The organism is Pseudomonas sp. CDFA 610, from assembly GCF_021147865.1.
In the GTDB taxonomy this organism is placed as follows: Bacteria; Pseudomonadota; Gammaproteobacteria; order Pseudomonadales; family Pseudomonadaceae; genus Aquipseudomonas; species Aquipseudomonas alliivorans.
In genome coordinates this window covers 229837-456789 of sequence record NZ_JAGTPM010000003.1, presented here as the reverse complement: position 1 = coordinate 456789, position 226953 = coordinate 229837, and the positions used below count along the sequence as shown (strand labels likewise).

Genomic DNA, 226953 nt, shown 5'->3' with positions numbered 1-226953 from the left:
CCGCGAGGCGGTCAATGCGGCATGTGTAAAGGCCGGCCGGCCACTGATCAGCGGCGCAGCCATTCGGCTCGAAGGTCAGTTGTCGGTGTTCGATCCGCGGCGCAGTGAGAGCCCCTGCTACCACTGTCTGTATGGGCATGGCAGCGAGGCCGAACTGACCTGCAGTGAGGCCGGTGTCATCGGCCCGCTGGTCGGGCTGGTGGGCAGTCTGCAGGCGCTTGAAGCCTTGAAGTTGCTCGCAGGTTTTGGCGAGCCGATGGTGGGGCGCCTGCTGCTGATTGATGCCTTGACCACCCGTTTTCGAGAGCTGAAGGTCAAGCGTGACCCCGGTTGCAGCGTATGCGGTGCGGCGAACGGGCAGGGCGAGCATGTCTGACGTTCACATGAGCTATGGCAGCGACGCTCCGGTCGGGGTGTTCGATTCCGGTGTCGGCGGTCTGTCGGTGCTGGGCGAGATTCGTCAGAGGCTGCCCCACGAATCGCTGATGTATCTGGCCGATTGCGGCCACATTCCATATGGTGAAAAAAGCTCCGAGTACATCATCGAGCGCTGCCTGACCATTGCCGGCTTCTTTCGCGAGCAGGGTGCCAAGGCGCTGGTCGTTGCATGTAACACCGCCACGGCAGCAGGCGTTGCCCATATTCGTCAGGTATATCCGGACTGGCCCATCGTGGGCATGGAGCCTGCGGTCAAGCCGGCGGCCGAGGCGACCCGAAGCGGCGTCGTGGGTGTGCTGGCAACGACCGGAACATTGCAGAGCGCCCGTTTCGCGGCCTTGCTCGACAGGTTTGCCAGTGATGTTCGTGTGGTGACCCAGCCGTGCCCGGGGCTGGTCGAACTGATTGAAACCGGTGATCTGCACAGCCCGCAGATTCGTCAGTTGCTCGGTCGTTACGTCGAGCCGTTGTTAGCCGAGCGTTGCGACACTGTCATCCTGGGCTGCACGCATTACCCCTTCCTCAAACCGCTGTTGCAGCAAATGCTCCCCGAGTCGGTCGCCCTGATCGATACCGGTGCTGCGGTGGCGCGTCAGCTTGAGCGTCTTCTGGCCGCCAATGCTCTGCTCGCCAATGGAACTGCTCGCGAGACGTTGTACTGGTCCAGTGACGATCCTGAAAAATTCAGAAAAGTCCTACGCAGCCTATGGAAAACGCCCGGTAATGTGAGAAGCTTCCATTTGTAAAAAAAACGTGAAAAAAATTGTTCCGGGGCTGAACTAACGCCTCGTCTGCGATTTCTATAACGCGACTGATCACAATTTCAATCTGGTAACACTTCATACAATTTAGGGCGTTTCTCATGAAGAGATTCTTTTGCATGGCTGTTTTTTCAGCCATCCTGGCGGGGCAAGTTTCAATGGCGCAGGCTGATGGCGTCGAGTTTTCTGTCGGTCAGACCGGCGAATCGACCATGACCTATCGTCTGGGCGTTCAATTTGATTGGGACAAGAGCTGGCTGCAAAGCGACGTGGGTCGTCTGACCGGTTACTGGGATGGTGCCTACACCTACTGGGACGGCAAGGATTACAAAGACAACCACAGTCTGTCGTTCTCTCCGGTTCTGGTCTATGAGTTCGCAGGCGGCAGCGTGAAGCCTTACATCGAGGCTGGTATCGGCGTCTCCGTGTTCTCGAACACTCAGGTTGAAGATCGCAAGTTTGGCTCTGCTTTCAACTTCGAAGACCGTGTCGGTTTCGGTTTGCGTTTTGCGGGTGGTCATGAAGTGGGCATCCGTGCCACTCACTACTCCAACGCCGGCATCAAACAGCCAAACGATGGTATCGAGAGCTACGCACTGCACTACAAAATGCCGTTCTGATTTCAAGCATGATCGTGCCAATGTGCTGCATTGGCGCGCGTCCGGCAAGCTGCAGGTCTTACCTGCAGCCCCATCAAAGATAAGCCGTCGCAATCCCCTTGCGTTCGTTCAGACAATCCTCCGCACCCGCCTCGAATTCCCGACAGATCAACGGTCGTTTCTCATAGATCGTGCACATCATCGTGTTGCGATCCAGCGCCGCGCACCAGCCGTCGTCCAGGCGCAGCATGACCTCGCCACCCCAGTCATCGGTATCGATATAGCGCTCGGGCACACCTGTGTCGGTGATGAGCATCACCTCCAGTTGGCAGCAACAGGCCGCGCAGGTGGAGCATGTCACTGGTTCCTCGTCGATGACAGGTACGAGCGGGATAAGGGTGTCGTTCAGAGGGAAGCTCCTGAGTGTCTGGCGCGCACACTTGCCGCCAGCCACTGAAGCAGGGGGAACACAGCTGCCCAGATTAAGGCAAGCAGCGTCATGCTGGGCCAGAACCCGAGCGGAAGATGAACCTGCGCCAGTTGTGAGCCGGCATAGTAAGACATCGGGCCGCCAATAGCCCCCAGAACCGCCGCCCGCCAGACGGGCACTGCTGTCCAGGCAAGGCAATGGTTGAGCGTGGTGCCCAGAACGGCCCACAACACAATCAGCCACAGCGGAATCAGATAACCGCCGGTCCCGAAATCGAAGACCCCAAGCGTCATCAGCACACTGTCCAACACCGTGCCCGCCAGCGTCACCAGCAATACCAGTCGCCCTTCGGCCGCCCATGAGCTGATCCACAGGAAGTGAATCAGCAGTGCGCCGACGGCAATCAGTAGCCAGTAACTGCTGCTGCCCAGCACGCACGCGAACCAGCCCGCCTGGAACAGCAGCGCGTTGGCGACTGACTTAAGCATTGAAACGCCCTAACAGCGGTTCGCGCAGGGCTTCGGGTTTGGCCAGCAACAGCTGAGCGGTGCCGATGGTGCGCTCCAGGAAGCCGCCTTCGCAGTAGCACAGGTAAAACTCCCACAACCGCAGGAAGTACTCGTCATAGCCCAGTTCGGTCAGCCTGACGTGGGCGTGCCTGAAATTGTCGTACCACATGCGCAGCGTGCGCGCGTAATGCAGGCCGAAGTCTTCCATGTGCAGCAGATTCATGTCGGTGTCGGAGCCGACAATGTCGAGCATCTTCGCCACCGATGGCAGGGCACCGCCGGGAAAGATGTAACGCTGGATGAAGTCCACGTTGCGTCTGGCCTGCGCGTAACGCTGCTCGCGAATGGTGATGGCCTGCAAAAGCATCAGCCCGTCGCTCTTGAGCAGGTTGGCGCACTGCTTGAAGTAGGTGGGCAGAAACCGGTGGCCCACCGCTTCGATCATTTCGATGGAAACCAGCTTGTCGTACTCACCGGTCAGGTCGCGATAGTCGGTCAGCAGAAGCGTGACGCGATCTGTCAGGCCCAGCTCGTTCAGACGTCGTTCGGTGTAAGCGAACTGCTCGGCCGACAGGGTCGTGGTGGTAACCCGGCATCCATAATGCTGCGCCGCATAGATGGCCATGCTGCCCCAGCCTGTACCGATTTCCAGCAGGTGATCGGTCGATTTGAGCGCCAGCTTCTGGCAGATACGTTCCAGCTTGTTCAACTGGGCCTGTTCCAGAGTGTCGTCCGGGTTCAGGAATTGGGCAGCGGAATACATCATTGTCGGGTCGAGGAATTGCTCGAACAGCGTGTTACCCAGGTCGTAATGGGCTGCGATATTTTTCTGCGAGCCTTTGCGTGTGTTGCGATTCAGCCAGTGCAGGCCATGAATCACCGGGCGCGTCAGGCGGGCGAAACCGCCTTCCATGGCATCCAGCACCTCCAGGTTGCTGACGAAGATTCTGACCACGGCGGTCAGGTCCGGCGTGGTCCAGTAACCGTGGATGAACGCCTCGGCAGCACCGATCGAGCCGGTGCTGGCAATCATGCCCCAGGCAGCGGAATCCAGAACGTGCACTTCACCTTGAATCAGGGCGCCAGCCTTGCCGAATGTAAGGCGTTCGCCACCTTCGATAACGACCAGTTGACCATTGCGCAGGCCTGCCAGTTGTCGAAGCACGCCTCGACGCAGGATGCTGGCGGTCAGGCTGTTGGTACCCAGATTGGCAGAAAAACTACTGCTACTGCTTTTCATGGCGTGAATCCTTGGGTTGCGCGGCGGCAGCACGGTACTCGCCGTCGGCGGCCTGATGGGAAAAGATCGGTATGCGTTTGGCGAACAGGCGTATGGCCTGCCAATAAATCGCCAGACAGGTTTTTGCGGTCATCCAGGGAAACGTGATCAGGTAGCGGTGCAGCGTTCGACGGCTCAGGCTCTGGCGCGTCAGGTTGAGCGTGGCGTCGAACATTTTCAGCTCGCCCTGCCAGTCGGCCATGTGCACGCCGATCCGTTCGGCGGGCTGGCTGAAGCTCATGCGGTATTCGAGGTCGCGAGGCAGAAACGGTGAAACATGAAAGGCCTTGGCCACGGCAAAATGTTGATGCCCTTCGCCATTGGCGGGCAATACATAGCTGTACCGCTCGCCCCACGGGGTGTTGGTGACTTCACACAAGATGGCGGCCAGCGTACCGTCCGCTTCATGGCAATAGAAGAAACTCACCGGATTGAACGACAGGCCCCAACTGCGCGCCTGGGTCAGCAGGCAGACGGAACCGGTCGGCGTGCGCCCCAGCGCAGCACTGACCCGCTCGCGCACGGCCTCGATCAGCGACAGACCTCGGCCTGTCAGTTCCGGCAGATAATCGCGCTCACGGAACGAGAACGGCGCAAAGCGTTTGTTCCCCGCCAGCGGCGATAACCCGAGCACGCTGGCCTGTTCATCCAGATCCAGGTACAGCAGACCGATGCGATAGGTAAACGCATGCGATCGGGGAGCAAATCGCCGATGCGAAATCCAGCCGCTGTAAAGCGCGCTGTTCACAGGGCTTCCCCGAAGGCTTTGGCTACGCGCAACCCGCTGACCACGCCGTCTTCATGAAAACCATTGGCCCAATACGCACCACAGTACCAGGTGTGATCGAGGCCGTTGATTTCTTCCCAGCGGGCTTGGGCTGCAACGGCCTGCAGGCTGTATTGCGGGTGAGCGTAGCGGTAGCGGCCGATGACTTTTTCAGGGTCGATGGCAGCGCTCTGATTCAGGCTTACGCAGAAGGTGGTGTCGCTTTCGATGCCCTGCAGGATGTTCATGTCATAAGTGACGGCAGCCAGTTGCTGCTCTCCGCCGCCCAGCCGGTAATTCCAGCTCGCCCAGGCCAGACGACGGTCAGGCAGCAGGCGGGTGTCGGTGTGCAGCACCACATCGTTCTCGGCATAGCGCAACGCGCCCAGAACGCTCTGCTCGGCACTGGAGGGCTCGGCCAGCATGGCGAGTGCCTGATCGCTGTGACAGGCGAAGATCACCTTGTCGAAGCGCTCGGTGCCCATCGCGCTGTGCAGTGTGACGCCGTCCTGATCGCGCTCGACGCGGATGACCGGACAGGACAGATGAATCTTCTCCCGGAACGATGCCGTCAACGGCTCGATATAGCCTCTGGAGCCGCCTTCGATCACGCACCACTGCGGTCGATTGGTGACAGACAGCAGGCCGTGGTTCTTGAAGAAGCGCACGAAAAACTGCAGCGGAAACCCCAGCATGTCCGCCAGTGACATCGACCAGATCGCCGCACCCATCGGCACGATGTAGTGGTCGATGAAGCGTTGACCGTAGCGACCGTTCTTCAAGTACTCGCCCAGCGTGGTGTCAGCGGCGATGCGCTGGTTTTCCAGGTCTTCTATGGCCAGACGATTGAAGCGCAGGATGTCGCGCAGCATTCCCCAGAATTTCGGTGACAGCAGGTTGCTGCGCTGGGCGAACAGGCTGTTAAGGTTATTGCCGTTGTACTCCACCCCGGTGTGCGGATCGTGTACCGAAAAACTCATTTCTGTAGGTTTGAACGCCACACCCAACTGGCCGAGCAACTTGACGAAGTTCGGGTACGTCCAGTCATTGAATACAATGAATCCGGTATCGATAGCGTGATGACGTCCATCGACCTGCACATCGACCGTATGCGTGTGCCCGCCGATCCAGTCGGACGACTCGAACACCGTCACATCGTGCGAGCGGTTGAGCAGATAGGCACTGGTCAGTCCGGCAATACCGCTGCCGACTACGGCGATTTTCATTGAGTGTCCTTATTCGATGTGGCGCCGGATTCCGAAGAGCGTGCCATGCGCCTGCCGATGGCGAGTCTTGCGCGGGCCGGTAGCATTGCCAGCAGTCGCATACTGAAAATGAATGCAGCTGGGAAGGCGATCTCCAGCGGACGCTTCTCGCGTGCCAGATGCTGTGCGATGTGTCTCGCTGCCTTGTCGACCGGCCAGCGCATGGGCATCGGGAAATCGTTTTTTTCAGTCAGGGGCGTCTCAACGAAACCCGGGCTGACGATGGTCACGTCAATGTTCTCGCTGGCCAGATCCAGCCGCAGGGCTTCGAACAGGTAGCGCAGACCGGCTTTGGAGGCACCGTAGGCTTCGGCGCGTGGCAGGGCCAGGAAGGTCACGGCACTGGCCACGCCAACCAGATGCGGGCGACGCCCTTTGCGCAGCAGCGGCAGGGCTTCCTGTATGCAGAGGCTGCTGGCCAGCAGGTTGGTGCGCACCACGCGTTCGACCATTGCCGCTTCGAATTGCCTGGCATCAATGTACTCGCAGGTGCCCGCGTTGAGGATCGCCGTGTCCAGTGCACCCCATTCCTGAGCGATCAGGTCCGCAATGGCAGTGACTTGCATGCCATCGGTGATATCGCCGGTCGCCAGCAGCACTTGAGTCGGGTATTGAGCAGCCAGATTCTGCAACGGCTCCAGCGTGCGTGCCGTCAGCGCGACACGATGGCCTGCCTTGAGCAGTTCGATGGCAAGCGCAAGGCCTATGCCGCTGCTTGCGCCAGTCAGCCATATACGTCGAGCAACAGGAGTGTTCATGCCAACCTCTTCTTGAGCCAATTGATCACCCGACCCATGACGGGCAAATGCTCATAGAGCAGTGCGCCAGCGTCGAAGTAGTCCTGGTGCCGATAAACCTTGTCGTCGCGCCACTTCAGATGCGAGCAGCCCTGGACATGGATGGTGCACCCATTGGCCAGACGCGGATGTGAGTAATGCATGGTCCAGAGCAGATAGCCTTCACCGGACCTGACTTCGTCGAACGCGTGGAAGTCGAAACGCAGGTCGCTGACATTGGCATACAGCCCGGCGAAATAGCGCCGCATGGCTGTCAGGCCATGGATGTCGTGCATCGGGTCGCTGAAAGAGACGTCGTCGCTGTACAGCTCGGCGACCCGATCAAGGTTGTCCTTGTTCAGCGCAGCAAAGCCCTCAGCGAACCGATGCAGGAAATCAGTCATCCGCTTTCTCCGTCGCAGACTGGCGACCGGGCAGGGCCTTGAAGGCCGCCAGCGCACGGGCACGGCTTTTGCTCAGGTCCACGATGGGGGCAGGATAGTCCGCGACGCCGAACAGGCCACCGGCAGAGGCCGGGTTGTGGACCTGCTTCTTGTTCAGATCAGCCAGTTCCGGCAGCCAGCGTTTGAGGAATACGCCTTCAGGGTCGAATCGCTCGGACTGTGACAGCGGGTTGAAAATGCGGAAGTAGGGCACCGAATCCGTCCCGGTGGACGAACTCCATTGCCAGCCGCCATTGTTGGCGGCGAGGTCGCCGTCGATCAGGTGACGCATGAAAAAGCGCTCGCCTTCCCGCCAGTCGATCAGCAGATTCTTGGTGAGGAACATCGCGACGACCATCCGTAGTCGGTTATGCATCCAGCCGGTCTCCAGCAACTGACGCATGGCCGCGTCGATGATCGGCAGACCGGTTCGCGCCTCTTGCCAGGCCAGCAGTTCTTCAGGTGCATTGCGCCATTTCAAGGCTTCGGTTTCCGGACGGAAAGCGCGATGCCTTGAAACACGTGGATAGCCGACCAGCGTGTGTTTATAGAACTCCCTCCACAGCAGTTCATTGATCCAGGTCACGCTTCCTTCACTGCCGGTCTCGAATTCACCATGATTGCTGGTCAGCGCTGCATGCAGGCATTGACGCGGCGATACCACGCCCGCTGCAAGGTAGGCCGACAACTGGCTGGTGCCAGGTCTGGCCGGGAGGTCGCGTTCAGTCTTGTAATAGTGGATCTGATCGTCAGTGAACTCGGACAGACGCCGATGGGCCTCGTCTTCACCCGCAGGCCACAGATCGCGCAGTGCCTTGGACGGCACGGAAAAGCCGTTGACGGCGTCCGGAATCGTGTCACTTTTGATCGAAAGCGGCTCCTGTGGCGCGGGCGTGCGCACAGTACGCGGCATCGCTTCGTGCAGTCGCGAGTAGCAGACTTTCTTGAACTGGCTGAAGACCTGAAAATAATTGCCGGTCTTGGTCAGAACACTGCCGGGCTTGAACAGCAGTTGGTCCAGATGGCTGTGGACATGAACGCCAGCGTCTTCCAGCGTTTTTTGCACCGCCTCGTCGCGGCGGGTTTCGTTGATGCCGTATTCCTCATTGGCGTGAACCGCTTCAATCTTGAACTGTCTGCACAGTTTCGACAGAACCTCGGGCGCCTTGTCCCAGGTGTCAGCTTCGCGGATCAACAGCGGCACATTGAGCTTGCCGAGCGCCTTTTCCAGCTCGACCAGATTACGCAGCCAGAAATCGACCTTGCAGTCTGCGTCGTCATGGCTTTGCCACTGGGCCGGACTGATCAGATAGACCGCCAGTGTCGGTCCCCGCTCCATGGCGGTGCTCAAGGCAGTATTGTCATGAACGCGCAGGTCGGTGCGCAGCCAAAGCAGTTGCATGTTGAGTCCTTAGATAATGCCGAGCCTGTTGAGCTCGATCTGAGCACTGAGCGGGTCGTCGACGAGGGTCAGACCTGCAACCTCGTTTGCACTTACGAGCAACTCGGCGTTATGGATCTTCACCGTTGGTCCACCCAGCACCACCGGGCAGGCAATATTGGCCAGCAAGCGTGGAAGATGGGCGACGTTCAAGGCCTTGCTCGAATACAGCACGATGCCGCGCGGCTGCAGGTATTCGGCCGCCAGCGCCAGTTCACCGGCGGGCAGGGGCCAGTCGAACACTTCGACCGGGCAGTCGGCGCTGCTGACCAGCCAGGCGGTGAGCCACAGGTGTGGTTCGAGCGGAAGGTCGGACTGGTTGACCAGCAGCACGGGCTTGCCGCTGAGCTGGCGATTGTTGTGGTAGATGCGTGCGCCGAACTTGCTGCGCAGCCATGAGTAGAAAAACGTGCGCTCCAGTTGAGCGCCGAACTTGCCTTGCCAGCGCTGTTCCAGTTCCGCCAGCAGCGGCATCAGCAATTGCTCACACAGGGTGCGTGGCGGGTACAGCGACATGGCCTGGTTGAACACATCATCGACCCGACGCTCGGCCAGTTCTCCGATTGCGACCAGTAACGTCTGGCGCAGCGCATCCCAGTCGCTCGAAGGCGGTGTGGCGTCCTGTCGGTCGTCGTCGAGCAAGGCCTTGACCTGGCTGACCGAAACGCCACGGTTCAGCCAGGTGAGAATCATCATCACGCGCTGAACGTGCTCCTGTGAATACAGGCGATGACCCTTCTCGGTACGGTGCGGAACGATCAGGCCATAACGCCGTTCCCACGCGCGCAGAGTGACGGCATTGACGCCGGTCTGGCGTGCAACCTCGCGGATCGGCAACCAGTCGTCCGGCGCGTCCTTATCCAGCTCATTCATAGTCAAATCGCATTTCGCAGACTGAGGTTTTCAGGATGGGGCTGCATGTATACCTGCAGCGCCACATACGGATCCGGGTGTTGGCGGAAATGGTGCTTGAGCAGGGTCAGCGGCACGATCAAGGGCACGATCCCCTGATGGTACTGGCCGATCAACTGCTGGATTTCCTGTTTGTCCTCGGCACCGATGGTCTGCTTGAGGTAGCCAGCCAAGTGCTGAAGTACATTGGTGTGGGTGCGACGTGTTGCGCATTTCTTGAGCGCGGTCATCAGGTCACTGAAATACTGCGGGGCGATGTCTTTCGGATCGCTGCGGCCCATGCTGCCGAGCATCTTGCCCAGCGCCTTGTATTGCACAGGATCGTTGGCCATCAGCTGATATTTGTAGCGCGAGTGGAATTCGGTCAGGGCGCGTCGCGTGACGCCTTCGCGCAGCAACTGTTGCCATGCCGAATAAGCGAACACACGTGTCACGAAGTTTTCCCGCAGCACGGCGTCATTGAGACGTCCGTCTTCCTCGACCGGCAGATTGGGATGGCGCTCGCAGAACGCCTTGGCGTAGATGCCAGTGCCTCCTCCATCGACCGGCGCACCGTTCTCGCGGTAGACCTTGACTCGCTCAAGGCCGCAGGACGGAGACTTCTGCATGAAGATGTAGCCGCAGATGTCGCCCAGTTCGTCGGCCATCTGCGTGCCGTAATCAGCCAGCGCCTCGGTGACGTCAAGTTCGCGATTGACCGTGCCCAGCGCCCGTGGATTTTCCGCATCGCCGACCAGCCGGATAGGCTCGCGCGGGATGCCCATACCGATTGCGACTTCAGGGCAGGCCTGGACGAAATCAAAGTATTGGCTCAGTGCGCGTGTGCACAGATGCGATTCCTTGTGGCCGCCATTGAAGCGAACCTCGGCGCCCATCAGGCAGGCACTGATACCGAGTTTGGGCTTTTCGATTACGGGCGTTGACATCACCAACCTCTACAGAAGACTTGTACAGACAAAATGCTCTGTACAACTTGTACTCATCATAGGTGCATAGCTGTACAAGTCAAATTGTTTGTAGAGGGTTTGAAAGGGCGTTTGAGACGGTGATAACTTGATGCCAGGATGCGCCTTAATCTCTTCGACGCAGCGCCGTCGCTCAGCAAACAAAGGAATGTGGGAGGCCGCTACGCGGTGTTTGAGAAAAGCGCATCATCGTTCATCGTCGGCAAGCCGCCTCCCGCAGAACACAGCGCTTCTTCAGTGGGGTATGTGTAGCTGGACAAGCGGCAGCCGTGCTTGAGGAAGGTGTGTGCCGAGTGAAAGGCCGCCTTACTTCCAGCCCATCCGCCACACGTCCGCTGCCTGCAGCACCTGCCAAGGCAGGCGCTCGCTGCGCTGGGTCAGCACCGCCTGCAGTTCGATTTCCAGTACCGTGCCTTCTTCGTCCTTGAACAGCTCGGTCACCATAAAATGCTTCTCACGATTGACCGGGGTGGCTGCTGTCCATTTCGACAGCAGCAGTTTGCGTGGATTGATCTGGTTCATTGCGCGTGTTCCAGCAGTCGGCGTGCGGCTTCCTGACCACTGAGCCATGCGCCTTCAACCCGGCCCGACAGGCACCAGTCGCCGCACACATAAATGCCCAGGTCGGCATCGGAAAGCGCGCCCCATTCGTGAGAACCTGCAGGCCGTGCGTACAGCCAGCGGTGGGCGAGAGTGAAAACCGGTTCAGGCATCGTGCAGTCGATCATTTCTGCAAATGCGCCCTGCAGATGCTCGATGACCTCTTCCTTGGGCATGTCCAGATGCTGCCGGCTCCAGTTGCTGGTGGCATGCAGAATCCAGGTGTCCAGCGTGTCGTCACGCTCGGGCTTGCTACGATTGCGCGCCAGCCAGTCGACCGGGCTGTCCTGTACGAAGCAGCCTTGCATGGGCGTTTGCAGCGGCGTGCTGAATGCCAGCGCGATGGCCCAGGTCGGGTCCATCTTGACCCCGGCCACGACACTGGCCAGTTTGGGTGCCGCTGCCAGCAGCGGCGTGGCCTGAGGGGCAGGCGTGGCAATGATGACGTGGCTGAACGGGCCATGGCTTTCGCCTTCCTCGTCCAGCAGGTTCCAGTGCTGCTCACCGCGAAACACCTCGGTGATGCGGCACGAGAACGAGACGGGCAGATCGCCACGCATGGCGCGGGTGATGGCGCTCATGCCGGGCTTGCCGACCCAGCGAACCTGTTCGTCGGGCGACGGGCTGAGCCTGCCGTTCTGAAAATTGTAGAGCGAAGGGGTCCACTCGGCGACATGGCCTTGGGCCTGCCACTGTTTGACGGCCGTGGCAAAGCGCCGGTCGCGGGCGGTGAAATACTGCGCACCCATGTCCAGCGAGCCTGCGTCGCTGCGTTTGCTGGACATCCGACCGCCGCTGCCGCGGCTTTTGTCGAACAGGTGTACTTCATGCCCGGCCGCAGTGAGCGCCTGGGCAGCTGAAAGTCCGGCGATACCGGTACCGATGATTGCGATAGGGACAGTCATAGGGGCCTCGTTACCTTGTCTGTACAGACTACGCCGTAGTTAAAACCTGTACAATCTTCTTGTCTGGTATAACTTGCAGTGGTTCTCGATTCTGTTGTGAGTCACTCTGCAACCTTGAAGGTCGAAGACGTTCAGTCTGCTGCCAATCGACAATGGGCCAACCACCCGAGCGGGGCAGTAAAGCGCCAGTCCGTTCAGGTGTGGCCTAGGGTTCAGTCAATGGTCTGGTTGTCTGAATAAGCGTCACCCGTAAAAAATAGACTACTCAATTGCCACGAACGCCACGCGAGGTTACCTGCCATGCACATATTGCTGACCGGCGGTACTGGTTTGATAGGACGAGCGCTCTGCCGACACTGGACTGCTCAAGGCCATCAGTTGACCGTCTGGAGCCGACGGCCTGCTGACGTTCCCAAGCTGTGCGGATCTTCGGTGAAGGGGATTGCCCGTCTCGATGAACTGGGCGATCAGCCCGTCGATGCTGTCGTCAATCTGGCAGGCGCCCCGATTGCCGATCGGCCCTGGACCCGCAAGCGTCGACTGATGCTGTGGGACAGCCGCATCGGCCTGACCGAACAGTTGCTTGCGTGGATGGGCAAGGCGACACAAAAGCCCGCGTTGATGATTTCCGGGTCTGCGGTGGGCTGGTATGGCGACAGTGGCGAGCGTGAGCTGGACGAAACCTCTCATCCCGCCAAGGAAGACTTTGCCAGCCAGTTGTGTGGGGCATGGGAAGAGACCGCGCAGCGTGGTGAAGCCCTGGGCGTACGTGTGGTGTTGATACGCACCGGTCTGGTGTTGTCCGACCGTGGCGGCTTTCTGCAGAAACTGTTGCCGCCGTTCAAGTTCGGCATGGGTGGCCCGATTGGCAACGGCCGGCAATGGATGCCCTGGATTCATGTCCATGACCAAATTGCGGCGATTGATTTTCTGTTGAATCTCGACGATGCCCGTGGCCCTTATAACCTTTGTGCGCCTGCGGCTGTGCGTAACCGTGACTTTGCCAAGACCCTTGCCGGCATCCTGCATCGGCCGGCCTTCATGCCCATGCCGTCGCTGGCGCTCAAAGTGCTGCTGGGCGAGTTGTCGGTGCTGTTGCTGGGCGGGCAAAGGGCGCGACCTGATCGCCTGCAGCAAGCCGGTTTCACGTTTCGTTTCACCGATCTGAAAACCGCCCTGCAGGATCTGCTGGGTCGACACTGAAAGCCATTGAATTAGGAAGTTGCATGACCGATCACGCGTTGTTGCTGGTCAACCTGGGTTCGCCTGCGTCTACCCAGGTGGCAGATGTACGTAGCTACCTCAATCAGTTCCTCATGGACCCGTACGTCATCGACCTGCCGTGGCCGGTGCGCAGGCTGCTGGTGTCGCTGATCCTGATCAAGCGCCCGGAACAGTCTGCTCACGCCTACGCGTCGATCTGGTGGGATGAGGGGTCGCCGCTGGTGGTGCTGAGCAAGCGTCTGCAGCAGGCCATGAAGAAGGAGTGGGATCACGGGCCGGTGGAACTGGCGATGCGCTATGGAGAGCCTTCCATCGAAACCGTGCTGACGCGCTTGGCAGAGCAGGGCATCAAGAAAGTCACCCTCGCACCCCTGTATCCCCAGTTTGCCGACAGCACCGTTACTACGGTCATCGAAGAAGCCAAGCGCGTTGTGCGGGCCAAATCGCTGAAGATACAGTTCTCATTGTTGCAGCCGTTCTTTGATCAGCCCGAATACCTCAATGCCTTGGTCGAAAACGTGCGCCCACATCTGGAGCAGCCGCACGACCACTTGCTGCTGAGCTTTCACGGCCTGCCAGAGCGTCACCTGCACAAGCTTGACCCGACCGGCAAACATTGCTTCAAGGAAGACTGCTGCATGACCGCTCCTGCAGAAGTGCTCGCCACCTGCTACCGCGCGCAATGCCTGCAATCGGCTGCGGCGTTTGCCAAGCGCATGGGCATTCCTGATGGCAAATGGTCGGTGTCGTTCCAGTCGCGTCTGGGCCGCGCCAAATGGATCGAACCCTATACTGAAGCGCGTCTCGACGAGCTGGCGGCGCAGGGCGTGAAGAAGCTGCTGGTCATGTGCCCGGCATTTGTCGCCGACTGCATCGAGACGCTGGAAGAGATTGGCGACCGGGGGGCGGAGCAGTTCAAGGAGGCGGGCGGGGAGGAGCTGGTACTGATACCTTGCCTGAACGATGATCCGAACTGGGCGAAGGAGCTGAACAAGCTCTGCGAACGTGCACCGTTGATGTTGTAGGCGCTGGTTCACATGGGGCGCAGAGCGTCCCGACTGCAGGCCCACGCGGAGCGTGGTCACGATCAGTGTGTATCTGATCGTGACCACGTTCGCATGACAACGCCTCTCAGGACGCTATCAAGGCAACTGATCATCCAGTTGCTTGTTCTTCCAGCTGTCATTACCCGGCAGGATCAGGTTCAGCACGATGGCGGTCACGGCGCACAGGGCGATGCCTTTCATGCCGAAATCATCCGGGCCAGTGCCCGTACCGATCAGCACGCCACCGATACCGAACACCAGCGTCACCGATACGATCACCAGATTGCGCGCTTCTGACAGGTCGATCTTGTGACGAATCAGGGTATTCATACCCACCGCCGCAATGGAGCCGAACAGCAGGCACAGAATCCCGCCCATTACCGGCACCGGGATGCTTTGCAGCAACGCACCGAACTTGCCAATAAACGCCAGGGTGATCGCGAATATCGACGCCCAGGTCATGATTTTCGGGTTGTAGTTCTTGGTCAGCATCACCGCTCCCGTCACCTCAGCGTAGGTAGTGTTGGGCGGACCGCCGAACAGGCCGGCTGCGGTAGTGGCGATACCGTCACCGAACAGCGTGCGATGCAGACCTGGCTTTTTCAGGTAATCGCGACCGGTCACACTGCCTACCGCGATCACGCCACCGATGTGTTCAATGGCCGGAGCCAGCGCCACCGGCACGATAAACAGGATCGCCTGCCAGTTGAATTCCGGCGCAGTGAAATGCGGGATCGCCAGCCAGGGCGCCTCGGCAATCTTCGCCGTGTCGACCACGCCGAAGTAGAACGACAGCGCAAAACCCACAAGAACGCCCGAAATGATCGGAACCAGCCTGAAGATGCCTTTACCGAACACCGCCACGATCAGCGTGGTCAGCAGGGCAGGCATCGAAATCAGCATTGCCGTCTGGTAATGAATCAGCTCGGCGCCATCTCCGGATTTGCCCATCGCCATGTTGGCGGCAATCGGTGCCATGGCCAGGCCGATGGAAATGATCACCGGACCAATCACCACCGGCGGCAACAGGCGGTCAATGAAGCCGGTGCCTTTGATCTTCACGGCCAGGCCGAGGAAGGTGTAGACGAAGCCCGCCGCCATCACGCCGCCCATGGTCGCGGCGAGGCCGAACTGACCCTTGGCAAGAATGATCGGGGTGATGAAGGCAAAGCTCGATGCCAGAAAGACGGGCACCTGGCGGCCGGTCACGATCTGGAACAACAGCGTGCCCAGGCCTGCGGTGAACAATGCAACGTTGGGGTCGAGTCCGGTGATCAGCGGCATCAAGACCAGCGCGCCAAAAGCCACGAACAGCATTTGCGCACCGGAAAGAACCGTACGCCACAGTGGATCGTTGAACTCGTGCTGCGTCATCGGGTTATGCGTCCTTCTGTTTGGTGCCGAAAATCTTGTCACCGGCATCGCCCAGGCCCGGAATGATGTAGCCGTGCTCGTTGAGGCGCTCATCAATGGATGCGGTGTAGATCATCACGTCGGGGTGCGCAGCTTCCACAGCGGCAATGCCTTCAGGCGCGGCGACCAGCACCATGGCGCGGATTTCCTTGCAGCCGGCTTTTTTGAGCAGGTCGATGGTGGCAACCATTGAACTGCCGGTGGCCAGCATCGGGTCAATGATCATCGCCAGACGCTCGTCGATTTCCGGGACCAGCTTTTCCAGATAGGTGTGGGCCTGCAGCGTTTCTTCATTGCGGGCCACGCCCACGGCGCTGACCTTGGCGCCCGGAATCAGGCTGAGCACGCCGTCGAGCATGCCGATACCGGCGCGCAGAATCGGCACGACAGTGATTTTCTTGCCGGCGATCTTCTCGACCGACACCGTTCCGGCCCAGCCCTGAATGTCGTAGTTTTCCAGTGTCAGGTCGGCAGTGGCTTCATAAGTAAGCAGAGCGCCCACTTCCTGAGCCAGCTCACGGAAATTCTTGGTGCTGATGTCTGCGCGGCGCATCAGGCCGAGCTTGTGGCGGATCAGCGGATGACGGATCTCACGAATGGGCATAAGGAAAGGCTCCAGCGGGGGGCAAAAAAAACGGCCTAGATTAATCTATTCAGCAGACACTGTCTTACGATGTGTGCAGTATTGTTCTTTGCCTTGGACGTTCGCAGCTTTTAGAAGACACTCACAACGCTAGTCCAGAATTGCTTGCTCTGAGTCGAATGGATGCGTACCTTTGCCCGCTTTTCTTACACTGCCCCCACCTGGAGAGCGCTTCATGTCTGCTGATCTCGAGCATATCCGTCAAATCATGCGCGAGGCTGACTGCCTGTACACAGAAGCCGAAGTCGATGCTGCCATCGCTCGTGTCGGCGCGCAGATCAATGCCGAACTGGCTGAACGCAACCCGGTTGTGTTTTGCGTGATGAACGGCGGCCTGATCTTTTCGGGCAAGCTGTTGACCCATCTCAACTTCCCGCTGGAAGCGTCCTATCTGCACGCGACACGCTATCGCAACGAAACCACCGGCGGCGATTTGTTCTGGAAAGCCAAGCCGGAAGTCTCGTTCATCGACCGCGACGTGCTGATCATCGACGACATCCTTGATGAAGGCCACACGCTGGGCGCGATCATCGACTTCTGCAAACACGCCGGAGCCCGTGCGGTTCATACTGCCGTGCTGATCGACAAGGACCATGACCGCAAGGCGCGGCCGGACCTTAAAGCCGATTACGTCGGCCTGCCGTGCATCGACCGTTACATCTTCGGCTTTGGCATGGACTACAAAGGCTACTGGCGCAACGCGGCCGGTATCTACGCCGTCAAAGGCATGTAACGATGGCTGATCGCTGCTCTGGCGAACGTCCGGGGCAGCGTCTATCCGCATCTCTCAGGGACCACTCTGCATGAAGCTACTGATTCCAGGCGCCTTTGCGCTGGCGCTGTTGTCGGGTCTGACCGCTGCGGTACCGGTGTCAGCCAGCCCCATGCATGAGCAATACCTGCCACCCGATGAGTCGAGCCTGCGTGCCGGTGAGCCCGAACAGCAGCAATTGATGCGGGTCACCGAGTACACCATCGTCGCCGGGAATCAGCGAACCTCGAGTCAGCAGCCCATTCCGGTCACCTCATCCCTGCTGTTGCGCCTCAAGGGCAAGTCCTTGAACAAGGGCGCCTCCATCTCGCAGGTGCTGGTGCACTTCGATGCGGGCGACAGCAAAAGTCTGAAGAAGCCTGCTTACGATGAGCCTTCGCGCACGTTGACGCTTTACTACCCGCTGGCCCAATACCGGGTGCTGGTGGATCTGTTGCGCAACGAAAAGGTGTATTGCCAGTTTCTCAGCTACGCCAACGGCCATATCTGGGCCGACCTGCACACCACGCCTGCACGCGCGCGTTGAGCCGCACGCTCACGCAGGGGTAAACTGCCCGCCCGTGAAAGTGTCTGCGACCAGGTGGAGCCCGCAATGCGTAAAGACAAGAAACAGTTGATTGGCGATGAGATCGGTGACGAGCAGATCAAACTGTTCCTGAATTTCGAACCCTACGATGCCACCTCGCCTTCGCTGCACAAACTGATCAAGGCCTATCGCGGTCTGCGGATCAACGATTTCGAGCGCTTTCTGGTCTTTTTCAAGGAAGCCGGTCATGACTTCGACGGCAAGGATGAGCAGGGCAACGACTTCATCGCCCTGATCAAGGACCAGCGAAACGCCGAGGAATACATCGAACTGATTGAACAGGCGCGTGGCTGAGGGCGGTTCAGGTCAGTGCTCGTGCCCATCGCTCTGCGTGGGCATGCACTGTGACGCTTTGCATCACATCCGAGGCGCAGCGTCCTGAGCGGCATTGCCACGCGGAGCCCGGAAGCGATCTGAAGCGGCTCCGAGTTACTTCCGGGCCTTGTAAGCCTTGCCGTAGTGCCGTTCCAGTCTGGACTGCAACAACTCCAGCCCGATCGACATGATCCAGTACAGCACCGCAGCGGTGGTCAGCATCTCGATGTAACGATAGCTGGACCGGCCGTAGGATTGCGCCAGGAACATCACTTCCCAGACGCCCATCACTGAAATCAGTGACGAGTCCTTGAGCATCGAGATGAACTGGTTGGTCGTCGGCGGGATGATGGTGCGCATGGCCTGGGGCAGGGTGACGCGCCAGAATATCTGGGTGGGGCGCAGCCCCAGCGCCAGTGCCGCTTCGCTTTGTCCGGCGGCAACACCGATGATGCCTGCGCGAAAGATCTCGCTCAGGTAGGCCCCATAGTTCAGCGACAGGGCGATCACGCCCGCCATGATCGCGCCCGGCACAATACCCACCTGTGGCAAGCCCAGGTAGATAAGCAGGATCTGGATCAGCAGCGGTGTGCCACGAAAGAACGACGCGTAGAAGCTGGCGATGCCGAACGCCACAGCGCTGCTGGACAACCGTGCCAGCGCAGTGACGAAGCCCAGCACCACCGACACGATGATCGAGCACACAGACACGAACAGTGTCAGCGCCGCGCCTTGCAGAAAGCCGTTGGGCGCAAGGTGCAGGCCGATCAGGTTGGGCAGTTTGTCGAGAATGATCGACAGCTTCAGGTCGAAACTGAGGAAGAAGCCCGCAAACAGCACAAACATGACCAGCCAGGTCAGGTAAAGCCGCGTGCGGAAACCGAAGATGCGCTTGAGCAGGCCTTGATCAGCCTGCTCGGGTGGACGTGGGAAGGAAGTCATTTACTGATATCGGCGCCGATCCACTTCTGCGACAGCTTGCTCAGGGTGCCGTCCTTTTTCAGCTCGGCGAACACTTCACGCACCTTGGCGTCCCACTCGGGATCGTTCTTCTCGATGGCGACGAAGTTGGGTTCTTCATACAGCGATTCGCCCGCCAGCTTGAAGCGCTTGTCCTGATCCAGTCGCGGTTTGGCGGTCACCAGGTTGGTCAGCACGGCGTCCAGGCGAACGCCTGCGCCCAGGCCAAGATCCTGGAATGCAACATTGTCGTTGTCGTACGGCGCGATCTGCACATTCTCGAACGGGTATTGCAGCGGCTTGTCTTCCGCCCCTTCGATGACCAGGTTTTTGTTCAGGTAACTTTCATAACTGGACGCGCTGGTCAGGCCGACCTTTTTGTCGCTCAGGTCCTTGGCCGAATGAATGCGGTCATCCTTGGCGTTGACCACGATCACGGCAGGTGATGCGTAGTACTCGACCGGGAAGTTGAACACTTCAGAACGGGCCTTGCTCGGGGTCATCGAGCAGACACAGATGTCATAACGACCGCTCCAGCGACCGGCAGCGATCACGTCCCAGGAGGGTGTTTCGAGGCGCAACTTGACGCCCAGCTTCTGCGCCACGGCCTTGGCGACGTCGACGTCAAAGCCGTCCAGCTCGTTCTTGTCGTTCAGGAAAGAGAAGGGTGGGTAACTTTCCATGAGGACGTTGACCAGCTCTTTGTTCTTCTGCACGCGGTCCAGTGTGGCGCCGGCCAGGGCTTGAGTGGAGGCGGCCAGAGTAACCAGGCCAATGCCCAGCAAAGCGCTTAGTTTCACGGATGTCCCCTGAGAAAAAGTTTGTAGTTTGATGAAAGTGCCGTATTAAATACGTTATACAAGACTGACTCATAATGAGTTTTTTTCATATACATATAAGTAGATCACATATGACCCAAGGCTCAACTGTAATTCTTGATGGCGGCATGGGCCGCGAACTACAGCGTCGCGGCGCGCCATTTCGCCAGCCCGAATGGTCTGCGCTGGCCTTGAGCGAAGCTCCCGAAGCCGTCAGCGATGTACACGCCGCTTACATCGAAAGTGGTGCTCAGGTGATTACCAGTAACAGTTATGCGGTGGTGCCGTTTCACATTGGCGAAGAGCGTTTTGCCCAAGAGGGGCAGGCACTGGCGGCATTGGCCGGAAAGCTGGCCCGGGATGCTGCCGACGGATCGGGTGGTCGCGCACGCGTGGCGGGTTCGATTCCGCCGTTGTTCGGCTCCTATCGTCCGGACTTGTACAAGCCGGAGCGGGCTGCCGAAATCCTGCAACCGCTGGTGGCCGGTCTGACGCCCTATGTAGATCTGTGGCTGGCCGAAACCCAGAGCTGCATCCTTGAAGCGCAGACCATTCGCGCAGGTCTGCCGGCGGACGGCAAACCGTTCTGGCTGTCGTTCACGCTGCAGGACGAAGACACGGATGAAGTTCCTCGCCTGCGCTCAGGCGAGCCAGTGGCAGATGCTGCCCGTGCAGCGGCTGAAATGGGCGTTGCGACGCTGCTGTTCAATTGCAGTCAGCCGGAAGTGATCGGCGGCGCCATCGATGCCGCGCGTGAAGTGTTCGAGTCGTTGAACGTCGATATCGCCATTGGCGCTTACGCCAACGCTTTCCCGCCGCAACCCAAGGACGCCAAGGCCAACGATGGTCTGGATGAACTGCGCGAAGATCTCGATCCGCAGGGTTATCAGCAATGGGCGGCAGACTGGGTCAAGCGCGGCGCCACGCACATCGGCGGCTGCTGCGGCATCGGTCCTGAGCACATCGCGGTGCTGTCGCGCAGCCTTTGATCCTTCGCTTTTGAACGCGCAAAGAAAAACCCCGTGGCTCGTTCGAGTCCACGGGGTTTTTCAATTCAACGACCCGCACTCAGCGTCAGGCGAAGCTCTGTTCCTGATTGGTCTTTTCAGTCAGTTCCAGGTGCTCGTCATTCTGGCTGCTGACGCGCTCGTACAGTTCTGCGTCGGTTTCCAGCGCCTTTTCCCTCGCCGGGAAAATCTCGTTGAGCTTGGCAGCCCACTCGGTGCGGGTTTTTTCCGGGAAGCAGCGTTCGATCAGTTCCAGCATGATCGATACGGTCACCGAGGCGCCCGGCGAAGCGCCAAGCAATGCCGCGAGTGAACCGTCTTTCGCCGAGACCAGTTCGGTGCCGAACTGCAGCACGCCGCCTTTCTTGGCGTCTTTTTTGATGATCTGTACACGCTGACCGGCCACTTCCAGGCGCCAGTCTTCAGCTTTCGCCTCCGGATAGAAGCGACGCAGGGATTCCAGACGCTGCTCCATGGACTGCATCACTTCGCTGACCAGGTACTTGGTCAGGTCCATGTTGTCACGGGCCACCGCCAGCATCGGCTTGATGTTGGCCACGCGCACCGACAGTGGCAGGTCGAGGAACGAACCGTGCTTCAGGAACTTGGTGGTGAAACCGGCGTAAGGTCCGAACAGCAGGGATTTCTTGCCATCGACTACGCGGGTATCCAGGTGCGGCACAGACATCGGCGGCGAACCCACCGCTGCCTGGCTGTAAACCTTGGCCTGATGGTGTTTGACCACTTCCGGGTTGTCGCAACGCAGCCACTGGCCACTGACCGGGAAGCCGCCGAAACCCTTGCTCTCTTCGATGCCGGACATCTGCAGCAACGGCAGTGCCGCGCCGCCCGCACCGAGAAACACGAATTTGGCGTCGATCTGGCGGGTACCGCCGCTGTTCACGTCCTTGATGGTCACGGTCCAGCCATCGCCCTTGCGGGTCAGGTCGGTAACGCGTTTGCAGTACTTGACCTGGGCGTCAGGCGCGCTGGAAAGATGTTTGAGCAACTGATTGGTCAGCGCACCGAAGTTGACGTCGGTGCCATTCATCATGCGCGTCGCGGCGATTTTTTCGTCCGCCGGACGGCCCGGCATCATCAGCGGCATCCACTCGGCAAGTTTGGCCTTGTCTTCGGTGTACTCCATCGACGAGAACGCGTGATGCTTGCGCATCGCCTCGAAGCGGGTCTTGAGGAACGAAATGCCGTTTTCGCCCTGGACGAAGCTCAGGTGCGGAACCGGGTTGATGAACGACTTCGCCGAACCGAAGGTGCCTTTACGGGCCAGATAGGCCCAGAACTGCTTCGAGACTTCGAACTGGGTATTGATGTGCACCGCTTTCTTGATGTCGATGGAGCCATCGGCAGCGAGCGGGGTGTAGTTGAGTTCGCACAGGCCGGCGTGGCCGGTGCCAGCATTGTTCCAGGGGTTGGAACTCTCAGCGGCACCGGAGTCCATGAGCTCAACGACTTCCAGCTTGAGGCCGGGGTCGAGCTCTTTGAGCAGTACGGCCAGCGTGGCACTCATGATGCCGGCTCCGACCAGTACTACATCGACTGCTTCGTTATGCGCCATTAACGCGTCTCCAAAATCTGCAGCACCAAATTGACGGCATACGATCCTGAGGCTGTGTGCCGGGATGTCGGGGCAAGGGTCTGGGTTATGCCCATCGCTTCCCGGCCAGGATCGCCTGTCCGATTCTTCGCAATTTTTCGCATCTCTCGCGCAGGTCCCGGTCAGGCTCGATCAAGGTTCATCAATGATGCATGAACGCATGTTCGACCCTGCTCGGCCATTCGACCATCGTCACGTTACAAGTCACGCAGGCGACCTTAACCTGACGATCGTCGTCAGACCCCGGTAATGGAGGCGCAGTCGCGGTCAGTCCTGTTCAAAAGGGCCGGTTCAGACGCTGATGGTGCATTTACAAACGCGTACCTATTCATTTGCTCGCCACACTCTTGTGAAGTAGTGAAACCGTTTTTCACGTTCTTTTGGAAACGCGAACCAAACCTCAAAATGGCTGCGATAGCAGCGCTGGCAGATCGATGCATACAAGGTGAGGCGCTGACAGACCAGAAAGGTTCGATAGGATTCGAGCGATTCTGCACCATTCATCGAGCACACCGTCGTGCAATGACCTGTGTGGGCGGCTCTCTGTGGGCAGAACGGAGGCGCTAATGCGACGATTAGCAATGCTGCGAGGTCCGATCAGGAGACGTCCTTATAATCGGGGGGAGATTATAGCGATGAAACGACTGAAATTGATCGGTTTAAGTGACTTTTATTCGCGATCGGGTCAGGCAGTGATTAATTGGCGTCGTGTCGCTCTCACGTCACGCTGCGCAACACGGGCGCTGGCGGGCAGTGGCAGGTTCAACCAGTTGAGTCGCTGCTCGGTCACTTCGACCCAGTCATGCCCTGACGGACGTTCGACGCAGTGCTTGAAAGCGCGGCAGATGCCAGCGTGGTCCACGCGGGCGTAATGACGATGCTGAGGGCGTGCGGTGAAGAGGGACCAGAAGAGATTCATGGCGCAGCTCCTTTCGTGAGTGAGCGTGGAGGCAGTGAAGGCAAGTCTGCCGCGTTGTTATGACGCCCTGATTACATCTCACGCACCTGAACCATCGCCGGTTTATGACGGTCCCAGCCTTGTCGGCTGGCGGACACTGGTTTGCCGGTGTTGCACGCCGCTATACTGCGGCACATTTAGTGTCTGTTCCCTGGAGAGATGAGCATGCTGCGTCGCCTTTTGTTCGGTTTGCTTGCTGTAAGCAGTTTGACCCTGGTGGGCTGTGCCCACAGCCCGCAACAACTCAGCCCGCAACCCAAGCTGAATGCACAACTCGCGCCTGTCGGACGCGGTCAGCCGGTCATCGTGCGCGTGGTAGACGGTCGTCCTGGTCCGACGCTGGGCACACGTGGCGGCATGTACCCGGAGACGAGTTCGATCAGCGTCAGCGGTAACGACATCGTGCCAAAGCTGCAGGCTCAGGCGGAAGCCGCCGTGCGTCTGCTGGGCTTCACCCCGACTCAGGGTGGCGGCAACGCACCTCAGTTGACGGTGACCCTTGCTGATCTCAAGTATCAGTCGCCGAAAGAAGGCCTGTACGTGACCGAAGCCACCATCAGCTCGACCTTCCGCGCCGATGTTCGCAACAACGGCCGCAATTACAGCGGCCGTTATGCCGCATCGCTGGATCAGCGTTTCGGCATGGCACCGAATCAGGAAACCAACACCAAGCTGGTGAGTGACGTCCTGAGTGACGCGCTGACGCGTGTATTCCAGGATCCGACCATCGGTTCGACCCTGTCGCAGTAAGTCACTGCGAAGAAAAAGCCCGGCCTTCGATGAGAGGGCCGGGCTTTTTTACATCTGCAGATCGCTGGCGGGATCAGGCTGCCTGCTGATAGAAGTCCAGAAAACTGAAGCCGGTTACCTGATCGACGTCTGGCAGATCATGGTGGATATGCCCGCCCAGAGCGCAGTAGACCAGCCAATGGCGGTCCTGAACGTTGAACGACAGGGCATCGATCAGCTCCTGCTGTTCATCGCTCTGCGCGATCAGATAAAGGCGGTCCTGGTTTTTTGCATGCAGCATGACAAGCTCCAAAAGGCTGGAAGTCCGTTTCTTGAGGAGCCACACAATGCCGAGAGCGCGTTACGGTCAGGTGACAGCGCGAGGGAAACTTCTTACAGGATGATTCAAGCAGTGCGCTTGGCTCACCGGGTTCGCAATCTTCGTTATTTGTGCCGCAGAGCGGAACAGGATGCACGCCCACTCCATGTGGGCGTGATCAAACTGGCGCAATCGCTGGCAATCTAAAGCGCCAACCCTGCCTTGACCCGATACTGATTACGCACCGGCGTTGCGTACTGCTGCACCAGATAAGGCCGGTGTTCGGCGGGCACGCCGGCGAGTCTGCTTTCCCACTCATCTTTTGCACGATGGAGTTCATCGGCCGGGAACAGGTCTGCAGCCAGCGGCACGCTCAGGCTCGGGTCAGCGTCCGTCCACTGCGCGTAAGCCAGATAGTGCACCGGGAACAGACGGTAGCCGCCAAGGATCTGCCGGTCCATTTCGACGGCCAGTTGCTTGGTGTCTTCGAAATGCTCGGTGATCGGCGGCGCGAAGTTCACGTGCACGCGACCTTTATAGCCGGTGATGCCCAGCGCGATGCTCACGTCGTCCTCGCCCGGCGTCTTGGTGTAGACGCCCGTGGTGGCACGGATATACAGCTCGCGCGCCTTGGCTTGATCGCAAGGATCGTATTCGTAGCTGATCGACACCGGGATCAGGTTAAGCGAACGAATCACGTCGCCGAACGGCTCATCCTTGCGGCTCATGTGAAACATCTTGAGGATCGCCGACTCGGTACGGTCATCTCCGTCCTTGGCGCGTCCTTCAGCCTGAGCAATCCAGATCGACTGGCAATCCTTGGTGATCGAATGGTTGATGTACGCCGACAGCAACTGATAGGCCGCCATCTTCTCGCGACGCCCGATGATCGAGCGGTGCACGATAAAGCTCTTGTTCAGGCGCATCAGGTCGCTGACAAAAGGCTTCTGCAGAAGGTTGTCGCCAATGGCAATGCGCGGCGTCGGCAGACCGGCGTGATACACGGCGTAGTTGACGAACGCAGGGTCCATCACGATATCGCGGTGGTTGGCGAGAAACAGATAGGCGCTGCCGGACTTGAGTTGCTCGACGCCGGTGTAGGTAACGCCGTCGGTGGCGCGCTCAATGGTGTGGTCGACGTAGTACTCGACCTTGTCCTGAAGCGTGGCAACCGAATCGATACCGGCGAACTCTCGGCGCAGCTTGCGGGCCAGGGTCGGTTGCAGAAACCAGCCGAACGCAGGCGCCAGACGAGGAAAACGGAATTTGGTCAGAATCGCGAGAAAGGCTTTATCACTCAGCAGACGTGCCAGAACGGCTGGGACTTCTGAATCGTTGTAAGGTCGGATGGCATCGAATTCGCCCATCATGCTCTCTTGTTGGAATCGGATAGGGTAAAAAGAAGGCAGGTTTTTCACGACAACCTTCAAAGAATGGCGCAATTATACGCACAACTGATCCCGGAGACCGCGATGCAGGAATTACAGAGTTACGACTGCCCTTACTGCGGCGAGCCCGTCGAGGCGCTACTGGATCTGTCCGGTGGTGATCAACAGTATATTGAAGACTGTCAGGTCTGCTGCCGCCCGATCGTATTCGACCTCCAGACCGACGGCGAGCAATGGACGCTGGATGTACGCACCGAGAACGAGTGATGCAGAGAATCTACGAGCCGGAAAACCTCATGGAAGGTGAGTTGCTGCAGGGCATGCTGGCCAGCGAAGGGATCGAAGCGGGCCTCACGGGCCGCGATCTTCTGGGCGGGATGGGCGAGCTGCCCGTGTTCGGCCTGCTGTGGATCACCGTCGATGACGACAAGGTCGAGCGCGCACGGGAACTGATCACTGCGTACAATGCAGCCTCGCCTTTGTCCGGTGGCGACGAGCCGGACAGTTTTCCCGATGTACTGGTGTGCTGAGCGCCTTCCTTTAAAGAGTCCGATTACCCCTCATGTGTGGACGTTATGCCCTGTTTCGCTGGACACCCGCTTTTGCGGCCTTGCCCGGTTTTCCGGCTGACCAGCAGGCGCAGTGGAATATTTCTCCGGCCGACTGGGTATTGATCATGCGTGCTGCCGAGGGCGGTCGTGATGTGGAACTGGTGCGTGCCCGCTGGGGCCTGACACCAGCCTGGCTGACCGATCTGTCGAAAACCCCTGCTCATGCGCGAGCCGAAACCGTTGCCGAACAGCCCATGTTCCGCGAAGCCTTCAAACAGCGGCGTTGTCTGCTTCCCGCCAATGGTTTCTATGAATGGCGCGGCACCTCACGCAAGCGCCCGTTCTGGCTCACGCCGGGCGAGGGCTCGGCATTGTTTTTTGCAGCGATCTGGGAAGCGTACCCGGTGCAGGGCCATACCTACCTGAGTGTCGCAGTGGTGACCCAGGCCGCCGCCACTCAGCGCCGTCCCTTGATTCTGGATGCCGAAGGACAGAAAGCCTGGCTGGCGTCCGATACGCCGCTTCCTGAACTGCAAGCCTTGCTGGCCGCGCCGCAGGTCCCGCTGCGTGAACGGCCACTGGCCAATCTGGTTAACGATCCGAAACTCAATGCGCCTGAGTGTCTGACGCCGCTGAGTTGATAAATGTGTATAAGCTGACACGCGCCTGATACACACCTGATATACCCAAGGAACCATTTACCCCTGCCATGTACCAACATGGCAATTGGCTGGTATCTGGCGCTGGACGTATTCACGTCCTAGGATGACCGCCTCACGAACAAGGAGATTCACCATGCGTCAGTCATTTGCCCTCTGTGCCTTGAGCGCTGCGTTACTGCTCGGCGGGTGTCAGGCCGTCAATACCACGACCGGTGATTCGGTAGGTGTCGAGCGCAAGCAGTACATGTTCAGCATGCTGTCCACGGATGAAGTGAACAAAATGTACGCCCAGTCCTACCAGCAGACGGTAGGCGAGGCGAGCAGCAAGGGCGTGCTGGACACCACCAGCTCAGACGCAAAGCGCGTCAATGCGATTGCCAAGCGACTGATTGCCCAGGCGCCGAAGCTGCGTCCCGACTCTGCCCAGTGGCAGTGGGAAGTGAACCTGATCAAGAGCGATGACCTGAACGCCAACTGCGGTCCTGGCGGCAAGATCATTTTCTTCACGGGCCTGATCGATACCCTGAAATTGACCGACGACGAAATTGCTGCGGTCATGGGGCATGAAATCGCCCATGCCTTGCGCGAGCATGGGCGTGAAGCGATGTCCAAGGCTTATGGTGTGGCAATGGCCAAACAGGGCGCTGGCGCTTTGCTCGGTCTGGGTCAGGACACCATGGCGCTCGCCGACACAGCGGTTAATTACAGCATGACCCTGCCCAACAGCCGCAGCAACGAAAACGAAGCGGATCTGCTGGGCCTGGAGTTGGCGGCGCGCGCCGGTTACAACCCCAACGCGGCCATCACCCTCTGGCAGAAAATGACCCAGAATGCGGGCGGTTCGCAGCCCGAGTTCATGAGTACTCACCCTGCTTCCGAGAACCGCATTGCCTCTCTGCAGGCTGCGATTCCCAAAGTGATGCCTCTGTATCAGAGCGCTCCCAAATCCTGATCGATCTCCATGGACGGCGCGTTGCCTGAGACTTGCAACGCGTCTGATCCAGTCAAACGTCAAATCCAGCCACTGACCTGCATAGCTTTGTAAACCGCGACCAGCGCCAGCACGAAGAAGGCACAGGCGGCCAGTCGGCGAATCATCGTGAGCGGAAGTTTGTCTGCTGCAAAATTACCCGCCAGCACCACCGGTACGTTGGCGATCAGCATGCCGACCGTGGTACCGATAATCACCAGCCAGAGATGCGAATACTGCGCCGCCAGCATGACGGTGGCGATCTGTGTCTTGTCGCCGATTTCAGCGATGAAGAAGGTGATGAGGGTGGTCATGAACGGGCCGAATTTACGTGCCGTGCTGGCTTCGTCATCGTCCATCTTGTCCGGAACCAGTGTCCAGAGCGCGGTGGCGGTGAAGCTTGCTGCCAGAATCCAGTGCAGGACTGCGTCAGAAAGGAAACTGCTGAACCATGCCCCTACTGCGCCGGCGGCCGCATGGTTGGCCAGGGTCGCGGCGACGATGCCGGCGATGATGGGCCAGGGTTTGCGAAAGCGTGCGGCGAGGATGAGCGCGAGCAATTGCGTCTTGTCACCAATCTCGGCGAGCGCAACAACGGCGGTAGGGATTAAGAGTGATTCCAGCATCAGGTTTCCTAAGGGGCGGGTCGACACGGCTATGACACGTACAGCCTTCCCGCCCCGGGTAAGGTGTTCGTGTCATAGGTCTTGTCAAACCACCGATCCGTCTGAGCGGATTCTGGGTCGCACGCACCATGGTCTGAGGACCAAGTATGTTGATACGTGCCGGACGAGCGTGAGGCTCGTGGGAGACTACTCCCCTAGGACGGAGCGGATTCTGCCCTTGCAGAATCCTTTCGGCAAGCTCTTATTTCAGGAACGTTTAGCGCTGTAGATCTTGAAACCGTTGCCTTGGGCACGGACTTCACAGGTGCCGACATGCTCTTCGATCAGCGGCTGATAGCGCAGGAAATTGTTCGCGACCAGACGCAGTTCGCCACCGGATTTCAGATGTTGGCGTGCTTTTCTCAGCAGGTTTTCGGTCGCCATGTAGTCGGTATGAACACCGACATGAAATGGCGGATTGCTCAGAATCGTGTTCAATCCCATAGGTGCAGCGTCGATTCCGTCACCGGTCAACACCTGTGCTTCAAGACCATTGGCTGCCAGCGTCAGACGCGAACTGGCCGCAGCGAAGGCGTCCACATCCAGCATCACCACATCGTTGTGCGGATAGCGACGCTTTACCGCCGCACCGAGAACGCCCGCGCCACAGCCGAAATCGAGCAGATTGCCGCTCGGGAGTTTGTCGATGTTTTCCAGAAGCAAAGCCGAGCCCCTATCCAGACGACCGTGGCTGAATACGCCAGGGAGACTGATGACGGCGAGCGGGCCATCCTGCAGATCAATCTGATAAGGCTTGGCGAGGCTTTCCAGGCTGACTGCCTGCGGGGCAGTTTCAACGGTGACCTGCCAGAGCTGACAGTGACGCGCGCTGTCCAGTTTGCGGGCCCGACCGAACGGGCTCAGTTGCCGGGCGGCGGCTTCGATACCGCCGCGTTTCTCGCCGACCAGAAACAGCTCGCGACCCTGAAGCCGTGAAGCCAGCGCGTTGAGCAGGTAGTCGGTCAGGTCGCGGGCCTTGGGCAGAAACAGCACGGCGGCGTCGAACGGCTCTTCCGGCGCCTCGACACCGAAGTGCGTGCGTCCGTCGAAGCGTGCATCCAATGCCGACTGATCTCCGGCGTGCCAGCACCAGCCACGGGCCTGCGGCAGCTTCCCGAGCAGGTCATCGGCAGGCAATCCGGCCAACAACAGCGAGCCCTGAAACAGCTCGGCCTGACGGAGTAATACTTCACTGCGCGGGTCCATGGAATGGCTCCTGAAAAAGCGCGCAGTTTAACAGGATTGGTGAGCGGGCATCCCGGAGAAAGGCGCAGGACCGGCAGCCTCCGACCCTTTTGTGCATGTAACGCAGAGCGTCACGGGCCGTATGCCCATGCCGCTCAGGATGCTTCGCGTCCCTGCACGGTGCGCCGCCGTGCAGCATCACCCACTCACAACCCTGACCGGCGCACCCGCGAAGAATGCCCGAGCGTTTTCGGTGACCTGGCTGACGATACGCTGGCGGGCTTCCTTCGCGCCCCAGGCACTGTGCGGGGTTATGATCAGGCGCGGAATGTCGCCTGCGAGCAGCGGATTGCCTGCCACTGGAGGCTCGACGCTCAGCACGTCCGACGCTGCGCCGCCCAGATGGCCGTTGCGCAGTGCGTCAGCCAGGGCCTGTTCATTGATCAGTCCGCCGCGCGCGGTGTTGACGATGAAGGCATGAGGTTTCATCAGGCTCAGTTCGTGTGCGCCGATCATGTTGCGGGTGTTGTCGTTGAGCGGGCAGTGAAGGGTGAGGGCATCGACCTGAGGCAGCAGTTCTGCCAGTGGCAGACGATCCGCCCGCGCTGGCCGCCCCGGAACCTGACCCAGCAGCACGCGCATGCCGAATGCCTCGGCCAGTCTTGCCACCGCACCGCCCAGTTCGCCATGGCCCAGCAGGCCCAGCGTCTTGCCTTCCAGCTCAACGATCGGAAAATCCAGCAGGCAGAATTGTTTCGACTTTTGCCACAGGCCCTGATGCACAGCCTGCTGGTAATCCGGCAGGCGAGTCGCGAGTGCCAGTAGCAGAAGCAGCGTGTGCTGGGCCACCGACGGCGTGCCGTAGCCCTGACAGTTGCACACCGTCACCCCATGTTCGCGGGCGGAAACCAGATCGATATTGTTGGTGCCCGTCGCGGTGACCAGAACCAGTTTGAGGTCCGGACACGCCGCGAACGTACTGGCATCGATCACGACCTTGTTGCTGATTGCGACCTGAGCACCTTTCAGGCGCTCCGCCACCTGCTCAGGTCCCGTGCTGGCGTGCAGCACCAGTTCGCCAACACTTTCACGCAACGTTGCCAGATCCAGATCGCCCAGATCCAGCGACGTGTGGTCGAGGAAAACTGCTCTGCCGGGATTGCTCATAGCTGTACCTTTTGCCGGGAAGTTGAAAAGCGTAGTGTGATCAGCCTATCAGAGCCAACGCTCATCACTCTTCCCTGGGAGGCTTCATGTATTGGCCGGAATTTCTCACCGTTGCACTGATCCATCTGCTGGCCGTGGCCAGCCCCGGTCCCGATTTTGCGGTGGTGGTACGCGAGAGCATTACCCACGGTCGCAAGGCGGGCACCTGGGCGGCGCTGGGTGTCGGCTCGGCGATTTTTGTGCATGTGGGCTATTCGCTTCTGGGCATCGGCATCATCGTTTCGCAATCCATTGTGCTGTTCAACGCCTTGAAATGGGCGGCAGCGGCGTACCTGCTGTACATCGGCTTCAAGGCCCTGCGCGCCAAACCTGCCAGCGCGTCGGATGACGTCATCAAGGCCCCTGTGGGCGAACGCACAGCAAAAGGCGCTTACGTCAGCGGTTTCGTCACCAATGGCCTCAACCCCAAGGCCACGCTGTTCTTCCTGTCGCTGTTCACCGTCGTCATCAACCCGCACACGCCTTTGTGGGTACAGGGCGGATACGGCGTTTACCTCGCGGCGGCGACTGCCTTATGGTTCTGTCTGGTCGCCCGTCTGTTCAGTCAGGCACGGGTGCGCGCCGGTTTCGCGCGAATGGGTCACTGGTTCGACCGCGCGATGGGCGGAGTGCTGATCGCGCTGGGCATCAAGCTTGCGCTGACCGAGGTGCGCTGAGTTTCGGGTAAATGAACGTGCAGGTTCGTGTGGCAGAGTGCGGTGGTTGCAGCGGAGAATGGCTGGCCAGACGCCTGCATGGCTTGGATGAACAAATCATCATTTTGGCTGATTTGGCTGGCGAGGCGATGTTCTAGAGTCCATATTTCAGGCTTGGCCTGTGAACTTTGGAAAGGGACTCATATGTTACAGACTCGCGTTCTTCCGCCAGCCGATGGCGCTTATCAGTACCCTCTGTTGCTCAAACGGCTTCTGATGTCCGGCAGTCGCTATGAAAAAACGCGTGAAATCGTATACCGGGACTCACTCCGCTATACCTATGTCGAACTCAATGAACGTATCTGTCGCCTTGCCAATGTGCTGACAGCGGCCGGGGTAAAGGCTGGCGATACAGTGGCAGTCATGGATTGGGACAGCCACCGGTATCTGGAGTGCATGTTCGCGATTCCGATGATTGGTGCGGTGATACACACCGTCAACGTGCGACTCTCGCCGGAGCAGATTGCCTACACCATCAACCATGCCGACGATCGGGTTGTGCTGGTCAATAGCGAATTTACAGGCCTTTACAACGCTATCGCGGGGCACCTGACCACCGTCGAGAAGACCCTGCTGTTGACCGATCTGCCGGAAAAGACTGCGGATTTGCCGAATCTGGTTGGCGAATACGAGGAACTGCTGGCGGCGGCGAGCCCCGAGTATGAATTCGAGGATTTCGACGAAAACTCGGTCGCCACCATGTTCTACACCACGGGCACGACAGGTAACCCCAAAGGTGTGTACTTCACCCACCGGCAACTGGTCCTGCACACCATGGGAGTTGCGACCATCATGGGGTGCATCGACAGTGTGCGGCTGCTGGGCACCGATGATGTCTACATGCCGATCACCCCGATGTTCCATGTGCATGCGTGGGGGATTCCCTACGCCGCGACCATGCTCGGGCTCAAACAGGTCTATCCCGGTCGTTACGATCCTGAGTTGCTGGTCGAGCTGTGGCGCAAGGAGAAGGTGACGTTCTCCCATTGTGTGCCGACCATCATGCAGATGCTGCTCAACGCCAAGTCTGCTGCTGACATTGATTTCGGCGGCTGGAAGATCATCATCGGCGGCAGCTCGCTTACGCGCACGCTGTACAAGGCGGCCAAGGCGAAAGGGATTCAGCTCACGGCGGCTTACGGCATGTCCGAAACCGGGCCGCTGATTTCCGTGGCGCACATCAACGAAGAGCTGAAAGCGGGCAGTGAAGACGAGCGCATCACCTACCGGATCAAGGCGGGTGTGCCGGGAATGCTGGTGGACGCGGCGATCGTCGATGAAAACGGCAACTTTCTGCCCGCCGATGGCGAAACCCAGGGCGAATTGGTGTTGCGTGCACCCTGGCTGAGCGAGAGCTACTACCGGGAGCCTGAAAAGGGTGCCGAGATGTGGGCGGGCGGCTGGATGCACACAGGAGACGTTGCGACGCTGGACGGCATGGGCTTCATCGACATCCGCGACCGCATCAAGGACGTGATCAAGACCGGCGGCGAATGGATTTCCTCCCTCGCGCTCGAAGACCTGTGCAGTCGCCACCCCGCCGTGCGCGAAGTGGCCGTGGTCGGTATTCCTGATCCACAGTGGGGCGAGCGGCCTTTTGCGTTGCTGGTGGTGCGCGAAGGGCATGAGCTGGACGCCCGGATTCTGAAGGAGCATCTCAAGCCTTTCGTCGAGCAGGGACACATCAACAAGTGGGCCATTCCCAGCCAGATCGCGCTTGTTACTGAAATTCCCAAAACCAGTGTCGGCAAGCTCGACAAGAAGAAAATGCGCCTGGACATCGTCCAGTGGCAGAACAGCAACAGTGCGTTTCTTTCCACGCTCTGACTGATTTTCACGCTGCGCACCTGCCGCGCAAGTCAGTGCGGCAGGCACTTACGTCGAGGACACCGCTCTGCACCTTGCCAAATCGCCAATATAAGCCATTCTCCCCTCCAGGCCTGTCGCACAGTTCCTCCGGAACAGGCGGGCCAGAGGCGTTGATGCTGCAAATCACACTTTAGAGGGATCTGGCATCAGCGCCTGCTGGATATAGTCGGCATAGGGAATGCGCAAGAGCGGAAGTACATTTTGTGTTGGCGCCATCCAGGCTGCCTGATGAGTGTTGCCAGTCAGTTTTGATTCGACTGCCGAGTCGTTTTTGGAATTTCCCACTGCCATAACAATAAAAGCACATGGAGTAGCGTCGATGACAACAACCAACCCCTTCTGGCGCCGGGCAAAACTGCCCCTGGCCGTCAGTCTTGCCTCTTCGCTCGCCGGTCCTGCTTTCGGCGTTTCCTTCAACATCGGCGAGATTGAAGGCAGTTTCGACTCCTCGCTCTCTGTGGGTGCCAGCTGGTCGACCGAAAAGGCCAACAAGAACCTGATCGGCGCCAACAATGGCGGGCGCGGGCTGTCGCAGACGTCAGACGATGGCCATTTGAACTTCAAGCGTGGGGAGACGTTCTCGAAGATCTTCAAGGGTATCCATGACCTGGAACTGAAGTACGGCGACACCGGCGTGTTCATGCGTGGCAAGTACTGGTACGACTTCGAGCTCAAGGACGAAGGTCGCGAGTTCAAGGACATCAGCGATTCGAACCGCAAGGAGGGCGCCAAGTCGTCCGGGTTCCAGTTGCTGGATGCTTTCGTCTATCACAACTATTCGATCGCTGATCAGCCAGGCTCGGTCCGTTTCGGCAAGCAGGTCATCAGTTGGGGTGAAAGTACCTTCATCGGCGGCGGCATCAACAGCGTCAACCCTATCGATGTGTCCGCGTTCCGTCGGCCTGGCTCGGAAATCAAGGAAGGCCTGATTCCGGTCAACATGTTCTACCTGTCGCAGAGCCTGACCGACAACCTGTCGGCCGAAGGTTTCTACCAGCTCGAGTGGGACCAGACGGTCACCGACAACTGCGGCACGTTCTTTTCGCAACCTGACGTCATCTCCGACGGCTGTGACAACAACCTCGCCGTACTGCGCAGCCGCAGTGGTCTGAACACCTCACTGGCCGCAGCGGGCCTGCCGGCTGCAGCGCGCGGTGCCGTGTTCAACTCGCTGAGCCAGCAGGGCGTGGTGTTCGGCAATCCTGACGAAGGCGCGATCGTGCGCCGTGGTCCTGACCGCGATGCGCGTGACAGCGGCCAGTTCGGTTTCGCCCTGCGTTATAACTATGAGCCGCTGGATACCGAGTTCGGCGCCTACATGATGAACTACCACAGCCGTGCGCCGATCTTCAGCGGACGCGGCGGTTCGGCAGCCTCTTTCAGCCCGGCCGGTCTGGTGGGTTCGCTGGTGCGCAACGGCATTCCGCAGGCCACGGCCGCGCGTCTGGCACCGACCTTGCTGCCTGTCGTGGTGGCCGGTAACTCCAGCTATTACGTCGAATACCCTGAAGACATCCGTTTGTATGGTCTGAGCTTCTCCACCACACTGCCTACCGGCACCGCGTGGAGTGGTGAAATCAGCTACCGTCCGAACGCGCCGGTTCAGGTCAACACCACGGACATCCTGTACTCGGGCATTTCGCCGCTCAACCCGAACGTTTCGCTGCTGAACGGTCAGCCCAACACCGACCAGCCGGGTTATCGCCGCAAGGAAATCACTCAACTGCAGACCACCTTCACCCAGTTCTTCGATCAGGTCATGGGTGCCGAGCGTCTGACCCTGGTGGGCGAGGTAGGCTTTACTCATGTCGGCGGTCTGGAAAGCACTTCCGAGATCCGCTATGGCCGTGACCCGGTCTACGGACCCGGACCGTTGCCGGGTGGCCAGTGCGCCGCACTCAACGCAGGCACCCTCACTGGTGCCGATCAGAACAACCTGACCCGCTACTGCGAGAACGACGGTTTCACCACCTCCAACTCCTGGGGCTACCGCGCTCGCGCCATCTGGGACTACAACAGCTTCTTCGCCGGTGTAAACCTGCGCCCGAGCGTGGCCTGGTCGCATGACGTCAAGGGCTACTCGCCAGGCCCTGGCGGCAACTTCGAGGAAGGACGCAAGGCGGTCAGCCTCGGTCTGGATGCCGAGTACCAGAACACCTACACCGCAGCCCTTTCCTACACCAACTTCTTCGATGGGAAGTACACCACGGTTGATGACCGCGACTTCGTTGCGCTCAGCTTCGGCATGAACTTCTAAGAACACGGTTTTTTCGGGATGACGATAAATATGAAAATAACAAAGGGTCTGTTGCAAGCCGGTCTGTTGAGCGTGTCGCTGTTGGCGACCAGCGTGATGGCGGCAGTGTCTGAATCCGAGGCAGCAAAACTGGGGACGTCCCTGACGCCCATGGGGGCAGAAAAGGCGGGCAACGCGGCGAACACTATTTCGGCCTGGACGCCGATGCCGAAAAACGCCGGAGCGGTCGATAGCAAGGGGTTCCTGGCCAATCCGTATGCCAGCGAAAAGCCGTTGTTCACCATCACGGCGGCCAACGTCGAGCAGTACAAGGACAAACTGGCACCCGGCCAATACGCAATGTTCAAGCGCTACCCGGACAGTTACCGGATTCCGGTGTATCCGACGCACCGTGGTGCAACCGTGCCGGACGAGGTCTACGCAGCCATCAAACGTAACGCGACCACCACCAAACTGGTCGGCGGCGGCAGCGGTCTGGAGAACTTCGATACCGCCATCCCGTTTCCAATCCCTGCCAACGGCGTCGAGGTGATCTGGAACCATATCACCCGCTACCGTGGCGGGAGTGTGAAGCGACTGGTGACCCAGGCCACTCCACAGCCCAACGGCTCCTACAGTCTGGTGTATTTCGCCGACCAGTTCGTATTCCGCGACAAGATGCGCGATTTCGATCCCAAGAATCCGGGCAACGTCCTGTTCTACTTCAAACAGGAAGTGACCGCGCCGGCACGGCTGGCCGGTGGCGTGCTGTTGGTCCACGAAACACTCGATCAGGTGAAAGAACCGCGTTCGGCCTGGCTGTACAACGCGGGGCAGCGTCGCGTGCGCCGTGCTCCGCAGGTGTCGTATGACGGTCCGGGTACTGCATCTGACGGCTTGCGCACTTCCGATAATCTGGACATGTACAACGGCGCGCCGGATCGCTACGACTGGAAACTGATCGGCAAGCAGGAAATGTACATCGCCTCCAACAGCCACAAGCTGGACGATCCGACGCTCAAGTACGCCGACATCATCAAGGCCGGTCACATCAACCAGGACCTGACCCGTTACGAGCTGCGTCGTGTCTGGCACGTGACTGCAACCCTGAAGGAAGGCCAGCGCCATATCTATGCCAAGCGTGACTTCTTCATCGACGAAGACACCTGGCAGGCGGCGGTGATCGACCACTACGACGGTCGCGGCCAACTGTGGCGCGTCGCGGAGGCTCATGCCGAGAACTACTACGACAAGCAAGTGCCGTGGTACGCCATTGAAACACTTTACGACCTGCAATCGGGCCGTTACGTGGCGCTGGGCATGAAGAACGAAGAGAAACGTGCCTACGAGTTCGGCTTCACGGCTGGCACCAGCGACTTCACGCCAAACGCGCTGCGTCAGGAAGGCGTTCGTTAAACATCGGTTTGTAGCGCTTGTGGATACACGCAGCGCGTCCACGGAAACCGTTTGAAAAGTAAAGCCCCGTCCGCGGGGCTTTTTTGCGTTTGGCCCCATGTCTTATAAGTTGTAGGAATTTTGTTACAGTCTTTTCAATGATGACCTTCAAAACGATCCGCTAACCCGCTAGTCTCCGAGCACTGCCAAGCCGAACAAATCGATTCATACAAGAGCCGGCCATGACTGATCTGTCCCGTATGCAAGGGTTCGCAGACAGCGCGATTCCTGCGTTGGAAGGGCGATTCTTCCGACCGCCACTGCCCGATGGCTATGTTCCCAGACCCCGATTGTGCCAGCGCCTTCACGAAGGCTTGTCTGGGCGATTGCTGCTGGTCTGCGCTCCGGCAGGTTTTGGCAAAAGCTCGCTGGCGGTCGAGTTCTGTCAGGCGTTACCAGACAAATGGCAAAGCGTGTGGCTGGGGCTGAGCTCCAGAGACCACGATCCCGGGCGTTTTCTGGAGCGTCTGCTGGCAGGGCTTCAGCAGTTCTTTCCGCAGTTGGGCGCTCAGGCAATGAGCTTGCTGAAAATGCGCCAACGCCATCAGCCCTTTGCATTTGAACCCTGGCTCGACGGGCTGCTGGACGAACTGGCCGTTCACCTGATGCTTAGCCAGCCGCTACTGCTGGTCCTCGACGACTATCACCTGGCACAGGGCAGCGTGCTCGATCGTTGCCTGCAGTTTCTGCTCAACCATTTGCCGGCCGGTCTGGTGGTGATGGTGACGAGCCGTCAGCGACCTGACTGGCATCTGGCACGCCTGCGTCTTTCACGCCAGTTGCTTGAAATCAACGAGCATGACCTGAGGCTTACGCATGCCGAGTCCATGGCATTGCTGGACCAGCACAGCCGCTCGCTCGACAACGAAGCGCTGCAAAGACTGATTCAGCGCAGTGAGGGCTGGGTGGCGGGGCTGCGTTTCTGGTTGCTGGCGGCCGCCGAAGCCGGTGATGACAACGCATTGCCTCAGTCACTGCACGGCGGTGAGGTGATGATTCGGGAATACCTGTTGGAGGAGGTCATCGATTGTCTGCCAGCCGAGGCTCAGGCATTTCTCTATGAAACGGCGTGCCTGGAACGTTTTTGCAGCGCGCTGTGCGACGCGGCCCGGGACACCCATGACAGCGCCGAGATGCTGCGCTACCTGCAGGCGCATCAGGTATTTCTGGTGCCGCTTGACGAACAGGGTCACTGGTTTCGTTATCACCATCTGTTCTCCGACCTGCTGCGCACCCGGCAGGCCAGCGGTCCACAGCAGACACGACTGCACCTGAACGCCTGTCGCTGGTTCAGCGGCCAGGGCCTGATTGATGAAGCGGTTGAACAGGCCCTGCGCGCCGGGCACCTGGATGTCGCAGCCAATCTGGTGCAGAACCTGTCCGAAGAACAGTTGTTGGCCGAACAGAACGTCGGCATGTTGCTGCGCTGGAAGATGGACTTGCCCGACAGCCTGCTGACCAGCACGCCGCGATTGATCGTGCTGTACGCCTGGGCACTGGGGCTGGCCTGCCAGTTGGACGCCGCTGAAGAACTGGCCAACCAGTTGAGTCGTTTCCTGCCCGCGCCCTCGGCTACCGCGCAAAAATCCATGCTGGCCCAGTGGCTGGCGCTGAGCGGTGTCATCGCTCGTGGTAGAGGCGACAGCGACAGGACGCTGCGTTATTGCGGCGAAGCCCTGCTCAGTCTTCCCGAAAAACGTTATGGGCAGCGCCTGGTCTGCCTCTCGACCCTCGCCAATCTGGCTATCGCCCAAGGCGACCTCTGGCGCGCCCGTGCGTTGAATCGCGATGCACTGGAACTGGCGCAACGGGTTGCAAACCCGCTGTTCGAGGCGCTCGCTCACTATGATCGCGCCAGAGCCTTGCAGGCGCGGGGCGAAATTCTCCGGGCGCTCGACGAAGTGCGTCAGGGGCTGCAACGCCTCAAAGGATTGTCCCCGTCTCGTCTGTATGCGGTCCGGGCTCGCCTGACCTTGTATGAAGGCTACCTGCTGACGTTGCGCCTGGAGGTCGACGCCGGGCGTGCCAGGTTGCTCGCTGGTCTGGCTGAAGCCCATGCCTGCCGCGACATCAGCGTGCTCATCGGTCATTGTGTGATTGCCACGATGGAGGGCTGTGCAGGGCGTTTCGCTGAAGCCTTTGCTGAACTGGCCGAGGCTGAACGGTTGATGCATATCTGGGATGTGCCGCCGATTTATTACCTGGCAATGATCACGCTGGTCAAATGCGAACTCTGGCTGGTGCAGGGCCGCATCGATCTGGCCGAGGCCTGGTTGCTGCGCCTCACTCAGACCTACACCGGCGAGCTGGCGGCGGGCGCGCCTGAATGCCACCCTCAGTTGCCCCAGCAGATCGAGTTGCAGCGCGCCATGCTCGAACGGATTCACGGCGACCATTGCGCCAGCGAGAAACGTCTGCGGGCACTCGAAGAGCACGCCCATCGTATCGGTGCGCAATTGGTCGGCCTCGTCGCCGTGACCCAGCATATCGGCCTTCTGCTCGACGCCGCCCGGTACGATGAAGCACAGGACCGACTGTTGCGAAGCCTGAAGACGGCCGCTGGCGGTGCGTTGTTTCCGTTCCGCACCTTGCTGGGCGAGCACCCGCAATGGCTTCGCGAACACTTGCTTCAGGCGCCGCCCTGCGCTGTGCGTGATGCGCTGCTTGATCAGCTTCCGGCATCCCCGGCGCCTCCCGCCGCAGAGTTCATGCACGGCAGCGACTGCCTGAGCGTGCGCGAACTGGACGTGCTGCGATTGATCGCACAAGGCTGTTCGAATCAGGAGATCAGCGAGCAGTTGTTCATCTCGCTGCATACGGTCAAGACCCACGCCAGCCACATCAACAGCAAGCTGGGCGTGGGGCGTCGGACCCAGGCTGTGGCGAGAGCCAAGTCGCTGGGGCTGTTGAGCTAGTCCGAAGACGCCTGACCGGGCCTGATGCCTGACCAGAGGTGGTCGACGCTGTCCAGGCCCCAGTCGGCGGGGAGTTCGATCTTGATGATAGCGTCCCGGTCCTCGCTGTTCGCCAGATCAATGATCTGCGGTGCGAAGGTCTTGCGGGTACGTGCGGACATGAAGACCTTGACCCTGGGTGTCAGCAGCGACGTTTCACTCTGCTCCATGACCACGCCCAGCCGTCCGCTTTCCAGGCGCACAAGCGCACCCACCGGATAGATGCCCACGGTCTTGACGAAATTCTGGAACACCATGTCATCGAAGTGGCCTTTCCAGGAAGCCATCTCGCGAATCGAATGTGCAACACCCCAACCCTTTTTGTACGGCCGGTCCGAGGTGATCGCGTCATACACGTCGCAGACCGCACTCATTCTGGCGAAGATGCTGATGTCCGACCCTTGCAATCCATCGGGGTATCCCGAGCCGTCGACCTTTTCATGGTGGTGCAGACAGACATCCATTACCAGCGCCGCGACTGGCAGATTTTCCTCGAGAATTTTCAGACCCTGTTCGGGATGGGTTTTCATCAGGGTGAATTCTTCGACGGTCAGTCTGCCGGGTTTGTTGAGGACCTCCGGAGCAATCATCATTTTTCCGACGTCATGCATGAGTCCCGCTACGCCGGCCTCCCTGACCTGTTCATTCTTCATGCCCATCCGCTTTGCGAGCGCCACCATCAACGCGCAGACGGCAACCGAATGCATGTAGGTGTATTCATCCGACGTCTTGAGGCGGGACAGGCTGATCAGGGCGTGAGGGTGTCGCAGGATCGAGTTGGAAATTTCCTCGACCATCAGGTCCACATTGTCCATCTTCATCGCCTGCCCCATCCGGGCCTCGGTGAACATGTTCATCACGACATCACGGGCTTTGCCGCAGATGGCTTTGGCGCGTTCGACCTCCTGCTCCAGGCTGACCGTTGCCTCGTCATCATGCGCCGGAGTCGGTGTGGGGGCTGACATATGATCACGACCCTGGCGCGTGTCGATCCACACCTCGAGCGTATCGGAGGACTGAATGCGTTTGAGTACGTCACTGTCGTGAAGAACGGTTTCTACGTGGGTTACCCAGAATGGGTCATTGTTCCAGGGACGACAGAACTTGTGGATGTGCATGCCGAGGCTGAGTTCGGAAACGGGAATTTTTTTCAGCATGCTCAGCCACCCAGACCCTGTTCTATAGAACAGCCTGTGCATGAACTGCACGTAGCGGAGCGTTTGGATTGTCCGGCCTGATGGATCGACATGACTTCACCTTATTGACTGCAAGGATCATCCTGATCTCGTAATGCCAGTATAAGCAGTACTTCAGGAAAAAATCTTGTGTATTTACCTGACGCCAATAAGTTGTTGTTTCTGTTTTTATTCTTTTAAATCAGTGGGTTGTAGCATTAATTGTTTTCGCGTCCAGCGCTCGATAAAAACAATCAATGACCGTATCGGAGTGGTCGGCGATTTAAAGCGCCGACCTTCTTTCAACGCGTTGGCAGGACACCGGGCAGCGGATGATATTGACGCCCGAAGTACACCAGCGCATCCGATTGGCTTTCATGACGGATATCCTGCACTTCGCAGAACAGGATGTCGTGGGTGCCGACACTCACTGACTGGCTGATTCGGCAGTCCAGCGCCAGCTTGGCGCCGTCGAGTAACGGCGCGCCGGTCAGACCTTCCAGCCATTGGCCGCCGGCGAAGCGTTCGGCCTGAGAGGTCTTGCCGCCGAACAGGTTGGAAAGCGCCTGCTGATCATGCCCCAGCGTGTTCACGCACAGGGTGCCGTTGCCTACGAAGGCGTCGTACACCGATGCGCTGCGGTTGATGCAGACCAGCAAAGTGGGCGGCTGGTCGGTCACGCTGCAGACCGCTGTCGCCGTGAACCCGGCCCTGCCATGCGGGCCGTCGGTGGTGATGACGTTGACTGCCGCAGCGAGGCTGGACATGGCATCGCGAAATTCAAGCTGGGTGACGGCAGTGGCTGCGGTTGTGCATGGCGCTGATTGGGTTTGCATGGCTACGGTCCTTCAGGCCTGGGCGCTGAGAAAGTCGAGCAGGGCTCGGTGAAAGGGCTGTGGGTCAGTGATGTTCGAGGCGTGACCGCCGTATTCCAGAAGCTCCAGCCTGGCATCGGGGAGCGTTTCGGCCAGATGCTGTGAACGCTGCCACGGCACTAGCATGTCGTCGCGGTTGGCGATCAGCAGCGTCGGTGTTCGAATGTCCGCAAGGCTCGCCTCTATATCGAAGCTTTCCAGCGCGTGGATCCGCCGCAGCAGGTTGTCGGTGTCGGGGAAGTGCGCCAGCGCGTGCGCCTCGTCGCTGGAAAGCCGCGCAGTGTTTGCGGCGATCCAGTCGGCCGGATAAAGAAACAGCGCCTGGGCTTGCACATAGGCTTCGGGTCCGCTGTTCAACAGCAGCTTTTTACGGACCGAAAAACAGCGGGCGCTGTGCGGATTAGGGCTGCTCCAGGCGTTGATCAGCACCTGACTGTTCAGCAGTCGGGGGCGTAGCAGCGACAGCTCGAGGCCGATCAGCCCGCCCAGCGCATGGCCCATGAAGTGGCAGCGCTGAATGTCGAGCGAGTCGAGCAGCTCCAGCAGTTCGAGCGCCATGTGTCGAATGGTGTAATCCGGCGGCAATACGGAGGGGCTGCGTCCGGTGCCTGCATGGTCGTAGACCAGCACCTGGTAGTCACGGCTCAGGATCGTCAGGTCGTCGACCCAGTATCGGCTGGAACCGCCCAGCCCCGAACTGAGTACCAGTATCGGGGCGTCGGTCTTTTGCGAAACATGAAGTTCATGGAACATGCAGGCGCTCCAGGTGGGCGGCGAGCGCCCACGTTCGAGGTTCAGCCGATGTGGGCGATGCTGGCGATTTCAATGAGTGCTTCGGGCTTTACCAGGCCGCACTGGATGCAATAGCGCGCCGGCTTTTCGCCTGCGAAGTACTCGGCATACACTTCGTTGACCTTGGCGTAATCGGCCCAGTCGCGAATCATGATCATGTTGAAGGTCACATCATCCATCGTGCCGCCTGCGGTTTCGATCACGCTTTTGATGGTTTCCAGCACGTGGCGGGTCTGGGCAGTCGCATCGCCGACATGCACGACGTTGTTGTCCTTGTCGAAGGGCAGGGTGCCTGACACGTAGAGCACGCCGTCGGCCATCGAGCCCGGTACGAACGGGGCAATCGGCTTGGTGGTGCCAGCAGGAATGATCGCTTTCTTGGTCATGCGGAGATCCTCACGAAGGTTGCCCGACCGGGCTGAAGGTGGTGCAGAAGTCATCGACGCTGGAGACCCAGCCGAAGAAGGTTTCAATATTGAACAGGGCGGCCTGCTGAGCGAATTCAGGGCCGGCCTGATGAGTCGCGTCGGCCAGTACTACGCCGAAATATTCCAGGTGAAAGCCGTCACGCAGGGTCGATTCCACGCACACGTTGGTGGCGATCCCGGTGAACACCAGGTTCCGAATGCCGCGGCTGCGCAGCACGCTGTCGAAGCTGGAATTGAAGAAGCCGCTGTAGCGGATTTTCGGCACCACGATGTCACCCGGTTCGGGCGTCAGTTCATCGACCAGTTGATAGTCCCAGCCGCCCTTGGCCAGTAACTGACCTTCAAGTTCGGGGCGCTTGCGCATGGTTTTCAGCGCATTGGATTTGTGCCAGTTGGGCGAGCCGGGACCGCCTGCTTCCACATAGGCCGGATCCCAGCCGTTCTGGAAAAAGATCACCGGGATACCGGCCGCACGTGCGCAGGCGCAGGCCTTCTTGATGTTGGCAATGACAGGTCCCGTGCTGCTGACATCGAAACCGGCCAGGTCCAGATAACCGCCGAGCGAGGCGTAGGCGTTCTGCATGTCGACTACCACCAGCGCCGTTTCGCCAGCTTTCATGCGCAAGGCTTCGGGGCGTGCAGGCAGGTCGCGGGCGGGCTGCAGATCAAGCGGCAAATCCACACCGGCAATCGTTGCGGGCGCATTCATCAGACCACCTCCTTGAGCGGCAGGACATGACTGCGGCTGCTCATCAATGGCTGAATCTTCTGGCCGAAATCTTCGACGCCTTTCACGAAATCATCGAAGGTCAGCATCACGCCCTGAGTACCGGGAACGCTGGCCACTTCGTCGAGCATCTTCGCCACATTGGCCCAGGAGCCGACCAGTGTGCCCATGTTGATATTGACTGCTGAAGTCGGGTCGGCCATCTGCCTCAGATTCGAGCCTGCGCTTTTGTCGGCCGAGCCCTTGTCGCTCAGCCAGGCGATGGCTTCCTCGTCAGCCCCTTCCTTGATGTGCTCCCAGCGAGCCCGTGCGGCTTCGTCGGTGTCGTCGGCAATGATCATGAACAGCACGCAGGAAGTGACATTGCGCCCGGTCTGCTTATTGGCCTCGATCAGTTTCTGCGCGGTGGGCGCGAACGCGGTCGGTGTATTCACACCTTTGCCGAAACAGAAGTTGTAGTCGGCGTACTGGGCCGAGAACGCCATGCCGGCTTCACTTTGCCCGGCACAGATCAGCTTCATGTCGGCCTGCGGACGAGGGCTGACGCGGCAGTCCTGCATGCTGAAGTGTTCGCCCTTGAAATCGCTGCTGCCGGTGGCCCACAGGTCACGCAGCACCTGCGCGTATTCGGCCAGGTACTCGTAGCGAGTGTGGAAGAACTCATCGCCCGGCCACAGGCCCATTTGTTCGTATTCGGGTTTCTGCCAGCCAGTGACCAGATTGATGCCAAAGCGGCCATTGGAAATCGAGTCGATGGTCGAGGCCATTCGTGCGGCAATCGCGGGCGGAATGGTCAGGGTCGCGACCGTGGCGAACAACTGGATCCTGCTGGTCACGGCGGCGAGTCCGGCCATGAGGGTGAACGACTCCAGGTTGTGTTCCCAGAACTGCGTCTTGCCGCCGAAGCCACGCAGTTTGATCATCGACAATGCGAAGTCGAAACCGTAGTGCTCGGCCTTCTGCACGATCTGTTTGTTGAGGTCGAAGGTGGGCATGTACTGCGGTGCGTTGCTGGAAATCAGCCAGCCGTTGTTGCCGATGGGGATGAAGATACCGATGTCCATATGAGGCCTCTCTGCGATAGTCGATGCGTGCCCCAGGGACAACGGGCGGCACTTGAACCAAACTTGCATGGAGCGGGCCAGCTTTATTTTGTTGTTTTTATTCAGTAGCTTAAGAAAATTAAGCGAGTTTTTCGGACCATTTGGTCTGGATTAGAGCACTTGGTTTGTGCAGTGCGCACGCTGATGGGGCATGCGGCGGATAAATACGCGGCGTGGTTCGCATCCATATCGACAAAGTGTGTCCGCCCGTTAAGATGCCTGCTCATTTAGGGATCACTGGTTGGATGTGCGTGAACAAGAAACCTCCCGTGACTGAGCCCGCGAGCAAACGCGTGCGCAAGGTCAAGCCCGACAAGGCAGTCAAGGCGACCCGCGAGCCCAGTGCGTCCGCCCTCAAGCGACGCCTGCGTCTCATGGAAGGCAAGCGCAGTGTGATCCTCGATGCTGCGCTGGAAATCTTTTCCCGTTACGGCGTGCATGGCAGCAGTCTCGACCAGGTCGCAAGCCTGGCGGATGTCTCCAAGACCAACCTGCTGTACTACTTCAGCAGCAAGGATGACCTGTACCTGAACGTGCTGCGCCAGTTGCTCGAGGTGTGGCTCAGCCCGCTGCTGCACTTCACCGCTGACAAGGATCCGCAGCAGGCCATCGCTGCCTATCTGAAGGCCAAGCTGGAAATGTCCCGCGATCATCCGGCCGAGTCCCGCCTGTTCTGCATGGAAGTGATGCAGGGCGCGCCGCTGATACAGGGCGAATTGCAGCATCCGTTGCGCGACACGGTTCAGACCAAGGTGGCGGTGATCCAGCACTGGATCGACAGCGGCCAGCTGGCGCCGATCAATCCGCATCACCTGATCTTCTCGTTATGGGCAACGACCCAGCATTACGCAGACTTCCGCACGCAAGTCGAGGCGGTCACCGGCAGGACGCTGGACGATCCCGAATTCTTTGAAGAAGTCTTGGAGAGCCTGCGCAGTATGATCCTGGACGGCATCCTGCCGCGTGGTGCTTCGCCAAAAAGGCCTTAAGCCTCGGACGAAACGCCTTCCATGGTCTGTCGTTTGCCTTACGCACCCCGGCTGAGCAGTAACCGATCATTCTGCACAAACCAAGTGCTCTGAATCGGACCATCTGATCCGTTTTTGGCGTGCCGTTTTCTACAGCCCCTTGTTTCGTAACGTCTTTTCTGCGGTGGCATGGATGCTGCTATGGCCTGCAGGGTCGGCCCCGCGCTGTTCTTGCAGGCCATTACCCTCAGGAAAACGTCTATGTACAAGAAACTGTTGCCCGGGACTTTGTGTGCGGCTGTTGCGTTCGGGATGGGCAGTCTTGCCCAGGCAGAAGGGCTGACCCTTAAAGGCCCGGCGAAAATCGCCATGGTGTACATCAGTCCGCGCAACGATGGAGGCTGGACCCAGGCATTCGACGAGGCCCGGCAAAAACTGGAAAAGGATCTGGACACAAAAATCCAGTATGTCGAAAGCGTTCCTGAAAACGCGGCAGCGATTACGCCCGTGGTGGATCGCCTGATCGCACGGGGTGCGAACATCATCGTCGGCACTGCGTTCGGTTACTCCGACACCTTCCTGACACTGGCCAAAAAATACCCTGAAGTGGCGTTCCTGAACGGTTCGGGTACCACCAACGCGCCCAACCTGGAATCGTTCTACGGCCGCACCTACGAAAGCCAGTATCTGTGTGGCATGGCGGCAGGTGCGGCGTCGAAAACCGGCAAGCTGGGTTTTGTTGCGGCCAACCCGTTCGGTCAGGTCAACTGGACCATTAACGCCTACGAGCTGGGCGCGAAGCAGATCAATCCGAAGGCCACGCTCACGGTTGTCTACACCGGGGCCTGGAACGATCCGGTCAAGGAACGTGCGGCAACCATGGCGCTGATCGACAACGGGGTCGATGTGGTCGGCCAGCATGTCGACAGTCCGACACCGCAGATCGTCGCCCAAGAGCGCGGCATCCACGGCACCGGCCACCACCGCGACCTCAGCGAATTCGCACCCAAGGCCACCGTCTGTTCGTCGGTCTGGGTCTGGGACCGTTTCCTGGGGCCTGAACTCAAGAAAGTCATCGCGGGCAACTGGACGCCCGCCGCCAATGGCGCTCTGCTGTCGATGGAGCAGGGCGGCACTGACATCAGCCTGACCAAGGATCCGATCATTTCCGCAGAAAACCGGCAGAAGATCGAAGCCGAGCGCGCCGAATTGCTGGCAGGCCGAAAAATCATCTACAGCGGGCCGATGTCGGATCGCGACGGCAAGGAGCGAATCGCCGCCGGTCAGCATCTGTCTGACCCTGAGCTGTGGAAAATGGACTGGTTTGTCGAAGGCGTGATGACTCAGCAATGAGTCAGGTCAACGCGCTTCAACTCACCGGTATCAGCAAGTCTTTCGACGGCTTCAAGGCGTTGATCGATGCTGACTTCACCGCTCACTGGGGCGAGGTTCATGCGCTGCTCGGCGAAAACGGTGCAGGCAAGTCATCGCTGATGAACATTGCCGCCGGGCTTTACGCACCGGAAACCGGCTCGTTGCTGATCGACGACAATCCGGTCCAGTTGCAAGGTCCCAAGGACGCGAGTCGCTATCGGATCGGCATGGTGCATCAGCATTTCAAGCTCGTGAAGCCGTTCACGGTGGCGCAGAACATTCTGTTGGGGCTTCGTGAGCAACCGGGCGAGGGCAGTTATCGCAAGCGTCTGCGGGCGCTTGAACAGGAGATCGCCGCCAAGGCCGGGGAGCTGGGCTTTGTGCTTGACCCGGGCCGCAGCGTCGACAGCCTGTCGGTGGCCGAGCAGCAACGCGTCGAGATTCTCAAGGTGCTGCTGGCCGGTGCGCGGATTCTGATTCTTGATGAGCCAACAGCCGTGCTCACCGATCAGGAGGCCGAGCGTCTGTTGATGACCGTGCAGACCTTTGCCCGGCAAGGTGCGGCGGTGATTCTGGTGACGCACAAGATGGCCGACGTGAAGCGCTATGCCGATCGGGTGACAGTGATGCGCGGCGGCAGAACGATCCAGACTCTCGACCCGCAAAGCGTCAGCGTTCAGCAGCTGGTGCAACTGACTGTCGGTGATTCTGCGCCGGTCAGCGAGCGCAGTCCGGCCATGCCCGGCGAGGTCCGTTTACAGGTCAGAGACCTGCGCAGTGTTGCAGGCAATAACGCGTTGAACGGCGTGAACATGACCTTGCGTGCCGGGCAGATCTACGGCATCGCAGGTGTCGGCGGCAACGGTCAGGCGGAACTGGCCAACGCGCTGATGGGCCTGCCACAACCCACCGAGGGTGAGATTCATCTGGCGCAGTTCGGTGATCTGCGCACCGCATCGACCGAACAACGGCGTCAACTGCGCATAGCCTCCATCCCGGCGGATCGCTACGGCGCGGCGTTGGCGGGTTCGCTGTCGGTGGCCGAAAACTTTGGCGTGGGCAATATCCATGGCGGCCGGTACGGCTCGTTCTGGCGCATGCGCTACTCGCGTCTGAAGCAGGACGCGCAAAAGGCCGTCACGGATTTCGATGTGCAGGGTGTGCGTTCGCTCGATCAGAAAGCCGCGTTGTTGTCGGGTGGTAATGCACAAAAGCTGGTGATCGCCCGCGAGTTCAGTCGCGACCCGCAACTGGTGTTGGTCCACAGTCCCAGCCGGGGCCTGGATGTTCGCGCCACACAGGCCGTGCACGACCGGCTGCGGGCGGCGCGTGATGCTGGCGCCGCCGTGTTGGTGATCAGTGAAGACCTGGACGAAGTTCTGACCTTGTCTGACCGGATCGGCGTGATGAACGGCGGGCGCATCGTCGCCGAGTTCGAACATCCCGCCGACCGCCAGTCCATAGGCAAAGCGATGGTGAGTCATGACTGAATCGACTGTTGTCCACGCAGGCAGTGCGCCACGAGGCCCTTTGCTGTCGCGACGTTACACACTGGAAATACGGCAGCAAACGGGCTGGCCGCTACAAGCGCTGATCATTGCGCTGGCGTTGCTGGTCGGCCTCGCAATCTGCACCGCAATACTGATCATGGCGGGTGTGCCGGCGGATGAGTTGCTCAATGAGTTCGTCATGCAGACGGTATTCGATGCGCAGAACTTCAAAGCCGTGCTGTTTCAGGCCTCGCCCATGATCATGGTCGGTCTGGCAGGCTGCATGGCATTCCGGGCAAGGTTCTGGAACCTGGGGCTGGAAGGTCAGATGATCTGGGGCGCTATCGGCGCCACGGCCATTTCGCTGTTTGATGTAGGGCCGGACATGCTGCGCCTGCCGTTGATGATGGCGGCGGCTATCGTCTGCGCGATGCTCTGGAGTCTGGGCCCGATCCTGTTGAAGCTGAAATGGCATGTCAACGAAATCATTTCGACCCTGATGCTCAATTACATCGCCGCCAACTTCCTGCTGCATCTGGTGTACGGCAGTTGGAAAGACCCGAGAGATAACTTTCCTTATTCGCCTGCGTTGCGCAGTTTCGAGCGTCTGCCGGACCTGTTTGCCGGGTACAACGCGGCCATCGTGCTGGCGCTGCTGGTCATGCTGCTGACGCTGTGGTTCATCGGCATTTCCCGAGCCGGTCTGTACCTGCGCTTTGTCGATGCCAATCCGAAAGTGGCCGGTGCCGTAGGCGTGCCGGTGCGCAAGATGATCATGGGCACGGTTCTGCTATCGGGCGCGCTGGCAGGGCTTGCCGGGTTTGTCGTGACCTCGGGGCAGGAAGGCCGTTTGACCCAGTCGTTCTATCAGGGCTATGGGTTCTCCGGGATTCTCATCGCGTTTCTGGCCCGTAACAATCCGGTGGCGGCGGCAATTGTGGCCTTGCTGATCGCCATGCTGTTCGTGGCAGGGCGCAACCTGCAAGTGTTCTACCAGATCCCGTTTTCGATGGTGCAGTTGATCCAGGCGATTCTGGTGATCTGCGTGGCCTCGTCCGACTTCTTCATTCGTCATCGCCTGCGACGTATTCAGGCAGGAGCACGCTGATGGATCTTTTTTCGCATTGGCTGGGCAGCGCGCCGGATTTCGCCGTGCCCTTCGCGCTGGCCGCACTTGGCCTGATCCTGATCGAACGTAGCGGTGTGCTGGCGCTGGGCGTCGAGGGCATGATGCTGGTGGGCGCGCTGGCGGGCATCGGCATGCAGTTGAGTGTCGGCTCTCCCGGCATTTCGCTGCTGGCGTCAATGGTTGCAGCGGGTGTGGTGTCGTTGCTCTTTGCCTTGATGGTGCTGGTGCTGCGGATCAATCAGGTCATCGCAGGGCTGGCGCTGGTGTTTTTCTGTCAGGGGTTGACCGGATTGCTGGGCACGCTGCTGGGCTGGACCAATCGCCCGGTCAGCGGTCTGCAGGCAGTGGAATTGTGGCCTCTGTCTGAGCTGCCAGCAGTGGGCAAAGTCTTTATCCAGAATCCGCTGGTGTACCTGACCGTAGTGATTTTCATCGCTGTGGTCTGGCTGCTTGAGCGCACGCGCACCGGTCTGCGTCTGCGTGCGGTAGGCGAGAATCCCCAGGCCGCCGACGCAGCGGGCATTTCGGTGCTGGGCTATCGGCTGGCGGCCATTGTGGCAGGCTCGGCGCTGATGGGCCTGGCGGGCGGTTTCATTGCGGTGCTCAGCACCAAGATGTGGATAGCCGACATGACGGGCGGGCGCGGCTGGATTGCCGTTTCACTGGTGATTTTTGCGCGCTGGTCACCTTGGCGCGCCCTGGCCGGAGCGTTGCTGTTCGGCGGTATCGAAGCGTTGATCCCGCAACTGGCAGCGACCGGCGTGAAGCTGCCGCAGTACTTCGTGTTGATGACGCCCTACGCTGTCACGCTGCTGGTGATGATCTGGGTGGCCGCTGGCAAGCGACAGTCTTCAAGCCAGCCGGGTGCGCTGGGTGAGCCTTACATTCGCGAAGAGCGGCGATAATTCTCAAGGCAGACGGTTCAGGCCGGGTTAAGGAATTTTTGACAGGCGCCATGCTCTAATCGGTCATTAGCGTTCGTCCAACCCAGGAGCTTCTGAATGTTCATGTCTCGTCGTTTGATTATTGCAGCCACCGCTGTGGCCATGCTTTCCGGCTGTGCGACGTCCAATCCCTATGACAATCAGGGTCAGGCTCAAAGCTCCGGTGGCATGAACAAGACTGCCAAATACGGCGGGCTTGGTGCTCTGGCTGGCGCGGTAGCGGGTGCGGCCATCGACCATAACCATCGTGGCAAAGGCGCATTGATTGGCGCTGCCGTGGTGGGGGCTGCATCGGCAGGCTATGGCTACTACGCGGACAAACAGGAAGCGGCGCTGCGTGCGAGCATGGCCAATACGGGTGTCGAGGTGCAGCGTCAGGGTGATCAGATCAAGTTGATCATGCCGGGTAACATCACCTTCGCAACCGACTCTTCGGCCATTGCCAGCAGCTTCTATTCGCCTCTCAACAACCTGGCCAATTCGCTCAAGCAGTTCAACCAGAGCAACATTGAAATCATTGGCTACACCGACAGTACCGGCAGCCGTCAGCACAACATGGACCTGTCGCAGCAGCGTGCGCAGAGCGTCGCGACCTACCTGACCTCTCAGGGCGTCGATCAGGCTCACCTGTCGGTACGTGGTGCAGGCCCTGACCAGCCGATTGCCAGCAACGCCGACGCCAATGGCCGCGCCCAGAACCGTCGTGTAGAGGTCAACCTCAAGCCGATTCCGGGTCAGCAATACCAGCAATATCAGCAATAACTGCCCCCGCTGATGATCGTGCCCATGCTCCGCATGGGCATGCATCCCGGTACCCTCCGCGTCAGATTGGGCTGGTCACACCGATACGTCAGAACCACGCGCATGGACGCGCCGCGTCCTGACAGGTGCGGTGGTTACCTGCGATATTGCTCGTGCATACGCTCCAGCAATTGGTCTTTCTCTTCCCACAGCGCATTGATCCACTGCTGGAATTCCAGGCGGTATTCACCGTCCTGATCGTAGTTTTTGCCCACGAACTGCTGCGGGATTTTGATCTCTTCGAAGTGGGCGACCACTTCTTTCACTCTGCCGCACAGCAAGTCCCAATAGCCCGGACGGCCAGCGGGGTAGTGAATCGTCACGTTGATGATCGATTCCAGCTGCTCGCCCATTGCATCCAGCACGAAGGCAATGCCGCCCGCCTTGGGTTTCAGCAAGTGGCGAAACGGCGAGTTCTGCTCGGCATGTTTGCCTGGCGTAAAACGCGTGCCCTCCGCGAAGTTGAAGATCCCCACCGGGTTATGGCGAAATTTCGCGCAGGTGCGGCGTGTGGTCTCCAGGTCCTTGCCTTTCTTTTCCGGGTGCCTGGCCAGGTACGCCTTGGAGTAGCGTTTCATGAACGGAAAGCCCAATGCCCACCACGCCAGACCAATCACCGGCACCCAGATCAGTTCCTGCTTGAGGAAAAACTTCAAAGGCCGGATTCGACGATTCAACACGTACTGCAAGACCATGATGTCGACCCAGCTCTGATGGTTGCTGGTCACCAGGTACGAATGCTTGTAGTCCAGGCCTTCGAGGCCGGTCAGGTGCCAGCGGGTGTTGCACAGCAGCCTGATCCACGCATTGTTGTTGCCGATCCAGGTTTCCTGAATGTGGCTCATCATCCAGTCGGTGAGGCGCTGGGCGGCAGAGAAGGGCAAGCAGATCTTGAAGATCGTGACCACGAACAGCACCGTGCAGCAGACGATGGTGTTCAGCGCCAACAGCAGCGAGGCAATGACGCCGCGCAATGGGGCAGGCAGGAAATCCATGAAGGATAGGGCTCCGCAGAAAGTGGGCTGCCGCAGATTGGCCTGCGGCACCTGAATATTTGTCAGGCCAGTGTGTCGGCCTGAATGGCAGTCAACGCAATGGTGTAAACGATGTCGTCGACCTGAGCACCACGCGGCAGATCGTTGACCGGCTTGCGCAAGCCTTGCAGCATCGGCCCCAGGCTCACGCAGTCGGCACTGCGCTGCACCGCCTTGTACGTGGTGTTGCCGGTGTTCAGATCCGGGAACACAAACACGTTGGCGCGTCCTGCGACCGGGCTGTCAGGTGCCAGTTGCCGGGCGACGTGCTCGTTGGCGGCGGCATCATACTGCAGCGGCCCGTCGATCAATAGATCACGCTTGGTTTCGCGGGCCAGTTGCGTGGCTTCGCGGACCTTCTCGACCTCCTCACCACTGGCCGAGTTGCCGCTCGAGTAGCTGATCATCGCCACGCGGGGCGAGATGCCAAATGCGATGGCGGAATCGGCGCTCTGAAGGGCAATCTCGGCCAGTTCGCTGGCGCTCGGGTGCGGGTTCATGATGCAGTCGCCATAGACCAGCACCTGCTCGGGAAACAGCATGAAGAACACTGACGACACCAGCGTGCAGCCCGGCGCGGTCTTGATCAGTTGCAGTGCCGGGCGGATGGTGTTGGCGGTGGAGTGAACGACGCCCGACACCAGCCCGTCGACTTCATCCAGCGCCAACATGACCGTGCCGATCACCACAGGATCTTCCAGCTGCTGCTCGGCCATGGGCGCATTCAGGCTTTTGCTTCTGCGCAGATCCACCATCGGCGCAACGTAGCGTTCGCGAATCAGGTCCGGATCGAGAATTTCCAGCCCCGGTGGCAGTTCGATGCCGTGGGCCTGTGCAACGGCGTGCACTTCCTCAGGCTTGGCCAGCAGCACGCAGCGCGCAATGCCACGGGCCTGACAGATCGCCGCCGCCTGAATGGTTAACGGCTCGTTGCCTTCCGGCAACACGATGCGCTTATTGGCTGCCTGCGCGCGCTGGATCAACTGATAGCGGAATACCGCAGGTGACAGACGCAATTCGCGCGGCGTGCCGCAGCGCTGATGAAGCCACTGGGCATCCAGATGACTGGCGACGAAATCCGTGATGATTTCCGCACGTTCGCGGTCATCGATGGGGATTTCCTTGTTCAACTGATTGAGGCGGTTGGCCGTGTCGTAGGACCCGGTACTGACTGACAGCACCGGCAGCCCCGCCTGCAACGCGCCGCGGCACAATTCCATGATGCGCGGGTCGGGTACGGTATCGCTGGTCAGCAACAGTCCCGCCAACGGCACGCCGTTCATGGCGGCCAGGCTCACCGCGAGAATGATGTCGTCGCGGTCGCCCGGCGTCACCACCAGCACGCCCGGCTTGAGCAGAGGCACCGTATTGAGCACGGTTCGCGCACAGATGATGATCCGCGACATGCGGCGCTGATCGTAATCGCCCGCGTTGAGTACCTGAGCGCCCAGCAGTTCGGCCACGTCGCGGGTACGCGGCGCGTTGAGTTCGGCCTGGTAGGGGATGCAGCCCAGCAGACGGAAATCGCCGTTGCGCAGCAGTGGCGAATGTTCCTTCAGACGAGCAGCGAAGACTTCCATGCTTTCGTCGGTGCGGACCTTGTTCAGGATGACGCCAAGTACCTTGGGGTCCTTGGGACCGCCGAACAACTGGGCCTGCAACTCGACGCGTCCGGACAGCTCGGTCAGCACTTCGTTTTCCGGCGCGGACACCAGAATCACCTCCGCATCCAGACTCTTGGCCAGGTGCAGGTTGACTCGCGCGGCATAGCTGGCGCTGCGCGTCGGCACCATGCCTTCGACCACCAGCACATCCTTGCCGACGGCTGCCTGCTGGTAGAGATTGATGATTTCCTCAAGCAGCTCGTCGAGCTGCCCGTCGCCCAGCATGCGTTCGACGTGCGCCAGAGCCAGTGGTTTGGGCGGTTTGAGGCCGTGGGTGCGGGCCATCAACTCGGTGGAGCGTTCCGGGCCAAGATCGCCCGGATGCGGCTGGGCGATCGGTTTGAAAAAACCGACCTTCAGGCCGGCGCGCTCCAGAGTGCGCACCAGCCCGAGGCTGATGGAGGTCAACCCCACGCCAAAATCCGTGGGAGCGATGAAGAACGTCTGCATACTGGCTTCTCGATTGAGCAGTGCAAGGGGTGTGGCGAAGGTGAACAGCCGACAACCATAAAAAGACCGGGAACCGTCTAATGCGGATCCTCTTTGCCAAGACTATCGTTATCCGCAGCTTTCGCACACCAACCGCAGTGAAAGCTCTGGCCTATTTTTTGTTGGCGTTGAACGGGGTCCAGCACCCAGGCGCGCGATTGCCACGGTGGCTGATGACGAAGATGCTGAGTGTGCCCGCAGGACAGGGCTGCAACCCAGTGTCCATCCTCATCCTGCCGGAAACCGATAAGCGTTGAATTTTCCAATTGGGCCCGTCTGTCAGAGTTGCGTTCGCTTTCGGGCGATGGCTTGGTTAAACTTGCTCGTTCTTCAATCTTAAGCAAAGGTCTTGTCCCCATGCCGATCGCCGCCAATAAGGCTGTCTCCATTGACTATACCCTGACCAACGACGCTGGTGAGGTCATCGACAGCTCCACCGGTGGCGCGCCGCTGGTTTACCTGCAAGGTGCTGGCAACATCATCCCGGGCCTGGAAAAGGCGCTGGAAGGCAAGAATGTCGGTGACGAGCTGGATGTCGCCATCGAGCCGGAAGAGGCCTACGGCGAGTACTCCGCCGAATTGGTCAGCACCCTGAGCCGCAGCATGTTCGAAGGCGTTGACGAGCTTCAGGTCGGCATGCAGTTTCATGCTTCCGGCCCTGATGGCGGCATGCAGATCGTGACCATTCGCGACCTGGATGGCGACGACGTCACTGTTGACGGCAACCACCCGCTCGCTGGTCAGCGTCTTAACTTCAAAGTGAAAGTCGTGGACATTCGTGATGCCAGCGAAGAAGAAGTAGCTCATGGCCACGTTCATGGCGAAGGCGGCCATCATCACTGATTTGTGCTGCTAAGCTCAGATCACTGACAAAAGGCGCTCTGGCCGTTCTGCGATGACGACTTTCGTTACGCGGACGGTCAGTGCGCCTTTTCAGGTTCTGGCGCAAGGTTCGGGTTTCAAGGGGGTTCTTCATGAGTGCTTTTCACGACATCAAGCTGAAAGCGCTGGATGGCCAGGAGCTTTCACTGGCTCCGTTCAAGGACAAGGCGGTTCTGGTTGTCAATGTCGCTTCGAAGTGCGGGCTTACGCCGCAATATGCAGCGCTTGAGAACCTGTATCAGCAATACAAGGACAAGGGCCTGATGGTTCTCGGCCTGCCGTGCAATCAGTTTGCAGGTCAGGAGCCGGGCACCGAGCAGGAAATTGCCGAGTTCTGCGAACTCAATTACGGCGTGACCTTTCCGTTGGGCGAAAAGCTCGAGGTGAACGGGCCGCAACGTCACCCGCTGTATCGCCTGCTGGCGGGCGAAGGGGCCGAGTTTCCGGGTGACATCACGTGGAACTTCGAAAAATTTCTGGTTCGTAAAAGCGGGGAAGTGATTGCACGTTTCTCGCCGCGTACTGCGCCTGATGATCCTGCTGTCATTCTGGCAATCGAAAAAGCGCTGGGTCTGAGCTGATCCGGGTTTCGGGTGGCCTGCAGCGCGTTGGCCACCCCCTGTCGTTACCACTTCTGTATGCCGATAAGTCAAATCAATAGTACTGGGCCTGCGCTCCCGGTCCGCCCTATGCTGCGCCTCTGATCCGGCATTGTTTGCCGAATCGCTATCCCTTCAGCCTCGTCGGAGACCCGCGCATGCCGGTAAAAGCCTTGTTCAAACCCTTTCACCTGGGCAGCCTGGAATTATCGTCACGTGTGGTGATGGCGCCGATGACGCGCTCTTTTTCGCCAGGTCACGTGCCAAATTCGAAGGTGATCGAATACTACCGACGTCGCGCTGCTGCAGGTGTCGGGCTGATTATCACTGAAGGTACGACGGTGAATCACAAGGCTTCCAACGGCTACCCCAATGTTCCGCAGTTCTTCGGTGAGGCACCGCTGGCGGGCTGGAAGAACGTGGTCGATGCCGTGCACGCCGAAGGCGGCAAGATCGCTCCGCAGCTCTGGCATGTCGGCGCGGTCCGTCGTCTTGGCACCGAGCCGGACGGCAGTGTGCCTGCCTACGGGCCGATGGAAAAGGTCAAGGACGGGCAAGTGCTGGTCCACGGCATGAGCAAGCAGGACATTGATGAAGTGGTGGCTGCGTTCGCGCAGGCTGCAGCGGATGCCAAGGCCATCGGCATGGATGGCGTGGAGATCCACGGTGCTCACGGCTATTTGATCGACCAGTTTTTCTGGGAGGGCAGCAACCAGCGTACCGACGAGTACGGTGGCACTCTCGCCAACCGCTCGCGTTTTGCTATCGAACTGATCCAGGCGGTACGTGCTGCGGTCGGACCGGATTATCCGATCATCTTCCGTTTCTCGCAGTGGAAGCAGCAGGATTACAGCGCGCGCCTTGTGCAGACGCCAGAAGCGCTCGGTGAATTCCTGCAGCCGCTGTCGGATGCGGGTGTGGATATCTTTCACTGTTCCACCCGACGTTTCTGGGAAGCTGAGTTCGAAGGTTCCGAGCTTAATCTGGCAGGCTGGACGCGCAAGCTGACCGGCAAACCGACCATCACGGTGGGCAGCGTTGGCCTGGACGGAGAGTTCCTGCAATTCATGGTCAATACCGATAAGGTCGCTCAGCCTGCCAGCCTTGAAAACCTGCTGAAGCGGCTGGGCAACGACGAGTTCGATCTGGTCGCCGTAGGGCGTGCACTGCTGGTCGATCCCGATTGGGCTGTCAAAGTGCGCGAAGGGCGCGAGCAGGACATTCTGCCGTTCAGTCGAGAGGCACTGACGACGTTGGTCTGATGGTCTGACGAGCAACCTTTGTGAGCTCGACATCAGTCACGCTATCTGGAGGCGCAGAGACGTCCAGCAGTCGCCGTTCGAATTGGTCGATAATCGCAGCCCAGCCCTGACGACTCGCGTGCTGCCTGGCATTCAGGCGTACGCGGCGCAGGGTTTCGCCGTCTTCCAGCAGCCAGTGTGCGGCGTCTATAAATGCCGCTTCATCTCCAGGCATGGCCAGCGCGCCGTTATGGCCGTGACGAATATGCTGCCCGGCGGCCGCTTCATCGTAGGCGACCACGCCCAGACCAGACGCCAACGCCTCAAGTACCACGTTCCCAAAGGTTTCAGTCAGACTGGGAAACAGAAACATGTCGCCTGACGCATAGTGCGTCGCCAGCGCCTCGCCACGTTGCGTGCCGCAGAAGATCGCTTCGGGTATCTGTTGCTCCAGCCACGCCCGCTGAGGCCCGTCGCCGACAATGATCAACTTGAGGTTGCGCTGCGGGTAACTCGCCTTCAGTGTTTCGAAACTGGCCTTGAGCAAGCCCAGATTCTTTTCAGGTGCGAGTCTGCCGACATGAATCACGCCTGTATCATTCGCCCCCAGGCCCCAGCTTTCGCGCAAGGCCTGTGAGCGCCGCGAAGGGTGAAACAATTGGCTGTCCACACCCCGCGACAGCAGCTCGATCCGCTCGAAACCGCGCCGCTCCAACTCCACCTTCTGGCTGACGCTGGGCACCAGCGTGACCCGCGAGCGATTGTGGAACCAGCGCAGGTAATGGGTGATCAGGCGAGTGATAAAGCCCATGCCGTATTGCTGCGTGTATTGAGGGAAATTGGTGTGGAAGCCGCTTACCACAGCAATGCCCAGCCGCCTGGCGGCTCTTAAGGCTGAAAGCCCCAGCGGTCCCTCGGTGGCGATATACAGGACATCCGGCCGTTTGCGCTGCCAGCGGCGCAACAGCTTGTGCATCGACGACTGCCCCCACTGCAACCCCGGATAGCCCGGAATCGGCCAGCCCCGGCAGAGCATCAGGTCATCGGCCGCCCCCGACACCGTTTCTTCACTCTGACGCGGACGGATCAACTCGACCTTGTGTCCGCGCAAACGCAAGCCGTCACACAGCCGCCCCAGCGTGTTGGCGACGCCATTGATCTCGGGCGTGAAGGTCTCGGTGATAAGGGTGACATGCAAGGATTGGCTCATGAGAAGAGTGTCGGCCGAAGACGTGTCGGTTATGTGGCGGGTATGTGATGGATTTGTGATCGGTTGCCAATGTATCGGTGCCAGGTGTGGAGGCGGTATCAGATCTGTCCTGTTCAAGACCGTTTATGGAGAGGACTACATCGCGTTAACTTTTTGCCTTTGACGGTGTGGGTTTTTTCTCTAAGTAGTTTGCGGTATTTATTTAAAGTTATTTTATTGATCTTTTGAGTAACGTCGGGTTGTCGGATTTATATCCGTTCATCCATACAGTCGTCCGGCGGTGTCCGGGCAACTGCGTATAGACATGACTCAAGGATTGAAGACATGAAGTTTGACTTTAAAAAGTCGAAGCGTATTCGCTCGGCCGCAGTAATTGCATGGGCGCTTTGCGTTTTTTCAGGAGCCACGACAGCGGGCAGTTATCAATCGTCCGTGAGGTTACCGGTGATTCATTCAAAAGACTATTTATACAAGGCGGATTTGCCTGTTGGCAGAGGTGTGCCACCGGGGGCGGTGATTAAAAATGTCAGCTGGAACTGGAATGTCACGGGGTGGCCGAGGGGCATGGAGGTTTATTTGTGTCAGGTGCCAAGCACGTGCGTGAATATTTCTCGTCAGCGGCAGGGTTCAACGGTCAGCTTCAATGGGCGATTCGCAGACAGGCTCTTTTCTTATACGCTTAGGGTGGGTGCGGGCGGGCAAACTCCGGTTGCCGGACACTTAGGCAGCATTACGGTGACCTGGTAGTCAAGAGCCCCGCCTTGCGAACCGCTCGGTCGGGGCTTACTTCACCAGTTGGTCATCTTTTTGAAGCGATCAGGCAGGTTGTCATGGAAACTCATTAATTTCTTTACTATATCTAGATCGGATGTTCCCTTTGAGACCTCTGTTTCATACAGTTGCTTTCGCTGCTCTTTGACAGCGTGGAGCATGCTTGAAAAATAAACGGCTGACTCTTTGGTGACAGGTTCGCCTGTCGCATGGTATCGAATGATCGGATAGTCCGAGAGGTCAAGAAGTTCGAGGTTCATTGTATTGTGCATAAAGTCATTAACAAGAACCTTGAGCTCTGCTGGGTTCTCGCTTGCGTGCTTCACGCGATACTTCTGAGCTGCGCCGTTGGATTCAAACTCACGGCCCGATACGTAAGGCGGGTGTGCGTTTGCGCTCAACGCCAGTCTCTGCGGCTGACTGCGATTTGACTCGATCTCTATAGGTCCTCCTGGCTGAGCCGCCGCGTAAATGGGGACTCTCTCCAGCGCCGCAGGCCTGGCCGAAAACCCCTTTTCTTCAACCGCAGACCTGCGCTGCGCCAGGCTCATGTTCTGCATAAACACTGAAGAGCGCGGTTGAGCCAGGCGATTCAATGTCGCGGACGCAGGCGGTATGGAGGTGCGGGCATTTGAGGACTCAACGCCTTTCAATACCTGAGCAAATGAGCCTGAACGGGGGTTCAGCGTTTTTTCAAGTGCGGCTGACTGAGGTGTTTGGCTTAGCCGGGAAGTGGCGGTAGAGGTGTCTATTTCCATGGCAATGCTCTCCTGTTAGTTGAAACAGGTAGAGCAAGTCGAATGCCAGTTTTCTGGGTTTTTCAGGTCCTACAGAAGTTCGCCGAGTAAAGTCGGTTATATATTTTTTAGTCCTACATACACTTCCTACATCGTGGCATGTTGAGGAGAGACAAAAAATTGCCGTTCAAGGTGAATCGTTGCCGACGCATGAAGATTTCAGGGAAACATTGCACCGGTGAGCGGCAAAAAAGAGGCTTCAATTATCGTTAGGTTCGTCGCTGAGTGCACAGCAGTAGGCCTCTGCTGAAATTCCATGCCCTCGGTTGATTGGCATGGTCATGCCGGGCAAGTCTGGGACTGTGCCCGGCATGATCCATTTTCAGCGACAGATCCGGCGGTCAGAAAGCAGAATCGGTTAACCGAGATCAGCGACCAGTTGTTCAATCAGTCGGTAGACCGTTTCCAGGTCAGGCTCGGCAACGCGGTGTTCGTCAGCGAAGGAATACGCTTCGCTGAAAAGGCCGACACTGGGCGAAAGGACGAAGCCCGCATCATTTTCATAGACGCAGTCCCAGGCTTCCTGGCTGATGGATTTGGAGAAAATCACCAGCCGCTCTTCCTGATTGTTAATGGCATTGATGTACAGTTTTTCCGGGTCGACCGACCATTCGGCCAGTTCATTGACCAGAAACGCCCGGATCATTTCCTTGATTTCCTCGGCGTTGTTTTGCTTCGCGATGACATTCGGGTGGTTTTGGGTATTCATGATTTAACGTCCTTGTTAAGTTCATATGCATCATACTTTCCAGAGTATGGCTTCACATGAACGGATGGGGTGAGGCCTCATTAAACCGCTAGAGCGGCAGTGAAATGACATACATAGTTGTCGTCTTCAGTTATCTGCCGGGCAGGGCGCCCGGCATCTGCACCTGAGTATCAGGTCCGGGCCACGGACGTCGGCAACGCGTCAGCACCGCGCTCGCGCACCCAGAATAACGTCGCACCTGCCACCGCTGCGGGCATCATCAGGATGTTGACCACCGGAATCAGCAGCGCCACGTACACGATGCCGCCGAAGCTCAGGCTCTGCCAGCGTTTGCCCTTGAGCCATGCCAGCATTTCGTTCCAGCCCAGCTTGTGGTTGTCGGCGGGGTAGTCGATGTATTGGATCGCCATCATCCACACCCCGAACAGCAGCCACAGCGGCGCGGCAATGATGTTGACGACCGGGATAAAGGACAGAACGAACAGCCCCAGCATACGTGGCAACATGTAGCCCAGCTTGCGGGCCTCGCGGGCCAGGGTGCGCGGCACCATGGCAACCAGTTCGGCCCAACTGAAGGCTGGAGACTCATCCACGCCGCGCACCACGGCTTCGACCTTCTCCGACAGAAAACCGTTGAACGGTGCAGCGATGATGTTGGCGACCATGGTGAAGGTGAAGAACACCATCAACAGCACCAACGCGACGAACAGTGGCCACAGGATGTAACTGAGAAAGCTCAGCCAATGGGGAAGCGTTGGCATGAACGCGTCGACCCAGAGTTCGAACTGATGTATCGCCAGATAGATCACGCCACAAAACAGCACCAGATTGATGCTTAGCGGCAATAGAACGAACAGACGCAGCCCAGGGCTCAGAACCAGTTTCAGGCCTTCGCTGAGGTATTGCGGGCCGGTGAGGGCGGGAGCAGGCATGGCAGCCTCCGGAAGCTTGAAAGGCGTGACCTTACCGGCTTTGCGGTGGCCGTGAAAGAGCCGCTTGCAAGGGTTTCTGGTCAGCGCCGTATGAATCGCCGTCCCAACCGTGATCGATGGATGGAGTCGTCTGGTAACAGCCTTATAAATAGTATGGGCACGTGGTGGGCGGTCTATAGAAGTGACCTATGAGGTGGATTGTGAAACGATATTTCCTTACTCTTTCCCACCCCGATAGGCTTGTCAGCAATTTCAGGACCTGTCCTTTCAATTTTCATGGAGTAATCAATGAGCGTACTGGTAAACAAGCTAGCCCCGGATTTCGACGCAGCAGCAGTATTGGGTGACGGTTCCATCGTCGATAGCTTCAAGCTGTCCTCACTGCGCGGCAAATACGTGGTCTTGTTCTTCTGGCCGCTGGACTTCACGTTTGTCTGCCCTTCGGAAATCATTGCCCACAACAACCGCATCGCCAAATTCCGCGAGCTGGGTGTTGAAGTGGTTGGCGTTTCCGTCGATTCGCAATTCACTCACTTCGCGTGGCGCAGCACCCCGGTGGAAAAAGGCGGCATCGGCGAAGTCGAGTTCACCATGGTGGCCGACGTCAAACACGAGATCACTCGCGCCTACGGCATCGAGCACGATAACGGCGTTGCACTGCGTGCCTCGTTCCTGATCGACAAGGCTGGCGTCGTTCAACACCAGGTGGTGAATAACCTGCCGCTGGGCCGTGACGTGGACGACATGGTGCGTCTGGTCGAAGCGCTGCAGTTCACTGAAGAACACGGCGAAGTCTGCCCGGCAGGCTGGCGTCCCGGCCAGAAAGGGATGAAGGCGGATGCCCAGGGCGTTGCCGACTATCTGGCATCCAACGCCACGAGCCTCTAACTGATTGTGCCGATCCGGCTGACGGTCGGATCGGCGCAGCAGAATTTTCAGGATGGCTGAGCGGTCTCGGATTTCTCAGCCATCCTTACTTATCCAGCCGTTCCGACCGCGGCGTAAACGGTCGGTCGATAGGAGTGTGTCATGTCAGACGTACGTCATTCCCGAGTGATCATTCTCGGTTCCGGCCCTGCCGGTTACAGCGCTGCGGTGTACGCCGCACGTGCCAACCTCAAGCCGCTGCTCATCACCGGCATGCAGGCTGGCGGTCAGCTGACCACGACCACTGAAGTCGATAACTGGCCGGGCGACCCCCATGGCCTGACTGGTCCGGTACTGATGGAGCGTATGCGCGAGCACGCCGAGCGTTTCGAGACCGAGATCGTGTTCGATCACATCAACTCGGTCGATCTGGCGGGCAAGCCATTCAGCCTGCAGGGCGACAGCGCAACCTACACCTGCGACGCGTTGATCATCGCAACCGGTGCCAGCGCGCGTTACCTGGGCCTGCCATCGGAAGAAGCGTTCATGGGCAAGGGCGTTTCTGCCTGCGCGACTTGCGATGGCTTCTTCTATCGCAATCGTGAGGTGGCAGTGGTCGGTGGTGGCAACACGGCCGTTGAAGAGGCGCTGTACCTGGCCAACATCGCGAGCAAGGTGACGCTGGTTCACCGTCGCGAGACCTTCCGCGCCGAGAAGATCCTGATCGACAAGCTGCATGCACGCGTCGCCGAAGGCAAGATCGAGCTCAAGCTCAACGCGACGCTGGATGAAGTCCTGGGCGACAATATGGGCGTGACCGGTGCCCGCCTTAAAAACAACGACGGCACCAGCGACGAGCTGAAAGTCGACGGCGTGTTCATCGCCATCGGCCATACACCGAACACCTCGCTATTCGAAGGCCAACTGGCATTGAAAGACGGCTATATGGTTGTGCAGGGTGGCCGTGAAGGCAACGCGACTGCCACCAGTGTCGAAGGTGTGTTCGCTGCGGGCGACGTGGCAGACCACGTTTACCGTCAGGCAATCACCTCGGCCGGCGCCGGCTGCATGGCTGCACTGGACGTTGAGCGTTATCTGGACGGCCTGGCAAACGCCTCGTTCTGAGTGCGTTTTTCGGGTGTAAAAAAACCGGCATTGTGCCGGTTTTTTTGTAGGGCCTAACTGTTTCAGCCTTTACGTTTCAACGGTTCACCTTCGAACGTCACACCTGCCAGGCCGTGCTTGATCAGGGCGCGAATGTTGCCGTGGTCGCTGCCCTCGGGTGTTGCGAGTACCGAGCGGTAGTGTTCGCCGAACGCCAGCAAGGCTTCTTCGTCGCTCAGACCTTCCAGCAGGGCCATGCCCAGGGTTTTGCACGAGCCTTCATTCTGACCGGCAGCGTTGTCGACATCTCCGTTATGGAACGCCTGTGGCTGGTAGTCGTAAGTATCGGCGATGAAGGCAAGGGTGTCGGCAAAAGCGTATTCGCCGCTGCGCAGGCGGGTGCGCAGGGAGTCAAGGTCAGTCATGCTTGGGTTCCTTGGCGAAGGCAGCCTGTTGTTCGGCGCTGGCTTCTTTCTGGTACTGGGCTTTCCACTCGCTGTACGGCATGCCGTAAACCACTTCGCGGGCGTCATCGAGGCTGATGTCGATGTGTTTCTCGTCGGCCGCAGCCTTGTACCACTTGGACAGGCAGTTGCGGCAGAAGCCGGACAGGTTCATCAGGTCGATGTTCTGGACATCCTTTCGGCTGTCCAGATGCGCGACCAGTCGGCGAAAGGCGGCGGCTTCGAGTTCGAGGCGTTCTTGCTCGGTCATGACGGGCTCTTTTCAGTCAGTGAAGTCGCGTCATGATAAGAGTTTCAGCGTTGACCGGCGAGCGTGATCGAGACTGACTCGGCAAAACGCAGCGCATGCGGCTTGTCGACTTCCACTTCGGCGTACGTCACCGCCTCATGGCTCATGACCAGGTCCAGCACTTCCTGGGTCAGCCGCTCAAGTAGCGCGAAGCGATTCCCTTCGACGTGCTGAATGATCGCCTTGGTGATGGTGCGGTAGTTGAGCGCGTGCTCGATATCGTTGTCGCGCACCGCTTCCTGAGCCACGTACAGAATCGTCAGGTTGATCAGCACGTCCTGCTTGTTGAGGATCTCGTCTTCATTGATACCGATGAACGTGCGCAGGCGCAGGTCCTTGACGCGAATGCGCGCGGTGCCGGGTTCCAGTCGGGCCATTACTGTTTGCTCCTTCCGATCAATTGCAGAAACTCCATGCGCGTGGTGCTGGACTCGCGGAATGAACCCAGCATCACCGACGTGTTCATGGTCGAGTTCTGTTTCTCCACGCCGCGCATCATCATGCACATGTGTTTGGCTTCGATCACGACGGCAACACCGGATGCACCGGTCACTTCCTGAATCGCTTCGGCGATCTGGCGGGTCAGGTTTTCCTGAATCTGCAGGCGTCGTGCGAACATGTCGACGATGCGGGCGATCTTCGACAGACCCAATACCTTGCCGGTCGGAATGTACGCGACATGTGCCTTGCCGATGAAGGGCAGCAGGTGATGCTCACACAGCGAATAAAGCTCGATGTTCTGGACGATGACCATCTCGTCGTTGTCGGACGCGAACAGAGCGCCGTTGACGATCTCTTCAACGCTCTGCGTATAACCATGACACAGATACTGCATCGCCTTGGCGGCACGCTTGGGAGTATCCAGAAGGCCTTCGCGTTCCGGGTCTTCACCGAGGCCGACCAGAATGTCTCGATAATGCTGTGGCAGGGATAAGCTCATCAGATTGATCCTCGGGGCGGCCTACTTGACGTGCCGTCCACCGTTTACGGTCAGTGTGGTGCCGGTGACATAAGTGGAGTCCAGAAGATAACGCAGGCTCTGGTAGATCACTTCTGCACCCGGCTCTATGCCCAGCGCCGATTTGGCGAGGACGTTGGCGCGGTACGCTGCGTCGTCCGTGGGTTGAAACATCAGCAATGCCGGAGCAATGCCGTTGACCTTGATGCGCGGTGCAAACCGTGCGGCAAACGACAGGGTCAGGCTTTCCAGGCCTGCCTTGCTGGCGCAATACGCGATGTGCTTGCTGCTGCCCTTGCGAGTGACGTCATCGCTGATGTGAACGATGTCGGCCACTTCGCTGGCGTGCAGCAACGGCGCGCAGTGCAGGTTGATCAGGTAGGGCGCAAGCATGTGTACGCTGAACATGCGGGTAAATTGCCCGGCTTCATCGCCGGGTGTTTCAGCGAGCCACTCGGAGGCGTTATGCACGATGGCTCGCAGGCTGTCGGTGTGGTCCTTCAGCTCTGCAACGAATGCCATGATGCCTGCCTCGCTGGAGAAATCGCCCCTCAGCGTTATAGCTCCAGCCCGGCGCAATTCATCAATGCCCGGCCGTTCACTGCGATAACTGATGATTACTGGTTGTCCTTGCTCCAGCAGGCGCTGCGCACAATGCAGGCCCACTCGCTGACTGGCGCCGGTGATCAGGATCGGTGCAGAAGAAAATTCCATCGGCAGTTCACGTATCTGTTCGGTGGGAGGGCAGTCGGCAAATCACTCTGGAGAACGGCGTGTTTCAAATGTTGACCAGACTGCGAACAAAGTTATACCAGAGAATTTTTTTGTACAACCCTGAGTGTCATGAAAACGGGTGGGCGGGCGCACGGAGCCGTCTGGGTGGCGAAAAATACCCGAAACGCGGGGAGGCTTTTCTTGATCAAGACCTGTACCAATTCGTTAATTCTGTACAGGTCTTGGTGCGTATTATCGACGCTACGCGGAGTGGGTTCGGCGCGACGCTGCCGGTGGTGCACTTTGCAGCCAGGGTGCCAGCAGACGTGTGGACAGCGGTATGAACAGATAGACCATCAACGGTGTAAGGATTGCAGTGCTGATCATGATGCGTGGCAGCAGGTCCAGATGATTGAGCAGCGGACCCAGCAGGAAATTGAAAATCAGCGAAACCGGAAAGAATGCCAGCCAGATGGCGACCGCCTGTTTCCACCGCGGAGGGCGTTGATCGGCAGCGCCGAACCAGCCGTCTATGCCGCTTACACGATGTTCGGAAGGCTGGGCAAACAAGCCGTTGCCGCGCACCAGCCAGGAGCGTCGGGACGCAGAATGCTCCCAGGCGTGCATGGTCTGTTCGTCGGTAAAGCGGAAAATGATCTGGAATTCGTCATCGCCGGGCGGAGGAGCGAGCACGCCGGAACCCAGATAGCCGGGAAAGTCAGTGGCCAGTTGTTCGCCTTCGTGCAGCCAGGCCATCATTTCCTGGTAGCGGCCATGGGCGACACGGCGTGCAACCATCAAGGTGACGGGTGAGGTAGACATTGTGTATCTCCGGTAGAGGCGTGAGATTCCCGGGTAGGGAGGTCACATGGCGCGGCGCCGGGGTGGTGGGCCGCGTCAGCTTCACTCAGAAGCAAGCAAGGATTATTCCTGAAACCGTTTAAAACAAGTAGAACTTTGTAGTCGCTTACGGGACTCAATTTCAGACGCCCGGAGCTATAGACCGTTCGACGGCGCTGTTTACAATGCGTCGCAAATACAAGTGATCACCCGGCATGACCCAATCCATTGACCCCCACCTTGTCCGGAAGGATCCCGACCAGGATTTCAGGCAGCAAGAGCTCTATCCGATTCGCGAGGTCGCCCGTCTGACCGGCGTCAACCCGGTCACGTTGCGCGCGTGGGAACGTCGGTATGGCCTGATTCAGCCAACGCGTACCGAAAGTGGGCACCGTCTGTACTCGCAGTCCGACATTGAGACCGTGCGCAGCATTCTCGACTGGATAGAGCGTGGCGTGGCTGTCAGCAAGATCGGCAAGATCCTGGCCCGCAGCGAGAGCACTCGCAGTCAGTCGTCAACGCCGGAAAGCCCGCTGTCCCGGGCGGACTGGATTCAATGGCAGACTCAATTGAGGCAGGCGATTGGCATGTTCGACGAGCGGCGCCTGGAGCAACTCTACGGGCAGATTTTCTCGACCTGCCCACTCGTGGTGGTGTTCGAAGACATTCTGATGCCGCTGTGGCGAGAAATGATGCTGAATCAGGACGCGTTTGGGCATACCAGTGAAGGGGTGTTCTTCGATGCGTTCCTGCGCGGCAGGGTATTGCAGCGGCTGCAGCTGGCCAACGATTCTGGAAAGGGAGAGGTGCTGCTGGCCGCTCTGTCCTCTGTGAATCGGGAGCTTGAATTGCTGGTTGCAGGATTGCTCATGGGAAATACAGAGGTAGCCATAAGAGTGCTGGCCATTGGTCAGCCTTTTGAAGAACTGAGTCTGGTCTGCGAACGGGTCGAGCCGCTGGCGCTGGTGCTGTTTTCCAACGCCTCACCTGCCGCCGATTTGCCAAAGCGTCTCGGCAGACTCGCGCTGACCATTGAATGTCCGCTGCTAATGGCCGGAGAAGTGTCGCATTTTGTTCAGGAAGGGCTCGCCGGATCTCCCATCGCCTGCCTTGGCAGTGAGGGTCGCTCCATGAATCGGTTACTCAAGCAGTTTCTGGCAGGGCAGATGGATAGCTGAGGCACAGGCAGCTTGTCCGGTCACGCACAAGGCGTCATTTGTGCAGGGAAGGATGCATGCGCCGGTGTTCCTGCAGGATATATTGACGCAGGCGCTCCGAATCTTCCTTGCTGTGCTGGCTAAGACGGTATGCCCCAAGATTGTCCTCCTTCAGTCGTTCAAGCTTGCCGCGCATGGCGATCGGCGCCTGTCCCACCGGATTGAACCAGGCGGCAAAGTGCTTGGGCAGCTTGCCCTGCTTTCTGCTCTCGAGCAGAACACCCTTGAACGACAGTTCGTGAACCCACAGCGACGTCAGCGAACCTTTTTCAGTCTCCAGTGGCACGGGCTCCTGGAGAACCAGACGCCAGGGACGAATCTGAGGACCTTCCTCGAAAATGCTGGGCGCACCCAGTTCAAGGTGCAGTGCGTGGAATTCGTCCTCGACCAGATGCAGGGGGAAATTCATCTGCTGATTTTCGAACTGGGCGTGGATCGTGACCTGCTCGTGAGCTGCCAGCCGGGTGAGCAAATCCTGGATCTGTACGCCGCCATTGACCAACAGACTGCGCGTGCTGTCACGCACGTTCAGTTTGGGATTGCGCTGCATGCTCTGGATGAAATCCAGCTCAGCTTGCGTCAGTAGGGAATCAGGTTGCATGACAGGACTCGAGCTAACCGGTAATTGATAAAAAAGACCTTTTGATCCGTAAAGTGTTCCTGCCGTTCGTCGTATTTTCAGCTATTTTTCGATTTCAGTGCTTCAATTTCTGCCCTGGCCTCTGCCAACTGGTCCACAAGTTCTTTGATCCGTTGCTCATTCTGGACCTGAACGGTGACATCTTTCTGAATACCGATGAAATACATCAACCGGTTGGCTTCGTTGCGCACGGGCGTGATCGACAGCTCATTCCAGAACGTGGTGCCATCCTTGCGGTAATTGCGAAGTATCTGGCGGCACGCCTGGCCGCTACTTATGGCTTTCTGAATTGCCTCAAGTGCTCCTTGCTGACGGTCGGTGGCCTGCAGAAACCGGCAATCCTGATACAGCACTTCCTCTACGCTGTAACCGGTCAGGGCGGCAAAGCCTTTATTGGCATAGATGAGGATGTTGTCGTCACCTTCCTGCTCGGCCACGACAATACCGTCTGTTGATGCATCTATGACCATTTGCAGCAGTTTTGCGTTGATCATCACCTAGCAATCCCGAGCAGATTTCACAGTCGCATTCTAGGGCCTGTCGTCGTTTCAGCGCGAGCCGTGTCACTCGTCGGGGCTGAAATGCCAAAGGCCTCTGGGGCATACTGTCGCCCTTTTTCAAACTGCCAGAGGATGCGTCATGAGAATCGCGATTGTGTGCGGTTCGGTCTACGGATCGGCCGAAGAAGTGGCCCGGCATGCAGGCGGGCTGCTGCGCGCTGCCGGTCACGAGACCCTGCTCAACCCTCGCATGACCCTGCCTGAGCTGTTGGCCTTCGAGCCGCAGGCTCTGTTGGCCGTGACGTCGACCACCGGCATGGGAGAACTGCCCGACAACATCATGCCTATCTACTCCCAGTTGCGTGACCAGTTGCCTGCTGCGCTGCGCGGCCTGCCCGGCGGTGTCATCGGCCTGGGCGACGCCAGTTACGGTGATACGTTCTGCGCAGGCGGTGAGCAACTGCGTGAGTTGTTTGCCGAACTGGGTGTCAGCGAAGTGCAAGCCATGCTGCACCTGGATGCCAGCGAAAGCGTCACGCCCGAGAGCGACGCTGAACCCTGGCTGGCAGATTTCATCACGCGTCTGGGCTGAATCCATCCCGTTGCGTTATTGAGCACCATTCAGCAGCGGCGGTGTTTATTGTGGGCGTCGTCCCGGTGGTCAACACTCAGTGGATTACGTCCCTCTGACAGTGGAGCCAGCAATGAGCGAATCCGTGCGTTTTGAAGACAAGGTGGTCATCGTGACAGGAGCCGGCGGAGGCCTTGGGCGGGCTCACGCACTGCTGTTCGCGAAACACGGCGCGCGGGTGGTCGTCAATGATCTGGGCGGATCGGCGCACGGCGAGGGTGCCAACGCCTCGGCTGCCGATCGCGTGGTGGCCGAGATTCGCGAAGCGGGCGGTACGGCAGTAGCCAATCACGACTCGGTGACCGACGGTGGCCACATCGTGCAACACGCTCTCGACGCTTTCGGCCGCATCGACGTGGTAGTCAACAATGCCGGTATTCTACGCGACAAGTCCTTCGCCAAAATGGAGGATGCCGACTGGGATCTGGTTTACCGGGTTCATGTGGAAGGGGCCTACAAAGTCACGCATGCCGCATGGCCGCATCTGCGCGAGCAGAATTTCGGTCGGGTGATCTTTACCTCCTCGACATCTGGCATCTACGGCAACTTTGGACAGTCGAATTACGCGATGGCCAAGCTCGGGTTGTACGGCTTGACCCGCACGCTTGCTTTGGAAGGCCGCAAGAACGGCATCTTCGTCAACGCCATCGCTCCAACGGGTGGCACGCGGATGACCGAGGGCCTGATCCCGGCCAGCGTATTCGAGTTGCTCAAGCCGGAGCTGGTCAGCCCGCTGGTGGTGTATCTGGGCAGTGATGGTTGCCAGGAAAGCGGCAGCCTGTTCGAAGTGGGTGGCGGCTGGATTGGCAAGGTCCGTTGGGAGCGCAGCCTCGGCGCCTGTTTCGATCCCCACGCAGGCTTCAGTCCGGAGGATGTCGCCGGGCACTGGCAAGCCATTGGTGATTTCGAGGGCGCGGCGCATCCGGCGGATAACATCGAAGCGTTGAAAGAAATGATGGCCAATCTGCAGAAGTCTGTGAAGTAACGTCGTTTTCAGCACGACCACGGGCCGGGTAGGGTTATTTGCTCGGCCGGTGTGATGCTTGTTTTAACGTGTTTGAATATTGATGATCTACAGGTTTGCAGCGGGTAATTGAAGGCTTGATTACCCCTTCATGTAAGGTTTTTCCGATGCCATTGTAAGTTTGGTACTGATTTCTAGACTTCTATTAACTAACACCTTTTTGCTCCGATATGACCGTTGAACGCATTCATTATCGGAGTATTCCATGGTCGGACTAATATTGGGTGATTTTCCACCTGCCACCGTTAAAATGCCCGCAGCGCGGGCAACTATCAAAGCGCCCAGAATTCAGATCAGTCAGGTGCTGCGAGAGGTCGGGGAAAATGCACTTGCGCTCAATTCGTTAGCGATGGAGAAGCGCAAGATGAAGCCGATGTTCAAGGACTTCAATCCGGAGCAGATCACGCCCAATGACCTTGCCAGGGCGGGAAAGGTGCTGTTCAAGGCTGGCTTCATCGATAATCATACAGCCGAACTCATGAGCCGCGCCGGTGACGAATTTGACAAAAAAGGTAATGTGCTTAACCCGGACAGGGAAATCAATGCACTGGACTTCTTCGCCAGTCGGATTCTGGATATGAAAGAGAAGTCGGCATGGGGAGATCCCTACGCCAAACTGCTATTGCCGGATTACACTCGAACCATTCATATCCTGCAAAACCTCGCTGCATTTGCCCAGTCAGGTGACAGTCCGGAGATGCGCAAACTCATGGTGCAGGAACAATAGGGTGCCAGGCAGAGCAGGCCTTATACAAAGGCGTGACAGCGCTGCGTGATTGAAGAACGAAAAAAAACCGCCGCACAGCGAACTGTGCAGCGGTTAATGGAAGTTGATTCAGGGGAGCTGAAAAACAACGTCTTCAAGGGCGATAAGGTTAGCGTCCCTGAAGCGTTCGAAACATCCTCGGACAGGATATGCAGCGTTACCCGAGCGGTAACAATACCCGGCCTTGGCGTTTGTCAGTCAGTGCACGCTGCGGTGAGAGGGCAACTGGCTCAAGCGTTCGGCTAGCTTGAGTCGCTGTATCGGGTCTTCACTGAGCAGCAACGCATGCTGCAGATCGAAGCGCTCGGCCTGCGGACACTCCAGTGACTGATAAAGGCTGGCGCGGGCCATGTGATCGCTGCTGGTAGCCTGGCCCAGTTCGACGATCCGGTCAGCATCCCTGAGGGCTGCAATAAGGTCATCATTGATGATGTGCAAATGCCTGAGGTTGCGCGACAGCCGTTGCATGATGTTCACAGGCGTGGCCCGAGTCATGTGCACAGCCTGCAACTGCATGGTGGGGCCAAACTGGCGCACCAGCAGCTCGCGGCAGTCTTTGGGATACAGCCTGCGGCCGCCACAGGGATCGAGCAGGTGATCCGCGCCCGGAACACGCAACAGGAAGTGTCCGGGGAAGTTGACGCCCTCCAGCGCGATATCCAGCCGCCGTGCAATCTCCATGGCCACCAGCGCCAGGCCCAGTGGCTGACCGCGACGGCGTTGCACCACTTTGTGCAGCAACGCCGAGTCGGGCCTGGGCGGGTTCCAGTCATCCTGCTGGAAGCCCAGTGCGCTGAGCTGGCGCAGCAGTAACTGAGCCAGTTCCGATGCCGGGGCCACCGGAAGTGCTGCGCCAATCCGATGCTGCAAGAGATCGATTTCGGCCAGCAGTTCGTGGCGTGGGAAATGCGCGTCATGTTCGGTCGACACCCACAACGCGGCGTCGAAGACCGAAGGCGGTGTGCGTTGCAGGCAATCCAGGCAATGCTGACGTGGAGTCATCGACCCCTCCGTGCTGACAGGTTCGGTAAAAGCGTGCTGTTCTGATTCCTTTTAGCCCTGCCGACGTATTTCGTCCAGCACCGCTTGTATCTGCCTGAGCGGTCGATTGTTTTTCCGGGCCAGCGCCTATACTCGCCTGACATAAGAAGGGGAGCACACTGCATGTTCGCTCTCATGCAACAGTCACGTGCCGAGTCGCTGCATCTGGTGTGCGATCCTGATGCAGGATTGAAAGCCGTCATTGCCATTCACAGCAGCCGCCTGGGCCCGGCGCTCGGCGGATGTCGCTACCTGACCTATCCAGATGAAGAGAGCGCGGTAGAGGATGCCATTCAATTGGCGAGAAGCATGAGCTACAAGTCGGCGCTTGCCGGTCTGCCGCTGGGTGGGGGCAAGGCGGTCATCATGCGAGCCGCGCAACGCGTGGACCGGCCAGCCCTGTTCGAGGCTTTCGGGCGCTTTGTCGAAAGCCTAAAGGGCCGTTACATCACCGCTGTCGACAGCGGCACGTCCAGCGTCGACATGGATTTTGTGGCGCTCAGCACCCGGCACGTCACCAGCACCAGTGAGGCAGGTGACCCGTCGATCAGCACGGCGATGGGTATGTTCACCGGTATTCGGGCCACGGCCATGGCGCGTCTGGGCAGCGACAACCTCGAGGGGTTACGCGTTGCGATTCAAGGGTTGGGCCATGTGGGCTACCCGTTGGCCGCGCTGCTGCATGCCGCTGGAGCCGAACTGCTGGTGAGCGATCTGGACAGCGACAAGGTGCAACGGGCAATGACGCAATTCGAGGCGCACCCCATTGCATGCGAAGCGCTGCTGAGTACGCCGTGCGACATTCTTGCGCCTTGCGGTCTGGGCCACGTATTGAACTGCAAGAGCGTTGCACAGTTGCGTTGCGCGGCAGTCGCGGGCGCGGCGAACAACCAGTTGACCAGCCTTCAGGTGGCTGACCAGCTGGAAGCACGGGGAATTCTTTATGCACCGGACTACGTCATCAATTCGGGCGGGTTGATCTATGTCGCGCTGAAGCACCACGGCGAAGAGCAGAGCACGATTGATCGCCATCTTTCCCGGATCGGGGTGCGACTGACCGAAGTCTTCGCTCACTCGCAGGCGGAAAAACGTTCACCGGCACGCATTGCCGCTGCGCTGGCTGAGCGTTTGTTGAATGAGTGATTCTTCCGAGGTCCGGGTTCGTTCGTCGGAGACGAGAGTGGAGCGATTGGAGGTTATTTCTTCAGCGCTTTGACCAACGCAGGGGTTACGTAATGCGGGCCGTCGAAGAGGTACAAGGGATAGCCGTCATAGGCGGCGAGCTGCGGTTTCAACTCGGCAGCCGTCGCCGAGCGAAAGCCGCCGCCGACTTTCGGGCGAAATGCCTCGACGATGATTCTGACGCGGTTCTTGCCCAGCCGGGTGCGCAAGGCATCGGCATAGGTGCGGGCGACCGGAGCGGTGCGGGCGTAGACACCCACGCCGTCCTGAAAGAACACCCCGATATCATCCGGCAGCCAGGTTTTCAGCCAGTCGGCGGTGGCGGCAGGGCCGATGTTGGCGCCATCGTAGACGCTGATCCACAGCGGCCTTGGCAGCTTTGCCAGCAGCGCGGGCAGTTCTTTGGCGCGGCTCCAGCTCGGATCAACTTCGGCGGGAAAATACCATCCGGTTACATTGAGTGGCGTCTTGACCTTGGCCAATTGCGCCGACAGCACCGCCAGTTGCTCGATATTGTCCCGCGACAGGTTTTCGCTGAAATGCCCGGCCAGTCCGAGAATCACATCCTGTGCCCACGGCTCCTTGCCGATGCGTGCCCAGTCCGGCAGGACCGGCACTGTGGGCAGCGCCGTGCCGGGGATGAATGCCTGGTTATCCACCGCCGTCCATTGCACCAGCAGCTCCCGTGCGCCAAGCCTGTCCCAGTCTCCCTCTATGTCGACCGTGGCGTTGTCTGGTTGCCAGACAATGCCGACGATCTGTGCATCCCTGGATGCAAACAGCTCGCGCAGTTCGCCTGTCACAATGCCGAGCGCACCGATCAGCACAGCAACCAGTGAGGTCTTGATCAAGGGCCTTCCCTGCAACAGCGAAATCAGACCCTTCAAGCATTGTCCCTCGTTTCATTTTGCGCCAGTACGATCACCATGAGAATGTCATGCGTGCGAACACGCCCTGGGCGCGGTCATCGCCAAACACTTTTTCCCGGTATTGCACGGATACGTCGACGTACGACTGCGGCGCCTTGTACTTGTCCTCGCGGAACCAATAGCGCACGCCCGTGCCGACACCCAATCCGCCTGCATTATCGGACGAGGTGCGGTTGCGACCCAGCGCATCCACTTCGCTGCGCATCTTCGAGTCGTAATCCACGGCGGCGACCACATGCGGGAACACCACAAGCCTGGAACTGATGCTGTCCATGCGAAAGCTGCGGCCGACCTGCCATTCACTGTTGAAGTAATTGCGCTTGTCCTGCAGGTAACGACCGCCTTCCATATACAACTGCGATGTCCACCAGCTCGGTACATCCACCCGCAGGTCCGTGCCGATACTTGAACCGTAGCCCAGCCGTACCAGCCAGTCGCCGTCGATATTGGAGCTGCCGAGCGCAAAGGTACGTTCCAATGCGCCAATCACGTTGACGCTGCTGAACGGTTTCACCCGCACCCCGAGCGCGCCCTGCAAGGCATCCGCGCCGGTGTCCGCGCTGCTTTCCTTGCTCCACAGCGTATTGGTCACCCGGCCGTACAACTCGACGAAGCGCGCATTGCGATAGCCGAACGGGCGCCAGAACACCTCGGTGCTGTTTTGCACGCTGTCGCTGTTGCTGCTCGGTGCGCCGTTCAGACCGCTTGAAGTGCTGGCACCGCGATAAGTGGTGGTGTTGGTCACGCCCCATTCGCGGGACAGGTCCGACACCGCCCGACGTGTGTCGAACACGTTCTGGTCCGGCATCTGCAGGTCGCCGGTCTGCTGGTAATCCAGCACACGTCGGAAATAGGCAATCGCCTGTGCATCATCCGAGTTGCGCATTGCGCTGTAGGCGGCATCCTGAACTTCTTTTGGCTTGAGCCCGACCTGCCGGTCCACGCGCTTGAACTCGTTCAACGCACCGCGATCATCGCCTGCCTGGCTGAGCAGGTAGGCAAGCTGCACTTCGTCACCCGGTTGCAATTGTCCGGAGTCGCGGGCCTGCTGCATTCGCTGCATGGCCTCTTTGGGTTGTCCCATCGCGGCATAGAGCGAAGCCTGTTCACGCAGAGTCAGATTGCCGACAGCCAGCGCCTGCGCAAAGTCCTGACGTGCTCCGGCGCTGTCGCCCAGTCGCTGGCGCATCTGCCCACGCTGAACGAGCAAGGTCGCGTCGTTGCCATTGAGCGCCAGCGCTTCGGTTGCCGCAGACCGGGCTTCGCCGTATTGCTGTCCGGCAATCAGTGCGCTGACCAGTAGTTTTCGATAGGCCACTTGCTGCGGGAAGCGGCGCACGGCATCACGCGCTTCGCTCAGCGCTGTTTCGTTGTCGCTCCGGGCCAATGCGGCATAGCCTCGAGCAGCCGTATTGACCGCGAGCTGTTCCTCGATAGCCTGCCGACGCCGGGCCAGCGCCGGCTGTGGTCCGACAGCCTGAACGGCATCGTCGATTGCCGCTTGAGCCTCTTCAAGGCGCTGCTGACGTTGCAGTGCTTCGATCAGCATCATGCGGTAATCGAGGCTCTTTGGTGCCTGACTGATGGCCTTGCGGGCATGCTGCGCCGAACCCGCATAGTCTCGGTTGGCGTAGGCGCGCAGGGCGAGACTGCCTTCCAGATATCCGGGTTTCGGCCGTGCGGCAGGGTAGCGCTGCGGATGATCGCGTCGCTCCTTGTCGCGCTCGGCCAGCGCGATCAGCTTGCGCAACTGATCGGCGTCCTCCCGTTGACGCAACGCTTCGCGGGCCTTGGCGATGGCCAGGTCGTAATCCTTGCGGTTGTAGGCGGTGTACGCTTCGTTGGCGACGGCGTAGGCCGGACCGGTCAATGGCAGCGGCAGGATTTCGGCCTGACTGAAAGGTGAGCACAGGCTCATCCCCGTCGTCATCAGCGACAGAATCAAGGGGCGCTTCATAGCGGCTTCTCCGCACGTGCGTCAGTTCGGTAAAGGTCGTGCTGACGTGCCACGGCCTGCTCAATGGTGTCGCGAGGCAGAACGCCGATGTCCACCAAGTAATCACCGATCCGGCCATGGATATGCGGTTTGTAGCCAAGCATGGCCTTGCGGAACACATCGCGGTCCAGCAAGCCCTGCTCGATCAGCAAGTCGCCCAGCAACGGCGTGGCGGCAGGCAAGGGTTGACCGCCGACAGCCTGCAGCAGGCGTAGTTGCGCGACGATCTCGCTTTCACGCGCGATCAGTTGCACAGGCTCTGCGCCCAGTTGTTCGGTGATCTGTTGCAGCCCGTCTTCGGTGAGCGGGCTGGCAACGGCGATTTCCTGCCGCCCCTGAACGATGGCGGACAGCGGTACGGCGCGCCAGCGCAGACAGAACTCGTCTGCGAGGGCCGAATCGACAGCGCGTTTGCTCGCAATGTCGAACACCCGAGGCAGGTCGCTTTGAAAGGCAATCGCTTCGGCCAGGGTTTCATCATCGAGCCAGCCGTGGCTCAGCAGAATTCGGCCCAACGGCAGTTTGCGGGTCTGTTGTTCGACCAGCGCGGTCTGCAGTTTCTCATCGTTGATGGCTTGCCAGGACAGCAGCACGCTGCCCAGCCGACGCGGCGCAATCGCGACCAGGTCGGTGGACGGGAAGTCGTGCATGGTCTTGTCCCAGGCCAGCTTGCGATTGAGCAGCTTGCCCACAAGAAACATCCGCCAGGCCCGCGCCGCAGCCATGAAGTTGACGAAATTGCCGACCACCATGCGCGGCAGCGACAGCAGGCCGTGCTGCCAGCCGTACAGAATCGTCGTGAAATAGAAGCGGTGCACCATGCGCCAGAGCAGCGCGATGCCGTTGGCCACCAGCAGGTATTTGATGACGCCATTGGTTTCGAACGGCGTGGGGAAACTGGTATTCCACAGCCCGCTGGCACGCAACACGATCAGCGCCACCAGTTGCACCAGAATGAGGTAGGCAATGATGCTGATAAACGAGGTCACCACGCCCTTGCGGTCACGAAACAACAGGTAGCGGTTGGCAAGCGAACCGCTCCAGCCCATCTGCTCCCAGCCTTGCAGGCCAATGCCCAGCGTCCAGCGAGCCTTCTGGCGAAATGCGGTGCGAAAGGTGTCCGGGAAAAACTCGCGAACACACAGCGGCATTTCCAGCGTCGATTCATACGGCTTGCGAAACCAGGATTTGCGCAACACGCGAAACTGCACCGGGAAGCGTACGAAAATAGCCTGCATGCCGTACTTTGCCAGACGCGCACCGACGTCGTAGTCCTCGGTCAGGCTTTCGGTATTGAATGGCTGATTCTGGTTTTCGTCGGCCAGCACCATCAAGGCGCGACGCGAAAAACAGGTGCCCACGCCTGCGGACGGCACGGTATCGGTCATGCTTTCACGCACCACCAGATCCTTGCCGTGCCACTCGGCGAACTCATCCATATAAGTGCCGGCCACCCATTCGTACCAGTTGCGTTCAAGGGACACGACCGGCAACTGGATCATGTCCTTGCGCGGCAGCAGGTAGTTGAACAGGCGCAGCTCCAGCGGGTGCAGCACGTCTTCGCTGTCATGCAGTATGGTCCCGGCGAACTGCATGGCATGGGTTTTCTCGTAGAGAAAGATCGCCTGGATCACCCAGTTCAGGCAGTCAGCCTTGCAGGTCGGGCCGTCATGAGGCACTTCAACGCGGTGCAACTGCTTGTAGCGACGGCGCATGCGCTCCACCTCATCGATGGTGCGCTGGTCGTTGATGTAGGTGCCGACGAACACGACGTAGTTCTGGTAGTCGAGGGTCGACACCATGTTCTCGATCATCGGCGCAATAACGTCGTATTCCAGCCACGCCGGAACCATGATGGCCAACGGCTGTTCGTCGCGGGCCATCAACTGCTCGGCAGTCAGTGGCCGGTAGCGGCGTTCGGCGGTGAATTTGCGGTACAGCCGTCTGGCCCAGTACCAGACGTCGATGATCAGGTCATCGATGCTTGAGACCAGAATGATCAGGCCGACGACGATGGTCGCGACTTCCAGTACGCTGTAGTAATGGGCCAACCAGTACGGCCAATAAAGCGACGTCATTGGGGCGTCCCGTTACGAGCGATTGCGACGGGCGCGACGGCCAGCCAGCAACAGCAGAAGAAACACCACGATTGCGCCGGGAATCAGCCACAGCAGCGAAGGCTTGCGCCACGCGTCGAGTCCGGTGGGCTCGTTGTCGTCGATCATCTGGCTGCCGGTCGGGTCCTTGGTATCGAATGTCACCAGCGAACCGCCGTCAGCCAGCAATGTGGCGTTACCGCGCTCCAGCACTAGCGGACGGGTGAAGTCAGGCGCCTGACCTCCCAGCGTGCGGTAGACCATGCCGCGCTGGCTGCCAGCTTCGACCACCTGCAACGATGCCATGTGGTTGAGCGTTTTGAGGTCCAGCAGCGTTTGTTCCTTGTGGTTGATCAGCAGGTGCCCATCGTTGCCGACCTTGACCGACTCAGTGCCGTCTTTGACCGGCAGGTCGAAAGCCAGGAATGCTTTTTCCGGGACCACTGCAACACTGATGTCGTCGCTGACACTGAGCTGCGCACGCAGTGGCGACACGCCCGAGGCGCTGGCAACGTGGATGACCTGCGGCAGGCTGTCAGCCGGACGGTCGAGCCAGGTATTCGGAACCATCACCTGAGTGCTGGCGGCAAAACGTGCGGCCATGCCGGAGAAATCATCGCCGGGCGTCACCTTGTCGATGACCACATGACTGGTGGGCAAAACCGAGATCGGGAACGCCTGCGGCGTCTCCAGGCACTGATTGCTCACCGGCTGACGCTGGAAGGAAACGCGCAGGGTGTTCTGTGCCGCCAACGCGTACTGCGGAATGCGCGCTTCGATGCGCTCTTTGCGACCATCGGCATTCAACTGCATGGCACCGATCAGATAGTCATTGAGAAACAGCGTGGCAACCGGCGGTGTGCCTGAAGCGCCCGGCGCTGCGGCGACATCGATCATGGCGGTCACGGGGACGCGACCGTCGTAGGCCACGCTGCCCAGCGGGAACGAAGCGCTCCAGTCGGTCTTGGCCAGTACGTCTACCGTGCCCGGGCGACCACCCAGACGCGTCAAGGCCACGCGACCGTCTTCACTGAGGGGCATGGCGGTTTCTTCGCCAATCGACAACTGGCGAGTGAGCGCCAGTTTGTTCCAGGCCGAGCTGAACAGACCGATGGCTTTGACAGCTGAGTCGGGTTTGATCATCACCAGGGCGCGGTTGCCAAGCATCGCCAGGCTGACATCGCTGCCGGCGTCGGTGGCCTGGGTTTTTCTGCCCTGACGTTCACGCCATTGGCTCAGCGCGCTGGCTGCCGAAGCGTCGAGCCCCTGCACCTGTTCCTGCAAGGCGTTCAGCGAATCGTCGATGGCCTTGAGCAATTGCGAGTCATTAATGGCCAGATCGGCCTGCAACGTCGGGGTCTGACCCAGCATCAGCAAGGCGCCGATTTCTGCCTGATTTTTCAACGTATACTGGCTCTGACCGTCCAGACTGGCAAACGCCGGGATCTGCTTCAGTTCGGCAGGCACACGCAGACCGCTCAGATCCACACTGTCCTGAACGACCGGGAACGGCAGAATCCGTGCCTGTTTGCCGATACGTTCAAGCGCTACACCCAGACGCCACGCGGCATCGTAACTGGCGCTGGACAGTTTGCCGGGCGCGACGAGAAGGCCGGGTTTGCCGGGCAGTGCATTCCACGCCGCGCCGACATCCTGCAACTGACTGGCGTCATAGCTGTAGGTCAGGCGCGTGTGGGGATCGATGCGCAGTACGTTGCCGATAGCGCGTTGATCTTCGCAAAGCGTCTTCGAGATCACCGAAGACCAGGCAACGCCCAATCTTACCGATCCGGTCTCCCGCGCCGCTTTGTCCACACCCAATGTCGCACTGGCATTGCCTTGCTCTTCGTTGAGGCCCAGCGCCCGCACCGGATAACCATCCAGCGACAGCAGCAACGTGTTACGACCTGCTTCGCCGTTCAGGTAGCTGGCATCGAAATTCAGGGTCGCATCTGTCAGCGTCACGTTGGCAGGCACCGGCAGGTACAACTCGCGACGGGCGTCGGTGGCGTTGAGGATGATCGGACGGTCGATCCCCAATTCCCTCAGTTCAATCACGCGCTCCTGTCGGGCGTCCTGAGTGATACGGTTGATCGCCTGCGTCAGCGGGCTTTCGGCAGCCAGCGCAAGGGGGGGCATCAGAGCCAGCAGGCTCATCCCGCAGGCAAGGGCGTTCAACGCGCCCGTGTTCACGGTAACGGAAGATTTCATCAGGCAGATCTCTTGGAGGCTCGAGGCCGTTGGGTCTTGGTGCGGAGCGGGTCCGCGAAACTGTTTTCATGGGCACCCGGCCTGGGCCGGGTGCCTTGGAAGGTGTTCGGGTTTGTTGTCGCGGATGCGTGCCTGCGTCAGCGAGCCATGGCATGCAGCGGTTCAGGCTGAGGCACGGACGGCGGCGCAATTTCGATCTGATCCGGACGTCGACGCGGCAACTCGACGACAAACTCATCGATCGGGCGACCCATCAGCACATCGACGATGCGCGCGCTGGCCTTGCCATCGCCATAAGGGTTGGCGGCGCGCGACGCGCTCTGCCAGAGCTGCTCGTCGTCGAACAACGCGCCGACGCCCTGAATGATCGCCTCGGCTTCGGTGCCCACCAGGCGCACTGTGCCTGCGGCCACAGCTTCGGGACGCTCGGTCACGTCACGCATTACCAGCACCGGTTTGCCGAGCGACGGCGCTTCTTCCTGTACTCCGCCGGAGTCGGTGAGAATCACATGAGCGCGCTGCATGAGGCGCACGAACGACAGGTAATCCAGCGGTTTGATCAGGTGCACGTTGGGCATGTCACCCAAGTGCTCTGTCACCGGTCCCAGCACATTGGGGTTCAAATGCACGGGGTAGACGATCTGTATGTCGTCGCGCCTGGCGAGTGCGTGCAGCGCCTTGCAGATGTTCAGGAAGCCGTCGCCAAAGTTCTCGCGGCGATGACCTGTGACCACCAGAACCTTTCGCTCAGGCACCAGAAAGGAAAACTGACGGTCGAGCGCATGGCGCAGTTGACGATTGGAGTCGATGCGCTGTGCGGTCATCTGCAAGGCGTCGATCACGGTATTGCCCGTCACGAAGGACACACCCTGAAGGCGCTCGCCCAAAACGTTGCGGCGGGACTCGGCAGTCGGCGTGAACAGGTGATCGGAAATCAGATCGATGCAGCGACGGTTCATCTCTTCCGGCCAGGGCTGACGAATATCCCCGGTGCGCAGGCCCGCTTCGACGTGGCCGATAGGGATCTGCCGGTGAAACGCGGACATCGCCGCGACCATCGCCGATGTGGTATCGCCGTGGACGAGCACCTTGTCGGGTTTCATCTCGTCCAGAATCGGATCGATGGCTGCGTATAACGCAGCGGTCAGAGAGTTCAGCGTCTGATGGGGGCGCATCACGTCGAGGCTGTAATCGGCTTTGAGCTCAAACATGTCGAGCACCTGTTGCAGCATGCTCTGGTGCTGTCCGGTAATGCAGATTCTCGAGTCGATACCCGGTTCCGCAGCAAGGGCCCTGACCAGAGGTGCCATCTTGATAGCCTCCGGACGAGTGCCGAAAATAGACAGAATTTTCATTCTGGCGTGCTGAGTAGCCATTGATTTCCTCCCGCCCGTCTGTAGGCGTCGCACAGCAGTTGACCTGAGCTGTGAGCAGCTCAAGTAACCAGCGAGGTATATGATTTTTTTCGGGCGGGTGGGATCGGAGTGGATGACTCGATGTTCACTTCAATGTGAGAAAACGTTATGCCTTGATACCCGGATTTGCGACGATTATTAGCAGATGATATTAATAATGCCAAACTTTTTTTAAGTATTTTACACAGGGAATAACAGGCGGAACTTTGTTTTTGAAAGCCGGTCGGTTAAGGGTTTATTGTTTGTGAAGGAGGCTTTCGTCCAGCAAATCAGGGGTGTTGAAGGGCGATGTGTAGCGAAAGATTGAACTTTTCAAACGCCGCTATAAAGCGTGTTGAATCTCGGTTTTAAATGAGGTTTTTCAAGGTATCATTTTCCTGACGCCTGATTAATGACAGTGGCGAATACCACAGTTCATAAAAATGACGTAATTATAATGACGGTGTGGCAGGGCATTGGAAGTTGATCGTTTGCGATACGGCTGGAGAGGGCTATATGTTGTCCGTCAGGCGACATTCCTTATGCAAAGTAGTACATGAATATGCAAAGTGTGCACGCCATATACTGTCGCATTAACGAAAATGAGCCGCGGCCAGCTCGGATGAAACAGCCGCGGGGCTCTGAGGTGAAAGCCTGATATGAATCAGCTGTCCGCGTCCGCAGCGGAAGGTTCGGACAGCTCGCTCAGGGCTGAGGCGTTGTTCTTGAATGCGGCAGCGAACACGGCACGATTCTTCGCCATGTAGATGCTCGCGTCCTCTGCGTGCTTCTCGGAAAGACCCGGTACGTTCTTGACCAGGACGTCAGTGAGAAGCTCGGCCAACTCGAGCATTTGATCGTGCGCATCGGCGAGTTTACGGTCCACGAAAGTAGTCTCCAGATCGCGGGTACTGCGGTAAAGGGTTTCAACAGCCATTTTGGCCTCGTCGTCATATCCAGTGTGGAAGGGCTGGCCCCGGTGCGCGTTGACCGGGGTGGTGCAACAGACAGTGATCCTAATGGCAGACGTTACAGTTGCCACATCACATGCCTTGTGTGTGAAACAAGCCATTACTGTATCTTTATACAGTGTCTAGCATAAGCCAGGCAACCCCTGCCTGGATAGTGGCCTTCACGCATCTTTTTTCTTGTGCAGATGTGTCTTGCGACAACCCGTCGCGCTCTCAACCATAGCCTATGGCCCTGTTCCTGCTTTAAAAAGCACGCCACACAGTGCGTCACACGCAAACCGCATCATCCGATCCAGTCCGGATCGTTATAAACGAAGGTTCAGAGGTCGAGAGTCATGGGAAACAAATGGGCGGAAAAAATGCGCCAGCGCGTGCACGCGCAAGCCGAATCACTGGGCAATCTCTGCGTCGAGAGCTTTCACTTCCTGGCACTGTTCGCCATTGGTGCCATTACGGCATGGGCTTCGGTGGTGGCGTTTCTCGGGATGGTCGAGAAGGGCAACGTCACGGTCGATGACATTCTGCTGCTGTTCATCTACCTGGAACTGGGCGCGATGACGGGGATTTATTTCAAGACCAATCACATGCCGGTGCGTTTTTTGATCTACGTAGCGATCACCGCATTGACACGCCTGCTGATCTCGGACGTCTCGCACCACAACCCGCCTGATCTGGGCATCATTTACCTGTGTGGAGGAATTCTGTTGCTGGCGTTTGCGATCCTGGTCGTGCGCTATGCGTCGTACAAATACCCGTCGGCCAAGATTCCCGACTCATCCAGCCCGGTAAAGGGCGCGGTGACTGAAGAGAAGGGCGAGATCTGAACTACGATGAGGGTCGTGCCAATGCAGAGTATTGGCACGATCCTGTTCCTGCAGGTATGTAGCGTTCAGTGTCAGATCTGCCACCGATCAGTTGACCCACACTCCGGCATGCCAATGCCATCCATCACTCGCGCTTTCCCAGTGCGGGTGCACATAGCGATAGCCCGGTCGCTCCGCTACCCAATGGCCGTGAACCGGCACATATCGTCCGTCACTCCAGTGCCAGTAGCCGCGTGACCAGACATACCCCGGACGAGGTGCAGGTTCCACCTCGATCACCCGCTCGGGAGGCGGCTGAGGCGCGATTACTTCAACATACTCATGGGGCGGCGGTCGTCGTTCATGGACGATTCGCTCTTCGACACAGCCGGATGCCACTACCAATGTCGCAACCAATATCCCGTAACGTAAGAACATGTTGCCTCCTCGGAATGCTCCGCAGGTGGAATGCAGCAGAGGCCAGTGCCGGGCTGCTTGCATGTCAGTGCGCAGGGATATTTGTAACAGTTTGAATCTGTACTTCGCCTGAACCTGCTGTAGGGCAAGATGGTTAAAAAAGCGCAGAGACGTGGCCTGTGTCCTACGACCTTCACTCCAAACGCCTATGTATGTGCTGATGCGAGAAGCGTTTTACGGTGTGACTTGGCGTAATCCCATCTTCCAGTGACGGCGTTTAACGCCGTTGAGGGGGGGCTTTCGATGGTGAGCAATCCCTTCTGACCCGATGCCTTAAACCGTGAGGTACCTCCCGATTGGCCTCTGTTCATCACTAATACATGTCCATTAGGCTTGCCCTTTCACTAATCCAAGGCAGGGAGCCTGTATGTCATTTGATGCATTCATGAAGGTGGATGGAGTCGAGGGTGAGTCGTTGGACGCTGACCATAAGGGATGGGTCGAGCTATTGTCCTACCATTACGACGCGACTCAGTCGATCAGCCAGACGGCGAGTTCGAGTGGTGGCGCGTCGGCGGGAGGAGTGAGCCTGGGCGACTTTCAGATCAGTAAATATGTTGATCGAGCCACACCCAAACTGTTCGAGCTTTGCTGTCGCGGGTCGCATATCAAGACGGTCACTGTGCGCATTCATCGGGCCGGCGCCGAGAAATTCAAATACATGGACATCGTGCTCGAAGAAGTGCTGATCGCGACCGTGAGCGGTCAGGGCGCCGAGCAGGGTGGCTTCCCGGTGGAAGTCATCACGCTGAACTATGGCCGGATAAAATTCGAATATTCCCAGCAGCGGCGTGCAGACGGCGGCAGCGCGGGAATAGTCTCTGGAGGCTGGGACCGAATCGCCAACAAGCCATTCGCATAAGGACGCTCTCATGCGAGATGACGGAGAGTTCCGTGTAGCGTTGAGCTTTGCACAAATGGCCGCGATCCTGACCCAGGAATCCTTATCACCGGCCGAGATAATGTCCAATCGAATATTCGGCAGTCTTCGACTGGTCGGCGGCATCATCGAATTGGCAGGTTCTGGCGTGCTGTGCGCCATTCCCGAACCCACCATGATCAGCAAGCTTGGTTGCGTGGCCATGGGCGTGCATGCGTCTGATCAGCTCTCGGCAGGCATGACCCAACTGGTGACCGGCAAAGAAACGGATTCGTTTTCGTTCAAGGCTGGCGCATCGGTTGCGCAATCGCTTGGCGCGTCGCACGCAACCGGTCAGGTCATTGGTCTGGCGACCGAGTTTGCGGTGCCGATGTCGACGGCTTCGATGTATAACGCGTTTAGAGTGTCGTCTGTAAAAGCAGGTAAATTCACTGTTGTGGTAAACGAAAAGCCAGCCAATATTAAGTCTGCTGGGGGAGGGCATATAGTTGCAAGGCATGTCGAAAAAGACATTATTTTTTTAAGGCGACGGTTTAACTCGAAAAAAGTTCATGTCTCGTCGACGTTTCATGATCTTGCAACGGCTGAATGGGCCGTGAGTCAGGCGTTGATGAAGAACACGCTAAAGATATTGATGTGTTCTAAAGCTAAGCTGTTGCTTAAGCATAATCAGTACGTGTTTGACGTGCCGCTAGGAAAGACGATTGGCTGGGGAATAACTCGTGAGGCGCAAGATAAAATTATTTATATGCAAAAGGTTAAGGTGGTCATAAAATTTGAAGAGTTTAATCATATGCCTTATTATATAATTACTGCGCACCCTTGTTTGTAAGGGTTATATGAGCGACTTATTTTTTCTTGGTTGATTTCATAGTTGAGTTCGGTTTTTGGGGGGGCGACTATGAAAAGACTGAGCACAGTCCTTTAGGTTTGGAGCAGGTAGTGAAAAGATATGTGGGTGAGCGAAATATTTTAAGTGTGCTCGGAAAGACCTGGTGGTCATAAATTATTATTTGAAATTTTTGCCTGAATTGTTCAAAAGAGCGCTTAACTACAAGGGTATATAGGTCATGGAAGAGAACCTCGAAGAAAGCATCGTACGCATGGTGAGTACTTTTCACGATTTGGAAACAGCGGAGTGGGCGGTTAGACAACTGCTTGACCGCCACCACACCCAGATAGTGTTATATTCAAAGTTCAGGGAATGGTTTAATGGGATAAAAAACAAGCAATTCGAAGCATCGCTGGATCGCTCCATTGGATGGGGCATCTTTCATGACGCACAAGACGATGTTGTGCAGATGTCTACCGTCAGAGTGGTGATTCGGTTCGTTGAATATAATCATATGCCGTACTATATTTTAACGTCGTTCCCTTCTTGCGAAGTGGGTGCTATGAAGTACAGGGCATTGACGGATTTTCTTTATGATGCCGGTTCGGGGGTTGGAGCATTTCTAAGTGATGAGGAAAAAGAGGGTTGCACGCCAATGAGGCTGGATGAAATAGTCAGTACCTACCTGGATGAGCGAAATTTTCTGGCGTCTTATTTTCTTGGCAAAGATATTAAGAAATACATTAGAACTTATATGTCACGCGAAGGGTTGGACTATGCAGATCCACCGTTCGATCAAGACACCTCTTTTCCTGAAGCGTATTTTGAAGGCGACCTGTATAGCTTCCTGAGCAACGTGCTTGACCTGCTCGACAAAGAAAGGAGTCGCCGGTGGCGTAGGTTTTTCAGGCGGTCTTGATAGTCATGTGCCTCATGCGCTCCCGATTATTCAGAAGATACGTCTCAAATCAGAATGGCATCGCAAGGATGCCGTCCCATCAAACCCCCGCCGCCAGATTCGGCCGCTTTCGCTGCCACTCGTCATTGGACGGCGCACCTGGCTGCCGAAGGGCGGCGCCATCTGTCATTGCAGCCAGAATCTTGATTGCGCTGTCGCCACGTTCGATGGCGATGCCGAACTGCACGCTTTCTATCAGGCGGCGCAGGCGTTCCGGGTCGTTACGTTGAGCGGCGCTGATCAGGCGCTTGGCGACGACGCCACGTTCGTTGGAGAGCGTCAGCATGATGCTGCCGTCCAGCCCTTGAATACTCAGATTCACCCGATAGTCCGGATGGAAAGTGTCCGTGATCATCTGAAAAGGATTGTCCATATCATTTACCTGCTCAATGGTTCTGCATAAGTTGACCGGGTTTAAGTCCTTTTGGTTCTCAGCGGCCGATCAGTGGCTTGGCCGTGGCGTGGGTGTCGCCATCAGTGCGTTGCACGGTTCGGGCCATTTTTCAGGAGTGGCCTTTTGGAGCACGCAGGATAGGTCGCCGCCAGCGCTGTATTTCGCAGGTAGTGGGTACATGAACAGGTTGTCGATGGCGATGGCGCACAGCTCACGAACGACGGCTTCAGGCCTGCCTCGCGCACTGACTGGCGGGTGATTTACACAAGACAGATTCTACGGATTGTCAGACATTCAGACGCTTTCCTTTTCCGGTCAGACATTCGCATTTGCGGGATAAAAACCTCGTTTGGAGGTGTTCCGAAAATCACGATGTCAGGTGTCCTGTACGGCCGTTGAAGGAGGGTGGGATGCATGCTGTTCGAGTGATCATGCGATGTCGGAAGGCAGGTTAACGGCCTCCGTTTTTGCTCACAGAAGAAATGGAAATGGCGCTCGATATTGGTTTGTCACTGGATGTTAAATTCGATGGACGGCACCGAGACGTCGAGCTGCAGCGTCGCGAAGCGTGTCCCGGGTGATACAAAGCTGTGCGCCGGGCGTTTGTGGTGCGCACCGATCAGTCGCAGGGTGAATCACTTTTCAACACTTTTGACTGACCTGCATGCGCATCACGAAAAAGGGCGAACCCTCGCAGGTTCGCCCTTTTTGTCTATCGTGAAACCTGTTCATGCAGCGAGTCGGAATCAGCTCAAACGAGCGGCTTCTTTCTCCTGCTCTTTCTCCAGAAATTCCTCTTCAAGCAACGCGTCCGGACTGATCGAATCCTCATCCTGCTCGGTCAGGACGGGCGCTGCGCCGCGCTTGCCGCGCAGTTTTCCGAACAAATGCTCAAGGGCGTGATCGAGTTTTACCGCCGCGCCATCCACAGCCTGATCTACCGTATCGGCCTTGTGGGAAACAGAAATAGGTTGGTGTCCTTTTGGCCGGGCTTCCATCTGGCATTTGATGTCATGCGGGCCTGGCTTGTCGCCGTTTTCATCGCGGATATGGACTTCCACGCGAGTCAGGTATTCGTCGTAGTGTTCGAGCGTGCTTTCAACGGTGGTACGAACCCACTCCTCCAGTCGGATACTGCTTTCGATGTGATTATCGCTATTGACCTGGATTTGCATAGTTAATCCTTATTAGGGCTTGCTCGTGTGAGCCTGGACTGCGCGATGACTCGCGGTTTCGTTTGCGCTCATTCACAGTGTTGGCGGCAATGGCCCAACAATTCAACCCCAATATGGAAGAAATATTTCGCAGTAGAAAAAAACAGGAATTGTTTGAACGAAAATTCCGCACAGGGACGCTCTGGATTTCCTACCGGCTTGTCTGTAACGGGAATGATGTCGGGATACTGACCGTTGATCGAATGGGATGATCGTTCCCACGCTCCGGCGTGGTAACGCCGCTCAGGAGGCTCTCGAATGTGACGCAGAGCGTAACGGGATGCATGCCCACGCAGAGCATGGGCACGATCAGTCAGCGAGCAATCACATCAGAAAAATTGCATCAAAAGGCAACCGAGGTCTGTACGTACAGCGTGCGCGGCTCACCCACGTATTTGCCGCGGTTGTTGTCATCGAAGGAGCGTGTGTAGTACTGGCGGTTGAAAATGTTCTTCACACCGACTGCTACGTTCAGGTCGGACAACTGAGGGCCGAAGTCGTAGCCGGCGCGGGTGCTGAACAGCATGTAGCCAGGAATGCGTCCGGTGCTGCCGTCGGCGCTTTCGGCCGAGGTGTTGGCGTTGTCGGCGAACTGGTCACTCTGGAACGAGCTGTCCAGGTTCAGCTTCCACGGGCCTTCGGTGTAGCTGACGCCCATCGTGCCTTTGTGTTTCGAGGAAAACGGCACGCGGTTGCCTTTGTTCGGGCCGTCCTCGCGGATTGTGGCGTCAACGAACGCATAGGTCGCGTATACGTCGTAACCCGCCAGTGCCGGGCTCAGACCTTCCAGCGCATAGTTGATGCTGGTCTCGATGCCCTGATGGCGTGTCTCGCCGCGGGCTATGACGGTGTCGTTGGTCTGGTTGCTGTCGTACTGGTTGTCGAAATTGATCAGAAACGCCCCAATCTCGGCGCGCAGATTGCCATTGTCGTAGCGCGTGCCCAGCTCCCAGGTCCTTGCCTTCTCCGGCTTCACTTCGCCACCGGTCACACGGTTGGGCATCTGGCTGTACTGCACACTGCCAAACGAGCCTTCGGTGTTGGCGTACAGGTTCCAGGTATCAGTCAGGTGATAAAGCACGTTCAACGCAGGCAGCGCAGTGTTGTAGTCGCCCTGGTATTTGACGTTGCTCAGGTTGTTGTTTTGCGCAGTGTCGATCATCTCGTAGCGAATGCCAGGCGTGATGGTCCACTTGCCGATGTCGATCCGGTCATCGATGTAGAACGCATGAGCCTCGGTCGATCCACGGGTATCGCGGTCGTTGCGGCTGGCGGTAGTCGGCAGTTGGCCGGTCACAGGCTCGCGGTAGCGCAGTTCATGACCGGCTTCGTTCACGTAGCGATACCCGACGCCCACTTCGTGCCAGGTTTCACCCAAGGCAAAACCTTGTGAGAAACGCGTTTCCAGACCGCGTACCCAGTATTCGCGCGGCGACAGGGACACGAAACTGCCTTGGTCCAGGTAACCGCTGCGCAGGGTTTTGGTGAAGAAGGTGTTGGCGGTGAAGACGCGGGCGTCCTGCTCGTAGCGATAGCCGAAATTGAACAGGGTGCGACGGCCCCAGAACTTGTCCTTCAGACGAGTCGACTGGTACGGATCGGCATCGTAGTCCGCGACGCTCAGGCCGCCGGGCATCTCGGCTTCGCCGTCGTAGTACTGGGCCATGGCGTTGAGGCTGTTGGCGTCGTCGATCTGGTATTTGCCCTTGAGGATCAGGTCATCGATCTGCGTGTCACTGTGCTCGCGCCAGTCGCCGCCGCGCACGCCGGAATACAGAATCGCGCCGCCCAGGCCATTCTCAGCGGTGCCGCCTGCGAGTAGGTTGCCAGTGGTCTTGAAGCCGTCATGGCTGGAAGACGGGCTGGTTTCGGTCTGGATGCCGCCTTTGAGTGTCGGCTCGTCGGGGATGGCGCGGGTCACGAAGTTGACGATACCGCCAACGTTCTGTGGGCCATAACGCACTGCGCCGCCGCCGCGCACCACGTCCACGGCGTCCATGTTGCCCATGCTGATGGGGGCAAACGACAGCTGCGGCTGACCATAAGGTGCGAACGGCACCGGGATGCCATCCATCAACACGGTAGAGCGCGACGCCAGACGCGGGTTCAGGCCGCGAATGCCGAAGTTCAGCGCCATGTCGTGGCTGCCAGTGCCGTTGTTGTCCGGGGCATTCACGCCGGGGATGCGGTTCAGCACATCACGCGCGGAGGTCGCGCCGACACGCTCGAATTCTTCGCGGCGAATCACGTCGCGTGCGCCAGGGTGTTCGAACACGTTGGTCTGCTGCGCCTCGCCCAGCCAGTCACCGACGACCGTTGAAACACCCAGTTCGATGGGGGCACCAGCGACATTGGCCGATTGCACGGTAAAGCCATTATTGCCATCGACCACGGCTTGCAGGCCTGTGCCTTCGAGCAGTGCTGCAAGACCTTGCTCGGGCGTGTATTGACCTTCGAGACCACGGCTTTTCAGACCGCTGGTGATCTGCGAACCATAGGAAATCAGCACGCCTGCTTCCCGACCAAATTGGCTCAACGCCGTTTCCAGCTCGCTAGGTGCGATGTGGTAAACCTTGGGTGCTGCCTCTGCTGCGCAGGCCATCGACAGGCCGCCCATCGAAAGGCTGGCGCCGAAAATGACATGGCGCAACGTGCGCACCAACGGAGAGAGTTGGGTAGGGCGGGCTGACATGCGGGAGTCCTCGACCGAAGATTGGAATGCTTTCCCTGTCTGTCACGCGAGGATCCGGAAACGGCTCACGTATTTTGAAATATTTAGTGTGGACGCGCACTTGTGCAGAACGATGAGCGCGCTGGAGCGTGGGAACGATGGGTATAGGCTGATCATGCGCTCAGGGATTCAAACCCGCGCCTGCACGTTTATCCAGTACCGGGTGAAGCGTTGCACGCGCACGGGCAGGGCGAGCTCCAGCATGTCGAGGATGCGTTCGCTGTCAGCCAGCGGGTAGCTGCCGGAGATCAACAGGTTGGCCACTTTCGCATCGCAGCTCAGACGGCCGCGACGGTAACGCCCCAGCTCATCAAGAAAATCGGTCAGCTTCATACGTGACGCGACCAGCATGCCGTCAGCCCAGGCGCCGCTGGTGGCATCCACAGGTCGGACGCTGTCCCAGGCGTTGCGGCTGAACGTTATCTGCTGCTGCGCCTGCAAGGTCAACCCCGAACCTGCGTGCTCACCGGGAGCCAGTTCGACCGCTCCGGCGAACACCGCCAGTTGCGTGCGCCCATTGAGCTGACGAAGGTTGAAACGACTGCTGCCGGTCGTCACCTTCACGGAGCCCTCTGCGGTCAGCAGGTTTAGCGGCCGGGTATCGGCTGAGGCAGTCATCAGAATTTCTCCCGACAACAGCCGAATCAGTCGCTGCTGTGCATCGAAGTTCACATCCACGGCGCTGGCGGTGTTCAGTTGAATCTGGCTGCCGTCGCTCAAGGCCACCTTGCGCTGTTCACCCACGCCGCTGTTGTAGTCGGCCAGCAAGGGTTGCAGCGCGATCTGATCACGCAGGCTCCAGCCCGCGACTGAACCCGCGCCCAGCAGCAACAGCAATTTGAGCGCATGGCGTCGGCTGCCGGACTTCGGTGCACCTAGCGCCGCGTGTGCGAGTGGCGATGACAGGCCGCTCAGGCGTTGATTGACCCGCTGGATGTGCGCCCATGCGCGTTGATGCTCGGCGTTCCCGTTGAGCCACAGCTGCCAGGCCTTCTGGCGACCTGCAGTCAGCGAACCTTCCTGCATTTCCAGCAGCCAGCCGACTGCCTGTTGCGCGACCGCAGGCGAAATGTCGGACTTGTTCAAGGATTCGCTGTTCAGGTTCATAGGGCGAAGTAGCAGCGCAGGGCGGCCTTGTTCAGATGACGTTTGACCGTTGCGATGGAAATGTTCAGCGCGCTGGCGATTTCGCCATGGCTCAGGCCGTCCACCTGCGACATCAGGAATGCGCTCTTCACCGGGCCAGGAAGGCCATCCAGCAATTGATCCAGTTCCACCAGCGTTTCGAGAATGATCGCGCGCTCTTCTTCCGACGGCGCCACGCTCTCGGGCAGTTCGGTCAGCGCCTGATAATAGGCGCGTTCCAGATCCTGACGTCGGTAGTGATTACACAGCACGCGTCGAGCGATGGTGGTCAGGAAGGCGCGCGGCTCGACGATCTGTTGCGTGTCGCGCGCGCCCAGTACCTTGATGAATGTGTCCTGCGCCAGATCCGCCGCGCTGTGGGGACAGCCGAGCCTGCGCCGCAACCAGCCCGTCAGCCAGGCGTTATGCGCCCGAAACAGGCCGTCGACGGTGTGAGTGATAGCAGGGTGGGCGCTGTGCATCACGAAAGCAATCCAGAGGATTCATGGGTGGCGTGGATTCTGTCAGACTCTTTTGCGTATGAGAATATTTATCATTAATATTGCGCTTCATTCGTCGGTTTGGCGGCGAATCTAGACCCGGCTGGCGTCATGACCCGCTTCCCGCCGTTTAATGTACCGAACGAAGACGCTCCAATGGATGGCTCATCTGCCGCAACCACTCCTGTGGTCAAGAAGCGAACCCCCAAGCCCCAAGGCGTGACCATCGCCTATCGACTGGCCGTGACCTCGCGGGCGCTCGCTGCCATCTTTGCCGGTTACCTGCTGGCTTCGATTACCAGCATCTGCATCGCGCAATGGTTGCCGCTTCCCCGTGCCGAAGCGGTGGTAACGGCAATGATGCTGTCCTTCCTCGTCTATCTGGTCGCTGTACTCTGGTGTTTCGCCTGTCGGACAGCGTTGCAGGCATGGGTCGGGGTGTTGGCGCCCTGCGCTGTGCTCGGTGTGGCTTACGCCTTCAGCGGGTGGTTGTCATGAAAGAGGGTTTCCGCCAGGCGATGGCTTGGCTGCACACCTGGATCGGCCTGCTGTTCGGCTGGTTGTTGTTCGCGATTTTCCTGACCGGCACGCTTTCGTATTTCAAGGACGAGATCACCCAGTGGATGCAGCCGGAGATTCCCGCCCGCACCCTTGATGCCGGCGCCAGCGTGCAGATGGCCCAGAACTATCTGCAAATCCATGCCGCCGGTGCAACGCGCTGGTTCATCAGCCTGCCTGATGAGCGCACGCCGGCGCTGTCGGTGGGCTGGTTGCCCGAGGGCAAGGCGGGTCAGCGCAACAATTTCGTGCGCAAGCTGCTCGACCCGCAGACCGGTGTCGAGGTGCAGGCGCGTGAGACGCGTGGCGGAGATTTCTTCTACCGCTTCCACTATCAGCTACAGATGCCCTATCCATGGGGCCGTTGGCTGGCGACCACCGCCGCGATGGTGATGTTCGTCGCGCTGATCACCGGCATCATCATTCACAAGAAAGTCTTCAAGGAGTTCTTCACCTTCCGCCCCCGCAAGGGCCAGCGCTCCTGGCTCGATGGGCATAACGCACTGGGCATACTGGTGCTGCCGTTTCATCTGATGATCACCTACAGCAGTCTGGTGATCTTCATGTCGATGGTCATGCCGGCCAGCATCCTGACCGCCTACGGCAATGTTCAGACGTTCTATAGCGAAGCGTTTCCCACTTCTCGGGCCGTCAAGGCCGAGGGCAAACCCGCGCCTTTGATTGCGCTGGCGCCTCTGGTCAAGACTGCGACCGAGCGCTGGGAAAGCGGCCATGTAGGGCGGGTGATCGTGAATAACCCGGGCGATGCGGCAGCGTCGGTTCTGCTGACCCGCGATGACAAGGGCAGCATCGTCCTGGAGCGTGGTGGTGCGTTGACCTTCAACGGCGTCAGCGGCGAGTTGCAGGACGAAGTGCCGGAACGGCCAATGGCGCTGCAGGTTTCCGGCGCGATGTACGGCCTGCATGTCGGCCATTTTGCCGAGCCACTGTTGCGCTGGCTGTACTTCATTTTCGGCATCGCAGGCACTGCCATGATCGGCACGGGACTGGTGATGTGGCTGGGCAAGCGTCAACTCAAGCACGCCAGAAGCGGCGTGTTGCCGCTGGAACTGAGGCTGGTGGACGTGTTGAACATCGCCAGTATGTCCGGCCTGCTTATCGCCGTGGCTGCATTTTTCTGGGCCAACCGCGTGATACCCGCAGGATTGGCCGGGCGTGCGGATTGGGAAGTCAGTGTGTTTTTCAGTGTCTGGGGCGTGTCCGTGCTGCATGCGTTGGTACGTCGAGGGCGCAGCGCATGGCGTGAGCAGTTGTGGTTGGGTGCATTTCTGTTTACCGCATTGCCGCTGCTGGATCTGCTGACCAGCGGGCGCTATCTGATGGATTCGCTTGCGTCAGGTCACTGGGTGCTCGCAGCCTTTGACCTGACGGTGCTTGCGACCGGTCTGTTTCTGGGCTGGACGGCGACGAAATTCACGTCATCACCCGCCAGCAAGGTACTGCGTCCCGACAGCACTCCGCTGCAGGCCGGCCCGCAGGAGGCGAACTGATGCTGTTCGCGGCTTTGTTGTGCTATCTGGGCTTTGTGGCGCTCTGCCTGTCCATGCCGCGTCATTACGTTGAGCTGTGCAAGGGGCCGCTTACCGAGCGTCGTCGGCTGAACTTCAAACTCATCGGCTGGGGTGCGCTGCTGGTTTCGCCCTGGTCTGCGGTGAACGCCGACGGCTGGGCAATCGGCCTGGTGCAGTGGTTTGCGGTGTTGATGGCCAGCGCTGTGCTGCTGGTTTCGCTGATGCCCTTTCGGCCGCGCTGGGTATTGATGTTGTTCGGTTTCGCGCTGCTGTTCAGCCCGCTGGCCGCGCTCGATCAGATGTTCTAAATCGCCGTGAGGGCTACGCGGTATTCGCCGGGTGTCGCGCCCATGGTCTGACGGAACCGGTTGCTGAAGTGGCTGGCGCTGGAAAATCCGCAGGCCAGCGCAATATCGCCCAGCGGTTTGCCGGTGGTGCGCAACAACCGACGAGCCTGTTCCAGACGACGCGCCAACAGGTATTGGTGCGGCGGCAGTCCGAAGCTTTCGCGAAACATGCGGGCGAAGTGATACTCCGACAACGCACATAAACCTGCCAATTGGCCCAGGCTCAGCGGGTCCGCCAGATGCGTCTCGATGAAGTCCGCCAGTTGTCTTCGCACGTGTGGCGCAAGTCCGCCCTTCAAACGCAGGCCTTCGCGCTGCCCGGTCTGGCTCAGCAGTGCATGACCGATCATCTCGTGCGCCAGACTGCTGGTCAGTAAACGCTCACCCGGCTCGGCCCAGTTCAGGCGGATCAAGTGCTGGAAGCGCTGCGTCTGTGCGGGATCGTCGAGAAAAGTGTTCTCTTGCAACTGCATCTCTCGCGGCTCGCGATCCAGCAGCGTGACGCAACTGAGTGCGAACTGCTCCGGGCTGAAATACAAATGCGCCAGACGGATTTCACCGTTCACGATCCATGCAGATTCATGTCCTGCAGGCAGAATGCAGAGTTTTCCCGGTGAGCCTTTCTGGTCCGGCCTGTCACGCCGGAAGGTGCCGGTGCCGTCTTCGATATAGCAGGAGAGCGTGTGGTGGGTGGGCGCGTGATACTCCTGAGCGTCATGCCGGTTGTTCCACAGTGCTGCCACCAGACCATCGCCCAGCGTCGCGCTCTGCTCGAGGCAGGAATGGGGCGAGCTGTTCAAGGCCTGGAAGACCTGAATGGATTCGATGGATGGCATGGCGATTCCTCTACGACGCCCATCCTACCTGCGATAGGCCTCGCTGCCAGCACCCCGTCGATCAAATGCGCAAGATTGTGCAAGCGCGCATGGCGATGCGCGCAGCAGACTGATGGCTCATCAAGGAGTCTGCGTCATGAACATTTCGCTTTATCTGCTGACCGTACTGATCTGGGGCACGACCTGGATTGCGCTCAAGCTCCAGCTTGGCGAGGTCGCCATTCCTGTCTCGATCGTCTATCGCTTCGCGCTGGCCGCACTGGTGCTGTTCGCGATTCTGTTGATCACCCGGCGGCTGCAACCGGTCAATCGACGAGGTCAGTTGATCTGTCTGGCGCAGGGTATCTGTCTGTTCTGCGTCAACTTCATGTGTTTTCTGACAGCCAGCCAGTGGATCCCCAGTGGCTTGATCGCTGTCGTGTTCTCGACCGCAACCTTGTGGAATGCACTGAATGCGCGGGTATTTTTCCGCCAGAAGATCGCCAGCAATGTGCTGACCGGCGGCGCCTTGGGATTACTGGGGTTGGGGTGCCTGTTCTGGCCTGAACTGTCCGGGCATGGTGCCAGTCATCAGACCCTGATCGGTCTGGGGTTGGCGCTGCTCGGCACGCTGTGCTTTTCGGCGGGCAACATGCTGTCGAGCATGCAGCAGAAAGCCGGGCTGCGTCCGCTGACCACCAATGCCTGGGGTATGTTCTATGGCGCGACGATCCTTGGCATGTACTGCCTGTTGAGCGGCACGCCATTCACGTTTGAATGGAATACCCGTTACGTGGGGTCCCTGTTGTATCTGGTCATTCCGGGCTCGGTCATAGGCTTCACCGCCTACCTGACACTGGTTGGCCGCATGGGGCCTGAGCGTGCGGCGTATTGCACCGTACTGTTCCCGGTGGTGGCGCTGAACATCTCGGCGTGGGTCGAGGGGTATCAGTGGACCTCGGCTGCGCTGATCGGGCTGGTACTGGTGATGGCGGGCAATGTGCTGGTGTTCAGGAAGGTGAAGCCAGTAATCGTGCCAGTGAGCGGGAAACTGGCTTGAGGCCAACGCGGATACAGCGCGACCCTGTCGCCGATGAAAACTGCGTGAGGCGGCTTGCTGGCGACAGTGCAAGACCTGTCACTGACAAGTCGCCTGACGCCGCATCGGCCGGCAAGCCGCCCCTCGTTCGAACACAGTGCTTCTTTGAGCTGCGGGCCTGACCGATTTATCTCAACCCTTCCACACCTGCGGATTGACCAGATCCTGCGGGCGTTCACCCAGCAGTGCGTTGCGCAGGTTGTGGTAGGCACGGTCGGCCATGGCCTGGCGGGTTTCGGTAGTAGCCGAGCCGATGTGGGGCAGGGTGACGGCGTTCTTGAGTTGAAACAGCGGCGATTCGCTCAGTGGTTCCTTTTCGTAGACATCAAGACCGGCGCCACGAATGGTGCAGTTCTGCAGGGCTTCGATCAACGCCGGTTCGTCAACGATCGGACCGCGTGCGATGTTGACCAGGATCGCGCCCGGCTTCATCAGGCTCAGCTCGCGGCGCGAGATCAGGTGGCGAGTCTTGTCGCTCAACGGCACCACCAGGCACACGAAATCGGATTCGGCCAGCAGCTCGTCCAGGCTGCGGAACCGCGCACCCAGCTCCTGCTCCAGCTCGGTCTTGCGGCTGTTGCCGCTGTAGAGGATCGGCATGTTGAAGCCCAGTCGGCCACGACGCGCAATGGCTGCGCCGATGTTGCCCATGCCCACGATACCCAGCGTCTTGCCATGCACATCGGTGCCGAAATGCGGCGCTTCGATGCTGCGTGTCCACTGGCCTGCCTTGGTCCAGGCATCCAGTTCAGCCACGCGGCGTGCGCTGCTCATGATCAGCGAAAAACCCAGGTCGGCGGTGCTTTCAGTCAGCACGTCCGGCGTGTTGGTCAGCATGATGCCGCGCTCGCTCAGGTAGCCGACGTCGTAGTTGTCGTAACCCACCGAAATGCTTGATACCACCTCGAGACGGCTGGCGTTCGCCAACTGCTCTCGGCCCAGTTTGCGGCCGGCACCGATCATCCCGTGGGACTCGGGCAGGGCTTCTTCGAACTGGGCATTGAGGTCGCCGCGTTTTGGGTCGGGCACGATCACGTTGAAGTCTTGCGACAGGCGCTCGGCCATTTCGGGGGACACACGGCTGAAGGCGAGTACGGTTTTTTTCATTGGGCAGTCACTCTTGAGCGGGTTGAATGAGTAGCACGCTAACATTCCTGCCCGCTTGATTGCAGCCGCTTTTTACAGTTGTACGACGTCAGGACATGCTCTTCAGGGCCTGCACGTGCAGATCCGCCTCGTCGGCCGCCAGAATCTCCGGCAGCGAGCCGCGCAGGTACTCGACCCAGGTCTTGATCTTGGCATCCAGGTACTGGCGCGAAGGGTAGATGGCGTACAGGTTCAGTTCCTGGGAGCGGTAATCGGACATGATGCGCACCAGCGTACCGTTGCGCAGGCCTTCGATGGCTGAATAGATCGGCAGGATACCGACGCCCATGCCGCTGGAGATCGCGGTTTTCATGGCGTCCGCCGAATTGACCAGCAGCGGTGACGTGGTGATGGTGACCATCTCCTGGCCTTCCGGGCCGTCGAACAGCCATTTCTCCAGCGGAAACACCGGGCTCACCAGGCGCAGGCAGGCGTGATTCAGCAGGTCAGCAGGCTTGTGCGCAGTGCCGAACGTCTTGATGTACTCCGGCGATGCACAGACGATGCTGTAAGTGATGCCCAGACGCTGAGACACGAAGCCCGAGTCCGGCAGTTCGCTGGCCAGCACGATCGACACGTCGTAACCGTCCTCCAGCAGATCAGGCACACGACTGGTCAGCGTCAGGTCGAACGACACGTCCGGGTGGCTGCGCCGATAACGGGCAATGGCGTCGACCACATAATGCTGACCGACCCCCGGCATCGAATGCATCTTGAGCTGTCCGGCCGGACGCGCATGAGCGTCGCTGGCCTCGGCTTCGGCTTCTTCGACAGACATCAGGATCTGCTCACAACGCAGCAGGTAGCGCTTGCCGGCTTCGGTCAGCGCGATACGGCGCGTGGTGCGATTGAGCAGGCGCGTCTGCAAGTGCGCCTCCAGGTTGGAGACGGCACGCGACACGTTGGCGGTGGTGGTGTCGAGCAACGCCGCTGCGGCGGTAAAGCTGCCCGCTTGCGCCACGCAACTGAAGGCACGCATGTTTTGCAGGGTGTCCATGGTTCTTCTCTGAAATGGAACAGCTTCAATAGACGGCAAATTGTGACATGAAGTAACAATGGCATGTCAGCCATACCAACGGATTATCACCGTTTCGGTAATAAAGAATCACACATCTTCCCGCTTATCGCCATGTCGAGCGGCCCCTAGAATCGCCGCCATTCAAGGCGTTTCATTACCGGTCGGGAACTCGCAGCTGTGCCGCGTCGCATCATCAGAGGGCTCAAGCCCCTCGGTCTCATGGCTTTATCGTTCGTCATCAGCGGCTGCATCGGAACCGGTGGAATAGGACCCAGGAGCAGTCTGTTACACGCAGACAGCCTGGCCACCGACCATGCCATCCAGAACGCCGAACTCAGCGCACGCTGGCCGACCGGGCAATGGTGGCGCGTTTATAACGATCCGCAGCTCAATCGCTGGATCGAACTGGCGATCCTCGGCAGCCCGAGCCTGGCCATGGCAGCAGCACGGGTCAGGGATGCCAGAGCGATGGCCGGGATGGCCGAATCCGCCGAGTCGCTGCAGGTTCAGGGCACGACCAGTCTGGCGCGCCATGACTGGCCGAGCGATCAGTTTTATGGACCCGGTGCGCTCGCTGATAGTCACACCTGGGACAACAATGCCTCGCTCGGTCTGAGTTATGCGCTGGACCTGTGGGGACGCGAGCGTAACGCCAGCGAACAGGCGCTTGACCTGGCCCACATGAGTGCTGCGGAACAGCGGCAGGCGCAGCTTGAACTGCAGGAAAACATTGTGCGCGCCTATATCCGGTTCTCCTTGAACTTCGCTCGTCTGGAGATCGCCGAAGCGACGCTGGCCCAGCAACAGCAGATGCTGGAGCTGGCGCAACGTCGGCTCAAGGGCGGCCTCGGCACCCACTTCGACGTCAGTCAGGCCGAGGCGCCGTTGCCGGAGATCCATCGGCAGATCGATGAACTCGAAGAAGCCATTGCGCTGGGGCGCAACCAACTGGCGGCGCTGGCAGGCAAGGGGCCGGGCGAGGGCTCGACCTTGCAGCGCCCCCGCCTGGCATTGAATGCTGAACTGAAACTGCCTTCGGCATTGCCTGCGCAACTGCTGGGCCAGCGACCTGACGTGGTTGCCAGTCAGTGGCGTGTCGCCGCGCAGGCGCGGGGCATTGATGTGGCCCATGCCAATTTCTATCCCAACGTCGATCTGGTCGCCAGCCTGGGTTACATGGCCACGGGGGGCGGCATGCTGGAGTTTCTGACCGGCAGCAAATTCAGCTACAGGTCGGGCCCTGCGCTCACGCTGCCGATCTTCGACGGCGGGCGTCTGCGCGCTGAGCTGGGACACGCGTCGGCCGGTTACGATCTGGCGGTCGCGCATTACAACCAGACGCTGGTCACGGCGCTGCAGAGTGTGTCGGATCAGTTGATTCGTCGCGCCTCGCTCGACAAGCAGCAGGTGTACGCGGCCGAATCGGTGACGTCGGCGCGCAAGACCTATGACATCGCCCTGATTGCTTACCAGCGCGGTCTGACCGATTACCTGAATGTGCTCAATGCCCAGACCCTGCTGTTTCGTCAGCGACAGATTCAGCAGCAGGTCGAGGCCGCGCGCCTCACCGCCTATGCCGGGTTGGTGGTGGCGCTGGGTGGCGGGTTGTCGGCGGGAAACGATGTGCCTGCGGCTTTTGTCGACACGGGCAGGCAGGGTGGTCACTGACATGATTACCCTTGCTCATCGCGTCGTCGCCTTGCCCTGGCGTCGCGAACTGAATAGCTGGGCACGCAGCGACGGCGTGACCTGGATCTACATCGGCAAGGTGCTGATCGCCGCATTCCTGACGTATTGGCTGGCGCTGCGTCTGGAGTTGCCGCAGCCGCGCACCGCGATCATTACAGTGTTCATCGTGATGCAGCCGCAGAGCGGACAGGTGTTTGCCAAAAGCTTCTATCGGCTGCTGGGCACGCTGGCGGGCTCGGTCATGATCGTGCTGCTGATGGCGCTGTTCGCCCAGAATCCGCTGCCGTTCCTCGGCTGTCTGGCGCTGTGGGTCGGGTTCTGTTCGGCAGGCGCTGCGCGCTATCGCAACTTTCGAGCGTATGGTTTCGTGCTGGCCGGTTACACCGCAGCCATGATCGGACTGCCTGCGTTGGCGCACCCGGAGGGCGCGTTCATGGCCGCGGTATGGCGAGTGCTGGAAATCTCGCTGGGCATTCTCTGTGCCACAGCCGTCAGCGCAGTGTTACTGCCGCAGAGTGCCAGCGCGGCGATGCGCAACGCGCTCTATCAGCGGTTTGGTGTTTTTGCCCGCTTCGTGATTGACGGCCTGCGCGCAAGCCAGACGCAAGCCGCGTTCGAGACGGGCAATGTGCGGTTCGTTGCAGAGGCCATCGGCCTGGAAGGGCTGCGCAGCGTCACGGTGTTTGAAGACCCGCACATGCGCCGACGCAACGGACGGCTCAACCGCCTGAACAGTGAGTTCATGGCCGTGACCACGCGCTTCAATGCGCTGCATCAGTTGCTTGAGCGGCTACGTGCCGAGCGTTCGACTGCGGTGCTGAATCATGTCGAACCCGGCCTCGATCAGTTGAGCGCATTGCTCGATGCGTTTGCTGACAGGGCGCTGACCAGCCCCGACGCTGCGCGACTGGTCACGCATCTGGAAACGCTCAAGGCGCAGTGGCCGGACACGGTCAGACGCCTGCGTGCCGATTTTGAAAGAACGACTCCCGACGATGCCCAGTGGCTGGATTTCCATACGGCATTCGAGCTGCTGTACCGCCTTCTGAACGAGCTGCTCAGTTACGCCCAGACCCACGCATCGCTGGCCGATCATCAACATGTGCGTGAACAGTGGAACGAGCCTTTCGTGCCCCGCACGCACTGGATGACTGCAGCGGCTGCTGGTGTTCGTGCGACCTGCGTGGTTGCGCTCTTGAGCGCCTACTGGGTGCTGACCGCGTGGCCCAGCGGGGCGGTCATGACGCTGGCCTCGGCCGCAACCGTCGCGTTGTCTTCCACCACGCACAACCCCAGACGCATGTCGTTTCAGATGGCCTGTGGCACGCTGCTCGGCGCGCTGCTCGGGTTTGTCGAAACGTTTTTTCTGTTCCCGCAGATCGATGGCTTTCCTTTGTTGTGCGCCTTGCTGGCACCGGTTTTCGTGCTGGGTGCCTTTCTCGGGGCCCGGCCGCAATGGACCGGGTACGGGCTGGGCCTGCTGATTTTTTTCAGCATCGGTTCGGTGCCGGACAACCTGACGGTTTATGACCCTTACACGTTTATCAACGATTACATCGCCATGGTGATCGGCATGCTGTTCTGTGCCGCGGCGGGCGCAATTATCCTGCCGCCCAACAGCCGCTGGATGTGGCAACGGTTGGAGCAGGCGTTGCGTGATCAGGTGGTGTTCGCGATCAGCGCGCCCCTGCAACGGCTGGGTTCGCGTTTCGAGAGTCAGACCCGTGACCTCATGCATCAGGCATATGGCCTGGCCATCGGCAGACCCGAGGTGCAGCGTGAATTGTTGCGCTGGATGTTCGTGGTGCTGGAAATCGGCCACGCGATCATCGAATTGCGTCGTGAGCAGGCGGTGCTGCCGATTCATCCAGGCTACGCCGAGTATCAACCCTGGCGCCTGTCGCTACGGGTGATGGGGCGAGCATTGGTTCGTCTGTTCATTCAGCCTGACGAGAGCAACCTGCATCGCTGTCTGCTGGCGGTCGATCAGGCGCTTGATCGGGTTCGGGAAGCGGACGAGCCGTTTGCTCCGCATTTCGATACCTCGGTGCTGCGTCGGGTGAAAAGCTACCTGCACTTCATCCGCTCTTCCTTGCTGGACCCTCGATCGCCTTTGGCTGACGAAGGTCGTGCACCTCGCCTTTCTGGAGGGGTCCATGCCGCGTGAAATTGCTTTTCATGGTCTGTACATGCCGACCATGAGCCTGATGTTTCTGCTTGCAATGGCACTGGCCTGGGGGCTGGATCGCCTGTTGGCAGGGCTGGACCTGTATCGCCACTTCTGGCACCCGGCGTTGCTGCGCCTGAGCCTGTTCACCTGTCTGTTCGGCGCCCTGGCGCTGCCTCTTTATCGTTGATATCTGGTTCGGAAATCTCTGGATGAAAAAGTTTTTCAGCGTGATTGCCACGTTGCTGTTTCTGGCGCTGGCCCTGTGGATCGGACGCACTTTATGGGTCCAGTACATGGACACGCCCTGGACCCGCGACGGCCGTGTGCGAGCCGACATCATCAACGTGGCGGCGGACGTGTCCGGCACCGTGATGGATGTGCCGGTGCACGACAACCAGCAGGTCAAACGCGGCGACCTGCTGATGCAGATCGATCCGGAGCATTACCGGATTGCTGTGAGACAGGCCCAGGCGCTGTTGGCCTCACGCAAGGCCACCTGGGAGATGCGCAAGCTCAACGCCAAACGCCGTGCCGACATGGACGAGCTGGTGATCTCGGCAGAAAGTCGCGACGATGCGAGCACCATCGCGACCTCGGCGCTGGCGGACTACCAGTTGGCTCAGGCACAGCTGGAGGCGGCGGAACTGAACCTGTCGCGTACTCGCGTGCTGGCTTCGGTGGATGGCTATGTGACCAACCTGAACGTGCACCGGGGCGACTACGCGCGAATCGGCGAAGCGAAGATGGCGGTGGTTGATATGAATTCGTTCTGGGTTTATGGCTTCTTCGAAGAAACCAAATTGCCGCACTTGAAAGTGGGTGATCCGGCGGACATGCAATTGATGAGCGGCGAGGTAATCCAGGGGCATGTCGAAAGCATCGCTCGTGGCATCTATGACCGCGACAACCCTCAAAGCCGTGAGCTGGTCGCCGACGTCAACCCGACCTTCAACTGGGTTCGTCTGGCGCAGCGCGTACCGGTGCGCATTCATCTGGATCGCGTGCCTGACGGTGTGTCGCTCTCAGCGGGGATGACATGCACGGTGATTGTGACGCCGAGCTGATCAAGCCCGCATCGCGATCACAACGAGGTATTCAACCCGAACCGCTTGCGTAGCCCGTTTTCGAGCAGTCCCTTGGGCAGCAGCCATGACATCAGAGGCAAGAGCCGCGAGCCGTTACCCAGACGCAGCAGGCGCGGCGGGTTGGTTTGCTGGACGGCCTTGAGCAGATCGCGGGCGAAGTCGGTGGCGGGGGTGGGGTTGTCCTGCGAGGCCTTGGCGCGAGCACGGATGCCTTCACGGATCGGCCACCAGGGCGATTGCTCGCTGATCAACTGCTCGGCCTCATGGCCGGCATTCTTCGCAAAGCTCGATGCAATTGCGCCTGGCTGAACCTCCATCACCTGCACGCCAAATGGCGCCAGTTCCAGACGCAGCGCATCGCTGAGTGCATGCACAGCCGCTTTCGAGGCGCAGTAGGCCCCCGCGAACGGTGTCACCAGTACACCGGAAACACTGCCGATGTTGACCACCAGCCCCTTGTTGCGGCGCAATGCCGGGAACAGCGCTTTCGTGACGCCAATCACCGAGAACACGTTGGTTTCGAATTGTCGTTGCAGCGCCTCGACGCCGCCATCCAGCAACGGCCCCATCGCGCCGTAGCCTGCGTTGTTGACCAGCACATCGAGCCCGCTGTGTTCCAGCCCGGCGGCGAGTTGTGCGAGCGCGATGCTGTCATTGACATCCAGTTGCACGGCAATGAAACCGGCCGCGCTGAGCGTTGCGACGTCTTCCTGCTTGCGCGCCGTGGCCCAGACTTCGTAACCCTCCGCCTTGAAGGCGTCGGCGAGTGCGCGACCTATTCCGCTTGAGCAGCCGGTGATGAGAGCGATGGGCATGTCGATGTCCTTAGGGATCAGTCCGAGAAACTGCCTTGCAGATGTTCTGCACGAAACTCTAGGGTTTGCGGGCGATAGCCGTTACGCAGAGCGGGCACCGGCACACAATCCTGCCAGTTGCCGTCGGCCTGCAACTCGCCGGGGCCGCGGTAGCGTGCCGACGTGTAAGTGTTGTCCGCCAGATTGACGGTATCGCCAGGTGCATAAGCAGCAATCCGCCAGCGAAGCTCCAGCAGCGCCGCTTTGTTGCGGTTGGTGATCGAGATGTGTAACGGACGATCCGTGGGGCATTGCTGCGGTGCATATACCAGCTGGATATCGAGTTGCTCCAGCTGACGTGTCTCGCGGCTGTCCTGCCAGATCACGATGGCGGCCACTATCCCCAGACCTGCCGCTGCGGCGAGGGAAACAGGCAGGGCCTTGGCCGGATAGCGCAGCAGCAGGATGAGCCAGGTCAGAATTAAGAGGATGCCGATCAGCATGCAACGGGTCTCCAGCGGGGGCGGTGCCGAACATCCTACAGAAAGGCAGTGCCGGTTGACCAATGGGGGCTGACGAGGCGAAGGGGCGCAGCCTCGATGACGCTTTGAAGCGTTACCGTAGCTTCGGATCAGGCGGGGCTCAGTCTTTGAACTGCAGTTTTCAGCGTCCGGCAGCACCCCCATTTGTCCAGCCCCTCGGTTTGCACAGACCCTGCGATCGTCGCGGTATCTCCTGAATGGAGGCAGCTGTGAAGAACCGCAGGCCTCCAGAAATGACCTCTCAAAGAAGCGCTTGTCACAGGTCATGCAATCACCAGACACTCTCATTGTGACGCAAGCCATGACAGTCATGATGATCAGGCTATATCAGGCTATATCAGGCTATGAGCGCATCAAGCACATCGTTGCGCAGCAGTTGAGTCCGGCACAGGGTGTCCTCTGTGTCAGTCGTGATTGACCTGACAAAAAAAACCAACCCCTGACAGCGAATGTGAATACGCCGTCAAGGGTTGGTTCATATATTACAGCGTGCTGCCAGATCGACCGTTAACGCGCAATCGTCTGCGTCTTCACACCGGCTTCCAGTGCGCCCGAGCGGCCGTAGACGTCTTCGAAACGCTCGATGTCGTCTTCGCCCAGGTAGCTGCCCGATTGCACTTCGATGATTTCCAATGGAATCTTGCCCGGGTTTTTCAGGCGATGGACCGAAGCGATCGGGATGTAGGTGGACTGGTTTTCAGTGAGCAGGAATACGTTCTCGTCACAGGTCACCTGCGCAGTGCCGGATACCACGATCCAGTGCTCGGCGCGGTGGTGGTGCATCTGCAGCGACAGGCACGCGCCCGGCTTGACCGAGATGCGCTTGACCTGGAAGCGGCCGCCCATGTCCACGGAGTCATACGAACCCCACGGACGATACACTTCGAGGTGGTTCTGGGTTTCGGTGCGGCCCTGTTCGTTCAGGGTGTTGACCATCTGCTTGACGCCCTGAACCTTGTCCTTGTGGGCAATCATCATGGCGTCCTTGGTTTCGACGACCACGATGTTGTCCAGACCGATCACCGACACCAGCTTGCCATTGCCGTGGATCATGCAGTTGCGGCTGTCCTGGATCACGACATCGCCTTTGGTGACGTTGCCGTTGGCATCCTTGGCATTCACTTCCCACAGCGACGACCAGCAGCCGACATCGCTCCAGCCTGCCGACAGCGGCACGACGCAGGCGCGCTGAGTTTTTTCCATGACGGCGTAGTCGATGGAGTTGTCCGGGCAGCAAGCGAAGGTGGAGGCGTCGATTTCAACGGCGTCGCCATCGTGAACGCTGCGCTCAAGGGTCAGCAGGCAGGTGTCGTAGATGTCCGGATCGTGCTTTTTCAGCTCTTCCAGGAAGCGGCTGGCGCGGAACAGGAACATGCCGCTGTTCCAGTAGTAACCGCCGGCTTCGACAAACTCGTTGGCGCGTTTTTCGTCAGGCTTTTCGACGAACTGCGAAACGCGGCTTACGCCTTCCGGCAACAGTGCGTCAGCGGTGGATTTGATGTAGCCGTAACCGGTTTCCGGTTTGTTGGCCGGTACGCCGAACAGCACCATTTCGCCACGCTCGGCGGCTACGGTTGCCAGTGCCAAAGCGCGTTGCAGCGCTTTCTGGTCTTCGATCACGTGGTCGGCCGGCAGCACCAGCATCAGGCCGTCGTTACCTTCGTTGACCAGTTTCATGGCGGTCAGGGCCACGGCCGGCGCAGTGTTGCGACCGAACGGTTCCATGAGAATCGCCTGGGTTTCCAGTTTCAAGGCCGCGAGCTGCTCGCTGACGATGAAACGGTGTTCCTTGTTGCAGACCACGATCGGCTCCTGCATGCCGTCGAACACCAGACGCTGCAGCGTTTGCTGGAACAGGGTCTGGTCGCCGGTCAGTGCCAGGAACTGTTTAGGGAATTGCTTGCGCGAAAGCGGCCAGAGTCGTGAACCGCTACCACCTGACAAGATCACTGGAATCATTTTATTTCTCCAATAGCATTCAATATGGGCTGTACATGCTGTCTGTCGTTTCTGTCTTTTTCTTGTTCCGCACCGGCCGGTTCAGGACTGCGCCCTGAACCGGCCAGCTTTATCCTTTAGCGGGTTGCTACCGGTGGCTTGACCCACACTGGCGAGAGGCTGCTGCCACTGCCGGTGATGTACAGAACAGCGGCTTCGCCACGTTCCAGGGCCACAGGTTTCACATCGGTGACTTTCTTGTCGCCGTCGTACAGCGCCAGACTGACTTTGACCGGGTTGATTTCACGCTCGCCGGTGCCTTTGGCTGCCACAGCCTTGACCACATCGGTCTTGCCGTCGGCGGTTTTCAGAGTCAGTGCCTTGTCGCTGAGGTTCTGCACGCGAACCAGGGATTTCTGCTTGTTCTTGAACGGTGGTTCTTCGATCAGTTGCGGTTTGCCGCTGGCGTTGTTGACCAGGGTGTAATAGTGATCGCCTGCCAGTTTCACCGGCACGCTCTGGCTGCCCAGCTTGGCGGTGTAGTCGCCCTGTGGCATGAAGCTGAACGCGGTGCTGCCCAGTGGCGCGACTTCGTTCATGTTGGTGTTGCCGACGCTGGCGCTGATTTCAGCGTTGCTGGCGTTGTAGACACGCACGAAGGTCGAGCCTTTCGGCGCGGTCGGGCCGTACAGGGCGGAGTCGCCTGCGAAGGCTTGCAGGGACATCAGGCCCAGGCCTGCGGCCAGTGCGCAGGTTTTGAAGAAACGGTTCTTGTTCGAACGGTTTGCAGTCGTGTGTTGGGTCATGAGTCAGTCCTCTCAGTTTTGCGCCCGGTTGGGCGACTCGGATGGGTTGGCGTTCAACGCCACGTTATCTTGGGTGTTTCGCGATTTTTTCAGCTCGGCGATCCAGTGCTGATCGAACTCGCCAAGGTCGTTGTGAGCTGGCAGGTAGCGCTCGGGAAATTCCCAGATGACCACTTGCGGCGGAGTGTTCTTGAAGGCGTCGGTCTGCAGGTACTTGAGCATCGGCAGGATCGGGCCATGGCCGTCTTCGGCGTAGTTGACGACGTCGCTGCGCAGGGCTTCTTTCAGCGCACCCACGAAGTTCCAGTTCGGGTTGGCACTGTAGCTGGTGCCGACCAGACCGACTGGGATGTCGCTGTCTGCGAACAAGGCGTCGTCGCCAGCCGGTTCGCCCTGAACCGGATCGGTGCTGCGCTGTTGCAGCTCGTCAGGCTTGGGCAGCATGTTGCTGAACAGCGGATCAAGCGGCAGGAACGTGGTCAGGTCGCCCTTGTACTGCTCGCTGCCCTTGGCCTGGGTGACGAACTGCTCGGGCTCGCCTTCCAGTGGCGTCTTCTGGGCGATGGCTACACCCAGTTGCTGCGCGGCCACTTCGGCACCCATCGGCGTCCAGTGCGTATCGGTGCGCAGGAAGACCTGGCCTTTCTGCTTGGCAGCCTGCAACGGTGCCAACAGGTCCGGTGCGAAGATCCCGGCCTTGGCAACCTGCGCGTGGAACTGCTGATACAGATCGGTGTGCAGGCTGGCCGGCTTGTTGTCACCGATGTGTTCCGGGTACAGACGGGTCTTGGCCGGAACGATGGCCAGGACCAGTTTGGTGCCCTGTTTTTCCAGCGCGTCACGTACACCCTGGATCAACGCCAGGTTGTCCGCTTCGTTCTGCTCGCCGTTGGCAACGGCATCGAACTCTTCATCGGTGTACAGCCACTGGTCCTTGCCGAGCACCACGCCTGGACGGCCTTCGTTGAACAGCTTGTAATCCAGCGCCGCCCAGAGGTTGGTGCCCAGGCGCTTGATCGGAAACTCATCGTCGTAATGGGTTTCCGCCGCCTTGGTCCACTTGCCGTTGAGCACGGTGGTCTCGGCCGAAGTCGAGAACGTGCTGAAGCTGCGCAGCGACCAGGCGCCCAGGATCAGCAGCAGACCCAGGAAGATGGCGATGTAGAGGATTCGTAATGAACGGGTCATGTCAGGCTCCTCAGAACTGGAAGTAAAGGAACGGCGAGAAGCTCTGCGCCGAAAGTTTGAGAATCGAAGCAACGAACAGCATCAGAATCAGCGCGCGCATGGCGTAGCGGGGCCAGTCGGCAACCCAGTAGGCCGGTTGGACCTGCGCTTCGCTGCCTACGGTGTAGCCAGGCAGATGCAGGCTGCCGGGGGCGTCGCCGGGAACAGCCTTGATGGTGCCCGGTTGTGCAGTGGCAGGGCCGTCGGCCTTGGCGCTCTTGCCATCGTCGGCCTGACGGTTCTGGTAGAAGTCACGCAGACCGAAGAACGCCAGCGTTGCGTAGGCCAGAACCAGCGTCGCTACCTGCAGACCGGTGAGGCTTGCACGGTTGAGTTCGGACAGTTCCCACTCGCCGAAGCTGAACATTGCGCCGTACATGCGGCCCGCAACGTGAAGGTTTTCTGCGCGGAAGATCACCCAGCCAATCACCACCAGCAGGAAGGTCAGTGCCCAGCGAATCACGTTGAAGCTGTAAGGCTTGGTGTTGATGCCCAGCGCTTTTTCGATCGCCAGCCACATGCCGTGCCAGGCACCCCAGATGATGTAGGTGACATTGGCGCCGTGCCAGAGACCGCCCAGCAACATGGTGAGGAACAGGTTGCGGTAGGTCGCGACCTTGCCGCCACGGTTGCCGCCCAGCGTGATGTAGAGGTAGTCACGCAGCCAGGTCGAGAGGCTGATGTGCCAGCGACGCCAGAACTCGGTGATCGACTGGCTGATATAGGGCTGTTTGAAGTTTTCCATGAAGCGGAAACCCATCATCAGACCCAGACCGATGGCCATGTCGCTGTAACCGGAGAAGTCGAAATACAGCTGTGCGGTGTACGCCAGCGCGCCGAGCCAGGCATCGCCAGTGGTCGGGTTCTGCAGGGCGAAGCAGTGGTCCGCCACCACCGCGAGGGTGTCGGCGATGAACACTTTCTTGATGAAGCCCTGCATGAAGCGGGTGGCACCTTCGGAGAACTTGTCCAGCGTGTGCGTGCGGTTGTTGAACTGATCGGCCAGGTCGCGGAAGCGCAACACAGGACCTGCGATCAGGTGCGGGAAAATCGCCACGAACGCTGCAAAGTCGATCAGGTTGCGGGTCGCCGGGGTATCACCGCGATACACGTCGATGATGTAGCTGATGGACTCGAACACGTAGAACGAGATACCGATCGGCAACAGCACGTGCGTCAGGATGAACGGTTCCAGACCCATGGAGGTCATGGCCGCGTTGATGCTGTCCACGCCGAAGTTCGCGTATTTGAAGTAGCCCAGAATACCCAGGTCCACCACCACGCCGAGCAGCAGCCAGCGCTGTGCCGGTTTGGTCCGCACGCCTGCTGCGCCCACCCTGAGGCCGATCCAGTAGTTCCAGACGGTGACGCCTATGAACAGTGCCAGGAAGTCCACACGCCACCAGGCGTAGAAGATATAGCTGGCGATCAGCAGCAGCAGATTGCGATAGCGTTGCCCGCTCAGGTAGTACAAGCCGAGGAAGATCGGCAAGAACAGGAACAGGAACACGTTGGATGAGAAAACCATCCTTATCTCTCCGTTTGTCCAACATTCAAGGGCCCAAAGCCCCCCCAAACCCCCCATCGAAAACAGGGGGGTGAATCACCGCGGGGGCCGATGGATCGGCTCCCGCCACTCAAGGCATCACGTCACCGAATCAGGAACCGTCCTTGTCACCTTTTTCATGAGACGGGTCGTAGACCTTGGTCAGGTCGCCGCCCAGACGGAACGTCTTGAACGGCTGCTTTTCGTGTTTCTCTTCAAGCGTTTCGGCGTTGCAGGTGTAGAGCGCGCAGAACGGTTCAAGCCAGGCGAATTTCGGGTCCTTCTTCAGGTCCGTCATGTCCTGTTTTTCGCCGTTGTGCTCAGCGAACATCGAAGGATCTTTCACCCCGGCCAGCACGCGATCGGCCAGTCGCTTCAAGGCACCGTTGTTTTCCGGACGCAGATCCACACCGTTGGCCTGGGCAAAGCTGGCGATCATGGCCAGTGGCGGCAGGGCATAGTTGTGGTACGACAGGGCGCGTTGACGGCGCTTCATTTCGTTAGGCAGGAAGCCGTCCTTGTCCACCTGATTGGCCGCGACCTTGAACTCCTTCACTGCCCAGTCGAACAGGTCCTGACGATTAGTGGCGACAGCCGTTGCCATCACCGACCAGGCGGCCCAGTAAGAGTGGTTGTTGATTTTTTCCAGCGGCAGATTGCTCCAGTCGCTGACCACCTGATCGGCCAGTTTGCTGAACCAGGTTTCGATGATCTGCGCGTCCTGCTGACGGTTGGCCAGCGGTTTGGACTCGGAGAACTTCAGGCGCAGGTACGCCGACGACATGCTGCCCAGCGCCCATTTGCGCATCGACTTGCCGGTGTGGTTGAACTCGCGGGACTCCAGCGCATCTGCCTTGGCCCAGGTGGTCATCATGTTCAACGCACAGTCGAGCTGTTCGGGACGACCGTCGCGCATGTACTGCATCACGACTTTGCTGACGCCACGTTCAAGGGTGGTGATGTCCTTGGTCGCATCGCGAAAGGCTTCTTCGGACTTCAGGTTCAGCGTGGCGCGAGCCTTGTCGGAGCCTTCGTACTTGCTGCGAAACACCAGTTTGTCGGTGTATGGCTTGGGAATGGCATCACAGGTGAAGTTGTGATCACCGGTCTTCATTTTTTCGATGGGCGCGTCATAACCCTTGGGTGGAACCAGTGTCGCGGCTGCGGATGCACCCATCGCCCAGGCCATCGATGACAGGATTGCCATCGACAGCAGGGTAGGGCGTATCAGTTTCGGAGTCTGCATATGTCACCTCATAGTCCGGCTTGAGCGGTGTGTTTCGCAGCGCTCGGGAACACGTTGCGTTTGCATACTTTCGCTTCGACTTTCTGTGGTTCTGCTCCTGCTTCCGGTCCCTGGATCTCGAGGGCCAGCAACTGCTGATCAGCCCAGTCCTCGTCTTCGCGCAATTCAAAGGCGAAACGTCCATCGGTGTCAGAGGTTTCCGGTTTTTCGATTTTCAGGTCTTCGTGGCGACCGTTCATGTACCAGAGCCTGGCCTGAAGGACTTTCACGGAGGTGTCGTCGAAACGGATATCGATCTGGTTGTTGCTGTTGCGAATGTCCTTGATGCCGTTCTTGCCGTTGACCAGCACTTCGTTGTTGCCAGACTTCAGGGTGGTGCTGGCGCTCATGACCGCTGGCTTGCCTTCGCAACCGTTGTCCAGCAGCGCCATCATCTGGCGATAGATGGTTTCCTGATCCAGGCGATACAGCGGCGAGAATTCCCAGATGAGAATCTTCGGTGGACGCTTCTGGAAGTCTTCGCTGCCCAGATACTGCAGCATCGAACCTTCAAGACCACCGCCGGGGAACGCCACGTTCAGCACGTCGGCGCTGAGGTATTCCTGCAGGAAGCCACCGAAGTTGTAGTTCTTGCCGCTGTGGCTGGTGCCGACCAGGGTGATTTCCGGGTTGCCGGAATCGCCGAACAGATCGCCGTCACCGGCCTCGCCTTTCGGCTCGGTGCTGAACTGGTCCATGTACTGGATGGCATAACTGGTGCCGCACAACTGGCCGGCCATGTTGTGCAGGGTGCCGGTCTTGCCCATGCGTCCGGAAATGTGGCTTTCGAATTCACGCTTGGGAATGTCCGCGTAGCCTGGGACTTTCTTCACGGTCTCGGCCACGATTTTCGCCGTGCGTTGCGCCCCGTAAGGCGTCCAGTGCTGGTCGCCGCGGAAGTAGAAGTCGTGCGCCTGCTGTTCGTTGGTGAGCGGTGACAGGTCGGGCACCCAGTAGCCCATCTTGCTGAAGCGACCGAGCATGGCCTGATAGTTTTTCAGCGCCTTGTCGTAGTCGTACTTGTCGCGTTCGGCCGGGAACAGCTTGTTGCGATCCACCAGGCCGCGAGTCGGCTGATAGACCACCACCAGTTCGACGCCCTTGCTCTTGAACGCATCATGCAGTTCTTTCATGCGGCGATAGCCGGCAGGCGTGGTATCGAATTCGGTACGCAGGTCTTCCTGGGTACGGAACAGCCAGTCGCCTTCGGCCTGTACCAGCGTGGTGAAGTTTTGCTGATAGCGCGTGGTGTAGTTTTTCGCGTCGTGCGCAGCCGGGCACAGGCTGCAGCAGGGCTCGGCGGTAAAGGTCGGCGCTTTCGAGTCGTCTGCCCGAGCGACACCGGCGGCGGCCATCAGTGCGGCGGTGAGGCTGGACAGGCTCAACAGCTTGATCAAATGTGCGTGCATAACAATACCCTTCCTCATTCCCGCAGCTCGGTCTGGCTTTCGACGGGGTCGATCAATACGGCTTTCTTCTGGCGGACCAGCAGGTCGAGGATCTCGTTCTGGCGCTCGCCCAGAATGCCGTTGAGGCTGATGCCGACTTCCTTGGTCGGGGCCAGCATCGAGACGCGATACAGCTCGACACTCAGGGGCGAGTCGATGGACAGCGGGCCGGAGCCGTTGCTGGCCAGTTCGCCGCCGACCATGATCAGCGACACCTGAGCGTCGAACGGATCGAGCTCGATGTCGCGGTCGGTATCGCTCAGGTCCTTGATGTGGCCGTAGACGCCCATCAGCCCGTTACCGGTGGCGATGTTTTCGTACAGCTTGATGTTCACACTGTTACGTACGCGGATACCGTGGCGGCGATTGGCAATCACACGGTTACCCCACAGCAGGTTATTGCCGCTTTCGTACAGGGTGATGCCGTCGGTGTGGTTCTGATAGATCTCGTTGTAGGCGACGATGTTGCCGACGCTGTTACGGTCCAGGACCACGCCGGACAACTTGTTGTCATGGCTCTTGTTGCGGAAGATGAAGCTGTTGTCGACCTCTCGGGAAATAATGATCCCGTGCTTCTTCTTGGTCCCGTAGACGTCGTTCTCGGCAATGATCAGGCCATGGGAACGGTCGTGCGGGTCAATGCCGTAGACGATGTTGTCGCGGTAGGTGTTGCCCTTGACCACGAAGTCACGCGTCTCGTAGCAGTAGAAGCCGTACCACATGTCCGAGAACTCGGAATCGATGATCCACCCGGTCGGCTCGGCACGCTTGAGGATCTTCGCGGTGTTCGGCGTGTATTGCGAAATACTGACACCGTAGGACTTGCTCTGGTCGTAGCCCATGCTTGCCATTTTGGTGTTGGCGATCCAGGTTTCCGAACCACCCCAGGTCAGCACGAACGGGCGAAACTCGTCAGGCTTGCGATACGTCGCCAGGCTGTTGCGGGTCTCACTCCAGGCGTTGACCTGAGTATGGGTGATCAGCATCTTGCCTTCGCTGACGATGAACGAACCTTTTTCTTGGGACAGACGCAATTCCTTGGTCTTGCTGTCGATCTCGAAGATACCGGTTTCCTTGACCAGAATCGGCAGGCGCGCCACGTAGACGCCCGGCGACACTTCGTTCAGAAACTGCTTGGGCACCTTCTTGACCAGGTCCTGAAGATTCACATAACCGTCGGAGATCATGATCGCTTGTGGGATACCCTTCTGACGGACGACCCATTCAGCCATCTTGTTGTCGCCGCCGATGAATTCCTTCAGGCCGGTTTCTTCCATCATCCGGGCAACGGTGACCTTGCCCGGCTTGTTGCGCACAATCTTTTTCAGTGCCGCTTCTGCGGTGTAGCCGCTGAGGTCGGGCAGTACCGGCTTGGCCATTTCCAGCGGCGCGGTTGGCGGGCTGGTGATGGTGTAGGTCTTGGCCTGTTGCAGCTCCTTGACCACCGCCTTCGGCGCCTCGGGGGTGACAGGCGCGTTGGCCAGTGCGGCACCGCTGGCCATCAGCAGCGCGCTGCTCAGCACGGCGCTTTCCAGCAGGGCGTGTGGCCAGGTGCGGCTACGTCCGTTGCTTGCTTGACTGTTCATCTGTGGCACTCCTTTGGCGGTTCGCATCAGAAGCGCCAGATGACGTCGACAATGGCGCGGTGCATGTATTCATCCACGCCGTTGTGGTACGCGTCGCCAGGCTTGAAGACGCCGGCACGCAAGCGCACCAGAGCCGACGGTTCGTCGAAGGACTGGCTCAACGAGGCTGGCAGCAGGCCCTGTTTGAAGTACTTGGTCACGACCAGGTCCATTTCCTGACCCAGATCCTTGCGACCGTCTTCCAGCGGCAGCGAGCTGAAAGTATTGCTGTCGCCGTTCTCGCGAACAGCGTTGATCCCCGAGCCACCGATACCGGTGTTGCCGTCGACACGGCGGAACTTGTGGTAGATCAGCGAGGCGTCGTATTCCTCGTTCATCTGCCAGGAAGCGAACAACGAGCCGGTTTCCACGTTGGCCATTTCGCCCTGGAAGGCTTCACCGAAGCGGTGAATACGCGAGCGGGTGCCGGTCCAGTTCGAACGGTTGCTTTCCAGGCCGTTCTGAACGTAATCCTTGCTGGCGCGCGAGTAGGCTGCACCGACTTGCCACTGAGGATCCAGACGCAGGCGCAGACCCAGGTCGGTGGCCCAGCCATTCATGTCACGGCTGTTCTTCTCGCCCGCAAAGTACTGGTCATTCACGCCGTTGACACCGATCTCGTCACGGTCGCCGTTGAGCCAGGTCAGGCTGCCCCAGTAGTTGAGCTGATGGGTGTTGCGGTAGTTGTAAGCATCGCTGTCAGCCTGCAGACCCAGCCAGGTCAGGTTGCCATTGGACGTCTTGTCCAGGTCGTCGAGTTCCTGACCCTGGTCCTTGAGCTTGCCGTTGTCGTGGCTGTAGTGCGCTCGCACGCCTGCCCAGTGGCCCGGAGTCCACTGGTAGCTGGCCGAACCGAACAGGTGCTTGCGATCTTCGTCGTCGGGGGCCAGTTCGGTCAGGTCGGTGCGGTATTCGCTGAAACGCTGTGCAGCGCCCAGTTCGGCACGCAGCAGCGTAGTATCGAAGGTCCAGTTGATGGCTTCGATGTTGGTGTCGTGCCACTGACCGTCGTCGTTGCGCAGACGCTGACGACCGACTTTCAGGATCTCGCCGGGGTAGGGCGTAAAGCCGCTGTAGCCGATCCAGAATTCGCGCAGTGCCGCATAGGATTTGTCGACTTCGCGCTCGCTGGCGGTGCCACGCGATACTTGAGTCTGGCCGTCGCCTGCGCCGGTGGACTGTTCCAGCGGGTCGGTCTGAATGGTGTCGGTGGCGGTGACCACCTGGCCCATGGCGTAACCACTCCAGTTGCCGCGCTCGCCGTAGACCCATGGACGCAGGTCCAGGCCCAGACCGCTGACGTCACCGCCCGAACGGGTGCCCAGATCACGGTCGTCTTCCAGTTGGCCGGTAGCTTTCACTTCCAGACCGAAATTCTGTTGTTCGGTCAGGGCTGCCAGTGTCGGGCAGGCCCACAGCAGGCTGAAGCCAAGGCCCACGCCAGCGGCCATCAGGGGATTCAACTTCATAGTGCTTCCTCACCGTCTTTTTCTTCTTGCAGGGCCTGCATCGCCATCACGCTCTGGTTGGCGGCTGCGCCCCGGACTTTTTGCTCACGTGCCAATAGATCCTTGGCGCCGGCGAGCTTTTCAGGCGGCAGTGTGGTGCTCAGTTGCTGGGCCAGTTCAGTGGCCTGTGGGGTTTCGCTGGTCAGAGCCAGTTGGGCAAATACCCAGGCGTTGACCGGATCAGGCTTGGTGCCTTTGCCTTGGGAGAACAGTTGCGCGAGGGCGAAGTCGGCGCTGTTCTGGCCACCACGTGCGGCGGTCAGCAACTCATCCACGGCTTTCTGCGGATAGACCTGGCCGAGGTAGCCGCGGCGGTAGATCTGACCCAGGTAGTAATGGGCGGAGATTTCCGTTGCTGCGGCTTTTTTCAGATGGGCTTCGGCCTTGAAAGCATCGGGCGTGACCCATTTGCCTTCGTAGTACAGGCGACCCAGCAGCAGTTCGGCACGTGGCTGATCAGCCGCACGGCCGTTGTTCAGGTATTCCATCATCTTGTTGACGTCGCCCAGTTCGGGGAAGTCGTAAAGCAGCTTGGCGAGGGTCACCCAAGAGGCCGGGTAGCCCGGCGCGATGTTTTCCAGCAATTGCTGGGCGGTCTTTTCGTCCGGCGTGCCGATGGTCGAGTCGCCCAGTACGCGCGCCACACTGTCCACGCGCTGAGCGCCGATGCGGCCAGCGGCGTATTCGCTTTTCAGGCGTTCGAGCAAGACTGCCTGCGGCTCGGCCTGACCACGCGTCTGGTAGACGGTGGCCAGTTCGACGTAGCAGATGTCAGTTGTGTTCAGCGCCTGCTTGCAGATGCTTTCCACTTCATCCAGATGCTCGGCGTAGGTGCCTTGGGTGCGATACAGCAGCACCTGGGCCAGGCCCGCTTCCGGATAACCGGCGGCGCGCCACTGGCTGATCTTCTGCTGCGCATTCACTTCCGGGAAGGTGTGCGGGTATTGCAGGTAGAGCATGGCCAGCGGGACCAGCGTGCCGGATTCACCATTGGCGAAGGCTTTCTTCAGCAGCGCTTCGGCTTCGTGACGTTCGGCATCGGTTGCGTCCGGCTTGGCGGCCAGCAGACGGCCCAGACGCGATTGCGCCCGTGGCGAGGTCTCGGCGGCCGCACGGTAAGTTGCTTCCGCCTGCTTGAGCAGGGCAGGGTCGCGGGTGTTGACCTGAATATCTGCCAGGCCAACCTGTGCATCGCTGTAGCCCAGGTCCGCCAGCTGCCGATAGTTCTGCTCCGCCAATGCAGTGTCGCCGTTTTTCAGGGCTTCATTGGCAAGACGTTGGTCAGGCAGGCCGGCACAGCCGCTCAGGCCGAGCGCGACGGCGAGGCTCAATAGCGTGGGGGTCGACAGGCGTCGTAATGGGCTGCTCATGATTACAGACCCGCGGCCACGGCTTTGTCGATCAGCCAGTTCACGGAAGGACCGCGATCACTGACCACTTCGACAGGACGGCCGGCAAGCGAGCTGCTCAGGCTTTCGTCAGGCTTGATCTGCACACGGATGTCGGTGGACAGGTCGGTGTCGCTCAGGTTGGTGCTGCTGACGATCTCGCCAGTGCGCAGTTTGTCCTCGCCCGCGACCTGGAAGCTGACACGGGTGCCCGGCTTGACGTCGTTGAACTGGCGATAGGTGAAGCGTGCTTCAACCGTGGCTGGCGCATTGCGTGGCACCAGTTGGAAGATCACCTGACCTTTGCTGGCGTACTGACCATCGGCAACCAGCTGGCGAGCCACGACACAGTCACACGGGCTGGTCAGGGTGCCGCTCATCTGCTTGCCATACAGCTCTTCGATTTTTGCTGGCTGCAGGTCTTCACCGGTCAGGCTGCCTTTGAGCATTTCCAGCATGCTGGTGTTGAAGCTCGCCAGTGGTGCGCCTTTGGTGGTTTCGCCGTTCGGCTGAACCAGGCTCTGCACAGTGCCTTCGCGCGGCATGGTGATGTCCATGCTCGGGATCGAGACCAGACCGGCCGAGGCGTGGCTCACGAAGTAGAGGCCGTAAATGGTCTTGAAGATGAAGCCGAATGCTGCCAGACCGACGATGAAGATGCCGAGGCTGAAGGTGACTGCGCGCAGGCGACCCATGGCGCTCATGCCGCCGTCGCTGCCCTTGACCTTGCGCGCCTTGGTGAAGTTGTCGCGCTGCAGGGTTGCCAGCACTTCGCCCAGGCTGACGATGTCGCCGGACAGGTGCGAAGTGATCAGGTGACGCAGCGTGGCGATGTCCTGGGCTTCCAGATTCTGGAACTGGCAACCGACACGGCCGCTGGCGTTGTCCACCGAGCGGACCTGCATTTCCACGTCCATGGCCAGACCGAGGTTGTCGATCAGGAACTGCAGGCGGCCCTTGATGACCTCTCCTGCGGTATAGCGCTGACCTTGCGGGGCGATGAAGCTCAGGCCGCCGGCCGACAGGTCTTCGATGCGCACCAGCGGGGCGTTCGGCTGATCGTTCAGCAGGCGCAGCTTGGCAGGGATCTTGACCCGGGCGTGCTGACGCTGGGCTTCGGATTCATGTACGACGTTCGCATTCACGGCTGTATTCATGGCTAATTTTCCTACTTAAGCGATTAATCCGTTGGCCCGGTCAAACCATCGTCAACAGCACGGCGACGAAGATGGTGCCAGCCGAGAAAGTCATGGTTCGGGAAGACCACGTGTTGAACCAACCCTGAAAGCTGGCCATGTCGCGGCTGAGTTTGGTGTCCTGGCGCGTCCAGGACTGGCGGTCCAGTCGGAAGAAGACGTAGATCTTCATGAGGGCGCCGACGATCTGGTTGTAATAGAGAATCAGGGGGTAGGCAGGGCCGATCCTGTGTCCCGAGAAGGACAGCAGCAGCGTGAGGATCAGGCGGGTCATGCCGATCCACAGCAGGTACATCAGCAGAAAGGCTCCGCCGTACTTGAAGCTGGCGATGATGGCGACCGTCAGACCGAGGATGGAAGTCCACATCGATACACGCTGGTCGAACAGCACCACACTGGTGAACAGGCCAAGGCGACGAATACCCAGACCCAACGCACGGGAGTTTTGACGCAGGTTGTTGCCGTACCAGCGGTACATCAGCTTACGACTGGCCTTGAGGAAACTCTTCTCGGGCGGGTGCTCGACCGTGTTGATCGCGGCATCCGGCACGTAGAAGGTGTCATATCCAAGGCGCATCAGGCTGAACCAGCTGGATTTGTCGTCGCCGGTCAGGAACCGGAACGTGCCCAGACGCCAGTGGTTGAGCGAGTCGCTTTCCACGTCGGCGATGAACTCGGGGTCGGTGACCACTGTGGCGCGAAATACCGACATGCGGCCGGTCATGGTCAGCACGCGCTTGGACAGGGCCATCGAGCACATGTTGATGTGACGCTGAGCGAAACGCAGCTTGTGCCACTCGCTCATGATGTAACCGCCGCGTACTTCACAGAACTCGTTGGTGGTCAGGCCGCCGACGTTTTCGAACAGCTGGAACCACGGCACGGTCTTGGCCACGACGCCTTCGTTCAGAACGGTGTCACCGTCGATCACCGCGACGACCGCGCGCTCGTCCGGAAGGTGGCGGGAAATGGCACGGAAACCGTAGGCCAGACCGTCACGCTTACCGGTGCCAGGGATGCGCACGAAGTCCAGCTTCACGCGGTCCGGCGGGTTGAGACGGGCCCACATCGCCTTGACCAGCAGCTCATCGGACATTTCCACCAGCGAGCAGACGATAGTGGTCGGCAGACCGCAATTGATCGCTTCACGAATGACCGAGCTGTATACCTGAGCGGTGGTCAGCGCGTCGATACGAAAGCTGGTGACCATCAGGAACACATGGGACGGATCTGCTGCCTTACCCAACTTTTGAACCTTGCGGCGCAAGTGCGGATAAACGATGTACAGAAAGATCATCCCGCGCACAAAGTGCGTAATACCCATTGAGTAACGCCAGATACCCACGGCGCCAATCAGAAAGATAAAGTTCTTCGACTGCGAGTCGAAGATACTGGTGGGCAATGCCGTGGCAATACCCATTAATAAACTTAGATAAAACAGCCAACCGGCGGCCTGTAAAAGGCCGTGTTTTAGCCTCTGCATAATCTGTATCCCTAAGTCAGTTGCAAGCCTCAAGCCCCAGGCCCAAGCAGTGCTTGAACAAGTGGCCTGGAGCTTGGCGCTTGTGGCTTGCGGCTGATTTACCAGCAGATACCTTCGGCACGGCCATCTTCACTGGTGGCTTTGGACATGAAGCCCACCAGGTCGATGACGCGCTTGCCTTCAGGGGTCTTGTCGGCGAGCGTGCGGAAGCGCTCGTCGCGGTTGCCCAGGATGATGACGTCAGAGTCGTTGATGACCTGGTCGAAGTCGGAATTCAGCAGCGAGGAAACGTGCGGGATTTTCGATTCGATGTAGTCTTTGTTCGCGCCGTGAACACGTGCGTATTCAACGTTGCTGTCGAAGATGCTCAGGTCGAAGCCCTTGCCGATCAGCATTTCGGCCAGCTCTACGAGCGGGCTTTCGCGCAGGTCGTCGGTGCCGGCCTTGAAGCTCAGACCCAGCAGTGCAACCTTGCGGCTGTCGTAGCTGGCAACCATGTCGAAAGCGTTCTGCACCTGAGAAACGTTGCTGCGCATCAGGGAGTTGAGCAGCGGCGCTTCAACGTCCAGCGTGCTGGCGCGGTAGGTCAGGGCGCGAACGTCCTTCGGCAGGCAGGAGCCGCCGAATGCGAAGCCTGGGCGCATGTAGTACTGAGACAGGTTCAGTGCCTTGTCCTGGCAGACCACGTCCATCACTTCGCGACCATCGACGCCGACGGCCTTGGCAATGTTGCCGATTTCGTTGGCGAAGGTGACTTTGGTGGCGTGCCACACGTTGCAGGTGTACTTGATCATTTCGGCAACGGCGATGTCCTTGCGGATGATCGGTGCGTCCAGCTCTTCGTACAGCGATTGCAGAACGTCGCCCGATGCCTTGTCGAACTCGCCGATGACAGTCATCGGTGGCAGGTCGTAGTCCTTGATCGCGGTGCTTTCACGCAGGAACTCAGGGTTCACTGCAACGCCGAAGTCCACGCCCGCTTTCTTGCCGGAGCAGTCTTCCAGAATCGGGATGACAACATTGGCAACGGTGCCCGGCAGTACGGTGCTGCGGACCACGATGGTGTGACGGGATGTCTTTTCACGCAGCACGTAACCGATTTCGCGGCAGACGGATTCGATGAAATCGAGTTCCAGATCGCCGTTTTTCTTGCTCGGTGTGCCCACGCAGATCATCGACAGATCGGTGGCGCGAATAGCTTCGGAGAAGTCCGTAGTGCCACGCAGTTTGCCCGTACGAATACCTTGCGCCAGCAGGTCTTCCAGACCCGGTTCAACGATGGGCGATTTGCCGTTATTGATCAGGTCGATCTTGGTGCTGGAGATATCCACACCGACAACTTCATGACCCCGTGCAGAAAGGCAACCGGCACAGACTGCACCGACATAACCCAAACCAAAGATGCTGATACGCATCGTACTCTCCTCGATTTTCACGCCATAAGTTGGCTGGATATTAATTTTGGCCAGCAGATGTCACACGCGAGTCGTGACAGCGTGTAAGGCCATCTAACTAACGCAGGCATATTTAAGAGTGAGTGCCCAAACAAGCGAGGCGAACCCAAATGACACTAAGTACAAGCGGCAGGTGACCTGTCCTTTCGGGCGGGGCCCTGCTCTCTTGGATGCAGTAAACCACTCCATGTATAGCGATCGACGGCGGATCAGGAGCTGAAAGCCTTTGGCCAGAGCCTTGGCGGTCATTGTCGAGTCCTGCGCGCCACACCGTTCCGGTGCTTCGCCTGTCTACCTACTTCAACTAGTGATATGAGTTTTAATTTCGGTACCTGCAGCCTCTTCCAGAGGAAAAGGACTGCCTGCGGGTAACTTCCCTTTGTCCTCGCTTCGCTGTAGGTGATCTCCTACAGGATGGCCGAGAATTGTTACGGGATGTAGGAGCGTAAGGTTTCCCATTTAGTTCCGGGCCGCTCGTCCTGTTTCGGAGATTTTGACGTATCGATTTTGTGACAATGCTAGTTGCATTTTGATGGCGCAGTAGAGCGAAGTCCTTTGTGGCCGGGGGGTTGGTGTTGCTTGATATAAAAGTGCCATTAGTGCGAAAGACTAAAGTGCTACTACCTAAAAAATTTGTTTATTTTTTGAGAAAATTTTCTTGTCGGACAAGCGGGACACTAGTTGACGTTTAAATGGCGTCATAAAGCCGTCGCTCGGCGGGTGAGGTAGACGCAACAAGTTGTACAGCGGCGTAGCGCTGCACAACTTTGACGCCATTAGTCTTCTGGAGTGTCGCGCAGAAAGACCAACTTGGAAGGGGTAGAAAGTTCTGATTCGTAACGATATCCCTGCGCATCAAACGCTCTGAGCGCTTCAGGGCTTTCGATTCTTTCTTCAATCACAAACCGGCTCATCATGCCGCGGGCTTTCTTGGCATAGAAGCTGATGATCTTGTACTGCCCGTTCTTCAAATCCTTGAACTCGGTGTCAATGATCCGAGCCTTGAGCGCAGAGCGCTTGACCGCTGAAAAGTATTCGGTCGAGGCCAGGTTGAGCAGCAGGTCGTCGCCCTGATCGGCGAGTGCTTCATTCAACCATTCGCTGATGCGTGTGCCCCAGAATGCATAGAGGTCCTTGCCGCGGGCGTTGGCCAGCCGCGTGCCCATTTCCAGGCGGTAGGGCTGCATCAGGTCGAGTGGGCGCAGCAGGCCGTAAAGGCCGGAAAGCATGCGTAAGTGCTTCTGCGCATAATCGAGCTGGTCCTCGCTGAGGGTTTCTGCCTGAAGGCCTGTGTACACGTCGCCCTTGAACGCGAGCAGCGCCTGCTTGGCATTCTCGGGTGTGAAGGCGGGGGTCCAACTGCCGAAGCGTGCGGCGTTGAGCCCGGCCAGTTTGTCGGACAGGTGCATCAGTTCGGCGATCCGGGCAGGCGCGAGTTCGCGAAGCTGACTGATCAGTTCCTGAGAATGGTCCAGATACTGCGGCTGGGTAAAACGCTCGGTGGTGGGCGGTGTTTCGAAATCGAGGGTTTTCGCTGGGGAAATCACCATCAGCATGAAGTCGTCTCCTTTGATCGTCGGGGGATTCTAGGGGGTGATGGCGTACGACTCCAGCTATGGTGGCGATAGAGACAGGTTTGGCATTCGCCCACAGCTCAATGGCGGTTCATGCATCGGTTTTGTATGTGCGTCGACATAAGGGGGCAGGCGTATATCAGCTATAGTGGCGCGCTGGTCATGACGCGACAGTCGACATAGGGGACATTGGGTTTGCGTATCGTTTTAGCAGTTTGCGCGTGTCTGTTGTGGGGTCAGGCTCAGGCAGCCGCTCCGGTCATTGCCACCATGGATCGCAGTGTCTGGCCCGAGCGCCTGGAAACGCCTGCGTTGTTCGATGTCGCGTCACGCGCAGAGATCCTGGCGTTCGCCCATCAGCTGTATTTGAGCGAAAAGCTGGACGAGGAAGGGCTCAAGCAGCGCCTCGGCCTTCGTTACGTCAATGTGTCCTCGCTGAACGTGGTTCGCCATCGTCTGTGGTCGCGCCTGCTGGAAAACTATCAGGCCGCCCAGAAAAGCTGCGTCGACGACGCCAACTTCTGTGTGCTGGTCGAAGACATGGACCAGTTGCGTCAGCGCGCCGAGGAATATCAGGTTGCCGATGATTCCTTTTATGCCGCCTGGGCAAGACCCAGTGCCATCTTCCATCAGCGCTACCTCAACGAACTGCTGTTTCTGGCGGCGCTGTTTCCGCAGACCAGCAGCGAGATCGAGCGTTATAACTCCGATGAAATGATCGGCGACGAGATGCCGGACCGCACCTTCAAGCTCAACTTCGACAGTGGTCCCAGCGCAGTCGATGGCGCGACGGACTGGCTGGCCGATTTCATGCGCCAGCAGAAGATGACAGCGACTTTTCATGTGTTGGGCAAGAGCCTGCAGGATCGCCTCGACAGTACGTCCGCTGTTGGCCTGCAGGCGTTGTACCGCCAGCAATGCGTAGGGATTCAGGGCTGGGAATACCGGTCGCACAGCCAGTGGCTGGACTGGCAGGATTCGATTCAACGCAGTTCGGCATTGGTGCAGCAGATCCTTCCGGATAACTTCGTGCCGCTGTTCCGTCCGCCTTATGGGCATCGTCGTGCCGACAGCGGTGATTACTTCCGCTCGCAACACCTGAGGGTGTCGCTGTGGAATATCGACGCTCAGGATGCAACCGGTCGGCTGACTGCCGATCAGGTGGGCGATCGTGTCTTGACGCTCATGCTGCTCTGGCGACGGGGCACGGTGGTGTTCCATGACTCGGCCAACAGGGCGCAGTCGGCACTGCCGCTGTTGATGGCCAACACCGCACAAAGCGAACTGATCTGGGATGACTGCCGGAATCTGTATGAAACGCCCGTGGAACAAGGGCTGCAAGAGACTGACGAAGACACGCCGGAGGGGGAATAACGGGTAAAACGACTGTAGCTGACTTCTGACTGTAAACGCGCCGGGAACGTCCGCCAAGCGCTATTCGTCATCCTGTGAAATAAACTTCAAAAAACTGTCAAAGAGCTTTTTTCTGTCATCCCTTTTGCTGTATTACGAATACAGACCGCCGAAACCTGCAACACAGGTGGCGTCTTCCAAGACCCACCTTGAGCAACACTTCTACCCTGCCTGAAGGGAAGAAAACCGGCGGCCTTTTCGTGGCGCAGTGCTGTTGTGGTTCTGCGTCGCCTGGCTACTACAAAGGTGAGCGAGTATGGATGACCACGGACGCACCCCCTCCACTAACCAGCCAATCCTTTACGTGCTCGATACCAATGTATTGATCCATGATCCAAACGCACTGCTGAATTTCGAAGAACACCACGTCGCCATCCCCATGACCGTTCTGGAGGAACTGGACAAACTCAAAGCAGGTAAACATTCAGTAGCCGCCGAATGCCGGCAGGCGATCCGTCTGATTGACAAGACACTGGGCGAAGCATCACCCGAAGAAGTCGAGAAGGGTGTACCGATCAATCGCGGCACTGGTGTTTTCAAAGGCTTTCTGTCGATTTTGATGAGCAAGCGCGAGGAACCCAACAGCCTTCTTCCCGAGCATTTGAACGACAACATCATCATCAATCAATTGATCGACCTGCACGCGCGCAACAAGGACTTGAGCGTTGTGCTGGTGACCAAAGACATCAACATGCGCCTCAAGGCCCGCGCCTGTGGTATCGAGGCCGAGGATTACAGCACCGACCAGTTGGTGGACGACGTCTCGCTGTTGTCCCGTGGCTACCACGACATGACCGGTTCGTTCTGGGATCGGGTCAACAAGGTCGACACCCGGCAGGAGCGGGGGCGTACCTGGCACCGTGTGCAATTGAATGAAACCCTGCCTGCAGTCCACATCAACGAGTTCATTGTCGACGAGCAAGGCTTCGTCGGCTGGATCAAGGGCGTCAAGAATGACGAGCTGCTGATTCTGGACATGCACCAGGAGCCGTTGCTGCACCAGGAAGCCTGGGGCCTCAAGCCGCGGGACATTTATCAGGGGCTTGCGCTGTTTGCCTTGCTGGATCCGGATATCCATCTGGTCAACCTGTCCGGTGCTGCCGGTTCGGGTAAGACCATTCTGGCCCTGGCCGCTGCCATCGAGCAGACCATGGTCACCAAACGTTATCGCCGCATCATCGCAACCCGCAGCGTGCAGGGGCTTGATCAGGAAATCGGTTTCCTGCCGGGCACCGAAGCGGAAAAAATGGAGCCGTGGCTCGGCGCAATCACCGACAACCTTGAAGCCTTGCACATGGATGACGAAAGCACCCATGGCAGCGTCGATTACATCCTCAGCAAAGTGCCGCTGCAGTTCAAATCCCTCAACTACATTCGAGGCCGCAGTTTTCAACAGAGTCTGATCCTGATCGACGAGTGCCAGAACCTGACTCCGCACCAGATGAAAACCATCATTACACGTGCCGGTGCCGGTTCAAAAGTGGTCTGCCTGGGCAACCTGGCGCAGATCGACACCCCCTATCTGTCAGCCACCAGTTCCGGGCTGACCTACCTGACGGAGCGCTTCAAGGACTTCCCCAACGGCGTGCACATCACCCTGCAGGGTGTGCCTCGCTCGATACTGGCCGAATATGCGGAGAGCCATTTGTAACTCCACGCCCGGCGCCAGGCGTGGTCCACCCTTATCGATGGAAACATGCAAGCCCGCGGCAGCGGGCTTGCTCATGAAGAGGATTGCGCAGGCGCCCGAAGCAGGGCGTCTGTAGCAGCGCTTGCGAGTGCAGGCCCACCCCCACGCGCTGTCCGTCCTCCGTCAGCCCCCTGCCGCGCTTTTAGGTTTACAATCCCCGCTCCTGTTCAGGAGTAGAACTGTGCTGACCCATCTCGATTCCCAAGGCCGTGCCAACATGGTCGATGTCACCGATAAAGCGGTGACGTCCCGTGAAGCCGTGGCCTGTGCGCGTGTGCGCATGCTGCCGACCACTCTGCAAATGATTGTCAGCGGGGGCCACCCCAAAGGTGATGTCTTCGCTGTGGCTCGTATCGCGGGCATTCAGGCGGCAAAGAAGACCAGCGATCTGATACCGCTCTGCCATCCGCTGATGCTGACCAGCGTCAAGGTCGAACTCAGCGCCGAGGGCGACGACGCGGTATTGATCATGGCGCGCTGCAAGCTGGCCGGGCAGACCGGCGTGGAAATGGAAGCGCTGACGGCCGCCAGTGTCGCTGCGCTGACGATCTATGACATGTGCAAGGCGGTGGATCGCGGCATGGTCATCGAATCGGTTCGCCTGCTGGAGAAGCTTGGTGGCAAGAGCGGCCACTTCGTGGCTGACGATGTGGAGGCGGGGAAATGAAACTGCAGGTTCAGTATTTCGCCCGCTATCGCGAAGCGCTGGGGCTGGACAGCGAGCGGGTCGAGGGGGATTTCGCCACGCTGGACGCATTGCGTCAGCACTTGTTGCTGCGCGGCGAGGTCTGGCAGGTACTCGGCGAGCGGAACGTGATGTGCGCCCGCAATCAGGAACTCTGCGCGCTGGATGAGCCCTTGCAGGATGGCGATGAAGTGGCGTTCTTTCCTACCGTGACCGGAGGCTGATCATGGCGATTCGTGTGCAATCGGCAGCGTTCGATCCGGGCACGGAGGTCAACGCGCTGCATGCTGCCAATGTCGGCATCGGTGCGGTGGTGAGTTTTGTCGGTTACGTGCGCGACTTCAACGACGGCCGCGAAGTTTCCGGCATGTTTCTGGAACACTATCCAGGCATGACCGAAAAGGCATTGGCGAAGATTGTTGTCGAAGCCGAACAGCGCTGGCCTTTGTTGCGGCTGGACGTGTTGCACCGGGTCGGAGTGCTGGAGCCGGGCGAACCCATTGTGTTCGTTGGCGTTGCCAGTGCCCATCGTCAGGCCGCGTTCGAGGCCTGTGACTTCGTCATGGATTATCTCAAGACCCGCGCGCCGTTCTGGAAACGTGAGAACACGTCTGAAGGCGAGCGTTGGGTAGAAGGCCGTGACAGTGATCACGCGGCGGCAGATCGCTGGAAGTGACGGGGCTCGGAGTCTGCCGTCCGTGCCATTGAGACGCGAAGCGTCACGGGCAGCATGCCCACGCAGAGCATGGGCACGATCATCTTCAGGTCAGAAAACGCTTAAGTCGTGCGACGCACCACGGCACGCAGCAGTTCGGTCGGCGGGGTTTCGCAGCTGATCTTGCGGCCCAGTTTTTCTTCGATGGCAGGCAACTGATACGAGTCGTCTTCGCCTGCGAAGCTGATCGATACGCCGTCAGCGCCAGCACGACCAGTACGGCCGATGCGGTGCACGTAGTCGTCCGGCACTTCGGGCAGGGTAAAGTTGATCACATGGCTGATGCCGTCGATGTGAATGCCGCGACCGGCGACATCGGTGGCGACCAGCACGCGAATCTTGCCTTCGCGGAAGCCTTCCAGCGTCTTGATCCGCTTGTGCTGAGGCACATCGCCTGACAGTTGCGCTGCGTTGACGCCATCGCGCACCAGTCGTTCTTCGATGCGGCGCACTTCGTCCTTGCGGTTGGCAAAGACCATCACACGTTCCCAGCCGTTGTCGTTGACCAGGTTGTACAGCAGCTTGTATTTGTCGGCACCGGCCACTGCGTAGATATGCTGCTCGACGTTGTCACTGGCAACGTTCAGCGATTCGATCTCGACGATGGACGGATCCGTGGTCCATTGCTTGGCCAGGTTCATGACATCGTCTGTGAAGGTGGCCGAGAACAACAGAGTCTGGCGTTCACCCTTGTGCGGTGTCTGACGAATGATCTGACGCACCTGCGGAATGAAGCCCATGTCCAGCATGCGGTCGGCTTCGTCCAGCACCATCACTTCAACCATGTCCAGATGCACCTCTCCACGCTGGTTGAAGTCCAGCAGGCGACCCGGCGTGGCAACCAGAATGTCGCAGTGACGCGCTTCCAGTTGCTTGAGCTGCTTGTCGAAGTCCATGCCACCGACGAACGTCATGACGTTCAGGTTGGTGTACTTGGTCAGGTCGGCGGCGTCCTTGGCGATCTGGACCACCAGTTCCCGGGTCGGCGCGATGATCAAGGCGCGCGGTTCACCCATATAACGCTCTGCGGGTGGCGGGGTCTGAGTCAGTTGCTCGATGATCGAGATCAGGAAGGCTGCGGTCTTGCCGGTGCCGGTCTGCGCACGGCCGATCGCGTCCTTGCCTTTGAGGGTGAAGCCTAGAACGCCCGCCTGGATCGGCGTGCAGTAAGGAAAACCCAGGTCCTGAATGGCGTGCATCAGCTCAGGTGCAAGGTTGAAATCGTGAAAACGGGTCTTGCCTTCCTGCGGTTCAACAACGAAATCTTCAAGTTTCCAGGCTGGGGCAGGAGGTTTCTCCACACGTTCGCGACGCGGGCGCTCGGTCCTGGGCTTGTCGGAGCGCGGTGCTCTGGCCTTGGCAGGCTCGACAGGCTTGTCGGCCACCTGAACGTGGCGGTCATGATTCTGCTCCTGAACGGGCATGACAGGTGCGGGGACAGGTGCTGCCGGAGCAGGCGCGAGCGGTTCGGCCTCGCTTTTACCGAACATCTTTTTGAGTGCTTTGAGCACGGTCATCTCGTCAATTGGTTAAGGAATGTACGCCGAGCAGTGTAAAGCAAGAACCGTGCTCGGCGTAGTGTCATCCGTGTTGCGCTACAGAACCGCTCGGTCCGGCGCGCTGCAATACCGATTTCAGCGCAGTTTTTCAGCCAGCCACACGCCGATATCCTGAATTTCCTGCGGTAACACTTGGTGCCCCATTGGGTACTCCTGCCATTGAGCGGTGACACCTTGAGCCTTCAAATGCTCGTAGGCGGTCCGGCCCATGACGTTGTGTACCACTTCGTCATGTTGACCGTGCAGGCAGAGGGCCGGGATGCGCTGCTGGCTGGCGGAAAGCGTCATCTGATTGTTGAATGTCGGTGCATAAGTGGAAAGCGCGAGCACGCCGCCGAGCGGGCCCTGCCAGCGCAGATAGCCGGCGTGCAATACCACCGCGCCGCCCTGGGAAAAGCCTGCCAGAAAGATCCGCGCCGGGTCGATGCCACTGTCACGTTGTTGCTCGATGAGGTTCAGCACCTGCTGCGCCGACGCTTCCATCTCGTCATGATCGATGGCGCGGGCCTCGCTGCTCATGGCTTTGATGTCATACCAGCTCGGCATCTGATAGCCGCCGTTGACAGTCACCGCGCGAGTCGGAGCCTGCGGGAGCACGAAACGAGTGGTCAGCAGTGACTCCTGCAGGGCTTCGGCCACCGGCAGAAAGTCGTAGCGGTCGGCACCCAGGCCGTGCAGCCAGATGACGCACGCATCCGGGGCACGGGACGGTTCAAGGATCAGAGGTTCGCTCATGACTGCTCCATTTTTGTGCGCTGGCGCTTTTTGGGCGCATTAATAGGGTGCGCAGCTTGTTTAAATATGAAAGAAGATGTCGCAAGGGTACAAGTTTTTGTCTTGACCTGTCGCTAATTCAGTATCGCCAGCATGCTGGTACGGGCTTTGCTACAAGACGTATGGAGACTGAGTGCTCTCATCGTTCGGTAACACTATAAAGCTATTACTGGTAACGGTCGAAAAGCAGCACCGGAGTCCATGCGTCAGGATTCGCGGCACGTTTCAACCTGTACCGTTCGGGTTCGGGAAAAACACGGGGCGACAGTCCAAGGGACCGATTCGAATGATGACTAGCCCTGACAAGACAATCTTGCAGGTGCTTCATGATTCAGGTCCGGCCACGCATGACCCAAAAAAAAGCCAGCACGGGTCATTGATGCCTCACAAGGGTGCGATGCCACTGAAACTCCCACACAACAAAGAGCAAACTGGAGATTTTGAATGAAGATGTTGAAATCCACCCTGGCGGTAGTCACAGCTGTAGCAGCACTTGGCGTGGCGGGGGCTGCTAACGCAGGTGCCACACTCGATGCTATTCAGAAGAAAGGGTTTGTTCAGTGCGGCGTCAGCGATGGCCTGCCAGGGTTTTCCGTTCCGGATGCTACCGGCAAGATCACCGGTATCGACGCTGACGTGTGCCGTGCCGTTGCCGCAGCCGTGTTTGGCGACGCGACCAAGGTCAAGTTCAGCCAGTTGAACGCCAAAGAGCGCTTCACTGCACTGCAATCTGGCGAAATCGACATCCTGTCGCGTAACACCACCTGGACCAGCTCACGCGATTCGGGCATGGGCCTGGTCTTCACCGGTGTGACTTACTACGACGGTATCGGCTTCCTGGTGAACAAGAAGCTGGGCGTTAACAGTGCCAAGGAGCTGGACGGCGCAACCGTTTGTATCCAGGCAGGCACCACCACCGAGCTGAACGTCTCTGACTACTTCCGCTCCAACGGCCTGAAATACACCCCGATCACCTTCGACACCTCCGACGAAAGCGCCAAGTCGCTGGAAGGCGGCCGTTGCGACGTGCTGACCTCCGACCAGTCGCAGCTGTACGCACAGCGCAGCAAACTGGCCAAGCCTGACGACTACGTCGTTCTGCCGGAAGTGATCTCCAAGGAGCCGCTGGGCCCTGTCGTACGTAAAGGCGACGAAGAGTGGTTCTCCATCGTCAGGTGGACCCTGTTCGCCATGCTGAACGCCGAAGAGGCCAAAGTGACCTCCAAGAACGTCGAAGCAGAAGCCAAGTCGACCAAGAACCCGGACGTTGCCCGTATGCTCGGCGCTGACGGTGCCTACGGTGCAGACCTCAAGCTGCCGAAGGACTGGGTCGTGCAGATCGTCAAGCAGGTAGGTAACTACGGCGAGATGTTCGAACGCAACCTGGGCGAGTCCACCCCGCTGAAAATCAAGCGTGGCCAGAATGCCCTGTGGAACGCTGGCGGCATCCAGTACGCTCCACCTATTCGCTGATTGACCCGGCGCCCGGCAGGCTTCCCAGCCTGTCGGGCGTTGTTCTGTTGGATTTTTCCTGGGGCATTTCATGGAAAAGCAAATCGTCGCACCCAAGCAAAAGCTCACTCTGAGCGATCCGAAAGTGCGCGCGTGGTTGTTTCAGATCATCACTGTCATTGCGGTGGTCTCGTTGGGCTGGTTCATGTTCGACAACACCCAGACCAACCTCCAGCATCGGGGTATCACCTCCGGTTTTGGCTTTCTTGAGCGCAGTGCCGGCTTCGGCATTGCCCAGCATCTGATCGATTACAGCGAGGCGGACAGCTATGCCCGCGTGTTTGTCATCGGCCTGCTCAACACCCTGCTGGTCTCGGTCATCGGTATCATCCTGGCGACTTTGCTGGGCTTCATCATCGGTGTTGCCCGTCTGTCTCCGAACTGGATGATCAGCAAGCTGGCCACGGTGTATGTGGAAGTCTTTCGCAATATCCCGCCACTGCTGCAGATCCTGTTCTGGTACACGGCGGTCTTCCTGACGCTTCCCGGGCCACGTCAGGCCCATGGCTACTTCGACATGTTCTTCGTCAGCAGTCGTGGCCTGAACATGCCCCGAGCAATGCCGGCCGAAGGCATGATTGCGTTTCTGGTCAGTGTGCTGATCGCCATCGTTGCCGTGGTGATGATGGTGCGTTGGGCCAACAAGCGTTTTGAAGCCACCGGTCAGCCGTTTCACAAGTTCTGGACTGCCCTGGCCTTGCTGCTGGTCATTCCCGGGCTGAGCATGTTGGTGTTCGGCAGCCCTGTGCATTGGGAACTGCCACAACTCAAGGGCTTCAACTTCACGGGTGGCTGGGTACTGATTCCCGAGCTGATCTCGCTGACGCTGGCACTGACTATCTACACTGCGGCGTTCATCGCCGAAATCGTGCGTTCCGGCATCAAGTCGGTCAGCCATGGTCAGACTGAAGCCGCCCGTTCGCTGGGGCTGCGTCCGGGTCCTACGCTGCGCAAGGTCATCATCCCGCAGGCTCTGCGAGTGATCATTCCGCCGTTGACCAGTCAGTTCCTGAACCTGGCGAAGAACTCTTCGCTGGCGGCGGCCATCGGTTATCCGGAAATGGTTTCCCTGTTTGCCGGTACGGTGCTCAACCAGACCGGGCAGGCGATTGAAGTCATTGCCATCACCATGAGCGTGTACCTGGCGATCAGTATCAGCATTTCCCTGCTGATGAACTGGTACAACAAGCGCATTGCGCTGATCGAGCGGTGAGGAAACGCGCATGACAACCCATACTTTCAAACCTGATATGCCACCGCCGGGCAAAGTGTTCGGCCCGATGGCGTGGATGCGGCAGAACCTGTTCTCCAGCTGGATCAACACGATTCTCACGCTGCTGTCGCTGTACCTGATCTATCTGATTGTCCCGCCGATGATCAGTTGGGCACTGCTGGATGCGAACTGGATCGGCACCACCAAGGAAGATTGCACCAAGGCTGGCGCCTGCTGGGTTTTCGTTCAGCAGCGCTTCGGCCAGTTCATGTATGGATACTTCCCCACCGAATTGCGCTGGAGGGTCGATCTGACCGCCATCCTCGCCATTGTGGGTGCTGCACCGCTGTTCATTTCGAAATTCCCGCGCAAGGCCATTTACGGTATCGCATACCTGGTGATCTACCCGGTCGTTGCTTTCTACCTGCTGCACGGTGGCGCGTTCGGTCTGAGCACCGTACCGACCAGTCAGTGGGGCGGCCTGATGCTGACGCTGGTCATCGCCACGGTCGGTATCGCCGGTGCGTTACCGCTGGGCATTCTGCTGGCGCTGGGGCGTCGCTCCAACATGCCGGCCGTGCGCGTGGTGTGCGTGACGTTCATCGAGTTCTGGCGCGGCGTGCCGTTGATCACGGTGCTGTTCATGTCCTCGGTCATGCTGCCGCTGTTCATGCCTGAAGGCATGAACTTCGACAAGCTGCTGCGAGCGCTGATCGGCGTCATCCTGTTCCAGTCGGCCTACGTCGCCGAAGTGGTGCGCGGTGGCATGCAGGCGATTCCAAAGGGTCAGTACGAGGCCGCCGCTGCAATGGGCCTGGGTTACTGGCGCAGCATGGGGCTGGTGATCCTGCCGCAGGCATTGAAGATGGTCATTCCCGGCATCGTGAATACCTTCATTGCCCTGTTCAAGGACACGAGCCTTGTGATCATCATCGGCCTGTTCGACCTGCTCAACAGCGTCAAGCAAGCCACCGCCGACCCGTCATGGCTGGGTATGGCCACCGAAGGCTATGTCTTCGCGGCCCTGGTGTTCTGGATCTTCTGTTTCGGTATGTCCCGCTATTCCATGCATTTGGAACGTAAGCTGGACACAGGCCACAAGCGTTAGGAGTTTTGACATGAGTGAAGTTATCACCAAGCCTCTGGGCGCTGAAGGCATGATCCGCATGGAGGGCGTCCACAAGTGGTACGGCCAGTTCCACGTGCTCAAGGACATCAACCTGAATGTGCGTCAGGGCGAGCGTATCGTATTGTGCGGCCCGTCTGGCTCGGGCAAGTCGACGACCATCCGCTGCCTGAACCGTCTGGAAGAGCACCAGCAGGGCCGGATCATCGTCGATGGCACCGAGCTGACCTCGGACCTGAAGCAGATCGAAACCATCCGCCGTGAAGTCGGCATGGTGTTTCAGCATTTCAACCTGTTCCCGCACCTGACCATCCTGCAGAACTGCACGCTGGCACCGATGTGGGTTCGTAAGATGCCAAAGAAGAAAGCCGAAGAAATCGCCATGCATTACCTGGAGCGCGTACGCATTCCAGAGCAGGCGCATAAATTTCCCGGCCAACTCTCCGGCGGTCAGCAGCAGCGCGTGGCAATTGCCCGTGCGCTGTGCATGAAACCCAAGATCATGCTGTTCGACGAGCCGACCTCGGCACTCGATCCGGAAATGGTCAAGGAAGTACTCGACACCATGGTAGGCCTGGCTGAAGAAGGCATGACCATGCTGTGCGTGACCCACGAAATGGGCTTTGCCCGCACCGTGGCGAACCGGGTGATCTTCATGGACAAGGGTGAAATCGTCGAACAGGCTGCGCCGAACGACTTCTTCGACAACCCGCAAAGCGACCGTACCAAGCTGTTCCTCAGCCAGATCATTCACTGAGTCGGCAGTCGCAACACGGAAAACCGGGCCTTGTGCCCGGTTTTTTCATTTTTGGCGCATGGCTGCGTTTGTATGCAATCTGGCCTGAACCTTGTATTCCATAGCGTTCTCCAACAGGATACTTGCCCCCTGTAACGGGTCGACATACCTGATTGCCGAGAAATTGATGACTGCCAAGGCTCAACCCAGCCCCGACTCTGCCACTGCCCCGACTCATTCGATCCTAAAGCGCCCCTGGCTGTTGCTGCTGGGTCTGGTGCTGGTGGCTCTTAACCTGCGCCCCGCGTTGTCCAGCATCGCGCCCTTGCTCAATAACGTTTCCGACAGTCTGGACATGTCGGCTGCCGAAGCAGGCCTGCTGACCACCTTGCCGGTGCTGTGCCTGGGCCTGTTCGCGCCGCTGGCACCGATTCTTGCGCGGCGTTTCGGCAGCGAGCGGGTCGTTCTGGTGATTCTGCTCATGCTCGCATCAGGTCTGGCCGTGCGCAGTCTTTTCGGTGAGTTCGGACTGTTTACGGGCAGTCTGATGGCGGGTGCAAGCATCGGCATCATCGGCGTGCTGCTGCCGGGAATCGTCAAGCGCGACTTTCCGAAACAGGCGGATGCCATGACGGGCGTCTACACCATGGCGCTGTGTCTGGGGGCGGCGATTGCAGCAGGTTCGACCGTGCCCCTCAGCCATTATTTCGGCGACAGTTGGCAGATCGGTCTGGGGTTCTGGCTGATTCCGGCGGTGATCGCCGCGCTGTTCTGGTTGCCACAGGCCGGCGAAAAGCATGGCACGCATCGCGACGTCTACCGGGTCAAAGGCTTGCTGCGTGATCGGCTGGCCTGGCAAGTGACGCTGTACATGGGCCTGCAATCTTCGCTGTCCTACATCGTGTTCGGCTGGCTGCCGTCGATCCTGATCGGTCGCGGCATGACGCCCACCCAGGCCGGCCTGCTGCTGTCGGGCTCGATCATCGTGCAGGTCATCAGCGCGTTGAGTGCCCCCTGGCTGGCGACACGGGGCAAGGATCAGCGGCTGGCGATCATGCTGGTCATGTCCCTGACCCTCACCGGACTGTTCGGCTGCCTTTATGCGCCGCTGGAAGGTCTGTGGGGCTGGGCGATTCTGCTGGGGCTGGGGCAGGGCGGTACGTTCAGTCTGGCACTGGCGCTGATCGTGCTGCGCTCGCGCGATTCACACGTGGCCTCCAATCTGTCGAGCATGGCGCAAGGTTTTGGTTACACCATCGCCTCGATGGGGCCGTTTGCGGTCGGTGTCGTACATGACGTGACCGGCAACTGGAATGCGATTGGCTGGATCTTCGCCGTGCTGGGCGTGGGCGCCATGATCGCGGGTATGGGCGCGGGTCGCTCGCTGTATGTGCAGGTCAGCAGTGAGAAAGTCCAATAACCTTATTTGTTTGCTAAATGTTGGTAGCTCACGACGCGTTTGCCGCTTATCGTGCACGCATCTTTTGCCAAGGGATCTGCACGCATGAGTTATGAAGAAGACAGTCAGGCCAACAGCGCTCTGATCACCCGCTTTTACGAGGCGTTCGCGCAGTTGGACGCCGAAGCGATGAGCGCCTGCTACACCGACGATGTGCTGTTCAGTGATCCTGTGTTTGGCGAGTTGCGCGGTCGTCAGGCGGGCGACATGTGGCGCATGCTGACCTCACGGGCCAAAGACTTCTCGGTGGTGTTCGATCAGGTGCGCGCCGATGATCGCTCCGGTAGCGCTCACTGGGTGGCGACTTACCTGTTCAGCCAGACCGGACGCACGGTGATCAACGAGATTCAGGCGCGCTTCGTGTTTCGCGACGGCCTGATCTGCGAGCATCACGACCACTTCGACCTGTGGCGCTGGTCGCGTCAGGCACTGGGTGCCAAAGGCCTGCTGCTGGGCTGGACGCCGATGGTGCAGAACGCGATTCGCGGCCAGGCGCAGAAAGGTCTGAAAACCTTTACCGAGAGCCGCCGTGCCTGAGTCATGTGCAGTCACCCCCGATTCGGCAAACGAGCCGGTGATCCACAAGCCATGGTTTGTCTATCTGGTGCGCGCTGCCAATGGATCGTTGTACTGCGGCATCAGTGATGACCCGGTCCGACGTTTTGCCGCCCACCAGAGCGGCAAGGGTGCTCGCTTTTTCTGTTCAAGCCCGGCCGTGGCGCTGGTCTATGTCGAGCGGCACGTCAGCAAGGGTGAGGCGTTACGCCATGAACGGCTGATCAAGAAGCTGCGCAAAACGGCCAAAGAAGTACTGGCTGCCAGCTACAAAGGTGTGCCGGTTCCGGTGTCGATCCATGAGCGTGATGTCGTGCCATCCACCTGAGGCGGTAGGCTGGCAGGGAGGTGCGGGGTAAGCTGTCTGCTTTTCACGCGCCCTGAGGCTGAACATGTCCGAGTTGATTCTTCACCATTACCCCACCTCGCTGTTTGCCGAAAAAGCACGTCTGATGCTGGGTTTCAAGGGGCTTTCCTGGCGCTCCGTGACCATTCCCTCGATAATGCCCAAACCTGATCTGACCGCGCTGACTGGCGGTTATCGCAGGACGCCGGTGTTGCAGGTGGGTGCGGATATCTATTGCGACACCGCCTTGATGGCGCGCCGTCTGGAGCAGGAAAAGGTTTCGCCGACGTTCTACCCGCAAGGGCAGGAATTCACCGTTGCCGGCCTTGCGGCGTGGGGCGATTCGGTGCTGTTCATGCACGCGGTCAGTCTGGTGTTTCAGCCTGAATCGCTGGCCGTGCGCTTTGCCAAGGTCCCGCCCGAGGCTGCCAAGGCGTTCGTTGCAGATCGTTCATCACTGTTCTCTGGAGGCAGCGCAGTGCGCCTGAGCGCCGAGCAGGCCAAGCACCAGTGGCCTGCGCTCATGGCACGCCTGGAGTTGCAGCTGTCGCGCAATGGCGACTTCCTGTTCGGTGAGCCCTCTATTGCCGATTTCAGCGTGGCGCACACCTTGTGGTTCCTCAAACAGACGCCTGTGACGGCGCCGTTTGTGGATAACTATCCCGGGGTCAGTGGCTGGCTGGCTCGTGTGCTGGGCTTTGGTCACGGCGCGCACAGCGACCTGAGTTCGGCCGAGGCCATCGAGACAGCCCGAAATGCCACGCCGGCAGCGCTGCCCGACGAGGCGTTCGTTGACCCCAACGGCTTCAAGGCAGGCGATCAGGTGGCAATTTCGGCAACCGATTACGGTGTTGATGCCGTGGAAGGTGAGCTGGTGTTTGCAGGAAGCGACGAGCTGATCCTGCGCCGCGAGGATGATCGAGCGGGTGTAGTGCATGTGCACTTCCCGCGGCTGGGGTTCAGGATCGAGAAGCGGTAAGCGTCAACTGATCGTTCCCATCGCTCCGCGTGGGGATCGTGGCGCTCCGCGTCACGTTCGAGCGTGGACGCGGAGCGTTGGCACGATCAGAATCTATTCAAGCGCCGCCAATATCTCATCCGGTGCAAAGCCGCGAATGAGGGTGCCGTTGACATCGATCAACGGGATGCCGCGTCCACCCAGTGCCTCATACGCCTTGCGGCCTTCCTCGGATTTCTCGATGTCGTATTCCTGATAGGGAATACCTTTGCTGTCGAGGAAGCGGCGGGTCTGTTTGCAGTAACCGCACCATTCGGTCGCGTACATCACCACCTTCGCCTGGCGGTAGCTTTGCGCAACGCTGGCAGGCGGCGGGTTGACGAAGTTCTCGATCGTGCCCAGGTTCTGATAGATCACCACCACCAGCATGATCAGGGCGACCTTCCTGAGCGTGCGCATCAGCATTTCGGTTACCGCCGCTTCAACTGATCGGTCAGCTGGGTCGGCAGGCCTTTGATGATCAGCGTGCCCGCCGTTTCGTCGTACTCGATCTTGTCGCCCAGCAGATGCGCTTCGAAACTGATCGACAGTCCCTCGGCACGACCGGTGAAACGGCGGAACTGGTTGAGCGTGCGCTTATCCGCCGGGATCTCTGGCGACAGGCCGTAGTCCTTGTTGCGAATGTGGTCGTAGAACGCTCGCGGACGCTCCTCATCGATCAACTCGGACAATTCCTCCAGGCCCATCGGCTCGCCCATCTTGCTCTGGCTGCTGGCGTAGTCGACCAGGGTCTTGGTCTTCTCGCGAGCCGAATCCTCGGGCAGGTCTTCGCTTTCGACGAAATCGCTGAAGGCCTTGAGCAGGGTGCGGGTTTCGCCCGGCCCGTCGACGCCTTCCTGACAGCCGATGAAATCGCGAAAGTACTCCGAAACCTTCTTGCCGTTCTTGCCCTTGATGAAGGAGATGTACTGCTTGGACTGTTTGTTGTTCTGCCACTCCGAGATGTTGATCCGCGCCGCGAGGTGCAGCTGACCCAGATCCAGATGACGCGACGGGGTCACGTCCAGCTCGTCATTCACGGCCACGCCTTCACTATGATGCAGCAGGGCGATGGCCATGTAGTCGGTCATGCCTTGCTGATAGTGAGCGAACAGAACATGACCGCCAACCGACAGGTTGGACTCTTCCATCAGCTTCTGCAGATGCTCCACGGCCACGCGGGAAAACGCGGTGAAGTCCTTGCCGCCCTCCAGGTATTCCTTCAGCCAGCCGCTGAAGGGATGCGCCCCGGATTCGGCGTGGAACAGCCCCCAGGCCTTGCCCTGCTTGGCGTTGTAGTTTTCGTTGAGGTCGGCCAGCATGTTCTCGATGGCCTGGGACTCAGCGAGTTCGGAGTCGCGTGCATGGAGAACAGCGGGCGTACCGTCGGGTTTCTTGTCGATCAGGTGGACGATGCAATGACGGATCGGCATGGGCTTCTCGGCTGGAAAAAGATGAAGAGCGTGCAGCTCGGTGCAAGGGCGTTAGTGTAACGCAGGCTTGCGTGCAATGGCCTTGAAGGGGTTGGTTTTCGCTGTACTGGCGCTGCAGCTGGTTAATTACTGCACAATTAATGTTAAAAGCTGACCAAAAGGATAGGTAGAGGCGGATATTTACCCGGCTCTGTGCTAGTTTTGCGCGGTCTTGTGCAGCTTAGCGCGCCAAGCATGCAGTTTGAGTACGCGTAGGCCGAACCAATATCCGGTTTCAGTATCTACATTTCGCGATTAATCGTGGCTGCTAGCGGGTGGCCAGGTTTATTGCCTGGCTACTGGCCGACGTTGCGCTCTGCAATCCAAATGAATTTGATAGGGAAGGAACACCACCATGGCTCTTACTAAAGACCAATTGATCGCCGATATCGCTGAAGCTATCGACGCGCCAAAAACCACCGCGCGTAATGCTCTTGAGCAATTGGGCCAAATTGTTGCCGACCAATTGGAAAACGGCGCAGAAATCACCCTGCCAGGCATCGGCAAGCTGAAAGTAAGCGAGCGTCCAGCTCGTACTGGCCGTAACCCTTCGACTGGCGCAGCCATCGAAATCGCTGCCAAGAAAGTCGTCAAGTTCGTACCAGCCAAAGTGCTGACCGACGCAATCAACAAGTAAGCCCACGCTTGCTGTTGAAAAAGCCGTGCACCGGATAACCGGGCACGGCTTTTTTGTAGGCGTATGGGCGCATGTTTGATCGCTCCCGCTCCTGCAGGAGCGTCACGAGCTGCATGCGCACGCGCAGCGAAGGGCGCGATCAGTGCACGGGCACACTGGCGCTGCGTCCGCTCTTGACGTCACACGCACTTCAAACCGCAGGCAACATCTTCTTCATCACGAAACTGTCGTCTGCCGCCATGCGTTCTGCTGCGCCTTGTCCAGAAAGGTCCAGGCCACAAAACGGCTCTGTTTCTGTCCCTGACCCATTTCCACCACTCTGACCTCCAGCGCCCCGGCTTTTTTGAGAGCGCTTTGAATCGGTGGCAGGTTCGACGCCTTGGACACCAGGGTGCTGAACCAAAGCACCTGAGCCGGCATCAGTGTGCTCTCCTGGATCAGTTGAGTGACGAAACCGATCTCGCCGCCTTCGCACCACAGCTCCTGAGATTGCCCGCCAAAGTTGAGCACCGGCAGTTTGCGTTTTGGATCGGCCTTGCCAAGGGCGCGCCACTTGCGCTGGCTGCCACGTTGCGCCTCATCCAGCGAAGCGTGGAATGGCGGGTTGCAGAGGCTCACGTCGAAGCGTTCGGCGCTGTCCAGCAGCCCTGACAGGATGTGCTTGCGATTGGCCTGCAGGCGCACGCTGATGGCCTTGTGCAGGTTGTTGGCTTTGACGATGGTGGTCGCCGCCGCAAGCGCTGTGCTGTCGATGTCCGAACCCACGAAATGCCAGCCGTAGTCACTGTGCCCCAGCAGCGGATAGATGCAGTTGGCACCGGTCCCGATGTCCAGTGCCTTCACGGACGCGCCCCGCGGGATTTCGCCGCCATTGCCCTCGGCCAGCAGGTCGGCGAGAAAATGCAGATAGTCGGCACGACCCGGAATGGGCGGGCACAGGTAATCCGCCGGGATATCCCAATGGGCGATGCCGTAGAACGCCTTGAGCAGCGCACGGTTGAACACCCGCACGGCCTGTGGGTTGGCGAAGTCGATGCTTTCCTTGCCATAGGGGTTGAGGATCACGAACGTCGCCAGCTCCGGGCTGGACTTGATCAGTTTGGGAAAATCGTAGTGGCCCTGATGCCGGTTGCGCGGGTGCAGCGTGGCTTTTTCACGGGGTGGCGCAGGCTTGACGTTGCGCTGGGGTTTTTTGCGGGGAGGTTTGGGTTTGTCAGGCGTGGTCATGGAAGGCGTTGCTCTGAGGATGCGAATGCTGAGCCCGGCAGGAGCGCGCAAGCGCGCTCCTGAAGATTTCAGCTCAACCAGCCCCTTGTGGGGCTGGTGGCTTGCGTTTACAGACTGGCGATACGCGCGTGTTGCTCGGCCAGCTTGCCCAGAGCCTGTTCGGCTTCGGTCAGCTTGGCGCGTTCCTTGGCGATGACTTCAGGCGGCGCCTTGTCGACGAACGCGGCGTTGGACAGCTTGCCGCCCACGCGTTGCACTTCGCCCTGCAGGCGCTGGATCTCCTTGTCCAGGCGCGCAAGCTCTGCGCCCTTGTCGATCAGTCCGGCCATCGGCACCAGCACTTCCATGTCGCCGACCAGAGCGGTCGCAGACAATGGCGCTTCGGCACCGTCGGTCAGCACGGTCATGGACTCCAGTTTGGCCAGTTTCCTGAGCAGGTAATCGTTTTCGCTCAGGCGACGCTGGTCTTCGGCGGTGACGTTCTTGAGGAACAACTGCAGCGGCTTGCCCGGACCGATGTTCATCTCGCCGCGAATGTTACGTACCGCCAGCATCAACCCCTTGAGCCATTCGATGTCGTCTTCGGCAGCCTGATCGATGCGTGCCTCGTTGGCCACCGGCCACGCCTGCAGCATGATGGTCTTGCCTTCGACGCCTGCCAGCGGCGCAAGGCGCTGCCAGATTTCTTCGGTGATGAACGGCATGAACGGATGCGCCAGACGCAGCGCGACTTCCAGCACGCGCACCAGCGTGCGACGAGTGCCACGCTGACGCTCGACCGGTGCGGTCTCGTCCCACAGCACGGGCTTGGACAGTTCCAGGTACCAGTCGCAGTACTGGTTCCATATGAACTCGTACAGCGCCTGTGCAGCAAGGTCGAAGCGGAACTGGTCGAGTTGACGGGTCACTTCGGCTTCGGTGCGTTGCAACTGCGAAATGATCCAGCGATCCGCCAGGGAGAGTTCGACGGCTTCGCCGTTCTGACCGCAGTCTTCGCCCTTGTCGAGCACGTAGCGCGCCGCGTTCCAGATCTTGTTGCAGAAGTTGCGATAGCCTTCGACGCGGCCCATGTCGAACTTGATGTCGCGGCCGGTGGACGCCAGCGAGCAGAACGTGAAGCGCAAGGCGTCGGTGCCGTAGCTGGCGATGCCGTCGGCGAATTCCTGACGGGTCTGCTTCTCGATCTTTTTGGCCAGTTGCGGCTGCATCAGACCGCTGGTGCGTTTCTGCACCAGAGTTTCCAGATCGATACCGTCGACGATGTCCAGCGGGTCCAGTACGTTGCCTTTGGACTTGGACATCTTCTGGCCTTGGCCATCACGCACCAGACCATGCACATAGACAGTCTTGAACGGCACTTGCGGCGTACCGTCTTCGTTTTTCACCAGGTGCATGGTGAGCATGATCATCCGGGCGACCCAGAAGAAGATGATGTCGAAGCCGGTGACCAGCACGTCGGTGGAGTGGAAGGTTTTCAGCGCTTCGGTCTTTTCAGGCCAGCCGAGTGTGGAGAAGGTCCAAAGGCCCGAACTGAACCAGGTATCGAGTACGTCGTTGTCCTGTTGCAGCGCAACGTCCGGCCCCAGATTGTGCTTGGCACGCACTTCGGCTTCGTCGCGACCGACATAGACCTTGCCCGACTCGTCGTACCAGGCCGGAATGCGATGGCCCCACCAGAGTTGACGGCTGATGCACCAGTCCTGGATGTCGCGCATCCACGAGAAATACATGTTTTCGTACTGCTTGGGCACGAAGGCGATGCGCCCGTCTTCAACGGCAGCGATGGCGGGTTCTGCCAGTGGCTTGGTGGAGACGTACCACTGGTCGGTCAGCCACGGCTCGATGATGGTGCCGGAGCGGTCGCCTTTCGGGACTTTCAGGGCGTGATCGTCGACGCTGACCAGAAGGTCTGCGGCATCGAAGGCGGCTACGATGCGTTTGCGGGCTTCGAAGCGATCCAGGCCTGCATACTCGGCAGGCAGGGTGCCGTCGACGGTGTCGTTCAGCGTGCCATCGAGGTTGAACACCTGAGCGGCAGGCAGCACGGCGGCGTTCTTGTCGAAGATGTTCAGCAGCGGCAGGTTATGGCGCTTGCCGACTTCATAGTCGTTGAAGTCGTGGGCTGGAGTGATTTTCACGCAGCCGGTGCCGAATTCCGGGTCGCAATAATCGTCGGCAATGATCGGGATGCGACGACCCACCAGCGGCAGCTCGACAAACTTGCCGATCAGCGCCTTGTAGCGCTCGTCCTGCGGGTTAACCGCCACCGCAGCATCACCGAGCATGGTTTCCGGGCGGGTGGTTGCAACAATCAGGTAATCCAGGCCTTCAGCGGTTTTTGCGCCGTCGGCCAGTGGATAGCGCAGGTTCCACAGATTGCCTTTCTCGTCGTGGTTTTCCACTTCAAGGTCGGAAATGGCCGTGTGCAGCTTGGTGTCCCAGTTCACCAGGCGCTTGCCGCGGTAAATCAGGCCGTCTTCGTGCAGGCGTACAAAGGCTTCTTTCACGGCGTCGGACAGGCCGTCGTCCATGGTGAAGCGCTCGCGGCTCCAGTCAACTGACGAGCCCAGACGACGAATCTGACGGCTGATGTTGCCCCCGGACTCGGCTTTCCATTCCCAGACCTTGTCCAGAAACTTCTCGCGACCCAGCTCGTGACGGTTCACACCCTGCGCTTCAAGGCGGCGCTCCACCAGCATCTGCGTGGCGATGCCCGCGTGGTCGGTGCCTGGCTGCCACAGCGTGTTGCGACCCTGCATGCGACGGAAACGTATCAGGGCATCCATGATCGCGTTGTTGAAACCGTGGCCCATGTGCAGACTGCCGGTGACGTTCGGCGGCGGGATCATGATGGTGTACGAGTCACCCGCGCCTTGAGGGGCGAAATAGTTCTCTGACTCCCAGGTCTGGTACCAGGAAGTTTCGATGGCGTGCGGCTGGTAAGTCTTGTCCATGCGCGGCGGGAACCTGTGGCATTGATTCGGAAACCGGCAAGTATAGCCTTGTGGGCAAGTGACAAGCCATAAGCGCCGGACCACAAGTTGACCGCCTACCTCGCAGATCTGCCAGTGTGCGGTGAATGGGCGAGGGCTGATAATCCGGTTTTCAGCCGCTGATCAGGGTGGATGCCGCGATGAACGATACATCTGGAGCCAGGGCCGTGCTGCGTCAGTATCGCTACGACGCGCTGGATCGTCTGGCTGGCGTCAAGAACGGGGCAGAGCACTTGGCATCACGCTTCTACCAACTGAACCGTTTGAGTGTCGAGGTACAAGGTTCGAGGCGTCGTCGGGTGTTTCAGTGTGAGGGGCAGTTGCTGGCCGAGCACGACACAGAGGGCTCTTCCGCCCGGATGGACTTGCTGGCGACCGACCGGCAGCGCAGCGTGTTGCACAGTGTGGGGTCGCAGGCGCGGCAGTCGCCAGCTTACAGCCCCTATGGTCACCGCTCGCAGGCCGTCACGTTCCTGGGTTTTAACGGAGAACCCCCGGATGCCGTGACCGGGCATTATTTGCTGGGTAATGGTTTCCGAGCTTTCAACCCGGTGCTGATGCGGTTTAACCAGCCCGATAATCTGAGTCCGTTCGGGCGGGGTGGCTTGAATGCGTATGCCTATTGTCTGGGAGATCCGGTTAATAGGGGGGATCCGAGTGGGCATATTCCGGCTGCGGCTGGTCTTTCGAAGCTTTCTCCATTTGAGCTACTGCCCAATGAAATGATGGAGAAGATAGTCAAACGCCTGTCTCTCAAAGATTCGTTCAAGCTGAGTCAAACGTCGCATAAGATGCGGGAGAAAGTTTCAGCGACAGTCGCTTCGCCCCGAATAGATATCGAACATCCTGAAGCATTATTGAAAATAAAAAGTCATTTGAAGGGTGAGGCTGAGCTTTCGCCTGCGGCACTCAAGAGCGATCCCTTTTACAGAGTACAATTTGAATACGCCGCCAAGGCTGGCGACGAGAGAATGGTTGCTCAATTTAATAATGTTCTTGAAGCGCAGCAGGCACTCGTTGATCGTGTCACAGACCGGCGTGGTGCCAGTTATTTCGAGTTTGAGTCTCAACTGGCACGCGACCGGCGTGTTTACGCCGACGATCCTGCTGCGCTCCGGAGTATTGATAAAGCGTTGGGAGACTACCGTGAGTTGGACACCCGCGCGACCACGCTGATTCATCAGCGTGCAGACCAGGGACGTTTGGTAGACAAGATTCGCCGCAACCTTAATGCTTGATGGCAAGACCTCCGCGCACGCCTGAGCGATGCGCCGGGTCACGAACTCACTTCTGCTGCTGCGCCAACAACCGCTCCAGCCTGGCCTCCAGCCGCCGTTTGATTTCGGTCTCGATGTGCGGCGCGAAGTCGTCGATCACGTCCTGCAGAATCAACTGCGCTGCGGCGCGAAGTTCTGCGTCCAGGTGCAGCAAGGCATCCGGGTTGGGCTGCGCCTCGACAGGCGCAGGTGCCTGAAGCAACGGCGCGGCAGGCTGCTCTGTCACGACGGGCAGGTCCGGCGTCAGCGTAGGAATCTGCGTTTCGTCGACGTCATCGTCATGGGGGTTATTAGCCCTGTTCCCGACCACGTCGAACAGCAGTGGAATCTGTCCTTCACGGTGCACGGTGTCGGTCAGCAGCGGTGGCTGCAGGGAGTCGTCGCCGAGCAGTTGGCGGATCGATTCGAGGTCGTCCAGCAAGTGCGCGGATTCAGCTTTTTTTGAAGTGTCCATTGTGTCCTCAAAGACGCTGCAATCGGTGATCCTGCGGAGGATAGCCCTGTTCGCGGTAAGAACGGAAACTCTCACGTGCGGCAAGACGTATGGCCGGGTCCTCCACAACCACCTCCGCCACACGGGCGAAGCGTTTGAAGAAGGACGGAATGCGCAGGTCCAGGTTGATCAGTAGATCTTCATGTGTACCAGCGTCATCGCCCAGGCCCATGACAACGGGTGCATCGCTGTCGCTCTCGGCATCGCCATGGGGTAGAAAGACTTCGCCCCGGAAACGCCAGAGACGGGCATCGAGGTCCTCGCGCTGCGCTGCATCGCTGCAGTGCAAATAGACCTTATGGCCCAGACGCCAGGCTTTTTCGGTGAGCTTGCACGCGAAATCCAGGCGGGCTGCCGGATCCGGACTGGGAAGGATGTAAAAATCGACTTGGGTCATTTCTGTTCCGCAAGGTGTGGCGTATCAATCATTGACCGATACGCCACAGTGCTTGGCTTAAGCCCCGACGCGGTCGAGCAGGTATTGGGTCAGCAATGGAACAGGACGGCCGGTGGCGCCTTTCTCCTTGCCGCCGCTCAGCCATGCCGTGCCGGCGATGTCCAGGTGAGCCCAGTCATACGCCTTGGTGAAGCGCGACAGGAAGCAGGCTGCGGTAATGGTGCCGCCTTTCGGACCGCCGATGTTGGCGATGTCGGCGAACGGGCTGTCCAGTTGTTCCTGATACTCGTCGAACAGCGGCAGTTGCCAGGCGCGGTCATCAGCCAGTTTGCCCGCGTCGAGCAGTTGGTTGATCAACGCGTCGTTATTGCCCAGCAGGCCGGTGGTGTGGCCGCCCAGAGCAACGACGCAGGCGCCGGTCAGGGTCGCGATGTCGATCACGGCCTGCGGCTTGAAGCGTTCGGCGTAGGTCAGCGCGTCACACAACACCAGACGGCCTTCGGCGTCGGTGTTGAGAATTTCGACAGTCTGGCCGCTCATGGTGGTCACGATGTCGCCCGGACGGGTTGCGGTGCCGCTCGGCATGTTCTCGGCGCAGGCCAGGATGCACACCAGGTTGATCGGCAGCTTCAGTTCAAGCACTGCACGCAGGGTGCCGAATACACTGGCTGCGCCACACATGTCGAACTTCATCTCGTCCATGCCGGCGGCGGGCTTGATGCTGATGCCGCCGGTGTCGAAGGTGATGCCTTTACCGACCAGCACGAAGGGCTTGTCACCCTTCTTGGCGCCCTGGTAGTTCATGACGATCAGGCGTGGCGGCTGGGCGCTGCCCTGTGCCACGGCCAGGAAGGAACCCATGCCCAGTTCGGCGAGTTTCTTCTCGTCGTGGACTTCCACTTTCAGGTTTTTGTGGGCTTTGCCCAGCGCCTTGGCCTCTTCGCCCAGATAAGTCGGGTGGCAGATGTTTGGCGGCAGGTTGCCCAGATCGCGGGTCAGGGCCATTCCGGTGGCGATGGCCTGGGCGTGGGTGGCGGCGCGCTCGACATCGGCGACACTGACCTTGGCGGTCAGCAGGGTGATTTTCTTCAGCGCGCGGACTTCGGCCTTCTGGGTCTTGAAACGGTCGAATACGTATTCGCCGTCGGCCAGGGCTTCGACCAGCAGGCGAGCCTTGCCGTAGGTGTCGCGGTTCTTCACCGACAGATCGTCCAGCACGAGGGTCGCGTCAGTGCCACCCAGGCCTTTGAGTGTCGAAAGCACGCTGCCAACGATTTTCTTGAGCTGGCGATCGGACAGTTCGGCTTCCTTGCCGACGCCAATCAGCAGGACGCGTTCGGCCTTGAGGTTCGGCAGGTTGTGCAGCAGTAGACTCTGGCCGACCTTGCCTGCGAGATCGCCGCGTTTGAGAACGGCAGCGATGGCACCCCCGCTGAGGGTATCGATGTTCTGTGCGGCATTGCCCAGCACACCGTTCTCACTCACGGTGACAACCAGCGTTGCGGTCTTCAAGGTTTCTGGGCTTACGCTTTTAACAACCAATTCCATGTGGGGTCCCCGGTTGAGCGATGAGATTCGCTATACGAATGAGATTCGCGGCATGACTGCGGTCTTTTCAAGGACGATGCCTGCGACAAGCCTCGCAGTTTGACCCCGGTGCATGACTGCTGACAACCCCGTTACGGTGCTTGTCGGCGGTGTCTGTACGAACTATCCCGAGTGCGCAGTGACAGAAACGTACAATCACAGGATAATGCCGCATATTTTTGGGTGGCCTGCGTTTCTGCGGGCGTGAATATCCGGTTGCCGTGGCTCACAATTTTCCTTGTTTGGCTGCCTGAGCCTGACAACTCTGGAGTGTCTGGTTTGATTGTCTTTCGTTATCTGTCCCGAGAAGTGCTGATTACCCTGAGTGCAGTCAGTGCTGTGCTGCTGGTCATCATCATGAGCGGACGCTTCATCAAATACCTGGCTCAGGCCGCCTCGGGCGCGCTGGATCCGGGTGTGCTGTTCATGATCATGGGCTTCCGTCTGCCTGGGTTCATGCAACTGATCCTGCCGCTGGGGCTGTTTCTGGGCATTCTGCTCGCCTACGGCCGCCTGTATCTGGAAAGCGAGATGACCGTGCTGGCTGCCACCGGCATGAGTCAGCAGCGCCTGCTGGCCATCACCATGGCGCCGGCTGCGCTGGTGGCGCTTCTGGTGGCCTGGCTGAGTTTCAGCCTGGCGCCCCAGGGCGCGACACAGTTCTCGCTGCTGATCAACAAGCAGGACGCCATGACCGAGTTCGACACGCTGGTGCCGGGCCGTTTTCAGGCGCTGCGTGACGGTACGCGTATCACCTACACGCAGGAAATGACGGAAGACCGCTCCACGCTGAGCGGGGTCTTCATCTCTGAAAAGCGTTTGTCCACGGACAAGAGCAAGGACCGTGGCATTACGGTTCTGGTGGCCGAGAAGGGGCGTCAAGAGGTACGGCCTGACGGCAGTCGCTTCCTGATTCTGGAAAACGGCTACCGCTACGACGGTAATCCGGGTCAGGCCGATTACCGTGCCATCAAGTACGATACTTATGGCGCACAGCTGCCCAAGCCGGACATCAGCAACGATGTCAGTGACCGTGAAGCGATTCCCAGCACCGAGCTTTTCGGCAACGACACGCCTCGGTATGTCGCCGAGTTGCAATGGCGTATTTCGCTGCCGATTCTGGTTTTTATCGTGACGCTGATGGCCGTGCCGCTGGCCCGGGTCAACCCGCGTCAGGGCCGTTATCTGAAGTTGCTGCCCGCCATTCTGTTGTACATGTCGTACCTGACCATCCTTATCGCGGTTCGCGGTGCGCTGGAGAAAGGCAAGCTGCCGCTGGCGCTGGGCATGTGGTGGGTGCACGGTCTGTTCCTGCTGATCGGTCTGGGGCTGTTCTACTGGGAGCCCTTGCGGCTGAAAATGGCGAGTCGCCGTAGCGTTGCGGAGGTGGCTCGTGGTTAAGCTCGATCGGTATATCGGTAAAAGTGTCTTCATGGCGATCCTCGCAGTGCTGGGGATCATTCTGGGGCTGGCTTCGCTGTTCGCCTTCATCGACGAAATGGGCGATATCTCGGACAGCTACACACTGCTGGACGCCAGCAGCTTCGTGTTGCTGACCGCGCCACGGCGTGTCTATGACATGCTGCCGATGGCGGCACTGATCGGCTGTCTGATCGGTCTGGGCAGTCTGGCCAGCAGCAGCGAACTGACCATCATGCGGGCGGCCGGTGTTTCCATCGGCCGTATCGTGTGGGCCGTCATGAAGCCCATGCTGTTTCTGATGGTGGCCGGTGTTCTGGTGGGCGAGTACGTTGCGCCCTATGCCGAGAATCAGGCTCAGGCCAATCGCTCGCTGGCACAGGGCACCGGCGACTCGCAGAGCGCCAAGCATGGCCTGTGGCACCGTCAGGGCGATGAATTCATTCACATCAACACGGTCCAGCCCAACGGCTTGATGTACGGTGTGACGCGCTACCGGTTCGACGATCAGCGTCATATGCTGACCGCGAGCTTCGCCCGTCAGGCCAACTTCAAGACGGATTACTGGGAGCTGAGCGACGTCGCCACCACGTTTTTCCGTGAAGGCAAGACCGAAGTCGTCAACTCGCCGCTGGAGCGTTGGGACGTTTCCCTGAGCCCGCAATTGCTCAGCACGGTGGTCATGCCGCCCGAGTCGCTGTCGATCACCGGTCTGTGGAGCTATTCGCACTACCTCGCCGACCAGGGCCTGAGCAATGGCCGTTACTGGCTGGCGTTCTGGACCAAGGTGCTGCAGCCGTTCGTGACCGTGGCACTGGTGCTGATGGCGATTTCGTTCATCTTCGGTCCGCTGCGCTCAGTAACGCTCGGTCAGCGGGTGTTCACGGGCGTTCTGGTGGGCTTCACGTTCCGCATCGTGCAGGATCTGTTGGGACCCTCCAGTCTGGTATTTGGCTTCCCGCCATTGCTGGCGGTGCTGGTTCCGGCAACGGCCTGTGCCATCGCCGGTCTGTGGCTGCTGCGTCGCGCCGGTTGAAGAGCCATAGCATCGAAAGAAGCCGACCTGATGTCGGCTTTTTTGTGGACGGGTGTTTTACGTGCGTTTGGGGATCCGCACCAGCCGGGTGTTGGAGAAGTGGTCGTGCCAGGTCAGACGCTGCGGGTCATACAGGCTCCAGATGAAGCCGAGCCCCACGCACAGCCATGACGCAATCGCGCTGAAAAAGCGCAGCAGCGCCTGCATGAGGGAAATGGCAGTGCCGTCAGTGTTCTGTACGCGCAGGCCCCAGACCTGCATGCCGAGGGTCTGGCCGGCGTGGGTCCAGAACTTGGCGAAGAAGGCGAAGGTCACCAGCAGCAGAAGCGACGAAAGCAGCGGATCGCCATCCAGTGCGCCAGAGTCGGACAGTTCGCGCAGGCGTGCTTCACCGATCAAGGCCATCTGCAGCAGTTTGTAGAGAAACGCTGTGATGAGTTGCAGGGCGAGAATGAGCAGGGCGTCGTAACTGATGGCAGCCAGACGGCGGGGCAGGCGTGCAGGGGGGAAATCGCCCTGTGGCCGGAGTACGTGTCGGGGCATCGGGCGGCTCTCGATCACGATGAGTGTCGCGATTCACCTGCAAAAAAGCCTCTGACATCGCTGTCAGAGGCTTTCGGGTCTTGCTTAGGCTTCGGCCTGAACTTCGTCAGCCTGCATGCCTTTCTGACCTTGCACTGCGACGAAGGTGACTTTCTGGCCTTCTTTCAGGCTCTTGAAGCCGTTACCCTGAATCGCGCGGAAATGTACGAACAGATCCGGACCGCTTTCTGGAGTGATAAAACCAAAACCCTTTTCGTCGTTGAACCACTTGACGGTACCGCTCTGACGTGTGGACATTTGCTTATTTCCTTGACGCTTGAATTGATGACAGTCCCTTTCACATGAAAGAGTACTGGGGCTGGTTGCAGGAAGTAAGAAACGTAGAGCGGGATGTAGCAAACCTAGAGCTACTGCCCAGGTCCCGATTCAGCGACCTATGCAAACACAGTTCAGAAACTCTACGCCAAGTCTCGTTACAAAAACAAGCCCCCGCTTCGTACCCTGTTTGCAGGGGGTTGAAGCGTGCAGGGCACTGTTTCCCTGAATCAGTGCAGCGAATGTTTTACAGCATCTTTCTGCACTTTGTCGGTGCGTTTTCGAGCCATCCGAGCGGCCGTTCGCACCCCGTCGAAAGAGGGGCGCAAACAGTACTCCATGGACTGTGGAAGTTGCTGATTTTTTGACGCTGGCATTCAGCCACGGAAGTAACGCTGTGCAACAAAAGGCATTTTTGCCACGAGCATCGGAATCTTCTTGCCACGCACCATCGCCCAGACGGATGTGTCCAGAGCGGTATATGGGCTGTCGATATAGGCCATGGCCAACGGGCCGCCCAGACTTGGACCGAAACCTCCGCTGCAAACGGTGCCAATTACATTGTCTTCTGCATCGACAATTTGGGTGCCCTCGCGCACCGGGGTGCGTTCCTGCGGCAAGAGGCCGACACGTTTCCTGTCCACTCCGGCCTGCTGCTGGGCGAAAATCTGCTCAGCGCCCGGGAAACCGCCAGCACGAGCACCGTCGGCACGGCGGACCCTGGAAATGGCCCACAGCAGACTGGCCTGAATGGGTGATGTGTCAGTGTTCATGTCGTGACCATAGAGGCACAGACCGGCTTCCAGACGCAGCGAATCACGTGCGCCGAGGCCAATGGGGGCAACCTCGGGTTCTTCCAGAAGACGACGGGCAAGCGCTTCGGCCTTGCCGGATGGCACCGAGATTTCATAGCCGTCTTCGCCGGTATAACCCGAGCGACTGACGTAGCACGTCACATCCATCAGCGTGACCGTGGCGAACTGCATGAACGTCATGGTTGCCACTTCAGGTGCCAGCCGGGCCAGTACCGTCACCGCCGCAGGACCCTGCAGGGCGAGCAGGGCGCGTTCCTCGAACAGGGGTTCGATCTTGCAGTGGCCGGCCAGATGGGTGCACAGGTGAGCGAGGTCCTGATTCTTGCAGGCGGCGTTGACCACCAGCATCAACTGATCGTTGCCCAGGTTGGCAACCATCAGGTCGTCGAGTATGCCGCCGGTTTCGCTGGTGAACATCGCGTAGCGCTGCATGCCGACTGGAAGGTCGACGATATCCACCGGGACCAGAGTTTCCAGCGCCTTGGCGGCATCGGCTCCGGTCAGGCGAATCTGCCCCATGTGCGAGACATCGAAAAGGCCAGCCTGAGCACGGGTGTGCAGGTGTTCCTTCATGACGCCTGCAGGGTATTGCACAGGCATGTCGTAACCGGCAAACGGCACCATCTTTGCGCCCAGTTCACGGTGCAAAGCGTGCAGCGGTGTAGTCAGCAGGGATTCTGTGGACATGTTCGATTCCTTGTAGAACGGGCCGTGCGGAACAACACTGCCCGTCAGTGCGGGCAGTGTTGCGGGCATGAGTGATCAGGCTTCCTGATAGCTCTCGATGGACGGGCAGGCGCAGACCAGATTACGGTCACCAAACACGTTGTCGACGCGGCCGACCGGTGGCCAGTACTTGTTCTCGATCAGCGAGGCAACCGGGTACACCGCCTGTTCACGGCTGTACGGATGCGTCCACTGACCGACGATTTCAGCTGCGGTGTGCGGAGCGTTTTTCAGCGGGTTGTCATCCTTGTCCAGCGTGCCGTTCTCCACCGCGCGGATCTCTTCGCGGATCTTGATCATGGCGTCGCAGAAGCGGTCCAGTTCTTCTCGGGACTCGCTTTCGGTCGGCTCGATCATCAGCGTGCCGGCCACCGGGAAGGACATGGTGGGTGCGTGAAAGCCGAAGTCGATCAGGCGCTTGGCGACGTCATCGACGCTGATGCCGCTGCTGTCCTTGATAGGACGCAGGTCCAGGATGCACTCGTGCGCGACTAGGCCGTTGCTGCCGGTGTAGAGCACCGGGTAATGGTCTTCCAGACGACGGGAGATGTAGTTGGCGTTGAGTATCGCCAGTTGCGAGGCGCGCTTGAGGCCTTCACCACCCATCATGCGGATGTACATCCAGGTGATCGGCAGGATGCTGGCGCTGCCGAACGGTGCTGCGCAAACCGCACCTTCCTTGCGCTCCATACGGGCGTGGCCCGGCATAAACGGCGCGAGGTGGGATTTGACACCGATAGGGCCAACCCCCGGACCACCGCCGCCGTGCGGGATGCAGAAGGTCTTGTGCAGGTTCAGGTGCGAAACGTCGCCGCCGAACTTGCCCGGTGCGCACAGGCCGACCATGGCGTTCATGTTGGCGCCGTCGATGTACACCTGGCCGCCGTTGTCATGAACGATGCTGCAGATTTCGCGAATGCCTTCCTCGAACACGCCGTGGGTAGACGGGTAGGTGATCATCAGCGCTGCCAACTGGTCGCGGTGTTGCAGGGCTTTGGCGCGCAGGTCTTCGATGTCCACGTTGCCGCGTGCGTCGCAAGCCGTTACCACCACGCGCATGCCTGCCATGTTGGCGGTGGCCGGGTTGGTGCCGTGGGCCGAGGACGGGATCAGGCAAATATCACGGTGTTCATCGCCGCGGCTCTGGTGATATGCGCGAATCGCCAGCAGACCGGCGTATTCGCCCTGAGAACCGGCATTGGGCTGCAGCGAAATGGCGTCGTAACCAGTCGCCGCGCAGAGCATGGCTTCCAGCTCGTCGGTCAATTGCTGATAGCCCGCGCTCTGTTCGGCAGGTGCGAACGGATGCAGGTTGCCGAACTCGGCCCAGGTGATCGGAATCATTTCGCTGGCGGCGTTGAGTTTCATGGTGCAAGAGCCCAGCGGGATCATGGTGCGATCCAGCGCCAGGTCCTTGTCGGCCAGTTTGCGCAGGTAGCGCATCAGCTCGGTTTCGGAGTGATAACGGTTGAACACCGGGTGGCTGAGGATTGCCGATTGGCGGGTCAGCGCTGCCGGGAGGCGCGACGGAACATTGGCCGACAGCTCGACGAAGTCCGGCTGAGTCTGACCGTCAGTCGCGAAAACAGCCCACAACGTCTCAACGGCGGACGGCGAGGTGGTTTCGTCGAACGAAAGACCCAGATGTGAGTCGGTGATTTCGCGCAGGTTGATGTGCTGGGCACGGGCAGCGCTGTGCAGGGCAGCGGTTTTGCTGCCGGTGTGCACGGTCAGGCTGTCGAAGAAGTATTCCTGCTCGATGGTGTAGCCCAACTGCTTCAGGCCGTCGGCAAAAATGGCGGTCAGATGATGCACACGATTGGCGATCTGCGTCAGGCCGCGCGGCCCGTGGTAAACGGCGTACATGCTGGCGATATTGGCCAGCAGCACTTGCGCGGTGCAGATGTTGCTGGTGGCTTTTTCGCGGCGGATATGTTGCTCGCGGGTCTGCATGGCCAGACGCAGTGCCTGTTTGCCATGTCGGTCAACCGACACGCCGACCAGGCGGCCCGGCATGTCGCGCTTGAAGGCATCGCGGGTCGAAAAGTAGGCGGCGTGCGGGCCGCCGAAGCCCAGCGGCACGCCGAAACGTTGGGCAGTACCGATGGCCACGTCCGCGCCGAACTCGCCCGGAGGCGTCAGCAAAGTCAGGGCCAGCAGGTCTGCGGCAACGGCGACCAACGCGTGGGCGGCGTGGAAGCGCTCGACCAGTTCACGGTAGTCAAACACGTCGCCGTTGCTGGCCGGGTATTGCAGCAGTGCTCCGAAGTAATCGCTCACATCGCCCAGCTCAGCTTCATCCGCCACGACAACGGTGATGCCCAACGGCTCTGCACGGGTGCGCAGCACATCCAGGGTCTGCGGATGGCAGTGGCTGGAGGCGAAGAACTGGGTGCTGCTTTTGTTCTTGCTCAGGCGTTTGCAGAAGGTCATGGCTTCGGCAGCAGCAGTGGCTTCGTCCAGCAGCGATGCGTTGGCAATCGGCAGTCCGGTGAGGTCGCTGATCAGGGTCTGGAAGTTGAGCAGCGATTCCAGACGACCCTGGGAAATTTCCGGCTGATAAGGTGTGTAGGCGGTGTACCAGGCCGGATTTTCCAACAGGTTGCGCAGGATTGGCGCGGGTGTATGGGTGTTGTAGTAGCCCTGACCAATATACGTCTTGAACAGTTGGTTTTTGCTGGCGATGGCCTTGATCGAGGCCAATGCGTCGGCTTCGCTTTGCCCGGCAGGCAGATTCAGCACGCTGGTGCCCTTGATGCTCTCCGGGATCACGCTTTCGCTCAGCGCTTCGATGGAATCGAAACCCAGAGTCTGCAGCATGGCCTGCTCGTCGTCGGCGCGCGGACCGATGTGACGGGCGATGAATTCGTTGGCAGTGCTCAGTTGAATACGGTCAGTCATGGCTCGCTCCTCAGGCTTCGGCGTTGGCTTTGATCAGGCGGTCGTACGCATCCTGATTCAGCAGGCCGTGGATGGCGTTGGCATCTTGTGGAATGAAGCGGAAGAACCAGCCGGCACCCAGGGCGTCCTCGTTGACCCGCTCCGGCGTGGCGTCCAGGGTCGAATTGACTTCGACGACTTCGCCGTCCAGCGGCATGTTGATGCTGCTTGCGGCTTTTACCGATTCCACGACCGACACTTCGGCGTGTTGAGTGTAGGTCTGCAGTTCCGGGAGCTGTACGAATACCACATCCCCAAGCGATTCCTGCGCGTAGGGCGTGATACCGACCGTGACACTGCCATCGGCTTCGGCACGCAGCCATTCGTGATCGACAGTGAAGCGCAACTCGCTCATAAAAACTCCTCGGGACAGATTCTCACGCTGGGCGCGACGTTATCCAGGAAGCAAAGCAATTTCGTTGCCAGTTTATTTTTATTTTTATAAATCAATGACTTATATATTTAAGAATTGTGTCCGCAGCGTGCGTGTGTAGCGAAATCGCTACAGCCGCCGCGCCTCGGAAAAATCCTGTCCGATCAAAGCCTTGATCGCATTGCGTCAGCCTGAAATGGAATGAAATCGTGACAGAGGAATGAAATCGTTACGCGTGTGCGTGGTTTATGTGCGCTTCAAAGGCTCAGTACAAACGTTCTGCCTCGGACACCTATGCACAAACCAATTATTTTCAACAGGTTACGAGAGATCATGCAGGAACCGGTTTGTCAGCCGATCCAGCGCGCTGGCTGGATCAGCTGACACAGGGCCAGTATCACTTCGCCGGAACGGGAGTGGCGGTAGCCACGGAGATATTGCCTGCTTCCCACTGGGATTCACGATCCCCCAGTGCTTTGGCGATGGCTTGCACCTGAGTGGAGGTCACTTCCGAGGGAAGCGGGTCGAGACCGGCGCTGGCGAAGATCTGGCCGTAGGCGTTACGCAGGTCGGCGTAAGCCAGGTCGCGGCGCAGGTCAGCCTGCAAGGTATTGAGCTCACCCTGAATCAGGTCCAGTTCACCGATGCCGTTGGCCTGGTAGCGGTTACGCAGTTGGCCTGCGATCTGGCCGTCGATACTCGACAACTGCTGGCTGGTCTTGAATTGACGCAAGGCTTCATTGTAATTGGCGTTCGCCACATACAACTGAGCCAACACTGCGATGGACATGGCCTGACGCCGGGCGGTCGCTACTTCCTCGCCTGCCTTGGCAACGTCGATGGCGGCAGGTGCAGTGAGTACGTTGAACAGGTTCCACGTCACCTTGACGCCCAGATCGGCCCATTTGTCGTTGACCAGAAACGAGTTGCTGTCGTAATGGCCGCCCGCCGAGAACTCCAGCCCCGGCAACATGCGCAGCATGGCCTTGCGGGTTTCCGCCGAACTGATGCGCGTCTGGTAATCCTGCTCGCGCAGTTCCGGACGGCTGGCCAAGGCTTCTGTTTCAAGCCTCGCCATGTCGACTTTCAATTCCGGAATGGCGTAATCGTCCGGGGTCGCCAGGGTCAGGTTGCTGCCCAGCGGCAGGTTGATCAGCGTGGCCAGCTCGGTTTTGGCCAGAGACAACGCCTTGCGCTGTTCCTCGAGTTGACGGGTGGCCTGAATCAGCGAGCGCTGATAGGACAGTGCCTGCACCGGATCGCCGACGCGCTGATCGCTCATCTTCTGGCTGTTGGCCTGGGCGGTATCGACACGGGTCATCAGACTGTCGATCTGCTTGAGCAGACGTTCGGCGGCCACGGCGCGCCAGTAAGCCGAGCGCACATCCTGAACGATGGTGTTGACGACCTTGCGGCGGCGTTCTTGCACGATCAGACGCTGGTCGCCCTGTTGCTTGGCGCTTATATAACTGACGCCGAAGTCGAGTACGTTCCAGACCATGGTCAGGTCGGCCACGCGACGGCTGCGGTCCTGAGAGGTCGACGGCTCCAGGGACTGGGTGCCGGTCTGTACGCTTTCGCTGCTGGAAGCGCTGACGTTGCTGCGTCCGGCGTAACCGGCCGACAGCGCCATGCGTGGCAGCATGTCGAAGCTGGCAAGGTCCAGCTGGCGTTTGGCGAGGGCCTCTTCCATGATTTTCAGGCGGGCTTCCAGGTTGTATTTCACAGCCCTGGCCATGGCCTGATGCAAGGTCAACGCGCCATTGAGGGGCTCCTGATCCTTGTACATCAATTGCAAGTCGCTTTTGGCGCGTTGCTCGCTGACGCTACGGTCGATCGGCTTGCTGGTGACAGCACAGCCACTTACGACCAGTGCCAACAGGCTGATGCTGAACAACTTCTGACTTCTTTTCATGCTCCTGACGCCCCTGACTACCGCATTCTTTTTATAAGCGCCGTCTTCACACGGCGCAAAACCCAACCTGTTATCAAGCCTGCGCTTCACTCACACCGACTTCCCCTAGAGCCCATGCCAGTTCACGCAATTTTTCCTGTTCGATATCGGTGATCTGTTGCAACTGCTGGCCTAGCGTCAACGCGCCGAAACCTGCACCGATGCTTTGCGACGAATCGCTCAGGCTGCGGCTGCTGGCACCTTCGAATGCACCGGCCGTCGAGGTGTCGCGCGAAAACAGCGTCGACAACGTACTGCTGCTGAAGACGTTGCCTTCTCCGCTGCTGAACCCGAGGAAACCCGATCCTGAACCGCCCACGCTGCCGGGCGTGAACACCTGGGCAATGAAGCTCGGTGCCAAGGCACGGTTGTTGATAAAGATGTTACCCACCGGCGGCAGGTCGCCGCCGGTCGTACGCTGCTCGAAGAGCGGTGCGAAGCTCAAGGGAGCGGCCAGCGCGCCTGTCGGATTGCCGAATACGGCTGGTTGCAACGGTACGTTTGGCGGTGTGTTCAGCGGCGCCGGAGTGTCGACCCTGAATTGCGGATCACCTGCCTGGGAGAGCGTCGTGATTGCGTAATTGGACGAAACGGCTACGCCCGTGCCTGCGTTGCCCGCCAGGTCTGTCACCGTGCCACTGTCCAGCACAATGAAATTGCTCGGATCGTTGGTGTTGGCGGTCGGTGTCAGCGTTGCGGTCCAGGTCGCACCGCCATTGCTGCTGGCCAGGTTCGACAAGGTGCCGTTGGCAACGCTGATGTCCGAGAGCGTGAAGTTGGTGACCGGCTCGCTGAAAGCAAAGGTCACCAGCGATGTCTGACCTGTGGACAGGTTCGGATTGGCGAGCGAGATGGTCGCCGAAGGACGCTGAGTGTCGACGGTGTAATTACTGGAAAGCGCGATCGCCGTGCCTGCGTTGCCTGCGAGGTCGTTGACGGTTCCGCTGTCCAGAACAATGAAATTGTTCGGCGCCGTGGTGTTGGCGTTTGCTGTCAGTGTGGCGGTCCAGGTCAGGCCGTTGTCGGCACTGGTCAGGCCGGACAGCGTGCCGTTGCCGACGCTGATGTCAGACAGGTCGAAACCGCTGACCGGCTCGCTGAAGGCAAAGGTCACCAGCGACGTCTGACCAATGGCCAGGCTTGGGTTGGCAACAGTGATGGTCGCTGTAGGGCGAACGGTATCGACCGCGTAGTTGTTGGAGCTGCTCAGGCCGCTGCCCGCGTTACCGGCCAGATCGACCACGCGAGTGTTGTTCACCAGAACCAGGTTGGTGGTGTCGGTAATGTTGGCCGCCGGTGTCAGCGTTGCGGTCCAGGTGATGCCGCCGTCAGTGGTGCCGAGGCCGCTGAGTGTGGCGTTGTTGGTCAACATGTCGGACAGCGTGAAATCGCTGACCGCCTCACTGAACGTGATGGTCACCAGCGAGGTTTCACCGATAGACAGCGCGTTGTCGGCAACCACGACGGTGGCCGTCGGACGCTGCGTATCGATGGCGTAGTTGTTCGAGGACGTAACGCCACTGCCGATGTTGCCGGACGCATTGGCGAAGCCGGTGTTGTCCAGGGTGATCAGGTTGGTGGCATCGGTCACGCTGGCGGTCGGCGTCAGGATCGCGGTCCAGGTAACGCCGCCATCGTTGCTGTTGACCGCGCTCAAGGTACCGTTGGTCACTGTGAGGTCGGCGTTGGTGAAGCCGGTGACGGCTTCGCTGAAGGTGATGGTCACCAGCGAGGTTTCGCCAATCGACAGCGCGTTGTCGGCGACCACGATGGTGGCGGTCGGCTGCAGGGTGTCGATGGTGAAATTGGGTGAACTGGTGGTCCCGGTCCCGGTGTTGCCCGCCAGGTCGGTGACACCTGCGTTGTTCAGGCTGATCAGGTTGGTAGTGTCGGCGACGTTGACGTCTGGCGTGTAGGTCGCCGTCCAGGTGATGCCGCCGTCATTGCTGCTCACCGCGCTGAGGGTGCCGTTGGGCACGTTCAGGTCGGCATTGGTGAAGCCGGTGACCGCTTCGCTGAAGGTGATGGTGACCAGCGAGGTTTCGCCGACGCTCAGCGCGGTATCTGCCAGTGTAACGGTTGCGGTAGGTCGCACAGAGTCGATGGCGTAGTTGTTGGAAACGCTCAGGCCACTGCCTGTGTTGCCCGCCAGGTCAGTCACGCCGGTATTGCTCAATGTCACCGAGTTGCTGGCGCTGGTGACACCTGCTGTCGGCGTCAGAGTCGCGGTCCAGGTGATACCGCCGTCACTGCTGCTGACCGCGCTCAAAGTACCGTTGGCCACTGTCAGGTCGGCGTTGTTGAAACCGCTGACGGCCTCACTGAAGGTAATGGTGACCAGCGAGGTTTCACCGATAGACAGCGCGTTGTCGGCAACCACGACGGTGGCCGTCGGACGCTGCGTATCGATGGCGTAGTTATTAGAGGATGTGACGCCACTGCCGATGTTGCCGGACGCATTGGCGAAGCCCGTATTGTCCAGCGTGATCAGGTTGGTGGCGTCGGTCACGCTGGCGGTCGGCGTCAGGGTCGCGGTCCAGGTGACGCCGCCATCGTTGCTGTTGACCGCGCTGAGCGTGCCATTGGCCACCGTCAGGTCGGCGTTGTTGAAACCGCTGACGGCTTCGCTGAAGGTAATGGTCACCAGCGAGGTCTCGCCCACGCTCAGTGCGCTGTCGGCGACCACGATGGTGGCGGTCGGCTGCAGGGTGTCGATGGTGAAATTGGGTGAACTGGTGGTCCCGGTGCCTGCGTTGCCCGCCAGGTCGGTGACACCTGCGTTGTTCAGGCTGATCAGGTTGGTGGTGTCGGCGACGTTGATGTCTGGCGTGTAGGTCGCCGTCCAGGTAATGCCGCCGTCACTGCTGCTCACCGCGCTGAGGGTGCCGTTGGGCACGGTCAGGTCGGCGTTGGTGAAGCCTGTGACCGCTTCGCTGAAGGTGATGGTGACCAGCGAGGTTTCGCCGACGCTCAGCGCGGTATCTGCCAGTGCAACGGTTGCGGTAGGTCGCACAGAGTCGATGGCGTAGTTGTTGGAAACGCTCAGGCCACTGCCTGTGTTGCCCGCCAGGTCGGTCACGCCGGTATTGCTCAATGTCACCGAGTTGCTGGCGTTGGTGACACCTGCTGCCGGCGTCAGAGTCGCCGTCCAGGTGATGCCGCCGTCGCTGCTGCTGACCGCGCTGAGCGTGCCATTGGCCACTGTGAGGTCGGCGTTGGTGAAGCCGGTGACCGCTTCGCTGAAGGTAATGGTGACCAGCGAGGTTTCACCGATAGACAGCGCGTTGTCGGCAACCACGACGGTGGCCGTCGGACGCTGCGTATCGATGGCGTAGTTGTTCGAGGACGTGACGCCACTGCCGATGTTGCCGGACGCATTGGCGAAGCCGGTGTTGTCCAGAGTGATCAGGTTGGTGGCGTCGGTCACGCTGGTGGTCGGCGTCAGGATCGCGGTCCAGGTGACGCCGCCATCGTTGCTGTTGACCGCGCTCAAGGTACCGTTGGCCACTGTGAGGTCGGCGTTGGTGAAGCCGGTGACGGCTTCGCTGAAGGTAATGGTCACCAGCGAGGTTTCGCCCACGCTCAGTGCGCTGTCTGCGACCACGATGGTGGCGGTCGGCTGCAGGGTGTCGATGGTGAAGTTGGGTGAACTGGTGGTACCGGTGCCTGCGTTGCCCGCCAGGTCGGTGACACCTGCGTTGTTCAGGCTGATCAGGTTGGTGGTGTCGGCGACGTTGACGTTTGGCGTGTAGGTCGCGGTCCAAGTGATACCGCCGTCACTGCTGCTGACCGCGCTGAGTGTGCCGTTGGGCACGGTCAGGTCGGCGTTGGTGAAGCCTGTGACCGCTTCGCTGAAGGTGATGGTGACCAGCGAGGTTTCACCGACGCTCAGCGCGGTATCTGCCAGTGCAACGGTTGCGGTAGGTCGCACAGAGTCGATGGCGTAGTTGTTGGAAACGCTCAGGCCACTGCCTGTGTTGCCCGCCAGGTCGGTCACGCCGGTATTGCTCAATGTCACCGAGTTGCTGGCGCTGGTGACACCTGCTGCCGGCGTCAGAGTCGCTGTCCAGGTGATGCCGCCGTCGCTGCTGCTGACCGCGCTGAGCGTGCCATTGGCCACTGTGAGGTCGGCGTTGGTGAAGCCGGTGACCGCTTCGCTGAAGGTAATGGTGACCAGCGAGGTTTCACCGATAGACAGCGCGTTATCGGCGACCACGATGGTAGCTGTCGGGCGTTGCGTATCGATGGCGTAGTTGTTCGAGGATGTGACGCCACTGCCGATGTTGCCGGACGCATTGGCGAAGCCGGTGTTGTCCAGAGTGATCAGGTTGGTGGCGTCGGTCACGCTGGTGGTCGGCGTCAGGATCGCGGTCCAGGTGACGCCGCCATCGTTGCTGTTGACCGCGCTCAAGGTACCGTTGGCCACTGTGAGGTCGGCGTTGGTGAAGCCGGTGACGGCTTCGCTGAAGGTGATGGTCACCAGTGAGGTCTCGCCCACGCTCAGTGCGCTGTCGGCGACCACGATGGTGGCGGTCGGCTGTAGGGTGTCGATGGTGAAATTGGGTGAACTGGTGGTCCCGGTGCCTGCGTTGCCCGCCAGGTCGGTGACACCTGCGTTGTTAAGGCTGATCAGGTTGGTGGTGTCGGCGACGTTGATGTCTGGCGTGTAGGTCGCGGTCCAGGTGATGCCGCCGTCACTGCTGCTCACCGCGCTGAGGGTGCCGTTGGGCACTGTCAGGTCGGCGTTGGTGAAGCCTGTGACCGCTTCGCTGAAGGTGATAGTGACCAGCGAGGTTTCACCGACTGACAAGGCGGTGTCGGCCATTGCGATACCCGCAGTCGGACGTACAGTGTCGATCGCGTAGTTGTTGGAGCTTGTCGAGCCTGCACCGGTATTGCCTGCGGCATCGGTGACACCGGTGTTGTTCAGGGTGATCAGGTTGTTGGGGCTGGTGATGTTGTTGGTCGGCGTGTAAGTCGCGGTCCAGGTGATGCCGCCGTCGCTGCTGCTCACCGCGCTCAGCGTGCCATTGGCCACCGTCAGATCGGCGTTGGTGAAACCGCTGACGGCTTCACTGAAGGTGATGGTGACCAGCGAGGTCTCGCCCACGCTCAGTGCGTTGTCGGCCACCGCGACGTTGGCCGTCGGGCGTGCAGTGTCGATGGCGTAGTTGTTCGAGGCTGTGGTGCCAGTACCCACGTTGCCAGCCAGATCCTGAACGCCAGCCCGATTGAGGGTGATCTGATTCACCGAACTGGTGAAGTTGTTGGTCGGCGTCAGGGTCGCCGTCCAGGTAATACCGCCGTCGCTGCTGCTGACTGCGGTCAATGTACCGTTGGCCACCGTCAGGTCGGCATTGGTAAAACCGGTGACGGCTTCGCTGAAGGTGATGGTCACCAGCGAAGTCTCGCCAACACTCAGCGTGGAGTCTGATACCACGACAGTGGCTGTCGGGGGCACGTTATCGACCACGGCGTAGTTGTTGGAGCTCAGTGTGCCCGTGCCGATGTTGCCTGCGGCGTCCTGTACGGCCGAGGTTGCCAGGGTGATGGCGCTCGAACCACCCGAAGTGTTGCTGCCCGCTGTGAAGGTGGCGGTCCAGGTGATGTTATTGGTGGTTGTCAGGTTAGTCAGCGTACCGTTTGGCGCGGTGATCTCGGAAATATCCAGGCCAAAGACAGGTTCGCTGAACGTAATGGTGACGGTGGTCGTTGCGCCCGGGCTCAATGAGGTGTTGGCAATCACAATGCTTGAGCCGGTCGGTGCCGTCGTATCGGCTGTGTAGGCGATGTTCAGTGTACCGCCGTCATTGAGGATGTTATTGACGGCTGTCGGCGACGAACCGTTGGTGCCGCCGGAGTAGGCTTGCCCGCCTGCGCCGCTGCCGCCCACGTTGCCGGTCATGGCTGAGTTGTTGCCGGCGGTGATGTTGACCGTACCTTTGTTCCAGATCCCGCCGATGCCACGGCCACCGTTGCCACCGACCGTTCCGCCACCGCCACCGCCGCCAGCCGCGCCAATATTACTGCTGATGGTCGAGGTGCCGATAATCGCCAGAGTGCCGCTGGAAGCGTTATAGATGCCGCCTACGGCAGAGCCGCCTCTGCCGCCATTGCCGTCAAAGCCCGCGCCACCGCCACCGCCGCCAATGGTCCGGCCACCGCTGGAAGCCGTGCCGCCGTTGCCGCCGTTTGTGTATCCGGACACACCAAGGCCACCCGCACCGCCACCGGAAGCGTTACCTCCCTTGCCGCCCATGTAAACGGTATTGAACCCGGCACCATTGCCGCCGGTGTTGGCAGAGGGAGCGGTGGGTGTATAGGTACCTGCTGCGCCGCCACTGGCACCATTTTGCCCTCCGATACCGCCACCACCGCCGCCACCTCCGCCCACGGTCGGAGCCAGAACGCCGCCGCCGCCACCACCGCCGGAGGCGGCGTTGGCGGTGACCGTAACGTTACGCAGTGTGAGGTTGCCCGCGTTGTTGATACCGCCGCCCAGCGCATCAGCCGCAGCAATGGCAGAGCCACTGTTTGCCCCCGCCGTGGTGGCCACACCTCGGGTAATGATCACGCCATCAAGCGTGGCTGTTGTCCCTGAGGTGACCCTGATGACGCTTGTTCTGTTCTGGCCATCAAGAGTGACATCTGCGACGCCGTCGTTATTGAGGTCGCCATCGATGGTGATGTTTTTGTTCACAACCAGTTGAGTCTGCAGCGAGACAGTCATGCCAGTCGAAAAGGTCACGATATCGCCGTTCTGGGCGTTGGCCAGTGCATCGCGCAGTGTACCGGTGCCGGTGTTGCTGGCGGAGTTGACCGTAAAGGTCGCCAGTCCCCACTGGTAGGCGTCCATCGACTGCCGTGAAAGAGCGCTGACACTTTCGATACTGCCGGTCGCGATTTCCAGATCCCAGTCGCCGCCCACGCCGGTGCGGTTGGTGGATGCGGCGATGTCACGACCCGTCAGCGTAGCCAGCGAGTCCACGAAGCTCAGACCCTGATCGCCCTCGGCGGTGTTGCAGGCGTAGATCAGAATGTCGCCGCCTGTGTTGATATCGTTGCCGATCTCGGCCAGCAAGGCGCTGCGTTGCGAGAGGTTGTCGGCCGACACATAGCTGTTGCCCAGCCAAAGATCGCCCGAGTTGCCGTGCGCAATGATCTGTACCGAACTGACGCCTTGATGGGAGCCCAGATAGTCGGCGATCTGTTGCAGGCCGTCTTTGGTGGCATCCAGTTCGACCACTTGAGCGCCAGGGGCAACGCCTGCCAGCAGACTGGCGGAATCCTTGACCCGCGAGTCGACGAACACCACGGTGCTGCCAGGCACTGCAGCAGGTCTGGCGGTGACATCCGCCGTGGCATCGGGCTGAGAATGCTCACCATTGCTGGCACTACTGGCCTGTTCGGCGCTTTTGGCAGCCGCGTCAGGCGTTGGCTGGGCGTCCGGCTGAGCTGCCGCTTCCACGACTGTCGCCGCTACCGCGCCGTCGAACAACATGCGGGGCTCAAGAGACATGATCATCGGGGAAGCGGAGGAGGTCGCACTCGAAGGTGCCCGCTTTGCAATCCGCGAATTTTTGTTATTCCACCACATACTGCTCACCCAGGATCGAACGTTACGACCTATAAAGCCGCGATCACTTGACCGCAGCGTCTGATTTCATGCGGATGACATTGGCTGCGCTGGCAGCCCCGTCATTCCAGAACGACAATTTTGAATACTGTTCAAACAGATCCGGCGGCAGGATGGTGGCTCTCGGTTCCAGCGCGACGCGCGGTTTGACCTTATGCAGGCCGGACACGCCCAGTGCGTCATCGAACTGGGGAGCGTCATAGGAAAGGTTGTTGAAGTCGTGTTCGAACCAGGGTTCGTCGATGAAGTCATAGACCAGCCGCATGACCCGGTCCGGCGCCTGAGACAGCAGGTCGTAATCGATCAGCAGAATCGAGCCTGCGTGTTCGCCGTAATAGGCTTCCTTGAGTGAAGCCCAGGCAAAACCCACCAGCCTGTTGCGCTGTGCCAGGGTTTCCACGCGGCTGTAGACCGTATTGCGCTCTACGTCATCATTGAATAGCCGGGTGTTTTCGAACGGATTGGCACGATACAGGCGCTCGATGCTGTCCATCACCCAAGCCACGTTGCGCACGCAGGCAATCATCCTGCATTGCGGAAACAGATCCTTCAGCGCAGGTAGTCTGGAGGTCCATCCGCGACTGGTATCGAACACGACATCCTTCGCGGACTGGTCGGCGTAATAGGAATCGAAGATGCCGCGCAGCAGGCGACGACGCATGTCGGTGCTGATCACAGAGGAGAATTCACTGCCTGCGCTGCACTGACCCAGAATGCTCGAAAACAATGAGCCAACCGGGCTGCTCATACCCGCGTGGAAGCGTGGGTTCTGCAACAGAATGGCGGACAGCAGGGTAGACCCTGATCGAGGCAAACCTGCGATGAAATGGAATTTCTGCATCCGTGCGTCCAGAAGTATGGAGGTGCTTTCGAGTGTGTTCGCAACGTATCAAGACGTCTGCATATGGTAGTACTTCGACATCATCCTGCATGTCTTGAGTGGCGAAAAAGGGGGCAAAATCGAGCACAAAGCTCAGGCTCCCGGATTTATTGGGCTAAAGGATCCAACTTGGGACATTTATCAGATGAACGGTACTGAACTTTGTATGATGGATGGCATTTTGCCGTCGGATATTTCCGATCTATTCATATGAGTGGGAAGGTGAACAGATCCGAAGAAGCAAAAAAATTCGCATGGCACAAGGCTGCGTCTACGCTTTCATCCTGCCACCCAAGGGCACATGCTCCGGTGGATCGAAGGTATCCCATGTCGTAAAAGGATGAAGCGTATGGAAGTTTTTATGGGTTCGATCATGACGTTTGGTTTCCCTTTCGCGCCTTCCGGTTGGGCGCAGTGCAATGGGCAGACCATGAACGTCAATCAATATGCAGCGTTGTTCGCGCTGCTGGGTGTCGCGTATGGCGGTAATGGCCAGCAGACCTTCATGCTGCCGAATCTGCAAGGCAGGGTGCCGGTCTGTCAGGGGCAGGGCACAGGGCTGACTGCCCGTGTGATGGGAACGGCTTCTGGCGTTGAAGCGCTCACCGTAGGCATCAACAACATGCCTGCTCACGTGCATCAGATGAGTACGCTGACAGCCACCACCACCATCAATCTGGCCAGTTCTGCGGTGGCCGGTGCCACCATCGCCCCGACCACTACCAATGCCTTTATCGGCGCATCGACCACCGGTCCCAGTTCCGCGAATATATTTTCGCCGGATGCAGGGAGCGCGCCTGTGGTTCAGAAAGGCGTTAGCACCGCCATCAGCGGGACCATGCAGCCAGTCGGAGGCAGTCAGCCGCTGAGCAGCATGAATCCGTTTCTGGTCGTGAACTTCAGTATTGCCCTGCAAGGTTATTTCCCGCCGCGGGACTGATCTTGCCCGAGTCCAGGGAAGGACTCTTCATCACTCTTTGCTGGAGATATTCATGCTGCACGAAGTCAACGTGGATAATTTTCGAGTCATGCTGGGCTGCGTCTGCACGCTGCAACTGAGCGATGGCAGTCAATTGCCGGTTCGTGTTTCATCGGTCATCGAAAAGCCGCAAGCGCGCCTTGCTGAAGACCGACGCCTGCCATTCAATGTGTCGCTGAGTTCTCTGGAGCCCAGCGAGTTCATCGATGGGTCATGCGCAGTCGTGCTGCCGGAGATGGGACTGCTGCAGGACGTGTTCGTGTCTCGCGTACCTGCAATGGGGCGCGACGAAAACCTGGCGTATTACTGCATCAGCTTCAACTGAGTCACAGTGTCCGGGCCGTGATGTTCTGGCCCGGATACCACACCAGTCGCTGCGCTGCCACGTCCTGCTCCTGCACCTGAAACCCCAGCGCCAGATAATGCCGAAGCGCGTGAGGGTTGTTGGCCCAGACCACCGTCGCCACCGGACAGCGAATTTGCTCAGCCGCCTGCTGCACCCCTTGCAGTACGACTCGGCCGTAGCCTTTACCACGTGCAGCGGGAATGAATGCCAGGTACAGCACACGAATTTCGTTGTGGCCGAAGTCGGTCACCAGTGCGCCGATGCAAGTGCCGAGCTTCTCGACCACGTAATACATCGCGTTGGGAAAGTGATCGCCCAGACCTTGCTCTTGAACCCGGAACTGCTGGCTGATCACGTCCTCGATCTGCTCGCGCTCACCGTCGATAAATTGCAGATCCGGCCGGGCCGAATGGTAGAGCGCCTGCAGAAATGCTGCGTCCGATGCGCTTGAAGGCCGCACGACCAGTCCGTCGGTATTGGCAAAAGGCGTATTGCTCATCCTTGCTGTCCTCTGTCCGTGTAACGCTTAAAATCCGCTTTCGCGCACCCCGAGTGCGGCCAGCCGTCTCCAGGTTGCGCCCAGCAGCGATTCGCTGCGGCCCTGAATGACGGCCACACCGCGTAATGGCTGAGGGGTGGCACTGACTGCGTCGGTGAGTTGAAGCCTGACGCCGTATTGCGCCTGTACCGGCTCCGCCCGCTGGTTCTCATCGCGGCGCACGGCTATCGGGCCGTGATGATCGGAACTCAGGGCTTCCTGATCCAGATACTCGACGCCATTGGTGTCGACTTCCTGCAACTCGACCGGCAGCGATTCGCGCATCGGGTCGTCGGCGATGAACCGGCCCCGGTCGCCGGGCGCGATACGCCACAAGGCATTTTCCGCCACGTAACCGCGGATCCGTGAGCCTTGCTCGACGATTCTCAGCACAGGGTCTCTGGTGGAAATCCAGCGACCGGCGCTCAATTGCGGCATTAGATCACGCACTTTTCCGGCTTTCGGTGCGCGCAGCAGCAGGCGTTCGCGACGGGCCGCCAGTCCGCGATATTCAGCGACCGCTTCGGCGAGACGCTGCTCCAGAATGCCTGCATCGGCGGCGGTCTCGCTACGCCCGGCCTGGCGACGCATCTGCAACTGCAGGATATCGATTTCACGCCGCACAATGCTCTGACGTGAATCGATGTCCGGCGATTCCAGTTCCATCAGCACTGCGCCTTGCTCGACATGTTGACCGTCCTGCACATTGACCTGCTTTACTCGGGCAGCAGCGGGAGCATGGATTGCTGTCACGCTCCGGGCTTCCAGCATCACCGGCAGCTCGACGCTGTTGCTCCACGGCACGGTCAGCAGCAGCACCAACGTCAGCAATGCCGCAGCGCTCAGCACTACGCGTGGCGTATAGGCCTGTTCGCGGTTAGCCCACCAGTGACGGGTTTCCTTGAAAATCGGCAGAAAGATGAACCAGCCCAGCTCCACCAGCATCAGGAAAATCCCCAGCAGTTTGAAAAACAGGTGATAGACCGCAAGGGCGATTCCGAAGAACAGCGCAGCACGCCACAACCACGACAGATAGCCCCACCACAGCAATCGGCGCTGCATGACCGGAGACCAGGGCTCGGGGGCGGGCTCGCCGTAACCGAAAAGCGTTTCACGTAACCGCCAGCGGCACAGGGCGAAGGCGCGACCTTGCAGGTTGTCGACTTCCCATAAATCGCTGATCAGAAAGTAGCCATCGAAGCGCATGAACGGGTTGAGGTTGACGATCACGGTGGTGATCCAGGTCGCGCTGGCGAGCATGAAGGCGGCGGTACGCGCTGGCCCGTCGGGCAACAGCGACCAGGCCAGCAGCGCAATACAGGCCAGCACCATTTCTGCGAGCACACCGCCTGCGCCGATCAACAGTCTGGCGCGACGATCGTTCACGCGCCAGGCGTCACTGACGTCTGTGTAGAACAGCGGCAGCAACACCATGAACGCTACGCCCATGCTTTGCACCCGACAGCCGGCGCGCTTGGCCATGAACGCATGGCCGAATTCGTGGCAAAGCTTGGCGAAAAACAGCGCGATGCCGAACGACAGCGCACCGCCCAGGCTGAACAGGTGCGGGAAGGTACCGATGAAACGCTGCCAGTCGCGGGCGACCAGAAACACGCCTAGGCCCAGCGTCAGTGGCAGGCCATAACGCAGCAGGCTCGGGCCGAACCGTTGCAGCCAGGGCCAGATGCGGTTGAGAAACGCGTCCGGTCGCCACAGCGGGATGCGGAAAAACAGGTATTGATGGAGCAGCATTTGCCACAGACCCTGCCGCGATGCCGACGCCTTGACGACATAACTGGCGCGCTGTTCGGGGTCCAGAGCGACGATCAGGTCGTGTCCGCGTAGAAAGCGCAGTAGTTCTTCCACGTCTGGATTGCCCAGAGGCAGCCCCGGCTCACGGTTGGCCGCTTGCAGCACTCGCGTGGCGTCGCCCAGCGCCCAATGGCGCAGCAGGCGAATGGCCTGAGTCCCCAGCTTGAAGTAACGACCGCGCACCGGATCGGCCAGTGTCCAGCGCGGCGAGCCGTCCAGGGCCGCAGCGGCGCTGGTGAGCTGCAGATCGGCTCGCAGGCCGGGCAGCTTCATTACAGACCCACACTCTGACGCAGCCCGGCCAGCGGGCGACGCAACAGATAAAGCGCCAGCGGTGCCCGGTCACCGAAAATCTTGGCGGTGCCGCGCAGACCGATTCGGGGCGGAGACGATTCGACAAAGCGGGCGTCCAGGCGATAGGCCAACTGGCCGCCAGGTGTCGGCTGCGCTTCATAAGCGGCCCGCTCGAGAATCGCTGCATGACGCTGCAACGGATCGCTGTCCAGAAACAGTGCCACCTCGGCATCAGGCTGCAACGCAATGGCATCGCCGACCGCCAGTTCGATGCGCAGCTCGGCCTGAGTCGGGTCGGCGATTTCCATCAGGCGTTCGCCGGTCTGTACCGGTTTGCCGATCCAGCGCTGGGCATCGGCGAACACTGCAATACCGTCACGCTCTGCTCGTACTTCACTGCGCTTGAGCAGTTCACGTGCGTAATCGCGCTCGGCGCGTTTCTGTTCGACGCGAGCGGCCAGCAGATCGATCTTCGAACTCGACTCTGCGTCGGCGAACGCGCGCTGCGAGTTGGCCTTGAGTTCCGCTTCAGCCACGTTCAGCGCGCGCTCCGCCACATCGGCCTGAGCCTTGAGGGTGGTGTTCTCGAAACGCAGCAGCAGGTCGCCGGTCTTGACGGTCTGGTTGGGTTTGACCAGAAACTCGGTCACCACGCCATCCAGCGGTGCCGCGATCACACGTCCACCCAGCGGCACGACTTCAGCCGGTGCCAGCACGGACTGACGCACAGGAATCAGCAGGCATAGCAGCGCCAGGATCACCAGCAACGCCTGACGCTTGCGGTTGAAGCGCAGGCGCCAAGGCTTGCCGGGTTGCAGTGCCAGCCATGCATGGCTGTATGTGCCGCCCAGTTGAGATAGCAAAACCTGCTCGGCCGGGGTCCAGGGTGTGTCGCGTGCCAGCCAAAGGCCGCCGAACACGTCACCTTTGCGATCCTGCAATGGCAGCCAGAACACATGGGGCGCTGACAGGCTGTTCCAGTCGTCACGCACCGATTCACTGAGCATGTCCATCTGAACCACGCGAGCCGGTTTGAGCAGTTCCAGTTTTAGCAACTGGCCAACCGCGTGCTCGACAAAGGCCACGAACGGCGCATTGGGCTCAATCACGCTGACGCCTGTCACCGCCCGCACTTTGCCAGCGATCACCAGCGCAGCATGACGAAACCCGAACAGGCTCTGGCCATCGTTGGCCAGGCTGTAGGTCAATTGTTCCAGGTTCGGCGCAGCGCGGGTCAGCCGCTCAAGGTCCAGAAACTGCGCGAAAACCCGTTCAACCGCGCCTGATGCCGGTGCGTTCACTTGGGCTCCGCGAAATGTGCCGTTCCGCTCATGCCACTCAGCAGACCTTCCACCTTGGGCAGACTGGCCACCAACAGCAGGGTCTGGCTGCCCTCATCGATCCGGGCGCCCAACCGCTTGACGGTGGCCGTCAGCGGTTTGCCGGTTTCGTCCGGCACGAAGCTGAAGATCTGACCCGGTTTGAGTCGGCTCATCCAGCGTGACGGCACCAGCAAGTGAATTTCCAGGGTACGGTTGTCGACGATTTCCAGCATCGGCGTGCCGGGTGCGACGCTTTCATAACGCTTGACCTTACGCTCCACGACTTGTCCGTCATACGGCGCAACCACGCTGCATCGCTTGATCTGCACCTGATAAACATTTGACTGGGCCTGGGTTTCGGACAGTCTGGCCTCGGCACGGGCGACCTCGAAACGGCCGACTGAATTGAGCGACGCCAGTTGCCGATTGTGGGCCAGCTCTTCGCTGGCACCACGGCTGGCCGCTTGCGCAGCATTCAACTGGGCCTGATAGGCCGAACAGTCGAACCGCGCCAGTACGTCGCCCTTGTTGAACGACTCACCTTCCTGAAACGGCAGATCAACAATGCGTCCGGACAATTCGCTGGCGAGTACAGCCTGATTCTGGGCCCGCAATACGCCACGGGCTTCGCTTGAAGGCTCGGCGGGAGCAGCTCCCGGCGCAGGCTCGTCAATCAGGCCGGTTGCTTCAGGCGTCTGCCCATGCGCCAGGCCTGTAACACTCAACATTGCGAACAGTACAACTTGCAAACACCGCATACAGCGGACTCCTTCCTTGAATGGGCATTCCACGCCTTTCTTCACATAAGTCGACTGCCCGGCACACGCAGGTAGGCCTCCAGTTCCGCAAGCGGCAGCGGCCGACTCAACAGAAACCCTTGCACCTGGTCGCAGTGGTTTTCAGTCAGAAATGCCAGTTGCTCGGGCGTCTCCACACCTTCGGCAATCACTTTCAGATCAAGGCTGTGGGCCAGCTCGATGATTGCACGGGCGATGGCGGCGTCCTGTGGGTTACTGGTCACCTCACGGATGAAGGCAATGTCGATTTTCAGCTTGTCGATAGGGAATCGGCGCAGGTAGGCCAGACTTGAATAACCCGTGCCGAAATCGTCGATGGAAATCCTGACGCCCAGTGTCTTGAGTGTCTGCAGCGTGGCGATGGTGTGCGAGGTGTTTTCCATCAGCGAGCTTTCCGTCAATTCGACTTCAAGCCACCGTGGATCAATCTGATGGCGCTCAAGGGACTGACTGATGTCGGCAATCAGGCCGCTGCCGGCGATCTGCTGGCCGGAGACGTTCACCGCCACCTGAAACGATCCCAGTCCTGAACGCTGCCACAAGGCAATCTGGGCGCAGACGCTGTCGATCATCCAGCTCCCGACCTCACTGATCAATGCCAGATTTTCCAGCACGGGCACGAAGATGGCGGGCGAGACGCCGGGTTGGTTCGGGCGAGGCCAGCGCAGCAGGGCCTCAAGTCCGCAGATACTGCCGTCCTCGAGGCTGACCTTGGGCTGATAGGCGATTTCGAAAGCACGCTGTTGCACGGCCTCACGCAGGGCGTTTTCAAGGTCCAGACGCTCCGCGACCTCGGTATTCATCTGAGCGGTGTAAAACCGGTAGCCACCCACCCCTTTCTTTTTGGCACTGTTCATGGCCGTGTAGGCGTGGCGCACCAGTTCGCGGGCGTCCTCGCCGTCCTCGGGGAAGAGGGCGACGCCGATGCTGGCGGTCATGACCACCCGCTGGTCTTCGATCTGGAAGGGCGTGCGCAAGGTGGTGCGGATGCGTTCCAGTATCTGATGGGTGTCGGCCTGGCCTTCGCGGATCATGAGAATCAGCGCGAATTCGTCGCCGTCCACCCGGCCAAGCGTGTCACTGGCATTCAGGCAACTCGCCAGACGTTTGCTGACTTCGAGCAGAGTCTGGTCGCCCAGCACGTGCCCCCAGGTTTCGTTGATATTCTTGAAACCGTCGAGGTTGACGGTCATCACCGCCAGCTTCCAGCGGCTGACAGCGGCCTGGGTCAGCCCCATCTGCAGGCTGGTGTAGAACAGGTCGCGGTTGGGCAGGCCCGTCAGGTTGTCGTAGTGAGCCATTTTTAACAGGCGCTGGTCGGACTCCTTGCGCCGGGTGATGTCGTGCACGATGCCGACGATGATCCAGTCGTCACCCGCCTGATAGGCCTGGCGGTGGATTTCGACCGACACATCACGGCCACTCTTGTCACGGATCAGGGTTTCCAGCGGCTCGCTCGGGCCTTTGCCGGCGATGATCTGGTCGTAGACCACTTCCAACTGTTCCATGGAGCTCTCGCCCAGCTCTGCAGGCGTCTTGTGCTGCAACTCGTCGGCGGTGTAACCCAGCAACTGGCAGGCCCGTCGGTTGAATTCGATCAGACTCATGGTGTTGCGGTTGATGAGAAAAATCGCGTCATCCGATGCGTCCATCACCGAGCGAAAGCGCTCCAGATCAATGGTCCGCTGTTGCAACTGATCCTCAAGGATCAGGTTGTGGTCCTTCATGTAGTCGCCGAACGACTTCAGTCGCAACAGGTTGCGCACGCGCAGCCACAGCTCGCCGCTGTCCACCGGTTTGTTGAGGTATTCCTCGGCACCCGCTTCCAGCCCGGAAATGCGAGCGCTGCGCTCGTCGAGTGCCGACAGCATGATGATTGGGATATTGGAGGTGGTCTTCCCGGACTTGAGCCGACTGGCCACTTCATAACCGTCCATGCCTGGCATCATGATGTCCAGCAGGATCAGGTCAGGTGCCTGTTTCTCGACCATTTCCAGCGCCTGTTCGCCAGACTCCGCCGTCTGCGTCCGATAATGCTGATTCTGCAGGAGCACTTCGAGCAGATCGCGTACATGGACGTCGTCATCGACGATCAATATCGTTGCGTTGGTTTCGGGCATGACGAGCACTCAGGTGGTTGGCCGTTCGGGCGGATTCTGTTCCAGCAAGGTCTCGATGACCCGGTACAGTTCCTTGTAACTCAGCGGCTTGGTGATGTAGGCATCACAGCCAGCCAGGCGGATTTTTTCTTCGTCCTCCTTCATGGCCATGGCGGTCAGCGCAATGACCGGAATGGTCGCGGTCCTGGCATCGCTCTTGAGCAGTGAGGTGGCCTGCAGGCCGTCCATTCCGGGCAAATGAATGTCCATCAGAATCAGCTGCGGCTGACACTCCTGCGCCAGTCTGAGGCCGGTCTCGGCATCGGTTGCTGCGGTCACGCCATGTCCGGCGCTGGTCAGCAGCAATTCGGCCAGGCGCATGTTGGCCGCATTGTCTTCGATGATCAGGATTTGGGCCACGGCGCCTCCACAGGTGTGTGGGCACGAATCGGCAGCCAGACCACAAAGCGTGCGCCCAGATCCTTGACGCTGGCGACCGCGACGCTGCCGCCATGCAGTTCAGCCAGTTGCTTGACCATCGCCAGGCCCAGCCCTGTGCCTTCGAATTTGCGCGACAGGCTGCTGTCGATCTGGCTGAAGGCCTTGAACAGCTTGCTCATGTCGCTTTGCGCAATGCCGATCCCGGTGTCGCTAACCCTCAGTTCAAGGAACTGATCATGCTTGCTGGCGGGCAGCTCGAAGCCATAGGTCGGCCAGTCACCCTCGATGGATCCGGCCAGCGCACGTGGCACTTGCCGTACGGCCAGCGTGACCCAGCCGCCCGGCGAGCTGAATTTCACCGCGTTGGCCAGCAGGTTATAGACGATCTGTTTGGTCTTGCGCCGGTCCAGTTCCATCAGGCCGAAATCGTTTTCGGATTCCAGTTTGAGCTGAATGCTCTGTAGTGCAGCCTGTTCGCGAACGATCAGCAGGCTGTTGCTCAGCAGCTCGCTCAGTTCGACCGGCTCAAGCTCCAGCTCCATCATGCCGGCCTCCACCTTGGACAGATCGAGAATGTCGTTGATCAATGACAGAAGGTGCTGGCCGCTGTTGAAGATGTCGCCGATGTACTTGCGCTGTGTGTCGGTCATATCGCCGACCATGCCGTCCCGCAGCGCTTCGGAAAAACCGATGACGGCGTTGAGCGGCGTGCGCAGTTCGTGGGACATGGTGGCGAGGAATTCGGACTTCATGTGGCTGGCATGTTCCAGCTCGACGTTCTTCTCTTCCAGAGTGCGTTCGAAGCGCTTGCGCTCGGTGACATCGCGGGCAGCGGCGAACACACCCTTGAGTTTGCGGTCGCGGTCATGGAAAGTCGCGGCGTTGTAGGACACTACGGTTTCGGTGCCATCGTAGGCGCGCACCGTGAGTTCGTAGTCGCTGACAGTGTGTTCGCTGAGCACACGCTTGATGGCTGCCTCGGCGCGGGCAGGGTCAGTGAAGAAGTTCTTGCACGGGGCGCCGATCAGTTCGTCACGGGTTCTTCCGGTCAGCGCCATCATCTGCTTGTTGACGTCGGAAATGATGCCTTGCGGATCAGTCATCATCAGAGCATCGATGTTCGACTCGATCAGCGACCGGGTATAGAAGTGCTGATCGCGAAGCCTCTGGTCGAGCAGGGCCTGGGTTTCCTCTTCCTGCTTGCGTGCGGTGTTATCGGTGCCGATCAGCAGATAACCGATGATGGTTTCGTTACTGTCGCGCAATGAAGTGACCGAGACCATGGCTGACAGTCGACTGCCGTCCTTGCGAATGTAGGTCAGTTCGTAGATGTCTTCAATGCCGCGAGAAGCCTTGAACACCAGTGCTTCGAAGCCGGGGGTGATGGGGGTGTTGAGCTCGTGGCTGAGTGCCGCCGCTCGGGTGATCAGTTCGGTGGGGTCGGAGATGTCGGCGGGGGTGATCTTGTCGACCACATCTTCGGACTGATAGCCGAGCATGCGCTCGGCACCGACGTTGAAAATCTGGATGACCCCGTGCTCATCGGTCGCGATGCTGGAAAAGTAGGCGCTGTTGAAAATCGCGTCCTGCAGTGCGCCTGTCTTGAGCAGGTTTTTCTGACGACGTGATTCCGTGGTCCTTTCGTCGCGAGACTCAGGTTCTACTGGCGGGGTTTGCATCATTGCTCCCGTGACTTCGTGAGCCTTCCTGAGGATCAGGCTCTATCGTGAACATCGGTCGAGCGAATGGCAACACCATGACGCGTTGCCAGTCACATTCCGACTATCAGCGGTTTGCCACTAAATAGCTACCAAAGGTTTGCTCCGGATCCGCCGGTTCTCGGTGCAGGTACATCGCTTTCAGGATTTGCCGGGAATGCCGTACTTGCGCAACCGGTGGGCGATGGCGGTGTGCGAAGTGTGCAAGCGTGTGGCCAGCTGGCGCGTGGAGGGATAGTCGGCGTAAAGCTTTTCCAGCAGTTCCTTTTCGAAAGACTCCACGGCGTGCTCAAGACTGTCGACTTCGACTGTGTTCTGGCCTGCAATAGCGGTGCCCGCGATGTCCAGATCGCCAATATCCACCACTGCGCCTTCACTGATGGCTGCGGCGCGGAAGATCACGTTCTGCAGCTGCCGGACATTGCCCGGCCAGCGATTGCCCAGCAGGGCCGGGTAAGTACCGGGTGCCAGACGACAGACCGGGCGCTGGATCTGCGCACAGGCCTGCTCCATGAAGTACCGCGCCAGCAGCAGAATGTCCTGGCCGCGCTCGCGCAGTGGCGGCACTTCCAGATTCAGGACGTTGAGGCGGTAGAACAGGTCTTCGCGGAAGGTGCCTTCGCTGACCATTTTTTCCAGGTCGCGGTGGGTGGCGCTCAGGATGCGCACATTGACCTTGACCTCGCGGTCGCCGCCCACCCGCCGAAAGCTGCCGTCGTTGAGAAAACGCAGAAGCTTGGCCTGCAGGTAGGGCGACATTTCGCCGATCTCGTCGAGAAATACCGTGCCCTGGTTGGCCAGCTCCATCAGCCCTGGCTTGCCGCCCCGCTGGGCGCCGGTGAAGGCACCGGGGGCATAGCCGAACAGTTCGCTTTCGGCGAGATTCTCTGGCAACGCCGCGCAGTTGAGGGCCAGAAACGGCTCGCCATGTCGGGCGCTGCTGGCGTGGCAGGCGCGGGCGACCAGTTCCTTGCCTGTACCGGTTTCGCCTTGAATCAACAGCGGCGCGTCGAGTGCTGCAATGCGTTGAGCGCGTGCCTTGAGCGTGCGGATGGCAGCCGACTCGCCAAGCAACGCATCGAAGCCTTCGGCGTGGTCATGGTGCAACGCTGAAAGGCGTTCGCCGATCCGGCTGGGCAGGTACAACGTGATCAGCGCGCCCGCTTCGGTGATGGGTGTGGCGTCGAGCAGCAGCGCTTCGCCATTGAGCGTGATTTCGCGCAGCGGCAGACGAAAGCCGTTATCCAGCAACGCAGTTTGCAGGCTGGGGTCGGCGAACATTTCACCAATGGGTTCGCCCGCAGGCTCGCGGCCGATCAGCGTGATCAGCGCCGGGTTGGCCAGCAGCACATGCCCGGCGCTGTCCAGTGCCAGCACCGGATCGGTCATCGCTGCCAGCAGTGCATCGAGCTGCAGATGGCGACGCTGGCCGGGCAGGATGTCCACCACCGTGATCGCCTCGACACCTCGCACTCTGAACAATGCGTCCTTGAGCTCTTCGAGCATCTGATGGCTGAGGGTCGGCGCGTCGATGTAGACATTCGGCGGCACCATTTCCACAGCGTCCAGATTCAGATTGCGCCCACCCAGAATCGCCAGCACTTCCTGGGTGATACCGACGCGGTCGATGAAACTGACATGGATACGCATGGGGCAGTGCGGGTTCGCAGACGAGAGGGTGGCAAGTATGCCCTGTGGCGCGGGGTTTGGTGAAATTCAGCGTCATGGCGTGAGAATGCGACGTGAAGCGTCACGGGGTGCATGCCCACGCGGAGCGATGGGCACGATCAGTGTCGAGGCGGACTTGATCGTTCCCGCGCTCAGGCGTGGTAGCGCCGCTCAGAACGCTCCGCGTCCGGAAGAGGCCTTACTCCAGATGTTCAGGCTTTACCGGCTCGCCGGATTTGGCGTCGAGCTTGTCGCGGATGTCTTCGAACATGCGGTCGTAATCGGGATGCCTGGCAATGGGCAGGGAATCGCTGTGGGGCAGGCCATGCCTGAGGGCGATGCGTCCGGCGTCGTGGGCGAAGTTGAAGGCCAGGTCGCGGGGCAGGACGAACTCCTCGGAGAAACGCTTGCCATCGATCTCGCCCTGCATCGTGAAGTGGATGCCGGTTCCTTCCTTGGGATCCTGGCTCACTTCGTAACGCAGATGAATGTCGTAGGCGACGTCCGATGGCTGAAACGCCGCATGAGTCATGTGCAGATGGCCTGGCTCGAACATGGAGGTTGCCCCATTGAAATTGAGTGTCCACGTAGGACACTGCTGGCATTGGGGCGGTTCAGTTGGAACCTGAGCGCTCAGTCTTGACCGGCTCGGGCCGCGACCAGATCCACAGATTGCCCAGCGCCATCCCGGCAATCGCCAGGTACAGCCACCAGACATGCGTGAGCAGGCTCAGCATCATCACCGCGCAGAACAACATGCTCACCGTAGCGCTGATCTTGGCGCGCCGGGTGACCAGCCTTCCGTTGCGCCAGTTGTACAAGATCGGCCCGAACACACGGTGGTTCTCCAACCAGGCATTCAGGCGTGGTGAGCTGCGGGTCGCAGCCCAGGCCGCCAGCAGAATGAACTCGGTGGTCGGCAGGCCCGGAATGAAAATCGCGGCAATACCGATGCCCAGGCTGGCATACGCAAGAATGCCAAACAGAAAGCGTGAAAGTCTGGAGCCGGGTGGTTTATACGTCATGGTCTCTACAGGCAGGTTCGAAAAGCCCGGCCAGCTTAACAGCACCGGGCGCTTTTTCATGCGTGTGCCACTTCGGCTGCTGGCGCATCGGCGTAAGCATGCTGCAGCAGAACGTTGAAACGCTCGAACGCAGCGACCGCGCCCTGATCCAGTTCGGCTTCCTGACCGGCCGTCAGAGGCAGCTCATCAAGGGTTTTGACAAAGGTCTTCCAGCCTGCCGCCCGACCGCCAGCGGGCTCACCCAGATGCCGTGCGCCGAAGCTGTCACTGAGATTCAGGGCCACGGCACGCTTGATCAAAAACGCGGCGCCCAGCTTTGAACCTTCCGAAACGAACAGCCAGCCCAGCGCCTGCGCAAGGGTGGGCTGATGCACAGCACCGGCAACCGGTGAGGGCGTTTCGATGCCCAGGTCGGCAAGGTCGTATCTGGCCTGTTCAGCCCGGCAGCGCGCAGGCAGGTCGGTGATGATCGCCAGAAGCGCCGGGTCGTTGTACAGGTCCTGCAATTCGGCCTGAAACAGGTATTGCGCAACCAGGAAACGAGCGTAACTGCCCAGAGTTTCGAACGGGGCGTGCGCCTTGACGGCCTTGTCGAGCTGTTCGTGCGGGATGTGAGTAATCTGATTGAGGCGTTGGGAACGCAGGACCGGGCGCGTGGAGTCGAGTGTCATTGAAGTCTTCCTTGCTGATCGAAAGGGCATGTTGAATAGACGAACGGTCATCCTCGTGAGCGTAAAAAAAGCATGCCGTCAGCCTCGACGGCGTGCTGTTCGGTCACGGTTCAGATGTCCCACACCACGTTGACGCTGAAGTTGCGGCCCGGCTGGGTCAGGCGGTCGAGGTTGGCGGGTGCGGTCACGCCGGCTTCGCCGACCCCGTCATAGCCGCGTACGTCGTCCCACAGCCAGTACTTCTTGTCAGTGAGGTTGTAGAGCCCCGCGTTGACCGTCACATCGTCGGTGAGCTTGTAATAGCCAGTCAGGTCGAGGATGCCGAAACCGGGCGTCTTGAACTGGCTGGAAGTGCCGTCCGGGGTGTGGAAGTTGCTGTCATCCACACCGGTTTTGCGTTTGACCAGTGTCCAGCTCAACAGACCGCCGTAATGTTCCTGTTCGTAGCCCAGCCCCAATACGCCGGTCAGCGGGTTGACGCTGTTGATGGACTCGCCGGTATCGTTGTTTCGGCCGTGGGCGTAGGCGACGGAGGCCTGGCTGTACAGGCCTTGCGGTGCGCCGAAACTGTCAAGGTTCAAGCGACCCTTGAACTCCGCGCCCTTGATGGTGGCGTGTTTGATGTTGTTGGACTGGAATGTGGTCTGGCTGTAGCCGGGTGTGATCGCGTCTTCGTTGATGAAGTCGCGGTACTTGTTGTAGAACACCGCGACGTCGAACGAGCCTGATTCGAAGCGGCCGCGCAGACCGGTTTCATAACTTTTGCTCTTTTCCGGATCCAGATCCGGATTGGGCTCGACCACATAACCGGCATTGAGATTTTCGAAACGACCGTACAGCGCCTTGGCCGACGGGGTGCGGAAACCTTCTGCGTACTGGCCGTACCAGGTGTAGGCGTCGGTCAGCGCATAGGTCACGCCGAATTTGGGCGAGACCCGATGCCAGGTCTTGCTCTTGTCACTGGCCTGGCTGGCATCGGTCAGGCTGACCGAGTTGAGAAATTCCGGAGTGATCTTCGGGTCGAGCTTCGTGTGGTCGTAGCGCACGCCGGGCAGGAAGGTCCAGTCGTTCCAGCTGATCTGGTCCTGAGCGAACAGCGCATAGCTGTTGATGGTCGGGTCCGGGAAGTCGCTGGTCGCCACCAGACGGTCGCTCGGGCTGTCGGCACCCGGCACGCGGCACGCGCCGAAGACACGCGCACAGGTGCCGCTGCCGCTGCGCAGACCGGTGACTTTCTGTTGTTTGAGAGTGGTGCCGTAGGTCAGCACATGATCGGTGCTGGCGATGGAAAACGCCTTGTCGAGCTGCGCATCGAAGATCCACTGCTTTTCCTGATACACCGTCTCGCGATAGCGGTTCACGTCCCGCGAGAACGGGAAGTAGCGTTCCTGCGTGGTCTGGTCGGTCTTGGCAGTCTGGTAGTTGAGGCTCCACTTGACGTTGTCCACCAGCAGGCTGTCGAGGGCGAAGCTGTTTTCGATGCCGAAGCGTTCGCGGATAATGGTGTCGTTGCCTTCCCGTGACTGGTACATGCCGAGCCCGGTGCCATTGGTGAAAGGCCCGCCGACCGCGCTCTTCTGATTCGTATCGCGATCATCCTTGTACTTTTCATAGGTCAGGCCCAGGCGCGAGCCGTTGCCGTAGTTCCAGCCCAGCTTGGCCAGCACATTGGTGGTGCGTACATCTTCAGGATTGGCTTCGGTGCGGTTCAGGCCGTTGCCGCCCGTGCTGCCGTAGGATTCGGTTTCATGACCATTGCGCTGGCTCAGATGTAGAAGACCATCGAAGTCACCCTGACGTCCGGCCAGTGTCGCGGCGTTCAACCAACGGTCATCGGCCGAGCTGTAGCCGGTTTTGAGGCGGGCACCGATGTCCTTGCCGGGTTTGATGATGTCATCCGGGGACAGCGTGTAGTAGCTCACCACGCCACCGATGGCGCTGCTGCCATACAGTGCCGAGGCCGGACCACGCAGGATTTCCACGCGCTTGACGATTTCGGGATCGACATAGTTGCGATGGGTCTGCGCGTAAGGGCCGGTGAAGAAACTGTCGGGCACTTCGACGCCGTCGACCTGGGTCATGATCCGGTCACCGTCGATGCCGCGAATGTTGTAGCCCGTGGTGCCTGCACGTTGACCTGCGCCACCGACCGAGACGCCCGGTTCATTGCGCACCAGATCACGAATGGTGCTGACGTTGCGCCGGTCCAGCTCTTCGCGCGAATGCACGCTGACAGTGCTGGGCACCGTGGTTACATCCTGCGCCTGACGCGTGGCGCTGACAGTGATCTGTTCGAGCGACATCACGCCGGCGATGCGTTTTTCCAGTACGACGTTGTTATTGCCCAGCGAGCGATAGCTCAGCGGACTGCCTGCCAGCAGGTTTTCCAGCGCCCTGGCTGGCGTCAGGTTGCCGCGGGCGCCCGATGAGGTCACATTCTGCGTGAGGTCCGAGGACACGCCCACTTGCCAGCCGGTCACGCGACTGAACTCGTTCAGTGCCGAGACCAGTGGCTGGCGCTCAATCGAAAATGCGTACGTGCCCGACACGCGCGTGGGCTGGGCGTCGGCATTGGCAGCGTCTGCCGAGGTCACCGGCAGACTTGTGCCCAGCACCGCGAGTGTCAGAAGGGAGAGGGTGAAAAGCGCTCGGTTGCGAGCAGTGGGTGTGGCGGTGGACGACATCGATAGCGCTCCCTGTGAGGTCTCGTTCTAGTATTGCGCACGTTTCTCATATGAGAATCATTTGTATTGGCAATAACTAGACGAACGACCTTCGGCTATCGAGTAAAAAAACTTTCTTTCAGTTGATGATCACCAGCGCGGGCACCTCGTGCACGCTCGCAGAGGTGATGTGCGCCAGCGATCGAATCACGTCCAGCGGGTTGTCCAGGCGGTAATTACCGGTCACCGCCATGTGGCCTCGCTGCGCATTGGTGTTGATGATCCAGCCGGGGTAGTAGCGCCGCAGTTCGGCCAGCACTTCATTTAGCGGGCAATTATCGAAAACCAGGCGGCCTTGCACCCAGGCCAGATCACGACTGGCATCGAGCTTTTCCCGATTGCCGAAACCGCCCGGCCCCACGCTTACGCGCTCTCCGGCCCCGAGGCTGACGCTGGAATCTCCACGAATGGCCTGCACGTTCACAGCGCCACGCTGCACTTGCACCTGAGCGATGCCATCCAGATAGCGCACGGAAAAATCGGTGCTGTCAGCCCGCATGCGCACCGGACCGGCCTCGATCTCCATCGGCAGGCCGGGACGGGCGGGTACGTTGAAGTAGGCTTCGCCCTGATACAGACGCGCCGAGCGCTGCGTGTCGCCAACGTTGCTGGAAAACGCCGAATCGGTGTTGAGCAGCACCCGCGACCCGTCAGCCAGTTCCAGACGCTGGCGCTCACCGACCACGGTCAAATGATCCGCCTTTAGGCGCAACGGCACGTCACTGAAATTCAAAACGGCGAGCAGCAGAACGGCTGCCGTGGCGACGGGTTTCCAATGGTGGCGCATGCGTTGCAACGTCGTGGGTTTACGCGGCCTGGCAAGCTGCGCAGCCGTCTGCTTCACGGGAGCACCGTTCCAGATCGACTTTGCCTTTTCGAACGCACGGGCATTTTCAGGGTCGGCACCGAGCCATTCCTGAAAGAGGATGTGCTGTCGTTCATCGACGCCTTCCAGCTCGATCAGCCAGTTCAGCGCCTGATCCATTGCGTGGTTGCTCAGCACGTCTTGCGCTGATGTTTGCGGAGTCACGGTGTTCCTCGGCAGTTCTGATTCGGTATCGACAGGGGACGGATTTGCAGCCTGCGGCAGCACTCAAGGCGGGTCAAGCCTTGAGACAACCCCTACACAGATCGCCATGATCAGCTTCAGTTCTTTTTGTACGGTGCTGGCCGAGACATTCAATTGCTCGGCGATCTGCAGATAACTCTGCCCGTTGAGCCTGCTGAGGGTGAAGATCGTCTGCTGGCGCGGGGTCAAGGTGCCGAGACTGGCGCTGAGACTATCGATCAGGCGTTTGGCGTGGGCGGCATCTTCCGGCGTGCCGAGTTGGGCGACGACGCTTTCCAGTTGAGCAGGCGGAACGTCCTCGATCAACGTACGGCCGCGAATCCGCCGGGCGCGCAGATGATCCAGCGCCAGGTTTCGGGCGGTCTGAAAGACAAAAGGCTCGAGATGATCGATAGGGTGCTCGGTCAGCGCACGACTGACACGCAGCCAGGTTTCCTGCAAAAGATCTTCGGCAGCACTGCGGTTGCCCACCATGCGCTGCAACGTGCGCAGCAGCACATCACGCTGGGCGATAAAGACTTCGTTGAAGTGAGACTGCGACACAGACGTGCTCGACCGGCAGATTGGTCAAATGATAATGCTTATCATCTGCACAAATGGTCAAGTGGAGATTCGGGTTTATTTTTGCGTGTTGAATGTACGCACGGGGGCAGGCCGGAGCGCTTGGCTCACTGCTGTGCCACGCGTGACGCGAGGCGTCACGGGCAGCATGCCGACGCAAAGCATCGGCACGTTCACGCGCAATGCGTCACTCGGCGTTATGCAGCGCCAGGCAGTTGTCCAGCATGCGGTTGGAGAATGCCCATTCGTTGTCGTACCAGGACAGCACCTTGAGCAGTTTGCCGCTCACTTTGGTGTGGTTGGCGTCGAAGATCGACGACAGCGGGTTGTGGTTGAAGTCGTGGGAGACCAGCGGCAGGGTGTTGTAGCCCAGGACCTTGGAATGCTGGCTGGCTTCTTTCATCAGCGCGTTGACTTCTTCGGCGGTGGTTTCGCGTTTCAGGGTAACGGTCAGGTCCACCAGCGACACGTTGATCACCGGAACCCGCACGGCCATGCCAGTCAGCTTGCCTGCCAGTTCCGGCAGTACCAGACCTACCGCTTCGGCAGCACCGGTCTTGCTGGGAATCATCGACTGTGTGGCCGAGCGCGCGCGGTACGGGTCGGTGTGGTAGACGTCGATCAGGTTCTGGTCATTGGTGTAGGCATGAATGGTGGTCATCAGGCCGCTTTCGATACCCAGTTCACGGTGCAGCACCTGGGCAACCGGCGCCAGGCAGTTGGTGGTGCAGGAAGCGCTGGAGATGATCTGGTGCGACTGACGCAGCGTGTCGTGGTTCACGCCATAGACGATGGTCGCATCTGCGCCGCTGGCAGGAGCGGAGATGATGACCTTGCGTGCACCGGCTGTCAGATGGGCGGAGGCTTTGTCGCGGCTGGTGAACAGGCCGGTGCACTCGAACACCACATCAATGTTGTGCGACTTCCATGGCAGCTCCGCAGGGTTGCGGATTGCGCTCACGGCGATGCGGTCGCCGTTGACCGTCAGGCTCTCTTTGTCACACTCCACAGTGCCGCTGAACGGGCCGTGTACAGTGTCGAAACGCAGCAGGTGCGCGTTCATTTCGCTGTCGCCCAGATCGTTGATGGCGACGACCTGCAGGTCCTGCCGGTAACCTTGGGTATACAGTGCGCGTAGGACGTTGCGGCCGATGCGGCCAAAACCGTTGATTGCGATACGAAGAGTCATACAGCCGTCCTTCATAAATTTGTTGTTGGAATTACAAGATTATTCTCATAGAAATAGAAAACAAGCCTTTTTAGTGGCAATATTTTGTTTTATCTACAACTACAAGCCTGAAAGGCATGCCCCATTGATCGAAACCAGGCCTTTGCGCAACAGCATTCGGCCCCGATCAACGGAACCGTCTTTACGGGTGACCATAGACGTTAGCCTGGAGTTCATCACATGCATCCCCGCATTCTTGAGGTAACCGAGCGGCTGATCGCTCGCAGTCGTGATACCCGCGAGCGCTATCTTCAATTGATCCGCGGCGCCGCCAGCGAAGGCCCGATGCGCGGCAAACTGCAATGCGCCAACTTCGCTCACGGTGTCGCGGCCTGCGGCCCTGAAGACAAGCAGAGCCTGCGGATGATGAACGCCGCCAACATCGCCATCGTCTCCTCCTACAACGAAATGCTCTCCGCGCATCAGCCCTACGAACACTTTCCCAATCAGATCAAACAGGCTTTACGTGACATTGGTTCGGTCGGTCAGTTTGCCGGTGGTGTACCGGCGATGTGCGATGGCGTGACCCAGGGCGAGCCGGGCATGGAACTGGCAATTGCCAGTCGCGAAGTGATCGCGATGTCCACGGCCGTGGCGTTGTCGCACAACATGTTCGATGGCGCGCTGATGCTGGGCATCTGCGACAAGATCGTGCCGGGCCTGATGATGGGCGCGCTGCGCTTCGGTCATCTGCCGACCATTTTCGTACCGGGCGGACCGATGGTGTCCGGCATTTCCAACAAGCAGAAAGCCGACGTTCGCCAGCGCTACGCCGAAGGCAAGGCGACGCGCGAAGAGCTGCTGGACTCAGAAATGAAGTCCTACCACAGCCCCGGCACCTGCACGTTCTACGGCACCGCCAACACCAACCAGTTGGTGATGGAAGTGATGGGCATGCACCTGCCCGGTGCGTCGTTTGTCAACCCGTATACCCCGCTGCGTGACGCGCTGACCGCCGAGGCTGCGTATCAGGTCACGCGCCTGACCAAGCAGAGCGGCAGTTTCATGCCCATCGGCGAAATCGTCGACGAGCGCTCACTGGTCAACTCCATCGTTGCTCTGCACGCTACCGGCGGCTCGACCAACCACACCCTGCACATGCCGGCCATCGCCATGGCAGCCGGTATCAAACTGACCTGGCAGGATATGGCCGATCTGTCGGAAGTCGTGCCGACCCTCAGCCACGTCTACCCGAACGGCAAGGCCGACATCAACCACTTCCAGGCCGCGGGCGGCATGTCGTTCCTGATCCGCGAGCTGCTGGCGGCCGGTCTGTTGCACGAAAACGTCAACACCGTGGCCGGTTATGGCCTGAGCCGCTACACCAAGGAGCCGTTTCTGGAAGACGGCAAACTGGTCTGGCGCGAAGGCCCGCTGGAAAGCCTGGACGAGAACATTCTGCGTCCGGTATCTCGTCCGTTCTCGGCGGAAGGCGGCCTGCGGGTCATGGAAGGCAACCTCGGCCGTGGCGTGATGAAGGTGTCCGCCGTGGCGCTCGAACACCAGATCGTCGAGGCTCCGGCCAAAGTGTTTCAGGATCAGCAGGAACTGGCCGACGCCTTCAAGGCCGGAGAACTGGAGCGTGACTTCGTTGCAGTCATGCGTTTCCAGGGGCCGCGCTCCAATGGCATGCCCGAACTGCACAAGATGACGCCGTTCCTCGGCGTGCTGCAGGACCGTGGCTTCAAGGTCGCGCTGGTAACCGATGGACGGATGTCCGGCGCTTCGGGCAAGATCCCGGCGGCCATCCACGTTTGCCCGGAAGCTTACGTGGGTGGTCCTCTGGCGCTGGTGCGCGATGGTGACGTGATTCGTGTCGATGGCGTGAAAGGAACGTTGCAAGTTCTGGTCGAAGCGTCAGAATTGGCCGCCAGAGAACCCGCCACCTGCCAGATCGACAACAGCGTCGGCTGCGGTCGGGAGCTGTTTGGATTCATGCGCATGGCCTTCAGCTCCGCAGAGCAGGGCGCTTGCGCCTTTACCTCTAGTCTGGAGACGCTTAAGTGAAGTTGGCCCTGGTCGGTGATATAGGCGGTACCAATGCTCGTTTTGCCATCTGGGAAGACGATGCGCTGCATTCTGTCCGGGTATTCCCGACCATCGACTACATCGGTCCCGAAAAAGCCATCGAGGTCTACTTGCAGGACCTCGAGCTCAAGCGTGGCGATATCGGTTACGTCTGCCTGGCGGTTGCCGGCCCTGTGGATGGCGATCTGTTCCAGTTCACCAACAGCCATTGGCAACTGAGCCGCAAGGCGTTCTGCGAAGACCTCAGCGTCGACCACCTGCTGCTGATCAATGACTTCACCGCCATGGCGCTGGGCATGACCCGGCTCAAGGACGACGAGTACCTGACGGTCTGTCACGGTGTAGGCAAGCCTGATCGTCCACGCGCAGTCGTCGGCCCGGGCACCGGGCTGGGTGTCGGCACGCTGATCAAGGAAAGCGACACGCGCTGGTTGGCGTTGCCGGGCGAGGGCGGTCATGTCGACCTGCCGATCGGTACGGCACGTGAAGCCCTGCTGTGGACGCGCCTGATGGCCGAGCACGAGCATGTCAGTGCGGAAGTGGTGCTCAGTGGCGCAGGCCTGTTGCTGCTGTATCAGGTCAGTTGCGCGCTGGATGACATCGAGCCTGAGCTCAAGTCACCGGCGGCCATCACCACTGCGGCACTCGCTGGCGACCCGGTGGCTGCGGCCGTGCTGGACCAGTTCTGTGTGTTCCTGGGCCGCGTGGTGGGCAATCAAGTGCTGACGGTGGGCGGTCTGGGCGGCGTCTACATCGCTGGCGGCGTGGTGCCGCGTTTCACCGACTTCTTCATGAACAGCGGCTTCAAGCGCGCACTCGCCGAAAAGGGCGTGATGAGCGATTATTTCAAAGGGTTGCCAGTCTGGCTGGTCACCGCTGAATACCCCGGCCTGATGGGCGCGGGTGTTGCGCTGCAACAGGCCTTCGGTTCGGAAATCTGAGCCGCGCCTATAACAACAAAAAACCAACAGCCAGCGAGGACACCTTCACGTGAGTTCAGTCAGTAAATCGATCCTGCTGGTGGACGACGACCAGGAGATTCGGGAGTTGCTGGACACCTACCTGAGCCGTGCCGGTTTTCAGGTTCGCACGGTCGGCGATGGTGCAGGTTTTCGTCAGGCGTTCAACGAGGCGTCCAGCGACCTGCTGATTCTGGACGTGATGCTGCCCGACGAAGACGGCTTCAGCCTGTGCCGCTGGGTACGTCAGCATCCGCGCCAGCCGCATGTGCCGATCATTATGCTCACCGCCAGTTCCGACGAGGCCGACCGGGTCATCGGGCTGGAGCTGGGTGCCGATGACTATCTGGGCAAACCCTTCAGCCCGCGCGAGCTTCAGGCCCGGATCAAAGCGTTGTTGCGCCGCGCTCAGTTCGGTCAGGAACGTTCCGGTGGCGACGTCATCCTGTTCGATGAGTGGCGTCTGGACATGGTCAGTCACCGGCTGTTTCACAACGACGGCGAAGAGGTGATCCTGTCGGGCGCCGACTTCGCCCTGCTCAAGCTGTTTCTGGATAACCCTCAGCAGATTCTGGATCGCGACACCATCGGCAACGCCACCCGTGGCCGCGAGCTGATGCCGTTGGAGCGCATCGTCGACATGGCCGTCAGTCGTCTGCGTCAGCGCCTGCGTGACACCGGCAAGTCACCACGTCTGATCCGTACCGTGCGCGGCAGCGGCTATCTGCTGGCCGCCAACGTCAACGCGCAAGCAGGCAGCGGTTATTAATACGCCTGTGGCAGGCCCCAGAAAACGCAGCCTGCCGCTACCGCGCTCGTTGCTCGGGCGAATGCTGCTGCTGACGCTGCTGGCGGTACTGATGGCCCAGACGCTGTCCAGCGTGATCTGGCTGTCGCAACTGCGCGCCACGCAGATGGAAGGGCTGGTGACCAGTGCGCGCAGCTTGGCGTACTCGATGGCCGCCAGCGTCAGTTACTTCCGTTCTCTGCCACTCGCCTACCGTCCGCTGGTACTGGACCAATTGCGCAGCATGGGCGGCACGCGCTTTGTGGTGTCGCTCAACGATCACCCGCTGGACATGCAGATCCTGCAACCCACGCCGCGCAAGCAGGCGGTGCTCGATGTGGTCGGCCAGGTGTTGCGTCAGCATCTGGGCAACGATCCGGACATTGCCGTGTGGTTCGTGAAACCTGATGACCTGCGGATTTTCAACAGCGGGCTCAAGCTCGACGAATTGCCGCGTTCCTGGGCGCATTACGCATTGACCCTTGAGCCGGTCAACCCACCGGTGCTGGTCACGCAGATCGAAATGGCACCCGGCGAGTGGTTCTACATCGCCTCGTTGCTGCCCGAGCCTTACACCACCCTTGAAGAACAGGACCTGCCCATTCAGCAGGTGTGGTTCATCGGCCTGACCAGCGCGTTTCTGCTGCTGTTCATCGGACTGCTGGTGCACTGGCAAAGCCGACCGCTCAAACGTCTGGCTCGCGCTGCACGCGACATGTCACTGGGCGCGGATGTCGAGCCGGTGGTAGAGGGTGGCGGCAGTGAAGTGGTCGAAGTGAGCCGTGCCTTCAACGCCATGCGTAACCGGATCAGCCGCTATCTGACGGAACGCGGGCAGTTGTTCAGTGCCATTTCCCACGACTTGCGCACGCCGATTACCCGTCTGCGGCTGCGTGTCGAGCTGCTTGAAGACGAGCAGATGCAGTACAAGTTCGGCCGCGACCTCGATGAGCTGGAGCTGCTGGTCAAGGGCGCGCTGCAGTGCGTCAAGGACACCGACATCCATGAAAATATCGAGCAGGTTGATCTCAACGTGTTGCTCGACTGTCTCGTCGAACCCTATTTGCGTCCCGATGGAGAAGGGCGTGTCACTCAGACCGGCGCGGCCCTGTCCTGTTACCCCGGCAAGCCATTGGCCCTCAGGCGATGCATCGGCAATCTCATCGACAACGCCCTCAAGTACGGCGACCGCGCGCACCTCAAGGTCGAGGACAACGCGATGGCCTTCGTGCTGCATGTCGATGACGAAGGGCCGGGCGTGCCCGAGCAGCGGCTGGAGCATGTATTCGAGCCGCATTTCCGGTTGGCGGGCGGCAATCAGCAGGGCTACGGGCTGGGGCTGGGCATCGCGCGCAATATCGCCCATAGCCATAGCGGGGAAGTGAGCCTGCAGAATCTTCGCGAAGGCGGCTTGCGTGTAACGCTGTACCTGCCGCGGACATCAGAGTGATATCGAATGTCACCATTCGGTGACATTCGCGCATCCCTTCGTTACCGTCCTCGCGATTCGCTTGGTTAGACTCCAACGAAGCGCAAGCACCAGACTTGCTCATGCATAACAACAAGAAAGGTCAATTCGATGAATTCAATGTCACGCCTCGCTGTTGTCATCTCCCTCGCCTCCCTGTTCCCGCTGAGCGCCCACGCTGCTGATGCCAAAGGCACTGTAGAAGTCGTGCACTGGTGGACTTCGGGTGGCGAAAAAGCTGCGGTCGATGTCCTGAAAGCGCAAGTTGAAAAAGACGGTTTCACCTGGAAAGACGGCGCCGTGGCCGGTGGTGGTGGTTCCACTGCCATGACCGTGCTCAAGAGCCGCGCTGTTGCGGGCAACCCGCCTGGCGTTGCCCAGATCAAAGGCCCGGACATTCAGGAATGGGCGTCCACCGGCCTGCTCGACACCGACGCGCTGAAAGACGTCGCCAAGGCTGAAAAGTGGGACTCGCTGCTGGACAAGAAAGTCTCCGACACCGTGAAGTACGACGGTGATTACGTAGCCGTGCCGGTGAACATTCACCGCGTCAACTGGCTGTGGATCAACCCTGAAGTCTTCAAGAAAGCCGGTATCGAAAAAGCACCGACCACCCTCGAAGAGTTCTATGCCGCTGGCGACAAGCTGAAGAAAGCCGGTTTCATTCCTCTGGCTCATGGCGGCCAGCCATGGCAGGACAGCACCGTGTTCGAAGCGGTGGTGATGTCGGTCATGGGGGCAGACGGTTACAAGAAAGCCCTGGTCGACCTCGACAAGGACGCGCTGACCGGCGAAGGCATGGTCAAGTCGCTCACCGAACTCAAGAAAGTCGCGACCTACATGGACGCCGACGGCAAGGGTCAGGACTGGAACCTGGAAGCGGCCAAAGTCATCAACGGCAAGGCCGGCATGCAGATCATGGGTGACTGGGCCAAGAGTGAATGGACCGCCGCCAAGAAAGTCGCAGGCAAGGATTACCAGTGCGTAGCCTTCCCGGGTACCGACAAGGCGTTCACCTACAACATCGACTCGCTGGCTGTGTTCAAGCAGAAGGACAAGGGCACAACCGCTGCCCAGCAGGATCTGGCCAAGGTTGCGATGGGTGAGGACTTCCAGAAAGTCTTCAGCATCAACAAGGGCTCGATTCCGGTTCGCGAAGACATGCTGAACGACATGGCCAAATACGGCTTCGATTCCTGCGCGCAAACCGCAGCCAAGGACTTCCTGGCGGATTCGAAAACCGGCGGTCTGCAACCGAGCATGGCGCACAACATGGCCACCTCGCTGGCAGTCCAGGGCGCGTTCTTCGATGTGATCACCAATTACATCAACAACCCGTCAGCCGATCCGGCCGCGACTGCCAAGCAATTGGCCACCGCCGTCAAGTCAGCCCAGTAATCCGCCTAACCTGACGTACCGCTGCAGTCGGTGCGGGTGGAATCGAAACCCGATTCCGCCCGTGCCTGTGGCCTGAATTCGATACACCGAATGGGATACTCCCGATGAGCTCTGTCGCTGTGTTCAGCAAAGCCTCGCCACTGGATACATTGCAACGCTGGCTACCGAAACTGGTGCTGGCGCCAAGCATGTTCATCGTGTTGGTTGGTTTCTACGGTTACATCCTTTGGACGTTCGTCCTCTCGTTCACCAACTCGACGTTCCTGCCGTCCTATAAATGGGTCGGTCTGGCGCAATACGCGCGCCTGATGGACAACGACCGCTGGTGGGTCGCGAGCAAGAACCTTGCGGTGTTCGGTGGCATGTTCATCGGCATCAGTCTGGTGATCGGTGTTTTTCTGGCGATCCTGCTGGACCAGCGCATCCGCCGCGAAGGCGCGATCCGCACTATTTATCTGTACCCGATGGCGCTCTCGATGATCGTCACCGGTACGGCCTGGAAGTGGCTGCTCAACCCGGGCCTTGGCCTGGACAAAATGCTGCGTGACTGGGGCTGGGAAGGCTTCCGTCTGGACTGGCTGATCGATCCTGACCGCGTGGTCTACTGCCTGGTCATCGCCGCTGTCTGGCAGTCTTCGGGCTTTGTGATGGCGCTGTTTCTGGCAGGCCTTCGCGGTGTCGATCAGTCGATCATCCGTGCTGCACAGATGGATGGTGCAAGTCTGCCGATGATCTACTGGCGCGTGGTGCTGCCAAGCCTGCGTCCGGTGTTCTTCAGCGCCGTGATGATCCTGGCACACATTGCTATCAAGAGCTTCGATCTGGTGGCGGCGATGACGGCCGGTGGTCCCGGCTACTCCTCCGACCTGCCCGCCATGTTCATGTATTCCTTCACCTTCAGCCGTGGCCAGATGGGTATGGGCTCGGCGAGTGCGATTCTGATGCTCGGCGCGATCCTGGCGATTCTGGTGCCGTACCTGTATTCCGAGCTGAGGACCAAGCGCAATGACTAGTCTCGTAGGCAAGCCAGGTATCAGCCTCAGCCGCGTGGTGATTCACGCCGTGCTGTTGCTGGCCTGTTTGATTTATCTGGTTCCGCTGGTGGTCATGCTGTTCACCAGTTTCAAGACACCGGAAGACATCGGCACCGGCAACCTGCTGAGCTGGCCGAGCGTCGTCACCGTCATCGGCTGGGTCAAGGCCTGGGACATCGTTGACGGCTATTTCTGGAACTCGCTGCGCATTACCGTCCCGGCGGTGATCATCTCTACTGCCGTCGGGGCGCTCAACGGCTACGTGCTTTCGATGTGGAAGTTCCGGGGCTCGCAACTGTTCTTCGGCCTGCTGTTGTTCGGCTGCTTTCTGCCGTTCCAGACCGTTCTGCTGCCGGCGTCCTTCACACTGGGCAAGATGGGGCTGGCCAACACGACCACCGGCCTGGTGTTCGTTCACGTGGTCTACGGCCTGGCATTCACCACGCTGTTCTTCCGTAACTACTACGTCAGCGTGCCGGATGCGCTGGTGCGTGCCGCACGCCTGGATGGCGCAGGGTTCTTCACCATCTTCGGCCGCATCATCCTGCCGATGTCGACGCCGATCGTGATGGTGTGCCTGATCTGGCAGTTCACCCAGATCTGGAACGACTTCCTGTTCGGCGTGGTGTTCTCCAGTGGCGAATCGCAGCCCATAACCGTGGCGCTGAACAACCTGGTCAACACCAGCACCGGCGCCAAGGAATACAACGTTGACATGGCGGCGGCGATGATCGCCGGGCTGCCGACACTGCTGGTGTACGTACTGGCTGGCAAGTATTTCCTGCGTGGGCTCACAGCCGGCGCGGTCAAGGGGTAATCATGGCGACTCTCGAGCTACGCAACGTCAACAAGACATACGGCACCAACCTGCCGGATACGCTGAAGAACATCGAACTGTCGATCAAGGATGGCGAATTCCTGATTCTGGTCGGGCCGTCCGGTTGCGGCAAATCCACGCTGATGAATTGCATCGCCGGTCTGGAAAACATCACGGGCGGCGCGATCCTGATCGACGGCGAAGACGTCAGCGGCACCAGCCCAAAGGATCGTGACATCGCGATGGTGTTCCAGTCCTACGCGCTGTACCCGACCATGAGCGTGAAAGAAAACATCGCCTTCGGTCTGAAGATTCGCAAGATGGCGCCTGCCGCCATCGAAGAGGAAGTGGCGCGGGTCGCCAAGCTGCTGCAGATCGAGCACTTGCTCAACCGCAAGCCGGGTCAGTTGTCCGGTGGCCAGCAACAGCGTGTGGCCATGGGCCGTGCTCTGGCGCGCAGGCCGAAGATCTACCTCTTCGACGAGCCGCTGTCCAACCTCGACGCCAAGCTGCGGGTCGAGATGCGCACCGAAATGAAACTGATGCACCAGCGTCTGAAAACCACCACGGTTTACGTGACTCACGACCAGATCGAGGCCATGACGCTGGGTGACAAGGTCGCGGTCATGAAGGACGGTATCGTCCAGCAGTTCGGTACGCCCAAACAGATCTACAACGATCCCGCCAACCTGTTCGTCGCCAGCTTCATCGGTTCGCCGCCGATGAACTTCATTCCGCTGCGCCTGCAACGTCAGGACGGCCGTCTGGTGGCGCTGCTCGACAGCGGTCAGGCTCGCTGCGAACTGCCGGTTGGCGTCAGCGACGCAGGGCTTGAGGATCGGGAAATCATTCTGGGCATCCGTCCCGAGCAGATCACTCTGGCGAACGGTGACCCTACCGCGCTGCCGACCATTCGCGCCGAAGTTCAGGTGACCGAACCGACCGGTCCGGACACGCTGGTGTTCGTCACGTTGAATCAGAGTAAAGTCTGCTGCCGTCTGGCGCCGGACGTTGCGCCACAGGTCGGCGAAAGCCTGACCCTGCAGTTCGATCCGTCCAGGGTTCTGCTGTTCGACGCCAAAAGCGGTGAGCGTCTGGGCGTGCTGGGAAGCCAGCCTTCGGCTGAGCGTGTGAACAATGTTTCCCAGTTGAACCGCAAGTGATAGCTTGATCCACCCGAGCACAGCTGGCGGGTCGCCTTTCGCTCCGGCAAGCGATCCACCAGCGAACACGAAGCAGTGAATGTAAGACGTAAACCAAAGCTAATAACAATAAAACGAGGATTGATGGGATGAAGAAGATCAACAAGGCTAAATCGCATTCCCGGCTGCAATTGGTGGGCAAGCTGTCCGTTATTGGTGCAATGAGCCTGGCAGGTAGCGCTCATGCGGCGGATGCGTTTTCCTACGACTCACCGTGGATGACCGGTGACTGGGGCGGAAAACGTACCGAGCTGCTCGACAAAGGTTACGACTTCTCGCTGGAATACGTCTCCGAGATGGCCAGCAACATCAAGGGCGGCTATAACGACGACAAGACCGGCCGTTACAGCGATCAGTTCGCGCTGGGCATGAAGGTCGATCTGCAGAAGGTGCTGGGCTGGAACGACGCTGAATTCAAACTGGCGATCACCGAGCGTAGTGGCCGCAACATCTCCAACGACCGCATCGGCGATCCTCGCGCCGGTACCCTCAGTTCCTCGCAGGAAGTCTGGGGTCGTGGTCAGACCTGGCGTCTGACGCAAATGTGGGTCAAACAGAAGTACTTCGACGGCGCGCTGGACGTCAAGGTCGGTCGTTTCGGACCGGGCGAAGACTTCAACAGCTTTCCGTGCGATTTCCAGAACCTGTCGTTCTGCGGTTCGCAGGTCGGTAACTATGTGAACACCTGGTACAACTGGCCAATCAGCCAGTGGGCCTTGCGCGTGAAGTACAACATCACGCCTGAAGTGTATGCGCAGGTCGGTGTGTACGAGCAGAACCCGTCAAACCTGGAAACCGGCAACGGCTTCAAGCTCAGCGGCAGCGGTACCAAGGGCATGATCCTGCCGGTGGAACTGGTCTGGACACCTACCGTCAATTCGTTGCCGGGTGAATACCGTGTCGGCTTCTACAAGAGCACGCCGAATGCCGACGATGTCTACGAAGACGTCAACGGCCAGCCTCAGGCCGTCACCGGCGCTGCGTTCAAGTCGCATGACAGCAAGAAAGGCTGGTGGGTCGTCGCTCAGCAACAGCTGACTGCACACAATGGCGATGCCTCGCGCGGTCTGAGCATCTTCGCCAACGCCACCGTGCATGACAAGGAAACCAACTTCGTCGACAACTACCAGCAGATCGGTTTCACCTACAAAGGTCCGTTCGATTCCCGTCCCAAGGATGACATCGGTATCGGTTTCGCCCGTATCCACGTAAACGATGATGTTCAGGATCGCCGCCGTCTGCAGAACCAGATCAACAATATCAACGACTACGACAATCCGGGCTTCCTGCCAGTGCAGCAGACCGAATACAACTCCGAGATCTACTACGGCTTCCACGTCACCAACTGGCTGACTGTGCGTCCCAACCTGCAGTACGTAAAACACCCGGGCGGTGTTGACAAGGTTGATGATGCCATCGTGGCAGGTCTGAAGATTCAGTCGAAGTTCTGATTCAGAACTTACATGAATCATGAATGACGCATAGAGCGATCAAGGGTCGTGTGTGCTTTGCGGGCAGCCTGGCTGCCCGTTTTTTATTGGCTTGAATTCCCCTTTTTTTCAGGACGCGATTGGCGATGATTTCCGACGACGCGCAGATTTCCGAGCATCCCCTGCAACGCTTCTTCCGATCCCGGCGAGCCCGGCCGACGTTCGAGTGGGAGCGCCATCAGCTGCGTGATGTGCTGGTAATCGACCATCCGCAGTGTCAGGCGGTGTTCAGTCGGCAGGGCGCGCAGTTGCTGCACTTCCAGCCCCGTGACCAGAAACCCTGGCTCTGGTGCGCGGCACAATGGCCGCAGGTGGGGGCGATTCGTGGCGGAGTTCCGGTTTGCTGGCCCTGGTACGGGCGACATCCGGGCGAAAACGGTTGGCCGGCCCATGGCTGGGGCCGCCTGCTGGACTGGAAACTGATCGACAGCAGCGAAAGCGAAGCGGGCGTAAGCCTGCACTGGCGCTTGCAGCTCTGCGACTGGCAGGCCGACCTGCGCGCTGAACTGGGGCAGGGGATGGAACTGAGCCTGAGCACCTGCCATGAAGACAGTGAACCCTGTCATTTCAGTCACGCACTGCACGCGTACTGGCGCATCAGTGACGTTGCCGAGGTGGCACTGAAGGGGCTGGACGGTGCGCCAGGCTACGACGAACTGAGCCGTCGGGCATGCCAGCAACACGGTGAGCTGCGGGTCGTGGGCGGCTGTCAGCGGGTTTTCGAGCATGAAGGTGCGTTGCAGCTTCAGGACCCGGCCTGGGCGCGACAGTTGAACATTGACACGGGCGACAGCGCCAACACCGTCGTCTGGCACCCCGGCAGCAGACCGCTGCTGGGCGTGTGCGGCAGCGAGACCGCAGGCTTCGTACGCGTGGAAGCGGCATCAGGCAGCGGTGAACGCTTCAGCCTCGCACCGGGTCAGCACGCGCAGTTGACGCTACAGGCGCAGCTGGCGCATTGAGCGATCGCTTGCGAATGTGACGCTGCGCGTGCGCTTATCTCACTGACACTCAGCCCTGATCCTCGACCGGGTAACGGCTGTCGTTGAGGCTTTCCTTGATCTTGCGCAGGTGCGGCTGGAAGTCCACGCCACGGCGCAGGGTCATGCCGGTCGCCAGTACGTCGAGTACGGTGAGCTGGATGATCCGTGAGGTCATCGGCATATAAATATCGGTGTCTTCCGGCAGTGGAATGTTCAGGCTGACGGTGCTGGCCTGCGCCAGCGGCGAGCCTGCTGCGGTCAGGCCCAGTACCGAGGCGCCATTGGCCCGTGCAATGCGTGCGACTTCCACCAGCTCGCGGGTGCGGCCGGTGTAGGAAATGATCACGAACAGCTCACCGGTGTGCGCCACCGACGCAATCATGCGCTGCATCAACACATCGGCGTGCGCCGTTACCGCCAGATTGAAGCGGAAGAACTTGTGCTGCGCGTCGAGCGCGACAGGCGCCGAAGCCCCCAGACCGAAGAAGTGGATCTGACGCGCCTGAATCAACATGTCCACCGATTTGCTGATCAGCGTCGGGTCCAGTTGCTGGCAGGCGCTGTCCAGCGACGCGATGGCGCTGCCGAAGATTTTCTGGGTGTAAGCCTCGGGATTGTCGTCAGCCTCGACCGCACGGCTGACGTACGCCGCGCCGCTGGCAAGACTCTGCGCCAGTTGCAGCTTGAGCTCCGGGTAACCACTGACATTGAACGAGCGGCAAAAACGGTTGACGGTCGGCTCGCTGACTTTCGCAGCCTGTGCCAGCGCGGCGATACTCAGCCGGGTCGCCATCTGCGGGTTGAGCAGAATGACTTCGGCCACCTTGCGTTCGGCTTTGTTCAGCTCATCGAGTCGGCCCTGGATTTGCTCCAGGAGGTTTCTAGTGCGGTCCATTCAAAATCCTTGTCGGGGCTGATTCACCAACGGTTTTCGCTCGAGCTTTTATTAGCCCTTTAGCCTGTAGCAAAGGTGGCCTATCGTACTGAGGGCCTGTGTTGATCACCACTGGAATATGCTTTTAGGCAGAATGTTGTGGTTATTACTACATATGGCCTTGAGTAACGCCTTTAAAAAAGGTATTTGTAGCCTAACTTGATAAAAGAACCAACATTATGCCCTTGATTACGGTTGAACCGTGCACATTTGCCCTGTTTGGTGCCTTGGGGGACCTGGCAGTTCGCAAGCTGTTCCCGGCTCTTTATCAGCTTGATCGCGCCGGACTCCTGCATGAAGACACAAAAATTCTTGCTCTGGCACGAGAGCCGGGCGACGCACCGTCGCATCTGGCCTACATCGAACAATCCATGCGTCGCTTCATTTCCGAGGCGCAGCTGGAAGACGAACACGTCTCCCGCTTCCTGGGACGCCTGAGCTACCTGCACGTCGATTTCCTCAAGGCCGAGGATTACGTCGCACTGGCCGAGCGGGTGGGTGACGCTGAAACCCTGATTGCCTACTTCGCGACACCAGCATCGGTGTACGGCGCGATCTGCGAGAACCTGGCGTCGGTCAATCTGGCAGACCGCACGCGCGCGGTGCTGGAAAAGCCCATCGGCCACGACCTTGCGTCCTCGCGTCGCGTCAACGATGCCGTCGCGCAGTTCTTCCCGGAAAACCGCGTCTATCGCATCGACCATTATCTGGGCAAAGACACGGTTCAGAACCTCATTGCGCTGCGTTTCGCCAACAGCCTGTTCGAAACCCAGTGGAACCAGAATCATATTTCCCACGTGGAAATCACCGTTGCCGAGAAGGTCGGTATCGAAGGCCGCTGGGGTTACTTCGATCAGGCCGGCCAGTTGCGTGACATGATCCAGAATCACCTGTTGCAACTGCTCTGCCTGATTGCCATGGACCCGCCGAGCGATCTGTCTGCCGACAGTATTCGTGACGAGAAGGTCAAGGTGCTCAAGGCGCTGGCGCCGTTCACTCCCGAACGTCTGGCGACCCAGGTGGTGCGCGGTCAGTACACCGGCGGTTACAGCGAAGGCAAGGCTGTGCCCGGTTATCTGGAAGAAGAAAACTCCAACACCCAGAGCGACACCGAAACCTTCGTTGCCTTGCGGGCCGACATCCGCAACTGGCGCTGGTCGGGTACGCCGTTCTACCTGCGCACCGGCAAGCGCATGCCGCAGAAGCTGTCGCAGATCGTGATCCACTTCAAAGAGCCGCCGCACTACATCTTCGCCCCAGAGCAGCGCTTGCAGATCAGCAACCGTCTGATCATCCGCCTGCAGCCGGACGAAGGTATCTCCTTGCAGGTAATGACCAAGGATCAGGGCCTGGACAAAGGCATGCAACTGCGCAGCGGTCCTCTGCAACTGAATTTTTCCGACACCTACCGCAGCGCTCGGGTCCCCGACGCCTATGAGCGGTTGTTGCTGGAAGTCATGCGTGGCAATCAGAACCTGTTTGTCCGCAAAGATGAAATCGAGTACGCGTGGCAATGGTGTGATCAGTTGATCGCAGGCTGGAAGAAGGCGGGCGATGCGCCCAAGCCTTATGCCGCCGGATCCTGGGGGCCCATGAGTTCCATTGCTCTGATTACTCGCGACGGGAGATCCTGGTATGGCGATATGTGACCTTGAGCTGCCAGCAGGGCTGGTAGCACGTGAATTCGACAACCCGCAGCAACTGGCCGACTCTCTGGCTGAGAATGTGGCCGGGCAACTGAAAGCGGCCATTCACGAAAATGGCCTGGCGACCCTGGTGGTCTCCGGCGGTCGCAGCCCTGTGGCGTTTTTCCAGAGCCTGGCGCAACAGCCGCTGGACTGGAGCAAAGTGGTTGTCAGCCTGGCTGACGAGCGCTTCGTGCCCACCGAGCATGCCGACAGCAACGCCGGTCTGTTGCAGCGCCACCTGCTGCAAGGCCCTGCGGCCAAGGCGAAATTTCTCGGCCTGTACAACGTGGCGGCGAGCGTTGAAGACGCTGCGCTGGCAGCCGATCAGGCGCTGGCCGAGCTACCACCTATCGATGTACTGATTCTGGGCATGGGCGATGACGGTCACACGGCGTCGCTGTTCCCCAACAGTCCGAACCTGACCGAGGCCTTGAGCCTGGAAGGTGAGCGTCGTTGCTTGCCGATGCTGGCACCCAGTGTGCCGCATCAACGCCTGACCCTGACCCGTCGCCTTCTGGCCTCGGCGAAGCGGCCGATCCTGTCGGTGTCCGGACAGGCCAAACTCGACACCCTGCGCGCGGCGCTGGCGGGCGATGACCTCGCCGAAATGCCGGTCCGTGCCTTTTTAGAACCGTCCCTTGAGATTTACTGGTGCCCATAAGCAAAGGAAACGTCGCCATGACACAGAACGAAAATAATCAGCCGCTCAACAGCATGGCGAACAAGATTGCCCAGATCGATGAACTCTGCGCAAAAGCGAAGATTCTGCCGGTCATCACCATCGCCCGTGACGAGGACGTTCTGCCATTGGCCGACGCCCTCGCTGCAGGCGGCATGACCGCTCTGGAAATCACCCTGCGCTCAGCGTTCGGTCTGAGTGCGATCCGTATCCTGCGTGAGCAGCGCCCGGAGCTGTGTGTTGGTGCGGGCACGATTCTGGATCGCAAGATGCTGGCCGATGCCGAAGCCGCAGGTTCGCAGTTCATCGTGACCCCCGGCAGTACGCAGGACCTGCTGCAGGCTGCCGTGGACAGCCCGTTGCCGTTGCTGCCAGGCGTCAGCAGCGCCTCGGAAATCATGATCGGCTACGCAATGGGTTATCGCCGCTTCAAGCTGTTCCCGGCTGAGATCAGCGGCGGCGTAGCGGCGATCAAGGCCCTGGGCGGCCCGTTCAACGAAGTGCGCTTCTGCCCAACCGGCGGCGTCAATGAGCAGAACCTGAAGAACTACATGGCCCTGCCGAACGTCATGTGCGTCGGCGGTACCTGGATGATCGACAACGCTTGGGTCAAGAACGGCGACTGGGGTCGCATTCAGGAAGCGACCGCGCAGGCTTTGGCGTTGTTTGACTGAGGCGATTTCAGACACATGGCTTTCCACACGTATGGTTTGCTCGGTCGTTAAGTTTTCACGGGACTTGCCTGGCATGCGCTGAGTCAGTCAGGCGATACCCCGGCAAAGAAGTTGTTGTTGGTTGTTGTATGGCTTTGCGGTGTGCCCTGGTCCGGCACACCGTTTTTTTGCGCCTGCTCAAGCTCCGCGGTCCTTGTAGGACTGGCGTGGGCGAGTGCGTATCGGGTCCAGTATCTCGCTGAGGCCGTTGTGATCGATCTCCTGCATCAGGGCCAGCAGCCCACCCAGCTCACCCTTGGGAAAACCCTCACGCGCGAACCAGTTCAGGTAATGGCCGGGCAGGTCGGCGATCAGCCGTCCCTTGTATTTGCCGAATGGCATTTCCTGGGTCACCAGCAGCTTGAGTTTTTCAGGGTTCATGGACCGGACCTTCTATCGTTTTGCTTGAACCAATACGATACGTGCATTCTGCATGCAGGCAAGGGGCAGTTCATGCAGAAATCACGATAAAGGCTTTGTGAAAATTTCATAACTTGTTGATTTTAAAAGGTTAAATTTTTTAAAAAAACTGGCATGGCGACTGCAATATTCAAGGCAGAAGCAACTTTCGTATCAACCTGCCATTAGGAAATTATCAAATGACTGATATCAACAAAGAAACGATCTCTATCCTGAATGACCTGATCGAGACCAGCAAAGATGGCGAAGAAGGCTTCAAGACCAGTGCAGAGAATGCGGAGAGCCCACAGGTAAAATCTTTCCTCGCACGTCGTTCCACCGAGGTTGCTGCAGCCGTTCGTGAACTCCAGCAGCATGTAACGCAGCTGGGTGGCAAGCCAGAAGACTCCACCAGTGTTTCGGCCGACTTGCACCAGGCCTGGGTCAAGCTGAAAACTGCATTCACCAGCAGCGATGACAAAGCTGTACTGGAAGAAGTGGAGCGCGGCGAAGACGTCGCCAAGAAGTCCTACAGCAAGGCTCTGGAAAAATCCCGCGAGAAGGGTGTTTCCCCAGCTGTGATTGCCGTCATCGAAAAGCAGTACCAAGGCGTTCTGAAGAACCACGACGAAGTCAAGGCACTTCGTGACGCAGCCCGCGCCGCATCGTAATTCGATAGCTCAGCGGTACTGAAAAAACGCCAGCCAGTCTGGCGTTTTTTTATGCCTTGGATTCGGCAATCCGTCAGGCCTGATCGGCAACGCTTACCGCAGCCACACGTAGCTCGACCCTGTTACGGCCATTGTTCTTGGCCTGATAGAGCGCCTTGTCGGCAATGCCGAAGAACGCCGCCAGCTTGTCACCCGAACGAACCATCTGCGAGGCAACGCCGATACTGACCGTGATCGGCTGTTCATCGCCGGGAAAGGGCGGCAGGGTTTCGATGGCCTTGCGCACGTTTTCAGCGATTTTCAGCGCTCCCTTGCTGTCTGTTTCCGGCAGCACTACAACAAACTCTTCACCCCCGTAGCGGGCCGCCATGTCGCCCGGGCGCCTTATGTTGCTGGCGATGGTCTGTGCCACGTTGCGCAACGCCTGATCCCCGCCCTGATGCCCATGACGCTCGTTGAAGGCCTTGAAATGATCGACGTCGATCATCAGCATCGACAGTGGCTTGCCCGAGCGTTGCGCACGCGACCATTCGGTTTCCATACAGGTGTCCATCTGGCGCCGGTTATCCAGCCCGGTAAGGCCATCGGTCGCCGCCAGGCAGGCCAGTTGGTCTTCGGCCCGCTGGCGTCTGCGCAATTCGCGACACAGAAGCCCCGTCAGCCACAGAATGCCCAGGCACAACACGCTGGTCGCCGAGCCTACCAACCAGGCATTGCGCCGCCATACCGCGTACACCTCGGCTTCGGACTGCCCGATCACGACAATCAGTGGCAGGTTGCCGACCCTTGAGAAGGTATAGAACCGCTGTGCGTTCAACTGGGTAGACCAGGCGGAGAAACTGCCTTCGCCTTCCCTGAGCATGCGCTGGAAGTTGGTGGTATGGCTGTAGTCCTTGCCGATCAGGTCTTGTCCGTCCTTTTCAGGATGACGCACGATCAGAATGCCCTGAGTGTTGATCAGGTTGATACTGCTGTCGTTGCCCAGCCGCTGACTCATGAACAACTGTTTGAAATACACCAGACGCATTGCCGCGCTGGCAATACCCATGAACTCGCCATTGGGGCCTGACATCCTTCTGCTGAAACCGATGCACCAGTCCTTGTAACCCCAGCGGGTTTTGTAAGGCGGGCTGACGTGCAACTCCAGTGACGGGTCGGTGGCATGTTCCTTGAAATAGGAACGGTCCGAAAAGTTATCGTCGCGCGGGATAACCGACAACGAGTCCGCGACGATCTCCCCCCGGTTATCGAGCAGAACAAGGTCGCCTTTGTAGGGCGCGGCTGTTGAACGGTCGAAGAGCACAAGCTGGCGTAGTTCCGGCGACAGGTTTTTCAGATCAGTGCGCTGCCAGGCTTTAATCATGCCTTGCAGGGAAGAGTCATACAGTTCCGCGTTGCGCATGACGTCAGCGTCGATCAACTGGACCATGTTGGAGGCGGTGCGAGCGGCGGAGAGCGCCGTATCGGTGCGCTCGCGAACCAACAGGGACGCGACGATAGTCAGGATAGAGAGCACCGAAAGCGAACTACCGAAAATGAGCATGAGCTCCGATCGGGACCACCGGTAAGACGCGGTTTGTATGGATGCAGACAACATCATTGGCGGCACTACCTGCAAACGAATGATTCTTGATAATTGATTGGGGTAATTAACTTTTTATAAGGGGCCTGTCGGCGCAGCATATATATCACGATGCCGATAACGCCAATAAGCGCGCGCGACGAATAAAGAGTGTTTTTTAAAACACTTGAAGACCGTCAAATACCGAGCGTCAATATTAAGTTCGGCAAATGGATAATCAGCGCGGAAGACTGATACCGAACGTATTGATCCCTTGTTCGCTGTTCACAAACACCGAGCCGCCATGCATCAGGGCGATGGCTTTGACAATGGCAAGTCCCAGACCGTGGTTGGCGCCACTGTTGCTGCGCGATGCATCGACCCGGTAGAAGCGCTCGAACAGCCGGGAAAGATGTTCTTCCGGGATCTGTGCGCCCGGATTGGCCACGCCGATGCTGACGTGATCTTCCAGCGTCTGAATGCTCACTTGAATGCGCTCACCGGCTTCGGTGTGCTGAACGGCATTGTGCAGCAGGTTAATCAATGCCCGGCGCAGGTGAGCCTTTTCAATGGGGACGCTGGCGTCACCATCGACCTGCACCTGAACCTGCGCGTCTTCGAGAATGAAGTCCAGATAATCCAGCGTGGTGGCGACTTCCTCGGCCAGCGATGCGCGCGTCAGTTCCTGAACCCTGGTGCCCTGATCGGCGCTGGCCAGGAACAGCATGTCGTTGATGATCGAACGCAGGCGTTCCAGCTCTTCCAGGTTCGATTGCAGCACTTCAAAATAATGCTCGGCCGAGCGGCCTCGGGTCAGGGCGACCTGAGTCTGGCCGATCAGGTTGGTCAGCGGCGAACGCAGTTCATGGGCGACATCGGCGTTGAACGACTCCAGGCGGGAATATGCCTGTTCGACGCGTTCGAGGGTTGAGTTGAACGACGCCACGAACTGCTTGAGCTCCGGCGGTAATGGTGACAATTGCAGGCGGCCTGAGAGCCTCGGCGGTGCAAGTTTCTGCGCTTCAAGAGACAGCGTCGCCAAGGGGCGCAAGCCAATGCGCGCAACCCAGTAGCCCAAGGCCGAGGCCAGGAGAATGCCCAGTGCGGCGAAGCTGACCAGCGCGATCAGCAACGAATGTTGCGCATGCCAGAACGTCTCGGTGTCGATGGCAGTGAGAAAACGCAGGGCAGGACGCTTATCCTTGGGGGCGAATTCGCTGACCAGCACTTTGAACGCGAACGGATGATCGTCCAGCCTGAGATCGCGCATGCCCAACGGTCCGCGAGCAAACTGGCGGATAGCTGCACCGGGTTCGCCGAATTCGAAGCGCGGATCATCGCTGACCACCCAGAAACGCAGGCGTTTGTCTTCTTCACTCAGCAGGGTGAGCTTGGCTTTGATCTTGGTCCAGTGTTCCTCGGTCCCATAGCGATTGACCGCGGACTCCAGCACGCTGTAGCGCGCATCCACTTCGGCGCGGGGCAGCAGGTCCAGGCTTCTGTCGACCTGCAGGTACAGCGCCCAGCCGATGAGCAGGAAGACGCCCAGCGCGACAAGCGCGAAAAGACCGCCCAACCGCAGGGCAATCGAGTCAATCCGCACTGCGGTTCTCCAGCACGTAGCCCATGCCGCGGATGGTGTGCAGCAACTTCTGTTCATGCGGACCGTCGAGCTTGGCGCGCAGGCGTTTGATCGCGACCTCGACGACGTTGGTGTCGCTGTCGAAATTGATGTCCCAGACCATCTCGGCAATGGCGGTCTTGGACAGGATGTCCCCTTGGCGTCGGGCCAGCACGCTCAGCAGGGAAAACTCCTTGGCGGTCAGGTCCAGCCGAGCTCCGGCACGGGTGGCCTTGCGACTGATCAGGTCGATCCACAGGTCGGCAATGCTGATCTGCACCGGCTCATGGCCGCCGCTGCGACGGGTAAGTGCTTGCAGGCGTGCCACCAGTTCGAGGAACGAGAACGGTTTGCCCAGATAGTCGTCGGCACCTTCACGCAGCCCGCGAATGCGATCATCGACCTGCTCGCGGGCGGTGAGCATGATCACCGGCGTCTGCTTGCGAGCCCGCAGCGCCCGCAACACACCGAAGCCATCGAGCCCCGGTAGCATGACGTCGAGCACGATGATGGCGTAATCGTTTTCCAGTCCCAGGTGCAGCCCTTCGATGCCGTCGCGGGCCACATCTACGGCATAGCCTTGCTCGGTCAGGCCACGACGCAGGTAGTCTGCGGTTTTTTCTTCGTCTTCGATGATCAGCACGCGCATGAAGCGACTCTCACTCGTGAATGGCCAGTGCGGGCGCAGGCGCGGGATGACGCCGGTGAAACAGCCGCTCCAGTTGCAGGTAAATGACCGGGGTGGTGAACAGCGTCAGCAGTTGGCTCACCAGCAGACCGCCGACCACGGCGATACCCAAGGGTTGACGCAGCTCTGCACCGACGCCGAAGCCCAGCATCAACGGCAGCGCGCCGAGCAGTGCCGCCAGGGTGGTCATGATGATGGGCCGAAAGCGTGTCATGCAGGCCTCATAGATCGCTTCCTGTGGCGTCAGACCTTGCTCGCGTTGCGCCTGCAGGGCGAAATCCACCAACAGAATGCCGTTCTTCTTGACGATCCCGATCAGCAGCACCACACCGATCAGCGCCATGATCGAGAAATCCTGCCCCATCATCCACAGCAACAACAGTGCGCCGATGCCTGCCGACGGCAGCGTCGAAATGATGGTCAGCGGATGCACGAAGCTCTCGTATAGCACGCCCAGAATGATGTACACCGCCACCAGTGCCGCGAGGATCAGCCAGGGCTGGTTGGCCAGCGAACTCTGGAACGCCTGCGCCGCACCCTGGAAACTGCCAATGATCGACGCCGGCATGCCGATCTCGGCCTTGGCCTCGTCCAGCATGCGCACTGCATCGCCGAGTGCGACCCCGGAGGCAAGGTTGAAGGACAGGTTGGCGGCCGGGAACATGCCGTCGTGACTGATGGACAAGGGCCCCATTTGCGGCGCACCGACCTTGGCCAGTGCCGACAACGGCACCATTTCGTTGGTCAGCGGCGAGCGCAGGTAGAAATACGCCAGACTTTCGGCCTTGCCACGTTGCCGGGCATCGAGTTCAAGGATGACTTTGTACTGGTTGACCTCGGTCTGGTACTCGCTGATCTGCCGCTGGCCGAACGCGTCATACAACGCCTGATCCACGTCTGCCGTGGTCAGGCCGAAACGTGCCGCTGCACTGCGGTCAATCTCGATGTGCGTCACGCTGCCGCCCAGTTGCAGGTCGTTGGACAGGTCGCGGAAGGCAGGGTTTTCTCGCAGCTTTTCGGTCAGGCGCTGGGTCCAGGTGTTAAGCAATGGCCCGTCGTTGCTCTTCAGCACGTACTGATACTGACTGCGGCTGGGGCCGGAGCTGAGGTTGATGTCCTGCCCGGCGCGCAGGTACAGGACGATGCCCGGCACCTTGGCCAGTTTGGGCCGCAGCCGGTCGATGAATTCGCTGACCGAGACATCGCGCTCGGAACGGGGCTTGAGCGAAATCCAGAAGCGGCCGTTGGCGATGGTCTGGTTGCTGCCTGAGACGCCGACGGAATGGGAGAACGCCAGGACCGCAGGATCAGCGCCGACAATCTTCGCCAGTGCGAGGTGTTTTTCCACCATGTCCGGGTAGGAAATGTCGGCAGCCGCCTCGGTAGTGCCCAATGCGAAAGCCGTGTCCTGCACCGGAAAGAATCCCTTGGGAATGATGATGTAGCCGATCACGGCAAGGGCCAATGTCAGGCCGAACACGCCCAGCATGATCCGCTGGTGCGCCAATGCCTTGCGCAGGCCTCGCTCGTAAGTGGCCAGCAAGCGCTCGCCGAAGCCGGGTCTGGAATGTTTGGCGTGTGACGGCGCGCGCATGAATAACGCGGCCAGCGTCGGGGCCAGGGTCAGCGAAACCACCACCGAAATCAGGATCGTCGCTGTGGCGGTCAGGGCGAACTCCTTGAACAGTCGCCCGACCACGCCGCCCATGAACAGCAGCGGAATGAATGCGGCAATCAGCGAGAAGCTGATCGAGACCACCGTAAAGCCGATTTCGCTGGAGCCTTTGATCGCTGCTTCACGCATGCCTTGCCCGGCTTCCAGGTGCCGGTGAATGTTCTCCACCACCACAATGGCGTCGTCCACGACAAAACCTACGGAAACCACAATGGCAACCAGCGTCAGGTTGTTCAGGCTGAAGCCCGACAGGTACATCATCGCGAAGCTGGCAATCAGCGACACGCCCAGCACGGCGCTGACGATCAATGTCGCCGAAAGCTGGCGAAGAAACAGCGCCATTACCGCGACCACCAACAGCACGGCAATCAGCAGGGTCAGCTCCACTTCATGCAGCGAGGCGCGGATAGTGCGGGTCCGGTCGTTGAGCACCGACACGTCGACAGCGGCGGGAAGCATTTCCTGCAGGCGCGGCAGTTCGCGTTGAATGCGGTCCACCGTGTCGACAATGTTGGCGCCCGGCTGGCGGAAGATGGCGATGTTGACACCTTGCTGATCACCGGACCACGCCTTCACATAAGCGTTTTCCGAACCGTTGACCACACGGGCCACATCACTCAGGTGAACCGGTGCGCCGTCTTTGTACGACACGATCAGTTGCGCGTAGTCCTGCGGCTTGAACAACTGGTCGTTGGAAGACAGGGTCGAAATGCTGTCCTTGCCATACAGCGCGCCCTTGGCCAGATTCAGGCTGGTCTGCTGCACGGCCTGGCGAATGTCGGCCAGGGTCAGGCCCAGCGCGGCGAGTTTTTCGGGTGCGGCCTGCACGCGGATTGCCGGCCGCTGCTGACCCGTGATGAACACCTGACCCACCCCTTCGACCTGGCTGAGCTGTCGCGCCAGGATGGTTTCGGTCACGTCGCTCAGTTCGGTGCCCGGCATCAGGCTGGAGCTGACACTCAGGATCAGCACCGGGCTGTCGGCCGGGTTGACCTTGCGCCAGGTCGGAAGGCTGGGCATGTCGGCGGGCAGGCGTCCAGCGGCGGTGTTGATCGCCGCCTGCACTTCCTGGGCTGCGGTGTCGATGCTCTTGTTGAGGGTGAATTGCAGCGTCAGGTTGGTAGAGCCCAGAGCGCTGCTGGACGTCATTTGCGTCATGCCCGGAATTGCACTGAATTGCACTTCAAGAGGCGTGGCGACCGACGAGGCCATGGTTTCGGGGCTGGCGCCGGGAAGCTGTGCGCTGACCTGGATGGTGGGAAATTCCGCTTCCGGCAATGGCGCGACCGGCAGGCGTGGAAAGGCGATGACACCCAGCAGCACCAGCGCAAAGGTCAGCAGCAACGTGGCGACCGGATGGTCGATACACCAGGCTGACACCGAGCCCCGGCCTTTCATTGGGCGCGCTCCACTTGTGCAGTGCGGTCTTGCTCGGCCGCGCCGTTCACCACTTCGATGGCGGTGCCTGGCTTGAGTCGGGACTGACCGTCACTGACGAGTGTGTCTCCCGCCTGCGGGCCGCTGATCAGGGTCTGTTCACTGTCCTGATAAAGCACTTTCACGGGCACAACTTCGACCTTTTTATCCGCCGTTACCCGATACACGAAATGCTGGTCCATGCCGCGCTGGACCACTTGCGGGCTGACCGTGAGCGAGTCGCGCTCAATACCGGTCTGGATCTTCACCGTCACCAGTTGCCCCGGCCACAGCCGCTCGCCGGGGTTGTTGAACTGCGCCTTGGCGCGGATCGTCCCGGTAGTAGCCGACACCTGGTTGTCGATCAACGACAGCGTGCCTTCGCCCAACAGCAGGCCGTTGGCTGCGCTATCACCCTGATAAGCCTTGACCACCGCGCCCGTATGGTTGGCGATCAGCCCTTGAAGGGTGGGCAGCATCTGTTGCGGCAGTGAGAACTCCACGGAAATCGGGTCGATCTGTGTCACGGAAAACAGTCCGGCCGCATCCGTCACGCGCATGAAATTGCCTTCGTCGACATTGCGAATGCCGACCCGGCCGCTGACGGGCGAGCGAATCTGCGTGTGGGAAAGCTGAACCTGTGCGGCATTGATACTTGCTTCGTTACCCTGCGCCGTAGCGCTCAACTGCCTGACCAGCGCCTGCTGCTGGTCGTAGGTCTGCTTCGAGATGCCGTTGTCTTCAGTAAGCTGGCGATAGCGCTTGAGGTCGAGCTGGGCGACGTCCAGTTGGGCCTTGCTCTGCGCCAGTTGCGCACGAGCCTGCTCCAGTGATGCGCGGATCGAACGGTCATCCAGCGTTGCCAACAATTCTCCGGTCTTGACCTGCTGACCTTCCTTGACCAGCACTCTGGTCAGGATGCCGTCCACTTGTGGGCGAATCACGACGCTTTGCAGCGACAGCACCGAACCGATGCCTGTCACGAAACGCGGCACGTCCTCGATCTGAACGGTCACGACCTTGACCTTGACCGGTACCGGGGCCGGGGCGTTTTTGTGGGGTTTGGCGGGGCGCAGCAGGCTCCAGCCGACAACCGCAATCAGTGCGGCGAGGATGACGACGGCTGTGACGGTCAGGGTCTGTTTACGCATGCGAAGAAGGCGCCGGAGGAGTCAAAGTGAAGGCCGCGAGTTTCAGGCGTTACTTATAACCTGCAAACACGGTCAGCAAAATGACTTTCAGCTGTCAGGAATGTCAGGAAACACCGATCAAGAAATCCCGCTCCGGGGCGATACAACGAGAGAGGGGATGACGTGTTGGATGATGAGTGAGTCTTCAGATAAATCCTACATTTTCCTGCGTTAATTTCTGGCCGTCGATTCTTTCCTCGACTTAACTATCATCAGGGATTTATTCATCAGGTATTTATTCATGAGGTGTGGCATGAGCAGCAAGGCATCCGCCGTTAAAAGAGTTCTGCAAACCCTGTCCACGCCTTCAGGAAGGGCGGCGACCGTATTTATTCCGTTGTTGTTGATGTCCAGTCTTTCACTGGCGCGCGACGGCACACTGAGTTTTCACGGAAGTGTCGTCAATTCGAGTTGTGAAGTGTCGGGATTCGCGCCGGATTCAACAAATAATGCGTTGCGCTCACTGACAGTTTCGCCGGGTATTACACTACAGATCCGTGCCATGAAAGATGCCTGTGCCGATGACAGTGCTCCCTTTGTGGCCGACTACCAGGAACTGACACCCTCGCCTGTTTCACCGTCGGCCGGACAAACAACGGTGACGGCACGTGCTGGCCTGGTAACGCTGACGTATCAGTAAAAGTCCCTGCCGTTTATCCCATTATCCATCGCCTCTGAGGGGGCGTCGGGTTATTGTCTGACAATGCAGTTTCCTGCGCAATTTCCTGTTGGGTTTCTTGAATACGTCGGCGGCAGTCATTTGGTTGATGTGCGCGCTCGGGTATTGTCTGTAACGCGCTGAAATCGTGGCCTGTCTGGTTATTCTGGTTATTCCTACAGATGCATCCTGCGTGCCGTGTGGTCGTGTCCGTTCATTCAAAGTAACTACCCTGACAGCGTTAAAAAAGTTCGAGACCTATAGTGCTCACCGTCCGAATGTGGGCACACACGAAATAACACAAGGAAGGTAGTTAGCATGAAAAAGCTTTCTCTGACACTGGCAGTCATGGGCGCTATAAGTTTGGGTCTGGCGGGCACCGCCAATGCGGCAAACAACGGCAAACTGATCTTCAACGGCACACTCACCAATATCTCTTGCGATGTGGCGCCGGGGACCGGCGTCAGCGTCGGTAATAATCCGGGTGAGATCAATGTCGATCTGGGCAACGTTTCGTTTTCCGATATCGGCCTGTCCAGCGAAGCCAAATATGAAACCGCCACACCTATTCAGTTGTTGGTCAACTGCAGTGCAGGTGCCGATCAGTACAACATGGTGAAGATGCGGTTCACCGCACGCAACGGCAGTGGGCTGGACAATAACGATTCGAAACTGTTGCGCACGACCGGTGCGGCGGACGGTGTCGGTATCGGCCTTCTTAATGCCTCCAGTGTGCTGATGGACCTGAGTGGCAGCGAAACCATCGACACGTCGCTGGTCAAGGATGGTGCCGGCGGAGCAACAGCTGAAATCAACTTTGGCGCTGTCTACGTACTCAACGGTACACCGACCAATCCCGGTAACGCCGATGGCTTCATGCCGTTCGTAATGGATTACGAGTAACGGCCTGACAGGGCGGGCTTCGCTCGCCCTGTTTCATGCTCATCAGAGGCGGGTGCCAGGTATGCTTCTCGACTTTTTTCGTTACATCGTGCTGCTTGCGATGGGATTGACCATGTCTTCGGTTCAGGCAGGCATTGTGCTGAATACGACACGTGTCATTTATCAAGGAGGTGACAAGGAGGCGAGCCTCGGCGTTCAGAACAGTGGCGGTGGAGAGATTCTTCTGCAGTCCTGGCTCGAGACACCCGGCACGGCAGGTACACAAGCTGCGCCGGATCTACCCTTCATTGTTACGCCGGCTCTGGCGCGTATGGCCGGTGGCAGCAAGCAGTTGCTGCGCATCATCCATTCGGGTGCCGGTCTGCCGACCGATCGTGAGTCGGTGCTATGGCTCAATGTTCAGGAAATACCCCAGACCGCTGCAGAAAACACGCTGCAAATCGCGATACGGCAACGCATCAAGGTGTTTTTTCGGCCCTCGGGGCTGGACGCGGACCCCTTGCAGGCACCCGAAAAACTGCGCTTGCGCTGGGCCGGCGGCGATGTGCTGTCCATTGAAAATCCGGGGCCCTATCACGTGTCGATGTTGCGGGTTTCGGTCCGTCAGCGCGGCACCGAACTGGCCAGCCTTGACCGCCAGATGCTTGCGCCGCATCAGAGCCTCAGCCTGCCATTGCGTGGCAAGAGCGCTGCGGTGCCACTGGATCTGAGCTTTATCAGCATCAACGATTTCGGCGGACAGGTCTCTTATCAGGCCCGACTCGACGACGGCGGAGTCGGTTACGCAAGCAAGGCTGCGGCGCGCTAGCCGGGCCCGTCCTGTCGCGATGCGTCTGCGCGAAGGATTGTGCGGCGTGCGATATATCCGAAGTAGAGTGAAGATCGCTATGGAATGGCACAAAAAAGACACGGGCGTCGCTGCAAAGTCTGTTCGCCTTTATCCCGGACATTGCCCGAGGCCTCGTACGACGTGGGTATCCGGCCGCTATCGGGTCTGTATCAGTCTGGTGCTGACCTGCTCTTCCACCGCCTTCGCGGCCAGCCCGGACGGCCCGGGTATCATGAGCCCGGTGACGTTCAATACAGCGTTCATTCAGGGCAGCGAGCAACCGCCGGACCTGAAAGAGTTCCTGCGCGCCAACAGCGTTCTGCCCGGCATCTACCGCGTGGACATCTACGTGAACCGGACGTTGAGCGGACGGCGTGATGTGGCGTTTTCGAAAAACCGGCGTTCCGGCCGGATCGAGCCCTGCCTGACGCTTGAGATGTTGCAGGGTTTCGGACTCGATCCGGCCCGTCTGCCTGCCACGGGCGAGCCGGACGAGGCGTGTTTCGATCTGCCAGCAAGGGTCGAGTTTGCACGAGTCGAGTACCATCCCGACGCCCTGCGCCTGAACATCAGCGTTCCTCAGGCGGTCATGGCGCGCAGTGCCCGTGGCTACGTTTCACCACAGTTGTGGGACGAGGGCGAACCGGCGGCCTTCGTCAATTACAACGTCAATGCCGTCAGACGGCGCAATCAGAATCTCGATACCGACCAGTACTATATGGGGCTGCGTAACGGTGTGAACCTGGGGGCCTGGCGGCTGCGCAATGAGTCTTCACTGCTTTATGGTGCCGATCGCTCATGGCGCTATCGGGGCAATCGCACATTCGGTCAGCGAGACATCACTGCCCTGAAAAGCCAGTTGACGGTGGGTGAGGCGTTCAGCGATTCGCAGGTGTTCGACAGCGTTCGCTTCAGGGGCGCGTCGATTGCTTCGGATGACGGCATGCTGCCTGACAGTGAGCGCAATTACGCGCCAGTCATCCGCGGGACTGCCGAGACCAATGCAACGGTCGAGGTTCGCCAGAACGGATTTCTGCTGTACAGCAGTAACGTTTCGCCCGGGCCTTTCGAAATCACAGATATTTACCCCAGCGGTTCCAACGGCGATCTTGACGTCACGATCATCGAAGCCTATGGTCGCCGACGTTCCTTCACCCAGGCATATGCGTCGTTGCCGATCATGGTACCGGCGGGTGCGCTGCGCTTCAGTCTGGCTGCCGGGCAGGTCGACAACGAAGGTCAGAGTTCCCCGACCTTTGCCAGTGCCGCACTGATTTACGGTCTGTCAGAACGGGTGACCGGCTTCGGCGGACTGCAACTGGCCGAGGGCTATCAGGCCGCAAACATCGGAACGGGGGTGAACACCGGAGTCGGCGCGGTTTCTCTGGATGTCACCCATTCGGTCAGTCAACAGAAGCTCCAGACGCTTGCCGGCCAGAGCCTGCGGGTGCGCTACGCCAATACGCTGGACGTGACGGACACCACCCTGGCAGTCGCCGGATATCGCTATTCCACCGAGGCCTATCGGACGCTCAATCAGCACGTCAGCGATATGGACGACTCACTGAACGGTCTTCCTGGCGGTCAGCCCAAGGACCGGCTGGAGCTCAATGTTACTCAGGTGCTGCCTGCGCAAAACGCTTCCCTGAGCCTGACTGCTTCCGAACAGCGCTATTGGAACCTGCCCGGCAAGACCCGCCAGCTTTATCTGTCATACAACGCAGCCTGGCGCAGCCTCAATTACAGCCTGTCCGTCGAGCGTAATCAGGACTTTGGCCGTTCGGGCGACGTCACTCCGGACACCCGCATCGCTTTCAGCGTGACCCTGCCGCTTGGCGCCAGTCCAGGGTCATCACGTCTGTCGTTCAATGGCGTGCGCGGCAGTGCCGGCGACTACAGCGTGCAGGCTGGCCTCAATGGCCAAGTACTGGATGATCGCGACACGTTTTATTCCGTGCAGACCGGTCGCGACAGCAGTTCCGGGAGCTACGGTGCGGGCAAGATCAATACCACCCTGCCTTACGGCCGGTTTGAAGCCGGTTACAGCCAGGGCCAGGACTATGACGCGTTGACGCTGGCCGCCACCGGTTCTGTCGTGGCTCATGCCGGCGGTATCAATCTGGGTCAGCCATTGGGCGAAACCTTTGCGCTGGTGCATGTGCCGGATGTCGGCGGGGCCAGGCTCAAGTCATTCAACAACGTCGCCACAGCCGCTAACGGTTATGCGGTGATGCCCTACGCGCAGCCCTATCGCACCAACTGGGTCAGTCTGGACACCCGGCAACTGGGTGCCGACATCGATCTGGAAAGCGCGATCACCCAGATCGTGCCTCGACGCGGGGCCATGCCGCTGGTGCGCTTCAAGGCTGCGGTGGGTCGCCGCGTGCAGTTCGAACTGGTGCGCGCCGATGGCAGCAAGGTTCCGCTGGGGGCCAGTGTCGAAGACGAGCAGGGCAGGGCGCTGGCCGTGGTAGATCCGAGCAGTCAGGCGCTGGTGTTGAGCGAACAGGACAGCGGCCGTTTGCAAGTGCGCTGGTCGGATCAGCGTTGCGAAGCGCCTTTTGAACTGCCGCCCAGAGACCCGGCTCGGGCTTACGAACGGCTCAAGGTGATCTGCCAATGAGGCGCGGCTACCGACTCATGCTTCTGGCGCTGCTGTCAGTGACCAGTGTCTGCGTGCAGGGCGCACTGTCGCTGACAGGGACGCGGCTGATCTTCGATGGCCGGTATCGGGAAGTCAGCCTGGAGGTGCGCAATTCGGGACAGGACGAGGTACTTGTTCAGGCCTGGCTCAGTGATCCACTGGATGATGAAATGTCGGCATCGCCCCAAATTCTGCCCTTTGTGGTGACGCCACCCCTTTCGCGTATCAGTGCGGGTGGCAGGCAGGCATTGCGGGTGTTGTATCAGGGGACAGGAATGCCTGAGGACCGGGAATCCCTGCTGCACCTGTCGGTGCTTGAAATTCCCCGACGCGAGCCCGGCAACCGGCAACTCACGATTGCCGTCCGTCAACGCATCAATGTGTTTTACCGACCTGACGGGTTGCCGGGCGATCCGGCCGAGTCCGCCGAGCGGCTGAGCTGGACGATGACGGATAACGGCTCGGGCATGACGCAGTTGCAGGTCAGCAACCCGACGGCCTACCACGCCTCGCTTGAATCCCTGAACCTGGACGGTGTTGAGATCAGTGACCACCTGTTGCTGGCCCCGGGCGCACGAATCGAATTACCTGTCTCCATGCACGTTCTTCCACGATCCGGACTTCACCGTCTCGCGTTCAAGGCGCTGACCGACTACGGCGGCCAGCGCGCCTACTGCACGAATCTGAGCGGGCAGGCATCGTCCAGCGCCCGTCTTCTGGAAAACCTCACGCTTCAGGAAGCCTGCTGATATGAACACTCTCTTTGTGCGCCGCCGGTTTCAAACCGCTGCATTGTTATTGCTGCTGAGCCCTGCGCCTGCGTTTGCGCTGGTCTGCAAGACGCAAGGTGCGGGCGAAACCTTCGTTCATGGCCAGTTGAGCAGTACGGTGGCGATTCCTGCGACGGTACCGAATGGCGAAGTGGTCTGGCGCTCCGGGCCCATGAATATTCAGGTCGAGTGTGCCAAGGACGGCCAGCAGGCACTTCAGGAAGAAATCGCCCTCTACCTGAATCCCGACAACATTGTGATCGGCCAAGGCATTCGTGCAGGCCTGACCCACAAGGGTATCGACTATGTCCAAGGCAGTGGCCGGATCACCACCGGGCATTACCTGCCCCCGTGCCATGAGGGCGATGCGAACATCGATAAATGCCCCAGGGTTCGTTTCAATCTGCCGTTTTCGGTGTTCATTCAGAAGTTCGGTGCAACCCCGCCATCTGGCGTCGCAAGCGATTTGCTTGATTACCGCTTCTTCCAGCTCGACAGCACTGCCGGTCTGCAACCGTTGCCGGGGCGCAGCCTCAGTTATGTGATCGACAGCCTGACCGGTCTGCGCTTCGTGGCCTGCGATGCCGATCTGCAGGTGATCCCGCAGACTGTGGAGTTCGGCGCGCTGCCCATCAAGAACGTCGCAGTCGGCAAGGTCTTCGCCACTCAACCGTTTTCACTGCTGACCCAACGCACCTGTGACTCACCCTTCAGCATCAATGCCCGTTTTCGTCCGGTGAGCGGCATTGTTTCAAGCACGGGGGATCTGTTGATACCCGCCGGCAACCCGTCGTTAGGCATCCGCATCAGCGGTGCCCTGGGCGGCAAGGCGCTGCGTTACAACGAACCTTTCCACATGGCCGAATTGCTGGACGATACCCATGCGGCCAAGGCGGACTTCAACGCCGAACTGGTCTGGAACAGCACCAGGCCGCAGGTCGGGCCTTTCGATGCGCAAATCATGGTGGATCTGTTCTATCGGTGAGGGCGACAGGAGGCTGGGGCGGGCGTTCGACGTTTGCTGTATGCTGCGCGACCGCGGGCGTGTGCCCGGCCATTTCGACTCTCTGGTGACACCATGACCACTCCTGAACAAGCGCCTGTTCAAGAAGCCGCAATCGACTCCGTAGACGCTGCCGACAAGAAGGCTGCGATTGCCCCGTTCAGCTTTCCGTTCAAGCCGTCGGAGTTCGCACAGGCCAAAAAAGACAAGGATCAGGCCTGGTATCAGAAGTCGAACAAGTCCGGGCACCACAAGACACCAGGTGCCGCTCCGTCCGGCACCCGTCGTTCCATGGGCAAGCGCTGAGTCAGGCTGCCTGCAGCGGGATGAACAGGTAGGAGACCGGTTCCCTGAGCGTCACTTCGGCACCTGCCGCCTGCAGCGTGTCGATGACCGTCTGGCCTGCGACATGAAACTCCCAGCCTGCGTTGTCCGACGATTCACTTGGGTGGCTGGCAACCTGCTCGATGGCTGCCGCGAAGGCGACCATGTCCGGCAGGTAAGCCACGAACCCGTTGCCCTTGAGCGCAGTGGTGCGAATTCCCAGCTTCTGGCAGATCACCTGCTTGGCCTCGATTTCGTCGCGATCTGCCTGGCGTGACTGTTCGATCAGCGCCATCAGTTGCGTGTCCACCAGCGTGTTGCCAACGATCAGATCGGGGCCCTGTTCCCAGGCCTCTGGCGGACAACCCTTGGTTTCAGGGCGCAACGGGATGTGCGGATTGATTTCCATCGGATAGATCCGGCATACCAGCGGCCGACGCTCGTAGATGCCGCAGAGGTTCTGTTCGTCAAGATTCCGGCAGCGGCCGACGTTATAGGCGGCGAAGGTGATGGCGACATACGCAGTGGTCAGGCCACTGTTCACTTCGGTGGAGCGTCGTGTGGCGTGCGTCAGTTGTGCTTCGGGAACGCCATAACCGTTACCGAGAAAGGCTTCGGTCAGCACGATCACCGTACCGCCGTCCGCCGCCCATTGCGTGGCCTCGGTGAGTGTCAGCGGTACGTGATGATCGGTGCAGCAGCCGCCGCAACCTGTGCAGGAAAACTGGGTGTTCATTGGGTCGGTAACCTGTCCATGACGGGCGCCGGGTTGACGACGAGGCTGTCATCGTTCCGACTGATGCAGGGCAGGAAGCAAGTTGCGCGCCACCGGCCTATCGGGCAGGCGACTGGATGCTGTCCCACTCGGTCACGCTGGCTTGTCTGCTTTTACGGTTGTAGAGACAAAGCTCGGTGCCCGGGCGGTCGTTCATGTGTTTTTGTGGATAACGGCCTTTCAGCAACAGCGCGCTATAGCCGACCCGGTCATCGAATTGGGCGCTGCTGCCGACGGCTGAAACGTTTTTGAGCTGGCTGGCTTTCAGGCAACTGTCGAGCATCGTCTTGTCGTGCGCGCTCCAGGCCTGTGGTGTCGACGCACCGGCTGGATTGGCGACAACAGCCAGACCTGCCAGCAAGAGAAGGTACGCTTTCATTTCGATCTCCATCTGCAGCGTTTCGGGCGCAAATTATCGCAGATCATTTCCGGTCGACCGCCAGACGAGCGACGTAGGACATGTCTGATTTTTCATAAAGACGCCTTGCGATCAGATTGTTTTCCATGACTTTCAAATCGACAGCCACTTCATTGCATCGCCCCAGATGGACGAACAGGTGGTTGAGCAACGCTGCGCCGATTCCCCTGTTCCGGTAATCCGGGTGTACGGCCAGGTCCTTGATAAAGGCGCTGGTCCAGCACGTGATCAACCCCACTACGCGATCACCGTCGATTGCCAGAAAACAGCGCGACCGGTCGAACTCGGGGTTGTGCTCGAATGCGTCGAACCAATCCTTGTGATCCAGCCAAGGTCCGTCATCCAGCAGATGACTCTGCGCCAGCAGGCCGTGAGCCTGATGACTGTGTTGGAGCGTAAGACTGGCGCAGGAGATGCCGTGCGGCCAGGGCGCATGTGGCACGGGCGCTTTCAGGTCCCGACGCATCAGCCAGCAATGGTCTGGCGAGGCGTCGGCTGAGCCCGGCGCAGTGGAGAGCGGTATGTGGATCAGATGCCCTGAGCCACGACCGTGCGGGCGGCCTCGATCAGGCATTTGGTCAGCTCGGGTGAGGAAAACTTGGTCAACACGGCGTTGGCACCGGCGATTCTGGCCTTCTCGCTGTTCATCGCGCTGTCCAGTGACGTGTGAAGCAGGATGTACAGGTCGTTGAAATCAGGCGTATCGCGCAAGGTCCGGGTCAGGGCGTAGCCATCCATCTCCGACATTTCGATATCGGACACCACGACATTGATCTGCGCCGCTGTGCCTTGCAGATCCAGCAGTACCTCGATGGCTTCTTTCGCGCTGCGGGCCGTATGGCAGTTGATGCCCAGATTGCGCAACGTGATGATCGACTGCTGCAGGGCGACCTGGCTGTCATCGACTACCAGAATACGCGCTTTCGCCAGCACTTCGGCGTCTTCCCTGGCCAGTTCGTCAGACTGCACGACAATCTGTGCCGGAGCGATGCCGTGGATCACTTTCTCGATATCCAGCACCTGCACCAGCACACCGTCGACCTGGGTGACGCCGGTGATGAACGACTTGCTGCTCGAACCGTAGGGCGGCGGGCGGATATCGGTGGTCAGGCAGTGCACGATCTTGCTGACTGCCTGAACATGCAGGCCTTGCTTTGAGCGGCTGACGTCGGTGACGATCAGGCAGCCGCCATCCGGATCGGCCAGCGGCCGCTCGCCGATGGCCCGGCTCAGGTCGATGACCGAGAGCGATGAGCCGCGCAGTGTTGCGATGCCTTTGACGTGCGGGTGCGACTCCGGCAGATGAGTCAGGGCAGGGCAGGGGATGATCTCGCTGACCTTGAGCAGGTTGATCGCCATCAGCTTGCCGCTGCGCAACGTGAAGAGGAGCAGCGAAAGTGAATCTGCTCGGACGTTCTTGGACATATGAACCTTCTGGCTATAGGTGTTTCGTCGCCTGGAGGCGACAAACATCTTTCTCTGAGAGGTTATCGACCCGCGTCGGTGTGGCTTTAGGATTTTTAAAGGATAGCGCTTTGCAGGGCCAAAACCCGAGGTGCGACAAAATACCGCGGCCTTCTATATATAGAAGAGGTGCGACAAAGTGACGCACGCTTCTATATATAAGGAAGAGATTCGATCGCTGCACAGACGCCGTCCGCACGGTGCGATGAAAAAACCGCCTCACTGGCACACAACCATCCGGCAGGCAGATTCGGCCGTACGGCCGTTGCGCCCTTGAGTTGTCGGGGCTGGCGGATGATTATCGCGTGCGATCCGGGACGGGCGATTCTACACTGCGCGTCCCATCCTCATGTGGTTGAGTCAGCAGGGCGTCCGGGTCCGTCAACCGCTTCATCAGTTCAGTAAGGTATGTGAATGAGCGACAACCTGTTGTACCTGCGACGCGAGAAACGATTCCTGGTCTTGCTGGGGATCATCTGTCTGTCCCTGATCGGCGGCGCCCTGTACATGCAGATCGTGCTGGGCGAAGCGCCATGCCCGCTGTGTATCCTGCAGCGCTATGCACTGCTGTTCATCGCGATCTTTGCCTTCATCGGCGCCGCCATGCCTGGCCGCCGCAGCGTGACCCTTTTCGAAGTTCTGGTGATCCTGAGTGCGCTCGGCGGTATTGCTGCTGCCGGTCGCCATGCCTGGGTGCTGGCCAACCCTGCGGTCAGCTGCGGAATCGATACGTTGCAGCCAATCGTCGACGGCCTGCCGCTGGCGGATCTGTTTCCCACCGTTTTCCAGGTCAGCGGGTTCTGCTCCACGCCTTATCCGCCAGTGCTCGGACTGTCGCTGGCGCAATGGGCACTCGCAGCCTTCGTTCTGACCGCAATACTGGTTCCAGTCTGTGTGTTGCGCAATCGACGTAAACCTTACTGAATACAAGGGCTTTCATGAAAATAGCCTCGTGAAATCGAGGCTTTTTTTTGTGCCGTGAAAGCCAACCAGTATTTATTGTTACGTAATCGGAGAATAACTGTTACAAAATTAGGCATAGTCATTAAAAATTTACGTATCTACAATCCCCGTCACTTGTCGTCAGGCTTCACTTGACGACCAGCAATTTTGAGGCCTTTTAGCGCCACCTGTGTACCCTGAACAGGCAGCGCAATGCTTGCCTCCGAGGGCGTACAATGGCCGCTGAAGGCATCTGCCCTGCACATCGGGCAGTTCCAGCAGCTCAAAATAAGAATCCATAGCTAAACCCGGATTTGTCGATACGTCGCGTTGGCGCATTGGCAGGCCCTTGTTCAATTCAAAAAAAATTGCCGGCACTGGCAGGGTGAAGTGTTGGCGGTCGAAACCCAACTGCACCGCGCAAGCTGCTTTTAGAGGTCGTGAAATGAGTAAAAAAAGGTACCCCAGGTTTTTTGGCTTCTTGGCCCTTTTCTGTATGCTTTTGCTCAGTGGATGCGACGGCGTACCTCTGCTCGATCCAAAAGGGCAGGTGGGTATCGAGCAGCGTAACCTGATCGTTATCGCCACATTGCTGATGCTGATCGTCGTGATCCCGGTCATTCTGATGACCCTGATCTTCGCCTGGAAGTATCGCGCAACGAACAAGGCTGCCAAGTACACGCCGGACTGGTCGCACTCCACCAAGATCGAAATCGCGGTCTGGGGCGTTCCCATGCTGCTGCTGGTGTTTCTGGGCTACTACACCTACGTCTCGACGCACGAGCTGGACCCTTACCGTCCGCTTGAGTCCGATGTGAAGCCGGTCACCATCCAGGCGGTCTCCGTAGACTGGAAGTGGATTTTCATCTATCCGGAATACAACATCGCGACGGTCAACAAGATCGTGTTCCCGGCCAACACGCCGATCAATTTCCAGGTCACCTCCGATAGCGTGATGAACTCGTTGTTCATTCCGGGTCTGGGCGGCCAGATCTACGCGATGGCGGGCATGCACACCAAGCTGCACCTGATCGCCAACGAAGTTCACGAATTCAACGGTATCTCCGCCAACTACAGTGGCGCAGGCTTTACCGGCATGAAGTTCAAGGCCAACTCCGTGAGCCAGGCCGATTTCGACAACTGGATCACCGAAGTCAGGAACTCGCCGAAGAAGCTTGGCCAGACCGAGTACGCTGAACTGCTCAAGCCGAGCGAGCGTAATCCTGTTGAACTGTTTTCTGCGGTCACTCCGAACCTGTTCCAGATCATCATCGACAAGTATGAGGGTATGAATCCAGGCAAGAAGCTTGTTGCAGGTGAGAAAGAAACCGCCAGTAACGAAGGCGCGGAAAAGAGCAAAAATTCAGCTGCTGGGGCAGAGGAGTAAACGATGTTTGGCAAATTAAGTCTGGAAGCGGTGCCGTTCCACGAGCCGATAGTCATGGTGACACTTGCCATGATCGCGCTCGGCGGCCTCGCGGTTGTCGGGTTGATCACCTATTTCCGCAAGTGGACCTACTTGTGGAGTGAATGGCTGACGTCCGTCGACCACAAGAAAATCGGCGTGATGTACATCGTCGTTGCCATGGTCATGCTGCTGCGCGGCTTTGCCGACGCAATCATGATGCGTACCCAACTGGCCATGGCCCAGAATGGTGCCGAAGGCTTCCTGCCGCCGGAACACTATGACCAGATCTTCACCGCTCACGGTGTGATCATGATCATCTTCATGGCGATGCCGTTCTTCACCGGTCTGATGAACATCGTTCTGCCTCTGCAGATCGGCGCTCGCGACGTTGCCTTCCCGTTCCTGAACTCCCTGAGCTTCTGGCTGCTGGTTGCCGGCATGCTTCTGATCAACATCTCTCTGGGTGTCGGTGAGTTCGCCAAGACCGGCTGGGTCGCATATCCGCCTCTGTCGGGGTTGCAATACAGTCCTGGCGTGGGGGTTGACTACTACATCTGGGCGCTACAGTTATCCGGATTAGGTACGACGCTGACGGGGGTCAACTTCCTCGTGACCGTACTGAAGATGCGTACCCCTGGCATGAAACTGCTGGACATGCCGATCTTCACCTGGACCTGCACCTGGGCAAACATCCTGATCGTGGCTTCGTTCCCGATCCTGACTGCCACCCTTGCGTTCCTGACGCTTGACCGTTACCTGGACTTCCACATTTTCACGAACGAAATGGGCGGTAACCCCATGATGTACGTGAACCTGTTCTGGGCGTGGGGTCACCCTGAGGTGTACATCCTGATTCTGCCGGCCTTCGGCGTGTTCTCGGAAGTCATCTCCACGTTCTCGGGTAAACGTCTGTTCGGCCACAAGTCGATGATCTTCGCCTCCGGTGCGATCTGCGTCCTGGGCTTCATGGTCTGGCTGCACCACTTCTTCACGATGGGTGCAGGGGCCAACGTCAACGCCTTCTTCGGGCTGGCGACGATGCTCATCGCGATTCCGACGGGTGTGAAGCTATTCAACTGGCTGTTCACCATGTACCAGGGCCGTCTGCGTTTCACTG

At 59.4% G+C, this 226953-nt stretch carries 209 protein-coding genes and 1 riboswitch (2 of these 210 cut by a window edge); of the genes, 91 read left to right on the top strand and 118 right to left on the bottom strand.

Annotated features, from left to right (window positions below):
- The 3 genes from KDX39_RS07600 to KDX39_RS07590 form a co-directional block, all read left to right on the top strand.
- Nucleotides 1–376, top strand: the final stretch of a protein-coding gene (locus KDX39_RS07600) for a molybdopterin-synthase adenylyltransferase MoeB (protein WP_231659895.1). It extends 395 nt beyond the left edge of the window; the window shows 376 of its 771 coding nt (coding positions 396–771); the start codon falls outside the window, past its left edge; the stop codon is at nt 374–376.
- A complete protein-coding gene (murI, locus tag KDX39_RS07595; RefSeq protein WP_231659894.1) occupies nt 369–1184 on the top strand; it encodes a glutamate racemase in 816 nt (271 codons plus the stop codon). The genes KDX39_RS07600 and murI overlap by 8 nt, the downstream gene beginning before the upstream one ends.
- 116 nt (nt 1185–1300) lie before the next feature.
- On the top strand, nt 1301–1819 hold the full coding sequence (locus KDX39_RS07590) for an acyloxyacyl hydrolase (protein ID WP_004879792.1): 519 nt from the start codon (nt 1301–1303) through the stop codon (nt 1817–1819).
- A gap of 73 nt (nt 1820–1892) precedes the next feature.
- Here KDX39_RS07590 and KDX39_RS07585 read toward each other — a convergent pair whose 3' ends face one another.
- The 12 genes from KDX39_RS07585 to KDX39_RS07530 all read right to left on the bottom strand — a co-directional run bounded on the left by KDX39_RS07585 (nt 1893) and on the right by KDX39_RS07530 (nt 12089).
- Complete coding sequence (locus tag KDX39_RS07585; protein ID WP_032632501.1) at nt 1893–2207, bottom strand: YkgJ family cysteine cluster protein; 315 nt, start codon at nt 2205–2207, stop codon at nt 1893–1895.
- Complete coding sequence (locus KDX39_RS07580) at nt 2204–2716, bottom strand: DUF2878 domain-containing protein (RefSeq protein WP_231659893.1); 513 nt, start codon at nt 2714–2716, stop codon at nt 2204–2206. The genes KDX39_RS07585 and KDX39_RS07580 overlap by 4 nt, the downstream gene beginning before the upstream one ends.
- The gene (locus tag KDX39_RS07575) at nt 2709–3977 is read right to left on the bottom strand and encodes an SAM-dependent methyltransferase (RefSeq protein WP_210073082.1); all 1269 of its coding nucleotides are present in this window, start codon (nt 3975–3977) and stop codon (nt 2709–2711) included. Before KDX39_RS07575 ends, KDX39_RS07580 begins: the two co-directional genes overlap by 8 nt.
- Nucleotides 3964–4764, bottom strand: coding sequence for a DUF1365 domain-containing protein (locus KDX39_RS07570; RefSeq protein ID WP_231659892.1), 801 nt, complete (start codon nt 4762–4764; stop codon nt 3964–3966). Before KDX39_RS07570 ends, KDX39_RS07575 begins: the two co-directional genes overlap by 14 nt.
- A complete protein-coding gene (locus KDX39_RS07565; protein WP_231659891.1) occupies nt 4761–6008 on the bottom strand; it encodes an NAD(P)/FAD-dependent oxidoreductase in 1248 nt (415 codons plus the stop codon). The genes KDX39_RS07570 and KDX39_RS07565 overlap by 4 nt, the downstream gene beginning before the upstream one ends.
- Nucleotides 6005–6805 (bottom strand): SDR family NAD(P)-dependent oxidoreductase, encoded by an 801-nt coding sequence (locus tag KDX39_RS07560; protein WP_231659890.1) that lies wholly within the window; start codon nt 6803–6805, stop codon nt 6005–6007. Before KDX39_RS07560 ends, KDX39_RS07565 begins: the two co-directional genes overlap by 4 nt.
- Nucleotides 6802–7227: a nuclear transport factor 2 family protein gene (locus KDX39_RS07555; RefSeq protein WP_231659889.1), complete on the bottom strand. Its 426-nt coding sequence runs from the start codon at nt 7225–7227 to the stop codon at nt 6802–6804. The genes KDX39_RS07560 and KDX39_RS07555 overlap by 4 nt, the downstream gene beginning before the upstream one ends.
- Nucleotides 7220–8668: a deoxyribodipyrimidine photo-lyase gene (gene phrB / locus KDX39_RS07550; protein ID WP_231659888.1), complete on the bottom strand. Its 1449-nt coding sequence runs from the start codon at nt 8666–8668 to the stop codon at nt 7220–7222. Before phrB ends, KDX39_RS07555 begins: the two co-directional genes overlap by 8 nt.
- Nucleotides 8669–8677: 9 nt before the next feature.
- Nucleotides 8678–9580, bottom strand: coding sequence for a MerR family transcriptional regulator (locus KDX39_RS07545; protein WP_231659887.1), 903 nt, complete (start codon nt 9578–9580; stop codon nt 8678–8680).
- A gap of 2 nt (nt 9581–9582) precedes the next feature.
- Nucleotides 9583–10545 carry a YbgA family protein gene (locus KDX39_RS07540; protein ID WP_099226953.1) on the bottom strand — a complete coding sequence of 321 codons (963 nt, stop codon included), beginning with the start codon at nt 10543–10545 and terminating at the stop codon, nt 9583–9585.
- A 345-nt stretch (nt 10546–10890) separates the two neighbouring features.
- Nucleotides 10891–11106, bottom strand: coding sequence for a TIGR02450 family Trp-rich protein (locus KDX39_RS07535; RefSeq protein WP_004879770.1), 216 nt, complete (start codon nt 11104–11106; stop codon nt 10891–10893).
- Complete coding sequence (locus tag KDX39_RS07530) at nt 11103–12089, bottom strand: NAD(P)/FAD-dependent oxidoreductase (protein ID WP_231659886.1); 987 nt, start codon at nt 12087–12089, stop codon at nt 11103–11105. Before KDX39_RS07530 ends, KDX39_RS07535 begins: the two co-directional genes overlap by 4 nt.
- 300 nt (nt 12090–12389) lie before the next feature.
- On the opposite strand from KDX39_RS07530, the gene KDX39_RS07525 reads away from it, so the two are divergent.
- Nucleotides 12390–13292, top strand: coding sequence for a TIGR01777 family oxidoreductase (locus tag KDX39_RS07525; RefSeq protein WP_231659885.1), 903 nt, complete (start codon nt 12390–12392; stop codon nt 13290–13292).
- A 23-nt stretch (nt 13293–13315) separates the two neighbouring features.
- Entirely contained in the window at nt 13316–14338 is a 1023-nt protein-coding gene (hemH, locus tag KDX39_RS07520) for a ferrochelatase (RefSeq protein ID WP_231659884.1), read from the top strand.
- Nucleotides 14339–14455: 117 nt separating this feature from the next.
- Here the strand turns inward: hemH and KDX39_RS07515 are convergent, their stop codons facing one another.
- Nucleotides 14456–15733, bottom strand: coding sequence for a uracil-xanthine permease family protein (locus tag KDX39_RS07515; protein WP_231659883.1), 1278 nt, complete (start codon nt 15731–15733; stop codon nt 14456–14458).
- A gap of 4 nt (nt 15734–15737) precedes the next feature.
- Nucleotides 15738–16376: a uracil phosphoribosyltransferase gene (gene upp / locus KDX39_RS07510; protein ID WP_004879758.1), complete on the bottom strand. Its 639-nt coding sequence runs from the start codon at nt 16374–16376 to the stop codon at nt 15738–15740.
- A gap of 214 nt (nt 16377–16590) precedes the next feature.
- Between upp and KDX39_RS07505 the strand changes: the two genes are divergently transcribed.
- From KDX39_RS07505 to KDX39_RS07495, 3 genes are all read left to right on the top strand, one after another.
- A complete protein-coding gene (locus KDX39_RS07505; protein WP_002552171.1) occupies nt 16591–17148 on the top strand; it encodes a hypoxanthine-guanine phosphoribosyltransferase in 558 nt (185 codons plus the stop codon).
- Nucleotides 17149–17218: 70 nt separating this feature from the next.
- Nucleotides 17219–17713, top strand: a complete 495-nt coding sequence (locus tag KDX39_RS07500; RefSeq protein ID WP_231659882.1) for a hypothetical protein — start codon at nt 17219–17221, stop codon at nt 17711–17713.
- Between the two features lie 66 nt (nt 17714–17779).
- Nucleotides 17780–18067, top strand: coding sequence for a PA4642 family protein (locus tag KDX39_RS07495; RefSeq protein WP_099226946.1), 288 nt, complete (start codon nt 17780–17782; stop codon nt 18065–18067).
- 135 nt (nt 18068–18202) lie between these two features.
- Here KDX39_RS07495 and KDX39_RS07490 read toward each other — a convergent pair whose 3' ends face one another.
- Both KDX39_RS07490 and KDX39_RS07485 read right to left on the bottom strand, forming a co-directional pair.
- A complete protein-coding gene (locus KDX39_RS07490; protein WP_231659881.1) occupies nt 18203–19030 on the bottom strand; it encodes an amino acid ABC transporter permease in 828 nt (275 codons plus the stop codon).
- Nucleotides 19027–19848, bottom strand: coding sequence for an ABC transporter substrate-binding protein (locus KDX39_RS07485; RefSeq protein ID WP_231659880.1), 822 nt, complete (start codon nt 19846–19848; stop codon nt 19027–19029). Before KDX39_RS07485 ends, KDX39_RS07490 begins: the two co-directional genes overlap by 4 nt.
- A gap of 110 nt (nt 19849–19958) precedes the next feature.
- Between KDX39_RS07485 and KDX39_RS07480 the strand changes: the two genes are divergently transcribed.
- Complete coding sequence (locus tag KDX39_RS07480; RefSeq protein WP_231659879.1) at nt 19959–20855, top strand: homocysteine S-methyltransferase family protein; 897 nt, start codon at nt 19959–19961, stop codon at nt 20853–20855.
- 85 nt (nt 20856–20940) lie between these two features.
- Here KDX39_RS07480 and mqo read toward each other — a convergent pair whose 3' ends face one another.
- Nucleotides 20941–22449 (bottom strand): malate dehydrogenase (quinone), encoded by a 1509-nt coding sequence (mqo, locus tag KDX39_RS07475; RefSeq protein WP_231659878.1) that lies wholly within the window; start codon nt 22447–22449, stop codon nt 20941–20943.
- 724 nt (nt 22450–23173) lie between these two features.
- Complete coding sequence (locus KDX39_RS07470) at nt 23174–23407, bottom strand: hypothetical protein (RefSeq protein ID WP_099226942.1); 234 nt, start codon at nt 23405–23407, stop codon at nt 23174–23176.
- A 204-nt stretch (nt 23408–23611) separates the two neighbouring features.
- Here KDX39_RS07470 and KDX39_RS07465 point away from each other — a divergent pair, with 204 nt between their 5' ends.
- Nucleotides 23612–24196, top strand: a complete 585-nt coding sequence (locus KDX39_RS07465) for a YajG family lipoprotein (RefSeq protein ID WP_025993200.1) — start codon at nt 23612–23614, stop codon at nt 24194–24196.
- Between the two features lie 73 nt (nt 24197–24269).
- Here the strand turns inward: KDX39_RS07465 and KDX39_RS07460 are convergent, their stop codons facing one another.
- The gene (locus KDX39_RS07460; protein ID WP_099226941.1) at nt 24270–24476 is read right to left on the bottom strand and encodes a hypothetical protein; all 207 of its coding nucleotides are present in this window, start codon (nt 24474–24476) and stop codon (nt 24270–24272) included.
- 221 nt (nt 24477–24697) lie between these two features.
- The gene (locus KDX39_RS07455; RefSeq protein ID WP_231659877.1) at nt 24698–25861 is read right to left on the bottom strand and encodes a 1-acyl-sn-glycerol-3-phosphate acyltransferase; all 1164 of its coding nucleotides are present in this window, start codon (nt 25859–25861) and stop codon (nt 24698–24700) included.
- Nucleotides 25862–25966: 105 nt separating this feature from the next.
- Here KDX39_RS07455 and KDX39_RS07450 point away from each other — a divergent pair, with 105 nt between their 5' ends.
- From KDX39_RS07450 to KDX39_RS07435, 4 genes are all read left to right on the top strand, one after another.
- Nucleotides 25967–26149, top strand: a complete 183-nt coding sequence (locus KDX39_RS07450) for a CPXCG motif-containing cysteine-rich protein (protein ID WP_025996322.1) — start codon at nt 25967–25969, stop codon at nt 26147–26149.
- Nucleotides 26149–26412 carry a putative signal transducing protein gene (locus KDX39_RS07445; RefSeq protein WP_004885160.1) on the top strand — a complete coding sequence of 88 codons (264 nt, stop codon included), beginning with the start codon at nt 26149–26151 and terminating at the stop codon, nt 26410–26412. The genes KDX39_RS07450 and KDX39_RS07445 overlap by 1 nt, the downstream gene beginning before the upstream one ends.
- Nucleotides 26413–26444: 32 nt before the next feature.
- Complete coding sequence (locus KDX39_RS07440; RefSeq protein WP_231659876.1) at nt 26445–27074, top strand: SOS response-associated peptidase; 630 nt, start codon at nt 26445–26447, stop codon at nt 27072–27074.
- A gap of 154 nt (nt 27075–27228) precedes the next feature.
- Entirely contained in the window at nt 27229–28047 is an 819-nt protein-coding gene (locus KDX39_RS07435; RefSeq protein ID WP_184318494.1) for a M48 family metallopeptidase, read from the top strand.
- A 59-nt stretch (nt 28048–28106) separates the two neighbouring features.
- Here the strand turns inward: KDX39_RS07435 and KDX39_RS07430 are convergent, their stop codons facing one another.
- The 3 genes from KDX39_RS07430 to KDX39_RS07420 form a co-directional block, all read right to left on the bottom strand.
- Nucleotides 28107–28691, bottom strand: coding sequence for a TMEM165/GDT1 family protein (locus KDX39_RS07430; protein WP_099226937.1), 585 nt, complete (start codon nt 28689–28691; stop codon nt 28107–28109).
- Between the two features lie 69 nt (nt 28692–28760).
- Nucleotides 28761–28899: riboswitch (yybP-ykoY riboswitch) on the bottom strand.
- Nucleotides 28900–28937: 38 nt separating this feature from the next.
- The gene (locus KDX39_RS07425; RefSeq protein ID WP_231659875.1) at nt 28938–29936 is read right to left on the bottom strand and encodes a class I SAM-dependent methyltransferase; all 999 of its coding nucleotides are present in this window, start codon (nt 29934–29936) and stop codon (nt 28938–28940) included.
- A 177-nt stretch (nt 29937–30113) separates the two neighbouring features.
- Nucleotides 30114–31082 (bottom strand): 2-hydroxyacid dehydrogenase, encoded by a 969-nt coding sequence (locus KDX39_RS07420; protein ID WP_231659874.1) that lies wholly within the window; start codon nt 31080–31082, stop codon nt 30114–30116.
- A gap of 86 nt (nt 31083–31168) precedes the next feature.
- Between KDX39_RS07420 and KDX39_RS07415 the strand changes: the two genes are divergently transcribed.
- The 5 genes from KDX39_RS07415 to KDX39_RS07395 all read left to right on the top strand — a co-directional run bounded on the left by KDX39_RS07415 (nt 31169) and on the right by KDX39_RS07395 (nt 40312).
- Entirely contained in the window at nt 31169–31798 is a 630-nt protein-coding gene (locus KDX39_RS07415) for a LysE family translocator (RefSeq protein ID WP_231659873.1), read from the top strand.
- Between the two features lie 183 nt (nt 31799–31981).
- Entirely contained in the window at nt 31982–33664 is a 1683-nt protein-coding gene (locus KDX39_RS07410; RefSeq protein WP_231659872.1) for a fatty acid--CoA ligase, read from the top strand.
- Nucleotides 33665–34025: 361 nt separating this feature from the next.
- The gene (locus KDX39_RS07405) at nt 34026–35963 is read left to right on the top strand and encodes a DUF1302 domain-containing protein (protein WP_231659871.1); all 1938 of its coding nucleotides are present in this window, start codon (nt 34026–34028) and stop codon (nt 35961–35963) included.
- Nucleotides 35964–35993: 30 nt separating this feature from the next.
- On the top strand, nt 35994–37358 hold the full coding sequence (locus KDX39_RS07400; RefSeq protein ID WP_184318504.1) for a DUF1329 domain-containing protein: 1365 nt from the start codon (nt 35994–35996) through the stop codon (nt 37356–37358).
- A 221-nt stretch (nt 37359–37579) separates the two neighbouring features.
- Entirely contained in the window at nt 37580–40312 is a 2733-nt protein-coding gene (locus KDX39_RS07395; RefSeq protein WP_231659870.1) for a LuxR C-terminal-related transcriptional regulator, read from the top strand.
- Here the strand turns inward: KDX39_RS07395 and KDX39_RS07390 are convergent.
- From KDX39_RS07390 to rutA, 6 genes are all read right to left on the bottom strand, one after another.
- The gene (locus tag KDX39_RS07390) at nt 40309–41508 is read right to left on the bottom strand and encodes an HD-GYP domain-containing protein (protein ID WP_231659869.1); all 1200 of its coding nucleotides are present in this window, start codon (nt 41506–41508) and stop codon (nt 40309–40311) included. The two genes, KDX39_RS07395 and KDX39_RS07390, sit on opposite strands and share 4 nt — an antisense overlap.
- Nucleotides 41509–41828: 320 nt before the next feature.
- Nucleotides 41829–42362, bottom strand: coding sequence for an NADH-dependent FMN reductase RutF (gene rutF, locus KDX39_RS07385; protein ID WP_231659868.1), 534 nt, complete (start codon nt 42360–42362; stop codon nt 41829–41831).
- Between the two features lie 12 nt (nt 42363–42374).
- Entirely contained in the window at nt 42375–43154 is a 780-nt protein-coding gene (gene rutD, locus KDX39_RS07380) for a pyrimidine utilization protein D (RefSeq protein WP_231659867.1), read from the bottom strand.
- A 41-nt stretch (nt 43155–43195) separates the two neighbouring features.
- Nucleotides 43196–43579 (bottom strand): pyrimidine utilization protein C, encoded by a 384-nt coding sequence (rutC, locus tag KDX39_RS07375; RefSeq protein WP_004885146.1) that lies wholly within the window; start codon nt 43577–43579, stop codon nt 43196–43198.
- 10 nt (nt 43580–43589) lie between these two features.
- A complete protein-coding gene (gene rutB / locus KDX39_RS07370; RefSeq protein ID WP_099226926.1) occupies nt 43590–44330 on the bottom strand; it encodes a pyrimidine utilization protein B in 741 nt (246 codons plus the stop codon).
- Nucleotides 44330–45412: a pyrimidine utilization protein A gene (gene rutA, locus KDX39_RS07365; RefSeq protein WP_210043518.1), complete on the bottom strand. Its 1083-nt coding sequence runs from the start codon at nt 45410–45412 to the stop codon at nt 44330–44332. Before rutA ends, rutB begins: the two co-directional genes overlap by 1 nt.
- Nucleotides 45413–45696: 284 nt before the next feature.
- On the opposite strand from rutA, the gene rutR reads away from it, so the two are divergent.
- The 6 genes from rutR (at nt 45697) to KDX39_RS07335 (ending at nt 52118) form a co-directional block, all read left to right on the top strand.
- On the top strand, nt 45697–46440 hold the full coding sequence (rutR, locus tag KDX39_RS07360; RefSeq protein WP_184318519.1) for a pyrimidine utilization regulatory protein R: 744 nt from the start codon (nt 45697–45699) through the stop codon (nt 46438–46440).
- Nucleotides 46441–46680: 240 nt separating this feature from the next.
- Nucleotides 46681–47772, top strand: coding sequence for a BMP family ABC transporter substrate-binding protein (locus KDX39_RS07355; RefSeq protein ID WP_231659866.1), 1092 nt, complete (start codon nt 46681–46683; stop codon nt 47770–47772).
- Nucleotides 47769–49283, top strand: coding sequence for an ABC transporter ATP-binding protein (locus KDX39_RS07350; RefSeq protein ID WP_231659865.1), 1515 nt, complete (start codon nt 47769–47771; stop codon nt 49281–49283). Before KDX39_RS07355 ends, KDX39_RS07350 begins: the two co-directional genes overlap by 4 nt.
- Nucleotides 49276–50391, top strand: a complete 1116-nt coding sequence (locus tag KDX39_RS07345) for an ABC transporter permease (protein ID WP_231659864.1) — start codon at nt 49276–49278, stop codon at nt 50389–50391. The genes KDX39_RS07350 and KDX39_RS07345 overlap by 8 nt, the downstream gene beginning before the upstream one ends.
- Nucleotides 50391–51317, top strand: a complete 927-nt coding sequence (locus KDX39_RS07340; protein ID WP_231659863.1) for an ABC transporter permease — start codon at nt 50391–50393, stop codon at nt 51315–51317. The genes KDX39_RS07345 and KDX39_RS07340 overlap by 1 nt, the downstream gene beginning before the upstream one ends.
- 96 nt (nt 51318–51413) lie before the next feature.
- Nucleotides 51414–52118, top strand: a complete 705-nt coding sequence (locus KDX39_RS07335; RefSeq protein ID WP_004885138.1) for an OmpA family lipoprotein — start codon at nt 51414–51416, stop codon at nt 52116–52118.
- A 134-nt stretch (nt 52119–52252) separates the two neighbouring features.
- Here KDX39_RS07335 and KDX39_RS07330 read toward each other — a convergent pair whose 3' ends face one another.
- From KDX39_RS07330 to KDX39_RS07320, 3 genes are all read right to left on the bottom strand, one after another.
- Complete coding sequence (locus KDX39_RS07330) at nt 52253–53152, bottom strand: acyltransferase (protein ID WP_231659862.1); 900 nt, start codon at nt 53150–53152, stop codon at nt 52253–52255.
- Nucleotides 53153–53214: 62 nt separating this feature from the next.
- Nucleotides 53215–55305, bottom strand: coding sequence for a phosphate acetyltransferase (gene pta / locus KDX39_RS07325; protein WP_184318535.1), 2091 nt, complete (start codon nt 55303–55305; stop codon nt 53215–53217).
- Between the two features lie 77 nt (nt 55306–55382).
- Complete coding sequence (locus tag KDX39_RS07320) at nt 55383–55688, bottom strand: DUF3565 domain-containing protein (RefSeq protein WP_231659861.1); 306 nt, start codon at nt 55686–55688, stop codon at nt 55383–55385.
- Nucleotides 55689–55701: 13 nt separating this feature from the next.
- Between KDX39_RS07320 and KDX39_RS07315 the strand changes: the two genes are divergently transcribed.
- The 3 genes from KDX39_RS07315 (at nt 55702) to KDX39_RS07305 (ending at nt 58087) form a co-directional block, all read left to right on the top strand.
- Nucleotides 55702–56187 carry an FKBP-type peptidyl-prolyl cis-trans isomerase gene (locus tag KDX39_RS07315; RefSeq protein WP_004885134.1) on the top strand — a complete coding sequence of 162 codons (486 nt, stop codon included), beginning with the start codon at nt 55702–55704 and terminating at the stop codon, nt 56185–56187.
- Nucleotides 56188–56318: 131 nt separating this feature from the next.
- The gene (locus tag KDX39_RS07310; RefSeq protein ID WP_210071258.1) at nt 56319–56807 is read left to right on the top strand and encodes a glutathione peroxidase; all 489 of its coding nucleotides are present in this window, start codon (nt 56319–56321) and stop codon (nt 56805–56807) included.
- A 176-nt stretch (nt 56808–56983) separates the two neighbouring features.
- Nucleotides 56984–58087 carry an NADH:flavin oxidoreductase gene (locus KDX39_RS07305; protein WP_231659860.1) on the top strand — a complete coding sequence of 368 codons (1104 nt, stop codon included), beginning with the start codon at nt 56984–56986 and terminating at the stop codon, nt 58085–58087.
- Here the strand turns inward: KDX39_RS07305 and KDX39_RS07300 are convergent.
- Nucleotides 58056–59276 (bottom strand): glycosyltransferase family 4 protein, encoded by a 1221-nt coding sequence (locus tag KDX39_RS07300; RefSeq protein ID WP_231659859.1) that lies wholly within the window; start codon nt 59274–59276, stop codon nt 58056–58058. The two genes, KDX39_RS07305 and KDX39_RS07300, sit on opposite strands and share 32 nt — an antisense overlap.
- Before the next feature lie 324 nt (nt 59277–59600).
- Between KDX39_RS07300 and KDX39_RS07295 the strand changes: the two genes are divergently transcribed.
- Entirely contained in the window at nt 59601–60023 is a 423-nt protein-coding gene (locus KDX39_RS07295) for a flagellar protein FlhE (protein ID WP_231659858.1), read from the top strand.
- A gap of 41 nt (nt 60024–60064) precedes the next feature.
- Here KDX39_RS07295 and KDX39_RS07290 read toward each other — a convergent pair whose 3' ends face one another.
- From KDX39_RS07290 to cysZ, 3 genes are all read right to left on the bottom strand, one after another.
- The gene (locus tag KDX39_RS07290) at nt 60065–60805 is read right to left on the bottom strand and encodes a hypothetical protein (RefSeq protein WP_231659857.1); all 741 of its coding nucleotides are present in this window, start codon (nt 60803–60805) and stop codon (nt 60065–60067) included.
- Between the two features lie 397 nt (nt 60806–61202).
- On the bottom strand, nt 61203–61553 hold the full coding sequence (locus KDX39_RS07285; RefSeq protein WP_231659856.1) for a hypothetical protein: 351 nt from the start codon (nt 61551–61553) through the stop codon (nt 61203–61205).
- Between the two features lie 170 nt (nt 61554–61723).
- Nucleotides 61724–62485 carry a sulfate transporter CysZ gene (gene cysZ, locus KDX39_RS07280; protein WP_231659855.1) on the bottom strand — a complete coding sequence of 254 codons (762 nt, stop codon included), beginning with the start codon at nt 62483–62485 and terminating at the stop codon, nt 61724–61726.
- 288 nt (nt 62486–62773) lie between these two features.
- Between cysZ and KDX39_RS07275 the strand changes: the two genes are divergently transcribed.
- Nucleotides 62774–63373 (top strand): peroxiredoxin, encoded by a 600-nt coding sequence (locus KDX39_RS07275; RefSeq protein WP_231659854.1) that lies wholly within the window; start codon nt 62774–62776, stop codon nt 63371–63373.
- Nucleotides 63374–63514: 141 nt separating this feature from the next.
- Nucleotides 63515–64477, top strand: a complete 963-nt coding sequence (gene trxB / locus KDX39_RS07270) for a thioredoxin-disulfide reductase (RefSeq protein WP_231659853.1) — start codon at nt 63515–63517, stop codon at nt 64475–64477.
- Between the two features lie 62 nt (nt 64478–64539).
- Here the strand turns inward: trxB and KDX39_RS07265 are convergent, their stop codons facing one another.
- The 6 genes from KDX39_RS07265 to KDX39_RS07240 all read right to left on the bottom strand — a co-directional run bounded on the left by KDX39_RS07265 (nt 64540) and on the right by KDX39_RS07240 (nt 67703).
- Nucleotides 64540–64881: a HopJ type III effector protein gene (locus tag KDX39_RS07265; RefSeq protein WP_231659852.1), complete on the bottom strand. Its 342-nt coding sequence runs from the start codon at nt 64879–64881 to the stop codon at nt 64540–64542.
- A complete protein-coding gene (locus KDX39_RS07260; RefSeq protein WP_007252642.1) occupies nt 64874–65170 on the bottom strand; it encodes a DUF1244 domain-containing protein in 297 nt (98 codons plus the stop codon). The genes KDX39_RS07265 and KDX39_RS07260 overlap by 8 nt, the downstream gene beginning before the upstream one ends.
- A gap of 44 nt (nt 65171–65214) precedes the next feature.
- Nucleotides 65215–65586: a dihydroneopterin triphosphate 2'-epimerase gene (gene folX, locus KDX39_RS07255; RefSeq protein ID WP_043303061.1), complete on the bottom strand. Its 372-nt coding sequence runs from the start codon at nt 65584–65586 to the stop codon at nt 65215–65217.
- Nucleotides 65586–66149, bottom strand: a complete 564-nt coding sequence (gene folE, locus KDX39_RS07250) for a GTP cyclohydrolase I FolE (protein WP_099226908.1) — start codon at nt 66147–66149, stop codon at nt 65586–65588. The genes folX and folE overlap by 1 nt, the downstream gene beginning before the upstream one ends.
- 21 nt (nt 66150–66170) lie before the next feature.
- Nucleotides 66171–66881 (bottom strand): dihydromonapterin reductase, encoded by a 711-nt coding sequence (gene folM / locus KDX39_RS07245; RefSeq protein ID WP_231659851.1) that lies wholly within the window; start codon nt 66879–66881, stop codon nt 66171–66173.
- Nucleotides 66882–67142: 261 nt separating this feature from the next.
- Complete coding sequence (locus KDX39_RS07240; RefSeq protein WP_231659850.1) at nt 67143–67703, bottom strand: antibiotic biosynthesis monooxygenase; 561 nt, start codon at nt 67701–67703, stop codon at nt 67143–67145.
- 233 nt (nt 67704–67936) lie between these two features.
- Between KDX39_RS07240 and KDX39_RS07235 the strand changes: the two genes are divergently transcribed.
- Nucleotides 67937–68899, top strand: a complete 963-nt coding sequence (locus tag KDX39_RS07235) for a MerR family transcriptional regulator (protein WP_231659849.1) — start codon at nt 67937–67939, stop codon at nt 68897–68899.
- A 34-nt stretch (nt 68900–68933) separates the two neighbouring features.
- On the opposite strand, the gene KDX39_RS07230 is transcribed toward KDX39_RS07235, so the two are convergent.
- Nucleotides 68934–69539 (bottom strand): hypothetical protein, encoded by a 606-nt coding sequence (locus tag KDX39_RS07230; protein WP_184318568.1) that lies wholly within the window; start codon nt 69537–69539, stop codon nt 68934–68936.
- Between the two features lie 77 nt (nt 69540–69616).
- The gene (locus KDX39_RS07225) at nt 69617–70072 is read right to left on the bottom strand and encodes a PAS domain-containing protein (protein WP_231659848.1); all 456 of its coding nucleotides are present in this window, start codon (nt 70070–70072) and stop codon (nt 69617–69619) included.
- 145 nt (nt 70073–70217) lie between these two features.
- Between KDX39_RS07225 and KDX39_RS07220 the strand changes: the two genes are divergently transcribed.
- The 3 genes from KDX39_RS07220 (at nt 70218) to KDX39_RS07210 (ending at nt 72460) form a co-directional block, all read left to right on the top strand.
- Nucleotides 70218–70670, top strand: coding sequence for a flavodoxin (locus KDX39_RS07220; protein ID WP_099226902.1), 453 nt, complete (start codon nt 70218–70220; stop codon nt 70668–70670).
- A 112-nt stretch (nt 70671–70782) separates the two neighbouring features.
- On the top strand, nt 70783–71694 hold the full coding sequence (locus KDX39_RS07215; RefSeq protein WP_231659847.1) for an SDR family oxidoreductase: 912 nt from the start codon (nt 70783–70785) through the stop codon (nt 71692–71694).
- Between the two features lie 244 nt (nt 71695–71938).
- A complete protein-coding gene (locus tag KDX39_RS07210; protein ID WP_442964528.1) occupies nt 71939–72460 on the top strand; it encodes a hypothetical protein in 522 nt (173 codons plus the stop codon).
- Between the two features lie 237 nt (nt 72461–72697).
- Here the strand turns inward: KDX39_RS07210 and KDX39_RS07205 are convergent, their stop codons facing one another.
- On the bottom strand, nt 72698–73501 hold the full coding sequence (locus KDX39_RS07205) for a SirB1 family protein (RefSeq protein ID WP_231659846.1): 804 nt from the start codon (nt 73499–73501) through the stop codon (nt 72698–72700).
- A gap of 162 nt (nt 73502–73663) precedes the next feature.
- Here KDX39_RS07205 and KDX39_RS07200 point away from each other — a divergent pair, with 162 nt between their 5' ends.
- Nucleotides 73664–74683: a Leu/Phe/Val dehydrogenase gene (locus KDX39_RS07200; RefSeq protein ID WP_231659845.1), complete on the top strand. Its 1020-nt coding sequence runs from the start codon at nt 73664–73666 to the stop codon at nt 74681–74683.
- 53 nt (nt 74684–74736) lie between these two features.
- On the opposite strand, the gene KDX39_RS07195 is transcribed toward KDX39_RS07200, so the two are convergent.
- From KDX39_RS07195 to KDX39_RS07170, 6 genes are all read right to left on the bottom strand, one after another.
- Nucleotides 74737–75609, bottom strand: coding sequence for a hypothetical protein (locus tag KDX39_RS07195; RefSeq protein ID WP_210073035.1), 873 nt, complete (start codon nt 75607–75609; stop codon nt 74737–74739).
- A 34-nt stretch (nt 75610–75643) separates the two neighbouring features.
- A complete protein-coding gene (locus KDX39_RS07190; RefSeq protein WP_231659844.1) occupies nt 75644–77608 on the bottom strand; it encodes an NfrA family protein in 1965 nt (654 codons plus the stop codon).
- Nucleotides 77605–79725 (bottom strand): glycosyl transferase family protein, encoded by a 2121-nt coding sequence (locus tag KDX39_RS07185; RefSeq protein WP_231659843.1) that lies wholly within the window; start codon nt 79723–79725, stop codon nt 77605–77607. Before KDX39_RS07185 ends, KDX39_RS07190 begins: the two co-directional genes overlap by 4 nt.
- Before the next feature lie 12 nt (nt 79726–79737).
- Nucleotides 79738–81954: a cellulose biosynthesis cyclic di-GMP-binding regulatory protein BcsB gene (locus KDX39_RS07180; RefSeq protein WP_231659842.1), complete on the bottom strand. Its 2217-nt coding sequence runs from the start codon at nt 81952–81954 to the stop codon at nt 79738–79740.
- Nucleotides 81955–82091: 137 nt separating this feature from the next.
- Nucleotides 82092–83330, bottom strand: coding sequence for a non-hydrolyzing UDP-N-acetylglucosamine 2-epimerase (gene wecB / locus KDX39_RS07175; protein ID WP_210043541.1), 1239 nt, complete (start codon nt 83328–83330; stop codon nt 82092–82094).
- Nucleotides 83331–84012: 682 nt separating this feature from the next.
- On the bottom strand, nt 84013–84285 hold the full coding sequence (locus KDX39_RS07170) for a YebG family protein (protein ID WP_025994814.1): 273 nt from the start codon (nt 84283–84285) through the stop codon (nt 84013–84015).
- Nucleotides 84286–84654: 369 nt separating this feature from the next.
- Between KDX39_RS07170 and KDX39_RS07165 the strand changes: the two genes are divergently transcribed.
- Nucleotides 84655–85143 (top strand): phosphate-starvation-inducible protein PsiE, encoded by a 489-nt coding sequence (locus KDX39_RS07165; protein ID WP_099226893.1) that lies wholly within the window; start codon nt 84655–84657, stop codon nt 85141–85143.
- An 87-nt stretch (nt 85144–85230) separates the two neighbouring features.
- Here KDX39_RS07165 and KDX39_RS07160 read toward each other — a convergent pair whose 3' ends face one another.
- Nucleotides 85231–85560, bottom strand: a complete 330-nt coding sequence (locus KDX39_RS07160) for a YXWGXW repeat-containing protein (RefSeq protein ID WP_099226892.1) — start codon at nt 85558–85560, stop codon at nt 85231–85233.
- A gap of 406 nt (nt 85561–85966) precedes the next feature.
- Here KDX39_RS07160 and KDX39_RS07155 point away from each other — a divergent pair, with 406 nt between their 5' ends.
- From KDX39_RS07155 to KDX39_RS07145, 3 genes are all read left to right on the top strand, one after another.
- Nucleotides 85967–86461: an Hcp family type VI secretion system effector gene (locus tag KDX39_RS07155; protein WP_231659841.1), complete on the top strand. Its 495-nt coding sequence runs from the start codon at nt 85967–85969 to the stop codon at nt 86459–86461.
- 10 nt (nt 86462–86471) lie between these two features.
- Nucleotides 86472–87311: an RNase A-like domain-containing protein gene (locus tag KDX39_RS07150; protein ID WP_231659840.1), complete on the top strand. Its 840-nt coding sequence runs from the start codon at nt 86472–86474 to the stop codon at nt 87309–87311.
- 238 nt (nt 87312–87549) lie between these two features.
- The gene (locus tag KDX39_RS07145) at nt 87550–88230 is read left to right on the top strand and encodes an RNase A-like domain-containing protein (protein ID WP_231659839.1); all 681 of its coding nucleotides are present in this window, start codon (nt 87550–87552) and stop codon (nt 88228–88230) included.
- A 79-nt stretch (nt 88231–88309) separates the two neighbouring features.
- On the opposite strand, the gene KDX39_RS07140 is transcribed toward KDX39_RS07145, so the two are convergent.
- The 5 genes from KDX39_RS07140 to KDX39_RS07120 form a co-directional block, all read right to left on the bottom strand.
- Nucleotides 88310–88642 carry a DUF3509 domain-containing protein gene (locus KDX39_RS07140; RefSeq protein ID WP_083185141.1) on the bottom strand — a complete coding sequence of 111 codons (333 nt, stop codon included), beginning with the start codon at nt 88640–88642 and terminating at the stop codon, nt 88310–88312.
- 767 nt (nt 88643–89409) lie between these two features.
- Nucleotides 89410–89838, bottom strand: coding sequence for an HPF/RaiA family ribosome-associated protein (locus KDX39_RS07135; RefSeq protein ID WP_099226888.1), 429 nt, complete (start codon nt 89836–89838; stop codon nt 89410–89412).
- 382 nt (nt 89839–90220) lie between these two features.
- Nucleotides 90221–92569: a TonB-dependent Fe(3+) dicitrate receptor FecA gene (gene fecA / locus KDX39_RS07130; protein ID WP_231659838.1), complete on the bottom strand. Its 2349-nt coding sequence runs from the start codon at nt 92567–92569 to the stop codon at nt 90221–90223.
- Nucleotides 92570–92737: 168 nt separating this feature from the next.
- Entirely contained in the window at nt 92738–93715 is a 978-nt protein-coding gene (locus KDX39_RS07125) for a FecR domain-containing protein (protein WP_231659837.1), read from the bottom strand.
- Nucleotides 93712–94215, bottom strand: coding sequence for a sigma-70 family RNA polymerase sigma factor (locus tag KDX39_RS07120; protein WP_099226885.1), 504 nt, complete (start codon nt 94213–94215; stop codon nt 93712–93714). The genes KDX39_RS07125 and KDX39_RS07120 overlap by 4 nt, the downstream gene beginning before the upstream one ends.
- A 174-nt stretch (nt 94216–94389) precedes the next feature.
- Here KDX39_RS07120 and KDX39_RS07115 point away from each other — a divergent pair, with 174 nt between their 5' ends.
- Genes KDX39_RS07115 through KDX39_RS07105 form a run of 3 tightly spaced genes read left to right on the top strand, consistent with a single transcriptional unit; the run spans nt 94390 to nt 96631 of the window.
- Entirely contained in the window at nt 94390–94731 is a 342-nt protein-coding gene (locus tag KDX39_RS07115) for a DUF3649 domain-containing protein (protein WP_231659836.1), read from the top strand.
- Nucleotides 94732–94751: 20 nt separating this feature from the next.
- Entirely contained in the window at nt 94752–96302 is a 1551-nt protein-coding gene (locus tag KDX39_RS07110) for a PepSY-associated TM helix domain-containing protein (protein ID WP_231659946.1), read from the top strand.
- Entirely contained in the window at nt 96302–96631 is a 330-nt protein-coding gene (locus KDX39_RS07105) for a DUF3325 domain-containing protein (protein ID WP_231659835.1), read from the top strand. The genes KDX39_RS07110 and KDX39_RS07105 overlap by 1 nt, the downstream gene beginning before the upstream one ends.
- Here KDX39_RS07105 and KDX39_RS07100 read toward each other — a convergent pair.
- Nucleotides 96628–97506 (bottom strand): helix-turn-helix domain-containing protein, encoded by an 879-nt coding sequence (locus tag KDX39_RS07100; RefSeq protein WP_231659834.1) that lies wholly within the window; start codon nt 97504–97506, stop codon nt 96628–96630. The genes KDX39_RS07105 and KDX39_RS07100 overlap by 4 nt on opposite strands.
- A gap of 136 nt (nt 97507–97642) precedes the next feature.
- On the opposite strand from KDX39_RS07100, the gene KDX39_RS07095 reads away from it, so the two are divergent.
- Nucleotides 97643–98545, top strand: coding sequence for a DMT family transporter (locus tag KDX39_RS07095; protein WP_184318595.1), 903 nt, complete (start codon nt 97643–97645; stop codon nt 98543–98545).
- A gap of 171 nt (nt 98546–98716) precedes the next feature.
- Here the strand turns inward: KDX39_RS07095 and KDX39_RS07090 are convergent, their stop codons facing one another.
- Together KDX39_RS07090 and KDX39_RS07085 are read right to left on the bottom strand one after the other, a co-directional pair.
- On the bottom strand, nt 98717–99691 hold the full coding sequence (locus KDX39_RS07090) for a 2-hydroxyacid dehydrogenase (RefSeq protein WP_231659833.1): 975 nt from the start codon (nt 99689–99691) through the stop codon (nt 98717–98719).
- Nucleotides 99692–99779: 88 nt separating this feature from the next.
- Complete coding sequence (locus tag KDX39_RS07085) at nt 99780–100727, bottom strand: LysR family transcriptional regulator (protein WP_099226878.1); 948 nt, start codon at nt 100725–100727, stop codon at nt 99780–99782.
- Between the two features lie 198 nt (nt 100728–100925).
- Between KDX39_RS07085 and KDX39_RS07080 the strand changes: the two genes are divergently transcribed.
- The 4 genes from KDX39_RS07080 to KDX39_RS07065 are packed head-to-tail and all read left to right on the top strand — an operon-like array spanning nt 100926 to nt 105671.
- Nucleotides 100926–102416: an efflux transporter outer membrane subunit gene (locus KDX39_RS07080; protein WP_231659832.1), complete on the top strand. Its 1491-nt coding sequence runs from the start codon at nt 100926–100928 to the stop codon at nt 102414–102416.
- Nucleotide 102417: 1 nt separating this feature from the next.
- On the top strand, nt 102418–104604 hold the full coding sequence (locus KDX39_RS07075) for an FUSC family protein (protein WP_231659831.1): 2187 nt from the start codon (nt 102418–102420) through the stop codon (nt 104602–104604).
- Nucleotides 104594–104794, top strand: a complete 201-nt coding sequence (locus tag KDX39_RS07070; RefSeq protein WP_099226875.1) for a DUF1656 domain-containing protein — start codon at nt 104594–104596, stop codon at nt 104792–104794. Before KDX39_RS07075 ends, KDX39_RS07070 begins: the two co-directional genes overlap by 11 nt.
- A gap of 22 nt (nt 104795–104816) precedes the next feature.
- Entirely contained in the window at nt 104817–105671 is an 855-nt protein-coding gene (locus KDX39_RS07065; protein ID WP_231659830.1) for an efflux RND transporter periplasmic adaptor subunit, read from the top strand.
- Between the two features lie 17 nt (nt 105672–105688).
- Here KDX39_RS07065 and KDX39_RS07060 read toward each other — a convergent pair whose 3' ends face one another.
- From KDX39_RS07060 to yaaA, 15 genes are all read right to left on the bottom strand, one after another.
- Nucleotides 105689–106507 (bottom strand): SDR family oxidoreductase, encoded by an 819-nt coding sequence (locus tag KDX39_RS07060; protein ID WP_231659829.1) that lies wholly within the window; start codon nt 106505–106507, stop codon nt 105689–105691.
- 17 nt (nt 106508–106524) lie between these two features.
- Entirely contained in the window at nt 106525–106989 is a 465-nt protein-coding gene (locus KDX39_RS07055; RefSeq protein ID WP_231659828.1) for a multidrug transporter, read from the bottom strand.
- Nucleotides 106990–107535: 546 nt separating this feature from the next.
- Nucleotides 107536–108987, bottom strand: a complete 1452-nt coding sequence (locus tag KDX39_RS07050) for a mannose-1-phosphate guanylyltransferase/mannose-6-phosphate isomerase (RefSeq protein WP_004886262.1) — start codon at nt 108985–108987, stop codon at nt 107536–107538.
- A gap of 116 nt (nt 108988–109103) precedes the next feature.
- Entirely contained in the window at nt 109104–109772 is a 669-nt protein-coding gene (locus KDX39_RS07045; protein ID WP_004886260.1) for an alginate O-acetyltransferase AlgF, read from the bottom strand.
- A 12-nt stretch (nt 109773–109784) separates the two neighbouring features.
- On the bottom strand, nt 109785–110960 hold the full coding sequence (locus tag KDX39_RS07040; protein WP_231659827.1) for an alginate O-acetyltransferase: 1176 nt from the start codon (nt 110958–110960) through the stop codon (nt 109785–109787).
- A 10-nt stretch (nt 110961–110970) separates the two neighbouring features.
- Nucleotides 110971–112527, bottom strand: a complete 1557-nt coding sequence (locus KDX39_RS07035; protein WP_099226870.1) for an MBOAT family O-acyltransferase — start codon at nt 112525–112527, stop codon at nt 110971–110973.
- Between the two features lie 130 nt (nt 112528–112657).
- Nucleotides 112658–113791, bottom strand: coding sequence for a mannuronate-specific alginate lyase (locus KDX39_RS07030; protein WP_231659826.1), 1134 nt, complete (start codon nt 113789–113791; stop codon nt 112658–112660).
- Nucleotides 113792–113799: 8 nt separating this feature from the next.
- A complete protein-coding gene (locus tag KDX39_RS07025) occupies nt 113800–115239 on the bottom strand; it encodes an alginate O-acetyltransferase AlgX-related protein (protein ID WP_231659825.1) in 1440 nt (479 codons plus the stop codon).
- A gap of 14 nt (nt 115240–115253) precedes the next feature.
- On the bottom strand, nt 115254–116864 hold the full coding sequence (gene algG, locus KDX39_RS07020) for a mannuronan 5-epimerase AlgG (RefSeq protein ID WP_231659824.1): 1611 nt from the start codon (nt 116862–116864) through the stop codon (nt 115254–115256).
- 26 nt (nt 116865–116890) lie between these two features.
- A complete protein-coding gene (locus KDX39_RS07015; protein WP_231659823.1) occupies nt 116891–118372 on the bottom strand; it encodes an alginate export family protein in 1482 nt (493 codons plus the stop codon).
- The gene (gene algK, locus KDX39_RS07010; RefSeq protein ID WP_231659822.1) at nt 118369–119781 is read right to left on the bottom strand and encodes an alginate biosynthesis TPR repeat lipoprotein AlgK; all 1413 of its coding nucleotides are present in this window, start codon (nt 119779–119781) and stop codon (nt 118369–118371) included. Before algK ends, KDX39_RS07015 begins: the two co-directional genes overlap by 4 nt.
- Nucleotides 119782–119783: 2 nt before the next feature.
- Entirely contained in the window at nt 119784–120956 is a 1173-nt protein-coding gene (locus KDX39_RS07005) for an alginate biosynthesis protein Alg44 (RefSeq protein ID WP_099226864.1), read from the bottom strand.
- A gap of 40 nt (nt 120957–120996) precedes the next feature.
- Nucleotides 120997–122478, bottom strand: a complete 1482-nt coding sequence (gene alg8 / locus KDX39_RS07000) for a mannuronan synthase (protein WP_221432540.1) — start codon at nt 122476–122478, stop codon at nt 120997–120999.
- Nucleotides 122479–122576: 98 nt separating this feature from the next.
- Nucleotides 122577–123893, bottom strand: coding sequence for a nucleotide sugar dehydrogenase (locus tag KDX39_RS06995; protein ID WP_099226862.1), 1317 nt, complete (start codon nt 123891–123893; stop codon nt 122577–122579).
- 815 nt (nt 123894–124708) lie between these two features.
- The gene (yaaA, locus tag KDX39_RS06990; protein ID WP_099226861.1) at nt 124709–125488 is read right to left on the bottom strand and encodes a peroxide stress protein YaaA; all 780 of its coding nucleotides are present in this window, start codon (nt 125486–125488) and stop codon (nt 124709–124711) included.
- A gap of 213 nt (nt 125489–125701) precedes the next feature.
- Here yaaA and KDX39_RS06985 point away from each other — a divergent pair, with 213 nt between their 5' ends.
- The 5 genes from KDX39_RS06985 (at nt 125702) to moaE (ending at nt 129970) form a co-directional block, all read left to right on the top strand.
- Nucleotides 125702–126880: a polysaccharide deacetylase family protein gene (locus KDX39_RS06985; protein WP_231659821.1), complete on the top strand. Its 1179-nt coding sequence runs from the start codon at nt 125702–125704 to the stop codon at nt 126878–126880.
- A gap of 295 nt (nt 126881–127175) precedes the next feature.
- Complete coding sequence (locus KDX39_RS06980) at nt 127176–128570, top strand: PhoH family protein (RefSeq protein WP_099226860.1); 1395 nt, start codon at nt 127176–127178, stop codon at nt 128568–128570.
- A gap of 220 nt (nt 128571–128790) precedes the next feature.
- A complete protein-coding gene (moaC, locus tag KDX39_RS06975; RefSeq protein WP_099226859.1) occupies nt 128791–129276 on the top strand; it encodes a cyclic pyranopterin monophosphate synthase MoaC in 486 nt (161 codons plus the stop codon).
- Entirely contained in the window at nt 129273–129518 is a 246-nt protein-coding gene (locus KDX39_RS06970) for a MoaD/ThiS family protein (protein ID WP_231659820.1), read from the top strand. The genes moaC and KDX39_RS06970 overlap by 4 nt, the downstream gene beginning before the upstream one ends.
- Before the next feature lie 2 nt (nt 129519–129520).
- Entirely contained in the window at nt 129521–129970 is a 450-nt protein-coding gene (gene moaE / locus KDX39_RS06965; RefSeq protein ID WP_099226857.1) for a molybdopterin synthase catalytic subunit MoaE, read from the top strand.
- Nucleotides 129971–130071: 101 nt separating this feature from the next.
- On the opposite strand, the gene rhlB is transcribed toward moaE, so the two are convergent.
- Nucleotides 130072–131526 carry an ATP-dependent RNA helicase RhlB gene (rhlB, locus tag KDX39_RS06960; RefSeq protein ID WP_231659819.1) on the bottom strand — a complete coding sequence of 485 codons (1455 nt, stop codon included), beginning with the start codon at nt 131524–131526 and terminating at the stop codon, nt 130072–130074.
- Nucleotides 131527–131643: 117 nt separating this feature from the next.
- Nucleotides 131644–132303: an alpha/beta hydrolase gene (locus KDX39_RS06955; RefSeq protein ID WP_231659818.1), complete on the bottom strand. Its 660-nt coding sequence runs from the start codon at nt 132301–132303 to the stop codon at nt 131644–131646.
- A gap of 483 nt (nt 132304–132786) precedes the next feature.
- On the opposite strand from KDX39_RS06955, the gene KDX39_RS06950 reads away from it, so the two are divergent.
- From KDX39_RS06950 to KDX39_RS06915, 8 genes are all read left to right on the top strand, one after another.
- The gene (locus KDX39_RS06950) at nt 132787–133815 is read left to right on the top strand and encodes an amino acid ABC transporter substrate-binding protein (RefSeq protein ID WP_231659817.1); all 1029 of its coding nucleotides are present in this window, start codon (nt 132787–132789) and stop codon (nt 133813–133815) included.
- A gap of 70 nt (nt 133816–133885) precedes the next feature.
- On the top strand, nt 133886–135067 hold the full coding sequence (locus KDX39_RS06945; protein ID WP_231659816.1) for an amino acid ABC transporter permease: 1182 nt from the start codon (nt 133886–133888) through the stop codon (nt 135065–135067).
- A 10-nt stretch (nt 135068–135077) separates the two neighbouring features.
- On the top strand, nt 135078–136175 hold the full coding sequence (locus tag KDX39_RS06940; RefSeq protein ID WP_099226853.1) for an amino acid ABC transporter permease: 1098 nt from the start codon (nt 135078–135080) through the stop codon (nt 136173–136175).
- A 10-nt stretch (nt 136176–136185) separates the two neighbouring features.
- A complete protein-coding gene (locus KDX39_RS06935) occupies nt 136186–136950 on the top strand; it encodes an amino acid ABC transporter ATP-binding protein (protein ID WP_004886196.1) in 765 nt (254 codons plus the stop codon).
- Nucleotides 136951–137116: 166 nt separating this feature from the next.
- Nucleotides 137117–138349 (top strand): CynX/NimT family MFS transporter, encoded by a 1233-nt coding sequence (locus KDX39_RS06930; protein WP_231659815.1) that lies wholly within the window; start codon nt 137117–137119, stop codon nt 138347–138349.
- Nucleotides 138350–138433: 84 nt separating this feature from the next.
- Complete coding sequence (locus tag KDX39_RS06925) at nt 138434–138925, top strand: nuclear transport factor 2 family protein (protein ID WP_231659814.1); 492 nt, start codon at nt 138434–138436, stop codon at nt 138923–138925.
- Complete coding sequence (locus tag KDX39_RS06920; protein WP_231659813.1) at nt 138918–139271, top strand: GIY-YIG nuclease family protein; 354 nt, start codon at nt 138918–138920, stop codon at nt 139269–139271. Before KDX39_RS06925 ends, KDX39_RS06920 begins: the two co-directional genes overlap by 8 nt.
- Nucleotides 139272–139335: 64 nt before the next feature.
- A complete protein-coding gene (locus KDX39_RS06915) occupies nt 139336–140268 on the top strand; it encodes a glutathione S-transferase family protein (protein ID WP_231659812.1) in 933 nt (310 codons plus the stop codon).
- A 93-nt stretch (nt 140269–140361) separates the two neighbouring features.
- On the opposite strand, the gene KDX39_RS06910 is transcribed toward KDX39_RS06915, so the two are convergent.
- The gene (locus KDX39_RS06910; protein WP_231659811.1) at nt 140362–140712 is read right to left on the bottom strand and encodes a glutaredoxin family protein; all 351 of its coding nucleotides are present in this window, start codon (nt 140710–140712) and stop codon (nt 140362–140364) included.
- A 5-nt stretch (nt 140713–140717) separates the two neighbouring features.
- On the bottom strand, nt 140718–141719 hold the full coding sequence (gene yejK / locus KDX39_RS06905) for a nucleoid-associated protein YejK (protein ID WP_004882927.1): 1002 nt from the start codon (nt 141717–141719) through the stop codon (nt 140718–140720).
- Between the two features lie 394 nt (nt 141720–142113).
- Between yejK and KDX39_RS06900 the strand changes: the two genes are divergently transcribed.
- The gene (locus KDX39_RS06900; protein WP_099226846.1) at nt 142114–142395 is read left to right on the top strand and encodes an HU family DNA-binding protein; all 282 of its coding nucleotides are present in this window, start codon (nt 142114–142116) and stop codon (nt 142393–142395) included.
- A gap of 216 nt (nt 142396–142611) precedes the next feature.
- On the opposite strand, the gene rlmF is transcribed toward KDX39_RS06900, so the two are convergent.
- Both rlmF and KDX39_RS06890 read right to left on the bottom strand, forming a co-directional pair.
- Complete coding sequence (rlmF, locus tag KDX39_RS06895) at nt 142612–143622, bottom strand: 23S rRNA (adenine(1618)-N(6))-methyltransferase RlmF (RefSeq protein ID WP_231659945.1); 1011 nt, start codon at nt 143620–143622, stop codon at nt 142612–142614.
- Between the two features lie 107 nt (nt 143623–143729).
- Nucleotides 143730–146576, bottom strand: a complete 2847-nt coding sequence (locus KDX39_RS06890; protein ID WP_231659810.1) for a valine--tRNA ligase — start codon at nt 146574–146576, stop codon at nt 143730–143732.
- A gap of 179 nt (nt 146577–146755) precedes the next feature.
- Between KDX39_RS06890 and KDX39_RS06885 the strand changes: the two genes are divergently transcribed.
- Complete coding sequence (locus KDX39_RS06885; protein WP_231659809.1) at nt 146756–147853, top strand: RHS repeat-associated core domain-containing protein; 1098 nt, start codon at nt 146756–146758, stop codon at nt 147851–147853.
- Between the two features lie 46 nt (nt 147854–147899).
- Here KDX39_RS06885 and KDX39_RS06880 read toward each other — a convergent pair whose 3' ends face one another.
- The 3 genes from KDX39_RS06880 to KDX39_RS06870 are packed head-to-tail and all read right to left on the bottom strand — an operon-like array spanning nt 147900 to nt 150330.
- Nucleotides 147900–148346: a DNA polymerase III subunit chi gene (locus KDX39_RS06880; protein WP_231659808.1), complete on the bottom strand. Its 447-nt coding sequence runs from the start codon at nt 148344–148346 to the stop codon at nt 147900–147902.
- 7 nt (nt 148347–148353) lie between these two features.
- Complete coding sequence (locus KDX39_RS06875) at nt 148354–148782, bottom strand: DNA polymerase III subunit chi (protein WP_099226843.1); 429 nt, start codon at nt 148780–148782, stop codon at nt 148354–148356.
- Between the two features lie 57 nt (nt 148783–148839).
- On the bottom strand, nt 148840–150330 hold the full coding sequence (locus KDX39_RS06870; RefSeq protein ID WP_231659807.1) for a leucyl aminopeptidase: 1491 nt from the start codon (nt 150328–150330) through the stop codon (nt 148840–148842).
- A 318-nt stretch (nt 150331–150648) separates the two neighbouring features.
- On the opposite strand from KDX39_RS06870, the gene lptF reads away from it, so the two are divergent.
- Both lptF and lptG read left to right on the top strand, forming a co-directional pair.
- Nucleotides 150649–151770: an LPS export ABC transporter permease LptF gene (gene lptF / locus KDX39_RS06865; RefSeq protein WP_231659806.1), complete on the top strand. Its 1122-nt coding sequence runs from the start codon at nt 150649–150651 to the stop codon at nt 151768–151770.
- Entirely contained in the window at nt 151763–152824 is a 1062-nt protein-coding gene (gene lptG, locus KDX39_RS06860) for an LPS export ABC transporter permease LptG (RefSeq protein ID WP_231659805.1), read from the top strand. Before lptF ends, lptG begins: the two co-directional genes overlap by 8 nt.
- Nucleotides 152825–152881: 57 nt before the next feature.
- Here lptG and KDX39_RS06855 read toward each other — a convergent pair whose 3' ends face one another.
- The 8 genes from KDX39_RS06855 to KDX39_RS06820 all read right to left on the bottom strand — a co-directional run bounded on the left by KDX39_RS06855 (nt 152882) and on the right by KDX39_RS06820 (nt 168967).
- Nucleotides 152882–153367: an RDD family protein gene (locus KDX39_RS06855; protein ID WP_231659804.1), complete on the bottom strand. Its 486-nt coding sequence runs from the start codon at nt 153365–153367 to the stop codon at nt 152882–152884.
- A gap of 84 nt (nt 153368–153451) precedes the next feature.
- Nucleotides 153452–153664, bottom strand: coding sequence for a cold-shock protein (locus KDX39_RS06850; RefSeq protein WP_003227496.1), 213 nt, complete (start codon nt 153662–153664; stop codon nt 153452–153454).
- Nucleotides 153665–154059: 395 nt separating this feature from the next.
- Nucleotides 154060–155184: a glycine cleavage system aminomethyltransferase GcvT gene (gene gcvT, locus KDX39_RS06845; protein WP_231659803.1), complete on the bottom strand. Its 1125-nt coding sequence runs from the start codon at nt 155182–155184 to the stop codon at nt 154060–154062.
- Nucleotides 155185–155259: 75 nt separating this feature from the next.
- Nucleotides 155260–158124: an aminomethyl-transferring glycine dehydrogenase gene (gene gcvP / locus KDX39_RS06840; RefSeq protein ID WP_231659802.1), complete on the bottom strand. Its 2865-nt coding sequence runs from the start codon at nt 158122–158124 to the stop codon at nt 155260–155262.
- A 10-nt stretch (nt 158125–158134) separates the two neighbouring features.
- Entirely contained in the window at nt 158135–158518 is a 384-nt protein-coding gene (gene gcvH, locus KDX39_RS06835) for a glycine cleavage system protein GcvH (protein WP_231659801.1), read from the bottom strand.
- A 415-nt stretch (nt 158519–158933) separates the two neighbouring features.
- Nucleotides 158934–160433: a TolC family protein gene (locus KDX39_RS06830; protein WP_180274266.1), complete on the bottom strand. Its 1500-nt coding sequence runs from the start codon at nt 160431–160433 to the stop codon at nt 158934–158936.
- 91 nt (nt 160434–160524) lie between these two features.
- Nucleotides 160525–167991, bottom strand: coding sequence for an Ig-like domain-containing protein (locus KDX39_RS06825; RefSeq protein WP_231659944.1), 7467 nt, complete (start codon nt 167989–167991; stop codon nt 160525–160527).
- A gap of 139 nt (nt 167992–168130) precedes the next feature.
- Nucleotides 168131–168967 (bottom strand): sulfotransferase family protein, encoded by an 837-nt coding sequence (locus KDX39_RS06820; protein ID WP_099227377.1) that lies wholly within the window; start codon nt 168965–168967, stop codon nt 168131–168133.
- Nucleotides 168968–169355: 388 nt separating this feature from the next.
- On the opposite strand from KDX39_RS06820, the gene KDX39_RS06815 reads away from it, so the two are divergent.
- Both KDX39_RS06815 and KDX39_RS06810 read left to right on the top strand, forming a co-directional pair.
- Nucleotides 169356–169946, top strand: coding sequence for a phage tail protein (locus tag KDX39_RS06815; protein ID WP_231659800.1), 591 nt, complete (start codon nt 169356–169358; stop codon nt 169944–169946).
- 52 nt (nt 169947–169998) lie between these two features.
- Nucleotides 169999–170310, top strand: coding sequence for a hypothetical protein (locus tag KDX39_RS06810; RefSeq protein WP_231659799.1), 312 nt, complete (start codon nt 169999–170001; stop codon nt 170308–170310).
- Between the two features lies 1 nt (nt 170311).
- Here the strand turns inward: KDX39_RS06810 and KDX39_RS06805 are convergent, their stop codons facing one another.
- The 15 genes from KDX39_RS06805 to gap all read right to left on the bottom strand — a co-directional run bounded on the left by KDX39_RS06805 (nt 170312) and on the right by gap (nt 188258).
- Nucleotides 170312–170830: a GNAT family N-acetyltransferase gene (locus KDX39_RS06805; RefSeq protein WP_231659798.1), complete on the bottom strand. Its 519-nt coding sequence runs from the start codon at nt 170828–170830 to the stop codon at nt 170312–170314.
- A 27-nt stretch (nt 170831–170857) separates the two neighbouring features.
- Complete coding sequence (locus tag KDX39_RS06800; RefSeq protein ID WP_231659797.1) at nt 170858–172954, bottom strand: HlyD family efflux transporter periplasmic adaptor subunit; 2097 nt, start codon at nt 172952–172954, stop codon at nt 170858–170860.
- Nucleotides 172954–174276 carry an efflux RND transporter periplasmic adaptor subunit gene (locus KDX39_RS06795; protein ID WP_231659796.1) on the bottom strand — a complete coding sequence of 441 codons (1323 nt, stop codon included), beginning with the start codon at nt 174274–174276 and terminating at the stop codon, nt 172954–172956. The genes KDX39_RS06800 and KDX39_RS06795 overlap by 1 nt, the downstream gene beginning before the upstream one ends.
- Nucleotides 174273–175025 (bottom strand): efflux RND transporter periplasmic adaptor subunit, encoded by a 753-nt coding sequence (locus tag KDX39_RS06790; RefSeq protein WP_231659943.1) that lies wholly within the window; start codon nt 175023–175025, stop codon nt 174273–174275. The genes KDX39_RS06795 and KDX39_RS06790 overlap by 4 nt, the downstream gene beginning before the upstream one ends.
- Before the next feature lie 71 nt (nt 175026–175096).
- On the bottom strand, nt 175097–177214 hold the full coding sequence (locus KDX39_RS06785) for an EAL domain-containing response regulator (protein WP_231659795.1): 2118 nt from the start codon (nt 177212–177214) through the stop codon (nt 175097–175099).
- Between the two features lie 9 nt (nt 177215–177223).
- The gene (locus KDX39_RS06780) at nt 177224–177613 is read right to left on the bottom strand and encodes a response regulator (RefSeq protein ID WP_231659794.1); all 390 of its coding nucleotides are present in this window, start codon (nt 177611–177613) and stop codon (nt 177224–177226) included.
- A complete protein-coding gene (locus tag KDX39_RS06775) occupies nt 177598–179313 on the bottom strand; it encodes a PAS domain-containing sensor histidine kinase (RefSeq protein WP_231659793.1) in 1716 nt (571 codons plus the stop codon). The genes KDX39_RS06780 and KDX39_RS06775 overlap by 16 nt, the downstream gene beginning before the upstream one ends.
- 180 nt (nt 179314–179493) lie before the next feature.
- Nucleotides 179494–181002 (bottom strand): sigma-54-dependent transcriptional regulator, encoded by a 1509-nt coding sequence (locus KDX39_RS06770; protein WP_231659792.1) that lies wholly within the window; start codon nt 181000–181002, stop codon nt 179494–179496.
- A gap of 217 nt (nt 181003–181219) precedes the next feature.
- Nucleotides 181220–181576 (bottom strand): DUF5064 family protein, encoded by a 357-nt coding sequence (locus KDX39_RS06765; protein WP_231659791.1) that lies wholly within the window; start codon nt 181574–181576, stop codon nt 181220–181222.
- Between the two features lie 58 nt (nt 181577–181634).
- On the bottom strand, nt 181635–182105 hold the full coding sequence (locus KDX39_RS06760; protein WP_231659790.1) for a YbaN family protein: 471 nt from the start codon (nt 182103–182105) through the stop codon (nt 181635–181637).
- Complete coding sequence (locus KDX39_RS06755; RefSeq protein WP_231659789.1) at nt 182102–182716, bottom strand: biliverdin-producing heme oxygenase; 615 nt, start codon at nt 182714–182716, stop codon at nt 182102–182104. The genes KDX39_RS06760 and KDX39_RS06755 overlap by 4 nt, the downstream gene beginning before the upstream one ends.
- 110 nt (nt 182717–182826) lie before the next feature.
- Nucleotides 182827–185400 (bottom strand): TonB-dependent receptor, encoded by a 2574-nt coding sequence (locus KDX39_RS06750; RefSeq protein WP_231659788.1) that lies wholly within the window; start codon nt 185398–185400, stop codon nt 182827–182829.
- A 118-nt stretch (nt 185401–185518) separates the two neighbouring features.
- Nucleotides 185519–186424, bottom strand: a complete 906-nt coding sequence (locus KDX39_RS06745) for a FecR family protein (protein WP_231659942.1) — start codon at nt 186422–186424, stop codon at nt 185519–185521.
- A gap of 108 nt (nt 186425–186532) precedes the next feature.
- A complete protein-coding gene (locus KDX39_RS06740) occupies nt 186533–187051 on the bottom strand; it encodes an RNA polymerase sigma factor (protein WP_231659787.1) in 519 nt (172 codons plus the stop codon).
- 205 nt (nt 187052–187256) lie between these two features.
- Nucleotides 187257–188258 carry a type I glyceraldehyde-3-phosphate dehydrogenase gene (gene gap / locus KDX39_RS06735; RefSeq protein ID WP_122424298.1) on the bottom strand — a complete coding sequence of 334 codons (1002 nt, stop codon included), beginning with the start codon at nt 188256–188258 and terminating at the stop codon, nt 187257–187259.
- A 219-nt stretch (nt 188259–188477) separates the two neighbouring features.
- Between gap and edd the strand changes: the two genes are divergently transcribed.
- The 10 genes from edd (at nt 188478) to KDX39_RS06685 (ending at nt 200442) form a co-directional block, all read left to right on the top strand.
- A complete protein-coding gene (gene edd / locus KDX39_RS06730) occupies nt 188478–190304 on the top strand; it encodes a phosphogluconate dehydratase (RefSeq protein ID WP_184318695.1) in 1827 nt (608 codons plus the stop codon).
- Nucleotides 190301–191266, top strand: coding sequence for a glucokinase (locus tag KDX39_RS06725; protein WP_184318698.1), 966 nt, complete (start codon nt 190301–190303; stop codon nt 191264–191266). The genes edd and KDX39_RS06725 overlap by 4 nt, the downstream gene beginning before the upstream one ends.
- Nucleotides 191267–191315: 49 nt before the next feature.
- Nucleotides 191316–192053, top strand: coding sequence for a response regulator (locus KDX39_RS06720; protein WP_231659786.1), 738 nt, complete (start codon nt 191316–191318; stop codon nt 192051–192053).
- A gap of 61 nt (nt 192054–192114) precedes the next feature.
- Nucleotides 192115–193521 (top strand): ATP-binding protein, encoded by a 1407-nt coding sequence (locus KDX39_RS06715; protein WP_231659941.1) that lies wholly within the window; start codon nt 192115–192117, stop codon nt 193519–193521.
- 129 nt (nt 193522–193650) lie between these two features.
- Complete coding sequence (locus tag KDX39_RS06710) at nt 193651–194937, top strand: ABC transporter substrate-binding protein (protein ID WP_057409673.1); 1287 nt, start codon at nt 193651–193653, stop codon at nt 194935–194937.
- A gap of 104 nt (nt 194938–195041) precedes the next feature.
- Nucleotides 195042–195950 (top strand): carbohydrate ABC transporter permease, encoded by a 909-nt coding sequence (locus KDX39_RS06705; RefSeq protein WP_004878565.1) that lies wholly within the window; start codon nt 195042–195044, stop codon nt 195948–195950.
- Nucleotides 195943–196788 (top strand): carbohydrate ABC transporter permease, encoded by an 846-nt coding sequence (locus KDX39_RS06700; protein WP_231659785.1) that lies wholly within the window; start codon nt 195943–195945, stop codon nt 196786–196788. Before KDX39_RS06705 ends, KDX39_RS06700 begins: the two co-directional genes overlap by 8 nt.
- Nucleotides 196789–196790: 2 nt before the next feature.
- Nucleotides 196791–197951 carry an ABC transporter ATP-binding protein gene (locus KDX39_RS06695; RefSeq protein WP_184318700.1) on the top strand — a complete coding sequence of 387 codons (1161 nt, stop codon included), beginning with the start codon at nt 196791–196793 and terminating at the stop codon, nt 197949–197951.
- A 128-nt stretch (nt 197952–198079) separates the two neighbouring features.
- Nucleotides 198080–199441 carry a carbohydrate porin gene (locus tag KDX39_RS06690; protein ID WP_099227396.1) on the top strand — a complete coding sequence of 454 codons (1362 nt, stop codon included), beginning with the start codon at nt 198080–198082 and terminating at the stop codon, nt 199439–199441.
- A 125-nt stretch (nt 199442–199566) separates the two neighbouring features.
- On the top strand, nt 199567–200442 hold the full coding sequence (locus KDX39_RS06685) for a D-hexose-6-phosphate mutarotase (RefSeq protein ID WP_231659784.1): 876 nt from the start codon (nt 199567–199569) through the stop codon (nt 200440–200442).
- A 49-nt stretch (nt 200443–200491) separates the two neighbouring features.
- Here KDX39_RS06685 and KDX39_RS06680 read toward each other — a convergent pair whose 3' ends face one another.
- Nucleotides 200492–201358 (bottom strand): MurR/RpiR family transcriptional regulator, encoded by an 867-nt coding sequence (locus KDX39_RS06680; RefSeq protein WP_099227398.1) that lies wholly within the window; start codon nt 201356–201358, stop codon nt 200492–200494.
- Nucleotides 201359–201576: 218 nt separating this feature from the next.
- Here KDX39_RS06680 and zwf point away from each other — a divergent pair, with 218 nt between their 5' ends.
- The 3 genes from zwf to KDX39_RS06665 are packed head-to-tail and all read left to right on the top strand — an operon-like array spanning nt 201577 to nt 204438.
- Entirely contained in the window at nt 201577–203046 is a 1470-nt protein-coding gene (zwf, locus tag KDX39_RS06675; protein WP_004878578.1) for a glucose-6-phosphate dehydrogenase, read from the top strand.
- Nucleotides 203033–203746 carry a 6-phosphogluconolactonase gene (pgl, locus tag KDX39_RS06670; RefSeq protein ID WP_231659783.1) on the top strand — a complete coding sequence of 238 codons (714 nt, stop codon included), beginning with the start codon at nt 203033–203035 and terminating at the stop codon, nt 203744–203746. The genes zwf and pgl overlap by 14 nt, the downstream gene beginning before the upstream one ends.
- 17 nt (nt 203747–203763) lie before the next feature.
- Nucleotides 203764–204438, top strand: coding sequence for a bifunctional 4-hydroxy-2-oxoglutarate aldolase/2-dehydro-3-deoxy-phosphogluconate aldolase (locus tag KDX39_RS06665; RefSeq protein WP_231659782.1), 675 nt, complete (start codon nt 203764–203766; stop codon nt 204436–204438).
- Nucleotides 204439–204615: 177 nt separating this feature from the next.
- Here KDX39_RS06665 and KDX39_RS06660 read toward each other — a convergent pair whose 3' ends face one another.
- Nucleotides 204616–204858, bottom strand: a complete 243-nt coding sequence (locus tag KDX39_RS06660; protein WP_080266060.1) for a DUF3820 family protein — start codon at nt 204856–204858, stop codon at nt 204616–204618.
- Nucleotides 204859–205076: 218 nt separating this feature from the next.
- On the opposite strand from KDX39_RS06660, the gene KDX39_RS06655 reads away from it, so the two are divergent.
- Nucleotides 205077–205547 carry a PA2169 family four-helix-bundle protein gene (locus KDX39_RS06655; RefSeq protein WP_231659781.1) on the top strand — a complete coding sequence of 157 codons (471 nt, stop codon included), beginning with the start codon at nt 205077–205079 and terminating at the stop codon, nt 205545–205547.
- A 73-nt stretch (nt 205548–205620) separates the two neighbouring features.
- On the opposite strand, the gene KDX39_RS06650 is transcribed toward KDX39_RS06655, so the two are convergent.
- The 5 genes from KDX39_RS06650 to KDX39_RS06630 all read right to left on the bottom strand — a co-directional run bounded on the left by KDX39_RS06650 (nt 205621) and on the right by KDX39_RS06630 (nt 213659).
- Nucleotides 205621–207147: a sensor domain-containing diguanylate cyclase gene (locus KDX39_RS06650; protein ID WP_231659780.1), complete on the bottom strand. Its 1527-nt coding sequence runs from the start codon at nt 207145–207147 to the stop codon at nt 205621–205623.
- Nucleotides 207148–207346: 199 nt separating this feature from the next.
- A complete protein-coding gene (locus KDX39_RS06645) occupies nt 207347–208711 on the bottom strand; it encodes a heavy metal sensor histidine kinase (RefSeq protein WP_231659779.1) in 1365 nt (454 codons plus the stop codon).
- Entirely contained in the window at nt 208701–209378 is a 678-nt protein-coding gene (locus KDX39_RS06640; protein ID WP_210072967.1) for a heavy metal response regulator transcription factor, read from the bottom strand. Before KDX39_RS06640 ends, KDX39_RS06645 begins: the two co-directional genes overlap by 11 nt.
- 10 nt (nt 209379–209388) lie before the next feature.
- Nucleotides 209389–212490 carry a multidrug efflux RND transporter permease subunit gene (locus KDX39_RS06635; RefSeq protein ID WP_231659778.1) on the bottom strand — a complete coding sequence of 1034 codons (3102 nt, stop codon included), beginning with the start codon at nt 212488–212490 and terminating at the stop codon, nt 209389–209391.
- Complete coding sequence (locus KDX39_RS06630) at nt 212487–213659, bottom strand: efflux RND transporter periplasmic adaptor subunit (protein ID WP_231659777.1); 1173 nt, start codon at nt 213657–213659, stop codon at nt 212487–212489. The genes KDX39_RS06635 and KDX39_RS06630 overlap by 4 nt, the downstream gene beginning before the upstream one ends.
- A gap of 292 nt (nt 213660–213951) precedes the next feature.
- Between KDX39_RS06630 and KDX39_RS06625 the strand changes: the two genes are divergently transcribed.
- From KDX39_RS06625 to KDX39_RS06595, 7 genes are all read left to right on the top strand, one after another.
- Entirely contained in the window at nt 213952–214338 is a 387-nt protein-coding gene (locus KDX39_RS06625; RefSeq protein ID WP_231659776.1) for a hypothetical protein, read from the top strand.
- A gap of 336 nt (nt 214339–214674) precedes the next feature.
- Nucleotides 214675–215259 carry a fimbrial protein gene (locus KDX39_RS06620; RefSeq protein ID WP_231659775.1) on the top strand — a complete coding sequence of 195 codons (585 nt, stop codon included), beginning with the start codon at nt 214675–214677 and terminating at the stop codon, nt 215257–215259.
- A gap of 61 nt (nt 215260–215320) precedes the next feature.
- Nucleotides 215321–216067 (top strand): fimbrial biogenesis chaperone, encoded by a 747-nt coding sequence (locus KDX39_RS06615; protein ID WP_231659774.1) that lies wholly within the window; start codon nt 215321–215323, stop codon nt 216065–216067.
- Between the two features lie 253 nt (nt 216068–216320).
- Nucleotides 216321–218711 (top strand): fimbria/pilus outer membrane usher protein, encoded by a 2391-nt coding sequence (locus KDX39_RS06610; RefSeq protein WP_442964530.1) that lies wholly within the window; start codon nt 216321–216323, stop codon nt 218709–218711.
- Nucleotides 218708–219481 (top strand): fimbrial biogenesis chaperone, encoded by a 774-nt coding sequence (locus KDX39_RS06605; RefSeq protein ID WP_231659772.1) that lies wholly within the window; start codon nt 218708–218710, stop codon nt 219479–219481. The genes KDX39_RS06610 and KDX39_RS06605 overlap by 4 nt, the downstream gene beginning before the upstream one ends.
- 1 nt (nt 219482) lies before the next feature.
- Entirely contained in the window at nt 219483–220487 is a 1005-nt protein-coding gene (locus KDX39_RS06600) for a fimbrial protein (protein ID WP_231659771.1), read from the top strand.
- A 93-nt stretch (nt 220488–220580) separates the two neighbouring features.
- On the top strand, nt 220581–220811 hold the full coding sequence (locus tag KDX39_RS06595) for a hypothetical protein (RefSeq protein WP_184318733.1): 231 nt from the start codon (nt 220581–220583) through the stop codon (nt 220809–220811).
- Between the two features lies 1 nt (nt 220812).
- Here the strand turns inward: KDX39_RS06595 and KDX39_RS06590 are convergent, their stop codons facing one another.
- The 4 genes from KDX39_RS06590 to KDX39_RS06575 all read right to left on the bottom strand — a co-directional run bounded on the left by KDX39_RS06590 (nt 220813) and on the right by KDX39_RS06575 (nt 223447).
- The gene (locus KDX39_RS06590) at nt 220813–221565 is read right to left on the bottom strand and encodes a YkgJ family cysteine cluster protein (protein ID WP_231659770.1); all 753 of its coding nucleotides are present in this window, start codon (nt 221563–221565) and stop codon (nt 220813–220815) included.
- A 97-nt stretch (nt 221566–221662) separates the two neighbouring features.
- Nucleotides 221663–221983 carry a hypothetical protein gene (locus KDX39_RS06585; RefSeq protein WP_231659769.1) on the bottom strand — a complete coding sequence of 107 codons (321 nt, stop codon included), beginning with the start codon at nt 221981–221983 and terminating at the stop codon, nt 221663–221665.
- Nucleotides 221984–222026: 43 nt separating this feature from the next.
- Nucleotides 222027–222488, bottom strand: a complete 462-nt coding sequence (locus KDX39_RS06580; protein ID WP_231659940.1) for a GNAT family N-acetyltransferase — start codon at nt 222486–222488, stop codon at nt 222027–222029.
- Between the two features lie 62 nt (nt 222489–222550).
- Nucleotides 222551–223447, bottom strand: coding sequence for a chemotaxis protein (locus KDX39_RS06575; RefSeq protein ID WP_231659768.1), 897 nt, complete (start codon nt 223445–223447; stop codon nt 222551–222553).
- A gap of 453 nt (nt 223448–223900) precedes the next feature.
- Here KDX39_RS06575 and KDX39_RS06570 point away from each other — a divergent pair, with 453 nt between their 5' ends.
- From KDX39_RS06570 to cyoB, 3 genes are all read left to right on the top strand, one after another.
- Nucleotides 223901–224410: a disulfide bond formation protein B gene (locus tag KDX39_RS06570; RefSeq protein ID WP_184318741.1), complete on the top strand. Its 510-nt coding sequence runs from the start codon at nt 223901–223903 to the stop codon at nt 224408–224410.
- Between the two features lie 463 nt (nt 224411–224873).
- Nucleotides 224874–225815 (top strand): ubiquinol oxidase subunit II, encoded by a 942-nt coding sequence (cyoA, locus tag KDX39_RS06565; protein WP_043303141.1) that lies wholly within the window; start codon nt 224874–224876, stop codon nt 225813–225815.
- Nucleotides 225816–225818: 3 nt separating this feature from the next.
- Nucleotides 225819–226953, top strand: partial view of a cytochrome o ubiquinol oxidase subunit I gene (gene cyoB, locus KDX39_RS06560; protein ID WP_184318744.1) — the 5' portion only. The gene runs 878 nt beyond the window's last position; the window shows 1135 of its 2013 coding nt (coding positions 1–1135); its start codon is at nt 225819–225821; its stop codon lies off the right edge, out of view.

What these genes read in the sequence shown, in the direction of transcription:
- murI (WP_231659894.1), top strand. Translation starts at nt 369, where the DNA reads ATGTCTGACGTTCACATGAGCTATGGCAGCGACGCTCCGGTCGGGGTG.
- KDX39_RS07590 (WP_004879792.1), top strand. Translation starts at nt 1,301, where the DNA reads ATGAAGAGATTCTTTTGCATGGCTGTTTTTTCAGCCATCCTGGCGGGG.
- KDX39_RS07580 (WP_231659893.1), bottom strand. Translation starts at nt 2,716, where the DNA reads ATGCTTAAGTCAGTCGCCAACGCGCTGCTGTTCCAGGCGGGCTGGTTC.
- KDX39_RS07575 (WP_210073082.1), bottom strand. Translation starts at nt 3,977, where the DNA reads ATGAAAAGCAGTAGCAGTAGTTTTTCTGCCAATCTGGGTACCAACAGC.
- KDX39_RS07565 (WP_231659891.1), bottom strand. Translation starts at nt 6,008, where the DNA reads ATGAAAATCGCCGTAGTCGGCAGCGGTATTGCCGGACTGACCAGTGCC.
- KDX39_RS07560 (WP_231659890.1), bottom strand. Translation starts at nt 6,805, where the DNA reads ATGAACACTCCTGTTGCTCGACGTATATGGCTGACTGGCGCAAGCAGC.
- KDX39_RS07555 (WP_231659889.1), bottom strand. Translation starts at nt 7,227, where the DNA reads ATGACTGATTTCCTGCATCGGTTCGCTGAGGGCTTTGCTGCGCTGAAC.
- phrB (WP_231659888.1), bottom strand. Translation starts at nt 8,668, where the DNA reads ATGCAACTGCTTTGGCTGCGCACCGACCTGCGCGTTCATGACAATACT.
- KDX39_RS07545 (WP_231659887.1), bottom strand. Translation starts at nt 9,580, where the DNA reads ATGAATGAGCTGGATAAGGACGCGCCGGACGACTGGTTGCCGATCCGC.
- KDX39_RS07540 (WP_099226953.1), bottom strand. Translation starts at nt 10,545, where the DNA reads ATGTCAACGCCCGTAATCGAAAAGCCCAAACTCGGTATCAGTGCCTGC.
- KDX39_RS07535 (WP_004879770.1), bottom strand. Translation starts at nt 11,106, where the DNA reads ATGAACCAGATCAATCCACGCAAACTGCTGCTGTCGAAATGGACAGCA.
- KDX39_RS07530 (WP_231659886.1), bottom strand. Translation starts at nt 12,089, where the DNA reads ATGACTGTCCCTATCGCAATCATCGGTACCGGTATCGCCGGACTTTCA.
- KDX39_RS07525 (WP_231659885.1), top strand. Translation starts at nt 12,390, where the DNA reads ATGCACATATTGCTGACCGGCGGTACTGGTTTGATAGGACGAGCGCTC.
- hemH (WP_231659884.1), top strand. Translation starts at nt 13,316, where the DNA reads ATGACCGATCACGCGTTGTTGCTGGTCAACCTGGGTTCGCCTGCGTCT.
- KDX39_RS07515 (WP_231659883.1), bottom strand. Translation starts at nt 15,733, where the DNA reads ATGACGCAGCACGAGTTCAACGATCCACTGTGGCGTACGGTTCTTTCC.
- upp (WP_004879758.1), bottom strand. Translation starts at nt 16,376, where the DNA reads ATGCCCATTCGTGAGATCCGTCATCCGCTGATCCGCCACAAGCTCGGC.
- KDX39_RS07505 (WP_002552171.1), top strand. Translation starts at nt 16,591, where the DNA reads ATGTCTGCTGATCTCGAGCATATCCGTCAAATCATGCGCGAGGCTGAC.
- KDX39_RS07500 (WP_231659882.1), top strand. Translation starts at nt 17,219, where the DNA reads ATGAAGCTACTGATTCCAGGCGCCTTTGCGCTGGCGCTGTTGTCGGGT.
- KDX39_RS07495 (WP_099226946.1), top strand. Translation starts at nt 17,780, where the DNA reads ATGCGTAAAGACAAGAAACAGTTGATTGGCGATGAGATCGGTGACGAG.
- KDX39_RS07490 (WP_231659881.1), bottom strand. Translation starts at nt 19,030, where the DNA reads ATGACTTCCTTCCCACGTCCACCCGAGCAGGCTGATCAAGGCCTGCTC.
- KDX39_RS07480 (WP_231659879.1), top strand. Translation starts at nt 19,959, where the DNA reads ATGACCCAAGGCTCAACTGTAATTCTTGATGGCGGCATGGGCCGCGAA.
- mqo (WP_231659878.1), bottom strand. Translation starts at nt 22,449, where the DNA reads ATGGCGCATAACGAAGCAGTCGATGTAGTACTGGTCGGAGCCGGCATC.
- KDX39_RS07470 (WP_099226942.1), bottom strand. Translation starts at nt 23,407, where the DNA reads ATGAATCTCTTCTGGTCCCTCTTCACCGCACGCCCTCAGCATCGTCAT.
- KDX39_RS07465 (WP_025993200.1), top strand. Translation starts at nt 23,612, where the DNA reads ATGCTGCGTCGCCTTTTGTTCGGTTTGCTTGCTGTAAGCAGTTTGACC.
- KDX39_RS07460 (WP_099226941.1), bottom strand. Translation starts at nt 24,476, where the DNA reads ATGCTGCATGCAAAAAACCAGGACCGCCTTTATCTGATCGCGCAGAGC.
- KDX39_RS07455 (WP_231659877.1), bottom strand. Translation starts at nt 25,861, where the DNA reads ATGGGCGAATTCGATGCCATCCGACCTTACAACGATTCAGAAGTCCCA.
- KDX39_RS07450 (WP_025996322.1), top strand. Translation starts at nt 25,967, where the DNA reads ATGCAGGAATTACAGAGTTACGACTGCCCTTACTGCGGCGAGCCCGTC.
- KDX39_RS07445 (WP_004885160.1), top strand. Translation starts at nt 26,149, where the DNA reads ATGCAGAGAATCTACGAGCCGGAAAACCTCATGGAAGGTGAGTTGCTG.
- KDX39_RS07440 (WP_231659876.1), top strand. Translation starts at nt 26,445, where the DNA reads ATGTGTGGACGTTATGCCCTGTTTCGCTGGACACCCGCTTTTGCGGCC.
- KDX39_RS07435 (WP_184318494.1), top strand. Translation starts at nt 27,229, where the DNA reads ATGCGTCAGTCATTTGCCCTCTGTGCCTTGAGCGCTGCGTTACTGCTC.
- KDX39_RS07430 (WP_099226937.1), bottom strand. Translation starts at nt 28,691, where the DNA reads ATGCTGGAATCACTCTTAATCCCTACCGCCGTTGTTGCGCTCGCCGAG.
- KDX39_RS07425 (WP_231659875.1), bottom strand. Translation starts at nt 29,936, where the DNA reads ATGGACCCGCGCAGTGAAGTATTACTCCGTCAGGCCGAGCTGTTTCAG.
- KDX39_RS07420 (WP_231659874.1), bottom strand. Translation starts at nt 31,082, where the DNA reads ATGAGCAATCCCGGCAGAGCAGTTTTCCTCGACCACACGTCGCTGGAT.
- KDX39_RS07415 (WP_231659873.1), top strand. Translation starts at nt 31,169, where the DNA reads ATGTATTGGCCGGAATTTCTCACCGTTGCACTGATCCATCTGCTGGCC.
- KDX39_RS07410 (WP_231659872.1), top strand. Translation starts at nt 31,982, where the DNA reads ATGTTACAGACTCGCGTTCTTCCGCCAGCCGATGGCGCTTATCAGTAC.
- KDX39_RS07405 (WP_231659871.1), top strand. Translation starts at nt 34,026, where the DNA reads ATGACAACAACCAACCCCTTCTGGCGCCGGGCAAAACTGCCCCTGGCC.
- KDX39_RS07400 (WP_184318504.1), top strand. Translation starts at nt 35,994, where the DNA reads ATGAAAATAACAAAGGGTCTGTTGCAAGCCGGTCTGTTGAGCGTGTCG.
- KDX39_RS07395 (WP_231659870.1), top strand. Translation starts at nt 37,580, where the DNA reads ATGACTGATCTGTCCCGTATGCAAGGGTTCGCAGACAGCGCGATTCCT.
- KDX39_RS07390 (WP_231659869.1), bottom strand. Translation starts at nt 41,508, where the DNA reads ATGCTGAAAAAAATTCCCGTTTCCGAACTCAGCCTCGGCATGCACATC.
- rutF (WP_231659868.1), bottom strand. Translation starts at nt 42,362, where the DNA reads ATGCAAACCCAATCAGCGCCATGCACAACCGCAGCCACTGCCGTCACC.
- rutD (WP_231659867.1), bottom strand. Translation starts at nt 43,154, where the DNA reads ATGTTCCATGAACTTCATGTTTCGCAAAAGACCGACGCCCCGATACTG.
- rutC (WP_004885146.1), bottom strand. Translation starts at nt 43,579, where the DNA reads ATGACCAAGAAAGCGATCATTCCTGCTGGCACCACCAAGCCGATTGCC.
- rutB (WP_099226926.1), bottom strand. Translation starts at nt 44,330, where the DNA reads ATGAATGCGCCCGCAACGATTGCCGGTGTGGATTTGCCGCTTGATCTG.
- rutA (WP_210043518.1), bottom strand. Translation starts at nt 45,412, where the DNA reads ATGGACATCGGTATCTTCATCCCCATCGGCAACAACGGCTGGCTGATT.
- rutR (WP_184318519.1), top strand. Translation starts at nt 45,697, where the DNA reads ATGTGCGTGAACAAGAAACCTCCCGTGACTGAGCCCGCGAGCAAACGC.
- KDX39_RS07355 (WP_231659866.1), top strand. Translation starts at nt 46,681, where the DNA reads ATGTACAAGAAACTGTTGCCCGGGACTTTGTGTGCGGCTGTTGCGTTC.
- KDX39_RS07350 (WP_231659865.1), top strand. Translation starts at nt 47,769, where the DNA reads ATGAGTCAGGTCAACGCGCTTCAACTCACCGGTATCAGCAAGTCTTTC.
- KDX39_RS07345 (WP_231659864.1), top strand. Translation starts at nt 49,276, where the DNA reads ATGACTGAATCGACTGTTGTCCACGCAGGCAGTGCGCCACGAGGCCCT.
- KDX39_RS07340 (WP_231659863.1), top strand. Translation starts at nt 50,391, where the DNA reads ATGGATCTTTTTTCGCATTGGCTGGGCAGCGCGCCGGATTTCGCCGTG.
- KDX39_RS07335 (WP_004885138.1), top strand. Translation starts at nt 51,414, where the DNA reads ATGTTCATGTCTCGTCGTTTGATTATTGCAGCCACCGCTGTGGCCATG.
- KDX39_RS07330 (WP_231659862.1), bottom strand. Translation starts at nt 53,152, where the DNA reads ATGGATTTCCTGCCTGCCCCATTGCGCGGCGTCATTGCCTCGCTGCTG.
- pta (WP_184318535.1), bottom strand. Translation starts at nt 55,305, where the DNA reads ATGCAGACGTTCTTCATCGCTCCCACGGATTTTGGCGTGGGGTTGACC.
- KDX39_RS07315 (WP_004885134.1), top strand. Translation starts at nt 55,702, where the DNA reads ATGCCGATCGCCGCCAATAAGGCTGTCTCCATTGACTATACCCTGACC.
- KDX39_RS07310 (WP_210071258.1), top strand. Translation starts at nt 56,319, where the DNA reads ATGAGTGCTTTTCACGACATCAAGCTGAAAGCGCTGGATGGCCAGGAG.
- KDX39_RS07305 (WP_231659860.1), top strand. Translation starts at nt 56,984, where the DNA reads ATGCCGGTAAAAGCCTTGTTCAAACCCTTTCACCTGGGCAGCCTGGAA.
- KDX39_RS07300 (WP_231659859.1), bottom strand. Translation starts at nt 59,276, where the DNA reads ATGAGCCAATCCTTGCATGTCACCCTTATCACCGAGACCTTCACGCCC.
- KDX39_RS07295 (WP_231659858.1), top strand. Translation starts at nt 59,601, where the DNA reads ATGAAGTTTGACTTTAAAAAGTCGAAGCGTATTCGCTCGGCCGCAGTA.
- KDX39_RS07290 (WP_231659857.1), bottom strand. Translation starts at nt 60,805, where the DNA reads ATGGAAATAGACACCTCTACCGCCACTTCCCGGCTAAGCCAAACACCT.
- KDX39_RS07285 (WP_231659856.1), bottom strand. Translation starts at nt 61,553, where the DNA reads ATGAATACCCAAAACCACCCGAATGTCATCGCGAAGCAAAACAACGCC.
- cysZ (WP_231659855.1), bottom strand. Translation starts at nt 62,485, where the DNA reads ATGCCTGCTCCCGCCCTCACCGGCCCGCAATACCTCAGCGAAGGCCTG.
- KDX39_RS07275 (WP_231659854.1), top strand. Translation starts at nt 62,774, where the DNA reads ATGAGCGTACTGGTAAACAAGCTAGCCCCGGATTTCGACGCAGCAGCA.
- trxB (WP_231659853.1), top strand. Translation starts at nt 63,515, where the DNA reads ATGTCAGACGTACGTCATTCCCGAGTGATCATTCTCGGTTCCGGCCCT.
- KDX39_RS07265 (WP_231659852.1), bottom strand. Translation starts at nt 64,881, where the DNA reads ATGACTGACCTTGACTCCCTGCGCACCCGCCTGCGCAGCGGCGAATAC.
- KDX39_RS07260 (WP_007252642.1), bottom strand. Translation starts at nt 65,170, where the DNA reads ATGACCGAGCAAGAACGCCTCGAACTCGAAGCCGCCGCCTTTCGCCGA.
- folX (WP_043303061.1), bottom strand. Translation starts at nt 65,586, where the DNA reads ATGGCCCGACTGGAACCCGGCACCGCGCGCATTCGCGTCAAGGACCTG.
- folE (WP_099226908.1), bottom strand. Translation starts at nt 66,149, where the DNA reads ATGAGCTTATCCCTGCCACAGCATTATCGAGACATTCTGGTCGGCCTC.
- folM (WP_231659851.1), bottom strand. Translation starts at nt 66,881, where the DNA reads ATGGAATTTTCTTCTGCACCGATCCTGATCACCGGCGCCAGTCAGCGA.
- KDX39_RS07240 (WP_231659850.1), bottom strand. Translation starts at nt 67,703, where the DNA reads ATGTCTACCTCACCCGTCACCTTGATGGTTGCACGCCGTGTCGCCCAT.
- KDX39_RS07235 (WP_231659849.1), top strand. Translation starts at nt 67,937, where the DNA reads ATGACCCAATCCATTGACCCCCACCTTGTCCGGAAGGATCCCGACCAG.
- KDX39_RS07230 (WP_184318568.1), bottom strand. Translation starts at nt 69,539, where the DNA reads ATGCAACCTGATTCCCTACTGACGCAAGCTGAGCTGGATTTCATCCAG.
- KDX39_RS07225 (WP_231659848.1), bottom strand. Translation starts at nt 70,072, where the DNA reads ATGATCAACGCAAAACTGCTGCAAATGGTCATAGATGCATCAACAGAC.
- KDX39_RS07220 (WP_099226902.1), top strand. Translation starts at nt 70,218, where the DNA reads ATGAGAATCGCGATTGTGTGCGGTTCGGTCTACGGATCGGCCGAAGAA.
- KDX39_RS07215 (WP_231659847.1), top strand. Translation starts at nt 70,783, where the DNA reads ATGAGCGAATCCGTGCGTTTTGAAGACAAGGTGGTCATCGTGACAGGA.
- KDX39_RS07210 (WP_442964528.1), top strand. Translation starts at nt 71,939, where the DNA reads ATGGTCGGACTAATATTGGGTGATTTTCCACCTGCCACCGTTAAAATG.
- KDX39_RS07205 (WP_231659846.1), bottom strand. Translation starts at nt 73,501, where the DNA reads ATGACTCCACGTCAGCATTGCCTGGATTGCCTGCAACGCACACCGCCT.
- KDX39_RS07200 (WP_231659845.1), top strand. Translation starts at nt 73,664, where the DNA reads ATGTTCGCTCTCATGCAACAGTCACGTGCCGAGTCGCTGCATCTGGTG.
- KDX39_RS07190 (WP_231659844.1), bottom strand. Translation starts at nt 77,608, where the DNA reads ATGAAGCGCCCCTTGATTCTGTCGCTGATGACGACGGGGATGAGCCTG.
- KDX39_RS07185 (WP_231659843.1), bottom strand. Translation starts at nt 79,725, where the DNA reads ATGACGTCGCTTTATTGGCCGTACTGGTTGGCCCATTACTACAGCGTA.
- KDX39_RS07180 (WP_231659842.1), bottom strand. Translation starts at nt 81,954, where the DNA reads ATGAAATCTTCCGTTACCGTGAACACGGGCGCGTTGAACGCCCTTGCC.
- wecB (WP_210043541.1), bottom strand. Translation starts at nt 83,330, where the DNA reads ATGGCTACTCAGCACGCCAGAATGAAAATTCTGTCTATTTTCGGCACT.
- KDX39_RS07170 (WP_025994814.1), bottom strand. Translation starts at nt 84,285, where the DNA reads ATGGCTGTTGAAACCCTTTACCGCAGTACCCGCGATCTGGAGACTACT.
- KDX39_RS07165 (WP_099226893.1), top strand. Translation starts at nt 84,655, where the DNA reads ATGGGAAACAAATGGGCGGAAAAAATGCGCCAGCGCGTGCACGCGCAA.
- KDX39_RS07160 (WP_099226892.1), bottom strand. Translation starts at nt 85,560, where the DNA reads ATGTTCTTACGTTACGGGATATTGGTTGCGACATTGGTAGTGGCATCC.
- KDX39_RS07155 (WP_231659841.1), top strand. Translation starts at nt 85,967, where the DNA reads ATGTCATTTGATGCATTCATGAAGGTGGATGGAGTCGAGGGTGAGTCG.
- KDX39_RS07150 (WP_231659840.1), top strand. Translation starts at nt 86,472, where the DNA reads ATGCGAGATGACGGAGAGTTCCGTGTAGCGTTGAGCTTTGCACAAATG.
- KDX39_RS07145 (WP_231659839.1), top strand. Translation starts at nt 87,550, where the DNA reads ATGGAAGAGAACCTCGAAGAAAGCATCGTACGCATGGTGAGTACTTTT.
- KDX39_RS07140 (WP_083185141.1), bottom strand. Translation starts at nt 88,642, where the DNA reads ATGGACAATCCTTTTCAGATGATCACGGACACTTTCCATCCGGACTAT.
- KDX39_RS07135 (WP_099226888.1), bottom strand. Translation starts at nt 89,838, where the DNA reads ATGCAAATCCAGGTCAATAGCGATAATCACATCGAAAGCAGTATCCGA.
- fecA (WP_231659838.1), bottom strand. Translation starts at nt 92,569, where the DNA reads ATGTCAGCCCGCCCTACCCAACTCTCTCCGTTGGTGCGCACGTTGCGC.
- KDX39_RS07125 (WP_231659837.1), bottom strand. Translation starts at nt 93,715, where the DNA reads ATGAACCTGAACAGCGAATCCTTGAACAAGTCCGACATTTCGCCTGCG.
- KDX39_RS07120 (WP_099226885.1), bottom strand. Translation starts at nt 94,215, where the DNA reads ATGCACAGCGCCCACCCTGCTATCACTCACACCGTCGACGGCCTGTTT.
- KDX39_RS07115 (WP_231659836.1), top strand. Translation starts at nt 94,390, where the DNA reads ATGGATGGCTCATCTGCCGCAACCACTCCTGTGGTCAAGAAGCGAACC.
- KDX39_RS07110 (WP_231659946.1), top strand. Translation starts at nt 94,752, where the DNA reads ATGGCTTGGCTGCACACCTGGATCGGCCTGCTGTTCGGCTGGTTGTTG.
- KDX39_RS07105 (WP_231659835.1), top strand. Translation starts at nt 96,302, where the DNA reads ATGCTGTTCGCGGCTTTGTTGTGCTATCTGGGCTTTGTGGCGCTCTGC.
- KDX39_RS07100 (WP_231659834.1), bottom strand. Translation starts at nt 97,506, where the DNA reads ATGCCATCCATCGAATCCATTCAGGTCTTCCAGGCCTTGAACAGCTCG.
- KDX39_RS07095 (WP_184318595.1), top strand. Translation starts at nt 97,643, where the DNA reads ATGAACATTTCGCTTTATCTGCTGACCGTACTGATCTGGGGCACGACC.
- KDX39_RS07090 (WP_231659833.1), bottom strand. Translation starts at nt 99,691, where the DNA reads ATGAAAAAAACCGTACTCGCCTTCAGCCGTGTGTCCCCCGAAATGGCC.
- KDX39_RS07085 (WP_099226878.1), bottom strand. Translation starts at nt 100,727, where the DNA reads ATGGACACCCTGCAAAACATGCGTGCCTTCAGTTGCGTGGCGCAAGCG.
- KDX39_RS07075 (WP_231659831.1), top strand. Translation starts at nt 102,418, where the DNA reads ATGATTACCCTTGCTCATCGCGTCGTCGCCTTGCCCTGGCGTCGCGAA.
- KDX39_RS07070 (WP_099226875.1), top strand. Translation starts at nt 104,594, where the DNA reads ATGCCGCGTGAAATTGCTTTTCATGGTCTGTACATGCCGACCATGAGC.
- KDX39_RS07065 (WP_231659830.1), top strand. Translation starts at nt 104,817, where the DNA reads ATGAAAAAGTTTTTCAGCGTGATTGCCACGTTGCTGTTTCTGGCGCTG.
- KDX39_RS07060 (WP_231659829.1), bottom strand. Translation starts at nt 106,507, where the DNA reads ATGCCCATCGCTCTCATCACCGGCTGCTCAAGCGGAATAGGTCGCGCA.
- KDX39_RS07055 (WP_231659828.1), bottom strand. Translation starts at nt 106,989, where the DNA reads ATGCTGATCGGCATCCTCTTAATTCTGACCTGGCTCATCCTGCTGCTG.
- KDX39_RS07050 (WP_004886262.1), bottom strand. Translation starts at nt 108,987, where the DNA reads ATGATTCCAGTGATCTTGTCAGGTGGTAGCGGTTCACGACTCTGGCCG.
- KDX39_RS07045 (WP_004886260.1), bottom strand. Translation starts at nt 109,772, where the DNA reads ATGACCCAACACACGACTGCAAACCGTTCGAACAAGAACCGTTTCTTC.
- KDX39_RS07040 (WP_231659827.1), bottom strand. Translation starts at nt 110,960, where the DNA reads ATGACCCGTTCATTACGAATCCTCTACATCGCCATCTTCCTGGGTCTG.
- KDX39_RS07035 (WP_099226870.1), bottom strand. Translation starts at nt 112,527, where the DNA reads ATGGTTTTCTCATCCAACGTGTTCCTGTTCCTGTTCTTGCCGATCTTC.
- KDX39_RS07030 (WP_231659826.1), bottom strand. Translation starts at nt 113,791, where the DNA reads ATGCAGACTCCGAAACTGATACGCCCTACCCTGCTGTCGATGGCAATC.
- KDX39_RS07025 (WP_231659825.1), bottom strand. Translation starts at nt 115,239, where the DNA reads ATGCACGCACATTTGATCAAGCTGTTGAGCCTGTCCAGCCTCACCGCC.
- algG (WP_231659824.1), bottom strand. Translation starts at nt 116,864, where the DNA reads ATGAACAGTCAAGCAAGCAACGGACGTAGCCGCACCTGGCCACACGCC.
- KDX39_RS07015 (WP_231659823.1), bottom strand. Translation starts at nt 118,372, where the DNA reads ATGAAGTTGAATCCCCTGATGGCCGCTGGCGTGGGCCTTGGCTTCAGC.
- algK (WP_231659822.1), bottom strand. Translation starts at nt 119,781, where the DNA reads ATGAGCAGCCCATTACGACGCCTGTCGACCCCCACGCTATTGAGCCTC.
- KDX39_RS07005 (WP_099226864.1), bottom strand. Translation starts at nt 120,956, where the DNA reads ATGAATACAGCCGTGAATGCGAACGTCGTACATGAATCCGAAGCCCAG.
- alg8 (WP_221432540.1), bottom strand. Translation starts at nt 122,478, where the DNA reads ATGCAGAGGCTAAAACACGGCCTTTTACAGGCCGCCGGTTGGCTGTTT.
- KDX39_RS06995 (WP_099226862.1), bottom strand. Translation starts at nt 123,893, where the DNA reads ATGCGTATCAGCATCTTTGGTTTGGGTTATGTCGGTGCAGTCTGTGCC.
- yaaA (WP_099226861.1), bottom strand. Translation starts at nt 125,488, where the DNA reads ATGCTGATGGTGATTTCCCCAGCGAAAACCCTCGATTTCGAAACACCG.
- KDX39_RS06980 (WP_099226860.1), top strand. Translation starts at nt 127,176, where the DNA reads ATGGATGACCACGGACGCACCCCCTCCACTAACCAGCCAATCCTTTAC.
- KDX39_RS06970 (WP_231659820.1), top strand. Translation starts at nt 129,273, where the DNA reads ATGAAACTGCAGGTTCAGTATTTCGCCCGCTATCGCGAAGCGCTGGGG.
- moaE (WP_099226857.1), top strand. Translation starts at nt 129,521, where the DNA reads ATGGCGATTCGTGTGCAATCGGCAGCGTTCGATCCGGGCACGGAGGTC.
- rhlB (WP_231659819.1), bottom strand. Translation starts at nt 131,526, where the DNA reads ATGACCGTGCTCAAAGCACTCAAAAAGATGTTCGGTAAAAGCGAGGCC.
- KDX39_RS06955 (WP_231659818.1), bottom strand. Translation starts at nt 132,303, where the DNA reads ATGAGCGAACCTCTGATCCTTGAACCGTCCCGTGCCCCGGATGCGTGC.
- KDX39_RS06950 (WP_231659817.1), top strand. Translation starts at nt 132,787, where the DNA reads ATGAAGATGTTGAAATCCACCCTGGCGGTAGTCACAGCTGTAGCAGCA.
- KDX39_RS06945 (WP_231659816.1), top strand. Translation starts at nt 133,886, where the DNA reads ATGGAAAAGCAAATCGTCGCACCCAAGCAAAAGCTCACTCTGAGCGAT.
- KDX39_RS06940 (WP_099226853.1), top strand. Translation starts at nt 135,078, where the DNA reads ATGACAACCCATACTTTCAAACCTGATATGCCACCGCCGGGCAAAGTG.
- KDX39_RS06935 (WP_004886196.1), top strand. Translation starts at nt 136,186, where the DNA reads ATGAGTGAAGTTATCACCAAGCCTCTGGGCGCTGAAGGCATGATCCGC.
- KDX39_RS06930 (WP_231659815.1), top strand. Translation starts at nt 137,117, where the DNA reads ATGACTGCCAAGGCTCAACCCAGCCCCGACTCTGCCACTGCCCCGACT.
- KDX39_RS06925 (WP_231659814.1), top strand. Translation starts at nt 138,434, where the DNA reads ATGAGTTATGAAGAAGACAGTCAGGCCAACAGCGCTCTGATCACCCGC.
- KDX39_RS06915 (WP_231659812.1), top strand. Translation starts at nt 139,336, where the DNA reads ATGTCCGAGTTGATTCTTCACCATTACCCCACCTCGCTGTTTGCCGAA.
- KDX39_RS06910 (WP_231659811.1), bottom strand. Translation starts at nt 140,712, where the DNA reads ATGCTGATGCGCACGCTCAGGAAGGTCGCCCTGATCATGCTGGTGGTG.
- yejK (WP_004882927.1), bottom strand. Translation starts at nt 141,719, where the DNA reads ATGCCGATCCGTCATTGCATCGTCCACCTGATCGACAAGAAACCCGAC.
- KDX39_RS06900 (WP_099226846.1), top strand. Translation starts at nt 142,114, where the DNA reads ATGGCTCTTACTAAAGACCAATTGATCGCCGATATCGCTGAAGCTATC.
- rlmF (WP_231659945.1), bottom strand. Translation starts at nt 143,622, where the DNA reads ATGACCACGCCTGACAAACCCAAACCTCCCCGCAAAAAACCCCAGCGC.
- KDX39_RS06890 (WP_231659810.1), bottom strand. Translation starts at nt 146,576, where the DNA reads ATGGACAAGACTTACCAGCCGCACGCCATCGAAACTTCCTGGTACCAG.
- KDX39_RS06885 (WP_231659809.1), top strand. Translation starts at nt 146,756, where the DNA reads ATGAACGATACATCTGGAGCCAGGGCCGTGCTGCGTCAGTATCGCTAC.
- KDX39_RS06880 (WP_231659808.1), bottom strand. Translation starts at nt 148,346, where the DNA reads ATGGACACTTCAAAAAAAGCTGAATCCGCGCACTTGCTGGACGACCTC.
- KDX39_RS06875 (WP_099226843.1), bottom strand. Translation starts at nt 148,782, where the DNA reads ATGACCCAAGTCGATTTTTACATCCTTCCCAGTCCGGATCCGGCAGCC.
- KDX39_RS06870 (WP_231659807.1), bottom strand. Translation starts at nt 150,330, where the DNA reads ATGGAATTGGTTGTTAAAAGCGTAAGCCCAGAAACCTTGAAGACCGCA.
- KDX39_RS06855 (WP_231659804.1), bottom strand. Translation starts at nt 153,367, where the DNA reads ATGCCCCGACACGTACTCCGGCCACAGGGCGATTTCCCCCCTGCACGC.
- KDX39_RS06850 (WP_003227496.1), bottom strand. Translation starts at nt 153,664, where the DNA reads ATGTCCACACGTCAGAGCGGTACCGTCAAGTGGTTCAACGACGAAAAG.
- gcvT (WP_231659803.1), bottom strand. Translation starts at nt 155,184, where the DNA reads ATGTCCACAGAATCCCTGCTGACTACACCGCTGCACGCTTTGCACCGT.
- gcvP (WP_231659802.1), bottom strand. Translation starts at nt 158,124, where the DNA reads ATGACTGACCGTATTCAACTGAGCACTGCCAACGAATTCATCGCCCGT.
- gcvH (WP_231659801.1), bottom strand. Translation starts at nt 158,518, where the DNA reads ATGAGCGAGTTGCGCTTCACTGTCGATCACGAATGGCTGCGTGCCGAA.
- KDX39_RS06825 (WP_231659944.1), bottom strand. Translation starts at nt 167,991, where the DNA reads ATGTTGTTCGACGGCGCGGTAGCGGCGACAGTCGTGGAAGCGGCAGCT.
- KDX39_RS06820 (WP_099227377.1), bottom strand. Translation starts at nt 168,967, where the DNA reads ATGCAGAAATTCCATTTCATCGCAGGTTTGCCTCGATCAGGGTCTACC.
- KDX39_RS06815 (WP_231659800.1), top strand. Translation starts at nt 169,356, where the DNA reads ATGGAAGTTTTTATGGGTTCGATCATGACGTTTGGTTTCCCTTTCGCG.
- KDX39_RS06810 (WP_231659799.1), top strand. Translation starts at nt 169,999, where the DNA reads ATGCTGCACGAAGTCAACGTGGATAATTTTCGAGTCATGCTGGGCTGC.
- KDX39_RS06805 (WP_231659798.1), bottom strand. Translation starts at nt 170,830, where the DNA reads ATGAGCAATACGCCTTTTGCCAATACCGACGGACTGGTCGTGCGGCCT.
- KDX39_RS06800 (WP_231659797.1), bottom strand. Translation starts at nt 172,954, where the DNA reads ATGAAGCTGCCCGGCCTGCGAGCCGATCTGCAGCTCACCAGCGCCGCT.
- KDX39_RS06790 (WP_231659943.1), bottom strand. Translation starts at nt 175,025, where the DNA reads ATGTTGAGTGTTACAGGCCTGGCGCATGGGCAGACGCCTGAAGCAACC.
- KDX39_RS06785 (WP_231659795.1), bottom strand. Translation starts at nt 177,214, where the DNA reads ATGCCCGAAACCAACGCAACGATATTGATCGTCGATGACGACGTCCAT.
- KDX39_RS06775 (WP_231659793.1), bottom strand. Translation starts at nt 179,313, where the DNA reads ATGCAAACCCCGCCAGTAGAACCTGAGTCTCGCGACGAAAGGACCACG.
- KDX39_RS06770 (WP_231659792.1), bottom strand. Translation starts at nt 181,002, where the DNA reads ATGCGTATCCATGTCAGTTTCATCGACCGCGTCGGTATCACCCAGGAA.
- KDX39_RS06765 (WP_231659791.1), bottom strand. Translation starts at nt 181,576, where the DNA reads ATGTTCGAGCCAGGCCATCTGCACATGACTCATGCGGCGTTTCAGCCA.
- KDX39_RS06760 (WP_231659790.1), bottom strand. Translation starts at nt 182,105, where the DNA reads ATGAAAAAGCGCCCGGTGCTGTTAAGCTGGCCGGGCTTTTCGAACCTG.
- KDX39_RS06755 (WP_231659789.1), bottom strand. Translation starts at nt 182,716, where the DNA reads ATGACACTCGACTCCACGCGCCCGGTCCTGCGTTCCCAACGCCTCAAT.
- KDX39_RS06750 (WP_231659788.1), bottom strand. Translation starts at nt 185,400, where the DNA reads ATGTCGTCCACCGCCACACCCACTGCTCGCAACCGAGCGCTTTTCACC.
- KDX39_RS06745 (WP_231659942.1), bottom strand. Translation starts at nt 186,424, where the DNA reads ATGGATCAGGCGCTGAACTGGCTGATCGAGCTGGAAGGCGTCGATGAA.
- gap (WP_122424298.1), bottom strand. Translation starts at nt 188,258, where the DNA reads ATGACTCTTCGTATCGCAATCAACGGTTTTGGCCGCATCGGCCGCAAC.
- edd (WP_184318695.1), top strand. Translation starts at nt 188,478, where the DNA reads ATGCATCCCCGCATTCTTGAGGTAACCGAGCGGCTGATCGCTCGCAGT.
- KDX39_RS06715 (WP_231659941.1), top strand. Translation starts at nt 192,115, where the DNA reads ATGCTGCTGCTGACGCTGCTGGCGGTACTGATGGCCCAGACGCTGTCC.
- KDX39_RS06710 (WP_057409673.1), top strand. Translation starts at nt 193,651, where the DNA reads ATGAATTCAATGTCACGCCTCGCTGTTGTCATCTCCCTCGCCTCCCTG.
- KDX39_RS06705 (WP_004878565.1), top strand. Translation starts at nt 195,042, where the DNA reads ATGAGCTCTGTCGCTGTGTTCAGCAAAGCCTCGCCACTGGATACATTG.
- KDX39_RS06700 (WP_231659785.1), top strand. Translation starts at nt 195,943, where the DNA reads ATGACTAGTCTCGTAGGCAAGCCAGGTATCAGCCTCAGCCGCGTGGTG.
- KDX39_RS06695 (WP_184318700.1), top strand. Translation starts at nt 196,791, where the DNA reads ATGGCGACTCTCGAGCTACGCAACGTCAACAAGACATACGGCACCAAC.
- KDX39_RS06690 (WP_099227396.1), top strand. Translation starts at nt 198,080, where the DNA reads ATGAAGAAGATCAACAAGGCTAAATCGCATTCCCGGCTGCAATTGGTG.
- KDX39_RS06685 (WP_231659784.1), top strand. Translation starts at nt 199,567, where the DNA reads ATGATTTCCGACGACGCGCAGATTTCCGAGCATCCCCTGCAACGCTTC.
- KDX39_RS06680 (WP_099227398.1), bottom strand. Translation starts at nt 201,358, where the DNA reads ATGGACCGCACTAGAAACCTCCTGGAGCAAATCCAGGGCCGACTCGAT.
- zwf (WP_004878578.1), top strand. Translation starts at nt 201,577, where the DNA reads ATGCCCTTGATTACGGTTGAACCGTGCACATTTGCCCTGTTTGGTGCC.
- pgl (WP_231659783.1), top strand. Translation starts at nt 203,033, where the DNA reads ATGGCGATATGTGACCTTGAGCTGCCAGCAGGGCTGGTAGCACGTGAA.
- KDX39_RS06665 (WP_231659782.1), top strand. Translation starts at nt 203,764, where the DNA reads ATGACACAGAACGAAAATAATCAGCCGCTCAACAGCATGGCGAACAAG.
- KDX39_RS06660 (WP_080266060.1), bottom strand. Translation starts at nt 204,858, where the DNA reads ATGAACCCTGAAAAACTCAAGCTGCTGGTGACCCAGGAAATGCCATTC.
- KDX39_RS06655 (WP_231659781.1), top strand. Translation starts at nt 205,077, where the DNA reads ATGACTGATATCAACAAAGAAACGATCTCTATCCTGAATGACCTGATC.
- KDX39_RS06650 (WP_231659780.1), bottom strand. Translation starts at nt 207,147, where the DNA reads ATGATGTTGTCTGCATCCATACAAACCGCGTCTTACCGGTGGTCCCGA.
- KDX39_RS06640 (WP_210072967.1), bottom strand. Translation starts at nt 209,378, where the DNA reads ATGCGCGTGCTGATCATCGAAGACGAAGAAAAAACCGCAGACTACCTG.
- KDX39_RS06635 (WP_231659778.1), bottom strand. Translation starts at nt 212,490, where the DNA reads ATGAAAGGCCGGGGCTCGGTGTCAGCCTGGTGTATCGACCATCCGGTC.
- KDX39_RS06630 (WP_231659777.1), bottom strand. Translation starts at nt 213,659, where the DNA reads ATGCGTAAACAGACCCTGACCGTCACAGCCGTCGTCATCCTCGCCGCA.
- KDX39_RS06625 (WP_231659776.1), top strand. Translation starts at nt 213,952, where the DNA reads ATGAGCAGCAAGGCATCCGCCGTTAAAAGAGTTCTGCAAACCCTGTCC.
- KDX39_RS06620 (WP_231659775.1), top strand. Translation starts at nt 214,675, where the DNA reads ATGAAAAAGCTTTCTCTGACACTGGCAGTCATGGGCGCTATAAGTTTG.
- KDX39_RS06615 (WP_231659774.1), top strand. Translation starts at nt 215,321, where the DNA reads ATGCTTCTCGACTTTTTTCGTTACATCGTGCTGCTTGCGATGGGATTG.
- KDX39_RS06610 (WP_442964530.1), top strand. Translation starts at nt 216,321, where the DNA reads ATGAGCCCGGTGACGTTCAATACAGCGTTCATTCAGGGCAGCGAGCAA.
- KDX39_RS06605 (WP_231659772.1), top strand. Translation starts at nt 218,708, where the DNA reads ATGAGGCGCGGCTACCGACTCATGCTTCTGGCGCTGCTGTCAGTGACC.
- KDX39_RS06600 (WP_231659771.1), top strand. Translation starts at nt 219,483, where the DNA reads ATGAACACTCTCTTTGTGCGCCGCCGGTTTCAAACCGCTGCATTGTTA.
- KDX39_RS06595 (WP_184318733.1), top strand. Translation starts at nt 220,581, where the DNA reads ATGACCACTCCTGAACAAGCGCCTGTTCAAGAAGCCGCAATCGACTCC.
- KDX39_RS06590 (WP_231659770.1), bottom strand. Translation starts at nt 221,565, where the DNA reads ATGAACACCCAGTTTTCCTGCACAGGTTGCGGCGGCTGCTGCACCGAT.
- KDX39_RS06585 (WP_231659769.1), bottom strand. Translation starts at nt 221,983, where the DNA reads ATGAAAGCGTACCTTCTCTTGCTGGCAGGTCTGGCTGTTGTCGCCAAT.
- KDX39_RS06580 (WP_231659940.1), bottom strand. Translation starts at nt 222,488, where the DNA reads ATGCGTCGGGACCTGAAAGCGCCCGTGCCACATGCGCCCTGGCCGCAC.
- KDX39_RS06575 (WP_231659768.1), bottom strand. Translation starts at nt 223,447, where the DNA reads ATGTCCAAGAACGTCCGAGCAGATTCACTTTCGCTGCTCCTCTTCACG.
- KDX39_RS06570 (WP_184318741.1), top strand. Translation starts at nt 223,901, where the DNA reads ATGAGCGACAACCTGTTGTACCTGCGACGCGAGAAACGATTCCTGGTC.
- cyoA (WP_043303141.1), top strand. Translation starts at nt 224,874, where the DNA reads ATGAGTAAAAAAAGGTACCCCAGGTTTTTTGGCTTCTTGGCCCTTTTC.